General features: G+C 71.6%; 187 protein-coding genes and 13 pseudogenes. 104 read left to right on the top strand and 96 right to left on the bottom strand.

Annotated elements, in window-relative coordinates; all coding sequences use genetic code 11:
- Nucleotides 1–410: 410 nt before the first annotated feature.
- Nucleotides 411–677 carry a hypothetical protein gene (locus tag AB0E77_RS11680; RefSeq protein WP_361568869.1) on the bottom strand — a complete coding sequence of 89 codons (267 nt, stop codon included), beginning with the start codon at nucleotides 675–677 and terminating at the stop codon, nucleotides 411–413.
- A 17-nt stretch (nucleotides 678–694) separates the two neighbouring features.
- Entirely contained in the window at nucleotides 695–1,558 is an 864-nt protein-coding gene (locus AB0E77_RS11675) for an isocitrate lyase/PEP mutase family protein (RefSeq protein ID WP_361568838.1), read from the bottom strand.
- Between the two features lie 841 nt (nucleotides 1,559–2,399).
- Here AB0E77_RS11675 and AB0E77_RS11670 point away from each other — a divergent pair.
- Nucleotides 2,400–3,146, top strand: a complete 747-nt coding sequence (locus AB0E77_RS11670; protein ID WP_361568837.1) for a VOC family protein — start codon at nucleotides 2,400–2,402, stop codon at nucleotides 3,144–3,146.
- A gap of 186 nt (nucleotides 3,147–3,332) precedes the next feature.
- Nucleotides 3,333–3,932 carry a dihydrofolate reductase family protein gene (locus AB0E77_RS11665; protein WP_361568835.1) on the top strand — a complete coding sequence of 200 codons (600 nt, stop codon included), beginning with the start codon at nucleotides 3,333–3,335 and terminating at the stop codon, nucleotides 3,930–3,932.
- 51 nt (nucleotides 3,933–3,983) lie between these two features.
- Here the strand turns inward: AB0E77_RS11665 and AB0E77_RS11660 are convergent, their stop codons facing one another.
- Nucleotides 3,984–4,745 carry a class I SAM-dependent methyltransferase gene (locus AB0E77_RS11660; RefSeq protein ID WP_361568867.1) on the bottom strand — a complete coding sequence of 254 codons (762 nt, stop codon included), beginning with the start codon at nucleotides 4,743–4,745 and terminating at the stop codon, nucleotides 3,984–3,986.
- A gap of 258 nt (nucleotides 4,746–5,003) precedes the next feature.
- On the opposite strand from AB0E77_RS11660, the gene AB0E77_RS11655 reads away from it, so the two are divergent.
- Together AB0E77_RS11655 and AB0E77_RS11650 are read left to right on the top strand one after the other, a co-directional pair.
- Nucleotides 5,004–5,447, top strand: a complete 444-nt coding sequence (locus AB0E77_RS11655; RefSeq protein ID WP_361568833.1) for an ester cyclase — start codon at nucleotides 5,004–5,006, stop codon at nucleotides 5,445–5,447.
- A gap of 10 nt (nucleotides 5,448–5,457) precedes the next feature.
- Nucleotides 5,458–6,585 (top strand): LuxR C-terminal-related transcriptional regulator, encoded by a 1,128-nt coding sequence (locus AB0E77_RS11650; RefSeq protein ID WP_361568831.1) that lies wholly within the window; start codon nucleotides 5,458–5,460, stop codon nucleotides 6,583–6,585.
- 113 nt (nucleotides 6,586–6,698) lie between these two features.
- Here AB0E77_RS11650 and AB0E77_RS11645 read toward each other — a convergent pair whose 3' ends face one another.
- Nucleotides 6,699–7,628 (bottom strand): ADP-ribosylglycohydrolase family protein, encoded by a 930-nt coding sequence (locus AB0E77_RS11645; RefSeq protein ID WP_361568829.1) that lies wholly within the window; start codon nucleotides 7,626–7,628, stop codon nucleotides 6,699–6,701.
- Nucleotides 7,629–8,140: 512 nt separating this feature from the next.
- On the opposite strand from AB0E77_RS11645, the gene AB0E77_RS11640 reads away from it, so the two are divergent.
- Nucleotides 8,141–9,349: a Cmx/CmrA family chloramphenicol efflux MFS transporter gene (locus tag AB0E77_RS11640; RefSeq protein WP_361568827.1), complete on the top strand. Its 1,209-nt coding sequence runs from the start codon at nucleotides 8,141–8,143 to the stop codon at nucleotides 9,347–9,349.
- 136 nt (nucleotides 9,350–9,485) lie between these two features.
- On the opposite strand, the gene AB0E77_RS11635 is transcribed toward AB0E77_RS11640, so the two are convergent.
- The 5 genes from AB0E77_RS11635 to AB0E77_RS11615 are packed head-to-tail and all read right to left on the bottom strand — an operon-like array spanning nucleotide 9,486 to nucleotide 15,945.
- Nucleotides 9,486–10,541 (bottom strand): SDR family oxidoreductase, encoded by a 1,056-nt coding sequence (locus AB0E77_RS11635; protein ID WP_361568826.1) that lies wholly within the window; start codon nucleotides 10,539–10,541, stop codon nucleotides 9,486–9,488.
- A 2-nt stretch (nucleotides 10,542–10,543) separates the two neighbouring features.
- The gene (locus tag AB0E77_RS11630) at nucleotides 10,544–12,307 is read right to left on the bottom strand and encodes a glycoside hydrolase family 15 protein (protein ID WP_361568824.1); all 1,764 of its coding nucleotides are present in this window, start codon (nucleotides 12,305–12,307) and stop codon (nucleotides 10,544–10,546) included.
- An 18-nt stretch (nucleotides 12,308–12,325) separates the two neighbouring features.
- Nucleotides 12,326–12,655 (bottom strand): enolase C-terminal domain-like protein, encoded by a 330-nt coding sequence (locus AB0E77_RS11625; protein WP_361568866.1) that lies wholly within the window; start codon nucleotides 12,653–12,655, stop codon nucleotides 12,326–12,328.
- Nucleotides 12,613–12,822: a hypothetical protein gene (locus AB0E77_RS11620; RefSeq protein WP_361568871.1), complete on the bottom strand. Its 210-nt coding sequence runs from the start codon at nucleotides 12,820–12,822 to the stop codon at nucleotides 12,613–12,615. Before AB0E77_RS11620 ends, AB0E77_RS11625 begins: the two co-directional genes overlap by 43 nt.
- Before the next feature lie 42 nt (nucleotides 12,823–12,864).
- Nucleotides 12,865–15,945, bottom strand: coding sequence for an FAD-linked oxidase C-terminal domain-containing protein (locus AB0E77_RS11615; RefSeq protein ID WP_361568822.1), 3,081 nt, complete (start codon nucleotides 15,943–15,945; stop codon nucleotides 12,865–12,867).
- Nucleotides 15,946–16,619: 674 nt separating this feature from the next.
- Here AB0E77_RS11615 and AB0E77_RS11610 point away from each other — a divergent pair.
- The 6 genes and pseudogenes from AB0E77_RS11610 (at nucleotide 16,620) to AB0E77_RS11585 (ending at nucleotide 25,226) form a co-directional block, all read left to right on the top strand.
- Nucleotides 16,620–17,333, top strand: coding sequence for an alpha/beta hydrolase (locus tag AB0E77_RS11610; RefSeq protein ID WP_361568820.1), 714 nt, complete (start codon nucleotides 16,620–16,622; stop codon nucleotides 17,331–17,333).
- Nucleotides 17,334–17,864: 531 nt separating this feature from the next.
- Nucleotides 17,865–19,244 carry a cellulase family glycosylhydrolase gene (locus AB0E77_RS11605; protein WP_361568818.1) on the top strand — a complete coding sequence of 460 codons (1,380 nt, stop codon included), beginning with the start codon at nucleotides 17,865–17,867 and terminating at the stop codon, nucleotides 19,242–19,244.
- A gap of 132 nt (nucleotides 19,245–19,376) precedes the next feature.
- Nucleotides 19,377–20,564, top strand: a complete 1,188-nt coding sequence (locus AB0E77_RS11600) for a cellulose-binding domain-containing protein (protein WP_361568816.1) — start codon at nucleotides 19,377–19,379, stop codon at nucleotides 20,562–20,564.
- A 439-nt stretch (nucleotides 20,565–21,003) separates the two neighbouring features.
- Nucleotides 21,004–23,163: a cellulose binding domain-containing protein gene (locus AB0E77_RS11595; RefSeq protein WP_361568814.1), complete on the top strand. Its 2,160-nt coding sequence runs from the start codon at nucleotides 21,004–21,006 to the stop codon at nucleotides 23,161–23,163.
- A 272-nt stretch (nucleotides 23,164–23,435) separates the two neighbouring features.
- A pseudogene (locus tag AB0E77_RS11590) lies at nucleotides 23,436–24,054 on the top strand (LysR substrate-binding domain-containing protein); the annotation flags it as partial.
- Between the two features lie 128 nt (nucleotides 24,055–24,182).
- Nucleotides 24,183–25,226, top strand: a complete 1,044-nt coding sequence (locus tag AB0E77_RS11585; protein WP_361568813.1) for an SMP-30/gluconolactonase/LRE family protein — start codon at nucleotides 24,183–24,185, stop codon at nucleotides 25,224–25,226.
- 399 nt (nucleotides 25,227–25,625) lie between these two features.
- Here AB0E77_RS11585 and AB0E77_RS11580 read toward each other — a convergent pair whose 3' ends face one another.
- The gene (locus tag AB0E77_RS11580; protein WP_361568811.1) at nucleotides 25,626–26,369 is read right to left on the bottom strand and encodes an SDR family oxidoreductase; all 744 of its coding nucleotides are present in this window, start codon (nucleotides 26,367–26,369) and stop codon (nucleotides 25,626–25,628) included.
- A 104-nt stretch (nucleotides 26,370–26,473) separates the two neighbouring features.
- On the opposite strand from AB0E77_RS11580, the gene AB0E77_RS11575 reads away from it, so the two are divergent.
- Nucleotides 26,474–27,322: a LysR family transcriptional regulator gene (locus AB0E77_RS11575; RefSeq protein ID WP_361568809.1), complete on the top strand. Its 849-nt coding sequence runs from the start codon at nucleotides 26,474–26,476 to the stop codon at nucleotides 27,320–27,322.
- A 215-nt stretch (nucleotides 27,323–27,537) separates the two neighbouring features.
- On the opposite strand, the gene AB0E77_RS11570 is transcribed toward AB0E77_RS11575, so the two are convergent.
- Entirely contained in the window at nucleotides 27,538–28,464 is a 927-nt protein-coding gene (locus AB0E77_RS11570; RefSeq protein WP_361568807.1) for an NADP-dependent oxidoreductase, read from the bottom strand.
- 133 nt (nucleotides 28,465–28,597) lie between these two features.
- On the opposite strand from AB0E77_RS11570, the gene AB0E77_RS11565 reads away from it, so the two are divergent.
- A complete protein-coding gene (locus AB0E77_RS11565; RefSeq protein WP_361568805.1) occupies nucleotides 28,598–29,641 on the top strand; it encodes a helix-turn-helix domain-containing protein in 1,044 nt (347 codons plus the stop codon).
- A 437-nt stretch (nucleotides 29,642–30,078) separates the two neighbouring features.
- Here the strand turns inward: AB0E77_RS11565 and AB0E77_RS11560 are convergent, their stop codons facing one another.
- Nucleotides 30,079–31,071 carry a YafY family protein gene (locus AB0E77_RS11560; RefSeq protein ID WP_361568803.1) on the bottom strand — a complete coding sequence of 331 codons (993 nt, stop codon included), beginning with the start codon at nucleotides 31,069–31,071 and terminating at the stop codon, nucleotides 30,079–30,081.
- Nucleotides 31,072–31,164: 93 nt separating this feature from the next.
- On the opposite strand from AB0E77_RS11560, the gene AB0E77_RS11555 reads away from it, so the two are divergent.
- Nucleotides 31,165–31,563 (top strand): VOC family protein, encoded by a 399-nt coding sequence (locus tag AB0E77_RS11555; RefSeq protein ID WP_361568802.1) that lies wholly within the window; start codon nucleotides 31,165–31,167, stop codon nucleotides 31,561–31,563.
- Nucleotides 31,564–31,632: 69 nt separating this feature from the next.
- On the opposite strand, the pseudogene AB0E77_RS11550 reads toward AB0E77_RS11555, so the two are convergent.
- Nucleotides 31,633–31,779 (bottom strand): annotated as a pseudogene (locus tag AB0E77_RS11550) (IS5/IS1182 family transposase); the annotation flags it as partial.
- Nucleotides 31,780–31,894: 115 nt separating this feature from the next.
- On the opposite strand from AB0E77_RS11550, the pseudogene AB0E77_RS11545 reads away from it, so the two are divergent.
- Nucleotides 31,895–32,026 (top strand): annotated as a pseudogene (locus tag AB0E77_RS11545) (IS630 family transposase); the annotation flags it as partial.
- A 1-nt stretch (nucleotide 32,027) separates the two neighbouring features.
- Here AB0E77_RS11545 and AB0E77_RS11540 read toward each other — a convergent pair.
- Complete coding sequence (locus AB0E77_RS11540) at nucleotides 32,028–32,390, bottom strand: VOC family protein (RefSeq protein ID WP_361568801.1); 363 nt, start codon at nucleotides 32,388–32,390, stop codon at nucleotides 32,028–32,030.
- 477 nt (nucleotides 32,391–32,867) lie between these two features.
- Nucleotides 32,868–36,962 (bottom strand): hypothetical protein, encoded by a 4,095-nt coding sequence (locus AB0E77_RS11535; protein WP_361568800.1) that lies wholly within the window; start codon nucleotides 36,960–36,962, stop codon nucleotides 32,868–32,870.
- Between the two features lie 486 nt (nucleotides 36,963–37,448).
- Between AB0E77_RS11535 and arr the strand changes: the two genes are divergently transcribed.
- Nucleotides 37,449–37,847, top strand: a complete 399-nt coding sequence (arr, locus tag AB0E77_RS11530) for an NAD(+)--rifampin ADP-ribosyltransferase (RefSeq protein WP_361568799.1) — start codon at nucleotides 37,449–37,451, stop codon at nucleotides 37,845–37,847.
- A gap of 588 nt (nucleotides 37,848–38,435) precedes the next feature.
- On the opposite strand, the gene AB0E77_RS11525 is transcribed toward arr, so the two are convergent.
- The gene (locus AB0E77_RS11525) at nucleotides 38,436–39,362 is read right to left on the bottom strand and encodes an MBL fold metallo-hydrolase (protein ID WP_361568797.1); all 927 of its coding nucleotides are present in this window, start codon (nucleotides 39,360–39,362) and stop codon (nucleotides 38,436–38,438) included.
- Nucleotides 39,363–39,695: 333 nt separating this feature from the next.
- On the opposite strand from AB0E77_RS11525, the gene AB0E77_RS11520 reads away from it, so the two are divergent.
- Genes AB0E77_RS11520 through AB0E77_RS11510 form a run of 3 tightly spaced genes read left to right on the top strand, consistent with a single transcriptional unit; the run spans nucleotide 39,696 to nucleotide 41,929 of the window.
- Entirely contained in the window at nucleotides 39,696–39,905 is a 210-nt protein-coding gene (locus AB0E77_RS11520) for a hypothetical protein (RefSeq protein ID WP_361568795.1), read from the top strand.
- Nucleotides 39,892–41,334 (top strand): amidase, encoded by a 1,443-nt coding sequence (locus AB0E77_RS11515; protein ID WP_361568794.1) that lies wholly within the window; start codon nucleotides 39,892–39,894, stop codon nucleotides 41,332–41,334. Before AB0E77_RS11520 ends, AB0E77_RS11515 begins: the two co-directional genes overlap by 14 nt.
- A 28-nt stretch (nucleotides 41,335–41,362) precedes the next feature.
- A complete protein-coding gene (locus tag AB0E77_RS11510) occupies nucleotides 41,363–41,929 on the top strand; it encodes a TetR/AcrR family transcriptional regulator (protein WP_361568792.1) in 567 nt (188 codons plus the stop codon).
- Between the two features lie 8 nt (nucleotides 41,930–41,937).
- On the opposite strand, the gene AB0E77_RS11505 is transcribed toward AB0E77_RS11510, so the two are convergent.
- Entirely contained in the window at nucleotides 41,938–42,075 is a 138-nt protein-coding gene (locus AB0E77_RS11505; protein ID WP_361568790.1) for a hypothetical protein, read from the bottom strand.
- A 191-nt stretch (nucleotides 42,076–42,266) separates the two neighbouring features.
- Here AB0E77_RS11505 and AB0E77_RS11500 point away from each other — a divergent pair.
- Nucleotides 42,267–42,518: pseudogene (locus AB0E77_RS11500) on the top strand (nitroreductase family protein); the annotation flags it as partial.
- Nucleotides 42,519–42,715: 197 nt separating this feature from the next.
- On the opposite strand, the gene AB0E77_RS11495 reads toward AB0E77_RS11500, so the two are convergent.
- Complete coding sequence (locus AB0E77_RS11495) at nucleotides 42,716–43,609, bottom strand: NADP-dependent oxidoreductase (RefSeq protein WP_361568789.1); 894 nt, start codon at nucleotides 43,607–43,609, stop codon at nucleotides 42,716–42,718.
- Between the two features lie 70 nt (nucleotides 43,610–43,679).
- Here AB0E77_RS11495 and AB0E77_RS11490 point away from each other — a divergent pair, with 70 nt between their 5' ends.
- The 5 genes and pseudogenes from AB0E77_RS11490 to AB0E77_RS11470 all read left to right on the top strand — a co-directional run.
- Entirely contained in the window at nucleotides 43,680–44,267 is a 588-nt protein-coding gene (locus AB0E77_RS11490; RefSeq protein ID WP_361568787.1) for a helix-turn-helix domain-containing protein, read from the top strand.
- Nucleotides 44,268–44,417: 150 nt separating this feature from the next.
- Entirely contained in the window at nucleotides 44,418–44,909 is a 492-nt protein-coding gene (locus tag AB0E77_RS11485) for a GNAT family N-acetyltransferase (RefSeq protein WP_361568785.1), read from the top strand.
- Nucleotides 44,910–44,996: pseudogene (locus AB0E77_RS11480) on the top strand (IS5/IS1182 family transposase); the annotation flags it as partial. It abuts the gene before it with no gap.
- Between the two features lie 636 nt (nucleotides 44,997–45,632).
- A complete protein-coding gene (locus AB0E77_RS11475; RefSeq protein WP_361568783.1) occupies nucleotides 45,633–47,123 on the top strand; it encodes a PHB depolymerase family esterase in 1,491 nt (496 codons plus the stop codon).
- A gap of 108 nt (nucleotides 47,124–47,231) precedes the next feature.
- A pseudogene (locus AB0E77_RS11470) lies at nucleotides 47,232–47,654 on the top strand (DeoR family transcriptional regulator); the annotation flags it as partial.
- Between the two features lie 150 nt (nucleotides 47,655–47,804).
- On the opposite strand, the gene AB0E77_RS11465 reads toward AB0E77_RS11470, so the two are convergent.
- Together AB0E77_RS11465 and AB0E77_RS11460 are read right to left on the bottom strand one after the other, a co-directional pair.
- Entirely contained in the window at nucleotides 47,805–48,725 is a 921-nt protein-coding gene (locus AB0E77_RS11465; protein WP_361568781.1) for a Rieske 2Fe-2S domain-containing protein, read from the bottom strand.
- 326 nt (nucleotides 48,726–49,051) lie between these two features.
- Entirely contained in the window at nucleotides 49,052–49,939 is an 888-nt protein-coding gene (locus AB0E77_RS11460; RefSeq protein ID WP_361568779.1) for an NAD(P)H-binding protein, read from the bottom strand.
- A gap of 54 nt (nucleotides 49,940–49,993) precedes the next feature.
- Here AB0E77_RS11460 and AB0E77_RS11455 point away from each other — a divergent pair, with 54 nt between their 5' ends.
- The gene (locus AB0E77_RS11455; RefSeq protein WP_361568777.1) at nucleotides 49,994–50,590 is read left to right on the top strand and encodes a TetR family transcriptional regulator; all 597 of its coding nucleotides are present in this window, start codon (nucleotides 49,994–49,996) and stop codon (nucleotides 50,588–50,590) included.
- Between the two features lie 162 nt (nucleotides 50,591–50,752).
- Here AB0E77_RS11455 and AB0E77_RS11450 read toward each other — a convergent pair whose 3' ends face one another.
- Nucleotides 50,753–51,340, bottom strand: coding sequence for a GNAT family N-acetyltransferase (locus AB0E77_RS11450; protein WP_361568775.1), 588 nt, complete (start codon nucleotides 51,338–51,340; stop codon nucleotides 50,753–50,755).
- A 158-nt stretch (nucleotides 51,341–51,498) separates the two neighbouring features.
- On the bottom strand, nucleotides 51,499–51,873 hold the full coding sequence (locus AB0E77_RS11445) for a helix-turn-helix domain-containing protein (RefSeq protein WP_361568773.1): 375 nt from the start codon (nucleotides 51,871–51,873) through the stop codon (nucleotides 51,499–51,501).
- A 76-nt stretch (nucleotides 51,874–51,949) separates the two neighbouring features.
- Here AB0E77_RS11445 and AB0E77_RS11440 point away from each other — a divergent pair, with 76 nt between their 5' ends.
- Nucleotides 51,950–52,360, top strand: a complete 411-nt coding sequence (locus AB0E77_RS11440) for a RidA family protein (protein WP_361568771.1) — start codon at nucleotides 51,950–51,952, stop codon at nucleotides 52,358–52,360.
- A 179-nt stretch (nucleotides 52,361–52,539) separates the two neighbouring features.
- Here the strand turns inward: AB0E77_RS11440 and AB0E77_RS11435 are convergent, their stop codons facing one another.
- Nucleotides 52,540–53,055, bottom strand: coding sequence for an N-acetyltransferase (locus AB0E77_RS11435; protein WP_361568769.1), 516 nt, complete (start codon nucleotides 53,053–53,055; stop codon nucleotides 52,540–52,542).
- A gap of 220 nt (nucleotides 53,056–53,275) precedes the next feature.
- Here AB0E77_RS11435 and AB0E77_RS11430 point away from each other — a divergent pair, with 220 nt between their 5' ends.
- Nucleotides 53,276–53,794, top strand: coding sequence for a hypothetical protein (locus tag AB0E77_RS11430; RefSeq protein WP_361568768.1), 519 nt, complete (start codon nucleotides 53,276–53,278; stop codon nucleotides 53,792–53,794).
- Between the two features lie 266 nt (nucleotides 53,795–54,060).
- Here the strand turns inward: AB0E77_RS11430 and AB0E77_RS11425 are convergent, their stop codons facing one another.
- Nucleotides 54,061–54,858 (bottom strand): SAM-dependent methyltransferase, encoded by a 798-nt coding sequence (locus AB0E77_RS11425; protein WP_361568767.1) that lies wholly within the window; start codon nucleotides 54,856–54,858, stop codon nucleotides 54,061–54,063.
- A 196-nt stretch (nucleotides 54,859–55,054) separates the two neighbouring features.
- On the opposite strand from AB0E77_RS11425, the gene AB0E77_RS11420 reads away from it, so the two are divergent.
- Nucleotides 55,055–55,669 carry a hypothetical protein gene (locus AB0E77_RS11420; protein WP_361568765.1) on the top strand — a complete coding sequence of 205 codons (615 nt, stop codon included), beginning with the start codon at nucleotides 55,055–55,057 and terminating at the stop codon, nucleotides 55,667–55,669.
- Nucleotides 55,670–55,678: 9 nt separating this feature from the next.
- Nucleotides 55,679–56,434 carry a hypothetical protein gene (locus tag AB0E77_RS11415; RefSeq protein WP_361568864.1) on the top strand — a complete coding sequence of 252 codons (756 nt, stop codon included), beginning with the start codon at nucleotides 55,679–55,681 and terminating at the stop codon, nucleotides 56,432–56,434.
- 54 nt (nucleotides 56,435–56,488) lie between these two features.
- Here AB0E77_RS11415 and AB0E77_RS11410 read toward each other — a convergent pair whose 3' ends face one another.
- Nucleotides 56,489–57,652 (bottom strand): cytochrome P450, encoded by a 1,164-nt coding sequence (locus AB0E77_RS11410; protein ID WP_361568763.1) that lies wholly within the window; start codon nucleotides 57,650–57,652, stop codon nucleotides 56,489–56,491.
- A 224-nt stretch (nucleotides 57,653–57,876) separates the two neighbouring features.
- On the opposite strand from AB0E77_RS11410, the gene AB0E77_RS11405 reads away from it, so the two are divergent.
- From AB0E77_RS11405 to AB0E77_RS11390, 4 genes and pseudogenes are all read left to right on the top strand, one after another.
- On the top strand, nucleotides 57,877–58,266 hold the full coding sequence (locus AB0E77_RS11405; protein ID WP_361568762.1) for a hypothetical protein: 390 nt from the start codon (nucleotides 57,877–57,879) through the stop codon (nucleotides 58,264–58,266).
- A 123-nt stretch (nucleotides 58,267–58,389) separates the two neighbouring features.
- Nucleotides 58,390–58,943 (top strand): annotated as a pseudogene (locus tag AB0E77_RS11400) (glycoside hydrolase family 16 protein); the annotation flags it as partial.
- Between the two features lie 182 nt (nucleotides 58,944–59,125).
- The gene (locus AB0E77_RS11395) at nucleotides 59,126–60,751 is read left to right on the top strand and encodes a protein kinase (protein WP_361568760.1); all 1,626 of its coding nucleotides are present in this window, start codon (nucleotides 59,126–59,128) and stop codon (nucleotides 60,749–60,751) included.
- Between the two features lie 122 nt (nucleotides 60,752–60,873).
- The gene (locus AB0E77_RS11390) at nucleotides 60,874–61,320 is read left to right on the top strand and encodes a nuclear transport factor 2 family protein (protein ID WP_361568759.1); all 447 of its coding nucleotides are present in this window, start codon (nucleotides 60,874–60,876) and stop codon (nucleotides 61,318–61,320) included.
- On the opposite strand, the gene AB0E77_RS11385 is transcribed toward AB0E77_RS11390, so the two are convergent.
- The 5 genes and pseudogenes from AB0E77_RS11385 to AB0E77_RS11365 form a co-directional block, all read right to left on the bottom strand.
- A complete protein-coding gene (locus AB0E77_RS11385) occupies nucleotides 61,250–61,945 on the bottom strand; it encodes a DUF998 domain-containing protein (protein ID WP_361568757.1) in 696 nt (231 codons plus the stop codon). The two genes, AB0E77_RS11390 and AB0E77_RS11385, sit on opposite strands and share 71 nt — an antisense overlap.
- A gap of 431 nt (nucleotides 61,946–62,376) precedes the next feature.
- Entirely contained in the window at nucleotides 62,377–62,961 is a 585-nt protein-coding gene (locus tag AB0E77_RS11380) for a DinB family protein (RefSeq protein WP_361568755.1), read from the bottom strand.
- A complete protein-coding gene (locus AB0E77_RS11375) occupies nucleotides 62,958–63,143 on the bottom strand; it encodes a hypothetical protein (RefSeq protein ID WP_361568753.1) in 186 nt (61 codons plus the stop codon). The genes AB0E77_RS11380 and AB0E77_RS11375 overlap by 4 nt, the downstream gene beginning before the upstream one ends.
- Before the next feature lie 166 nt (nucleotides 63,144–63,309).
- Nucleotides 63,310–64,395 carry a hypothetical protein gene (locus AB0E77_RS11370; RefSeq protein WP_361568752.1) on the bottom strand — a complete coding sequence of 362 codons (1,086 nt, stop codon included), beginning with the start codon at nucleotides 64,393–64,395 and terminating at the stop codon, nucleotides 63,310–63,312.
- Between the two features lie 91 nt (nucleotides 64,396–64,486).
- Nucleotides 64,487–65,059 (bottom strand): annotated as a pseudogene (locus tag AB0E77_RS11365) (alpha/beta hydrolase).
- Between the two features lie 225 nt (nucleotides 65,060–65,284).
- Between AB0E77_RS11365 and AB0E77_RS11360 the strand changes: the two are divergent.
- A complete protein-coding gene (locus AB0E77_RS11360; RefSeq protein ID WP_361568750.1) occupies nucleotides 65,285–65,533 on the top strand; it encodes a hypothetical protein in 249 nt (82 codons plus the stop codon).
- A 149-nt stretch (nucleotides 65,534–65,682) separates the two neighbouring features.
- On the opposite strand, the gene AB0E77_RS11355 is transcribed toward AB0E77_RS11360, so the two are convergent.
- Nucleotides 65,683–66,129 (bottom strand): hypothetical protein, encoded by a 447-nt coding sequence (locus tag AB0E77_RS11355; RefSeq protein ID WP_361568748.1) that lies wholly within the window; start codon nucleotides 66,127–66,129, stop codon nucleotides 65,683–65,685.
- Nucleotides 66,130–66,488: 359 nt separating this feature from the next.
- Here AB0E77_RS11355 and AB0E77_RS11350 point away from each other — a divergent pair, with 359 nt between their 5' ends.
- The 10 genes from AB0E77_RS11350 (at nucleotide 66,489) to AB0E77_RS11305 (ending at nucleotide 78,007) form a co-directional block, all read left to right on the top strand.
- Nucleotides 66,489–67,631 (top strand): hypothetical protein, encoded by a 1,143-nt coding sequence (locus AB0E77_RS11350; RefSeq protein ID WP_361568747.1) that lies wholly within the window; start codon nucleotides 66,489–66,491, stop codon nucleotides 67,629–67,631.
- Nucleotides 67,632–67,987: 356 nt separating this feature from the next.
- Nucleotides 67,988–68,689 (top strand): YqcI/YcgG family protein, encoded by a 702-nt coding sequence (locus tag AB0E77_RS11345; protein WP_361568746.1) that lies wholly within the window; start codon nucleotides 67,988–67,990, stop codon nucleotides 68,687–68,689.
- Between the two features lie 187 nt (nucleotides 68,690–68,876).
- Complete coding sequence (locus AB0E77_RS11340) at nucleotides 68,877–69,926, top strand: amidinotransferase (protein WP_361568745.1); 1,050 nt, start codon at nucleotides 68,877–68,879, stop codon at nucleotides 69,924–69,926.
- Nucleotides 69,889–71,187 carry an argininosuccinate synthase-related protein gene (locus AB0E77_RS11335; RefSeq protein ID WP_361568743.1) on the top strand — a complete coding sequence of 433 codons (1,299 nt, stop codon included), beginning with the start codon at nucleotides 69,889–69,891 and terminating at the stop codon, nucleotides 71,185–71,187. Before AB0E77_RS11340 ends, AB0E77_RS11335 begins: the two co-directional genes overlap by 38 nt.
- Nucleotides 71,188–71,253: 66 nt before the next feature.
- The gene (locus AB0E77_RS11330; RefSeq protein ID WP_361568741.1) at nucleotides 71,254–72,264 is read left to right on the top strand and encodes a polyprenyl synthetase family protein; all 1,011 of its coding nucleotides are present in this window, start codon (nucleotides 71,254–71,256) and stop codon (nucleotides 72,262–72,264) included.
- 67 nt (nucleotides 72,265–72,331) lie between these two features.
- The gene (locus tag AB0E77_RS11325) at nucleotides 72,332–73,219 is read left to right on the top strand and encodes a hypothetical protein (protein WP_361568739.1); all 888 of its coding nucleotides are present in this window, start codon (nucleotides 72,332–72,334) and stop codon (nucleotides 73,217–73,219) included.
- Entirely contained in the window at nucleotides 73,216–74,949 is a 1,734-nt protein-coding gene (locus tag AB0E77_RS11320; protein ID WP_361568737.1) for an adenosylcobalamin-dependent ribonucleoside-diphosphate reductase, read from the top strand. Before AB0E77_RS11325 ends, AB0E77_RS11320 begins: the two co-directional genes overlap by 4 nt.
- Before the next feature lies 1 nt (nucleotide 74,950).
- Complete coding sequence (locus tag AB0E77_RS11315) at nucleotides 74,951–76,192, top strand: DegT/DnrJ/EryC1/StrS family aminotransferase (RefSeq protein WP_361568735.1); 1,242 nt, start codon at nucleotides 74,951–74,953, stop codon at nucleotides 76,190–76,192.
- Nucleotides 76,176–76,859: a flavin reductase family protein gene (locus AB0E77_RS11310; protein ID WP_361568734.1), complete on the top strand. Its 684-nt coding sequence runs from the start codon at nucleotides 76,176–76,178 to the stop codon at nucleotides 76,857–76,859. The genes AB0E77_RS11315 and AB0E77_RS11310 overlap by 17 nt, the downstream gene beginning before the upstream one ends.
- Nucleotides 76,859–78,007 carry an aromatic ring-hydroxylating dioxygenase subunit alpha gene (locus AB0E77_RS11305; RefSeq protein ID WP_361568733.1) on the top strand — a complete coding sequence of 383 codons (1,149 nt, stop codon included), beginning with the start codon at nucleotides 76,859–76,861 and terminating at the stop codon, nucleotides 78,005–78,007. Before AB0E77_RS11310 ends, AB0E77_RS11305 begins: the two co-directional genes overlap by 1 nt.
- A gap of 75 nt (nucleotides 78,008–78,082) precedes the next feature.
- Here the strand turns inward: AB0E77_RS11305 and AB0E77_RS11300 are convergent, their stop codons facing one another.
- The 6 genes from AB0E77_RS11300 to AB0E77_RS11275 all read right to left on the bottom strand — a co-directional run bounded on the left by AB0E77_RS11300 (nucleotide 78,083) and on the right by AB0E77_RS11275 (nucleotide 84,352).
- Nucleotides 78,083–79,282, bottom strand: coding sequence for a hypothetical protein (locus AB0E77_RS11300; RefSeq protein ID WP_361568732.1), 1,200 nt, complete (start codon nucleotides 79,280–79,282; stop codon nucleotides 78,083–78,085).
- A 66-nt stretch (nucleotides 79,283–79,348) separates the two neighbouring features.
- Entirely contained in the window at nucleotides 79,349–80,260 is a 912-nt protein-coding gene (locus tag AB0E77_RS11295) for a hypothetical protein (RefSeq protein WP_361568730.1), read from the bottom strand.
- Nucleotides 80,261–80,262: 2 nt separating this feature from the next.
- Entirely contained in the window at nucleotides 80,263–81,432 is a 1,170-nt protein-coding gene (locus tag AB0E77_RS11290) for an ATP-grasp domain-containing protein (RefSeq protein WP_361568729.1), read from the bottom strand.
- 32 nt (nucleotides 81,433–81,464) lie between these two features.
- Complete coding sequence (locus tag AB0E77_RS11285) at nucleotides 81,465–82,682, bottom strand: ATP-grasp domain-containing protein (RefSeq protein ID WP_361568727.1); 1,218 nt, start codon at nucleotides 82,680–82,682, stop codon at nucleotides 81,465–81,467.
- The gene (locus AB0E77_RS11280) at nucleotides 82,679–83,089 is read right to left on the bottom strand and encodes a hypothetical protein (protein WP_361568725.1); all 411 of its coding nucleotides are present in this window, start codon (nucleotides 83,087–83,089) and stop codon (nucleotides 82,679–82,681) included. Before AB0E77_RS11280 ends, AB0E77_RS11285 begins: the two co-directional genes overlap by 4 nt.
- Nucleotides 83,090–83,125: 36 nt before the next feature.
- Entirely contained in the window at nucleotides 83,126–84,352 is a 1,227-nt protein-coding gene (locus AB0E77_RS11275; RefSeq protein WP_361568724.1) for an MFS transporter, read from the bottom strand.
- A gap of 382 nt (nucleotides 84,353–84,734) precedes the next feature.
- On the opposite strand from AB0E77_RS11275, the gene AB0E77_RS11270 reads away from it, so the two are divergent.
- Nucleotides 84,735–85,772 carry a 2-dehydropantoate 2-reductase gene (locus tag AB0E77_RS11270; protein WP_361568720.1) on the top strand — a complete coding sequence of 346 codons (1,038 nt, stop codon included), beginning with the start codon at nucleotides 84,735–84,737 and terminating at the stop codon, nucleotides 85,770–85,772.
- 124 nt (nucleotides 85,773–85,896) lie between these two features.
- Nucleotides 85,897–86,365 (top strand): annotated as a pseudogene (locus AB0E77_RS11265) (alpha/beta hydrolase fold domain-containing protein); the annotation flags it as partial.
- Between the two features lie 39 nt (nucleotides 86,366–86,404).
- Here the strand turns inward: AB0E77_RS11265 and AB0E77_RS11260 are convergent.
- A pseudogene (locus AB0E77_RS11260) lies at nucleotides 86,405–86,557 on the bottom strand (TetR family transcriptional regulator); the annotation flags it as partial.
- A gap of 17 nt (nucleotides 86,558–86,574) precedes the next feature.
- Here AB0E77_RS11260 and AB0E77_RS11255 point away from each other — a divergent pair.
- Nucleotides 86,575–86,733 (top strand): annotated as a pseudogene (locus AB0E77_RS11255) (TetR family transcriptional regulator); the annotation flags it as partial.
- On the opposite strand, the gene AB0E77_RS11250 reads toward AB0E77_RS11255, so the two are convergent.
- The 3 genes from AB0E77_RS11250 to AB0E77_RS11240 form a co-directional block, all read right to left on the bottom strand.
- On the bottom strand, nucleotides 86,724–87,158 hold the full coding sequence (locus AB0E77_RS11250; RefSeq protein ID WP_361568862.1) for a histidine phosphatase family protein: 435 nt from the start codon (nucleotides 87,156–87,158) through the stop codon (nucleotides 86,724–86,726). The pseudogene AB0E77_RS11255 and the gene AB0E77_RS11250 sit on opposite strands and share 10 nt — an antisense overlap.
- Entirely contained in the window at nucleotides 87,113–87,370 is a 258-nt protein-coding gene (locus AB0E77_RS11245; protein WP_361568719.1) for a histidine phosphatase family protein, read from the bottom strand. Before AB0E77_RS11245 ends, AB0E77_RS11250 begins: the two co-directional genes overlap by 46 nt.
- 67 nt (nucleotides 87,371–87,437) lie before the next feature.
- Nucleotides 87,438–88,037 carry a TetR/AcrR family transcriptional regulator gene (locus AB0E77_RS11240; protein WP_361568717.1) on the bottom strand — a complete coding sequence of 200 codons (600 nt, stop codon included), beginning with the start codon at nucleotides 88,035–88,037 and terminating at the stop codon, nucleotides 87,438–87,440.
- A 142-nt stretch (nucleotides 88,038–88,179) separates the two neighbouring features.
- On the opposite strand from AB0E77_RS11240, the gene AB0E77_RS11235 reads away from it, so the two are divergent.
- Both AB0E77_RS11235 and AB0E77_RS11230 read left to right on the top strand, forming a co-directional pair.
- Complete coding sequence (locus AB0E77_RS11235) at nucleotides 88,180–88,602, top strand: ATP-binding protein (RefSeq protein ID WP_361568715.1); 423 nt, start codon at nucleotides 88,180–88,182, stop codon at nucleotides 88,600–88,602.
- A 70-nt stretch (nucleotides 88,603–88,672) separates the two neighbouring features.
- Nucleotides 88,673–89,380 carry a 2-phosphosulfolactate phosphatase gene (locus AB0E77_RS11230; protein ID WP_361568713.1) on the top strand — a complete coding sequence of 236 codons (708 nt, stop codon included), beginning with the start codon at nucleotides 88,673–88,675 and terminating at the stop codon, nucleotides 89,378–89,380.
- Nucleotides 89,381–89,422: 42 nt separating this feature from the next.
- Here AB0E77_RS11230 and AB0E77_RS11225 read toward each other — a convergent pair whose 3' ends face one another.
- Nucleotides 89,423–89,743 (bottom strand): STAS domain-containing protein, encoded by a 321-nt coding sequence (locus AB0E77_RS11225; RefSeq protein WP_361568860.1) that lies wholly within the window; start codon nucleotides 89,741–89,743, stop codon nucleotides 89,423–89,425.
- Between the two features lie 167 nt (nucleotides 89,744–89,910).
- On the opposite strand from AB0E77_RS11225, the gene AB0E77_RS11220 reads away from it, so the two are divergent.
- The gene (locus tag AB0E77_RS11220; protein ID WP_361568712.1) at nucleotides 89,911–90,273 is read left to right on the top strand and encodes a helix-turn-helix domain-containing protein; all 363 of its coding nucleotides are present in this window, start codon (nucleotides 89,911–89,913) and stop codon (nucleotides 90,271–90,273) included.
- A gap of 211 nt (nucleotides 90,274–90,484) precedes the next feature.
- On the opposite strand, the gene AB0E77_RS11215 is transcribed toward AB0E77_RS11220, so the two are convergent.
- The 4 genes from AB0E77_RS11215 to AB0E77_RS11200 are packed head-to-tail and all read right to left on the bottom strand — an operon-like array spanning nucleotide 90,485 to nucleotide 93,701.
- Nucleotides 90,485–90,820, bottom strand: a complete 336-nt coding sequence (locus AB0E77_RS11215) for an STAS domain-containing protein (RefSeq protein ID WP_361568710.1) — start codon at nucleotides 90,818–90,820, stop codon at nucleotides 90,485–90,487.
- Complete coding sequence (locus tag AB0E77_RS11210; RefSeq protein WP_361568709.1) at nucleotides 90,817–92,103, bottom strand: SpoIIE family protein phosphatase; 1,287 nt, start codon at nucleotides 92,101–92,103, stop codon at nucleotides 90,817–90,819. Before AB0E77_RS11210 ends, AB0E77_RS11215 begins: the two co-directional genes overlap by 4 nt.
- On the bottom strand, nucleotides 92,103–92,906 hold the full coding sequence (locus tag AB0E77_RS11205; RefSeq protein ID WP_361568708.1) for an alpha/beta hydrolase: 804 nt from the start codon (nucleotides 92,904–92,906) through the stop codon (nucleotides 92,103–92,105). The genes AB0E77_RS11210 and AB0E77_RS11205 overlap by 1 nt, the downstream gene beginning before the upstream one ends.
- A gap of 12 nt (nucleotides 92,907–92,918) precedes the next feature.
- A complete protein-coding gene (locus tag AB0E77_RS11200; protein ID WP_361568858.1) occupies nucleotides 92,919–93,701 on the bottom strand; it encodes a hypothetical protein in 783 nt (260 codons plus the stop codon).
- A gap of 94 nt (nucleotides 93,702–93,795) precedes the next feature.
- Between AB0E77_RS11200 and AB0E77_RS11195 the strand changes: the two are divergent.
- A pseudogene (locus tag AB0E77_RS11195) lies at nucleotides 93,796–94,614 on the top strand (IS5 family transposase).
- A 579-nt stretch (nucleotides 94,615–95,193) separates the two neighbouring features.
- On the opposite strand, the gene AB0E77_RS11190 reads toward AB0E77_RS11195, so the two are convergent.
- Nucleotides 95,194–95,364, bottom strand: a complete 171-nt coding sequence (locus tag AB0E77_RS11190; protein ID WP_361568856.1) for a hydrophobic protein — start codon at nucleotides 95,362–95,364, stop codon at nucleotides 95,194–95,196.
- A gap of 268 nt (nucleotides 95,365–95,632) precedes the next feature.
- Here AB0E77_RS11190 and AB0E77_RS11185 point away from each other — a divergent pair, with 268 nt between their 5' ends.
- From AB0E77_RS11185 to AB0E77_RS11175, 3 genes are read left to right on the top strand one after another with little or no spacing between them, the layout of a single operon-like run.
- Entirely contained in the window at nucleotides 95,633–96,646 is a 1,014-nt protein-coding gene (locus AB0E77_RS11185) for a hypothetical protein (RefSeq protein ID WP_361568707.1), read from the top strand.
- Between the two features lie 52 nt (nucleotides 96,647–96,698).
- Nucleotides 96,699–97,409, top strand: a complete 711-nt coding sequence (locus AB0E77_RS11180) for a HEAT repeat domain-containing protein (protein ID WP_361568706.1) — start codon at nucleotides 96,699–96,701, stop codon at nucleotides 97,407–97,409.
- A 3-nt stretch (nucleotides 97,410–97,412) separates the two neighbouring features.
- Complete coding sequence (locus AB0E77_RS11175) at nucleotides 97,413–98,411, top strand: MerR family transcriptional regulator (RefSeq protein ID WP_361568704.1); 999 nt, start codon at nucleotides 97,413–97,415, stop codon at nucleotides 98,409–98,411.
- Between the two features lie 69 nt (nucleotides 98,412–98,480).
- On the opposite strand, the gene AB0E77_RS11170 is transcribed toward AB0E77_RS11175, so the two are convergent.
- Nucleotides 98,481–99,932 carry an MFS transporter gene (locus tag AB0E77_RS11170; RefSeq protein WP_361568702.1) on the bottom strand — a complete coding sequence of 484 codons (1,452 nt, stop codon included), beginning with the start codon at nucleotides 99,930–99,932 and terminating at the stop codon, nucleotides 98,481–98,483.
- A 248-nt stretch (nucleotides 99,933–100,180) separates the two neighbouring features.
- Between AB0E77_RS11170 and AB0E77_RS11165 the strand changes: the two genes are divergently transcribed.
- Complete coding sequence (locus AB0E77_RS11165; RefSeq protein WP_361568700.1) at nucleotides 100,181–101,173, top strand: helix-turn-helix domain-containing protein; 993 nt, start codon at nucleotides 100,181–100,183, stop codon at nucleotides 101,171–101,173.
- Here the strand turns inward: AB0E77_RS11165 and AB0E77_RS11160 are convergent.
- Entirely contained in the window at nucleotides 101,112–102,011 is a 900-nt protein-coding gene (locus AB0E77_RS11160; protein WP_361568698.1) for a helix-turn-helix domain-containing GNAT family N-acetyltransferase, read from the bottom strand. The genes AB0E77_RS11165 and AB0E77_RS11160 overlap by 62 nt on opposite strands.
- A gap of 257 nt (nucleotides 102,012–102,268) precedes the next feature.
- Between AB0E77_RS11160 and AB0E77_RS11155 the strand changes: the two genes are divergently transcribed.
- Entirely contained in the window at nucleotides 102,269–102,649 is a 381-nt protein-coding gene (locus AB0E77_RS11155; protein ID WP_361568696.1) for a VOC family protein, read from the top strand.
- 6 nt (nucleotides 102,650–102,655) lie between these two features.
- Here the strand turns inward: AB0E77_RS11155 and AB0E77_RS11150 are convergent, their stop codons facing one another.
- The 3 genes from AB0E77_RS11150 to AB0E77_RS11140 form a co-directional block, all read right to left on the bottom strand.
- The gene (locus tag AB0E77_RS11150; protein WP_361568694.1) at nucleotides 102,656–102,997 is read right to left on the bottom strand and encodes a hypothetical protein; all 342 of its coding nucleotides are present in this window, start codon (nucleotides 102,995–102,997) and stop codon (nucleotides 102,656–102,658) included.
- A 99-nt stretch (nucleotides 102,998–103,096) separates the two neighbouring features.
- Nucleotides 103,097–104,626 carry a ricin-type beta-trefoil lectin domain protein gene (locus AB0E77_RS11145; protein WP_361568692.1) on the bottom strand — a complete coding sequence of 510 codons (1,530 nt, stop codon included), beginning with the start codon at nucleotides 104,624–104,626 and terminating at the stop codon, nucleotides 103,097–103,099.
- A gap of 79 nt (nucleotides 104,627–104,705) precedes the next feature.
- On the bottom strand, nucleotides 104,706–106,112 hold the full coding sequence (locus AB0E77_RS11140; RefSeq protein WP_361568691.1) for a cellulase family glycosylhydrolase: 1,407 nt from the start codon (nucleotides 106,110–106,112) through the stop codon (nucleotides 104,706–104,708).
- Nucleotides 106,113–106,286: 174 nt separating this feature from the next.
- Here AB0E77_RS11140 and AB0E77_RS11135 point away from each other — a divergent pair, with 174 nt between their 5' ends.
- The 3 genes from AB0E77_RS11135 (at nucleotide 106,287) to AB0E77_RS11125 (ending at nucleotide 108,643) form a co-directional block, all read left to right on the top strand.
- A complete protein-coding gene (locus AB0E77_RS11135) occupies nucleotides 106,287–107,297 on the top strand; it encodes a hypothetical protein (protein WP_361568689.1) in 1,011 nt (336 codons plus the stop codon).
- 22 nt (nucleotides 107,298–107,319) lie between these two features.
- Nucleotides 107,320–107,829 (top strand): DinB family protein, encoded by a 510-nt coding sequence (locus tag AB0E77_RS11130; RefSeq protein ID WP_361568687.1) that lies wholly within the window; start codon nucleotides 107,320–107,322, stop codon nucleotides 107,827–107,829.
- Between the two features lie 157 nt (nucleotides 107,830–107,986).
- Nucleotides 107,987–108,643 carry a YceI family protein gene (locus AB0E77_RS11125; RefSeq protein WP_361568685.1) on the top strand — a complete coding sequence of 219 codons (657 nt, stop codon included), beginning with the start codon at nucleotides 107,987–107,989 and terminating at the stop codon, nucleotides 108,641–108,643.
- Nucleotides 108,644–108,741: 98 nt separating this feature from the next.
- Here the strand turns inward: AB0E77_RS11125 and AB0E77_RS11120 are convergent, their stop codons facing one another.
- Complete coding sequence (locus AB0E77_RS11120) at nucleotides 108,742–109,362, bottom strand: LysE family translocator (RefSeq protein WP_361568684.1); 621 nt, start codon at nucleotides 109,360–109,362, stop codon at nucleotides 108,742–108,744.
- Between the two features lie 165 nt (nucleotides 109,363–109,527).
- On the opposite strand from AB0E77_RS11120, the gene AB0E77_RS11115 reads away from it, so the two are divergent.
- Nucleotides 109,528–110,730 carry a cytochrome P450 gene (locus tag AB0E77_RS11115; RefSeq protein WP_361568682.1) on the top strand — a complete coding sequence of 401 codons (1,203 nt, stop codon included), beginning with the start codon at nucleotides 109,528–109,530 and terminating at the stop codon, nucleotides 110,728–110,730.
- A gap of 21 nt (nucleotides 110,731–110,751) precedes the next feature.
- Here the strand turns inward: AB0E77_RS11115 and AB0E77_RS11110 are convergent, their stop codons facing one another.
- Entirely contained in the window at nucleotides 110,752–111,570 is an 819-nt protein-coding gene (locus AB0E77_RS11110) for an SAM-dependent methyltransferase (RefSeq protein WP_361568681.1), read from the bottom strand.
- Between the two features lie 156 nt (nucleotides 111,571–111,726).
- Between AB0E77_RS11110 and AB0E77_RS11105 the strand changes: the two genes are divergently transcribed.
- Entirely contained in the window at nucleotides 111,727–112,032 is a 306-nt protein-coding gene (locus AB0E77_RS11105) for a hypothetical protein (RefSeq protein ID WP_361568679.1), read from the top strand.
- Nucleotides 112,033–112,043: 11 nt separating this feature from the next.
- Here AB0E77_RS11105 and AB0E77_RS11100 read toward each other — a convergent pair whose 3' ends face one another.
- From AB0E77_RS11100 to AB0E77_RS11090, 3 genes are all read right to left on the bottom strand, one after another.
- A complete protein-coding gene (locus tag AB0E77_RS11100; RefSeq protein WP_361568677.1) occupies nucleotides 112,044–112,439 on the bottom strand; it encodes an SRPBCC domain-containing protein in 396 nt (131 codons plus the stop codon).
- A 5-nt stretch (nucleotides 112,440–112,444) separates the two neighbouring features.
- Nucleotides 112,445–113,047, bottom strand: coding sequence for a CGNR zinc finger domain-containing protein (locus tag AB0E77_RS11095; RefSeq protein WP_361568675.1), 603 nt, complete (start codon nucleotides 113,045–113,047; stop codon nucleotides 112,445–112,447).
- Between the two features lie 104 nt (nucleotides 113,048–113,151).
- Nucleotides 113,152–113,496 carry a hypothetical protein gene (locus AB0E77_RS11090; protein ID WP_361568674.1) on the bottom strand — a complete coding sequence of 115 codons (345 nt, stop codon included), beginning with the start codon at nucleotides 113,494–113,496 and terminating at the stop codon, nucleotides 113,152–113,154.
- A gap of 535 nt (nucleotides 113,497–114,031) precedes the next feature.
- Between AB0E77_RS11090 and AB0E77_RS11085 the strand changes: the two genes are divergently transcribed.
- Complete coding sequence (locus AB0E77_RS11085; protein WP_361568672.1) at nucleotides 114,032–116,020, top strand: SpoIIE family protein phosphatase; 1,989 nt, start codon at nucleotides 114,032–114,034, stop codon at nucleotides 116,018–116,020.
- A gap of 14 nt (nucleotides 116,021–116,034) precedes the next feature.
- Here AB0E77_RS11085 and AB0E77_RS11080 read toward each other — a convergent pair whose 3' ends face one another.
- Entirely contained in the window at nucleotides 116,035–117,549 is a 1,515-nt protein-coding gene (locus AB0E77_RS11080; protein ID WP_361568670.1) for a right-handed parallel beta-helix repeat-containing protein, read from the bottom strand.
- Between the two features lie 154 nt (nucleotides 117,550–117,703).
- Between AB0E77_RS11080 and AB0E77_RS11075 the strand changes: the two genes are divergently transcribed.
- The 5 genes from AB0E77_RS11075 to AB0E77_RS11055 all read left to right on the top strand — a co-directional run bounded on the left by AB0E77_RS11075 (nucleotide 117,704) and on the right by AB0E77_RS11055 (nucleotide 123,282).
- A complete protein-coding gene (locus tag AB0E77_RS11075) occupies nucleotides 117,704–118,774 on the top strand; it encodes a substrate-binding domain-containing protein (RefSeq protein ID WP_361568669.1) in 1,071 nt (356 codons plus the stop codon).
- 200 nt (nucleotides 118,775–118,974) lie between these two features.
- Nucleotides 118,975–120,309 (top strand): sugar ABC transporter substrate-binding protein, encoded by a 1,335-nt coding sequence (locus AB0E77_RS11070; protein ID WP_361568667.1) that lies wholly within the window; start codon nucleotides 118,975–118,977, stop codon nucleotides 120,307–120,309.
- Entirely contained in the window at nucleotides 120,309–121,259 is a 951-nt protein-coding gene (locus AB0E77_RS11065; protein ID WP_361568665.1) for a sugar ABC transporter permease, read from the top strand. The genes AB0E77_RS11070 and AB0E77_RS11065 overlap by 1 nt, the downstream gene beginning before the upstream one ends.
- Before the next feature lie 83 nt (nucleotides 121,260–121,342).
- Nucleotides 121,343–122,167, top strand: coding sequence for a carbohydrate ABC transporter permease (locus AB0E77_RS11060; protein ID WP_361568855.1), 825 nt, complete (start codon nucleotides 121,343–121,345; stop codon nucleotides 122,165–122,167).
- A gap of 134 nt (nucleotides 122,168–122,301) precedes the next feature.
- Complete coding sequence (locus AB0E77_RS11055; protein WP_361568853.1) at nucleotides 122,302–123,282, top strand: hydroxyacid dehydrogenase; 981 nt, start codon at nucleotides 122,302–122,304, stop codon at nucleotides 123,280–123,282.
- Nucleotides 123,283–123,313: 31 nt separating this feature from the next.
- Here AB0E77_RS11055 and AB0E77_RS11050 read toward each other — a convergent pair whose 3' ends face one another.
- On the bottom strand, nucleotides 123,314–124,726 hold the full coding sequence (locus AB0E77_RS11050; RefSeq protein WP_361568663.1) for an aminopeptidase P family protein: 1,413 nt from the start codon (nucleotides 124,724–124,726) through the stop codon (nucleotides 123,314–123,316).
- A 134-nt stretch (nucleotides 124,727–124,860) separates the two neighbouring features.
- On the opposite strand from AB0E77_RS11050, the gene AB0E77_RS11045 reads away from it, so the two are divergent.
- Nucleotides 124,861–125,844 carry a helix-turn-helix transcriptional regulator gene (locus AB0E77_RS11045; RefSeq protein ID WP_361568661.1) on the top strand — a complete coding sequence of 328 codons (984 nt, stop codon included), beginning with the start codon at nucleotides 124,861–124,863 and terminating at the stop codon, nucleotides 125,842–125,844.
- On the opposite strand, the gene AB0E77_RS11040 is transcribed toward AB0E77_RS11045, so the two are convergent.
- Nucleotides 125,738–126,262, bottom strand: a complete 525-nt coding sequence (locus AB0E77_RS11040; protein WP_361568659.1) for a DUF2809 domain-containing protein — start codon at nucleotides 126,260–126,262, stop codon at nucleotides 125,738–125,740. The two genes, AB0E77_RS11045 and AB0E77_RS11040, sit on opposite strands and share 107 nt — an antisense overlap.
- A 124-nt stretch (nucleotides 126,263–126,386) precedes the next feature.
- On the opposite strand from AB0E77_RS11040, the gene AB0E77_RS11035 reads away from it, so the two are divergent.
- Nucleotides 126,387–126,902, top strand: a complete 516-nt coding sequence (locus AB0E77_RS11035) for a hypothetical protein (protein WP_361568657.1) — start codon at nucleotides 126,387–126,389, stop codon at nucleotides 126,900–126,902.
- Nucleotides 126,903–126,954: 52 nt separating this feature from the next.
- Here AB0E77_RS11035 and AB0E77_RS11030 read toward each other — a convergent pair whose 3' ends face one another.
- The 4 genes from AB0E77_RS11030 to AB0E77_RS11015 form a co-directional block, all read right to left on the bottom strand.
- Entirely contained in the window at nucleotides 126,955–129,852 is a 2,898-nt protein-coding gene (locus AB0E77_RS11030; RefSeq protein ID WP_361568655.1) for an FAD-binding and (Fe-S)-binding domain-containing protein, read from the bottom strand.
- 9 nt (nucleotides 129,853–129,861) lie between these two features.
- Nucleotides 129,862–131,058 (bottom strand): anhydro-N-acetylmuramic acid kinase, encoded by a 1,197-nt coding sequence (locus AB0E77_RS11025; RefSeq protein WP_361568654.1) that lies wholly within the window; start codon nucleotides 131,056–131,058, stop codon nucleotides 129,862–129,864.
- A 136-nt stretch (nucleotides 131,059–131,194) separates the two neighbouring features.
- Nucleotides 131,195–132,751 (bottom strand): sodium:solute symporter, encoded by a 1,557-nt coding sequence (locus tag AB0E77_RS11020; protein ID WP_361568652.1) that lies wholly within the window; start codon nucleotides 132,749–132,751, stop codon nucleotides 131,195–131,197.
- Nucleotides 132,752–132,759: 8 nt separating this feature from the next.
- The gene (locus tag AB0E77_RS11015; RefSeq protein WP_361568651.1) at nucleotides 132,760–133,761 is read right to left on the bottom strand and encodes a BadF/BadG/BcrA/BcrD ATPase family protein; all 1,002 of its coding nucleotides are present in this window, start codon (nucleotides 133,759–133,761) and stop codon (nucleotides 132,760–132,762) included.
- A 214-nt stretch (nucleotides 133,762–133,975) separates the two neighbouring features.
- On the opposite strand from AB0E77_RS11015, the gene AB0E77_RS11010 reads away from it, so the two are divergent.
- On the top strand, nucleotides 133,976–134,920 hold the full coding sequence (locus tag AB0E77_RS11010) for a MurR/RpiR family transcriptional regulator (protein ID WP_361568649.1): 945 nt from the start codon (nucleotides 133,976–133,978) through the stop codon (nucleotides 134,918–134,920).
- A 53-nt stretch (nucleotides 134,921–134,973) separates the two neighbouring features.
- Nucleotides 134,974–135,870: an N-acetylmuramic acid 6-phosphate etherase gene (gene murQ, locus AB0E77_RS11005; protein WP_361568648.1), complete on the top strand. Its 897-nt coding sequence runs from the start codon at nucleotides 134,974–134,976 to the stop codon at nucleotides 135,868–135,870.
- A 56-nt stretch (nucleotides 135,871–135,926) separates the two neighbouring features.
- Here the strand turns inward: murQ and AB0E77_RS11000 are convergent, their stop codons facing one another.
- The 3 genes from AB0E77_RS11000 to AB0E77_RS10990 all read right to left on the bottom strand — a co-directional run bounded on the left by AB0E77_RS11000 (nucleotide 135,927) and on the right by AB0E77_RS10990 (nucleotide 138,193).
- Nucleotides 135,927–136,667, bottom strand: a complete 741-nt coding sequence (locus AB0E77_RS11000) for an alpha/beta fold hydrolase (RefSeq protein WP_361568646.1) — start codon at nucleotides 136,665–136,667, stop codon at nucleotides 135,927–135,929.
- Between the two features lie 136 nt (nucleotides 136,668–136,803).
- The gene (locus AB0E77_RS10995) at nucleotides 136,804–137,163 is read right to left on the bottom strand and encodes a hypothetical protein (RefSeq protein ID WP_361568644.1); all 360 of its coding nucleotides are present in this window, start codon (nucleotides 137,161–137,163) and stop codon (nucleotides 136,804–136,806) included.
- A 148-nt stretch (nucleotides 137,164–137,311) separates the two neighbouring features.
- Entirely contained in the window at nucleotides 137,312–138,193 is an 882-nt protein-coding gene (locus tag AB0E77_RS10990; protein WP_361568643.1) for an SGNH/GDSL hydrolase family protein, read from the bottom strand.
- 233 nt (nucleotides 138,194–138,426) lie between these two features.
- Here AB0E77_RS10990 and AB0E77_RS10985 point away from each other — a divergent pair, with 233 nt between their 5' ends.
- Nucleotides 138,427–140,052, top strand: coding sequence for a multicopper oxidase family protein (locus AB0E77_RS10985; protein WP_361568641.1), 1,626 nt, complete (start codon nucleotides 138,427–138,429; stop codon nucleotides 140,050–140,052).
- A gap of 67 nt (nucleotides 140,053–140,119) precedes the next feature.
- On the opposite strand, the gene AB0E77_RS10980 is transcribed toward AB0E77_RS10985, so the two are convergent.
- The 3 genes from AB0E77_RS10980 to AB0E77_RS10970 all read right to left on the bottom strand — a co-directional run bounded on the left by AB0E77_RS10980 (nucleotide 140,120) and on the right by AB0E77_RS10970 (nucleotide 143,613).
- Nucleotides 140,120–141,880 (bottom strand): lysyl oxidase family protein, encoded by a 1,761-nt coding sequence (locus AB0E77_RS10980; protein WP_361568639.1) that lies wholly within the window; start codon nucleotides 141,878–141,880, stop codon nucleotides 140,120–140,122.
- Between the two features lie 255 nt (nucleotides 141,881–142,135).
- Nucleotides 142,136–143,158, bottom strand: a complete 1,023-nt coding sequence (locus AB0E77_RS10975; RefSeq protein ID WP_361568637.1) for a DUF6215 domain-containing protein — start codon at nucleotides 143,156–143,158, stop codon at nucleotides 142,136–142,138.
- Between the two features lie 200 nt (nucleotides 143,159–143,358).
- A complete protein-coding gene (locus AB0E77_RS10970) occupies nucleotides 143,359–143,613 on the bottom strand; it encodes a hypothetical protein (RefSeq protein ID WP_361568635.1) in 255 nt (84 codons plus the stop codon).
- Between the two features lie 1,176 nt (nucleotides 143,614–144,789).
- Between AB0E77_RS10970 and AB0E77_RS10965 the strand changes: the two genes are divergently transcribed.
- The gene (locus AB0E77_RS10965; RefSeq protein WP_361568634.1) at nucleotides 144,790–145,548 is read left to right on the top strand and encodes a class I SAM-dependent methyltransferase; all 759 of its coding nucleotides are present in this window, start codon (nucleotides 144,790–144,792) and stop codon (nucleotides 145,546–145,548) included.
- 502 nt (nucleotides 145,549–146,050) lie between these two features.
- Here the strand turns inward: AB0E77_RS10965 and AB0E77_RS10960 are convergent.
- From AB0E77_RS10960 to AB0E77_RS10950, 3 genes are all read right to left on the bottom strand, one after another.
- Nucleotides 146,051–147,022: a TerC family protein gene (locus tag AB0E77_RS10960; RefSeq protein WP_361568632.1), complete on the bottom strand. Its 972-nt coding sequence runs from the start codon at nucleotides 147,020–147,022 to the stop codon at nucleotides 146,051–146,053.
- 83 nt (nucleotides 147,023–147,105) lie between these two features.
- Nucleotides 147,106–147,777: a phosphoribosyltransferase family protein gene (locus tag AB0E77_RS10955; RefSeq protein ID WP_361568631.1), complete on the bottom strand. Its 672-nt coding sequence runs from the start codon at nucleotides 147,775–147,777 to the stop codon at nucleotides 147,106–147,108.
- 68 nt (nucleotides 147,778–147,845) lie between these two features.
- Nucleotides 147,846–148,517, bottom strand: coding sequence for a dienelactone hydrolase family protein (locus AB0E77_RS10950; protein ID WP_361568629.1), 672 nt, complete (start codon nucleotides 148,515–148,517; stop codon nucleotides 147,846–147,848).
- Nucleotides 148,518–148,797: 280 nt separating this feature from the next.
- Between AB0E77_RS10950 and AB0E77_RS10945 the strand changes: the two genes are divergently transcribed.
- On the top strand, nucleotides 148,798–149,865 hold the full coding sequence (locus tag AB0E77_RS10945) for an aldo/keto reductase (protein WP_361568627.1): 1,068 nt from the start codon (nucleotides 148,798–148,800) through the stop codon (nucleotides 149,863–149,865).
- Nucleotides 149,866–149,881: 16 nt separating this feature from the next.
- Here AB0E77_RS10945 and AB0E77_RS10940 read toward each other — a convergent pair whose 3' ends face one another.
- Nucleotides 149,882–150,748 (bottom strand): endonuclease/exonuclease/phosphatase family protein, encoded by an 867-nt coding sequence (locus AB0E77_RS10940; RefSeq protein ID WP_361568852.1) that lies wholly within the window; start codon nucleotides 150,746–150,748, stop codon nucleotides 149,882–149,884.
- A gap of 203 nt (nucleotides 150,749–150,951) precedes the next feature.
- On the opposite strand from AB0E77_RS10940, the gene AB0E77_RS10935 reads away from it, so the two are divergent.
- Nucleotides 150,952–151,389 (top strand): DUF3592 domain-containing protein, encoded by a 438-nt coding sequence (locus AB0E77_RS10935; protein WP_361568626.1) that lies wholly within the window; start codon nucleotides 150,952–150,954, stop codon nucleotides 151,387–151,389.
- Between the two features lie 35 nt (nucleotides 151,390–151,424).
- Here AB0E77_RS10935 and AB0E77_RS10930 read toward each other — a convergent pair whose 3' ends face one another.
- On the bottom strand, nucleotides 151,425–151,946 hold the full coding sequence (locus AB0E77_RS10930; RefSeq protein WP_361568624.1) for a hypothetical protein: 522 nt from the start codon (nucleotides 151,944–151,946) through the stop codon (nucleotides 151,425–151,427).
- 130 nt (nucleotides 151,947–152,076) lie between these two features.
- A complete protein-coding gene (locus AB0E77_RS10925; protein ID WP_361568622.1) occupies nucleotides 152,077–152,463 on the bottom strand; it encodes a DUF4440 domain-containing protein in 387 nt (128 codons plus the stop codon).
- A 58-nt stretch (nucleotides 152,464–152,521) separates the two neighbouring features.
- On the opposite strand from AB0E77_RS10925, the gene AB0E77_RS10920 reads away from it, so the two are divergent.
- Nucleotides 152,522–153,430, top strand: coding sequence for an NAD-dependent protein deacetylase (locus AB0E77_RS10920; RefSeq protein ID WP_361568621.1), 909 nt, complete (start codon nucleotides 152,522–152,524; stop codon nucleotides 153,428–153,430).
- Nucleotides 153,431–153,457: 27 nt separating this feature from the next.
- Here AB0E77_RS10920 and AB0E77_RS10915 read toward each other — a convergent pair whose 3' ends face one another.
- Nucleotides 153,458–153,760 carry a hypothetical protein gene (locus AB0E77_RS10915; protein ID WP_361568620.1) on the bottom strand — a complete coding sequence of 101 codons (303 nt, stop codon included), beginning with the start codon at nucleotides 153,758–153,760 and terminating at the stop codon, nucleotides 153,458–153,460.
- A 32-nt stretch (nucleotides 153,761–153,792) separates the two neighbouring features.
- On the opposite strand from AB0E77_RS10915, the gene AB0E77_RS10910 reads away from it, so the two are divergent.
- Together AB0E77_RS10910 and AB0E77_RS10905 are read left to right on the top strand one after the other, a co-directional pair.
- Nucleotides 153,793–153,975: a hypothetical protein gene (locus tag AB0E77_RS10910; RefSeq protein WP_361568618.1), complete on the top strand. Its 183-nt coding sequence runs from the start codon at nucleotides 153,793–153,795 to the stop codon at nucleotides 153,973–153,975.
- 8 nt (nucleotides 153,976–153,983) lie between these two features.
- Nucleotides 153,984–154,772 (top strand): MFS transporter, encoded by a 789-nt coding sequence (locus AB0E77_RS10905; RefSeq protein ID WP_361568617.1) that lies wholly within the window; start codon nucleotides 153,984–153,986, stop codon nucleotides 154,770–154,772.
- 87 nt (nucleotides 154,773–154,859) lie between these two features.
- Here the strand turns inward: AB0E77_RS10905 and AB0E77_RS10900 are convergent, their stop codons facing one another.
- Nucleotides 154,860–155,936 (bottom strand): LacI family DNA-binding transcriptional regulator, encoded by a 1,077-nt coding sequence (locus AB0E77_RS10900; protein ID WP_361568616.1) that lies wholly within the window; start codon nucleotides 155,934–155,936, stop codon nucleotides 154,860–154,862.
- Nucleotides 155,937–156,174: 238 nt separating this feature from the next.
- Between AB0E77_RS10900 and AB0E77_RS10895 the strand changes: the two genes are divergently transcribed.
- Together AB0E77_RS10895 and AB0E77_RS10890 are read left to right on the top strand one after the other, a co-directional pair.
- Nucleotides 156,175–157,956, top strand: a complete 1,782-nt coding sequence (locus AB0E77_RS10895) for a glycoside hydrolase family 35 protein (protein ID WP_361568851.1) — start codon at nucleotides 156,175–156,177, stop codon at nucleotides 157,954–157,956.
- Nucleotides 157,957–158,110: 154 nt separating this feature from the next.
- The gene (locus tag AB0E77_RS10890) at nucleotides 158,111–162,151 is read left to right on the top strand and encodes an endo-alpha-N-acetylgalactosaminidase family protein (protein WP_361568614.1); all 4,041 of its coding nucleotides are present in this window, start codon (nucleotides 158,111–158,113) and stop codon (nucleotides 162,149–162,151) included.
- Between the two features lie 42 nt (nucleotides 162,152–162,193).
- Here AB0E77_RS10890 and AB0E77_RS10885 read toward each other — a convergent pair whose 3' ends face one another.
- Nucleotides 162,194–164,062 (bottom strand): CocE/NonD family hydrolase, encoded by a 1,869-nt coding sequence (locus tag AB0E77_RS10885; RefSeq protein WP_361568612.1) that lies wholly within the window; start codon nucleotides 164,060–164,062, stop codon nucleotides 162,194–162,196.
- A gap of 209 nt (nucleotides 164,063–164,271) precedes the next feature.
- Between AB0E77_RS10885 and AB0E77_RS10880 the strand changes: the two genes are divergently transcribed.
- The 3 genes from AB0E77_RS10880 (at nucleotide 164,272) to AB0E77_RS10870 (ending at nucleotide 169,422) form a co-directional block, all read left to right on the top strand.
- Nucleotides 164,272–168,084: a CHAT domain-containing protein gene (locus tag AB0E77_RS10880; RefSeq protein ID WP_361568610.1), complete on the top strand. Its 3,813-nt coding sequence runs from the start codon at nucleotides 164,272–164,274 to the stop codon at nucleotides 168,082–168,084.
- A gap of 62 nt (nucleotides 168,085–168,146) precedes the next feature.
- Nucleotides 168,147–168,896: a class I SAM-dependent methyltransferase gene (locus tag AB0E77_RS10875; RefSeq protein ID WP_361568608.1), complete on the top strand. Its 750-nt coding sequence runs from the start codon at nucleotides 168,147–168,149 to the stop codon at nucleotides 168,894–168,896.
- A gap of 76 nt (nucleotides 168,897–168,972) precedes the next feature.
- Nucleotides 168,973–169,422: a spore-associated protein gene (locus AB0E77_RS10870; RefSeq protein WP_361568607.1), complete on the top strand. Its 450-nt coding sequence runs from the start codon at nucleotides 168,973–168,975 to the stop codon at nucleotides 169,420–169,422.
- A 756-nt stretch (nucleotides 169,423–170,178) separates the two neighbouring features.
- Here AB0E77_RS10870 and AB0E77_RS10865 read toward each other — a convergent pair.
- Complete coding sequence (locus tag AB0E77_RS10865; RefSeq protein ID WP_361568605.1) at nucleotides 170,179–171,189, bottom strand: hypothetical protein; 1,011 nt, start codon at nucleotides 171,187–171,189, stop codon at nucleotides 170,179–170,181.
- A 383-nt stretch (nucleotides 171,190–171,572) separates the two neighbouring features.
- Between AB0E77_RS10865 and AB0E77_RS10860 the strand changes: the two genes are divergently transcribed.
- Nucleotides 171,573–172,418, top strand: a complete 846-nt coding sequence (locus tag AB0E77_RS10860; RefSeq protein WP_361568603.1) for an MIP/aquaporin family protein — start codon at nucleotides 171,573–171,575, stop codon at nucleotides 172,416–172,418.
- 26 nt (nucleotides 172,419–172,444) lie between these two features.
- Nucleotides 172,445–173,962 carry a glycerol kinase GlpK gene (gene glpK, locus AB0E77_RS10855; protein ID WP_361568600.1) on the top strand — a complete coding sequence of 506 codons (1,518 nt, stop codon included), beginning with the start codon at nucleotides 172,445–172,447 and terminating at the stop codon, nucleotides 173,960–173,962.
- Between the two features lie 36 nt (nucleotides 173,963–173,998).
- Here glpK and AB0E77_RS10850 read toward each other — a convergent pair whose 3' ends face one another.
- Nucleotides 173,999–174,442, bottom strand: a complete 444-nt coding sequence (locus AB0E77_RS10850; protein ID WP_361568597.1) for a DUF3093 domain-containing protein — start codon at nucleotides 174,440–174,442, stop codon at nucleotides 173,999–174,001.
- A gap of 144 nt (nucleotides 174,443–174,586) precedes the next feature.
- Here AB0E77_RS10850 and AB0E77_RS10845 point away from each other — a divergent pair, with 144 nt between their 5' ends.
- Nucleotides 174,587–174,919 carry a hypothetical protein gene (locus AB0E77_RS10845; protein WP_361568594.1) on the top strand — a complete coding sequence of 111 codons (333 nt, stop codon included), beginning with the start codon at nucleotides 174,587–174,589 and terminating at the stop codon, nucleotides 174,917–174,919.
- Nucleotides 174,920–174,976: 57 nt separating this feature from the next.
- Here the strand turns inward: AB0E77_RS10845 and htpG are convergent, their stop codons facing one another.
- Entirely contained in the window at nucleotides 174,977–176,875 is a 1,899-nt protein-coding gene (gene htpG / locus AB0E77_RS10840) for a molecular chaperone HtpG (protein ID WP_361568591.1), read from the bottom strand.
- Between the two features lie 414 nt (nucleotides 176,876–177,289).
- Between htpG and AB0E77_RS10835 the strand changes: the two genes are divergently transcribed.
- On the top strand, nucleotides 177,290–178,162 hold the full coding sequence (locus tag AB0E77_RS10835) for an SGNH/GDSL hydrolase family protein (protein ID WP_361568589.1): 873 nt from the start codon (nucleotides 177,290–177,292) through the stop codon (nucleotides 178,160–178,162).
- 31 nt (nucleotides 178,163–178,193) lie between these two features.
- On the opposite strand, the gene AB0E77_RS10830 is transcribed toward AB0E77_RS10835, so the two are convergent.
- Both AB0E77_RS10830 and AB0E77_RS10825 read right to left on the bottom strand, forming a co-directional pair.
- Nucleotides 178,194–179,120 carry a hypothetical protein gene (locus tag AB0E77_RS10830; RefSeq protein ID WP_361568587.1) on the bottom strand — a complete coding sequence of 309 codons (927 nt, stop codon included), beginning with the start codon at nucleotides 179,118–179,120 and terminating at the stop codon, nucleotides 178,194–178,196.
- 22 nt (nucleotides 179,121–179,142) lie between these two features.
- The gene (locus AB0E77_RS10825) at nucleotides 179,143–179,505 is read right to left on the bottom strand and encodes a hypothetical protein (protein ID WP_361568584.1); all 363 of its coding nucleotides are present in this window, start codon (nucleotides 179,503–179,505) and stop codon (nucleotides 179,143–179,145) included.
- Nucleotides 179,506–179,615: 110 nt separating this feature from the next.
- Between AB0E77_RS10825 and AB0E77_RS10820 the strand changes: the two genes are divergently transcribed.
- The 6 genes from AB0E77_RS10820 to AB0E77_RS10795 all read left to right on the top strand — a co-directional run bounded on the left by AB0E77_RS10820 (nucleotide 179,616) and on the right by AB0E77_RS10795 (nucleotide 188,663).
- Nucleotides 179,616–183,431 (top strand): CHAT domain-containing protein, encoded by a 3,816-nt coding sequence (locus tag AB0E77_RS10820; protein ID WP_361568581.1) that lies wholly within the window; start codon nucleotides 179,616–179,618, stop codon nucleotides 183,429–183,431.
- Nucleotides 183,432–183,505: 74 nt separating this feature from the next.
- The gene (locus tag AB0E77_RS10815) at nucleotides 183,506–184,462 is read left to right on the top strand and encodes a helix-turn-helix domain-containing protein (RefSeq protein WP_361568578.1); all 957 of its coding nucleotides are present in this window, start codon (nucleotides 183,506–183,508) and stop codon (nucleotides 184,460–184,462) included.
- Nucleotides 184,463–184,569: 107 nt separating this feature from the next.
- Nucleotides 184,570–185,568, top strand: a complete 999-nt coding sequence (gene gap / locus AB0E77_RS10810; RefSeq protein ID WP_361568575.1) for a type I glyceraldehyde-3-phosphate dehydrogenase — start codon at nucleotides 184,570–184,572, stop codon at nucleotides 185,566–185,568.
- A gap of 49 nt (nucleotides 185,569–185,617) precedes the next feature.
- Nucleotides 185,618–186,115 carry a peptidylprolyl isomerase gene (locus tag AB0E77_RS10805; RefSeq protein WP_361568573.1) on the top strand — a complete coding sequence of 166 codons (498 nt, stop codon included), beginning with the start codon at nucleotides 185,618–185,620 and terminating at the stop codon, nucleotides 186,113–186,115.
- Between the two features lie 181 nt (nucleotides 186,116–186,296).
- Entirely contained in the window at nucleotides 186,297–187,775 is a 1,479-nt protein-coding gene (locus AB0E77_RS10800; protein WP_361568570.1) for a glutamate--cysteine ligase, read from the top strand.
- A 51-nt stretch (nucleotides 187,776–187,826) separates the two neighbouring features.
- Entirely contained in the window at nucleotides 187,827–188,663 is an 837-nt protein-coding gene (locus AB0E77_RS10795) for a class II glutamine amidotransferase (protein ID WP_361568568.1), read from the top strand.
- A gap of 3 nt (nucleotides 188,664–188,666) precedes the next feature.
- Here the strand turns inward: AB0E77_RS10795 and AB0E77_RS10790 are convergent, their stop codons facing one another.
- From AB0E77_RS10790 to AB0E77_RS10780, 3 genes are all read right to left on the bottom strand, one after another.
- A complete protein-coding gene (locus tag AB0E77_RS10790) occupies nucleotides 188,667–188,882 on the bottom strand; it encodes a hypothetical protein (protein WP_361568565.1) in 216 nt (71 codons plus the stop codon).
- 76 nt (nucleotides 188,883–188,958) lie between these two features.
- On the bottom strand, nucleotides 188,959–189,945 hold the full coding sequence (locus AB0E77_RS10785) for an MASE1 domain-containing protein (RefSeq protein ID WP_361568563.1): 987 nt from the start codon (nucleotides 189,943–189,945) through the stop codon (nucleotides 188,959–188,961).
- 51 nt (nucleotides 189,946–189,996) lie between these two features.
- Nucleotides 189,997–190,827 (bottom strand): PP2C family protein-serine/threonine phosphatase, encoded by an 831-nt coding sequence (locus AB0E77_RS10780; RefSeq protein ID WP_361568849.1) that lies wholly within the window; start codon nucleotides 190,825–190,827, stop codon nucleotides 189,997–189,999.
- A gap of 314 nt (nucleotides 190,828–191,141) precedes the next feature.
- Between AB0E77_RS10780 and AB0E77_RS10775 the strand changes: the two genes are divergently transcribed.
- From AB0E77_RS10775 to AB0E77_RS10765, 3 genes are all read left to right on the top strand, one after another.
- On the top strand, nucleotides 191,142–192,629 hold the full coding sequence (locus AB0E77_RS10775; protein WP_361568561.1) for an NCS1 family nucleobase:cation symporter-1: 1,488 nt from the start codon (nucleotides 191,142–191,144) through the stop codon (nucleotides 192,627–192,629).
- A 26-nt stretch (nucleotides 192,630–192,655) separates the two neighbouring features.
- Entirely contained in the window at nucleotides 192,656–193,381 is a 726-nt protein-coding gene (locus tag AB0E77_RS10770; RefSeq protein ID WP_361568558.1) for an aspartate/glutamate racemase family protein, read from the top strand.
- 159 nt (nucleotides 193,382–193,540) lie between these two features.
- Entirely contained in the window at nucleotides 193,541–194,218 is a 678-nt protein-coding gene (locus AB0E77_RS10765; RefSeq protein WP_361568555.1) for a GntR family transcriptional regulator, read from the top strand.
- A gap of 261 nt (nucleotides 194,219–194,479) precedes the next feature.
- On the opposite strand, the gene AB0E77_RS10760 is transcribed toward AB0E77_RS10765, so the two are convergent.
- Together AB0E77_RS10760 and AB0E77_RS10755 are read right to left on the bottom strand one after the other, a co-directional pair.
- Nucleotides 194,480–197,140 (bottom strand): SpoIIE family protein phosphatase, encoded by a 2,661-nt coding sequence (locus tag AB0E77_RS10760; protein ID WP_361568847.1) that lies wholly within the window; start codon nucleotides 197,138–197,140, stop codon nucleotides 194,480–194,482.
- A 280-nt stretch (nucleotides 197,141–197,420) separates the two neighbouring features.
- On the bottom strand, nucleotides 197,421–197,624 hold the full coding sequence (locus tag AB0E77_RS10755; protein WP_028964611.1) for a cold-shock protein: 204 nt from the start codon (nucleotides 197,622–197,624) through the stop codon (nucleotides 197,421–197,423).
- A gap of 377 nt (nucleotides 197,625–198,001) precedes the next feature.
- Between AB0E77_RS10755 and AB0E77_RS10750 the strand changes: the two genes are divergently transcribed.
- A complete protein-coding gene (locus tag AB0E77_RS10750) occupies nucleotides 198,002–198,736 on the top strand; it encodes a L,D-transpeptidase family protein (RefSeq protein WP_361568552.1) in 735 nt (244 codons plus the stop codon).
- A 19-nt stretch (nucleotides 198,737–198,755) separates the two neighbouring features.
- Here the strand turns inward: AB0E77_RS10750 and AB0E77_RS10745 are convergent, their stop codons facing one another.
- Nucleotides 198,756–202,382 (bottom strand): TIM-barrel domain-containing protein, encoded by a 3,627-nt coding sequence (locus tag AB0E77_RS10745; RefSeq protein WP_361568550.1) that lies wholly within the window; start codon nucleotides 202,380–202,382, stop codon nucleotides 198,756–198,758.
- A 250-nt stretch (nucleotides 202,383–202,632) separates the two neighbouring features.
- On the opposite strand from AB0E77_RS10745, the gene AB0E77_RS10740 reads away from it, so the two are divergent.
- A complete protein-coding gene (locus AB0E77_RS10740; RefSeq protein ID WP_361568547.1) occupies nucleotides 202,633–202,905 on the top strand; it encodes a hypothetical protein in 273 nt (90 codons plus the stop codon).
- A 55-nt stretch (nucleotides 202,906–202,960) separates the two neighbouring features.
- Here AB0E77_RS10740 and AB0E77_RS10735 read toward each other — a convergent pair whose 3' ends face one another.
- A complete protein-coding gene (locus tag AB0E77_RS10735) occupies nucleotides 202,961–203,890 on the bottom strand; it encodes an SMP-30/gluconolactonase/LRE family protein (protein WP_361568846.1) in 930 nt (309 codons plus the stop codon).
- A 122-nt stretch (nucleotides 203,891–204,012) separates the two neighbouring features.
- Here AB0E77_RS10735 and AB0E77_RS10730 point away from each other — a divergent pair, with 122 nt between their 5' ends.
- Nucleotides 204,013–204,465: an Lrp/AsnC family transcriptional regulator gene (locus AB0E77_RS10730; protein WP_361568545.1), complete on the top strand. Its 453-nt coding sequence runs from the start codon at nucleotides 204,013–204,015 to the stop codon at nucleotides 204,463–204,465.
- A gap of 91 nt (nucleotides 204,466–204,556) precedes the next feature.
- Here AB0E77_RS10730 and AB0E77_RS10725 read toward each other — a convergent pair whose 3' ends face one another.
- The 3 genes from AB0E77_RS10725 to AB0E77_RS10715 form a co-directional block, all read right to left on the bottom strand.
- Complete coding sequence (locus tag AB0E77_RS10725; RefSeq protein WP_361568542.1) at nucleotides 204,557–204,781, bottom strand: hypothetical protein; 225 nt, start codon at nucleotides 204,779–204,781, stop codon at nucleotides 204,557–204,559.
- Between the two features lie 233 nt (nucleotides 204,782–205,014).
- The gene (locus AB0E77_RS10720) at nucleotides 205,015–206,190 is read right to left on the bottom strand and encodes an acyl-CoA dehydrogenase family protein (protein WP_361568539.1); all 1,176 of its coding nucleotides are present in this window, start codon (nucleotides 206,188–206,190) and stop codon (nucleotides 205,015–205,017) included.
- Between the two features lie 29 nt (nucleotides 206,191–206,219).
- Nucleotides 206,220–207,794 (bottom strand): AMP-binding protein, encoded by a 1,575-nt coding sequence (locus AB0E77_RS10715; protein WP_361568536.1) that lies wholly within the window; start codon nucleotides 207,792–207,794, stop codon nucleotides 206,220–206,222.
- Nucleotides 207,795–207,990: 196 nt separating this feature from the next.
- Here AB0E77_RS10715 and AB0E77_RS10710 point away from each other — a divergent pair, with 196 nt between their 5' ends.
- Entirely contained in the window at nucleotides 207,991–208,587 is a 597-nt protein-coding gene (locus AB0E77_RS10710; protein WP_361568533.1) for a TetR/AcrR family transcriptional regulator, read from the top strand.
- Nucleotides 208,588–208,668: 81 nt separating this feature from the next.
- Here the strand turns inward: AB0E77_RS10710 and AB0E77_RS10705 are convergent, their stop codons facing one another.
- Together AB0E77_RS10705 and AB0E77_RS10700 are read right to left on the bottom strand one after the other, a co-directional pair.
- Nucleotides 208,669–209,103, bottom strand: coding sequence for a hypothetical protein (locus AB0E77_RS10705; protein WP_361568844.1), 435 nt, complete (start codon nucleotides 209,101–209,103; stop codon nucleotides 208,669–208,671).
- A 163-nt stretch (nucleotides 209,104–209,266) separates the two neighbouring features.
- Nucleotides 209,267–210,292 (bottom strand): annotated as a pseudogene (locus AB0E77_RS10700) (aldo/keto reductase); the annotation flags it as partial.
- Between the two features lie 131 nt (nucleotides 210,293–210,423).
- On the opposite strand from AB0E77_RS10700, the gene AB0E77_RS10695 reads away from it, so the two are divergent.
- The 3 genes from AB0E77_RS10695 to AB0E77_RS10685 all read left to right on the top strand — a co-directional run bounded on the left by AB0E77_RS10695 (nucleotide 210,424) and on the right by AB0E77_RS10685 (nucleotide 214,633).
- Nucleotides 210,424–211,044 (top strand): TetR/AcrR family transcriptional regulator, encoded by a 621-nt coding sequence (locus AB0E77_RS10695; protein ID WP_361568531.1) that lies wholly within the window; start codon nucleotides 210,424–210,426, stop codon nucleotides 211,042–211,044.
- Between the two features lie 216 nt (nucleotides 211,045–211,260).
- Nucleotides 211,261–213,804: a discoidin domain-containing protein gene (locus tag AB0E77_RS10690; RefSeq protein WP_361568528.1), complete on the top strand. Its 2,544-nt coding sequence runs from the start codon at nucleotides 211,261–211,263 to the stop codon at nucleotides 213,802–213,804.
- Between the two features lie 301 nt (nucleotides 213,805–214,105).
- Nucleotides 214,106–214,633: a hypothetical protein gene (locus tag AB0E77_RS10685; RefSeq protein WP_361568525.1), complete on the top strand. Its 528-nt coding sequence runs from the start codon at nucleotides 214,106–214,108 to the stop codon at nucleotides 214,631–214,633.
- Nucleotides 214,634–215,025: the final 392 nt, after the last annotated feature.

Genomic DNA, 215,025 nt, shown 5'->3' with positions numbered 1-215,025 from the left:
CACGGCCGTGACTGACGGTTTCCCATACCCAGACATACGGCCGGAGAGGCCGACAGCCTCATGATCAGCAGCTTTTGTTAGAGCCAGTAAGTCCCATCCGGTCCCCCCCCCCTTTGAGTCTCCTTGACCCCAAGGTCGACAAGAAGCAGAAACACGGCAACCGAACCCCCTCTCGCCTGTGGCCGTGAAGGCGGCGGGCTTCGCCGCTGAGCCAGTCGAGCTCGGCGAGGTCGGTGGCGGCGGTGGTGGTGGACCAGTGATCGGCGACAGTGTTCTGCACGGCGGGCTCGAGGTCGGCGCGCACTGGGTCTGCCCGTTGCCCGATCCGGTCACCTGAGGCACCGCCGCCCCGCCCGTGGACGGGGGCGGGGCGGCGGCAGGCCAGCGAGGTTGGCCGGGGCCGGCCCTTTTCAGTCTCCCTCCTCTTCGGGGGGCGCTCCCTTGAGGGCTTCGATGGCGTCGACGGCGCTGCCGTCGTGGTCACTGCCGGCGGTGCCACTGCCGGCTTGTGTGTTGGCGGTGCGGTCGACTTCGAGGATGGAGTCGGCGTGGGAGTTGTCGATGACGGTGATCAGGCTGCTGTTTCCCCAGCCCGAGGCGGAGTCGTCATCGTCCGCCGTCGCCGGGGCCGCTGCGACGCCCAGCAGGGCCACTACCAGGATGCCTCCGGTGCGCATTCGGGGCACGGATCCCCTCATTCGGCCGCCCCTGCGCGCTCGGGCCGACGGTGTGCCATGTTCAGCTCCAGGAGACTCGTTGCGGCCTTCACACCGATGCCGTTGTCCGTGTCCACGACGGGCAGCCGGCCGTCGGCGTGCCTGAGTTCGGCGAGCGCGGAGTCCATTGCCTCGTGTGCGGCGAAGAGGCACGGCGTGCTGTAGATCGCGACGTCGACGCCGAGTGCGGACAGTTCGGGCAGGGACAGGCGAGGGGACTTTCCGCCGGCGATCTGGTTGAACAGCAGCGGCTTGTCGCCGACCACGTCGCGCACCCGGCGGATCCACTCCACGCTGCGGATGCCGTCGACGAGGATGACATCGGCGTCGGTGGCGGCGAGGGCCTTGGCCCGGTCGAAGATGTCGGCCTCCTCGGTGGCGTCGGTGCGGGCGACCACGACCAGGTCCTGCCGGGTCGCCAGCACCTGCTCCAGCTTCGTGAGGTACTCGTCGAGAGGGAGCACCTGCTTGCCGTCGGCGTGCCCGCAGCGGCGGGGCCGCTTCTGGTCCTCGAGGATCACTCCGGAGGCGCCGATGCGCTCGAGCTGTTCCACCACGTGGCAGGCGACCTCCGGGTCGACGTAGCCGTCGTCGATGTCCACCAGCAGGTGGTGGGCGGGGAACGCGCCGCGCAGCCGCTGGACGAAGGCCACCATGTCCGGCCAGGCGATGAAGCCGATGTCCGGCAGGCCGTAGTAGGAGGCCGCGAAGCCGAACCCGGAGACGAACATTCCGTCGTAGTGCTTGGCCGCGATGGACGCGGAGTACATGTCGTACACGCCGATCAGCGGGGTTGTTTCCGGTCCGGCGATCTGTTCACGCAGCTTCTTTCCGTACGTCAAGGCATGACTCCTCTGGGGTGGGGGTGAGACGCGCGGTCATTCGGACACCGAGTTCGGGCCGGTCGACGCGCCACAACGGACCAGTCCGCGCGGATGAGCCGCGACACGTCGGTCTTTGCCAAGACGAAAGAATCTCCATGGCGGCACAAAACACCACCATCACGGACTCTTTACTCACCCCACCGGCTCAACACATTCACCGCGGAAACGTTACTGAGTCATCCCCGAGGCGGTGCGGACCTCAAGAACGTTGCCTGTCCGGGAACTTGAAAGCGTGACGAAGGCATCGCCGTCTGGAGTAGTCGTGCAGCACGAACACTGGCCCGGCTCGTCATCGAGCTGACAAAGATTCGGCTTCGGGCGCAGCGGCGCACACAAGGGCGTGACCGAGGGCCATCGATCCCGCAGGCGCCACCACGGGCCGGAGCGCCCGTCGCCGTGGCGGGGGCGTGCGCCGGGGCGCGGCATGCTCGAGCGAATGCCCCCGAAGCGCTCGTCCCGTCTGGGTGAACCGCGAAGCTGTCGGCGTTGCCAGGGGCAGGCGCCACGCCCCCTCGGAGCAGACCGGCCTCATGGGCCACAGCAGGAGCGGAGACGCGTGCCGGGCCTCGGCGAGGCTGCCCCGCGGCGCCGGCCGCGACGAACGCGAGCGGCTCCGCCGTGCCCGACTCGGCGGCGGCCACCAACTGCAATCGAGCCCGGGGCAGGACCTTCACCAGTGGCAGCCCAGACCCCGTGAAGCCTTCGATCCCCCTGACAGGCCACCGACGGGGCCAAGGAGTACGGGCGATCCCGGAGCAAAACCATCGCCCAGTAGTCAACTTTGTCTAGACTGTCGGGCATGGAAGAGACGACCATCCCGATTCTGCCGTGCAGGACCATCCAGCCTGTTCTCGACTTCTACACCGTCCTCGGGTTCGAGGTGACCTTCCAGCAGAAGAGCCCCAACCCGTATGCGGTTGTGGAGCGAGGCGGCATTCAGCTTCACTTCTTCGCGTTGAAGCAGTACGAGCCGGCCGAGTCGTACAGCACCTGCTACGTCCTTACCGATGATGTCGATGGCCTCCACGGCGCCTTCCGGGCCAGGCTCAAGGCGGCGTACGGGAAAGTCCCGACCCGTCGGCTGCCGCGAATCGGGCCCCTGAAGGACACCTCGTACGGCATGCGGCAGTTCCTCATGAGCGATCCGGGCGGTAACTGCATCCGGATTGGACAGCAGACGAGCCAGGACCAGCACCACCGACCCGCACCCAAGGAACCCTTTTCTCGAGCCCTTCATCACGCATCCCTCCTCGCCGACTCGAAGGGGGATCCCGCGGGTGCCGCGAAGATCATCGATCGAGTGTTACGCACCGAGGACGAGCGGCCTGGGCCCGAGCAGTTGCTTCGCCTCCTCGTGCTGCGTGCGGACGTCGCCGGGCGCCTCGATGACGAAGAGACCGCGAGGTCCGCGCTCGCCCGAGCCGCCGCGATCCACCTCACCGACCAGGAGCGGCAGTCGGTCCGTGACGACCTCGAGCGCCTCGATGAGTTGGGGGTCCGAGGGATGGCACCGAAGGAACAGCAGCGGCGTCCCGCGAGCGATTGAGCCTGAGAGTGAAAGGCGACGCGCTCAGCGCAGGTCGGGTCGCGGCGCACGGTGCCGTTGCCGTTGCCGGCGGAGTGCTCACGCACGGCGCAGCCACATCCACGAAATCGATGGGGATGCCGATGTCGAGATCCCGTGGTCGGCTCCGTCCCCGTGGTGAACCCCTTTCACAGTGAGGAGCACGACATGAGCCAGCAGACCGGCGGCCGTATCGTCACCAACATCGCCCTCTCCCTCGACGGGCACTACGCTGCCCCGGACAACCCTCTCGACATGAGCTGGGTGATGCCGTACGCCGTGTCCGACGTCGCCCGCGACCATCTCACCAGCCTGTGGGAGACGGCGTCGACGGCCCTGCTGGGCCGGGTCAACGCTGAGGGATTCCTCGGGTTCTGGCCCACCGTCATCGGCATGGAGGGCGTCGACCCGCGCGACAAGGCCTTCGCGAAGTGGCTCGTCGAGACCGACAAGGTGGTCCTGTCCTCCACCCTCGACGCGGCACCGTGGGAACGGACCACGGTCGTCGACAAACCGACCGCCCAGGTCGCCGAAGAACTCAAGACGACCCGAGGCGGCGACGTCCTCGTGCTCTCCAGCGCGAGCGTCATCAAGGCACTGCTCAGGGCCGGCACGATCGACCGGCTGGCCCTCACCGTCTTCCCCGTACTACTCGGCGGCGGACCGCGCCTATTCGACGACGGCCTGCCCGCCGCCCAGTGGACACTCGTCAGCCAGACCGCGGGCGAGGACGGCACGCTCGCCCTCGTCTACGACCGCATCCGCTGAAGCCCACCGGCACACCCTCCGCCGCGGCCCGGGCGCAGGTGCCTTCTGTGGTCAGGCCGCGGCGCGGAACACGTACGCCGTCATCGGGGCGGTGACCGGCCCACGACCCAGACGGGTCGTCATCTCCTCGACGACCGTCGCCTGGACGGCCGGCCCGTCGCTGCGTTCGTCGATGGCCGCGCGGACCGGCGTCCCGGTGAGGAAGCCGGTGGCGACGTCGGCGACCGACGCGGCCCGGCCCTCCAGCGTCAGCTCGTGTCCCTCCTCGACGGCGAACCCGGCGGCCGTCAGGTCGGAGGCGACCTGGGTGGGGTCTGCGTAGCCGTGCGGAACGGTGGGAAGGAACTGCGGCGGGTCGTCCGGAAAGGCCCGCTCCAGTCCGGCCTGCAGTGCGGCTGCGAAGGAGTGCGTGGTGAGCGGGCCCCAGGTGTTGAACAGGAACCGGCCCCCTGGAGCGAGGACCCGGTGGACCTCGGTGAAGGCCGCTGCCCGGTCGGGGAAGAACATCACACCGAACTGGCAGACCACCAAGTCGAATGCCCCGTCCGGGAACGGCAGCCGCTGTGCGTCGGCCTGCCGCCATACCGCACCCGGCGCCCGCGCCGCCCCGAAGGCGACCATGGCCTCGTTCAGGTCGGTGGCCGTCACATCGGCCAACGGCGCCGCTCGGGTCAGGGCCGACGTCAACACGCCCGTGCCAGAGGCAAGCTCCAGGATCCGTCGAGGGTGGAGTACCGCCGCTCGGGCAGCCAGATCCTCGGCGAAGGGCCGGAAGAGCACCGGCACGAGATAGTGCTCATAGGCCGTCGGCATGGACTCCGACCACCGGCGGTCGGCATCATTTCCCGTCACCTTCGCAACGGTAGCGCCACCACCGGAACCGGACCTGGTGGCAGTGACCCGGCAAGGCCGAGACGCTGGCCGGTCCGGTCCTCACCGGCATCGGCATCAGGGCGGCCGCCACCGTTATCCGCCCCATCGTCGAGGCGGAGGATCGACTCACCGTCCGTGCCAGGAAAACCCCAGTTTCCTGGGGTACCCGCGCGCACTGCACCGTTCGAGACTGAAGCCATGAACACCTCGGAAAGCACCCTCACCAGTAACAAAGACCTTGTGCGCGGGTTCATCGACGCGCTCTTCACCAAACGGGACCTCGGCGCCGTCGACGACTACCTCGCCGAGGACTTCGTCAACCACGACCCTCCCTTCGGCGCGCCCGGCGATCGTGAAGGCATGCGTGCGGCCGGTGCGCTGTTCCGGTCGGCCTTTCCCGACTGGCACAGCGAGCCGCACCAGATGATCGCCGAGGGCGACCTCGTCGTCGAACACTTCACCGCGACCGGCACGCAGGAGGGAGAGCTGCTCGGCGCGCCCGCCCCGGCCCAGTACCGGACCGTGCACCTGCACGGGATCAACATCTTCCGTATCCGGGACGGACGCATCGCCGAGCAGTGGTGCCGGCTCGACGAACTGGGCCTCCTGCGCCAACTGGGACTCGCATCCCCGGAGGCGTAAGGTCGGAAGCATGGCAGGAGGGACCGCCGCGGAAGCGCGCCTGGAGCGCCGCATATCGGGCGTCCAGACCCTGTGCCGAGCGGGCCTGGACGTGGACGCACTGCACAGCGGCTTCCTGTACCGGTTGCGGACGATCATGCCGGTGGACGCGGTCTTCTTCGCCACGGTCGACCCGGGGACGCTGCTCTTCACCTCGGCCATGGCGGAAGAGCCGCTCGACACGGCGACCCCGCTGTTCCTGGAGAACGAGTTCGGCCGCCGGGACGTGAACAAGTTCGCTGTGCTGGCCGAGAGCGCACCTGCGGTGTCCTCCCTCGACCAGGCCACCGGGGGTGAACGCACGAGCAGCGCCCGCTACCGCGAGGTGATGGCTCCCCTCGGCCTCGGCGACGAACTCCGCGCCGCCCTGGTGATCGGTCATCGTTGCTGGGGCGTGCTGTGTCTGCACCGCGAGGACTCCCCCACCGGGTTCTCCGCCGACGAACTGACTCTGGTCCGCCGCCTGGCCCCGCACCTTGCGGGCGGGCTGCGCCACGCGGTCACCGGCGGCGCCCTCTCCGCCCGGCCTCCCCTCTCGCCCGACCAGAACCCGTCACCCGGGATCGTGGTACTCGACGACAGTCTCGCCCTGATCTCCCTCAATTCCGAGGCCGAGCAGTGGCTTGCCGACCTCACCGACAACCAGTGGCCCGGCTCCGGGACGCTGCCCGCGGCCCTTCACTCTGCCGCCGCACGACTGCTCTTCGCCGAGCGAGCGGATCCGCTGGCGTGCCCGCCTCCGGCCGCCGTCCGTCTGCGCGGCAGCTCCGGACGCTGGCTCTCCCTCCACGCCAGCCGGCTGGAAGATCCGGCAGGCCCCCGCATCGGCGTCGTCATCCAGGCCGTCCCACCGGCAGAGCTCGGTTCCATACTGCTGAGCGCATACGGCCTCACCGAGGCCCAGCTGCGCGTTGCCGCCCTCATCCTCAAAGGCCGATCCACCCGGGAGATCGTCACCGAGCTGTACATCTCGGCCAACACGGTGCAGGAACACCTCACCGCGATCTTCGACAAGCTCGGTGTCCGCAGCCGTCGGGAACTGGTCGCGACACTGCTCGCCTCCGCGCCGCCGGGCGAGCGGCATCCTCGCTCTCGCTGAGCTTCTTCGGTGTCGAAGCCGATCGAGTCGTCCTCCTTGCGGAGCCACTGGTCGGGCGACTGCTGCCGGGGGAAGGAGTTCGTGGAGAGTGCCGTCGCGGAGCAGCACCCGGTTCAGCCTCCGAGGCGGTGTGCAAGGTGGAGCAGATCTGCCAGGTGCAGTACCCGTCCGTCGAAGCCCGGGAGGGGGACGTGGAGTGGCCGGGTCCAGCGGGCGGGGATTGCGTCCAGCCCGTAGTACGCCCCCGCGAGGCCTCCGGTGACCGCGGCGACGGTGTCCGTGTCGCCGCCGAGGTCGATCGCCGCGCGTATCGCGTCTTCGAAACTGCTGGTGGTGCGCAAGGCCCAGACGCCGGAGCCCAGACAGGGCCAGACGGCACCGTTGAACTCGGTCGCCTGGTCGGGGTGCCAGTCGGGTGCGAGGACGGTGGCGTAGCGGCTGCGGTGGTCGGGGTGGACTTGAGCCAGGATGTCCGGGAGCACGGTGAGAGGGTCGGTGTCCTCGAACGTGACGCGGATGAGTTCGTGGAAGATCGCGGTGCCTTCCCAGGCCGCGCGGTCACCGTGGGTGAGCGCAGCGATGCGGCGCGCGGCGTCCATGGTGGCTTCCCGGCCGGCGGCCGCGAAGTGGACGGCGGAGGTCGATGCCCGCATCAAGGAGCCGTTTCCGGCCGCTCGTCGGTTGACCTGGAAATGGATCGCGGCGGCGAGGTCCCAGGGCATGCCGTTGGTCAGGACGTCTTCTGTCTGCAGGCCGATGTCCTTGGGGTCCGATGCTGCCCACCGCTGGAAGCGGGCGAAGATGTCCGGCAGATCCAGTCCGCCCTGCTCCAGCAGCGACTCCGCGACGAGGACGGCCATCTGCGTGTCGTCCGTGGCCTCGCCCGGGTCCCAGCCGCCGCCTCCGCACATCTCGCCACCGGCACCAGGCGCGGGAAACCGCGCGGAGAACGCCCCCTCGGGGCCGAACTCGAAGGGACCTCCCAGGGCATCACCCACCGCTGAGCCGACGACTGCGCCAGCGGCCCGCTCTATCCGCTTCATTCGCGCAGGTTATCTGTGCCGCGCGTCCCGATCAGGGTTCGATGCTCCGACGCCGAGCGGAACCCGCGGGTGGCGTCGAGCGATGCGGGATTCGCCGACGGCGAGGACGGGGGCGAGGTCGACGGTGGCCCGCTGTTCGTGGGAGCCGTTCCGGGAGCCCCTTCGCCCGGTCGTGCTCGGCGCAGCGTGCAGCAGCGATGTCCCAGACGCCTTCGCGGAGGGGGTACTGGGCCTATCGAGGGTGCCTACTGACCGGGGCGTCACGTTGGTTGCGCAGTTCGATGCCGGTGAAACCGAGGTGCCTCGACGGGCATCAGTCGGGTACCGTGCGGGCCATGTCGAGTCCTGAGTCAGACACGGTGGGGGCTTTCGGTCACGCCGTCAGCCCCCTGAACCACTGAGCTCGTAGCCCTCTCGTGGCGCCGCATCCTGCGGCCGGGCGAGGGTGCCTCGGGGCTGGCCGCGGTGACGAGATGACCTTCTCGTGCTTCTCCTCACCTCGGAGCCACTCGATGCCTCTCCCGCTGTATCTGCTTGCCATGGCGGTCTTCGCCATGGGCACCTCGGAGTTCATGCTCGCCGGCCTCCTACCGGGCATCGCCTCAGATCTCGATGTCACAGTCGGGACAGCAGGCACCCTCACCTCGGCCTTCGCGGTCGGCATGGTCATCGGTGCCCCCCTTGTGGCCGTGCTCGCCCGCAACTGGCCCAGGCGCTCCAGCCTTCTCGGGTGCATCCTCACTTTCGCGGCAGCGCACGCCGTGGGCGCCGTCACCACGAGCTTTCCGGTCCTGGTCGCCACCCGGGTAGTCGCCGCACTCGCGAACGCGGGGTTCCTCGCCGTCGCTCTCGCGGCTGCCACCACGCTGGTCCCAGCCGGGAAGAAGGGACGTGCGTTGGCCGTGCTGCTGTCCGGCACCACGGTGGCAACGATCGCCGGTGTCCCTGGCGGGTCGGTACTCGGCACGGTGCTCGGCTGGCGGGCCACATTCTGGGCCGTCGCCGCACTCTGCCTGCCTGCGGCTCTCGGCATCCTCAAGGCAATCCCGACGGGCCGTGTGAAGCAGGAGGTGACCGTCGGACCACCCTTGCAAGCGGAGCTCGCCCAGCTCACAAGGCCACCGTTGATTCTGGTGATGCTGCTGGGCGCGCTGGTGAACGCAGCCACGTTCGGAAGCTTCACCTTCCTCGCCCCCGTCGTGACCGACGCCGCCGGGCTGGGAGAATTGTGGGTCTCGGTCGTTCTGGTGCTCTTCGGCGCCGGTTCCTTCGCCGGGGTCACCATCGCCGGCCGACTGTCCGACCAGCGTCCCGGTCTGGTCATCGCAGTCGGCGGCCCGCTGCTGCTCATCGGCTGGCCGGCCCTGGCACTGCTGGCCAACAAGCCGGTCGCCCTGTTCGCCCTCGTGTTCGTGCAGGGCACCCTGTCGTTCGCGCTGGGCAGCACCCTGATCACACGGGTCCTCCATGAGGCCGCAGGAGCCCCGACCATGGCTGGCTCATACGCGACGGCGGCCATCAACCTCGGCGCCGCCTTCGGCCCCCTCATCGCCGCGCCCACCCTCAACACCTCAGTCGGACGTTCCGGGCCGCTGTGGTCGAGCGGATTCCTGGTCGCTGTTGCGCTGCTCATCGCATTCCCTCATCGCACAGTGATCGCGGCTGGCCGAAACGACTACGCCTACAGGGGCGGGCGGTACAGCCGCCGGCGTTCCAGCTGAGCACGGAACACCAAGCGTGGCGTCGCCACAGTCGATGGGGAGCAGGCCGGGGCAAGGTCTGGGCGCCTCTCAGCGCCCAGACCTTGCCCGAGGGCGCGGCTCGGGCTGGGGCTTTGTCCGGGCTGAGGCCTCGTGGTCAGCGATGTTTCCGCTGGGCTGTGCGCCTCCACGGCGAGAGGGCGGTACTCGCCCGGTTGCGCGTGCTGAGGGCGGCTTTCGTCGCGAGGGCCGCACCGATGGCGAGTGCGGATGCGACGCCGAGCGGATGCCGGGTCAGTGCGGTCTCCAGGGATCGGGCGTGTGACTCCTGGTCGAAAGCTCCGTGCGCACCGTGGTCGCTGCCATCGGGGCCGTCGACCGGTTCGAAGAGGTTGCTGTCTCCCGTCGGCGGGCGCAGGTCTGTCTGCTGGGAGTCGTAGCCGGTGCGGGCCAGGTAGCGGTCCAGCAGGGCCGGCATGAAGCGGTTGGCCCAGATGGTCGCGACGGTGGTGGCGCCTACGTAGTACTGCTTGCGACGCGGGTGATCGGCGGCGTGTACGACGCCGCGGGCAGCGACCTCCGGCTGGTAGATCGGCGGAACGGGCTGGGGGTGTTTGGGCAGCCGGCTGGTCACCCAGGAGAACTGTGGGGTGTTGACTGCCGGCATCTGCGCGACGGTGACGTGCACGTTGCTGCCACGGTGCAGCAGCTCGGTGCGCAGGGAAGAGGTGAAGCCGTTGATGGCATGTTTGGCGCCGCAGTACACCGATTGCAGGGGCACCGACCGTTCTCCCAGGGCGGAGCCGACCTGGACGATGGTGCCGTGGTCGCGGGGCAGCATGCGGGTGAGGGCTGCGCGGGTACCGTTGACGAAGCCGAGATAGGTCACCTCGGTGGCCCGCTGGTACTCCTCGGCGGTGATGTCCTCAAACGGTGCGAACACCGTGCTGAAGGCGCAGTTGATCCACACGTCGATGGGACCGAAGTGTTCTTCAGCGGCTGATGCAGCGCCTTCCACCTGCTCGGCACGGGCGACGTCGGCTATGTGCGCCAAGGGCCGGCCGCCGAGTGCCTCGACCTCCTGCGCAGCCGCGTCCAGTCCGGCCTGTCCACGGGCGATGAGGACGACGTTGGCTCCTCGCCGGGCGTACAGGCGGGCTGTGGCCCGACCGATGCCGGCGCTGGCGCCCGTGATGACGACGGTGGTTGGCATGGTCAGCTCCTTGATCGGGACGGGGCAGGTGGGTGGGCGAGACGGGCGGTGTTTTCCAGGAGCAGGGCATGGACGAAGGCCTGTGGAAGGTTGCCCCGTAGTTGGCGTTGGGCGATGTCGAACTCTTCCGCGTAGAGTCCCGACGCGCCGCAGGCGCTGCGGTTGCGTTCGAACCAGCGGTGCGCGTCGACCGTGTTGCCTCGCTGGTGCTCGGCGAGAGCCATGAGGAAACCGCAGAGCAGGAAGGCTCCTTCTGCCTCGTTGAGCGGTCGGTCGTCGTGGCGGAAGCGGTAGATGAAGTGGTCCTGGGCGAGGTTCGTGCGGCAGGCGACGAGGGTGGCTCGGGTGCGTGGGTCGTGGGCGGGGAGTGCGCCGCGCACGCCTGACAGCAGGAGGGCGGCATCGGTCTTGTTGTCGTGGGGGGCTCGCTGCCAGTAGCCGTCGGGGTGCAGGCTGCTGCGTTCGGTATCGGTCAGGAGCGTGTGGGCGAGCCCGGTGCAGGTGTCGGCCAGGGCGTGGCGCGGTGCCGCGTCGGCCAGGGCGTTGAGGCCGGCTACGCAGATGAGCCGGCTGTGTGTCCAGTGGTGATCGTTCAGTTCCCAGATGCCCGCGTCGGGCTCGCGCCAGCGTTCGGTGATGGCGCGCACTGCGGTCTCGGCGGCTTTCCATCCGTCGCTGTCCAGCCGGTCATGGCGTTCGGCGGCGGCGAGGAGCAGGAGCGCCTCGCCGAAGCAGTCCAGTTGGAATTGTTTGTCGACGTGGTTGCCGATGCGGCTGAACCCGCCGGGGTATCCGGGCAGGTCGAGTTCTTGCTGGCTGGGCACGCGTGTGCCGTGCACGGTGTAGGCGGGGGCCAGGTGCGGGCCGTCGGTGAGCAGGCGTTCGCTGACGAAGCGGACGGCGTCGTCGAGGAGGTGTGGGGTGTTGGCTGCGGCTGCTGCCTGGCCGGCGTAGCTCTGGTCGCGGATCCAGACGTACCGGTAGTCGTAGTTGCGTCCTTCTTCGGCGCGTTCGGGCAGGCTGGTGGTGGCGGCGGCGACCATGCCGCCGGTGTGGCCGGTCATGCCTCGCAGTACGGCATAGGCGCGACGTGCGTCGCCGGTGGCGATGGTGTCCTGCAGTGCGGGGACGGTGTGCCGCCAGGCTTGTTCGGTGGTGGCCCAGGTGTGTTCGGCGTTCGGCGCGGGGTGGTGCAGGGGTGTGGTGGAGCATTCGAGGACGAGGTCCTTGCGTTCGCCGGGCTGCAGTGTGAGGTCGGCGGTCAGGGCTGTGTCCTGGATGGTCGCTGAGGGTGCTCCCTGCCAGCGAAGGTGGTGGCGGCCGGTCGTGAGGTGCCAGGTGCCGTCGTTGTCTTGGTGCGGGGTGCTGGAGGGGGCGCGGCCGTAGTCGGCCCGCGGGTCGAGGACGATGCGCAGGTGGGCGGGACCGTCGACGGCGTGGACCTGCCGCAGGAGGATCAGGTGGTTCGTCTCGCCGGGGAAGGCCAGGCTCTCGCGGCATTCGATGACGCCGTCGGTCGTGATCCAGCGGCTGCGCCAGATCAGGGTGCCTTCTTCGTAGTAGCCGCCGGGTACCCACGGGCCGTGCGGGGTGACGGCGTACACGCCTGCGGCGCCGATGAGGGAGGCGAAGACGGCGTCGTCGTGCCAGGTGGGGGCGCACAGCCAGGTGATGGCGCCGTCTGGTCCGATCAGTGCGCCGCGTTCCCCGTCGGCCAGCAGCGCGTAGTCGTGCAGCGCGTGCGGCGGGAAGGACGTGATGCTCATGAAGGCTGCTTTCCGCTGTCAGGCTGCTCGGTAGGCCTGTGCGCGTTCGTGGTCCAGGGTCGGTCCCGGCCCGGGGACGCCGTCGGCGCCGGGTGTGATGTTGCCGCCGTCGGGGAGCAGCCAGCGGTCGAGGAGGAGTCGTTCGGTTCGGACGTGGTCGTGGAACCACTCCAGGCGCCGGACGTCGGGTATGGCTGCTGCTGCGTGGGCCTGGGGGTGCGGTGCGCAGTGTCCGGAGATGTCGACGCCGTGGGCCCGGGCGAGGGCGGCTGCTCGCGGCCGGACGGTGATTCGTCCGCAGCGGGTCATGTCGGCTTGCCGGCAGTCGGCCGCGCCGGCGGCGGGCAGGTGTGCGAAGTGCGGCAGGGTGTGGCCGTACTCGGCCGCGGATCGTCGTCGGCGCGGTCCCAGGCGGCGAGCAGGCCGTCGATGCCGTCGCCGGGGTAGGCGAAGACGTGGTCCGCTCCCCAGTCGCGCAGGCGTTCCAGCCGCTGGTCGGAGATCTTTTTCGACATGGTGACGTACCTTTCCGGGCGTGGGCGGCGCGCGGGGTTTGCCTACGGACGGCGCAGACGTCGCAGGACCCTGCGGCCTGCGACGGCTGCGGTCAGTGCGGTCAGCGCCGCGGCTGTGGCGGTGGTAGCCCAGCGGACGGTGCGGGAGGGCAGGTCGGGCCGTCGGGCCAGGCGTTCGGGGCTGTCGCTGGGCAGGTTGCCGTCGAGGGCGAGCGCGAGGACTTCGGCCAGATGCAAGGCGCGACGGCCGGTGTCGCCCTGTTCGATCTGGGTGCGGCAGCTGAAGCCGTCGGCGACGACCAGGCTGTCGGGGGCCGCGTTCCTGACGGCGGGCAGGACGCCCCGTTCGGCGACGGTCATGGAGACGTCGTGGTGGCCGCGTTCGAAGCCGAAGTTGCCGGCAAGGCCGCAGCAGCCCTCGTCCAGGACGTCGGCGTCCAGATGTGCGCGGCGCATCAGTTCCCGGTCGGCGTCGAACTTCATGATGGCGTGCTGATGGCAGTGGGTCTGCACGGTCGCTCCGCGGGACAGCCGCGGCGGCTGCCAGCCGTCCGGGGCATGGTGGACGAGCTGCTCGGCAAAGGTGCGCACCTGCCCGGCCAGGCGCTGGACGTCCTGGTCGGCCGGCATCAGCTCGGTCGCATCGGAGCGGAATACGGCGGTGCATGACGGTTCCAGGCCTATGACCGGCGTCCCGGCCTCGATGTAGGGCCGCAGGACGTCCAGGGTGCGCCGCAGGACCTTCTCGGCGACGCCAAGCTGTCCGGTGGAGATCCATGTCAGGCCGCAGCAGACCGGTTCGGTGGGAACGGTGACGTTGAAGCCGGCGTCCTCCAGAACCCGGACGGCCGAGACGGCGATGGAGGGGTGGAAGTAGGTGGTGAAGGTGTCAGGCCACAGCACCACGGTGCGCGCGTCGGCTGGATCGGGCTCCTCCTGGGCGCGTGCCTGCCACCACTGGAGGAAGGACTGCTGCGCGAAGACCGGTGAGGTGCGTTGCCGGGCGATGCCGGCCACCCGTTTGCCCAGCCCTGCCAGGCCCGGCGCCTGGAGCACGTTGTTCAGCAGGGAGGGGGCGAGTCGGGACAGACGGGCCCACACGGGAAGCCATCCCATGGAGTAGTGGGCGGCGGGCCGCAGACGCCCTTCGTAGTGGTGGGCGAGGAACTCGGCCTTGTAGGTGGCCATGTCGACACCCGTGGGGCAATCCGATTTGCAGCCCTTGCAGGCAAGGCACAGATCGAGTGCGTCCCTGACCTGCGGTGAGCGCCAGCCGTCGGTGATCGCCGAATCGGCGTGGCCGTCGAGCATCTCGAACAGCAGCCGAGCCCGCCCTCGCGTGGAGTGCTCTTCTTCCCGCGTCGCCCTGTAGGAGGGACACATCACTCCGCCGGACTGGCTACGACAGTTGCCGATACCGACGCAGCGCATGACCGCGCGGGTGAACGAGTGCTCGTCCTGCGGATAGCCGAAGCGGGTTGCCGGGGTGGCCGGCCGCCAGGACGGGCCCAGCCGCAGCTGCCCGTCCACGGGGTGGGGGTCGACGACCTTTCCGGGATTCATCCGGTTGCCCGGGTCGAACAGCTGCTTCATCTCACCGAAGGCGGCGACCAGCCGCTCCCCGAACATCCGGGTCAGAAGCTCGCCTCGCGACTGCCCGTCGCCGTGCTCGCCGGAGAGCGAGCCCCCGTAGGAGACCACCAGATCGGCGGCTCGTTCCACGAACCGCCGGAAGTCGGCGACGCCCTCGGCTGTCTTGAGCTCGAAGGGGATACGCGTGTGCACACAACCTTGGCCGAAGTGTCCGTACAGAGAGGGATGGTCGTAGTCGAACTCCTCGAAGAGCTTCTTCAGATCGCGCAGGTAGTCCCCGAGCCGTTCGGGCGGGACCGCCGAGTCCTCCCACCCCTCCCAGGTCTCGCGGTCGTCCGGAGGACGCGCGGTGACGCCCAGGCCGGCCTCCCGGGCGTTGAGCATCTTCTGTTCACGTCCGGGGTCGTCGGAGAATGCGACGTCCCTGTCCTTCTCACTGCGTCCGATGGCCCGCAGCAGAGCATGGGCCTGTTCATCGACGTCTGCCTGCCGGTCGCCGCTGAACTGCACCATCAGCCAGGCGCCCGCATCGGGAAGGGCCCGTAGCGAATCCAGGTAGGCGCCCTCCTCACGCATCAGCTGAGCCATACGCCCGTCCAGCGCCTCCAGCTGGCTCGGCTCGCAGTGCTCAAGCAGATGGGAAACGTCGTCGGCGGCCGCGCAGATGTCGTCGTAGCCCAGGACCAGCAGAGACTCGAAACGCGGCACGGGGACCAGTTCCAGCTCGGCGCGCAGGACGGTGACCAGGGTCCCCTCGCTGCCGACGAGGGCCCGGGCGACGTCGAAGCCCTTCTCTGGCAGCAGCGAGTCGAGGTTGTATCCGGAGACGCGCCGCGGAATGTCCGGGAATCCGCGGCGGATGTCGGCGAGGTACTCCTCGGCGATCCGCCGCAGCCCCTCGTACACCTCGGCCTGACGTCCTGCCTGCTCGGTGATGCGGGCCAGCTCGGCCCGGGAGGTCGGCCCCACCCACATGCGCAGGCCGTCATAGGTGAGGATCTCCAGACGGCGCACGTTGTCGACCGTCTTGCCGTAGGCCTGCGCGGAAGCCCCGCACGAATTGTTGCCGATCATGCCGCCCAGCGCACAGTGACTGTGCGTGGATGGCTTGGGCCCGAACTGCAGACGGTGAGCCGACAGCTGGCGGTTGAGTTCGTCCAGGACGATGCCCGGCTCCACCACGCAGGTGCGGGCCTCCGCGTCCACCGAGATCAAGGCGTTGCAGTACTTCGTCCAGTCGATCACTACGGCGGTGTTGGTCGACTGGCCGGCCAGACTCGTGCCACCGCCGCGTGAGAGCACCGGCGCCCCGAAGCGCGCGCACACCTCGACCGCGCGTGCGCCCGCCTCGACCGAGCGCGGCACGACGACGCCGATCGGTACCTGCCGGTAGTTGGAGCCGTCGGTTGCGTAGGCACCTTTGCTCCCTGTGTCGAAACGGACTTCGGCGTCCACGCGGGTGCGCAGTTCCCTTTCAAGTCCGGACACGTCCACCGCGGTGGCATCGGCGGGGGAGGATGTGCCAGCCATGTGAGGGCCGCCTTTCGACTGTTGCCATGGCACGAGCGGCATCCCGTCGGCAGCCCCGTGCCGGACCACCTCAGTCCTCGTGCCGGACCACCTCTCCGGTACCCACGCTTGCACCATGCAATGATGTTTTTTTTTCGGCCCAGGGCAGTCCGCCCGGACCAGCCGGAGTGGGGCTGATCGGGGAATCCTCGGCGTCGCTCAGCCTTCGGGCTGGTGGTGCACCATGCGCAAGCGTGTCTGTGTCGCCTGGCCTCGCCTTCCTGCCGGCGGTGATCTGTGAGGGGCGGCGTGTGGCGTTGTCCGGTGCAGCGTTCTGCGTCTGCGCCCGTCGGCGCTCACAGGCAGAAGTGGGCCTGATCAGGGCAGAGAGGTGCCGAGTCCCATCCGGCCAGGCACTGGTCGAGCGGTCGTGAGGCCTACCCGACCAGTGCCCACGGTAAGGCTCGCTTCTGGGAGGCGCAGCTCGAGCAATTCGTGCACGTCCCCCTTGCCGATCTGCGGCCAGAACCCGGCCGACCTGTGGCCGGAAGGCGGGCAGGCGGGCACGCGGGGCTGCTCACCAGGCCGGCGCTGTCACGGCGAGGTGATCGGCTGCGGTGTGCAGGGCCGCAGAAGGGGCGTGCATCGAAAGTCTGCTCTAGGGAGTTGTCGGCCTGCCCGGCTACGGTGCGGGCATGGTGAATTTCGTACTGGTTGCGGGTGCACGGCTCGGGGCGTGGGCGTGGGGCGAGGTGGTGCCGTATCTGCGCGCGGCCGGCCATGGCGTCTATCCGTTGACGCTGTCCGGTCTTGCTGACAAGCAGGGTGTACCGGCAGGGCAAGCGACTCATGTCCAGGACATCGTGGCCGAGGTGGAACGCCAGGGTCTGCGTGACGTAGTCCTGGTGGGTCACAGCTACTCGGGCATCCCGGTAGGTCAGGCCGCGGAGCGGATCGGTGACCGACTGGCCCGCGTGGTATTCGTCGACTCAAGTGTTCCGACTGACGGTAAGTCGTTTGTCTCCGCCTGGCCGGACGGCGGGGCGGGAGTGGAGGCATCGATCGCGGAGAACCGGGGGTTCTGGCCGCTCGCGCCAGCCGCTCATTACGACGGCGAAGGTCTCACCGACGAGCAGATCGAACGCCTCGTGCGTGGCTCGACGCCTCACCCAGGTGCCACGCTGACCGAGCCCGCTGTGCTGGCGGGGCCGCTCGGTGAACTTCCGGCGACATACATCCTGTGCGTGATGCCGGGGGCCGAGCCTGACGACGCCGAGCCTGACGAAGATGTGACCGAGCTGCTGAACAGCAAGTATTGGCGGCTGGTCAAGATGGACACCGGCCATTGGCCGATGTTCTCCCAGCCGCGCGAGCTGGCGCAGATTCTCCTCAATGCCGCCGTGGAGTGAGAGCATCTCCACACCTGCGGACTGGTTTTCGACGCACTTGTGTTCTGGTCACAGCCACTCACTGAGGGCCGCCATGAGGACAGTCGCCCCGTAGCGGACCGCTTGGCCGACCCTGTCCGGATTGACCGGCTCACCTTCCGTGGGTATCGGAGACGCTGCCCGCACAGGTCGAAACGCTCTCCTGGATCTCGAGAAGGTCTGGCACTGCCTGGCCCGTTTATGGAAGCTCAGCGGCCGTTGATGTTGAACGGCGAAGCCGCCCCCGTAGGGCCTGTTTCTGCCCGTTTCGGACTGCGACGAGGCTGACCAGGATCTCGCTGCCCGCCCGCACCGTACGGCGCGCACCCGCGCGCCCCACCCGGGCTGGGATCGGCCGACCGGAAGTCGAAACCGTTCGACAGTCCAATCTCTGTACGCGATCGACGCACCGGTGTACGTTCTCGGGCCGACGCACTTTTGGGAGCGCTCCCATGGCGCCTCCTTCGTGACATCTCCGGTTCGCTTCGCTTCGTACGAGCACAAGGAGGAACGTTGAAACGCACTTTGTCCCTCTTGGCCACCTGCGCGACGGCCGTGGGCCTGATGACCCTGGCCGGGCCCCAGGCGGAGGCCGCCAGCGGTTGCAAGGTCGACTACACCATCACCAGCCAGTGGCAGGGCGGCTTCCAGGCCGGGGTGAAGGTCACCAACCTGGGCGACCCGGTGAACGGCTGGACACTCGAGTGGACCTGGCCGGAGGCCGGCCAGAAGGTCACCCAGGGATGGAACGGCACCTGGTCGCAGTCGGGTTCCGCTGTCAGTGCCACCAACCTGGACTGGAACCGCACGCTGGCCACTGGCGGCAGTGCCGACCTCGGCTTCACCGGCACCTTCACGGGCAGCAACGCCAAGCCCGCCGCCTTCACGCTCAACGGAGTGGCCTGCACGGGCTCCGTCGGCGGCGGCGACGAGCCCCCACCCGACCCGGGCACCGGCGCCCCCGTGGACGTCAACGGGCAGCTCAAGGTCTGCGGCGTGAACCTGTGCAACCAGTACAACCGTCCCATCCAGCTGCGCGGCATGAGCACGCACGGCATCCAGTGGTTCAGCAAGTGCTACAACAGCGCCTCCCTGGACGCCCTGGCGACCAACTGGAAGGCGGACCTGCTGCGCATCGCCATGTACGTGCAGGAGGAGGGCTATGAGACCGACCCGGCCGGCTTCACCAGCCGCGTGAACAGCTACGTCGACATGGCCGAGGCCCGCGGCATGTACGCGCTGATCGACTTCCACACCCTCACCCCGGGCGACCCGAACTACAACCTCGACCGGGCCAAGACGTTCTTCGCGTCCGTCGCCGCCCGCAACGCCGCCAAGAAGAACGTGATCTACGAGATCGCCAACGAGCCCAACGGCGTGAGCTGGACGGCCATCAAGAACTACGCCGAGCAGGTCATCCCGGTCATCCGGGCCGCCGACCCCGACGCCGTCGTCATCGTCGGCACGCGCGGCTGGTCCTCGCTGGGCGTCTCGGACGGCTCCGACGAGACCGAGGTCGTCAACAACCCGGTCAACGCCTCCAACATCATGTACGCGTTCCACTTCTACGCCGCGAGCCACAAGGACGACTACCGCGCCACGGTCAGCCGGGCGGCCGCCAAACTGCCGCTGTTCGTCACCGAGTTCGGCACGGTGAGCGCCACCGGCGGCGGAGCGCTGGACCGGACGAGCACGACGGCCTGGCTGGACCTGCTCGACCAGCTGAAGATCAGCTACGCCAACTGGACGTACTCGGACGCCGACGAGAGCAGCGCGGCGTTCAAGCCGGGCACCTGCGACGGCGGCGACTACGGCGGCAGTGGCGTGCTGACCGAGTCGGGTGCGCTGGTCAAGAGCCGGATCAGCACCGCCGACAACTTCCCTACCAGCTGACCCCGCCCGCGTACCGGGAGGCCGGTACGCGGCGCTCGCGCACCGAGGCACCGAGGCACCGACGTACGGAGAGCGCTCCCGAGAAGGAGGGGGCGCTCCCCCGGCCCCTTCGCCACACCGGAGGTACCCCCCATGCCCACCCCTTGCCGGCGCTTGCTGCGCCGCCCGCGCCGTCCCTGGACCGTCGCGGTGTTCCTCACGGCCGTGGCGCTCCTCGCGTCCGGCTTCACCGTCCTGTCCGCGAGCGGCGCGGATTCCGGCTGCCGGGTCGACTACACCGTGAACCAGTGGACGGGCGGCTACACGGCACAGCTCGAGATCACCAACCTCGGCCCCGCCGTCACGAGTTGGCGTCTGACCTGGACCTACGCCGGTGACCAGCGGGTGACCTCTGCGTGGAACGCCGAGGTCACCCAGACCGGCAGCTCCGTCGTCGCCGAGAACACGAACTGGAACGGCTCGCTGGCGACGGGCGGCACCGCCGACTTCGGTCTCCAGGGCACCTGGCGCTCCCCCGCCCCCGCACCGGAGGACTTCGTCCTCAACGGCGTGCCGTGCGGCGGTACCGGCACCCCTCCGTCCACCACCCCGCCCCCGACGAGCCCGCCGTCCACCACCCCGCCACCGAGCGGGGACTGCGGTGCGGCCGTGATCTGCTCGGGCTTCGAGGAGCAGACCGGCCCCACCCCGTCCGGCGCATGGCGCTTCACCGCACCCGACTGCCAGGGCACGGGCACGGCCGCCGTCGACACCGCGGTCGTGCACAGCGGCGGCCGGTCGCTGCGGATCGACGGCAGGGCGGGCTACTGCAACCACGCGTTCGTGGCCGCCACCGCCGATCTGTCCTCCGTCGGCCCGGTGATGTACGTACGGTTGTGGGTTCGGCACACCACCGCACTGCCCGCCGCCCACGTCACGTTCGTCTCCGTGCCCGACTCCTCCCAGGGCGGACGGAGCCTGCGCGTCGGGGGTCAGAACGGCGCCCTGCAGTGGAACCGGGAGACGGACGACGCCACCCTGCCCGCGCAGAGCCCGGCAGGCGTTGCGCTGAGCCGGCCGCTGCCGACCGGCAGTTGGCAGTGTCTGCGGTTCGCGATCGACACGTCCGCACCCGGGCTCGACACGTGGCTCGGTGACGAACAGGTGCCGGGCCTGCACGCCGACGGCATCCCCGACCAGGACATCGACCAGCAGTGGCTCGCCCTCACCGTCCCGCCCCGTCCGACCGCCTTCCGCCTGGGCTGGGAGAGCTACGGCACGGGCGACGACACCCTGTGGTTCGACGACGTGGCCGTCGGCTCGTCACCGATCGGCTGCTGACCCGACCGGCCGGCAGGGGGAGCCGATCCCGACCACGGACGGCTCCCCCGAGATCGCGAGTCCGATGCCGGCAGGGCCCTGCCGGCCTGACGCGACGTTCGAGGTCGCTTTCGCCCGAGGTTCTCTCCCGCAATCGGCTGTTTGGTCTGCGGTGTCGGGTCGCGCCAGCAGGAGACGTTCTCGTCAGCGGGGCTGCGGGTCATGCGGCCGGTCATGACGAGGTGGATCACGGCTTCGGAGCGCGCAGGCCGACGGCTCACGGCGGCAGGGGTGACGGGAGATCAGGCCACCCCGTCCCACACTATTGACGTGGTCATGCCTGCCTCGCATCATCATGGGAGCGCTCCCATCAATGTGCTGCCGAAAGGCGCCCCGCCGACACCACTCACACCGGGCGTCCCTGCCGACCGACGCGGCGCTCGCCCGAGGAGGACACGTCATGCCGCTCGCACACCTGCCCGTCACCGGCCGGCTGGGCCGATCGCCTCGCAGAGCCGGAAGAACCGCGGGCAGACGCCCCGCCGCCGCGCTCGTCTGCGCCCTGGCCACGGCCGCCGTCCTCGCCGCCGCTCCCCCAACGCCCGCCGCGACCGGCCGGGCCGCCGCGGACCAGGTCGCCACGGCGGCGGCCGCCGAGGAGGCGTCGACCGTCGAGGTCTCCGTCAACGCCGGGGTGGGACTCGGCACCATCGACGAGGCGGCGTTCGGCGTCAACCACGCGCTCTGGGACTCGCACATGAACGACGCCGAGGTGACCGGCCTGCTGAGCGATGCGGGCGTCGGCATGATGCGCTACCCGGGCGGCTCCTACGGCGACATCTACCACTGGAAGGACCACTCCGCCCCCGGCGGTTACGTGGCGCCTGGTACCAGCTTCGACGAGTTCATGGGCAGCGTCCGCGCCTCCGGCTCCCAGCCGATGATCATCGCCAACTACGGCACCGGCACCCCGCAGGAGGCCGCCGACTGGGTCCGGTACGCCAACGTCACCCGCGGTTACGGGGCGAGGTACTGGGAGATCGGCAACGAGATCTACGGCAACGGCCACTACGGCAGCGGCTGGGAGGCCGACGACCACCCGGACAAGAGCCCGCGCGAGTACGCCCGCAACGTCCTCGCCTACGCAGAGGCGATGAAGGCGGTCGACCCCACGATCAAGATCGGCGCCGTGCTGACCACGCCGGGCGACTGGCCGGACGGCATCGTCGGTCCGGGTGACTCGGCCGACTGGAACCACACCGTGCTGTCCGCGGTCGCCGGGGCGATCGACTTCGCCATCGTGCACTCCTACCCGGGCGGCGCCACCGCCGACGAGGCCCTGGACCGGACCGCCCGGCTGCCCGGACAGCTCCGCGAGGTCCGTCGGCAGATCGACCGATACGCCGGGGAACGCTCGTCGAAGATCGGCATCGCGCTCACCGAGGTCAACTCCAACGTCCAGATGAACAGTCGCCCCAACGGCCTGTTCGCCGCGGACACCTACATGACGGCGCTGGAGAACGGCGTCTTCAACGTCGACTGGTGGAACGTCCACAACGGGCCCACCAAGGTGGAGACCGTCGACGGCGACACCGACTTCAACGACTTCGGCCTGCTCTCCAGCGGCGGCTGCGTCGGCGACGTCTGCCAGCCGGCCGTGAACACGCCGTTCCACCCGTACTTCGGCATCAAGTCGCTGACCAAGCTGGGTCGTCCCGGTGACACGATGGTCGCCTCCTCCACCGACAGCGACCAGGTCTCCGCGCACGCCGTGCACCGGGCCGACGGCACCCTGAGCGTGATGCTGATCAACAAGGACCCGATGAACTCCCGCACTGCGAAGATCAGTTACACCGGATACACGCCCACTGACCAGGCACCGGTCGTGCACCGTTACGGCCGCGGCGACACCGATGTCACCCGGGTATCCGCCACCGCCGGGGCCGACCAGGTGCTGCCGCCGTACTCGATCACCACGATCACCGTCGCCCCGCACGCCGCCGCGGCCTCGGTCGGCGCGCCCGGCGCACCGAAGACCACCGCCGTGGACAGCTCGACCGCCACGGTGAGCTGGACGGCCCCCGCGAACGGCAAGGCGGTGCGCTACGAAGTGTACGAACGCCTGGGCGCGAGCTCCCAGTTGCTCGCCACCTCGACCTCCACCTCGGCGACGCTGCACAACCTGCCGCCGGGATCCGAGCACACGGTCAACGTCCTCGCCCGGGACGCCGACGGCCGCCTCTCGCGCCCCTCCGAGCCGCTGACCTTCGCCACCACGGCTCCGCACGACAGCAGCTGCCTGGTCACCTACCGGGTGGACAGCGGCTGGGGCAGCGGATTCGTCGCCACCGTCACGGTCTCGAACGTCGGTGACGCCCCGATCAACGGCTGGACCCTGGACTTCACCTGGCCGTCCACCGGCCAGTCCGTGCAGAGCTCCTGGAACGCGAACGTCACCGGCTCGGGCACGCGCGTCCATGTGACCGACAACGGCGCCAACGCCGAGCTGGCCCCGCACGGCGGCTCCACCGCCACTTTCGGATTCGTCGGAGCCAACGACGGCGCCAACCCCACGCCGACGACCTTCACCCTCAACGGCACGGTCTGCCGCACCCCCTGACCAGTTCCTGCGGCCCGGCCCGCCTTCTGGCGGGGCGGGCCGCAGGCGCGTCGGAGGATCGTCGCCCGCACCTGGTAGTGCTGCGTGAGGTTCCGCCTTGTCTGCGGCGGCTTCGCTCGAGGACCGTGCGACGTCGGGTTGATCAACGACGATCGGCGTCACCGGGTGCGGGCAGCGACCCTTGCCGGTACGGCCCCTCCGACGGCGCTGGTCACGGATGTCAGCGACGACCCCGGTCCGGCTCCACCGCCGGAAGAACCCGCTGCCCCACACCGGGCCTGAGCGCGCAACTGCACAAGCGTGGTCGCCGGTGCTCTCGACGTCGCTGTCGTCACCGATGCACCGCCGGGACTGCCCCGTGATCCCCGGGTGGAACGCCGGTTCCTCGGGCTGGACGACATGGTCGTCGCACTGCCCGTCGGCCATCCGCAGGCCGGGCGCGGCCCGGTACACACGCAGACGCCGGCCGACCAGATCTGGGTCGAGGACAACGACGGCTCGGCGGCACTTTTGCGGCAATACGCCGCCCGGGCCGGGGTGAGCGCGCGCATCGACCTCACCGCAGCCGATCTGGTAGGCAAGCTGTCCCTGGTAGCAACCGGTCACGCCGTCGCGCTGATACCCGGCGTGCTGACGGGCGCCCTGCGGACCGGCGCCACCATCTTGTCCCTGGTCGATCCTCCGACCCGTGGCATCTACGCCGTCACGCCACGCCGTGACCCCCACCCCTGGGCGGCGACCCTGCTCGACCAGTTCGCCACAACCTTCGCCTCGGTCCGTCCTGCCCACAGGGGCCTCGCCCAGCAGCCGGGCCCCGCATCGCTGGACTGCTCCCGTAACCACCGACGTCGATCGTCACCCGCAACAGCACAGCCACGGCAGGTCATCTGATAGAAGTCGTGCCAGAAGTCCCCTTCTCCGGCATCGCGTTGTCCAGTGCGAACCCGCGCCGGTGCCGCACCACGACCGCCGCCCGGCGGATGGCCTGACATCACCGACGCACAGGCAGGGAGCCAGCCGTGAGTGACACCCGCCGTCTTCTCTCCCCCCGCCGCTGGGCCCCTCCCCCGGCCCCGGCCAACGAGGGCCGAACACCCACCACCAGAGGCTTCACCGTCACCCGCCGCATCGCGACCGGCGGTCACGGCCCCGAAGACGTGATCTCCGACCGGCAGGGCCGCCTGTACACCGGCCTCGCCGACGGCACCATCCTCCAGATCAACCCGGCAACCGGCGAACGCACCGTCATCGGCAACACCGGGGGCCGCCCACTGGGACTCCACCCCTCCCCCGACGGCACGATCCTGGTCTGCGACCACGACCGCGGGCTACTGCGCATGTCCCACGACGGAGCGGTCGAAATACTCGCCGACACCGTGGCGGGCCGGCCCCTTACCTTCACCAGCAATGTGACCGAAGGCCCGGACGGCACCATCTGGTTCACGGTCTCCACCCGCCGCTGGGACCTCGACCACTACCTCGGCGACGTCTTCGAGCACTCGTGCACCGGCCTCCTGGTCCGCCGCACCCCCGACGGCACTCTCACCGTATTGCGCGACGACCTCAAGTTCGCCAACGGCCTGGTCCTCGCCCCCGACGCCTCCCACCTTGTTGTGGCCGAAACCACCGGATACCGCATCAGCCGCTACTGGCTCACCGGCCCCAAAACAGGAACCACCGAACCTTTCGCCGACAACCTCCCCGGACTGCCCGACAACATCAGCCTCGGCAGCGACCGACTCCTGTGGGTGGCGTTCCCCTCACCGCGCAACACCCTCCTCGACAAACTCCTGCCGCTGCCCGGCCTCCTGCGCACGCTGGTATGGAACCTTCCCCAGGCCCTCCGGCCGGGGCCCCGCCCCCTCGCCTGGGTCATGGCCTACGATCTCGACGGGCGTCTCGTCCACGACCTGCGCACAAGCGACAGCTCGTACCGGTTCGTCACCGGCATCACCGAGCATCACGGAACACTCGTCGCCTCAAGCCTCCACGAGGACGACCTCGCCGTCCTCGCCCCACCCGCCAGGTCCGCCGCGCGCGACCAGGCCGTGTCCGATAACTGATCTTCTGGGGTCGAGGCGAGTTGGTCGATGGCAGTCCCGGTGCGTGTCCTGCCTGCGCCAGGTGGAGTCCCGGCCCGAGGCGTGACGGGAATTCGCGACGCGGATTCGGGAGCGGGCCGCCGTCAGAGCCCTGTGCGACGGCCCGCCGCATTGTGCCGAGGCTCGGGAGTTGTCACCGACGGAACCGAACGGCCTGGCAGAAGGGCCGGGCCGAAGCAGCCTGGTCGTCACCTGGAAGGCAGGCTGCTTGTCACAGACATTCGGTGCCTCCTGTCCCTCACCTCGTTGACCGCCCGCCGGCGGCTCGGGCTCGACGGCCGTACCGACATAGCGGGACAGTGCCGGTCACATGGACGCGCAGGCATCACCTCCCCCGGAACGGCGCACGCGGACCGTTCGTCACCAGGGCACCTCTCCCTCGTCGTCGAAGAAGCAGCCTGTCGGCTCGTGGCCGTCCACGGTGGCCAGCCGGATCGCGGCGGCTGCGCCTTGCTGCGGAGTGCGCACTCCCCGAAAGCCGTTCAGGTCGGTCGCCGTGTAGCCAGGGCAGACGGCGTTGATCAAGATGTGCGTGTCGGCCAGTTCCTTGGCGTACTGCACGGTGACGGCGTTGAGGAACGTCTTCGACGGAGCGTATGCGACGGAGATGGGGCCCGTCCCGGCGCCACGTGTGGTCTGGAGTCCGAGGGAGCCGACTCGACTGGAGACGTTCACGATCCGCGGCGCAGGCGAGCGGCGCAGCAGCGGCAGCAGGGCGTTGGTGACGCGGATGACGCCGATCACGTTGGTCTCCACGGCCGCCCGTACCCGGTCCACGTCGACCGTGGTGGGCTCCTGCGGCATACCGCCGGTGATGCCGGCGTTGTTGACGAGCGCATCCAGCCGCCCGGTCTGCTCCTCGATCATCCGGGCCGCCGCGGTCACGCTCGCCTCGTCGGTCACATCCAGCGGCACGCCGAACACGTCGGCGCCGGCCGCGCGGAGCTTGTCCACGGCGGCCTCGCGCCGTTCCTCGTTCCGCGCGCCGATCCCGACCGTCCAGCCGAGGGTGCCGAGCCCGGCGGCGATCTCGTACCCGATGCCCTTGTTGGCCCCGGTCACCAGCGCGACCTTGGGGTGGTTCACGATGTTCGTCTCCGTCATGACACAGATGCTTCTCCCCCGCCGGGCAGGGCGTCCAAGACCGACTGGGTGAGCGGCGATACCGCCTGGGTATCACTCGAGGCCGGGCCGGTTAGGCTGGCGGGGTGGAGACACGTGAGCTGCGGTACTTCGTCGCGGTTGCCGAGGAACTGCACTTCGGCCGGGCCGCGCAGCGGCTCGGAATCGCCCAGCCTCCGCTGTCACGGGCGATCGCCGCGCTCGAACGACGCCTGGGCACCCTCCTGCTGGAGCGAGGCAGTCGGGGCGTCGCCCTGACCGAGCCCGGGGTGGTGCTGCTGCGCGAGGCGCGGGCGGCGCTGGACGCCGTCGAGGCTGCGGAACGACGCACCCGCCGGGCCGCACTCGCCGCGACGGGCCGCCCCGCCGTGGTCCTGGCCGCGAAGGCGGGCGCCTCCGATGAACTGCTGGCCAAACTCCTCGACGCCTACGCCGCCGAGCCCGGCGCCGTCCCGGTCGACGTCGTGCTGTGCGGGCCGGGCGAGCAGGTTTCCGTGCTGCGCACCGGCCGGGCCGACGTAGCCCTGCTGCACCGACCCTTCGACGACACGGCCGGCTTCGACACCGAGGACCTGCACTCCGAGGGGCAGATCGCGATCCTCCCCGCGGGCCACCCCCTCAGCACCCGTCCGCACCTGCGGCTCGCCGAGGTCACCGCCATTCCCGACCTGCCCCTGCCCCGCTGGCCCCGCCCCGACGGCACCTTCCCGGACGGCCCCGGACCGCAGGTGCGCGACCACACGCAGCTCACCCAGCTCATCGCCCTGGGCCGGGCCTGTGCGGTCGTCCCGGCGTCGGGCAGCACCGGCCTGCGCGACGGCCTCACCGCCGTTCCGGTCACCGACGCCCCCCACGTCACCACTGTTATCGCCTGGCCCCCGCACAGTCGTTCAGCGGCGGTCGCGGGACTGGTCCGCGCCGCCACCGCCAGGTAACGGCAGTGAACGCCAGGAGGGTGCTGCTACAGGTCGAACTCGCGGTGCTCGATGTCCGTGAAACGGAGCTACCCCAGGGAGCCGACGCGGCGGGCCGTTGTCCTGGAAGCACACCTCCTTGAGCGCTTCGCCCGCGTTCTCCTGAAGGCGGGCGTGGTTGGGGTGTCACAGGGCTCCTGGCCCGCCTCGCTGGGCCGGCGCTGAGGCTGCGGAGGTCAGGCCACAGACAAGACGATCTTCCCGGTGGTGCGTCCCCGCTCACCGATCTCGTGTGCCTTCGCGGCCTCGGCCAGCGGCAGCACGGTCTCGACCACCGGCTTCAGGGCGTCCCGTTCCGCCAGGGCGGTGATCTCGCGCAGACCGAGGTGGTCGGGCTCGACCAGCATCCACACCGCGCGTACGTGGTCGGGGACGGCAGCCGGAACGTCGTCGGGGCCGGGCAGGGTGACCAGCCGGCCGCCTGTCCGCAGCACCTTCAGGGACCGCTCGGCATTCTGGCCGCCCACACCGTCCAGCACCACATCGACGCCCCGGACGACGTCCTCGAAGCGGACCGTGCGGTAGTCGATCACCTCGTCGGCGCCCAGTTCCCGCAGCAGGTCGTGCTTGCCGGCGCTGGCGGTGCCGATGACGTAGGCACCGCGAGCCTTGGCGACCTGCACGGCGAGGTGGCCCACCCCGCCGGCCGCCGCGTGCACCAGCACCCGGTCACCGGCGCGCACGCCGGCGGTGTCCACCAGCGCCTGCCAGGCGGTCAGCCCGGCCAGCGGCAGCGCCGCAGCCTCGACGTGCGTGAGGTTCGCCGGCTTGGGCGCAAAGTGGCGGGCCGGGGCGACGACGTACTCCGCGTACGCGCCGGCCTGCCGCGGGAACAGCGGCATGCCGTAGACCTCGTCCCCCGGTCGGAAGATCCCCACACCCGGTCCGACGGCCTCGACGGTGCCGGAGACGTCCCAGCCGACCGCCGGCACGTCGCCCCACTCGATCAGGGCGCCACTGGCCCGGGTCTTGAAGTCCACGGGGTTCACTCCGGCCGCGTGGACCCGGACCAGGATCTCGTTCAGTCCAGGCTCGGGACGGGCCATCTCACGCTCGACGAGCGTTTCGGGTCCGCCCCACTGCTCCACGACCACCGCACGCATGTTGTCCGCCTCACTCTTTCCGTCTCGATCGGTTGTGCCGCCCGGGCTCTTCCCGGTGCGACGCAGTCCAGGATCCGGTATCCGCACCCTTGATGGTGTTGGCCGTCCGGCCACCATGTGACAGCATCTGGCCATGAGCGAGACGCAGTGGCCAGAGACCGACACCCACCCCTGCCGGGCCGACGACGCGCCCGAACCTCACCGCATCGCGGTCCTCGCCCTGCCCGGCGTCCCGCCCTTCGAGCTCGGCATCCCTTCCCGGGTCTTCGGCAGCGTCCTGGACCCGGGCGGACGCCCGCTGTACGAGGTCACCGTCTGTACCGCCGACGGCGCCCCCGTCCTCAGCGACGCCGGGTTCACCGTGCAGCCCGCAGCCGGTCCGGAGGCCCTGGCCGCTGCCGACACCGTGATCGTGCCGCCCACACACGCCATGCCCGAACTGGGCCTCGGCGGTCCGCTGCCGCCCGCGGTGACCGCGGCCATCGCCCGGATCCGGCTCGGCACCCGCCTGGTGTCCATCTGCACCGGCTCCTACGTGCTGGCCGCGGCCGGACTCCTCGACGGCCGGCCCGCCACCACCCACTGGGCTCTCGCCCCCGAGTTCCGTCGCGCCTACCCACGCGTCAAGGTCGACGACGAGGTCCTCTTCGTCGATGACGGCGACGTCCTGACCTCCGCGGGCGTCGCCGCCGGTGTCGACCTGTGCCTTCACATGATCCGCCGTGACCATGGCGCCGCCGCCGCCAACCGCGCCGCCCGCATGTGCGTCGTGCCGCCCTGGCGGGACGGCGGGCAGGCCCAGTACATCGACCGCCCGGTCCCCGAACCCACCGTTGCCACCACCACCGCCACCCGCGCCTGGGCCCTCGAACACCTGGGCGAACCGCTCTCCCTCAACCGCCTTGCCGAACACGCCCGGATGAGCCTGCGCTCCTTCACCCGCCGCTTCCGCGACGAGGTCGGGATGACCCCGGTGCAGTGGCTCACCGCGCAACGCCTCGAACTGGCCAAACAGTTGCTGGAGACCACCGACCTGTCGATCGACCTGGTCGCCCACCGCTCCGGCTTCGGATCCGCGAACTCCCTGCGCGCCCACATGAGAGCGGCCTTCGGTGTCTCACCCGCCGCCTACCGCCGCACCTTCAGCCCTCACGAGCCCGTGGAAGCCCGGCTCTGACCGCGATCAGACGGAGCGACACCTACGACCTGGTGGTGCACCTGCCTGCCGGCCGACCTGCCGTTGCCGGAGGGCCCCCGTTGGCGCCGGGCGCTGGCGGGCGAAGTGCTGTTCAGACAGTTTGCCGCCGGTCAGGGTGCACTCCTTCACCGCCGGCCGACCAATGGCAGCACCCAGGAGTTTTCCCTGCACTCCGCAGCGATCCCGTCAATGCCAGGCGCGCCCGCGGATGTCCCGACCGGCAACTGGCGCCGAACCGCGAGGAGTTCTCATGGAGGCTCGCATTCACCCGGGCGGGCTGGCGGATGCCGGGACGCGCGAGCGGAGGTGAGCCGCCGCTCACCGGGACGGTTGCCTCGGCGAGCCCGTCGCCGGGCGTGCGGGCCCGGGCAGCTGGGAGATCGAGCAGTACCTCGGTGCCGCCCTGCCCGGCGACTTCAGGGCGCCCGGCGGGCGTACGACGAGATGCGGTCGGCGAGCGCGACGACGAGGCCGCGCAGTTCATCAGGGCGCTCGATGACGAACGGCCGGTCGAGCGAGGCGAGTACGCCAGGCAACCAGTCGAGTCGCTGCGCCCGCAGTTCGACGCGCAGCCAGCGCTCGGCATCCCGGTCCTCGCCGGCCGCGGGCTCGTACTCCTCCAGGCTCGCAGTGCCGGCGGGGAGGTGGGCGCGAATCTGCTCAGCTGTCCCGTGGATCCGCAAGGTCACCTCATGCTGGTACTCGGCGGCAGCGAGTCCTGACAACACACGCTGTGCCGGACCGGGCCCCACGGGCGCGTCGAACGAGCCGGGCAGGGTCCTCGCGTCTGCGATGCGATCGAGCCGGAAGGTTCGGTCCTCGCCGACTTCGGCGTCCGTGCCCGTGACGTACCACCGGCCCGCATGGGCGACGATCCCGTATGCGTGCAGTGTGCGTTCGCTGCGCCGTCCTTCACGGTCGGTGTAGCGGATCGAGACCGGCCGGCGGTGGCGCACCGCATCGGCGATGGTGAGCAGGAGCCCGGCGTCCGGGTGATCCGGCTCACCCGCCTGATCCGTGAAGGCGAGAGCTTCCAGCAGAGTGTCGAGCCGACGGGCGATGTGCCGGGGCAGCACCCGCCGGATCTTCGCTGACGCCGTCTCGTTCGCCGTGCGCTCCGTCGTCGTCAGCCCCGCCCGGCGGCCGGCGATCAAGCCGAGCAGCACGGCCAGCGCCTCGTCGTCGCTGAGCATGAGCGGAGGCAGGCGGTACCCGGGAGCCAGTCGGTACCCGCCGTAGCGGCCGCGCACCGACTCCACGGGCACGTCCAGGTCGGTCAACTGGTCCACATATCGCCGCACCGTGCGCCCTTGGACGCCGAGCCGGTCGGCGAGCTCGGCCACAGTCCGGGTGCCGCCCGACTGCAACAGCTCCAGAAGTGTCAGAACGCGGCCGGTGGGTCGGGACATGTCCGCAGCCTAACGCAAATACAGGACCGATTCTGTCCTCTATTTCTCCTAGCCTGCGACGTGCACGCCAACCGCACAGCCAAGGAGATTCCGATGGAATTCGTCTCGATCCGCATCATCACCAGCGACGTCGCACGCCTCGTCGACTTCTACGAGCGAGCCACAGGGGCGCGGGCGACGTGGGCCACCGAGGACTTCGCCGAACTGAAGACCGCGGGCGCCACCCTCGCGATCGCCGGCACCCGCACCGTCCCGCTGTTCGCCCCGGGCTCCGCACGCCCGGCGGACAACCACAGCGTGATCACCGAGTTCCTCGTCGAAGACGTGGACCGCGTTCACCGGAACCTGACCGGCTTCGTCACCGACTTCGTCACCGAACCCACCACGATGCCCTGGGGCAACCGGTCCCTGCTGTTCCGCGACCCCGACGGCAACCTCGTCAACTTCTTCACCCCCGTCACCCCGGCGGCGATCGAAAAGTTCGCACGCTAACTGATCGTTTCAGAAACTCACAGGGGCCGGGGGCGAGGGACGCAGGCTGCCAGGTTCTGTCGTCGAATGTCAGGCTCGCACCAGGAGTGACGCGGGGGCGACGTCTGCTTCGCGGGACTCTGCGGTCTCGTCGTAACGGGTGGCGATCCCGCGCCACTGCTTCAACCGGTTGAAGCACCGTTCCACGACGTTGTGGTGCTTGTACGTCTCACGGTCGAAGACCGGCAAGCGGCCCCTCGCGGCACCCCTGATCGCTTCCCCCACGGCTCTGGACCGGGTGCAGTCGTTGGTGTTGCCGCCGGGACGACATGAGCGAGGGGACGGCCCCGGCACCCTCGACGGCACCGACCACGCCAGTCACAAGGAACAGGGCAGCATGATCCGCCGCTCATTCATCTGGCGGAACCGCCATGCCGACGACCGGCGCCTACGCGCCGTCGTCGACCGGGCGAGCATCGCCTGACCTACTCATCGTCGCGGCACAGACAGAAGGGATGTCCGGCCGGGTCGAAGAGCACCCGGACGTTTTCCCTCGGTTGGAACTCCGCGATCGTGGCGCCCAGGGCCACCGCCTCGGCGACCGCCGAGTCCAGGTCACCGACCTGGAAGTCGAAGTGCATCATCGGGCGCTGGTCACCGTCGGCCGGTGGCCACACCGGAGAGCGATAACCCTCCGCCTGCTGGAACACGAAGAACGGCCCTCGCGGTGAAGCGGCCACGACGGCAGTCCCCGGCTCTTCGTGCCCGACGTGCCAATCAAGGAGTTCGGCATAGAACTTCGCCAAACCGCTGGGGTCCGGCGCTTCGATCGTGGTGCCCCACCACATGCCGCCTGCTCGAGATCGCATGCTTGAGCCTATCCGAGGCCTCCCAACACACACACTGGTAACACCCGTTGGCACCAGAGAGCGTCAGCCCGCGCAACACGACAAGGCGAAACGTTGCCCATGCGGCACTAGCCGGTGAGCAGGTGCTCGCCGCCGTGGCGGCCTGTTCGTCGAGTTCGCGCAGCATCCGCCTGCCGGTGGCGGGTGAGGGGTGTTGCCCCTCCTTCGCGCCGGCGTCCTTCGGCACGAGTGTGCCGGCGACAGCTGCCAACCTTGTCACGGGCCAGCGGTCACGTCGGCCGACAGGCCCGTGATCCCTCCGGTCGTTGACGATCGCTGCACGTGTGCCCCCGTTCTCGTCGGCGTGTCGGGGGTCGACCGCCCGCTCGTAGCCGGTGCGGACGAGGCACGGGACGGGTGGGGCCCCGTGGCGGGGTCGGACCGCTCGGGAGGGCCGGCGCCCGGGGTGCGCAACGGTCACCCCCGTCGAGACCCCGCGCCTTCCCACGCCCGTGTGAACAGCGTGGGCAGCGGGACGGAGGGGACGGCGGCGAGGTGGGACGTCGAACGGTGCTCCTTGGCCAGCGGCAACAGCGGGAGCTTGGACGACTCGACGGGGAGACGGGGCGGCTTGCGGTCCCCCAGCCAGGCACCGGGCAGGAAGAGGGCGCGTCCCGCTCGCGGCCGGACGGCGCGCAGCACCCTGCCGGACGCGGCCAGTTCGGCTTGCGTCTCCTTGAAGCGTCCGGACTTCCAGCCGGTCCACGTCCTGACGTTGCGGTCGGTCGGGTCCGGCAGGGCCAGCAGCATCAGGTACAGCGACGCGGCGTCCCTGCTCAGGCCGTGCGCGTCGGCGCACTCCTCCACCAGGTGCGGCACCGACCGCTCGGGGTGCTGCTCCCAGCCCTCGGGTCGCTCGGTGTCGGCGGCCAGGTGCTGCCCGAGCGCGGCGAAGTCGCCGCTCAACAGCAGCCGCAGGTCCGCGAGGCCGGGCAGCCCGGAGGGGCCGGGCAGCCACTGGGAGGGCAGTACGGAGTCGAGGTAGGCGTCCAAGGCGTCCAGCAGCGGGTCGTCGGGGCCCATGAGCGCGGCGGGGTCGACGCGCAGGCGCCTCATGCCGTAGACGGGGTCGTCGGTCTCCGTGACAGCGGGGTGGGCGGTCAGCGCGTCCGTCGCCGGCGGCGGCCCCATCAGGTGGTTGCTCTGCAAGGAGAAGAGCGTGAGCGGACCGGGGGTGGCGGCCACCTCCTCACGCAGTCGGGCGATCGCCGCACCGGCCGCGGGGCGCAGCGGGTCGCCGGCCGGGGTGCGGTAAGCGATCCAGGCGGCGATCCTCGGCAGGGCCGTCGGCTGCGGTGCGCCCTCCGGGCCGTCGGCCGGGTGGGGAGCCAGGCAGTCCGCGCCGGCGGCGACGCGGGCGAGAAGGGCCGGCAGCCTCATGCGGGGCCGGTATCCCGGGATGCCCTGGCGCATCTGCCGTGGGAGGGTCTCCTCGCCCTGGGGCGGCTGGATCTCCTTGGCGGCGAGGGGCAGCAGCGCGGTGGGCACGGGCATCGGGGCGCCCAGTTCCGCGAGCCACCACGTGGCGGCCCGGTCCACGTCCGGCCCGGTGGTCCACAGAAGTTCCGGGTCATCGGGCAGGAGCTTGTCGTAGAGGGTGGCGACGCGGTCCGGCCCGAGCAGGTCGGTCAGCACGGCGACGGCCTGTTCCGCGTCCTTCTCGCGGACCTTCCAGGCCGTCAGGTCGGTGGACCGGAGCCGAGGACGGTAGCGGAGGTGCTGTCCCGACCGGCGGGGCATGCAGGGAACGTGGGCCGTCAGCAGCACGGTGGCCTCGGCCGGGGACAGGCCCAGCCGCTCCGCGAAGGCCGTCGCGAGTTCCGGGCGGGCGGGTGCGTGGCCGTGCTCGCGGTACAGCTCGGCGAAGCGCGTGAACCAGGTGCCGGGCCGTACCGGCTCCATCATGTGGGCGTCGATGAGTGTGGCGCCGCCCGCCGCGAGCGGGCCGTCCTCGGGAAAGTCGCCGTCGGGCGCGTATTCCCACAGTGTCCGCCCTGGGGCCCGGCCACCGGACGCCATGACGTAGGCGACGGAGGTGGCCCTGCGGAACACCTCGCCCTCGCAGGCGACGGCGCGACCGCCGCGGTACTCGGGGACCTCGCACCGCACGATGCGCCAACGGCCCGGTTCGTCGGTGACAAGGGGGTGACTCGCGTAGGCCAGGACCGGCTCCACCGGTGACGACCAGCCCGCCTGCCGGGTGGACACGGCGCACAGGACGAGCGGGGCAGCACACACGTGGGTGTGGCGCAGCCCGCCGTCCCTGAGCAGACGGTCGTAGGTCGTCGTGGGCTTGGTGAGGTCACCGTCCCAGACGGGGGCGGTGTCGTCCTGCGCGAGCCGGATCATCGAGCGGCCGATGCGCTCGTCCGCGTTCGCCGGCTTCCGGCCGGCCGGTGACGGCTCGTCCACCACCGGGGTGAAGCGGCGGGCCAGCTGCTCCAGTCCCGCACGGCAGTTGACGGCCATGACCAGCAAGGACGCGGCCTCGCTGCGAGCGGGGTCGCCCAGTTGCGGCAGTGCCTGACGGATCGGCTCACGGTAGGAAGGCTGGACGCCGTCGCGTGCGACGTAGCAAGGGGTGAGCCGGCTCAGCAGTTCCTCGACCTGAGGACGGGTGACGGTGTCGGGCAGCTTCGCCATCAGCAGCGGTACGACGTCCACCGCCGCAAACTCTGCGGCCACGTCGGGATCCTTCGGCAGCAGGTCCAGGGCGACGCCCGCGTGGACCAGTCGGCCGAGCAGCAGGACCAGTTCGTCGAAGTCAGCCACGGTACGCAGTTTCGCCCGCTCGCGGCCGAACCAGTCGCGGATCTCCTCGTGTCCGAGCGGGTTGTCGAAGAGCGGGGGTAGGCGGTCCCAGCCCTTGGAGGACTGGTGCGGCTGGTACCAGCGGATGTCTCCCAGGTCCCTGATGGTCATCTCCAGGTCGGCGCGTGTCCGGGCGCGCAGCTCCCGGGCGAAGCGCGGGTCGGCCTGGAGGTGTTTCAACTCGGGCCGGCGGCGGAGCTCGACGTAGTTGGACTGGCACGGGCCGAGGAGTTCCGGTGGGTCGCAGACCGGTGCGCCGTGCTCCAGCAACAGGTCGATCAGGTCGAGAGGCGTCGTGTAACGGTGGTCCTGGCGGTTGCCGGTCCGCTGGTAGCGGATCTGGACGGGTACGCCGTCCGCCGCCAGTTTCGGGGCGATCCGTTCGGCGATCTCGTGCACGACCGGCCAGGTGCCGTTGCCGTCCCTGAGCGTGGTGATGCGCCCGCTCAGCCAGGCCGCCGCCTCGCCGGCCCGCAGCCCAGGTGCCTCACCGGTGAGCAGCGCCAGCGCGCCGGTGCGCTCCAGCAGGCTCAGCCACAGGCCGGAGCCGGCGAGATCGCGGTGGGGCCGCTGGTCCAGCATCGTGCGGGGCGTCCCGGGAGCGCGTTCGGTCACCAGGTCCACGGCCGTGCCCGTGAGGCAGTCGGCCCAGAACTTCTTGTCGTTCAGGGGGAAGTGACCGGTGCGGAAGATCTCTTCGAGCAGCGTGGCAAGTTCGCTCTCCGGGTCCGCTCCGGCGGCCTTGGCGAGCTTGCGCAGGTCCTGGGCGAGCTGCGGGTACACCTCGGACGACGCCCGCATGCGGCGGATCACGACGTCGCGGAAGTCCGTGAGGTGCGCCGGCGTCGCCACGCCCTTGACGGCCAGGTCGCGGACCCAGGCCCGCAGGGTGGTCGCAGAGAGAGCACCGGCTTCGGCGTAGGTGAGGTAGCGGCGCAGCAGCCACTCCTCGCCGGCTTCGCGGGCCTGCGTCCGCTCGCACGTGCGGGCCCGCCCGAACCACGCGGCGGCCGTCGGCCGGTCCTCGTGCCGCAGGGCGAGATCGGCTGTCTCGTCCAGGAGCGTGATCAGCAGCGCGGGGGCGGTCTCCTCCATTCCCTGGAGAACGGCGTCGATCTCCTTCTTGGAGACGTACGCCCACTCGTTGGTGCGTGCCCGCAGCAGGAGGATCTTCCCCGTCGCCAGTTCCTCGAGGCCGGGGTGGGCGGCGAGGATCCGCTCGGGGAAGGGCAGCTCGCCGTCGGAGGGGTCCGATATGCCGGTGGAGAAGAAAGCCTCCGGTTCCCAGTCTTGTCCGCGCATCAACTGGTCTCGGAACGGGATCAGTTGCTCGGGGATCAGCTGAGTGTGGGTGTGGCCGTCGAAGCCCGCGTAGGTGCGGGCCCACAGGCCCCCCTCGCCCGGTTCGTCGGTCAGCCGCACGGACTCTGCGTCCAAGGCCTCCCGCCACAGCGGGTCGGCGTCGGCCAGCGCGCGCGGCACGACCGCCTGGGCCCGGGCCCACTGCGCCGCCTGCCGGCGGCACTCCTCGCGGTGGTCGCGCAGACGGGTGCGCGTCTCATGCAGGGCGCGGACACCGGGGGCACCCGCCAGCGGGGCGGGCAGCTGCTTGAGCTTCCGCCTCTGAGGATTGCGGTAGACGATATCCAGATCGTCCGTCAGTTCCGCGGTGTACCCGTCCTTCTCCACCTGAGTGCCCATGTGCCGCCGTCCCCCGTGGTGTCGTCCTGGCCGGTGCCTGTCGGCCGTTGCCAGATGCTTGTTGATCACACGCTACGCCGTGCCACCGACAACGCGTCGGCCTCCACTCCATCCGCTCCAGCGGCGCGATCAGCCCTCGCATGGTCCGAGGGCGCCAGGGCAAGGGAACGGGACGACTCACACGAGGAGGGCATGTGTTCCCGGATCTCGAGCTGACGCGAAGCGAGGGGGGTACGGGTGCCCGCACGCCCGGCATCGCCCGCCGGCAGTTTGTCTCTGCGCCTGCTGACGTGGCCCGGGCAGGGGCGGCTCCTGCCGTGGGCGAGGGTGGCCGCCCTGCCACACGGAAGCGGCGGGAGGGCGAATCGGCGGCCCGTGCAGTGCCGTACCCGCAAGTGACATGCGGACGTCCAGGCCCTTCGCGCATCCCAGCCGCTCCGGGACGGTTCGCGGTCACGCACCGCCCGGGCGCGTTAACGTGTAGCGATGGACGTAGGACCCTTCTTTCACGGCACGAAGGCCGAGCTGCAAGTCGGAGATCACCTCACGGCCGGCTTCCGTTCCAACTACCGGCCCGAGATCGTCATGAATCACATCTACTTCACCGCGTTGCGCGACGGCGCGGGTCTCGCCGCCGAACTTGCCGCCGGCGACGGGACGCCGCGTGTGTATGTCGTCGAGCCGACCGGGGAGTTCGAGGACGATCCGAATGTCACCGACAGGAAGTTCCCTGGTAATCCCACCCGTTCCTATCGCAGCAGGGAACCCCTGCGAATCGTCGGCGAGGTCACCGACTGGACACGGCAGACACCCGAAGCCCTCCGCACATGGCGCGATCGGCTGGCCGCGATCCGTCTGAGTGACCGCGCCGAGATAATCAACTGAGGCCGCCGTGACACCCGAGCCGTGACGCCCGAGCGTGCCTACGGCGAAACGCTTCTCGCCGCGCAGGGCCACCGGTCTTCGTCCCGGGCGCAGGGGGCTCGCCACGCGGCCGCCGGACCGTCCGCGGGTGCTGTGTGACGGGACCGGCCGACGCACGCCGGACCGGGACCGCCCTACTCCCCCTGCCGTCCTCATCCCGCCGGCCCGTGCTCATTCACTCCGGGCCGAGGAGCATGGGCCGAACGGACGCAACGGGGATGTCGACACTGGGCTCGACCACTTTCTCCGACAGCGCTCGTTGGCGACCGACCTCGCCCGCGGCGGAGCAGCGGAGGACTCCCGGGCGGCTCTGCACCGACGGCCGGACACTCTTCGCCTCCGGACTCGACCCGGCCCGCGCCGACAAGCCGCGAGTCCGTGACGGGCCCGGGCTTCGGAGCCTTCCACGTCTGCCGTTACCTCCTTGGGCGGCGGATCGGGTGCCGACCCAAGTCGCTGCCCGACGTCTGTGCGACGCGAAGCCACCTGCGTGTCGGTGGACCGTCATCACTCCCGGGCAGGCCCTCCACGGCAGGTCCGCCCACGGGGTCAGTGCGAATCGGTCTTCGGGACGGCGGGGACGGGCGCAAGGCGGTAGGTGTTCTCGTGGGGGATGACCCTGCCGGCGGTGGGCGGCGCGAAGTGGGTGCCCAGGAGCAGGGTTTTCGTACCGGCGAGGGAACCGAGGAGCCTGCGGCGCGAGGCCTCCGACTGCTCCGGGTCGATGTCGACGCACGCGCCGATGTCCGGGTGGGCGAGCTGGACCGGGTGATGGATGCAGTCGCCGGTGATCAGCGCCGTCTCGCCCTGGCTGGTCAGCTCGACGGCGATGTGGCCGGGGGTGTGGCCGGGCGTGGGCAGCAGGCGCAGGCCCGTGGCGACCTCGACGCCCTCGGCCGGGATGTCGACGAGGTCGAGCAGCCCCGCCTCCTCGACCGGGATGACGGAGTCGCGGAACATCTGCCGGCGCGCCTCATCCATGTCATACGTGGCCCAGAACTCCCGCTCGAGACGGGAGGTGACGTGGCGGGCGTGGGGAAACGTCGGGACCCACTCGCCGTTCACCTCCCGTGTGTTCCAGCCGACGTGGTCGGCGTGCAAGTGGGTGAGGATCACCAGGTCGACGGAGTCCGGCGGGAACCCGGCGGTGGTCAGACGCTCGAGAAAACCGGTCCGCAGATCGTTCCAGGCCGGGTTGGCCCGCTCCTTGCCGTTGCCGATGCCGGTGTCGACCAGGATGCGCAGGCCGCCGACGGTGAGGGCGAAGCTGTGGCTGGCGATGCGCAGGAGGCCGTCGTGCCCGGCGAAGTCGGGGTACAGCCACTCCTGCCGCCCCACCAGGTCCGCGGTGGCGTCCGGCAGCAGCCAGCGTCCGGTCGCGGGCGGTAGAAGGACTTCGTCGATGCGGTGGACGGTGACAGCGCCCACGGTCCAGGACGGGGCGGCGGTGGTCTCGATGGCCGGTGAAGTGTCCATGCCTGTCGTCTCCCATGTTCTTCGGACGTGTTCAGCGCAGGCGTCGGTGGCGGGAAGGCCGGACGGTGAGTTCGGCCGTCGCCCCGACGGCGAGAAGGGCAGTGGCCAGGGCGTACGTCCGGGAGGCGGCCAGGCCGCGGCCCGCGGGCCCCTTCTCCGAGGGAGTCGGGGCATTGCGCAGCCTTGTCCGCGCGACGCTGACGCGTGGCCCCCTTCCCTCTAAACGCAATTGGTTTGCTTTAAGTCACCGTAGACCCTAGGGTCGCTTAAAGCAAACGGTTTGCTTTAAGCGTGGGGCTTCCGTCGCTCCCGCCCGAACAGGGGAGAACCTTCATGTCCACTGCCGAGCTCACACCGCCGCAGGCGGCCCTCTGGGCCGACCGCGCCGGGCTCTCGCTGGCGCCCGGCCGGCACGCCGCGGTGGCCGCCACCGCCAACCACATCCACTCCGTCGTCGCGGTCCTGCGGGAGCTGGACTACGGAGACACACCGCCCGCGGCCGCCTACCGCGCCGGAGAGGGGAGGACCGATGCAGCCGTATGAACTGTCCCTCGCAGAGGCCGCCGACGCCATCCGGGCGCGGACGCTGTCCCCCGTCGAGCTGGTGGATTCCGTCCTCGACCGCATCGAGAAGGTCGATCCGCATCTGGAGGCCTATGTCACCGTCACCGTGGAGCAAGCCCGCCGGGCGGCCCGCACGGCCGAGCGGCAGGTCGCGGCCGGCCGCCTGCACGGCCCGCTGCACGGCGTCCCCGTGGGGCTGAAGGACCTGATCGACGTAGCCGGCACGGCCACCACGGCCAGCTCCCGGGTCCGTGCCGACCATCGCGCGCAGACCGACAGCACGGTAGCCGCCCGTCTGACCGCATCCGGCGCGGTCCTGATCGGAAAGACGCACACCCACGAATTCGCCTACGGTCTGACCACCCCGCAGACCACCAACGCCTGGCACCCCGACCGGGTCGCCGGCGGATCCAGCGGCGGATCCGCCGTTGCCGTCGCCGCAGGCGCCGCCACCTTCGCGCTGGGCACCGACACCGGCGGATCGATCCGGGTGCCTTCCGCGCTCAACGGCGTCGTGGGGCTCAAACCGACCTACGGCCTCGTCTCCCGCCACGGCGTCACGTCCCTGTCCTGGTCGCTGGACCACGTCGGCCCGATCACCCGCACCGTCGAGGACGCGGCCCTGGTCCTGACCGCCCTGGCCGGCCACGACCCCCGCGACCCCGCTTCCCTGGCCGCCCCGGGCCCGGCGTACCGGCCGGGCGGCGCGACGGAACTGTCGGGGCTGCGCATCGGCGTACCGCGCAACTACTACTTCGACCACGTCGCCCCGGACGTGGAATCCGCCGTCCGGCGGGCCATGGGCGAGCTTGAGAGGCTGGGCGCACGGCTCGTCGAGGTCGAGATCCCCATGACGCGCTACATCCAGGCCACCCAGTGGGGCCTGATGGTGCCGGAGGCCTCCGCCTACCACGAGCGCACCCTGCGTACCGTCCCCGAGCTGTACCAGGCCGACGTGCGTGTCCTTCTCGAAGCCGGCGAGCTGATGCCGGCCGGGGACTATCTGCGCGCCCAGCGTTCGCGCACCCTCATGCAGCAGGCCTGGAGCCGACTGCTCGAAGAGGTCGATGTGATCGCCGCCCCGACGGTCCCGGCCACGGCGGTGAAGGCCGGCGACGAGACGATCACCTGGCCGGACGGCACCGTCGAGGGTGTCTCGGACGCCTACGTGCGCCTCTCGGCCCCCGCCAACATCACCGGGGTACCCTCGCTGTCCGTACCCGTTGGCCGCAGCACGGCAGGCCTGCCCATCGGCATGCAGCTGCTCGGCCGGCCCTTCGGCGAGCCGGTGCTCTTGCGGGTCGGCCACGCCTACGAGCAGACCCGGCCCGCGCGCCGGCCGGCGACCGTGCCACGAACCGAAGGGCTGGGCCAGCGCGTACCGACCGTGACGAGGACGGGCACGTGAAGCCGCATAGGTGCTTTAACCTGGGTTCATGAGCCGAAGGACCATGGTGCGCCCCGGTGGCCGCAGCGCCAGGGTGCAGGAGTCCGTGCACGCCGCCGTGCGCGAACTCGAGGCGGAGGTGGGCCGGGAAGCGCTGACCGTCCCCCTGATCGCCGGCCGCGCCGGAGTCACCCCGTCCACGGTCTACCGCCGCTGGGGCGACCTGCAGGAGCTGCTGTCGGACGTGGCGGTCGAGCGACTGCGGCCCGAGTCGGCGCCACGGGACGAAGGAAGCCTGAAATCCGATCTCGAGGCCTGGGCCGGGCTGTTCCTCGAGGAGATGTCCGCCCCCGCCGGCCGCGCCTACATCCGCGACGCCCTGCTCGGCGACCCGGACGGTAGCAACGCCGGCCAGTGCTCGGCCTACGCGGCCGAGCAGATCGGCATCATCCTCGACCGCGCGGCCGGCCGCGAGGAGACCTCACCCGACGTCGAGACGGTCATGGACCACCTCGTCGCCCCCATGATGTACCGCATCCTCTTCCGCCCTGAAGGACTCGACACCACGTACGCCCGCCATCTGGTGGCAGGGCTCCTCGGGGCGACCGATCGCTGACCGGGACATCACGCCTCCCACAGCAGATCGCTCACCCCGGCCGCGCTGCCCGGATCGCCGGCTCCGCGCAGCCCGCTTCGCCCGACCCAGGGCGTGGTGTCACCGTCCGCGGTGAACGACGCGGAGCACAATGGGGCGTGGGACACGGCTACCTCCGTGCCGCCGCCCGGCCGGTGAGGAGCGATCCTCCGACTGGTTCAACTCATCGCATCGGCAGTGGAGTTCACCCTTGCCGGCCGGGAATGCGACAGCGGGTCGGCAACGCCCAGCTCGCCCTGCTCTGGGATCCGGTACCCGGTCGCGCGAAGCCGGCACGGCACTTCGAGCCTTCGTCACCGGGGACGGCGGGCTCCGGCCGGCCGCCGACGTCGGTGCCTACATGCAGACACTGCTCCTGGCGATGACCGCGTACGGCGTGGCGAGCTGCCCGCAAGGGCTGCTGAGCTTCTACGCCTACACGGTCCGCGCCGAACTCGCAGTTCCGGCAAGGCGACTTCTCGTGGGCATCTCCTTCGGCTACGCCGACCGGTTCGCCCCGGTGAACCACGTCACGACCGAGCGGGCCGCGCTCGCAGAGGTCGCGACCTGACACGGCTGACCGGCTCGGACAAGGCATGCCGGATGCTGAGGCCGCTCACGACCGGGTTCCAGCTTCCCCGAGCCCGCCGAATCTGCCGGTCATGAACCACTGCCTTGCTCCGGCTGCTCTTTGAGCTCCTCCTCGCCCCCTACCGGTCCCGGCAGAGCCGGAAGACCGCTTCACCGCGCGACTGCGCCGGGAACGGCTCAGACGACCAGGACCCGGCGTCCGCGCGTGTGTCCGGCTTGGCTGTCGATGTGGGCTGCCGCGGCCTCGGCGAGCGTGTACGTCTTCTCCACCGGGATGCGGAGCCTCCCACGCGAGATGAGACCGACGGCCTCGGCGAGCGCATCCGGCACGCTCCCGGCCACGCCGGAGAACCGGACACCGAGCTGCGGCGCATCGAGATCGGCGATGGAGATCACCTTCCGGGGATCCCCGGTCAGCTCGACGAGTTCGCGGATCACCCCCGAGCCGGCGAGGTCGAGGGCCGCGTCGACGTGGCCGAGCTGTCGCACCCGCTCGGCCCAGCCCTCGCCGTACGTCGTGGCGAGGGCACCCAGGCTCCGCAGGTAGTCCTGATTCGCGGCCCCGGCGGTGCCGATCACCGCGATGCCGCGGTCGCGGGCGATCTGCAGCACCGCCGACCCGACTCCCCCGGCCGCACCGCTGACGAGCAGCGTCTGCCCCCGCCGCACCCCCACCTCGCGGAGGATACGCAGCGCGGTCTCCACCACCGAGGGGTACCCCGCGGCCTCTTCGAACGCCAGCCCCTCGGGCATACGGGCCCAGGCCGACAGCACGGCGAACTCAGCGTAGGTGCTGGAGCCTTCACCGAACACGTGGTCACCGATCTCGACCCCGGCGACGCCCTCGCCGACCTCGTCCACCACCCCGGCGGCGTCCAGGCCGACTCCGGCGGGCAACCGGATCGGATGGGCCTTCAGGATCTGGCCTTCACGGACCCTCCAGTCGACGGGATTCACGCCCGCCGCCCGCACGGCGATGCGCACCTGACCGGGGCCCGCGTGCGGCTCCTCGGCCTCTATGAGTTGCAGAACGTCCGGACCGCCGAACTCGGCGAAGCTCACCTTCTTCATGCGAAGGACCGTAACACTAACGGTTAGCATTTTAAAGCTGGTTTGATTTCATACCTGGTAGGGTCAAAGCATGACCGTGCCGTCCGGACGCCGTGAGCGCAAGAAAGCCGCGACTCGACAGAAGATCGCCGACACCGCCCTGCGGCTCTTCCTCGAACGCGGGTACGACGCGGTGGGCATCCGCGATGTGGCCGCTGAAGCCGATGTGGCCGTCACCACGGTCTTCTCCCACTTCGCCTCCAAAGAGGCCCTGGTCTTCGAGCAAGACGCAGACTTCGAGCAACGCCTCACGCAGGCGGTCACCGACCGGGCGCCGCACGAGCCGCTCATCCCCGCCCTGCGCCGCGAGATCCTTGCTCTGGTGCGGCATTGCACGGCGGACAACGCCGGCCCTCTCTGGCGCATGATCGAGGCATCACCCGCCCTGCGGAAGTACGAAGAGTCGATGAGGCTGCGCCACGCGGAGACGCTGGCAACCACCATCGCCGCCGATCCCGAACTGCCACGGACCACGACGGCAAGCCGGACGATCGCCAGGTTCGTGATCGACGCCTATTCACTGGCACGTGAGGCGGCCGATCCGGATGCCGCGGTGGACGAGATCTTCCGGATGATCGAAGCAGCCTGGGAGGCCACCAGCCCTCCCCGACGCGCATGAGGGCCCTGTTCCCCCAGGGAGAAGCAGAGGCAGCCCGCTCCGCCCCCATCGTCATCACCCCGGCACTGAGCGACGGATGCCGGGTTGCCCGGCGGGGAGCGAGGCTGTGACTGGGGCCAGGGGAAGGCACTGAGCGGTTAAGGTCGGACCGTGCCCAAGCTGAAGCAGTTGCATGCCGGTCACGCCTCGGCCGTGCTGGCGTTCGAGCTGGCCAACCGCGCCTATTTCGCCGCCTCGGTCGCCGACCGCGGCGACGCCTTCTTCGACACGTTCACCGACCGGTACAGCGCCCTGCTGGCGGAGCAGGAGGCCGGTGTCTGCGCCTTCTACGTGCTTGTCGCCGAGGACGGTTCGGTTCTCGGCCGGTTCAACCTGTACGACATCGGCAACGGCACTGCCGAGCTCGGCTACCGAGTCGCGCAGAGCGTCGCCGGCCATGGCGTGGCGACCGCGGCCGTCCGGGAGCTGTGCCGTCTGGCGGTGGCCCGGCACGGGCTGCGTACCTTGCGGGCGGGCACATCACGCGAGAACCTCGCCTCCCAAAGGGTGCTGGCCAAGGCCGGCTTCGTCCCGGCCGACCCGGCCGGCCCCGGTGACGCGTCGGGCCCCTGGTTCCAGTGCGACCTGCGCGGGCAGCAGTAGTACCCCCACTTCGGCGCCTGGCGGGACGACACAGCCGATCTGGTCATCCATGAACTCCTGGTGTGCCAGGTCCGTGAACGCGCCCGCGATGAGAGGACCCCGGCACTTCGCCGGGAGGCGGCCGGGGGTCTGCGCCGACGGCGGCCTCGCGGGAATCCGCAGTTCCTCGGTGCACGTCATATCCCTGACGCGAAGCTGGACCTCGCCGCGCTGCCCGGCGACGCAACGACTCTGGTACTGCCCCCGACGGCCGGCTCCTCTTCTTCGCCCGACTCCATCCCGACGACCTCGACGCTTCCGGCCGAGTTCCCGGTCCGGGCGGATCAGACGGTCTGCCGGAGGGCGGGGACGTTCGGCGCACCCAGCCCACACGTCAGGAGTCCCCGAGGGCCGAAACCACCGGACGCTGATCATGCCTCAGGCGGCCAGGTAGGCGGGGATCGGCGGAACACCCACTGTCCGTGGCTGCAAGGTGGGTCTTCCCACCCTCTCACCGGGCGGCCGAAGACATGGCAGCCCGGGTTTCCTCCTCGCCATCGGGCGCCTCGCGAGACGAGCCATGGAGGGCCGGCACACTGTTCGCCCATCAAGGCTGGTTGTTCAAACCATGTCAACGTCGCGAGGCAGCCCACATGATGCACGCCACACACCAGTGGTTCGAACCGCGGCCGCCACGGCGCCTGTTCCCGTCTCCCCTCCCCCGCTCTCCGGAAGGCATCAGCCATGGGACAGCTGTACCCCCCGTTCCCCACCGTGAAGGGACGCCGCTTCATCGGCGGTCCCCGACGCCTGCTCGCCGCCGTCACCGGCGCCCTCGCCCTGTCCACCGGTCTGGTGGCCGTCGGCCCGCCGGCCTCCGCCGCCGCCCTGACCCAGGTCACCGGATTCGGCTCCAACCCCGGCAACCTGTCCATGTACTCCTACGTGCCTGACGGCCTCCCTGCGAGCGCCCCTCTCGTCATCGCCTTGCACGGCTGCACACAAAGCGCGAGCGACTACTACGCGAAGTCCGGCTGGCCGAAGTTCGCCGACCGGTACCAGTTCGCCCTCGTCCTCCCCCAGACAACCGGCGCCAACAACGCCAACTCCTGTTTCAACTGGTTCGACTCCAACGACAGTGTGCGCGGCAGGGGCGAGGCTCTGTCGATCAAGCAGATGGTCGACACCGCCGTCGCCCGCTACGGCAGCGACACCAGCCGTGTCTACATCACCGGTCTGTCGGCCGGTGCCGGCATGACCGCGAACATGCTCGCCGCCTACCCGGACGTCTTCGCCGGCGGCTCCATCGACTCCGGTCTCCCCGCGTACTGTGCGACAAGCGTGTCCGCCGCGTACACCTGCATGTACAGCCCGCCGAACAAGACGCCCGCCCAGTGGGGCGACCAGGTCCGCGCCGCTGCACCCGCCGGCACCACCACCTGGCCGCGGGTGGCGATCTGGCATGGCACCTCCGACACCACCGTCGTACCGGCCAACGCCACTGAACTGCGCGACCAGTGGACGAACACGTGGGGCATCGGACAGACGCCCTCCCGTACCGAAAGCCTCTCCGGCAACACCACGTTGAGCGAGTACGACGACGCCTCCGGCAACCCCGCCGTCCAGGTCTACTCCATATCCGGCATGGCCCACGGCCTCGCGGTGGACCCGGGCAGCGGCCCGGAACAGTGCGGCACCGCCGGAACCTACTACCTCGACACCATCTGCTCCAGCTACCACACCGCCCGCTTCTGGGGACTCGACGGCAGCGGCAACGGCGGGGAGACCCCGGGCAACCTGCCCGCGCCCACCGGCCTGACGGTCGGCACCACCACCGACACCACCGTGTCGTTGAACTGGAGCGCCGTTCCCGGAGCGGCGTCCTACAACGTCTACCGCGGCGGCACGAAGGCGGGCACCACGACGACGCCCTCCTACACCGACACGGGCCTGACCGCGGGCACCCCGTACGCCTACACGGTGGCTGCGGTGGACGCGGCCGGGTCGGTGGGAACGCCGTCCTCGTCAGTGACCGCCACCACCACCGGCTCCACGCCCACCTGTTACACGGCGAGCAACTACCAGCACACCTCCGCCGGCCGCGCCTACCAGAGCGGCGGACAGACTTATGCCATGGGCTCCGGTCAGGCCATGGGCCTGTACAACACGTTCGTCACTCACACCCTCAAGCAGACCGCACCCGGTTACTACATCGTCGCCGACACCGGCTGCTAGGCCCTGAGCCCCGTCCGCGCAGCTCCGGTCGGACCGGGTCCACCGGGGCCGCGTGCCGTTCCCCACTCATCCGGCACCGTCGGAGACACGGGTTCGCCGACATGAAGCAAACGCAAGGTGGCCTCGGTGGCCGCAGGGCTGGTGCGGCCCGGCGGCGTGGTCATCCTCGACGGAGGTGCCACCGCCCCGGCCGTCGTCCACGCCCTGCCGAAGGAACTGGCCTGTACGGTGATCACCCACAGCCCGACGATCGCCGCCGCCCTGCTCGACCATCCTCAGGCCGAGGTCTTCGTGCTCGGCGGCCGCCTGTTCAAGCACTCGGCGGTCACCTGCGGCGCGGCCGCGTTCGAGGCCGCGCAGAACGTCTCCGCCGATCTCTTCCTCCTCGGCGTCACCGGCGTGCGCCCCGAGGCGGGACCGACCACCGGCGACGCCGAGGACGCCGCCATGAAACGCGCCCTCGCGGCACGGGCCGCGGGCACCTACGTCCTGGCCTCCTCCGAGAAGATCGGCACCGCGTCCCGGTACCGGTTCGACGCCTTCAGTTCGGGGCGCCCGGCGGCGCGGGTGGAGGTCACCTCCGGAGGAGAACCGCGTCATCCCGACGTCCGCGAGGGAGTCGAGTTGCGCGTCGAGGGACTGCCGAGCGGCCGCCGAGGCCCGGGTGCAGCCGAGGCGAGGTCAGGCGCCGTGCCCGTGCAGCTTCTTCTCGTCCGCCTGCGATGACGTCTCGCGCGCCCGGCCGCCCGGGGTTCCGTCCGGCTCGGGGAGGCTGATCTCCACGTGCCCGTCGACGACGCGTGTGTCGAAGGCCGGCTGGGGTGCGGTGGCGGGGCCGCGGACGTTCCAGCCGTCCGAGAGCCGGAACACGCTGCCGTGCCAGGGGCACTCGACGCACCCGTCGGCGATCGCGCCCTCGGACAGCGGTCCGGCCAGGTGGCTGCACCGCTCGGCCAATGCGTGGAAGGTGCCGCCCGCCTCGCGCACCACCAGGACCGGTACGTCGTCCACGGTGCGCCGCACAGCCCGGCCCACGGGGAACTCGTCCACGCTGCCGACCCGGTGCCAGCCCTCGGAGACGACGTGCGGGACCTCCTCGGCGTGATTGGCACCGGACGCCTGCCGGTAGGCCATGTGGCCACCAAGCATGCCGCCCGCGCCGACCGCCGTCAGTCCGAGGAAGCCGTACGCCCGTCCCTTGCCGGTCCGTCCGGTGACGCGGCAGACGAGCGAGGCGGAGTACAGGCCCAGGGCAGCCACGTTGGCCAGGGCGTGCACCAGCCCCACTCGGGTCTGCTGACGGTGCAGCTCGGCCAAGTCGACGGCGCCCGCCAGTGCGGCGGGAACGGCCGCCGCGATCCCGATGCCCACCAGGACCCCGGACTCACGGGAACGGTGGGGCCACAGGTCGAGCACGGCAGCCGACATCCAGCTGCCGATGGGTACCTGCACCATCAAGGGGTGCGCGGGATGGCCGAGCGGCTTGCCGTGCAGCACGTCCCGGGCCCGGCCCAGCGGGAGAGCGCGCACGCGTCTGGTCAGCACGTCGATGACCGCGTCCGCCCTGGGGTCACGCTCCAGGGCGTCGAGCAATGACAACATGCGATTCTGTCCCGCAATGCGACGCTCTGACCTTTTTCTCATGGGCGCAGGGTTTCCCCGGGCGCGAAGGGCAAACAACGGAGATGCACACAGTGGGCCCGTGCCCGCCTGGGCGACAGTGGCCGGTCCGCAAGGAGATCCTCCTCGCGGAGTTCCGCAGAGCCCGCGCGCCGGCCACGAAGGACGCCGCGGTCGACGGCTAGCCCGTCCGGGGCTCCCGAAGGGGGGCTCACATCGGGTCCTGTCCGTCCCTGAGGACGAGGGGTGCGGCCAGTCGTCGGTGTCGGGCGCGGTCGCGGTCGTGGTCGTGGTCGTGGTCGACGAGGTTACGAACCCTCCGTGAACGCGGAGGCGTGGTCGTCGGCCCACTGGCGGAACGTTCGCGGCGCCCTACCGAGGATGTCGGCCACCGCAGTGGTGATGTACGCGGGCTGCCCGACCGCCGCACTCCACGCGGCGAGCAGCATGTCGACGGCCGAGCTGGGCACCGTACCCTCCCACAAGCGTCGGAACTCGTCCGGCGTCATCTCCTCGAATGCGATCCGGCGCCCCAAGGCACCACCGATGACGTCCACCTGCTCGGCCTGAGTCAGCGATTCGGGGCCCGTCAGCACATAGTCGCCTCCGACGTGTCCGTCCTGACGGAGCGTCCGCGCCGCGACGGCCGCGATGTCGCGGTCGTCGACCGGCGCCGACTCGGCAGCACCGTAAGGCCACCTGACGACTTCGCCGGCCCGGATCGCGGGCGCCCACCAGGCCAGCGAGTTCGACGCGAACATCCCGGGCCGGATGATCGTCGACTCGAGTCCGGTGGCCGCGATGAGCCGCTCGAGGCCTGCGTGCAGCACCGCCATGGGATTGGGCTGCTGGAAGAAGGGATGCGGCGTCCGGTACGGGGAGGAGAGGAAGACGATCCGCCGCACGTGTGCCGCCAGCCGCTCGACGACTGCCGCGGCGGTCCGAGGCGGGGCGGTCCACACGAGGAACACCGCACCGGCGCCGCTCAAGGCCGGGTCGAGCGACTCAGGCGCGGTGAGGTCACCGATGAAGACCTCGACCTTCGCCGGCAACGTCGCCGCCGCCTCGGCCCGACGCGTGAGGGCACGGACTGGCAGCCCCGCGTCGAGAAGTTCGTCGATGACGACGCGGCCGACCCGGCCCGTCGCCCCGGTGACGAGCACGGGAGGCATGTCTGTCTGGTTCATGCCGCCCATGAAAACGTTACCCAGTTAAAAACGCAACTCGGTCACAAATGTTACGGTGGTCGGATGAGTGAGTCGACGGGGCTGCGGGCCCGCAAGAAGGAGCGGACGCGCGACGCCATCGCAGACGCGGCCGTCTCGCTGTTCCTGGAACGCGGCTTCGACCGCGTCTCGGTCAACGACGTCGCCGCGGCGGCCGAGATCTCCAAGCCGACCCTCTTCCGGTACTTCCCCACCAAGGAAGACCTGGTGCTGCACCGGTTTGCGGACCACCAGGGCGAGGCAGCACGCGTCGTACGCGACCGTGAGTCCGGCATCGAACCGGTGACGGCGCTGCACCGGCACTTCCGGGCCGGCCTCGATCGGTACGACCCCGTCACCGGCCTCAACGATCATCCCGAGGTGGTGGCGTTCCATCGGCTGGTGTTCACCACACCGAGCCTGGCAGGACGGCTCACGCGGTATCAGCTCGAGGACGAAGAGGCGCTGGCGAACGCCCTCGGCGAAGGCATCCGGGCACGCCTGCTGGCCGCCCAGGTGCTCGCGGTCCAACGGGTACTCGCCCGGGCCAACTGGCAGAAGATCGCCGACGGCCGCACCGCCCACGACGTCCACCCCGAGGCCGTAGCCGATGCCGACCAGGCATTCGACCAACTGCCGTGACAGGTGGCGCTCCGAACTCGGCATGGTGAACCTCGCCATGCCGCTCCCCCCCTCCGGGGCGCCGGCCATCACCCCCGCTCTCGTCGCAGCCTTGACCGTCACCCCTGCCGTGGATGCACCGCACGCACGTCATCAGGATCAGCCGTGGCCGGAATCATCCGATCAGGAGCCGACGTCGGCTCGCTCTCCCGATCGACTGCCGAGGTCGGCGGACAGCGCCGCGTAGATGTACTCGCTGCCCCAGCGATCCCCGTCGAGGTCGTTCTCGACCAGGTGCGCCTCCCGGCGCATCCCGAGACGCTCACAAACCCGCACAGACCCGGTGTTCTCCACGTCCAGCCGTGCGTAGAGCCGGTGCACGCCCAGCGTGTCGAAGGCGAACCCGGCCAGCGCGGCAGCCGCCTCGGTCGCGTAGCCGTGCCCCTGGTGACCCGGGTCGAGAGTCCAGCCGATCTCGGCCTGGGCGGCGCGGGCATCGGCCAGGGTGAGGCTCACCTCGCCGATGAGGCCGGTCTCATCGCGTCGGCAGACAGCGAGTGCGAGTTTGTCCCCGTCGGCGCGCCAGGCCGTCTGTGCCGCGCGCTCGAGGGCGACCTGCTCGCTGCGCTCACGCGTGTGCGCCGGCCGGTACAGGTAGCGCGCCACGCTCGGCAGGCTCTGGTAGGCGTACAGGTCGTCGGCGTCTTCGGGAGTGAACAGACGCAGTGACAACCGGGCCGTGGTCAACGGCAGCAGCGATGCGACGTCCATTCTGGCCTCCGGAACACGGACGTGGATCAAGATTCGGACTGATTTTCGCATCACGGCTGCCCTGCGGCCACGCCATTTCGAGAGCGACGCCCGGCAGCCGCACCTCATCACGAGGCGCGGGATTCCGGGAGTTGCTCACCTCGTCAGGCAGCGACGTGTCAGAGGCCGGGTCCTTCCTCTGACTCGTCGTAGTTCTCGCGTGCGCGTTCGATGGCGGGCATGTTCTGGGAGGCCCAGGCCAGCAGCACGTCGATGGGAGACCGAAGGGTCTTGCCGAGCGGTGTGATCCGGTACATGACCGCGACGGGACGGGTGGAGACGACGTGGCGTTCGATGACGCCGTTGCGTTCGAGTCGCCGGAGTGTCGCGGTCAGCGACTTCTGTGTGACGTGGGGGATGGCCCGGCGCAGTTCGTTGAAGCGGCACGGGTGCTCACAGAGCTCGTTGAGGACGCTGAGCGACCACTTGTCGAGGATCTGGTCGAGCAGTTCGCGGTGTGGGGCGTCGATGCGGAGTTCGTGGCCGGTATCCATGGCGAAACCTGGTCTCGTTGAGGTGTCCTTCGTCTACTAGGTAGCTTGAAGATACCTAGTAGAGGAGCAAAGACCCATGACGGTTCAGCACTTCACACCGGCAGGCATGCTGCAGCCTGTCCCCTACCATCACGTGGCCGTGGGCACCGGGGCGAAGCACGTCCACGTCAGCGGACAGGTCGCGCGTCGGGCCGACGGGGTTCCGGTCGCACCCGGGGATCTGGCCGGGCAGGTCGCCCAGGCGTTGCGCAACACCGCCGTCGGACTGGCGGGCGCGGGTGCGACGTTCGCAGACGTGCTGCGCCTGACGTTCTACGTGACCCGGTGGACCCCGGAGAAGATCGGCGACTTCATGGCGGGCGTGGAGGCCGTCGCCGAGGAGATCGGCCTCCCTGCTCCCCTGCCTCCGGCCTCCCTCATCGGTGTCGAGTATCTCTTCGAGCCGGACGTGCTCGTCGAGGTCGAGGCGACCGCGATCCTGGACTGATCCCTCGGGCCGGGGCCGTGCCTCGCGGCAGTCTCGGCACAGCAGGGCGAAGGCGGATCAGGCGGATACGGTCGCCCAGGGGGCGGCCGCGTCTTCCGCCTGTTGCAGCCTCGGGGCGTCGGGGCCCGGGGCGGCGACCCGGAGTTGGTGCGGGGGCTCGGCAGTGACGGTGCCTGCCCTCAGAGAGCGGTGGGAGCACCGGGGTGCTCCGGCAGGGCCAGCCAGTCCGACCAGGAGATCTCGCGGCCGATGAAGCGCGGCCGGTCGAACGGCCAGTCGGCTGCGATCCACTGCGGCACCAGCGCGTCGAGTGCTTGCTCGACCTTGCTGCCCACCAGTTCGTCCACCACCCACCAGGAGATCTCGCCGTCGGCGCCGGCCTTCTCCGGCGGGTCGATGTAGACGCAGCCGAGCAGAGCCGTCTCCTCCGCGTCGAACAGCGCGTAGTTGAAGGACTGGTGCGCGGCGATCTCCTTCTCGTGCCGCAGCAGGTCGGCCTGATCGGCCTCGTAGGTCATGGTGGCCGCGGGCCAGCCCCAGGCCGGGCCGAAGATGGTCCACAGCCGCTCACGCGAACCCATCACAGCCGGATAGTCGAGCGGGGTGTCGGCCTCCCGGATCGGCCGCAGGTGATGACCACCGCCCGGCAGCGTTACGTGGACGGGGTGGACGAAGTCATCGGGAAGCCAGCTCATGGTGCCCGACCGTAGCAGCGCGCGGCCATCCCCTCCCCTGGATTTTCCCCGTGCGCGGCCAGGCCCTGCTCTCATGCCGGGCAGGGCCGCGCGATCACCCCACGGCCTCCTGTCGCCCCTCTACGACAGGCCGGCCGAATCCACGGACCGCCTCCGGCCTGTCCCGGAGAGGGATCAACTCGGTGGACGTCCGAACAGGTCAGGTGACACGCTCCACCGCGTGACCGCCTTTCGGATCCTGGCCCGGTTCGGCTCCACCGGAGCTGTCGGCCCGCTGCACTGCGGCGCATCTCTGCATGAGATCGCGTCGACGCTCGGGCCGCCGTGGGACATCGGCCGGGTGAGCAAGCGGCGGCGTTGGCCGCATGTGTTCTCCTACGGGGACGCTGAGCTCTGTGTCTGTCGCTGCCGCCGCGTCACGATGATCAGCGTGCAGACCTGGCGGGACACCATCGAGCTTCCTGTCCCCGAAACGTCGGCACTCGCCACGTTCGCCGGGCCTGTCACCCACGCCGACGTCACAGCGGAGCTCAGGGCAGTCGGCTGCCGCCTGCGTCCCGGCACCCTCCATCAACCCCCCGGACAGCTGGCCCTGCAGGTCGAGAGGACGGGCGTCACCTTCACCTTCCGGGCAGAGGCCGGCTCCGAGCCCCTCCTCGACAGTGCGGGCCACTGGACAAGTGCCCACCAGTGCACACCCCCGGCAACCGACGCCCCGGATGACGCCTTCGGTGCGTGAACGAATCCGGGTGCGTGAACGAATACGGCTCGACCGATTGACCGATCCGGCGCAATGTTCCCGGAGCTTGACGACAAGGAATGGAAAGCCGCTTGAATCCACACGTTGCGGACTGGAGACCTCCGGGACATCGTCCTGGTCTCGACACCGCAGCCCGCTCCGGTGGTTGAGCGGCAGCGCCGGCCCGGCCGCCTGGTCGGCCGGCCGGCGTCAGTTCTCCGACATGCGGACGTCGGGCGGGTGCTGCCCCTGAACGCGGGTGTGCCTCAGGCGGTCTTGCGGGCGACGGCCCCGTAGATGCCGATTCCGGCCGCTGTCGCCGTCGGCGGCATCTCCGGTCGCCACAACGGGACTTGCACCAGGCCGGGCTCGTCCAGCTCGAAGCCGTCGAAGTACCGCTCGATCTCCGCGCGGGACCGCAGATTGAGAGGGTCGGTGGCCCTGCTGTAGACGGCCCGCGCCCCACTGCAGTCGGCGAAGTCGCCCGTGGCGTGCGAAAGCACCAGGTAGCTACCGGCCGGCAGTGCGTCGCGCAGCGTGGCGACGACCCGCTCGGGGTGCTGGGCGTCGGTGAGGAAGTGGAGGACGGAGACGAGAAGCAGGGCGACCGGCTCGGCGAAGTCGATGACGTCGCGGACGCCGGGGTGGTCCAGGAGGGCCTGCGGGTCGCGGAGGTCGGCGAGCGCGACGCTGATCGCGTCGGAACTGCGCAGCAGGGCGTCCGCGTGCGCGGTCACTATCGGATCGTTGTCGACGTACGCGACGCGCACGTCCGCCGCCATCTCGAGGGCCACCTCGTGCACGTTGGGCGAGTGGGGCAGCCCGGCGCCTATGTCGAGGATCTGCCGGAGGCCACCGCCGACGACGTGGCGCACGGCCCGCTCCAGGAAGGCACGGTTCGCTCGGGCTCCCACGCGCTCCTGGGGTGCGACGGCGACGAGTTCGTCACCGGCCTCCTGGTCCACCGGGTAGTTGTCCTTGCCGCCGAGCAGGTAGTCGTAGATCCTCGCAGAGTGAGGCCTGCCGGTGTCGATCTCCGGGACGCGTAAGCCGTGCTGTGCCACGTGGCGCTCCTCTCAGCGATCGCTGCGGTCAAGTGGGCGCCGGGAAGCGCGCACGGCGCGGCCACGGGCCGGCTGACTCAGGCTCGCCGGCACGAGAGCCTGCCGATGATGCGATCCTGCCCTTGCGTCCGACGGCGTGTCAACTAAAGTACACAAAGGCAAGATCGATGAGGGCGAGAGAGATCACCACGTGAGTGTGAGCCGTGACGAGGGAGAGTGCGCGGGTGGTGCCGGCGCCGAGACGCGGCGCTCGCAGCCGCTCTCTCTCGCGCAGAAGCTGAAGGCGCTCATGACTCGCCGAACGGACGCCAGGGGCAGGGCGTACGTCTCCCGCACCTTGTCTCAGGCTGTCGACGACCTGCCCGATCCACCCACGTCGGCGTCGTTCGCGCTCATCGCGAAGCTCGCCGGCGGTCAGCAGGACAACCCGACCATCAAGACCGTTCTCGCCCTGTGCCAGGCTCTCGGCGACGTGCCGCCGGCCTACCTGCTGCCGCACCGGAGCTACGACGACCTCGAAGCACTCCAGGCTTTCGAGAACCCCCTGGCCCGTCACGTGCTCGCTCTGCTGAACGACCTGCCGGAGAGCGAGGTGCGAGAGGTCGTCGCGCATCTGGAGCGACGGCGGCAGGCCCTCGGCATGCCGGCGGTGCCGGACGGCTCGGGCGCGGACGCCTCGGGTGCGGAGGGCTCGGGTGCGGAGGGCTCGGGTGCGGACGGCTCGCGCGTCGGGAAACCGAAGAAGGCCAGACGACGACGGACGGGAAACGAAGCCGCTCAATACGCGGCCGATGCACTGGAAGGTCTCTAATTGGACGGCATGATCTTCGGCTCCTGCACCGTTGCGGGAGTGATCGTCACCGTGCTCTGCACCCGGAGAGCCATTCATCACCCACGGGTCTTCACCTGGCTGATCGCCGTGGCGTTCGGGGTGTGCACCCTGGGAGTCTTCTTCGCGATACCCACGGTCGCCCGGGCCGCGGAGCAGGTCACCGGCCTGGACAACGCCGGCAAGCTGGTGGCACACATCTGCGCGATTCTCTGGTGTGCGTCACTGCAGATCACCATGGTGGACCTGGCCTATCGCCCGGAGTACCTGCGAACCGCCATGCAGCAGCGGATATTCGCGGCCGCCGTCGAGTTAGCCGTCATGATCCCGCTCTTCGTCGCGGCGAACGACGACGACGTCGAGTTCACCACGGCGTACGTCGACCACCCGTCCGTGGCCGCCTACCTGCTCATCTACCTCTCCTACGTCCTGGTCACGTGCGGTGAGCTGGTCTTCATGTGCGGCCGCACCGCCCAGCGCAGCTGGACCACTCGCCCGTGGACCGGCGCCGGCTTCGCCCTGTGCGCGCTCGCGGCCGCCTTGGGCGTCGGGTACACGATGTCCAAGGGGTCGTACATCGTCTTCTACACACTCGACAGCCCGTGGCCTCTCGAGGTCGAGGAGGCGGTGAGTCCGGCGCTCAGCGGACTCGCCGTACTGTTCCTCTTCGCCGGCCTGACCCTGCCCATGCTCGGCGGGCTGCTCCAGCGGCGGCCACGCCGGCGCCGTGAAGTCCCCGACAGCTGAGCCGCGTTGCATCCGGCCGTAGGCTGCACCACGTCGGTGCGGCCTACGAGTCGGTCAGTAGGTGACGTGCAGGGCCGTCAGGCTGCGGGAGCGCAGCGAAGGGCGCCACCGGGGCTCCACGTCCGTCGCCTGAAGACCGGGAAGACGCGCGAGCAGGGTCTGGAGGGCGATCTCCGCCTCCGTCCTGGCCAGTGTGGCCCCCAGGCAGTAGTGGATGCCGAGGCCGAGCGCGAGATGTCCGGTGGCGTCGCGCCCGATGTCCAGCCGGTCCGGATTCTCGAAGCGTGCAGGATCGCGGTTGGCTGCGGCCAGGGACAGCAGGACCGTCTGCCCGGCCGGCACGGTGACGCCGCCGAGCACCAGATCCTCGGTGGCGAACCGTCTGATGGCGAGCAGCGCGGGTCCCTCGAACCGGGCGAGTTCCTCCACGGCGCCCGGCAGACGGGCGGGATCGTCACGCAGGAGCGCCAACTGCTCCGGGTGCCGCAGGAGTACGAGCGCCGCGTTGCCGATCAGGTGCACGGTGTTCTCGAAGCCGGCCATGAGGATGAGGAAGGCGAGCGACATGAGCTCGTCCTCGCTGAGCGCGTCCCCCGCGTCGCGTACGTCGATCAAGTCGGAGAGCAGGTCGTCCGCCGGCCGGCGGCGCTTGTCGGCCAGGAGTTCGGTGAAGAAGGCGAGCATCGCGGCGACGGCGTCGCGGGCCGCTGCCGGGCGGGCGGGGTCGGGGGCGAGGAGTGCGTGGGTCCAGCCGCGGAAGTCGACGCGGTGGCGGTCCGGGACGCCGAGCAGGTCGCAGATCACCGTGATCGCCAGCGGCGCGGCGTAGGAGGCGATGAGATCGGTACGCCCGTGTTCGCCCAGGGGCTCGAGAAGTTGGTCCGCGGTCTTCTGGATGGGCACGCGGAGCTGCTGGATCCGGTTCGGGGTGAGGGCACGGCCGACCATGCGGCGGATGCGCGTGTGGTCGGGCGGGTCCATGTTGAGCAGGTTGGCGTCGAGCGCGGGCGGCAGGGCGAAGCCCGTGTACCCGTCCGCGGAGGTTCGCTTGTCCAGCGAGAGCCGGGGGTCCAGGAGCGCCTGTCGTACGTCGTCGTAGCGCGTGACCAACCAGGCCCTGCTCCCGTCCGGGCCGGTGATCGGATGCACGGGTGACGTGCTTCGCAGGCGGTCGTAAACCCGGTGGGGATCCTTGACGAGATCGTCCGCAGCGTCCATGGGGCCTACCCTAAGGGCTGCCCGTTCGTCGTCACCGGTGGCGGGGTCTGGGTGGAGTACCGATGTGCTGGGCCCGGTGGCCCGGGTCTGCTCGCGGGGAGCGTCAGCAGGCCACTCCCCCGTGCAGCGGAGTTCCGACCGGCCTTGGAACGCGTCGATGTTCCACACGTGCCGGGCCATGTTGTCTCGCGGGCACGTCTTGGAGCCCACCACAGGAGGAACCCGTGTCGTACCCGCAACGGCTCACCCCCGAGGAGGGACTCGCCGCCGCGAAGGAGCAGTTGAGCCTCCCGCGCATCGTCGTGATCTGCGGCTCCACCCGCTTCATGAGCGAGATGACCGACGCCGATGTGCGGGAGACCAAAGCCGGGAGGATCGTCGTCAAACCGGCCTGTGACACGAAGTCGCCGCACGCCCTGGGGTCCGACCCGGTCGAGGCCGAGGCGCTCAGGGTCCGACTCGGCGATCTGCACCGGGCGAAGATCCGGCTGGCCGATGAGGTGCTCGTGGTCGGCGACTACATCGGGGACAGCACTCGAGCCGAGATCGCCTACGCCCGGTCGCTGGGCAAGCCCGTGCGGTTCACGCATCCCGAAGTCGATCCTGACGCCTGACCGCCCACACCCACCCTCCGCGCGGTCCGCTGTCCACGCGAAGGCCGTCGCGAGCGGAGAAGGCAACGCGACCGGACACGACGTCCGGGCAAGCACCCCGAACCCTTCCGCCCTACGTCACCGGCATCGGACCGCGTGAAGTTCTCCGACACGCCCAGGTCGGGGCCCGACGGGACCACCTGGTGCAGACGCTGTTCACCATCAACGACCTCAAGGCGCCGATGGCCGACGACTACGCCGAGTACGACTTCGAGTACCTGCCCAACGGCGGGTGCGGCGAGCCGTCGAACATCGTCTACACGACGTCCTGGGAGACCTGCAACTCCGACTTCTGGCAGGCCGTCAACCAGCACTCCGAGTCCCGCACCGGCTACGCGGGCTGGCACGACCTGGTGGTGACGATCGACAACAGCGCCATCACGTACTACGTGGACGGGCGGCTCTTCGGCACGCATGACGCGCAGTACCTGCCGGAGCGGCCGATGTCGATCAACTTCAACCAGTGGCTCATCGACCTGAACGGCCAGACCTCGACGACGCCACGCGGCTACGACCAGCAGGTCGACTACGTCCTGCACGTCAAGGACCAGGTGCTGACCCCGGCGCAGGTGGCGGCGAAGGTTGCCGGGATCCGCAGTGCGGGCACGTCGTTCGTGGACGAGGTACCGGCCTCCTGATCCGCCCCGGCGGGGACGGTCGTGACAGCCGCTCCTCCTGAGCGGGCACGGACCGTCCCGCCGGCTGAGGCACGGGGGTGATGCCGTCCCGCCCCCCCGCGGCCGGCCGGCCCGCCCCGTCCGTCTAGGCTTCTGTCCGCGTCGGCCCTTCGGCCGGTCGGGATCAGGGGGACGACAGTTCGATGAGCAGCGGCACCACCGAGGTGTTCCGGCCTCTTCAGGCGGGCGATCCTTCCGTCGTGGCCGGCTACCGGCTCGTGGCCCGGCTGGGCGCGGGGGGCATGGGGCGGGTGTACCTGTCGCACACCCAGGGCGGCCGGCCGGTGGCGATCAAGGTGGTGCGGCCGGAGCTGGCCGACGATCCGGCCTTCCGGCGGCGGTTCCGCAGGGAGGTGGAGGCCGCCCGCCGGGTCAGGGGCGCCTACACCGCGGAACTCGTCGACGCCGACACCGACGGCGTACCCCCGTGGCTCGCCACGCTGTACGTGCCCGGGCCGTCCCTCACGGCGGCCGTCGCCCGGCGCGGGCCGCTGCCGGTGTCCGCGGTGCTGTGGCTGATGGCCGGCGTGGCCGAGGCGTTGCAGGCGATCCACAGCGTGGGCGTCGTGCACCGCGACCTCAAGCCGTCCAACGTACTGCTGGCCGCCGACGGGCCACGGGTGATCGACTTCGGTGTCTCGGTCGCCGCCGGCCTCTCCTCGCACACGGCTACCGGCGCCACAGTCGGCACGCCTCACTTCATGGCCCCCGAACAGGCGGTCGCCGGTGAGGTCTCCCCGGCGACCGACGTCTTCGCGCTGGCCCAGACGGCGGCCTTCGCCGCTCTGGGCGAGCCCTTGTACGGGGACGGTACGGCGCCCGTGGTGCTGTACCGGATCGTGCACGAGGAACCCGACCTGTCCCGGCTGCCGAAGCAGTTGCGTCCGCTGTTCGCCCGGTGCCTGGCGTCCGATCCGCGGGAGCGGGCCACGCCGGCTGAGGTCGTGCAGTGGTGCCGAGGGCAGTTGGGAGCGGACGCGGGCGCGGGGCCGGCCGTCTGGAACGAGGTCACGGGACCCGAGGCGGCCGTTCCGGACCCGGCGGGCACTCCCGTGGCATCGCCGACCGCCGCGGCGACGCTGTCGCTGAGACCCGCCCGGCGCCGGGTGCTCGGGCGGCGGACCGCGCTGGTCACGTCCGCGGCCGTGGCGGCGGGCGCTCTGGTGTGGACGGGTCTGACGTGGTTCGGCGGCGATCGGTCCGGCGCCGGCGGGGCGGCCGCGGGCACGCCCACCTCGGCTCCCGCACCGACGAGGGCCGCACGGTCCACGGCGTCGCCGTCACACACCTCGTCGGCCGCCGGGGACTCTCCTCGGGCCTCGCCGGCCGCCGGCGACTCCCCCCGGGCCTCGGAGACCGCCTCGGTCGTCTCCTCGGCGGCGGATGCCGTCGTGCTGTCCCCCGTGTGGCTGTACCGGACGAACTCGCTGAGCCTCGACGAACCGATGCTCCGCACCGATCGCGGGGGCGACATCCGCCTCGACTGCGAGGACGGCATCGACTGCGAGCTGCGCAGCGGCACCAGCCGGTTCGTGCAGCTCTTCAACGGGAAGGCGGCCTCCCTCGACGTGTGCCGTCGCCTTCTCGGCGACGCCACCGGTGCCGACTACCGCTCCTCGTCGCTCTCGGCGGCCGACTCCGGCACCCAGCTCTGCGTCGGGAACGACGCGGGTGACGTCGCGGCGCTGACGATCCAGGTCAAGCAGACGGCCCTGCAGGAGGAGGCCTTCCTGCAACTGGGCATGACCGTCTGGAGCAAGGCGACCTGACGTCTTCGAGCAGGGTGAGGTGCTCGCCTTACGTCGGAGGTAATCGTCTCAATCCGTCCGCGCAGGCAAGCTTGCCGATGTCTCCGCGTCGACGGGACGCGGAACGAGACGAAGGGGCGGTCATGCCGACAGCCGCGTCCATGAGCACGCGCACCGTGGTCGAGGAACTGCTGCGGAGGATCGCGGGGGGCGATCCCGAGCGCATCGCCGAGCTGTACGCCGAGGAGGGCGACTGGAAGCTGGACTGGCCGGAGGCCGAGCACGGTCGCCCCGCCACGCCGTGGATCCGTCACCGGTCCACCCGGGCGGACGCAGCCGCCCACTATCGCGAGCTCGCCGGGCATCATGTGCCGGAGTACGCGGCCACCGAGGTCGAGCGCGTACTCATCGACGGAGACGACGCAGTCGTGCTCGGGGAGATCCGCCAGACCGCCCGTCCGACCGGACGTGCGTATCGCGCCCGGTTCGCCCTGCACCTCACCGTCGAGGCCGGTCTCATCACCCGGCATCACGTCTACGAGGACAGCCTCGCCGTCGCCCAGGCCTTCGAGAGGGAACTGGCCCCGTGACCGGCGCGCATTCCTGTATGTACCGGCCGAGCACGCCGAGCATGGTCACCTCGCCGGCGAGCAGCAGGCGTTCGACCAGGCCGATCAGCTCCCGGCCGCCAGGGCCCGCCGAGTAGGCCATCAGCGCGGCGCCGGCCAGGGCGGTAAATGACAGGATACGCAGCCATCGGGCCGTTCGGCCCGCGTGCGGTTCGGCGCCGAGCCGCCGGGCCAGGAGCAGCCCGGCGGCCGGCAGCGCGGCGAACGCCGCGACGGAGGCGTAGCGGTGCACGTACGCGGACCCGCTCAACTGTGTCGTCAGCGGGTCGGTCGGTACGACAGCCGCGATGACGAGGCCAAGGCCCCAGACGGCCAGCAGGAAGGAGGGAAGACCGCGCACGGGCACGCATCGCCCCCTCGCCACCGCCAGGAGCACCAACGAGACCACACCCAGCATGGCCATGCTTGTCTCGATCGGGCCCCCGCGGTCCAGGGCGGCGAAGTCGCTGACGGTCAGGTAGAACGGACTGAGTTCGGGATCCGTGTCCGAAGGGGACCACAAGGCTGCGCCCACGGCCAGGGCGACGGCGGTCCAGACTACCGGGGCGAGTAAGTGGCTGAAGGTGCGGCGTCTCGGAGTGATCATGGCCTCATCCTCCGGTCCAGCGGCGCGCCCGACCTCCGGCACCGACCCTGAAGCACCCCTGATTCCGATCCCCGACGGCAGCCGGGGACGCTGCAGCAGCCGGCTCGGGGGACCAGCTGCGCCCTGCGTCGTCCCCTCCTTCGAACGAGGCGGTGGTCAGCAGGACTTCCATACCGGTGCGCCGCATTGCGGGCTGAGCCGCGGGACGGGGCCCGGCAGGCAGGTGTCGGTGTGCATCGCGGTGCGAGGGTCTCTCGTACCTCCGGGGTCATGTCCCTGCCGCGTCAGGTGGCATGGATCCGTCGCTCCAGCCCCACGTCTGCCGGGGACAAGGCCGGGTTGATCAGGCTGCGGCGAAGTGACCGGAGGGACATTCATGGCCGCAATCCTGCCAACTGCCTCTGACAACGGCTCTCACCTGGAACGTCGGGCTAGGCCTCGACGGACGCGGCCGACCTCGCGACCCGCTCGATCTTCGCGCGGTAGGCAGCACGGGCTTCCTCGTCGATCTGCTGCTCGTGTTCGCGACGCATCCCTGTCCGGCCGTCCAGGGTCTCGCGCAGGATGTCGGCGTGGCCCGCATGCCGGTTGATCTCGCCGAGGACATGAACCATGACGGCGAACAGGTTCGTGTTGGGAGAGGGCTCCGGCCACCACGGCACGTGGCCGGGGGCGTCGAGGCGAAGCTCGTCGATCGTCGCGTCCGAGTGTGCCCACGTGCGCCGGCAGAACCCGGTGATGTGGTCCCGGGTCTCGTCCTCTGCGGCCCACAGATCGCCACCGTCGTAGTCCTGCCACGGGGGCAGCGGTTCCGGGGAGGGGCGGTCGAAGACCTCGCCGAAGTACCTGGCCTCGACGGTGGCCACGTGTTTGACCAGGCCGAGGAGGTTGGTCCCGGTCACCGTCAGCGGTCGGCGGGCGTCGTACTCGGACAAGCCCTCGAGTTTCCAGAGCAGCGCCTGGCGGTCGCGCCGCAGTCTCCCGTGCAGGTTGTCCTTCGCGAATTCGTCGATCATGCGGAATGAGCCTTCCATGGGCTGCTCGTGGTCTCAAGATCCCTTACGTGGTCCCGGGTGAGCATCCAGCCGCCGGTCAGCGTCGCCGCGCCGCCCGCCAGGACGATCGCGCCGTCCGGTCCGGCTCCCGCGTCGGCGACGATCAGACCCTCCGCGCCCGCCACGAACGCGGGGGTAGCCACTGGGCCGGCATCAGTCGTCGCACCGTGCGGACGCGCAGCCGCAGGCCGGCGCCCCGCAGGCTCCTCTGCCTGCTGCTGCGCTCGCTCGTTCTGTCCATCGCCGCAGCATTGCGTATCTCGAACGCTCGCGGCCGGTGCCCGGCACCAGGTGGATTGCCGTTCCAGGTCAGGAGGGCCGGAGGATTCCGTTGCCGGGCGCTGTGCGGGCGAACCATGTCCGCGTCTCGTCCTCGGTCAGCACGCGGGTCAGTTCGGCCGTCCCCGGCAGATGCGGGAAGAACCGGTCGGCGTTCCAGCTGCGCCGGTACATCGGCTCGTCGAGCACGAGGAGGCGGCGTCCCTCCACTACGGGGATGTCGTCGGGCAGCCCTTCGTTCCAGATCTGCGTGCCGTCGGCGGCGAGGAGTTCGAAGGTGCCGGTCGCGACGGTCTGGGTCCGTCCCTGTGCGGGCTCGGGGTCGGTGGCCAGGCGAACGCTCTCCGCAGACGGCGGGGTTCCGGGCACATGGCCGCCGCCGACGAGGACGTGGGCGAGCAGTGTGTGCAACTGGAAGTTGTCCCCGATTCCGCCGATGCGTACCTCGAACCCGGTTCCGGTCGGCCGGTGCAGCACCACGAGCGGTTCGTCGTCCAGGACGGCCAGCGCATAGGCCAGGCATTTGAGGTCGTGCCGCTCCAGGGCCGCAAGCTCGCGGCAGGCGGGCAGGATCTCGGATGCGTGCCGACGGCGCACCTCGGCGCTGCGGCACAGCACGGCCAGCGCGGGCGGCTGCCATTCCTCGACCGAACACCAGGCCAGCGCCAACCGCGTGGTCTCGTAGCGGTCGCCACCGAGGCGGGCCAGCAGCTCGTCGTCGATGATCTTCTCGTCCGGCTCGGGCAGTTCCTTCTCGGCACCGAGGGTGGAGGTCCAGCGGCGAGTGAACTCCAGGGCCTCGAGGAGATCCTGGTGGACTCCTCCGAGGATCGGTTCGGCACAGCCCACGGGATCGGCCCCGCGCTCGACGCAGTATCCGGCCGCCATCGCCAGCATCGGGCGCGGCCCGGTAGGCGGGAACGCCGGAATCAACGCTGCCAACCGAGGTCCTGCCAGAACGCGTTCAGCGTCCGAGGCCGACTGCACGGTGTGCATCATGGCGGTGAAGGCGCGCCCGGTGCGGTCGCCATCGCGGGCGGCGACCGCCTCTTCCAGCTCGGACACGACGGCGATGAGGCCCGTGGCCTCCCGCTTTCTCTTGAAGATCACCGGCATACCTTAGGTCCGAGGTCTGTCCGGTGTCATCAGTCCCAGGGCGGGCCGTCACCCGGCCACAGCGATGTGCCCAGCCTGTCACGGCGGGTGGCTACACGTCCCGCGCGGTGGTCGGTGGCTGCTGGGTCAGTGAGGAGAGGAGTTCGCGGCCCTGCCGCCACGAGCCCAGACCACTGGCGGAGTTGATGTGGCCGCACGCGCCGGCCACGTGCCATCGCGCCTCCCACCGCGCCGCGAAGCCGGCGGCCGCCTCGGGACGGCAGTACGGGTCGTCGGAGCTGCCCACCACCAAGGCCGGGCACGGCAACGGTCGTGCCGACACCTCGGTGAACGTCGCGGCCGCCTAGCGTGGGAACGCCGGACCCTGCGGGTCGGGCGGCGCGACCAGGAACGCGCCGAGGGTGGGGCTCGACGGGTTCTGGTTCAGCCACGTGGACGCCGCCCAGCAGCCCAGGCTGTGGGCGACCAGCACGACGTGGCTGTCCTGCCGGGAAGCCGCGTCGTACGCCTCCTGCACGGCGTCGACCCAGTCGTCCAGGTCCGGGGCGGCCCATGAGGCGGGAGAGATCCTCACCGCCGAGTCGCCCCACTGCCGCTCCCACAAGCTCTGCCAGTGCTGCCCGTCCGAGCCGTCGATGCCCGGGATGACGACGTACGCGACCACTGCTCACCGCCCGTTTCCCCAGTCGCTCCCGACGGTCACGGGAGCGCCGGACACAGATTATGCGGAGCGCATGCCTCCTTGAACTGCGCAGGGGACGTATGCCGGAAGGGAGCTGACGGTGGAGAAGGCAAGACGTGGCAGACGGGGAGTCGTCCTGGGCGGTGTCGCGTTCACCCTGAGCATGGCCTGCGTGTGCACCCCGTACGGGTCCTACTCGGGTCGGGCGTGCACGACGCGACGGTCGCGGAGATCTCGGGGACCTGGACATGCACCGAGGGCACGCAGGTGGCCCTGCACCGCGACGGTAGGGCCGTCTTCCGGAAGCTGGACGGAGCCGACTTCGACTTCGATGACGGCTGGCGCCTGTCGGGCACCGGCACCTGGCGCCTCACCGATACCAGGCCCCGGCTGTCCTTCTTCTACGGGGACCCGGATGCCGGAAACGAATACACCCTGTCCCACATCCGGGCATGACCCGCGCTCCGGTGCCCTCCGTGAAGAGCGGACGACTGCCCCCGGGGAGGACGGCGACGGGCCCGGCCCGGTGGAGGCCGAGGCCGGGCCCGTCGTGCGTGGTACTCGGCGCCGTCACCCGGTGTGCGACCGTTCGCCCGGGCCGCGTGTCAGTGCGCGCCGCCCTCGCAGATCGTGCCGGTGGAGTTCCACAGGCAGGAGCGCAGCCAGACGTTGCGGACCTTGACCGTGGCGTGCTTGCCGTAGTTCCACGACTCGGTGCCCTTGCCGGCGCTCGTCTTCGCCAGGGTCCTCTGGGTGGGGACCCACTGCGACCCGTTCCAGTACTCGTACATCACCTGGGCCAGCGCGCCGTAGCCGTCGCCGGCGGTGTCGCGGGCGTAGCCGTAGACCGACGCATTGCCGCTGGAGTTCCAGGAGATCTCGATGTAGCTGCGGGCGCCCTTCCAGTCGGACGACGTGTACCGGTAGCTGGCGTAGCTCTTCCACGGGTCCTCCCAGTGGCCCGCGGCCGAGGCCTGGGGGGCGAAGCCCACCACCATGGCCGCCGTCGCCGCGAAGGCACCGCAGATCGTGGAGGTGCGTCCGATGCGCATGCGATTCCCCGTTCTCTTCTGCCCCGCAGGGCGCTCTGACGTGAGCCCTCATGCTGGCGTTCGGCCGCGCTCGCGGTCGTCACACCGGTGGTTGAGCCGGGGTAAACCTGCGGGGTACCGCCGGAGGATGACCGGTGAGCGCGGCGGCGGGGTGTCCCGGGCCTGCGCTTGGCGCCCTCGTCCCCTCCCCCGCCGTCAGTTGAGCAGGCGTGCGCTTTCCCATGTGAGTACGCATACTCAATTGCCGCGACCGCAGGTGACCATGTCTTCGGTGTCTGGTATGTCTGTCGCCGGTGTTCATGCCTGCGCCGATCGGCTCAGGACCATCCCGCGGGGGCGGGCAACGAGTGGGATCAAGGATGACGTATCGACGTGTGCTGGGGCCCGCGCTGTTCGGGGCGCTGTTGATGGCCGGGCTGCTCTGGTGGGCGGGCTCCAGCGCTCACGCGCTCAGTCTGCCCGGCGCCACGCGGTTCTTCGGCCCCGACCAGGCGAACCGCCTGGTGGCGTGGACGATGCCGTGGTCGACGGACCTGCCGTCCGCGTCCCGGTTCAGCGAGCCTTCCGGCGCGGTCGGTCACGGCGCGGACTACGCGGACCTGAGGGAGACCGCCATGCGGGTGCGCTACGCCGCGCTCGTGCTGCTCTTCGCGGGCGGCGCGCTGCCGCTGCTGCGCCGACTCCCGGGCCGCGGTGTCCGACGCGCCATGGCCTGCACCGCGGCCCTCTGGGGGTGGGGTGTCGCTGCGGCCGTGCTCGCGGTCACCGTCTCCGCGCCGTGGATGGTCGCCTCGGGCGGCTCGGCGTCCTTCCGGCTGCTGCCCAGGCTGGCGAGCACCATGGCCCAGGGCCGTGAACTCCCGGTGGGCGCGGCCCTGGTGGCCGCGGCGGCCGCCACCGGTCTCGTGACGCTGCTGCGGGGAGAGGCGACGACGCAGACGCGTGCCGCGATGCCGTCCGCGGCCACCGCACGGCTCGCCGCGACCCTGGGCACGCTGGTGGTCGCCCTGGCCCTCGTCGTGCTCTCCAACGACCGGGTCGCCGGCCACATCCAGACCGGCGTCGGGGGTGGAGGGCGGCTGTCCGAGCCCGGTGATCTGCTGCGGCAGTGGGTGCAGTTGAGCGCCTGGACGATGCCCTCCGGCTCCGGTTCGGGGCGCTGGCTGCTGTACCGGCTCGGCGACGTCGCGCTGCTCGCGCTGGTCTGGTGGGGGCTGCGGCTGCTGCCCGTGCTGCTCGACCGCGTGACCTACCCCGCCTGCGTGCTCGGCGCCGTGGCCGCCACCACTCTCGGAGTCGTGATGAGCGGCGTCTGGAATTCGTTGCTCTCCTACCAGGGCAGCACCGGCGGGCCGTTGCTGTACTACGTCTCCATCGGCTCGGGTGTCTCCGCGGCGCTCGTCTTCGGCGCCCTCGCCGGTTGCGCAAGCGCCCTGACCCTGCGACTGCGCACCCGCCCGCAACCACCTGCCCCGGCAGCCGTGCGGCCCCGACCGGCCTGACCGGAACGCCTGGGGCCTGTGAGAGCGTGAATACTCCCCTTGTCCCAGGCCAGCAGGCATGTGTTCCGAAGCCGTCAGCCGCGGGCCCGTGTCGCGTCGTGATCGCGGGTCGGGACTCATGAGGTTCTCTGAACCAGACGAACTGCGGAAGTCGGGGCGAAGCGCAGTATCAGGCCATCTCCACCTCGGCATTCTCTTCTCTAGAAAGTCCGACATAGCGATTTCATTAGTCGCAATCGGATGCAAACCCGGAACTATTTAGTCTTGACGTGTTCAGAATTGACTGGTTGGCTACCGTGAACGTAGCGGGTTGACCATGCCGCAGCATTTACAGAGGGTGAATACAAGGGGGAGTAGTGCTGTACAGCCTGGAGCAGCTTCGCGGGGTAGAGGCTTCAGCTCCCGACGGCATATTCGAACTTGCCCACACCTTCGGCGCCATCGTGGACGATCCGGAGTTTCCATGTATCTTTTCCTCCGCCCCCTTCTTGCGGCATGAGATCTTTTTCGGGCTGGCCGAGGACGAGGCCCCCGAGTGCGTCGTCCCCCTGCTCAAAGAGTTGTGCGACCGCTTCGCGGACACTCCGGACGCCGTAGGCGTCATCTTCGTCCCCCAGTCGCCGGACGCGACTCTCGAGGACGACTTCGAACTGGCCCGCGCGATCGTAAGGTCCGTGGGTGAGCAGAACGAACTGGACGGGAACGCCGACGGATTTCCGGAGCCCGGAGAGGCGGACTGGCGACTGCGGTTGAATCGCATCGAACTTTTCGTCAATTTCAGTTCGCCTCGGCACCAGAAGAGGCGCAGCCGCAATGTGGGGCCGTGTTTCACCCTCGTGGTCCAGGCCCGTTCTTCTTTCGACAAGCCCGCCTTCAGGAGCGCCAAGGGCCGGGGGGAAATACGTCAGCGTCTCGCTGTCTACGATTCCGTCACCCCTCACCCGAGCCTGGGTGATCACCGCGACCCCGACGACCACGACGAGCTGCACTTCTTCCTGGGGGACGGCCACCAGCCGATGGACGTCACGGGGGCCGGCGGCAGCCGCACCAGACCCTGAGCGGGCATTTTCCCTTTCCGGGCGTCCCGCGGGCGCCCCACGGCCATGGCACAACCGTGCCACGGCCGCGCCTGTTCGCTGCGACGTCAGCAGAGAACCCTCCTCCGTGCCAGAGCCTTGGAAGGATTGCGAATCAGTGACGCTCAATGCTCCGAACCCGGATTCCCCCACGCAGTACGCCGGCTCCGTGAGTTCTCACACCGAGTGGGATCCGCTGGAGGAGGTCATCGTCGGCATCGTGGACGGTGCCCACTTCCCCACCTGGCACATGTCCCTGCCGCCCGTGCTGCCGTCGAATCAGCACGAGACCTTCCGGCGGCAGGCGGGCCGCCCGTTCCCGCCCCACCTCGTCGAGGCCGCGCGTCGCGAACTGGACGAGTTCGTCCGGATCCTGGAGGGCGAGGGCGTCACCGTGCGCCGCCCCAGCCCGGTGCCGCACAACCGGACGTACAGCACCCCGCACTGGGCCAGCACGGGCCTGTACGCGGCCATGCCCCGTGACGCCCTGCTCGTGGTGGGCGACGAGATCATCGAGTGCCCGATGGCCTGGCGGTCGCGGTACTACGAGTCCCTCGCCTACCGCCCCCTGCTCAAGGAGTACTTCCGCTCCGGGGCCCGATGGACCGCGGGGCCGAAGCCGGAGCTGACGGACGACCAGTTCGACCAGGACTGGGTGGACCCGGGCGAGGACGGGCCGACGCGTCTGGTGGTGACCGAGTTCGAACCGACCTTCGACGCCGCGGACTTCACCCGTCTGGGGCGGGACATCATCGCGCAGCGCAGCAATGTGACCAACGACTTCGGGATCGAGTGGCTCAGGCGGCACCTGGGCGACGAGTACCGCATCCACGTCCTGGAGTTCAACGACCGGCATCCCATGCACATCGACGCCACGCTGGTGCCGCTGGCCCCGGGGAAGCTGCTCATCCATCCCGAGCGTGTGACCGAGGTGCCGGAACTCTTCAAGGGGTGGGACGTGCTGCGCGCGCCGCAGCCCGTCATACCCGACGCGCACCCCCTGTACATGACCAGCAAGTGGCTCAACATGAACATCCTGATGCTGGACGAGCAGCGAGTGATCGTCGAGCGCCAGGACGAGCCGATGATCAAGGCCATGAAGGAATTCGGATTCACACCGATCCCCTGCGACTTCCGGCATTTCAATTCCTTCGGCGGGTCCTTCCACTGCGCCACGCTGGATGTGCGACGCAGGGGGCCCCTCCAGTCCTACCTGTGATCTGCCGTCGGCCGGCCGACCGTTCGTCTTCCTGCACGTCAAGCACGTCTGTTCTGCTCCAGCAAGGATTACGGAATTGAGGAAGAACCAACTTGTCCGCTCGTTCTCGGACGTCACGAAGTCGAGCGTGGACCTCGGTCAGCCGGTGGTGGTGCTCTTCAGCGGCGGACTGGACAGCACCTATCTGCTGCACCGGTTGAAGCAGGCGGGTGCGACCGAGGTCCATGCGCTGACCGTGGATCTGGGCGGCGACGAGGGTGCCGCGGATGCGCGTCCGATCGCGGAACAGCTGGGGGTCCGGCTGCACATCGCCGACGCGCGGTCGGTCTTCGCGGACGAGTTCGTGGCTCCGGCCATCGGGGCGCACGCGATCTATCTGGACACGCATCCGGTCAGCTCGTCGCTCAGCCGGCCGCTGATCGCCAGAATCGCCGTCGACACCGCGCAGGCCGTCGGCGCGAAGACGATCCTGCACACCGCCAACCGTTCGCAGAACAGTCTGCGTCGCCTCAACGGCGCTCTCGAACTGCTCGGCTTCACGGGGCACTACGGGAGCCCGTACGACCTCGATCCGGTCGACCGGGCGCGCAAGATGCTCGAGCTGAGGGACCTGGGGGTGGGTGCCGTGGCCGAGCGCATGTTCAGCGGGGATTCCAACCTCTGGTGCCGGGAGTTCGAGTCCGGCTCTCTCGACGACCCCGAGTCCCATGCGGTGCCGGAGGAGCTCTACCGATGGACCGCCGAACGCGGCCGGCCTGGATCCGAGTACCTCGAGATCGCTTTCCAGGCCGGTGTGCCCGTGGGGGTCGACGGCGAGAAAATGCCGCTCACGTCCGTCGTCTCCACCCTGAACGAGCGGGTCGGCCGTCATGGCCTGGGGCGTCACACCGGACTGGAGCATCTGGCCGACGGGGTGAAAGTACTGGAGGTCCGGGAGGCGCCCGCGGCCTGGATCCTGATGCGTTCCCACCGCCATCTGGAAACCGCTGCTCTCGAGGCCGAGCTCATCCGCGAGAAGATGCACATCGAGCAACTGTGGGTGCGGGAGGCGCTGGAAGGGCGCTGGTACGGGGAGCTGCGCAGCGCCTGTCAGGCATTTCTCGCGTCGTGTTCCGCACCCGTCACCGGAACGGTGCGCTGGCTCCTTTCGGCAGGCCGTGCGGACACGACGTCGATCACGGCGGCGACCCCGCGGTACACGAGGAACCGCGAGGACTGGGAGAGGTCCTGTATCGAGGCGGAGCTGAGCCGCTTGTCCTAGAGCAGTTGTCATCCATCCCGTTCTCCCGGGATTCCCCTAAGACGCAGAGGTGAGGAAGAAATGGATATGCCTGGGATCCTGGGCGAGGTCCGGGCCCTCGTGACGCCCGCCATGGACGAGGCCCTCTCCCGGCTCTCGCCGGAGATCAGGAAGGTCATCGACTACCACATGGGCTGGCGGGACGCCGACGGCCGGCCCGTGCAGCGGCGCGGCAGCAAGTCCGTCCGGCCCGCACTCGCCTTCCTGTCGGCGCGGGCGGGCGGGGGCGAGTTCCAAGGCGCCGTGTCCGGTGCGCTGGCCGTGGAGTTCCTCAACAACTGGGCCTTCCTCATCGACGACGTGATGGACCGTGACCGCTTCCGGCGCCAACGCGAGACGGCGTGGGTGGTGTTCGGCGAGGGGCAGGCGATCTGTGCCGGCACCGCTCTGCTGACACTCGCCCAGCAGGTGCTGCTGGAGAGCGACTCGCCCACGCGGCTCAAGGCGCTGAGCCTGACCATGGACACATCGGCCCGGATGCTGGCGGGCCAGACCCTGGACATGACGTTCGAGCGACGCTTCGACTACACCGTCGAGGAGTCCATGACGATGACCCGGTCGAAGACCGCGTCGCTCATGCGGTGCGCCACCTCCATCGGCGCCGTCCTCGTCGGCGCCGAGGACAAGACGGTCGACGCGCTGGCCGAGTTCGGACAGTGCCTCGGTGTCGCGTTCCAGGCCCGTGACGACATGCTGGGTATCTGGGGTACCCCCGATCAGACGGGTGGCCGGCCTCGCGGGTTCGACGTCAAGGCCCGCAAGGGCACCCTGCCGATCGCCCTCGCGCTCAACGACGAGGCCCACGGCTCGGCGCTTCGGGAGATCTTCGCCCTGCCGGGCGAACTGTCGCAGGCGCACGTCGAGCGGGCGACCGAGCTGATCGTCGCCACGGGCGGCCGGGAGTGGACGGAGGACCTGGCCCGGCGCATGGTCGCGCAGGCCACGGCGGCCGTGGAGGGCCTGGCCCTGCCCGACGACATACGGGCCCACTTCGGGCAGCTGGCGGCCATGGGGCTGCCGGACGACGTCGCCCGGTGACCGCAGTGGCACACCACACACCGACGGAATCGAAGTTGACTCTCACTCGTGGACACAGGTGACTCTGTTGGCAGGGATATCTCTCGCATTGATGGGCATCGACGGCGCGGGCAAGACGACCCTCGCCCGGGCGTTCCGTGAAGAACTGAGCGCGCGCGGTGTGGAGGTCGTCGACGTCACGTGGGCCGGAGCGGTGGGCAGCCTGCCGGCCGGCTTTCCCCGGACGAGCATCGAGCAGCTCGGCGTGGAGGGCTGGCGGCTCTTCTACGCGGGTCGCACCATCGACGGCCGCCCCGTGGACGAACTGGTGCCCCAGCTCTTCTCGGACTTCGGCGCCTCGGACCTGCCGCGCCGGATCGGTGAGGCCCAGGGGCGGGCACGGCAGTCCGGTGTGATCACCTCGGCCCTGGTGGAGCTGGCCGGCCACTGTCTGCTCCAGTCGGCCGTGGCCGCGCCGGTCGTCGCCCGCGGCGGTGTGGCACTGAACGACGGATTCGGCCTCAAGAACGTCCTCAAGTGTCTGCGGCTCGCTCAGCGGATGCCGGACGGTGAGGTGGCCTCGGAGTCGCTGCACGCGCTGGCGGAACACGTCACGGGCATCTTCTCCGACGGCTTCCTCCAGCCCGACGTGGGCTTTCTGCTGGACGCCGATCCGCGTCTGTCGTTCGAGTGGCGCATGGCCCAGAACGGTCGCCTGGGTGCCGGTGAGGACCTGGAGTTCGCCGGTCGTCCCGGGCGGGAGTCCTATCTGTCCTTCCAGGGCGCGCTGGCGGCCGAATACCGTGCCGCGGCGAAGGACTGGGGCTGGCACGTGCTGGACGTCGACGGCCGGCCGCAGTCCGAGACGGTGGCGGAAGGGCTCCGCGTGCTGCTGGACCACGCGAAGGTCCGCCCGCTGCTGGCCGGCGCCGCCTCCCCCTCCGCGCCCCAGCCTCCCGTCGGGAACGTGTCGTGAACTCCGAGGTACTGACGGCGAAGCTGGCGCGCCGGGAGGGCCGGCAGGTCGAATCCGCCGAGGAGCTCCTGCACCGGGTGTCCGGTGCGCTCGGCGAGGTGGAGCGCCGGTACGGGGGCGATGAGGCGGCCGTGCGGCGCTGGACGGCGCGCTACCGGGCCCTGATGGAGGAGAACCGGTTCTGGCCGTCGGGCCGCATCCTGAACAACAGCGGTACCCGGCAGGGTCAGCTGGCCTCGTGCTTCGTCCTGCCGCTCAGCGACGACTTCGGAAGCGTCTTCGACACCCTCAAGAGCGCGGCCGGCTGCCACCGCAGCGGGGGCGGTACCGGATTCGATCTGACCCCTCTGCGGGAGCGGGGCGCGCCGATCAGCACCGCCGAGGCCGGCGGGGCGAGCGGTCCGGTGTCGTGGCTGCGGCTGTTCGACGCCGAGACCCACGTGGTGGCCCAGGGCGGCAAGATGAGGGGGGCCAACCTGGCCTCGCTGTCCGTGCGCCATCCGGACATCATGGAGTTCATCGACGCCAAGCGGGTCGTCGGCCGGCTGCACAACTTCAACATCTCCGTGGCCATGGACGACGCGTTCATGCGGGCGGTGGAGGCGCGGGAGGAGATCGAGCTCGTCGGCCCGGTCCCCGGACGGAAGGCCCGGCGGATCGCGGCCACCGAGATCTGGCAGCGCGTCTGCGAGAACGCCTGGCGCACCGGTGACCCCGGCGTGCTCTTCGTCGACGCCATCAACCGGGCCAATCCCCTGCTGGACCATCTCGGGCCGATCCGCACCACCAACCCGTGCGGCGAGCAGACGCTCTACCCGTACGAGGCGAGCAATCTGGGGTCGCTGAACCTGGCCGCGTTCCTGCTGCCGGACCGGAGCGGCATCGACTGGGAGCTGCTGCGGGAGACCGTCGGCGACGCCGTGCGCCTGCTCGACAGCGCCATCGACGCCTCCCGCTACCCGGAGCCGCGGATCACGGAGATGGCCCGGGCGAACCGCCGCCTCGGCCTCGGTGTCATGGGTTACGCGGATCTGCTGATCGCGCTGGGCGTCCGCTACGACTCCGAGGACGCCCTGGGGCTGATCGACCGCCTGGGCGGCGTGATCCGGGACAGCGCGTGGCAGGCCAGTGAGGCGCTGGCCCAGGAGCGTGGTGCCTACCCCAACTGGCCGCACAGCGGGCGCCCCACCCCGGCCCGCAACTGTGCCATCACGACCATCGCGCCGACCGGGACGATCTCGATGGTCGCCGGTTGCTCCAGCGGGATCGAGCCGCGGTTCGCCCCCGTGTGGAACAAGGACGTCCTCCGGTCCGACGGCGTCTCCTACGCCGACGAGGATCTCGTGGGCGAGCTCCAGCAGCACGCCGGGCTGGAACGCGGCGAGGCCCTGGAGCTGCTCCGGCACAAACCGGTCGACGAACTCCCGCTCCCGGCGCACGTCACGGCTCCGTACCGCTACGCCCACGAGATTCCCGCGACGTGGCATGTACGGACCGTGGCCCGCTGGCAGATGTACACGGACAACGCGGTGTCCAAGACCGTCAACCTGCCGCAGGCCTGCGGGGCCGACGACGTGTCCGACGCCTTCCTCGAAGCGTGGCGGCTGGGGTGCAAGGGCCTGTCCGTCTACCGCGAGGGCTCCCGTGACCGTGATCTGCTCACCGCCTCGCACGTCACGAGGGAGCCGGAACCACCCCGTCAGAGCAAGCGACTCACCGGAGAGCTGTGACATGACTCAGCTGGCCCTTCACGGCGGTGCTCCCGCCGTCAGCGCGCCGCTGCCCGCGCCGTGGCCCCATCTGTCCGGCCCGGCACGGAAGCGGATCGACGCCCTGCTCGACGCCGCCGACCTGTCGGACTACGCGCTGGGACCGTCGATCGCCGAGTTCGAGCGGACGGTGGCCGACTACCACGACGTGCCACACGTCCTGGGGGCCTCCAGCGGGACCGCCGCGCTCCACATGGCGTTCTACGCCGTCGGCATCGAGCCCGGTGACGAGGTCCTCGTGCCGAGCTACAGCTTCCACGCCACGGTCGCCCCGTTGTTCCTGCTCAGCGCCGTGCCCGTCCTGTGCGACGTGGACCCGGTCACCGGGAACATCGACCTGGCCGACGCGGAGAGCAGGATCACCGGGCGGACCAAGGCCGTCGTGGTCACCCACATGTGGGGGCATCCGGTCGACCTCGACGGGCTGACCGCGCTGGCTGCCCGCCATGGGCTGCGGGTCGTCGAGGACGGTTCCCACGCCCACGGCGCCCGCTACCGGGGCAGGCGCGTCGGCGCTTTCTCGGACGCGGCCGTCTTCAGCCTGGGCGCTCGCAAGATGGTCTCCGGGGGCACCGGAGGAGTGCTGCTGACCTCGCGGCGGGAGGTGTACGAACGCGCGCTCATGCCGGGCCACTGCCACGAACGGGCCCAGCTGGTCCTCCCTCCGGAGGACAGCGCGGTGGGCTACGGGGCCAATTACCACCTCAGTCCGCTGACCGCCGTCGTCTGCACCGAGCAGTACCGCGATCTCGACGCACGGATCGAGGTCAAGACACAGGTCCTTGAAGGGCTGAGCCGCCGGCTCGACGGCGTCCCGGGCCTGCGCCCGCCCACCACCGCGGACGACGTCACACGCGGTGGCTGGTACGGCTACAAGGCGCTGTACGAGCCGGACGAACTCGGTCTGTCCCTGGACCGGTTCATCGAGGCGCTCCGGGCGGAGGGGCTGTCGGTGGACCGGCCGTCGAACCGGCCGCTGCACCGGCTGAACATGTTCACCTCGCGCCGCCTGGAGCCCTCGTACTACCGGCCCGGCACCGAACGGCCCGTCTACCGGGCGGGCGAACTGCCCGGCGCCGAGGCGTACTACGAGGCGTGCCTGAGCTTCCCCGCCCCGTATCTGCACGAACCGTGCGACGACCTGCTCGACCAGTATGCCGAAGGAATCCTCAAGGTGGTGAAGCACCGTGACACCCTCCGCTGAGGCCCAGGGGGCACAGTCCCCGGACCGGGGGCCCGGGCGAACCTCGATCCCGCCCAACGCCTTCTACGTGCCGTCTCCCGTCGTCCTGCTGAGCACCGAGAGCGAGGACGGGGAGTGCGACGTGTCGGCGATGTCGGCGGTCGGTGTCGTCTGCCTCGACCCGCCCATCCTCGCCGTGGGCATCAAGCCGCGCCGCCAGACGTACAAGAACATCCGGCGCACGGGCTCGTTCGTGGTGAACCTTCCTCTTCAGGACGGTCTCGAGGCCGCCGACTACACGGGGACGCGCTCGTGGCGCCGGGAACCGGAGAAGCTCGAGAAGGCGGGTCTCACGGTCGACCGGCTTCCGGAGAGCGGCCTGCCGTACCTGCCGAGCTGTCCCATCTCCATGGCCTGCACCCTGGTGGGGAATCTCGGCCGGCACGAACTCGGTCTGGACGTACCGCCGTCCCACCAGGTCGTCGTCGGCCGGATGACCGAGTGTTCGGTGGACAACGCGTGGCTGGGTGAGGACGAGGTGCGGCTGGAGGACATGCCGGTCCTCGTCTACCTCAACCGTGTCTACGCGAGCCGCGGGGCCAATCTCGGGGTGCAGCGCTTCACCGACGACCCCGCCAAGCGCGAGGCGAAGATGCGCGAGTACCGGAGTCTGGGGGCACGGGACTGATGCGGCCCACCACGCAACGGACCCTGGTCGACCGTGTCCTGGAGCACATCGATAAGGGCACCACCGACACCGCGGAGACGGAACGGACGGTCCCGGCCGACGACTACCTCGGCACCGAGGCCCTGGAGCGGGAGCTGCGGTCGGTCTTCCTGCGAAGGCCTGTGCTGCTGGCCCACTCGTCCCAGCTGGCCAAGGCGGGTGACTTCCGTACGGACGAGGTCCTCGGCCGGCCGGTGTTCGCCGTACGGACCCGCAAGGGGGATGTACGGGCCTTCCTCAATGTGTGCCGGCACCGGGGTTCGCGCCTGGTCGAGGCGGAACACGGCACCGCGGTCAACGGGTTCAGCTGTCGCACCCACGCCTGGCGCTACGACGACGAGGGGAGCCTCGCTCATGTGCCGGACCGGGACCGCTGTTTCTCGCCGTCGGCGCTGAAGGGACGCGACCTGTTCACGGTGCCGGTGTGGGAGCGGCACGGGTTCGTCTGGGTGGGCCCGTCGGACGGTGACCCGGACGGGTTCGCCGGGCACCTGGACCCACTGGGCGAGGACTTCGACGGGTACGGCTTCGAGGACGACACGATCTGGGGCGAGGACCGCCTGACGGGCCGCTTCAACTGGAAGCTGGGTGTGGAGGGCTTCCTGGAGGTCTACCACTTCCGCAGTCTGCACCCCGACATGAAGAAGTACGTGTTCGTCCCGGAGGTGGCCCTCTTCGACAGACTCGGGGAACACACCCGGATCGTGGCACCGAAGCGGGAGATCCGCGAACTGCGGGAGGCTCCGCCGCGGGAACGGGTCCTGCGGCCGCATGCGACCGTGGTGTATTTCGTCTTCCCGGGCACCTTCGTCTTCGTGGAGAAGCGTCACGTCACGACGTTGCGGATCCACCCGCTCACCCCTGGGACGAGTGACATCCGGGTGCTCCACATCGCCCGGCCGGACGGTCTGCTCAGGCCGGACACGCTGCGGCAGAACATCGCCCTGTTCACCAAGGTCCTCTCCGAGGACGTGGCGGCGGCCGAGGCGATCCAGCGGGGTCTGACGTCGGCGCCGCAGGAACTCCTCTTCGGGCGCAACGAGGTGGGGCTGCACTACTTCCGCGACAGCATGAACCGGGCCTTGGCACGGGACGGCGGCTCCGTGTGACTCCGGTGCGGCGTACGGGTGTCCTGACGACGCCACGCCCCGAGGGGTCGTGAGCGCCGTCAGGACCGAGGGCCGTCAGCCTGCCTCGGTGGCCAACGCGTCGGCCGCGACGCCCTTGAGGAAGGACAGTTTGGACAGGTAGCCGAGGTCCGCCCGTACGCCCCACTCCCCCAGCAGGCGGCCGGCCTCCCGGCCGAGCCGGAACAGCTCGGGTTCCATGGTGTCCTCGGTGACCCCGTGGCAGGCGCGGGACTTGTGGTACTCGATCTCCAGCTGACGCAGCACCCGCCCGCCGGCCCGCACCTCGTCCACCTCCAGGCCGAAGAAGTGCCCCGTCAGGGCGGACTCGACATTGACGTCGAACCGGGTGCGGGTCAGGTGCGGAAGGGCACGGATCTCGGCGCCCTCGACCGCCGAACGGACGTAGTCCGCGAACTCCTCGGGCTGCAGGACGACACCCTCGTCGAAACGCTCGATCCTGCGCAGGGTGTCCTGCTCGAAGAACTTGTACTTCACGATGTACGTGCCGTCGTAGTAGCGCATGAAGGCCACGTAGCCGAGCTTGTCGGCGGGGCCGAGGATCTCGAAGGTGTCCTGCTCGTAGGTCCAGCGCTGCAGTTCCGTCCCCAGGTCCGGGATGAAGCCGTCGAGCTCCCTGCGCTGGACGGCGCGGGCGAGGTCGGTGGCGACGACCCACGGACTGGGGTCGTCGAGGAGCGTGAACTTCAGCTCGATCTCGACCCCCTTCTCGAACTGCTGGTACTGCGCGGACTCGTCGCTGAACCGCGTGTGCAGGGCGCCGCCCTCGTCGCAGGCCCGGGCCACCACCTCAGGGAGCGGCCGGCCCGCCGGGTGGGTGCCGGCCCATATCCGGGAGAACAGCATCCCGGACTCCCGGATCCGGGAGCAGGTGAACACCGCGTGCTCGACGGTGTCGCCGTCGTGCCGTTCCGCCACGAGCAGCGAGGGCACGAGTCCGCGCCCGGTCGCCCCGGGGAAGTCCCGGGCGAGGTCGCGTGCTCCCGGACGGAGGTCGAAGGGCAGCTGCGTGTGGAAGGCCTCGGCGGGCTCGTACACCTCTTCGCGTTCCAGGCCGGTGGCTCGGTCCCACACCGCCAGGCGGTCGCCGAGCACCTCGTCGTAGGTCAGCCATTCGGTCGTGCCGATCGGCCGATCGGCCCCCGCCAGCCGCACGGCCACCAACGGCCGTTCCGCGGGGACTTGCAGGCCCTTGAAGCCCGGGCCGACCTCGTCGAACAGCAACCAACGCTTCACGGAACTCACTGGTACAGCCTCTCTGCCGGATCCATGTCTGTGTCTTCCACCCGCGCCGGGGCCCCGTCACCGGGTCCGCTCGAGCCCCCAGGACGGCCGCATCTCGGCGATCCGCGAGAGCAGCAGGTCGACGCCGCGCCGGACGTTCACCTCCACGGGTGCGTCCTCGACGGTGAGAACGCTCCAGTCGTACTTCCGGGCGAACGCCTCGAAGCGGCGTGCCGAGGCGGACTGGAGGGCGACGAACCCCTCGTCGCCGTGACGGCCCGCCGTCCGCAGGTCTTCCAGGACGCCGACCGCGCCCGACTGCCGGAGCCTCCTCCGGAGGGCGAGCTCGATGGGGCCGTCGAGCAGGACACCCAGGTCCGGGCTGAGTGTGCCGCTGCCGAAGGACTCCTCGAGGGGACCGAACAGGAAGTCGATCTCGGTGGACTCGTAGGGAGTGGCCTCCGTGCCCTGGGCGAGTTCCCGGGCGAGCAGGTACTCCTTGAGTACGTGCTTGTAGGGGAACGTCTCCTGGATCACCACCTCACCGCGTCGCAGCGCGGGGCGGATGACCTCGGCGTGCAGGACGAGGTTGCCGGCGAACTCGACGAACGCTGCGGCGAGCGGACCGCTGGGCGAGGAGGCCGTGGCCCGGAGCTCGCCGAGCCGGTCCTCGGACCGCTCGGACTGCCAGTCCGCGTACCGCTCCGGCAGGGACACCGGCCGGCCCTGATGGACCGCGCCGCCGAAGAGCAGCCGGTAGGTGTCCATCCACAGGGTGCGCAGGGCCTCCTGCGGCCACGTGGGCAGCTCGGCGTCGAGTGTGCTCCGCCAGGAGACCGGGGTCACGGTCACGTTCCGTGCGCGGAGCTCCGCGGTCAGGTGCTCGGCCAGCGTGGTCTTGCCGATACCGTCGATGCCGAGGAAGGAGAGGTGGAGACCACGGCCCTCCGCCTCTGATGCACGGCCTTCGGTCTGCGGTGTGCTGTCCATGGTCACGGTGCCACGCCTTCGGTAGCGATCACGGTGTGGGTGCGCAAGGTCTGGACGCCCTGGCGGCAGGCCTCGGCGGACGGCGCGGACAGCACCGCCATGCCCAGTCGGTCGGCGGAACTGCGCAGCTCGCCCACCATGTCGCCGGGACTCGCGTCGATGTGCCAGTACTCGACCGTCACGCCCGGCAGGTCGGGCGGGGCGTCGAGCACCCGGCCGATGCGGCCGGGCGGAGCGGTGAAGAAGACGGTCGCGGCGGCGGCCGCGTGCGGCTTCGTCGCGGCCGGCCGTACGCCCAGCGGCCAGCCCAGGGCGGCGGCCCGCCAGTCGACGCCGGTGACGATGGTGACGAGGTCCGCGATGCTTCCCCCGCCGGGCCGGTTGTGGGTCTCGATGACCTTGACGGTGTCGCCGGACAGCTTGACCTCGGTGTGAGCCGGCCCGTTCTCCAGTCCGAGGGCGTCGAGCAGCTCCCGCACCGCCCGCTCGATCAGTTCGGCCCGGTGCGGCGGCAGCAGGGGCGGCATCAGGTGGCTGACCTCGACGAACCCGTCGGTCCCCTTCTCCGCGACGGCGATGATGTCGTGCCGGCCGTCCGTGGAGAAGGACTCCACGCTGTACTCGTCCCCGTCCGCGAACTCCTCGACGACGAAGGCTCCGTGACCGGGGGGCGACGGCAGTTCGTCCGGTGTGCGGATCACGGTGACGCCGGCGCTGCCGGTGCCGTCGGCCGGCTTGACGACCGCCTTGCCACGGTCCGCGAGCAGAGCGGTGACGCGCTCGACGTCGCGGGCGTCGGCGTGGGCGACGGTCAGGTGCGGTGCCTTGGCGCGCAGCACCTCCCGCATGAGCCGCTTGTCCCGGGTCGCACGCACCACGTCGGGAGGTGTGCCCGGGGTGCCGAGCCTCGCGGACAGCACGGCGGCCGGCAGCAGGCCGTGCTCGGTGACCGACACGACGGCACGGGGAGCGCGCGGTCGCAGGACGTCGTCCGCGAATGCGGCCAGCGCCGACTCGTCGTCGAGGTCGACGGTGAAGGACTCCGTGCGGGCGGCGGTGTCCGCGGTGCCACCGCCGCGCCGGGTTCCGTGCCGGTCCACGAAGACGACGTGCTCTTCGAGTTGTTGGGCGATCCGTGCGATGTTGTCGGATGCGCCGACTACGACCAGCACTCGGGATCCCTTCGTTCGGTGGACGGGAAGCCTCAGCGGGCGCTCTTGCCGTACTCGTGCTCGATGTCGTGGAGGCGGCGTCGGAGGGTGGTCTCGTCCGGCGCCCTGACGACGTAGGAGTCCAGGAAGTCCGTGGAGTGCCGGACTCCTCCGCGTCCGTCGCCGGCCGCGCCGTTGTGGAGGTGCTCGACGACGCCGAGCTCCTTGCGCAGTGCGGCGGAGATGCCGGGCGTCGGCCCGCTCTTCGGGTAGAACGCCACGAACCCGCAGACGCCGTCGGGGTGGTCGGGGCGGCTCGCGGGCAGGTCCGGGGCCAGGCCGGCCTGCTGCCGGAGGGATGCCTCGACCATGTTGATGCCGAACTGGGCCTCGATCACCGGCGGGATGATGCCGCCCGGCGGCCTGCCGGCGACCTCGCAGAAGACCAGGTCGTCGTCGGGCGTGTGGAACAGCTCCAGGTGGGTCACGCCGTCCTTCAGGCCGAGGGCGCGGAGCACCCGCACGTTGAGGGCCAGGATGCGCCGGTACAGATCGCCGTCGAGGACGGTCACCGTGCCGAAAGGGGTTCCGGGTGCGTAGTCGGCCGGGTTGTGCGTGTACTCGCCGACGTTGACGAAGACGACCTCGCCGTCCTGGACGACGGCGTCGCAGTGGTAGATGTCCCCTTCGACGAACCTTTCGATCTCGTACTGTGACGCGCCGAGGTCCATGCGGTCGCAGACCCGCCGTGCGGCGTCCAGCGAGTCCACGACGTGGACCTCGCTCGCCCCGAGGCCCCAGCGGCTCTTGATGACCCACTTTCCCGGGCTCTGGTCGAGGGCGGCGAGGTCCTCCGGGCCGTCGAGCGGTGCGAAGTCCGGTACCCGCGCGGCGTCCGCCGCGAGAACGGCCCGTTTCATCGCCACCTTGTCCCGGAACCGGTTCGCGGTCTCGAAGTCGATGCCGTCCAGACCGTAGCGGGTGCGCAGTTCGGCGGCGAAGAGCACCGCGCGCTCGTGGACAGCCATGACACGGGTGATGGGCCGGGTGTCGAGCGCCCACGCGCACGCCGCGCGCCACTGCTCCTCGTAGCGGGCGTCGACCACCGTGACCCGTGCGAAGTCCTTCGGCTCCACTCCCTGCACACCGCCGAAGGCGCGGTTGCGGGTGACCAGGTGGATGTCCACCTCCGCGGTCGGGAGCACGGACCTGCCGTGCCGGTGGAAGGCGGTGTAGGGGTGGAAGTTGATGAACAGTGCCTGTTCTTTCACTGCCGTACTTCCCCGAGCCGATCCGTCATTACCGGTACCCGTCCTTCCGTTTCACCTCTGGTGGCCCGCAGGCGGGCACGGTGCTCCGCGGCTGCGGCCGCGGGGATGCCGAGAATCCCGTTCACGGCGTCGGCCGAGTCCTCGCCGGCTCCGTCGAGCGCGACGGCGGCCGCCGGTGCCAGGGGGCGCAGGACCCGGTCGACGAAATCCGGGAAATCCTTGCCGTCGAGTTCCACGGGGTGAAGCAGTGCGTGGTCGTCGAGCAATTCCTGCACCGGTCCGCCGGGCGACTGCACGAAGATCGCGTGATAGCCGAGCGCGTATGCCGCCTCGGCGGTTTCGATGCTCGCCTCGATGATGACGAGCGACGGGCCCGGTTCCTCGGAATCACTGCCGTTGGCGGCCATGCGGACGACTCCCCCTTCACGTCGTTCGGACGGAACTCATTCGGTGACAGACGCGGCCGGCTGCGCCGCGGAGCGGAAGGTGTGCACACTCCAGGCGGCGACCGCGGCGCCGAGAATGGCCAGAGCGGGCAGCCAGAACACCACTCCGTCGAAATGGCTCGCCCCCGCGTAGAGGAATCCGGAGAGCGGCACCGTGCCGGTGATGATCATCCTGACGACCGAATTGACCCGTCCCGCGATGTCTATCGGTATCAGATTCTGCCGATAGGTGATCGAGACGACATTGTTGAACCCGGTCGCGAAGGAGAGAACGATGTAGCCCAGTGCCTTCAACGGAACCGGCGGGGCGGCGATGAGGCACATGGCGGCGAGCACCACGGACTGGCTCAGGAGAATGCGCTTCTCCGCGGTCCAGGAGGGCAGCAGAGCAGGCGTCAGGCGGCTCGCCAGCGCGCTCGTCGCCAGGCCGACCGCGAGCAGGCAGGACGCGATGATCGCGGTGAGACCCTCCTGGTCGAACACGGTCACCAGGACGGCCTCGAGCTGTCCTATGGACAGGTTGACGGCGGCCATGGTGACCACGAGCCACAGCAGATCCGGTTTGGCGAGCCATCGGAATCCGAGCCCCAGGCCGGCGAAAACGCCTTCACGGGACGCGGGAGTGACGGTTTTCGGCAATTGCAGGGAGAACACCCCTGCGACGACGTACAGCGCGACGACCGCCAGGAGGGAGAACATCGGGCCCCGCCACGACATGAGCGCCCCGCCGAGCAGCAGGCCGACGACCCTGGTCAGTTCCAGCGCCGACATCAGTTTGGCGACCGCCGTGTCTCTGCCCTCGGGCTTGATGAACTTCGGCACCAGGACGAATTGGCTGGTGATCGTGGTCGCCACGGCTCCCACGCCCGAGAACAGCAGGAGTGCGCCGCCCACCCAGCTGTTCTTCGTGAACGCCAGCAGCACAATGCAGGCGGCCTGCTGGAACTGCGCCAGCACGAATACGGCGCGCTGGTCGAACCGGTCGATCACGGCGCCCAGCAGAGGCGACACGGCGTACGCGGCTCCGCGCAGGGCGAAAGTGAGCAGCGCGATCATCGGGGAATTCGACTGGTCGAGCACGACGAGCGGGACGACGATCCCCAGCTGCCAGTTCGCGAGGGTGGCCATCATCGATGCCGTGACGATGACGCGGAGCGGGTCTCTCACAGACTTGAACTCCCTGGCGTCGTCCGGATCGTTGCGAGTCGAACCCTCAAGCGCCATGCCGCATGCATTTTCGTCGCGTGTGTGTGACGGACCGGCTGCTCGACGAGCCATCCTAGGGCACACCAGTTCGTTGATCAATGGGTCTATTTGCAAGGGGAATTGACCCGTACTCAGATATTCTCCCTCGGATGTCCGGTTCGTGACGTCCCGGGATGCCATGGAGTATGACGGCGATTTGTGACACACGTCGGTCCCGCCACCAAGTCGCTGATCTCGACGCAATTCCCACGCGGGTTCCTCCGGAACGGGGAGTCGACCCACCGACGACGACCTCGCGGACGGCGGCGACGAGACCGCCGCCTCGGCCCGACGCGCGGGGTGACGCATGCGGTACTGCCACACTCCGACGTGAACCATCGACCGAAAGGAAGGCCAGCCTGTGAGTTCCACGCCGCCGCGCATAGCGATCCTGGGAGCCGGCAGCATCGGCTGTTACCTCGGCGGGCGCCTCGCCGCCGTGGCCGACGTGACGCTGATCGGACGCCCCTCGGCAATGACCGTACTGCGGGACAAGGGACTGACCCTGACCAGAAGCGGGGCACCGGCCCACCGGGTGCCCCCGATCGCGCTGCGCACCGCGACAGGCGCGGACGCGGCCGCGGACGCCGACATCGTGCTGATCACCGTGAAATCCGCCGACACCCTCACCGCGGCCCGCGATCTCGCCCCGCACCTGGGCGAACGCACGGTGGTGTGCAGCTTCCAGAACGGAGTGCACAACACCGAACTGCTGCGCCGGGCACTGCCGGAGCACATCGTGCTGGCCGGGATGGTCCCCTACAACGTGGTGCAGACCGAGCCCGGGCACTTCCATCAGGGCAGCGGCGGCTCCCTGATGCTGGACGACACGCCCGCGGCCCGCGTCCTCGCCTCGGCGCTGGGCCGGGCCGGGCTGGCCGTGCGCGCGCACGCGGACATGCGGGGGGTGCAGTACGCCAAGCTGTTGATGAACCTGAACAACGCCCTCAACGCGCTGTCCGGACAACCGCTGCGCCGGCAGCTCGCGCAGCGCTCCTTCAGAAGGTGCCTGGCACTGTGTCAGGCCGAGGCCCTGGCCGCCTTCCGAGCCGAGGACATCACCCCGGCGCGCCTCACGCCGATCCCGCCCGCCCTCACTCCTCATCTGCTACGGCTCCCGGACGGCGTCTTCCGTCGCGTCGCCGGGCGCACCCTGGCCATCGACGCCCACGCCCGCTCCTCCATGTGGGAGGACCTCGAACGGGGGCGCGCCACGGAGATCGACCATTTGCAGGGCGAGATCGTCACCATGGCCGCGCGGCACGCCCTGCCCGCGCCCGTCTCGGCCCGCGTCGTGCACCTGGTGCGCGAGGCCGAGACAGCACCGCCAGGCCGCCGCCGCGCCTGGACGGGCCCGGATCTGCTCGCCGAGCTCACCTCCGCCCGCCGGGCTTCCTGACCGACCCGTGGGACGCAGGGCGGCCGCGACCGACTCATGCGAGTCATTGATCTTCACCGGTTTACGACTGGCCAGCCGCACGTCACGCGCGAATCGCAGAACAGCTCACCGTCAGGTCCTCACCGATCAGCCACCAGAGGCGAAGTACCCGACCCAGGTCGAGCAGAACCATGCCGTGGGCCAGTGGTCATGGAGCACGGCGCGGAGCACGGGCTGGACACCTCCCGCGTCGCCGTCACCGGCGAGTCGGTCGGCGGCTTCATGTCCGCGGTGTTCGCACCGATGAACAAGGACCGCGGCGGCATCGACCTCAAGGCGCAGGTTCTTATCCTCCCCGCTCCAGGCGGCCCCTCGACCAGCCCCGCGGGCTGCCCACCACCCTGGTCATCACCGACGAGGCCGACGTGCTGCGCGACGAGGGCGAGCAGTACGCCAACAAGCTCCGCGAGGCCGGCATGGACGTCACCTCGGTGCGGGTGGCCAGCATGGTCCACGACTTCCTTCTGCCGGACAGTCTGCGCGACTCGCGGGCCGCCGATGTCGCCCGCAAGCTCACCGTCGACGCGCTCAGGACTGCCCTCCACGACGACTGACCGAACCTCGCGCAAGGTTCACATCCGGTGATGACCTACGGACAGGGCGTCCGCGTCCACCCCGGGGAAGACGGACCGGACGATGCCGTGGACGTACTCCGAGATGGCGGCGGTGGCGGCGACCCGGTCCGCGTTGGCCGGATCGCACGGCTCGGCGAACATGGCCCGGACCAGCGCCGGGTGGTCCAGGGCGACCATCTCCGCTGTCGTCCACCACGGTGTGGGCCCTCGTCCACGGCCTGGCCTTCCTCCACCTCGACGGCAAGCTCGACACCTCCTCCCCCGAGGTCGTGGCCGCCCAGGTCCAGGCGGCCGTCCACGCGCTGTTCGACGCCTTCCCGGCGCTCGCGCAGAGCGCTCAGCGGTAGGTGAGCATGGCGCGTCCGTCACCGGCGAAGTGGGCGTGCTCGTTGAAGGTCAGCAGCGTGGTCCCGGAGGCGCCCGCGGCAAGGGTGGTGACGGAGGCGTTGACGGTCACGCGGTTCAGCGCGACGACACTCTCGTGGGGCAGGGAGAGCAGCGCGCCGCACAGGGCGGCGAGCAGGCCGCCCGAGGTGACGACGACGGCGTCGCGGCCCCGGCCGAGCGAGGCGGTCAGGCCGGCCAGTGCGGCGGCGGCGCGTGCGCGGAACGCGGTCCACGTCTCGACGTCGGTCGCCCCGAAGTCCCGCATCCATCCCAGCAGGGCGTGGTCGAGCAGGTCCTGCAGCGACCGGGACTGTGGGGACGCGGGGGCGTAGCGGGCCGTCAGGGCCAGGTGGTCGTACTCGTTCCAGCGGGGGTCCTGGTGCAGCGGCCGCGTGTACCCGGCCGCCTCCGCGAGGAGACGGCCGTGTCGCGCTGGCCGTTGAGCGTGCCCGAGACGAGGAGCGGGTCGCGCAGGCCCCGGCGCGCCAGTTCCCGGCCGACGACGGCCGCCTGGGTCCGGCCGAGGTCGGACAGGACGTCGTAGTCCTCGGCCGTGGCGGAGGCCTGGCCGTGACGTACGAGGCAGATGAGGGGCACGGTGGTACGTCCGTCCTTTCGTGGGGGGCCGGCCGCCGGCCGGATCGCGGTGCGGGGCCGCCGGGCGTCAGCGGCGCGCGCCGGCGAACCGGTCCATGACCTGCTCCAGGCCGGCCACGAGCAGGTCGACGAGCTCCGTCGTGGTGACGACCGGGTCGGTGGCGCCGACCGCCATCTCCTCCGCCATGGCCAGCCAGCCCCGGACGGCCAGCCGGTGCAGTGGCGTCGGGGCGTGGACCCCCGCCGCCTCCAGCACCCGGTCGGCCAGGACGCCGCGGGTCTCCTCGAAGACCTCCAGCACCCGTTCGTCGCCGCCGGCCGCGGCGCGCACCACGGCCACGTAGTTGTCCTTGCGCCGCTGCACGAACGACACGAAGCCGTCGGCGATGCCGCGCACCCGCTGCGCCGGCGTTCCCGCCTCCGGCGCCCTGGCGTGCAGGAGCAGCCGGTCCCCGCCGGCCCGGACCACCGCGACGTAGTAGTCGCGCTTGGTCGGGAAGTAGTGGAAGAGCAGGCCCCGGGAGATGCCCGCCTCGGCGGCCACCTCGTCGATGGACATCTCGTGGATGGGCCGGGTGGTGAGCAGGCGCAGACCGATGCCGATCAGCTGCGTCCGCCGTTCTTCCGGCCTCAGCCGCACGCGTGCCGGCTCGGTCTTCGCGGTCATGGTCGCCGACCCTAGCTTGTTGAGCATTGCTCGACAAGGCTTCGCCGAACCCGTCCGCTTCACCCGGCGCTGCGGGGATACCCGTTGGGGAGTGTCGTCCAGCTTGGGGGTTGCCGCCGTGGAGGAATCGTCGCTACGTGCTGTGGGTTGGGCGCGTTCACTGCCCCTGCGGAGCACTCCGAAGGCGGCGCGTGACTGGGCGCTCGGGCACCTGGAGACGCTCGACTGGAGCGACAGCGCGCCGCAGACGGTGGACGCCGTGCTGATCACCGTCTCCGAACTGGTCACGAACGCCCACGTCCACGCGCACTCCCAGGCGCAGTTGGTGATGACGTGGGACGGCCGGTGTCTGCACGTGGCCGTGCGGGACGGCTCCAGCGAGCTGCCGAGGACGCGTCCGCCGAGCGGTCAACGCCTGGGCGGACGGGGGATGTTCCTCGTCGACGCGCTGGCGGACGAGTGGGAGGCCCGGCCGTGCCAGGACGGCAAGACGGTCATCGCCTGCTTCCGCCCGCCCACCACACCCGAGGACGCAGATCCGCAGGGCGCTTCCTCGACAGGCTAGGAATCGGCGGCAGTTGTGATGCCCGTCACTGCCCGGGGGCTGCTGGCCGGGCGTGCGCGATCATGAGCCGATGGACGCTCGATACCTCGGCATCGCCGAACTGACCGACACCCCGTCCGTGGCGGTCGTGGTCGACGTCATGCGTGCCTACACGGTGGCCGCCTGGGCCTTCGCCCGAGGGGCGGAGAAGATCGTTCTCGCCGGGTCGCTCGATGAGGCCCTGACGCTCAAGGCCCGCCACCCGGACTGGGTCGCACTCAAGGACGGTGCGCCCGCTCCCGGCTTCGACGCCGTCAACTCACCGGGCCTGCTTCGGTCGGCCGACCTCGGCGGACGGACCGTCGTGCAGAAGACGACCGCGGGCACGGTCGGTGCCCTCGCGGTCAGGGAGGCGTCGCTCGTGCTGTGCGCCGGCTTCGTCGTGGCGGAGGCGACGGCCCGGGTCCTGCGGACGCGCGGGTGCGACCGTGTCACCTTCGTGGTCACCGGCGAGGACGGGCGGGCCGAGGAGGATCTGGCGTGCGCCCAGTACATCGCCCGCAGGGCCGACGGGGCCGCGACGGACGCCGGCGAGTTCCTCCGCCGCGCCGGCACGTCGCGGGCGGCCACCGAACTGGAGCAGGGGGTGCGCGAGGGAGCCCATCCGGACGACGTCGCCCTCTGCCTCGAGCTCGACAGCTTCCCCTTCGCCATGGTGGCGGCCCCGGAGGACTCGCTCATGGTCCTGCGCCCGCTCGCCGCCCTTGCACCCTGGCCGGGCGAGGGGGCCGCGGCCTGACCGCGCGGCCCGCCTGCCCAGGCGCGGCGGGCCGCTCACGCCTCAGCAGGCCGCAGCTTCCTCCACCGTCGCCCGTACCGTCAGGACGGCGTCGACTCCGGTGAGTTCCAGGAGCCGGATCAGCTGCTGTGCCGGGGCGGCCACCCGGAAGTCGGCGTTCTGGTGGGTGAGGATCAGTAGATTCAGCAGGGTCGAATCCCCGAAGGTGATGCCGGAGGCGTCCAGGACCACCTTCGGATGCTGCTTGACGGCGGTGTCCAGCGCGTCCGCCAGGGGTGTGATCGTGTTCATGTCGTATGCGCCTCGTGCGCAGACCACCCAGGCACCGCACCTCTCGTACTGCACCACCATGCCCTCGCTCATGACCTGCGGACCACTCCCGTCGGTGACGGTCGAGCGCCCCATGACCGCGTCATCCGTGAACACCCTCGGGCCCTCCTGTGTCTCCCCCGCCGAATCCTGCCATCCGTTGCGCGAAAAGTATGTCATGCATTAGACGTCCGGCAAAGCCGGTCTCTAAAATGCTGTGCATGGTTGAAGTGCCTGGATCTCACACCGGATGGACGTTCGTCACGAACCACGCGCGCGTGCTGGCGACCATCGCCGACAATCCGAATATCCGCATCCGTGACATGGCCGCCCACTGCCGGCTCACCGAGCGCGCCGTCCAGCGGATCATCTCCGATCTCGAGCAGGACGGCTATCTCTCCCACACCCGTGACGGACGCACCAACACGTACCGCATCGAGCCGGACAAGGTCCTGCGTCACCCGGCGGAGGCCGGGCTGACGGTGGCCGCACTGCTCTCCCTGCTCGTCCAGGACGAGACCGACCGCGGGCGGAAGCCCGACGTCCGGCCGTCCCGCCTGGTCGATGCCGGCGATGCGCGGTAGAAGCAACTCGGACCCCGTCGCGCGCCTGGGTTCAGCCTGTCCGCCGTCCATGCCACACCGGCCACGGTGGAAGGCGAAGGGGCGCTCCGACCTCACCAGATGTCGGAGCCCTTCTCCGTCTGCGAGTGCCCCCGGACCGGCCTTACTGCCGTCGCCTCCCGGCCTGATGAGCTCGGTCCGGGACCGGGCGGGAGTCTCCGGCCCTGATGGATCAGTGCCAAGCGGTCCGGCCGTCGGGCAGCAGAGGAAAGATCTGGTCCAGGCCGACTATGCGCAGCACGCGCAGGATGTGGTCGGGGACAGCGGCGAGCGCGACGTCGGCCTGGGCGGCTTGGGCGTGATTGCGGACGACGATCAGGGCGGTGATGCCGCTGGAGTCGCAGAACGTCAAGCCCGCCAGGTCCAGGACGAGGCACTGCCCCGGCCGTAGGGCGAGTCCGGGGAGCAGGTCGCGCAGGCGGCCCGCCGTCTCGTAGTCGAGGTCTCCGAGAATCTCCAGAACGGGACCTGCGGGGGCGTCTCGGGTAGTGATCTTCAACGGGCTCATGCGGTGGTTCTGGTCTCGGGTTCGGTGGCGGGAACGCCGAGGGCGAGCAAGGCGGTGTCGTCGTCGAGGCCGTCGCCGAAGTCGTCGAGGAGACCGGTCAGAGCCTTGATCACGGCCTGGGGGGAAGCGCCGGCGTGACGGGTGACGAATCCGAGCAGGGCATCGTCCCCGAAAAGCGCGGCGCGGTCGTCACCGGTGCGCGCTTCAGTGAGGCCGTCGGTGTACAGCAGCAGGGTGTCGCCACGGCCGAGGACGGTCGTGGCGGTGGTGAAGGCCGCCCCGGGCAGGATGCCGACGAGCAGGCCTCCGGGGGTGGGCAGGAAGTCGGCCGTGCCGTCCGCGCGCAGGACGACGGCCGGGGGATGCCCGCCCGAGGCGATGCGGACGCTCACCTGCCTGGTGGCGGGGTCGGGTTCGAGGACGCCGAAGATGACGGTGCAGTAGCGCGGATCGCCGCGCGTGTAGCGCTCGTGGAGCACGTTGTTCAGGGTCGTCAGGGCAGAGACGGGATCCGGGTCGTGCAGGGCTGCGGCACGCAGGGTGTAACGCGTCAGCGAGGTGACCGCGGCGGCCTGCGGGCCCTTGCCGCACACGTCACCGAGGAAGAAGGCGAAGCGCCTGCCGTCGATGGGGAAAAGATCGTAGAAGTCACCGCCCAACCGGTCGGGGGACGCGGCGCGGTAATGCACGGCCGCCTCCACCCCCGGCACGGGAGTCAGGGTGGCCGGAAGCAGGGACTGCTGGAGCACGGCCAGCGCGTCCTGGAGACGCGCCCGGTCGGCCTCCGCCTCTCTCCGCGCCGTCTCCGCTGCCTTCCGGGCCCCCAGGAGTTCCTCTTCATAGGCACGGCGGTCCCGCGCGTCGAAGACGCTGGTCCGGATCAGCAGAGGCTCGCCGGTGCTGCCACGCTTGACGACGGAGGAGACCAGGACCGGTAGGCGGCCGCCGTCCGTCTGTTTGATCTCGAGGGCGATGCCACTGATCTCGCCCTGCATCCGCAGCAGGGGCGCGAAGTGCGTCTCGTGGTAGAGCTTGCCGCCCACGGTCAGCAGGTCGGTGAACCGCATCCGGCCCACCACCGCCTCCCGCTCCAGTCCGAGCCAGCCCAGCAGGGTTGAGTTGATCTTGGCGATGGTGCCGTCCATCAGCGTGGACAGGTATCCACACGGAGCGCTCTCGTAGAGTTCCTCGGCGCTGTCCTCCAGCAGCGCGGCGAATGCGGCGTCGTGTGCCTTCTCGTGGTCCGGCTCTTGCGGGTCGGGCTGCTGCCCGGTGCGGCACATCACTTCAGGCGCGCCAGGAAGCCGGTGATCGCCTCGTTGGTGGCCTCCGGGGCGGACAGGTGCGGACAGTGCCCGGTGGCCTCGAGCGTGACCAGTTGTGAGCCGGGGACCGCTCGGTGGACGAAGGAGCCGACCTCCCTGGGGGCGATCACGTCCTGGGTGCACTCCAGCACCAGCGTCGGCACCGTGACACCCTTCAGGTCGTCCCGCGAGTCCGACAGGAACGTGGTCCGCGCGAAGACGTGCGCCATGTCCGGGGCCGTGGCGCAGAAGCTGTTCCTCAGTTCCTCACCGAGCTCGGGACGGTCCGCGTTGCCCATGATGACCGGTGCCATGGCTGCCGACCAGCCCAGGTAGTTGGCCTCCAGGGACGCCAGCAGCTCGTCGATGTCATCGGCACTGAACCCGCCCCGGTAACCGTCGTCGTCGATGTAGCGCGGGGACGGAGCGACCATGACCAGCGCGCCGATCCGCTCCGGCGCCATCCCGGCGGCCAGCACTCCGATCATCGCACTCACCGAGTGCCCCACGAACACGGCGTCGCGCAGGTCGAGGGCCTCGCAGACCTCGACGGCATCCTGGGCGTAGCCGCTCAGGGAGGCGTAACGCTCCGGCGAGAACGCGGCCGGGTCGGAGCGGCCGGAGCCGACGTAGTCGAACAGCACCACCCGGTAGTCGTCCACCAGGGCGGGCACCGTCAGCCGCCACATGTTCTGGTCGCACCCGAAGCCGTGCGCCAGCACTACGGTACGGCCCAAGGGATTGCCCGTGACCGTGACGTGGTTCCTACGCTCGATATCCATGCCATCACTCTCTCAGCCGCGCACGCTGTTCCCGTGCCGGCCCGGTCTGGGCCGGCACGGCCGGCATCGCGCTCGGGACAGCGGAAGGCGCGTGCTCACCGAGCGGGTGCTCCCGACTCGCGGAGGGAAACCATGACGTGGATCACGTGGGGCGCGATGGCCGGGAGCCCCGTGGCGGCAGCGTCCTGCCGTGGCGTTCGCCGCACATGCTCGCCCCGGACGAACCACCGGCGCGGCCGGATGCCGCCGGTACGGCAATGCCCGCGTGACACTGCTGTCCACCTGCGCGATACGGCGGTCGTGCAGTCCGCCAGAGTACGGCCCCCCTGCCCACCCCCGGGACGCGGCCCTGGACACGTCCAGGACGACCGAGGACGCCAGCTGGTCCACGGCGTAGCGGGTGAGCAGCGGCTCCCCGCCTCCCATCAGCCTGGCCAGCTCTTGAGCGGCCCCCGCCGCCGCGTGGGCGACCGGCACCGGGAGATGACGCTTCGAACACGTCGCGCAGTTCGCCGCCGTCGCCGTGGAAGTACGTGTGCTCGTCGCCGCGCGGATGGTGCGGGCCGCCGCCGAAGATGCCGCCGACGGACCAGTGCGCGGAGTGTGTTTCGGTGTCCACGTCGGGGGTGCCGCCCGCTCCACCTCCTCCGGGACGACTGCGGCTCCCGCGTCGCCGAAGGTGTAGCCCGCGAACCCGTCGCGCAGCTGCCCGGGTCCGGACGGGGCGTGCCGCACCGCGCGGCTCGGTGTCTCGCCGGTGACGACCAGGGCCCGGCGGGCACGGCCGGCGAGCATCATGGCCCGTGCCGTGTCGATGCCGTTGACTAACTGGCTCTAACAAGAGCTGCTGATCATGAGGTTGTCGGCCTCGCTGCTCGTATGTCTGGGCATGGGAAACCGTCAGTCGCGGCCGTGGATCGTGTCGGATGAACTGTGGTCGCTGGTCGAGCCGTTGCTGCCGAAGCCGGGTCCGAAGAAGGTCGAGGGCAGGCCGCGGGTGCCGGACCGGCAGGCCCTGTGCGGCCTCCTGTTCGTCCTGCATACCGGCATCCAGGGGGAGTACCTGCCGCAGGAACTCGGCTTCGGCTCGGGCATGACCTGCTGGCGACGCCTCGCGGCCTGGAACGAGGCCGGCGTCTGGGACCAGCTCCACCAGCTGCTGCTCGACGAGCTGGGGTCGAAGAACCAGCTGGACTGGGAACGGGCGTTGATCGACTCCTCGCACGTGCGGGCCGCCCGACGGGGCCCAAAAGCGGGCCCAGCCCGGTCGACCGCGCACGCCCGGGCAGCAAGCACCACCTCATCGTCGACGGACAGGGCATCCCGCTCGCGGTGTCCCTGACCGGCGGAAACCGCGGGCGACGTCACCCGACTCGAGCCGCTGCTCGACAAGATTCCCGCTGCCGCGGGCCAGGTCGGCAGACCCCGCCGTCGCCCCGACGCACTGCTGGCCGACCGCGGCTACGACCACGACAAGTACCGCCGCCTGCTCTGGCAGCGCGGGATCCGCCCCGTGATCGCGAGACGGGGCGAGCCACACGGCACCGGCCCGGGCATCTTCCGCTACGTCGTCGAGCGCACCATCGCCTGGCTGCACGGCTTCCGCCGCCTGCGCATCCGCTGGGAACGGCGCGACGACATCCACGAGGTCTTCCTCGGCCTCGCCGTCTGCCTGATCACCCACCGCCACGTTCGACGCCTTTGTTAGGACCTCTAAGCTGTTGCAGACGTGGGTGACGTCCAGCGCGTGGGCCCGGGAGCCGAGTTCGGCCCTGACGATGTGCGCGGTCGCCGGTTCGGCCACGTCCCGCGTCGCGGAGGCGAACAGCAGCAGGTCCACGTCGTACGGGGTGAGCCCGGCCCGGTCCAGGGCGGTGCGTGCCGCCCGTACCGCGAGCGTGGAGGCGTACTCGTCCCGTGCCGCCACACGGCGGGAGGTGATGCCGGTGGCCCGTTCGAGCATGCGCGGCGGCGGGGAGAGGCCGGCGGCCTCGCCGATCCGGTCCTGCAGCTCCCCGGACGTCACTTCCTGTTCCGGCAGGGCGCAGGCCACCGCGGTGATGCCGGCACGGTGTACCCGTCTGCGAGCAGCGTCGTCCGTGCATGTCCCGGACGCTACGGGCGGCTTCCGGCGGCCTGCCTGGGCACGCGCACTCGGTGGGCGTAGGCGCAGGGCCCCATGGGGGAACCCGCGGAAGGGCGGGTCCGGCCTGTGTCGGCCGAACCCGCCCTTCCCGGCGCGCCGTTGTGCCGGCGCGGGCGTGCCGCGGTCAGTCCGCGGCCGCCGTCACCATCGGTACCAGCGGCCCTTGCGGCCGCCTCCGCCCGCCGGGCGGAGGACGAAGCCCAGCAGCCACACCACCAGCACGATCACCGCGATCCACCAGAGGGCCTTGAGCGCGAAACCGGCACCGAAGAGGACCAGGGCCAACAGCAGAACCAGAAGCAGGGGAACCATCGTCATCAACCTCCTGGCCGTCGTGTGCTCCCATCCCGCTTTGGCAAACACGCAAGAGGCACGTTCCTTTCACGGAACCGGGGGCATACGCGCACACGCTCCCAGGTCACCGCGACGGCCCGGCAGTTGGCCGTCCGTTGCGGCGGGGGCGCCGCTCCTGCCCCGTGGAGCGGGCCGGCGCAACCGAACGGCTGCCCCGGTCGTCCTACACCGGGGTCCCACCGGGCCCCGGACATCGGACAGGAGCACAGTGGCGTCGAGAAGACGAGTGGGGATCGCGGTCGCCGTCGGCGTGACCGTGCTGACGGCCGGGGCGAGCGCGGTCGCCCTCGCGGCCGACGACGGCCGCCGGGTGCTCCCCCGCGCCGGCCACGACCCGATCCTCGGATCGGCCGCCGCACAGGAGTGGGTCGCCCACGGCGACCACGCCGCCGTCGTCCGGGTCACCCGGGAGTCGGCGGCCGAGGCCGGTCCGAAGGACGGCGACTACGTTCCCCGCACCGTCACCGCGACCGTCACCCGGGTCATCTGGTCCCGGCCCGGGGCGGCGCGTCTGCCCGAGGAGCTCACCCTGCGGGCGCACGGCTGGTACACCACCCTGTGGGGCGGCAGGGAGGAAGCCGCGCGGGAGGGCGCTCCCCGGCTCGAGCCCGGTCACACCTACGTCGTCGGTGTCGTCGCCACCGCGAGAGGGGCGGAGCTGATCGGGGACGACGCCGCCGTGCCCTACGACGACGAGACGCTCGGCCTGGGCGAGCTCGAGGGCCGCGCCGTCACCCCGAACGCGTACCGCAGGGCCGTCCGGGGCCTGCCCGACGACGCGGTCGCCGGGTTCGCCGCCGGTGAGACGTACGCCCCCCGGACCCTGCGCGACGTCCAGCGGCTGCTGGAGGTCACCTCGCCGCGGAACGTCTACCGGCGGACGGCGTTGCAGGGCCTGTCCACGGACCTGGACCTGGACCGGAAGGCGGACCGGCCCGTCGACGAAGGCTCCGGCGACCTGCCCGGCCGGATCCGCCGCAGTGTCCCCGCGCTGGAGCCCGGCTCCGACTACTTCCTCGCCGTCGCCTGCTCCGGCCGCGGCAAGGACGTCACGGTCGGCCTCACCGTCGGCGGCGAGCACACCACACACCGGCTGCCCTGCAACACGGGCGACGAGTTGGTGGCCGTCCGGCAGCCGCTCGGCGAGGTGACGTTCGAGATCGCCTCAAAGGGCCCGGACGTCGGGGCCGTCGCCTGGAACGTGTCCCGGGCGCCGGAGGTGGCCGGCCGCAACCGCTGAGCCCGGAGGGGGCGGAGGGCTCGTACGGCGGGCCGGGTTTGACCTTGACACCGTGGCAGGGTCTTCACTGCTCGCCGAGGAGGTGGTCTCGATGACGGTCACGGGACGGGACACGGAGACGGCACGGGTGCTCGAGGGGCTGGCGGACGACCGTTCGCCGGTGCGGCTGCGGGCGGCGCTGGCGGCCGGCACGACGCCCGGCCCGCACTTCGTCGGCACGCTCGTCGAGCGGTGCGCGGTCGAGCCGGAGTTCTTCGTCCGCGACATGCTGACGTGGGCGCTCACCCGCCACCCGGTGTCCCTGACGCTGCCCCGGCTGCTCGGCGAGATCCGCTCGGCACGCGCGCAGGCCCGCAGCCAGGCGCTGCACACCCTGTCCAAGATCGGAGACCCGCGGGCGTGGCCGGCGATCACACCGGCCCTCCTGTGCGACGCCGACGACGAGGTGGCCCGCAGCGCCTGGCGGACCGCGGTGGTGCTCGTGCCGGAGAGTGAGGAGCCCGCACTGGCCGCGGTGCTGGTGACGCAGCTCGGACGCGGCGGGCGGGAGACTCAGCTGAGTCTCAGCCGGGCGCTGGTCGCGCTGGGCGAGGTGACCGTGCCGGCTCTGCTCGCGGCCGAGACGGACCCCGAGCCGTCGGTGCGCGCTCACGTGCTCGCCACACGGCGGCTGCTGCGCGACCCGGACGCCTCCTTCGGGTTCCTGATCGAGGAGGCGAAGCGCATCGTGGCGCTCGGCGGGTCCGGACCTGCGGGAGGATAGGACGTGTTGATCGGTGAGGTGGCGCGGCACTCCGGGGTCAGCGCGCGCATGCTCAGGCACTACGAGTCGCTCGGGCTGGTGCGTCCCTCGGGGCGGACCGGCTCCGGATACCGGGAGTACTCCGAAGCGGACATCCACCGGATCTTCCAGATCGAGAGCCTCAGGTCGCTGGGTCTGTCGCTGCGCGAGATCGGCCGCGCGCTCGACGATCCCGGCTTCGCGCCCTCGGCGCTCGTCGACGACCTCATCCGCCGTACGCGTGAACGCATCGCGGCGGAGACCGAGTTGCTCACGCGGCTGAACCGGATCCATGCGGCGGACCCCGCCGGCTGGGAGGACGTGCTCCAGGTGGTCGCACTGCTGCAGGCGCTGGGTTCCCCGAGCGCCGGCGCACGCCAGCGGGCGGCCCTCTCCACGGCCGCCGAGGTGCCGGTGGAGGCCCTGGTCGAGGCGGCGCTGGACGAGACGGAGCCCCAGGTGGCCGGCGCCCTCCGGTGGGCGCTGGCGCGAGCGGGCGGCGACGGCCCGGCGTTGCTGGGCCGCGCCCTCGGCTCCCCCGCGGCCGCAGTGCGGGAGCGTGCCGTCCGCGCCCTCGCGGAGCTGCCCGGCGACGAGGCCGCCGAAGAGCTGCGGCGGGCCCTCGCGCATCCCGATCTCCTGGTCCGCGGACACGCGGCACTGGCGCTCGGGGCGCGCGGTGGGGCCGACGCGGTCCCGACGCTGGTCGACATGGTCGTGGAGGGCAGGAACGACACCGACGCGGCCGACGCGCTGAGCGTGCTGGCGGGCGACCCCGCCACGGCGGACCGGGTCGCGACGGCTCTCGTCGACCGCCTCGCCCACGGCACCACCCGGGCACCCGCGCGCGGACGGCTGACCCAGGCGCTGGCGGACATCCCGGGGACGCGGGCCTCACGCGCCCTCGTGGCGCTGTCGCACGACAGCGACCGTGCCGTGGCGCTGACCGCGACGTACCTTCTCCGGCTGCGCGACGCACGGTGACGTTCCCCCGTTCTCCCGGGACACGTCACCGTGCGTCTCCTGGGCGGAGCCGGGACACGCCCGCGGGCGTCAGTCTCGCGGGAGCAGGAAGCGGGCGGCGGCAGCGGTGGCCAGCAGGGCGGCGGCCACGGCCAGGAGGCCCAGGCGCATGCCCGGCAGGGAGAAGCCGCCGTGGGCGTCGGCGAGCAGGCTGCCGAACAGGGCGACGGCAAGCGCGCCACCGGTCTGGCGGGACGCGTTGAGCAGCCCCGACGCGATCCCCGCGCGCCGAGCGGGGACGGCCTCCATCAGCAGCGCGGTCAGCGCCGGCACCGCCAGTGCCCCGCCCACGCTCAACGGCACCAGCAGGAGCAGCACCAGCCACAGCGGGGTGTGCGCGGCCAGCGGCAGCATGGTGACCATGGCCACGCTGAACAGCACCTGCCCCGTGACGATCACCGCCCGCCGGCCGATCCGCTCCGCCAGCCGCGGCGACACCAGGTTCGTCGCCGTCACCAGCGCCGACATCGGGACGAACATCAGCCCGGCCGCGATGCCCGACATGCCGCGCAGCTGCTGGTAGTACAGCCCCAGGACGAAGATCCCGCCGTAGAAGGCGGCGTTGAGGGCGAAGCCGACCGCAAGAGCGGGCGCCACCCGGCGGTCGCGCAGCATGCTCAGCGGGACCATGGGGCGCTCGTGCCGGGCCTCCACCCGGTGGAACGCGTAGGCGGAGACGGCGGCGAGCACGACGGCGGCCAGGACCGGCGCACTGGTCCAGCCCAGGTGGCCGCCCTCGATGGCGGCGAAGACCAGGGCGGCGAGCGCCAGTACGGCGGTGAGCTGACCCGCGCCGTCCAGCGCGGCCGGCCGCCGCGGGGAGCGCTCCACCCGGACCAGCAGGCCGAGGATCACCGCGCCGACCGGCAGGTTGAGCAGGAACACCGAGCGCCAGCCGGCGCCGTCGGTGAGCAGTCCGCCCAGTACCGGCCCCGCGGCCATCGCCACCGAGCCGCCGACCGTCCACAGCGCGATGGCTCGGGCCCGCGCCCGGGCGTCGTCGTAGGCGTGGCGGATCAGCGCCAGCGAGGCCGGCATCACCACCGCGGCGGCGACGCCCTGGACCACACGCGCGCCGATCAGCACGCCGATGCCGGGCGCGAGGGCGCAGCCGAGGGAGGCGAGGGTGAACAGGGCGACGCCCCAGGCGTAGGCGCGGCGGGCACCGGCCCGGTCGGCGAAGGCACCGGCGGAGAGCATCAGCGCGGCGAACATCAGGGTGTAGGCGTCGACCACCCACTGGAGCCCGGCCATGCCGCCGCTGAGGGAGTGCTGGATGTCGGGCAGGGCGATGTTGACGGCCGAGACGTCGACGGTGATCACGGTGAAGCCGAGCAGCGCCGCGACGAGCGCCGTCGGGTTCCGCTTCGGTGGGCTCCCGCTCGGTGTCTTCCGGCTCGGTGTCTTCCGGCTCGGCGCGCGCAGACCGCCGGGTGCGGTGCGGCCGGACGGGACGGCGGACGGGGACGAGGTGGTGGTCACGGTGGACTCCCGAGGCTGGCGGCGGATCGGCTCCCCGGGAACGGGGAGGGGACGGGCGAGCGGTCCCGGGCGCCGGGCCGCGGTCCGGTGTCGTGCACCCCCTGGGCCCCGGCGGCCGGGCCGCCCGCTCCGGTACAGAGCCTGCCCGTGCGCAGCCCGCTCCGGCAGACCGGGCCGTACCCGGGGTGGGACGTTCCAGGTCCTGACACGGCCCCTCACATTCGTCCCCCACCTGCCACAATGGCGGGATGGCTGCACCAGGGGACGCGCGTGGCACCGAACTCGGCCGGTATCTCAAGGCCCGCAGGGCGCAGGTGCGTCCGGAGGACGTCGGACTGCCGGCCGGCGCGGGACTGCGCCGTACTCCCGGACTGCGTCGCGAGGAACTCGCCGCGCTCGCGGGGGTGAGCGTCGACTACTACATCCGCCTGGAGCGCGGCCGGGAGACCAACCCCTCCCCCGCGGTGGTGGACGCCCTCGGACGGGCGCTGCGGCTGCGCGGCGACGGCTACGAGCGGCTGCACGAGCTGGCGGAACTGGCCTCCGGCCGGCCGTCGGAGCTGCCCGCCTCCTCCGACCACGGTGTCCGTGACTCGGTGCTGCGCATGCTGGAGTCGGTGCGGCCGCTGCCGGCCTACGTGGTGAGCCGCTACAACCGTGTGCTCGCGGCCAATCCGCCCGGGCGGCGGCTGTTGCCGGGACTGTGGGACTGGTCGGACGAGCAGCGCAATCTGACGCGCTATCTCTTCCTCCATCCGGTCGGCCGGACCCTCTACGACCCGTGGGAGGACACGGTCGCCCGCTCGGTCGCCCATCTGCGGGCGGTGGCCGGCGCCGCTCCCGACGACCCGGAACTCACCGCCCTGGTCGGTGAACTGGCGGTGAAGTCGCCGGAGTTCGCGAAGCTCTGGGAGCGGTACGACGTCTGCGAACGCGGCGGCGGGCAGAAGTCCTTCCGGCATCCGACGGCGGGGGCGATGACCCTGACCTACGAGGTCATGCAGCTGGCCCGCACGGGCGGCCAGCGGATGGTGGTCTACCAGGCGGTCCCCGGGACACCGGACGAGGCGAACATGCTCCGCCTGGACCCGGCTCGGCACTCGAGCGAGCCGGAGCCCGCCCGGGGGCCGGCCGAGGAGCCGGCCTCTCCCGTCACCGCCGTCCTCACCGGCGCGGCCCCTAGCGGCCCTTCGGGGTCAGGCGCTTCTCGAACCAGTGGTGGGCGTACGGCTCGTCGTTGAAGGCGGGTACTTCGGTGTAGCCGCTGCCGCGGTAGAGGCGGGTGGCCGCTTCCAGGGCCTTGTTGGTGTCGAGCCGCACGAGTTCGCTGCCGTGCCGCACGGCCCGTTCCTCGAGTTCGCCCAGGAGCCGGCGCGCCAGCCCGAGTCCGCGGACGCGCGGGGAGACCCAGAGCCGTTTGATCTCCGCGGGGGCCCCGTCAGGCAGCTTGACGCCGCCGCAGCCGACCGGCTCGCCGTGCAGCCGGGCCACGAGGAACAGGCCCCGCGGCGGGCGCAGTTGCCCCGGGTCGGGCAGGAGGCTGTTCGCGGGGTCGAATCCGGTCTCGAGGAGTTCCTCCAGTTCGGCGGCGTAGGACCGCAGGCAGTGCGCGGCGTCGGGGTGGTCGGGGTCGAGCTCCGCCACGGTGACCACCGAGGCCGTCAGCAGTCGCTCGACCTCGGCCATGGCCGAGGTCAGCCGGTCCCGCTGCCGGGCGTCGAGCGGGGCGAGGAGCGACGCGGCGAGCGCGTCGCTGCGGTCGTCGAGCAGGGCGCGTTCGCGGCGGCCCGCCTCGGTCAGGCGGACGGTGCGCACCCGCCGGTCGCGGGGATGGGGCTCCACCGTGACGAGGCCGTCGTGCTCGAGGGCGCGCAGCAGGCGGCTCACGTAGCCGGAGTCGAGGTCGAGCCGGTCCCGTACGCGGCGGACGTCGTGCGTGTCCCCGTCACCGATCTCCCAGAGCAGCCGTGCCTGACCGTAGGGGCGGGCCCCGCCCAGGTAGTGGTCGTGCAGTACTCCCACGCGTTCGGCGACGGCCCGGTTGAAGCGCCGCACTTGTCGCACCTGCTCCTTCACCATTCTCTGACCTTAGTCAGGGAATTGCTGCGGAGGCAACCGGCGCCCGGGCGCCGGCGCGCGGCCTCACCGACCGACGACCGACGACCGACGGGCGACGGGCGACGGGCGACGGGCGACGGGCGACGGGCGACGGGGCCGTAAATGATCTCGCTCGGTCTCGCCCGTCCGGTACGGTCGCGGATGTTCCCTCCGCCGGGAGCCGTGAGTCCCGTGTGCGGCCCTTCCGGCAGTCGTCCGGCTGAAAGCAGGTTGTCTTCATGGCGTGTCGTATCAGTGAGCTCGTCCTCGGTTGCCGCGACCCGGAGCTGCTGGCGCGGTTCTGGTGCGAGGTCCTGGACTTCGTCGTGCTGGACCGCGAGGGCGACGAGATGTTCGAGATCGGGCCGCGCGAGGGCTTCGGCGGTCCGCAGCCGACGATCATCCTGAGCCGGCGCGACGAGCCGGAGAAGGGCAAGTCCCGGTTGCACATCGACGTCAACGCGACCGACCGGGACCAGGACGCCGAGCTCGAGCGCCTGCTGAAGCTGGGGGCGCGTCCGGCCGACATCGGTCAGACGGGCGAGGAGCAGTGGCACGTCCTGGCCGACCCCGAGGGCAATGAGTTCTGTCTGCTCAAGGCCCGCCTCGCGCCCCTCTAGCGGGCTTCAGTGCGAGGTGCGGGCCCCGATCGTCAGCTCGACCTCGTCCCCCGTGGGGACGAACTCCCGGACCAGCCACCGGTGCCCGGCGATGTGCGTGCCGGCGCCGGTGGTGTGGGCCGGGACGGTGAGGACCGGGCCCGCCGGGCCGTCGGCGCGGAGCTCCGCCTCGGTGACCACGTCGTCCGAGAAGCGCAGGAGCAGGTCGAGCGGGCCGGGGGCCGCGGCGAAGGCCAGCGGGTCGGGGAGTCCTCGGACGCGCAGGCGGGCTCCCGGGAACACGTGGGTGTGACCGCACAGGGCCAGGAACGAGTCCGGCTCGTCCCCCGGCTTCGGTGAGCTCGTCATCGCACCGTTCTACCGTGAAGGGCCGCCGGGTGCCTCCCGGGCCGGCCCGTCCCGCCTCCCCCACCCGTGTCGCGAGGACCGGGCGGGGGCGGGCGGTCGTCACGCGAACGACTGGTTCGCCGTACCGTCGCACTTCTGGATCCGCAGGGGCTCGCGCGGACCGGCGAGGGTGAGGCAGAGTCCCCGCGCGGCCGTGGGCCGGATCGTCTCCCCCTCGCGGACGAACTTCTGATGGGTGCCGCCGTGGCAGTTCCACAGGACCAGGGCCGTGCCCGCCGGGTACGCGGTGTCGGGGACGTCCAGACAGCGGTCCTGGGTCAGCTCGGTGTGGACCGTGCCCCGTGCCGGGTCGTACCACCAGCCCTGGTTTCGGCCGCCGTGGCACTCCCAGCCGAGGACACGGGTGCCGTCGGCGCTCGCGGCGGCCTCGGCGTCCAGGCAGGTGCCGGTCGCCCGGTTCGTCAGCGGCCGGTAGACCGAGTCCCATGCGTACGGGACGAGGACCGGCTTCCCGGACGAGTCGACGTCCGCGCAACTCGCCTCCCTGGCACCGGAGTCGTACAGCTGCGTGAGGCAGGAGGCGAAGGCGGCGTGGCCGCGCCGGTTGGGGTGGAAGGACTGGCGCAGGGAGTTCTCGTCCGGCAGGCCGGGCTTGGTGAGGTCGATGTATGCGCCCCTGGCCCAGGTGTCCTCCATGCAGACCTCGTGGCCGTGGAAGAGCCGGGAGTTGTCGAGGTAGACCGCGCCGGTGTCGGCGGCGGCCTTGCGCATGCCGCGTTCGAAGGCGGGGACGGCACTGTCGCGGCCCCAGGCGGTGTCGGAGTCGTATCCCAGGCCGCCACAGGCGAGCTTGCCGGCGAAGGCCGGGTTGTCGCGGAAGTCGGGGCCTATGGGGCTGGGGTAGCCCATGACGACGAGCTTGTAGTCGCCGTCCGCGTATCCCGCGTCCCGCATCACGGTCCTCAGGTCGCGCACGGTCTGCTCGACCTTGGGCACGAGGGCGTCGACGCGGGCCTGCCAGCCGGGGGCGTACTTGGCCGCGCAGGCGCCCTGGAGGAGCAGGTAGCGCGTGACGCAGTCGGTCATCACGGGGCCGAACTGGAGATCGTCGTTGGCTCCGGCGACCAGGACCACCATCTTGACGCGGGTGTTGCGCGCAGTGATCGCGAGGCTGTCGCTCTGCACCAGTTCGTCGGCGTACTGCTTCGCGCCGCCGATGCGGATGTTCCCGGTGTACGCGCCGGAGCACGACACGTTGACCGTGAGGTCGGCGGGGATGCCGGTGCGGTGGATGGCGGCGTCCGGCGAGCGGTGGCACCAGTTGTCGGGGCCGTTGGTGCCCGGTTCGTAGGTGCCGATGCCCTCGCCCGAGATCTCGCTGTCGCCGAGCGAGATCAGGCTGGTCCTGCGGTCGTCGAGGGGCCGTTCCGCCGGGCTTCCGTAGAGCTCGGCGGCCTCGGCGGCGCGAACGGCCTCCAGTTCGGGGGAGAGCGGTACGGAGGAGACGGACGCGGCGGTGCCGGACCCGGCGGCCTGGGCGGGGGTGGCGGCGGTGACGCTCCCGCACGCCACCGCCAGTGCCGCTGCGGCCGTCGTCAGCCAGTGGTGTCTGTGCCGTGTGCCCTTCACTGCACCTCCTGGTGGTGGGGTTACCAGCGGTTGTACCGGCCGGTAGCCACCATGGGAACGCAGGAAACAAGACAACTGTTCATCTTTCACGGGGAGTGACGACGACGGTGACGTGCGCGCCTGGTCGCGCCGTCACCCGCGCGGTCGCCGCACGGTCCCCCCGCGGCGAGGGGGCCGCGGTCCCGGTGGCCCCGGTCACCTGGACTCGCCAGCCGCCCGCCCGGGGCGGCAGGGAGATCTCGGTGACGCCGGGCCCGCCCCGGTACGAGAGCCGGAAGGTGCCGCTGTCCGGCGCGTACGCCTCGGCGGTGATCCGGCCGGCGACCGCCGGGGCGTACGGCGTCGCGGTCTGCTCCTTGTTGGCCTGGAAACGTCCATGGGCGTCCACGGCGCAGTACCCGCCGCCGTAGCACCAGACGTAGCCCGCCCAGCCGGAGCTGTAGCGGTTCAGCGACGACAGGGCGTCGCGGTAGAAACGCCCCATGTTCGGCAGGGAGTTGTTGAGCGGCCCCCACTCCCCCACCACGACGGGCACACGGTACCGACGCGGGTACTCGGTGACCGCCGCCTCGTACGCCTCGATCCAGCCGGCCGACGGATCGTAGTCGGCGCCCGCCTCCATCGCCGTGTTGTAGAAGTGGGGCGCGTAGACGGCCCGGGGATCGCGCACGCGGCCCAGGCCGGTGGGCACGCCCTCTCCCACGATGGGGGTCGGCTCGAAGAAGATCCAGGAGTCGTCGTCGACGGAACGGACCGCGGCCGAGAGGCGGTTGTACAGGGGCGTGAGCTGATCGCGCTCGATACGCCGGGCGGCCGTCGGCAGGTCCTCGCCCTGCGCGATCTCGCCCATGGGCTCGTTGATCAGGTCGTAGCCGAGGACGGCCGGATGGTCCCCGAGGCGGTCGGCCAGCACCCGCCACATGTCCGCCTGGGCGCGCCGCAGGTCCGGGTCCTCGTAGAGGTGGGTGAAGGCACGCTGCACGGCCGGTTCGAAGTACTCGGCGAACCAGTCGTCGGGGTGCGGGGTGAACGGCAGCCCGTCGGTCCTCGTCGCCCACTCGGGGATGCCGCGGTGGCCGAACGCGGGCCCGAAGACGTCCTGGTGAGCGTCGATCAGCACCTGGACACGGTGCTTGTGCGCCCAGTCCAGGATGCGTTCGATCTTCCGGAGGTACCTCTCGTCGTAGTGGCCTCGCCGGGGTTCGAGGTCGTCCCAGAAGACCAGCAGGCGCGCGAAGCCGAAGCCCTGGGCCCGCAGGTCGCGGAAGTGCCGCTCGCCGATCGCGGACAGGGCGGCCTCGCCGCGGTGGGCCTTGTCCTCGACGTTCCAGCCACGCAGGGTCAGGACGCGGCCCCGGTCGTCCGTGAGCCGGGGGATGCCGGCGAACGGATCGCGGTGGTGGTCCTCGACGGCGGCCTTCCCGTGGGCGGTTCCGGCGGACAGCAGGACGGTGCAGACGAGCGCGGCGAGCAGACGGCGGTACACGGGACCTCCGGCATGGTCGGTCGGCAGTGCGGCAGATCACACCAGGAAAGCTGAGCATTGTTCAAGAGTGCGGGGCCGGTCTTGTGCGCGCGCCTCTTGCCGAGGGGGCGTCAGGACCGTTACGTTCCCGGCGAGCCGGTTCATCTACGCGCGTCACTTCTCAGGGGGAGCTCCATGCGCCTGCGTCAGACCGTCCTGTCCACGATCGCTCTGCTGGGTGCGGGAGTCGCCGTCGCCGCCTCGACGGGCGTGACCGTGGCCGGGACCGGTGACGGGACGGCGCCTGCGGGTGCGACCGCGGTTCAGGCCCCGGCCTCGGCTTCGACTTCGGCCTCGGGCGGCGGGTGGGAGCAGGTCGGGGGCGACATCAGGAGCGGCGTCAGCGGACTCGCCGTCACCTCGCGCTCGGGCCGCACCTACCGCGCGCTGATCGCCCTCGACAACAAACGCCCAGGCGAGAGCCGCATCGCCCGGCTGACGTACCGGACCGGGAATCCCGGTGACGCGATACGGCCGCTGGAGTGGAGGGGCGGTGCCGAGCCGGTCGACCTCGAGGCGCTGGAGGCCGTGCCGGGCACCTCGGACGAGTATCTCGCCGTGGCGAGCCGGGGCCTCGTCTACCACCTGAGGACCACCGGCGACGGGAAGGCGGTCGAGGTCCGCGACCTCTCGCCGCTCCCCGCGATCGGCCAGGGGGACAACTTCGAGGGTCTCGCACTCGTCTCGCGGCACGGCAGGCTCGCGGCGGTCTGGGCCGACCGGGGCGAGGGCGCCGGCCGGCCGGCGACGCTGTACGCGGCGCCGCTGTCGTTCAACGAGTACGGGGAGTCGACGTTCGGCGCCGTGACGAAGGCCGTCTACCGCGCGCCGTATCCCACGGGCGGAGTCCGGCACGCCTCCGACCTCACCGTCACCGGCTCGGGCCGCCTGCTGATCGCTTCGGCCTCGGACCAGGGGGACGACGGGCCGTTCGACTCGGCGGTGAGTGACGCGGGGTCGGTCCGCCTCGACCGCTCGGGCCGGGTGCGGCTGACGGTGACGCAGCACCCGGAGGTGCTGCGGAAGTTCACCGGGCACAAGGTCGAGTCCGTGGACTGCGTGCCCGGCTCCGGTGTCGCGGTCCTCGGCACGGACGACGAGAACGCCGGCGGAGCGGTCACCGCCGTCACCCGCGTCTGCGGCTGACCGCCCGCCTATCGTTACGGTCATGCCCTTCAACCCCACGATGGAACAGACCACCTTCCACGCGGCACTCCGGGACCAGTTCGAGTCGTTCCTCGACGAGCACCGGAGCGCCCTGCACGACTGCCTGAACGGCCTGACGGAGGAACAGGCGCGCCGGTCGCTGGTCGCGTCCAGGACCACCTTGCTGGGCCTCGTGAAGCACGTCACCTTCGTCGAGAAGGTCTGGTTCGACGAGGCGATCACGTGCCGGTCGCGTCGCGAGATCGGGATTCCGGACACGCCCGACGAGTCGTTCGGCCTCGGCGACGACGACACCGTCGCCTCGGTCCAGCACGCCTACCGTGAGGCGTGCGCGGCGTCTCGGCGTGCCACGGCGGAGCTGACGCCGGACGACGTCGTCCGGGGCAACCGCCGGGGCCCGCTGCCGCTGCGCTGGGTCTATCTGCACACGCTGCGCGAACTGGCGCAGCACTGCGGGCACGCGGACATCCTGCGCGAGCAGATCCTCGGCGGCACGGCAGGTACCGCCTGACGGACGGCGGCGGCACGTGTGGCCCGATCATGTTGATCTTGTGCACCTTTGCAGCCGACGCCATGGAAGCCGGACAAGGCCCCCCATCTCTTCACGTGCTCTCCGGCGGCCCCGTGATAACACCAGGTGATCACTTCCGAGAGGGGCCTACGTTCTCATGGGTATCTTCAGCCGCCGCCCGTCGTCCACCCTGGCCGAACCCACGTCGACCGTCCGCTCCCCGGCGCACGCCGCGGAGGCCGGGGACGGCGGTGCCGCGCTCGACCCGGCGCTGCGGTCCCTGACCGGGCGATGGACCATCGACCGGCCGCACAGCCGCATCGGGTTCTCCGTGCGGCACGCGATGGTCACGACGGTGCGCGGGGCCTTCACCGACTTCGACAGCACCCTGTACTTCGACGGGGCCCGGCCCTCCGAGTCGCGGGCCGAGCTCGTCATCCGGGTGGCCAGCGTCGACACGGGCGTGGAGCAGCGCGACGCGCACCTCGTCGGCGCCGACTTCTTCGACGTGCGCCGCTTCCCCGAGATGGCGTTCCGCTCCACCTCCACGACGCACGAGGGCGGCGAGACCTTCCGGATGACGGGTGACCTGACGATCCGGGACGTCACCCGGCCCGTGGACCTCCAACTCGACTACCTCGGCTCGGTCATGGACCCGTTCGGCTTCGAACGGGCCGGGTTCGACGGCACCACGACCATCGACCGCACCGAGTGGGGCCTGGTCTACAACCAGCGCCTGAAGGCGGGCGGCACGATGGTGAGCGAGAAGGTCCGCCTGCAGTTCGACATCTCCGCGATCCGGGCGGCGCAGTAGAGGACGCCGTACGGCCGTCCGCGGGCAGCCCCGGCGTCGACGGCCGGAGGCTCCGCGCACGGGTCAGCCGGCCGGCGCGGTCCGGGTGGCAGGTGCGCTCAGGGCCGGGAGGTCGCGACCTTGATCCCGAAGCCGATCAGAACGACACCCGTGACGCGGTCCAGGGCACGTCTGACGGCGGACCTCTCGAAGAAGGCGCCGGCCTTGGCCAGGGCCAGCACGTAACCGCTGAGCCAGACGAGCGTGAGGGCGGCGTGGAGGAGGACCAGCAGGCCCATCCCGAGGCGCGGTGAGATTCCGGACGGTGCGAGCGTGGGCAGCAGGCCCGTGTAGAAGACGGCGATCTTCGGGTTGAGGACGTTGCTGACCAGGCCCGTGCGCCACGGGTTGCCGGACGGGGCCGGGGCGCTCCCCGCCGAGGGTGCCGCCGGGCCGCGCCGGCTCTGGAGCAGGGCCTGGACGCCCAGCAGCAGCAGGTAGGCGGCGCCGGCGAGCTTGACGACCGTGTAGGCCGTGGCGGACGCCGCGAGGACGGCGGCCAGGCCCACCACCGTGAGGACGCCCCAGACGAGCAGTCCCGCCGTGATGCCGCCTACCGTGCGCAGGCCGTCCCCCCGGCCGGAGGCGATGGCCCGCTTCGTCACCACGGCCATGTCCGGGCCGGGAACGACGGTCAGGACGGCGAGCACACCGGTGGCGGCGAGGAGCTGAACGAGCATGACCCCAGTCTCGCCCATGGCCGTCCCCGCCCGTGCCGGTGGGGGCGGCGCGGGGCGTGGCCGGAAATCAGGGTGGCCCCGGGACGGCGGGAGTTACAGTCGGCGGGCAGTGGTCGCCCGCCGGTCACCGTCGTGAACCGTGAGCCGTCGTAGAGGTGGTAGCCCATGAGCATCGTCGACCTGGCCGCACTCGGTGACTCCTTCACCCGCGATCCGTATCCGGTGTACGCCCGCTTACGGGCGCAGGGCCCCGTGCACCGCATCCGGATGCCGGAGGGCAACGCGGAGGCCTGGCTCGTCGTCGGCTACGAGGCCGGGCGCGCCGCGCTCGCGGACCCGAGGCTGTCGAAGGACTGGGGCAAGGCGTCCCCGTCGCTTCCGATCGGCGCCGTCTCCTCCGGCCCGCACATGCTCAGGGCCGACCCGCCCGACCACACACGGCTGCGCAAACTGGTCGCCCGGGAGTTCACCGCCCGCCGGGTGGAGGAGCTCGCCCCGCGCGTCCAGAGGACCACCGACGCCCTCCTGGACCGGATGCTCGCGGCGCCCGACGGGCGCGCCGACCTCGTCGAGGCACTGTCGTTCCCGTTGCCCATCTCCGTCATCTGCGAACTCCTCGGCGTCCCGGACCTGGACCGCGACTCCTTCCGCACGTGGTCGAACGACGCCCTGGACGCCGTCGACCCCGAGGTCCGCGGTGCGGCCGCGGCGTCCATGGCGCGGTATCTGGAGGAACTGCTCGCGAGCAAGCGGCGGCAGCCGGGTGACGACCTCATGAGCGCGCTGATCCACGGTCCGGACGGGGACGGCGACGGAGACCGGCTGTCTGCGGACGAACTCCTGGGCATGGCCTGGCTGTTGCTGGTGGCGGGCCACGAGACCACCGTGAACCTCATCTCCAACGGCGTACTCGCGCTGCTCACCCACCCCGAGCAACTGGCCGCGCTGCGCGCCGATCTCACCCTCATCGACTCCGCCGTGGAGGAGATGCTCCGCTACGACGGCCCCGTGGAGACCCCGACGTACCGGTTCACCACCGAGCCGTTGACCATCGGTGACACGGTCGTGCCCGGGGGCGGCGAGCTGGTCCTGGTGGCGCTGGCCGATGCCGACCGCGATCCGGCGCGCTTCCCCGCTCCCGAGCGCTTCGACATCACCCGCGACGCCCGCGGCCATGTGGCGTTCGGCCACGGCATCCACTACTGCCTCGGCGCACCGCTGGCCCGCCTGGAGGCACGCATCGCCATCAGGACGCTGCTGGAGCGGTGCCGGCACCTGTCCCTGGACATCCACCCGGCCGCCCTCGCCTGGCGCGCGGGACTGCTGATCCGCGGCCCGCGGCGTCTGCCGGTGCGGTTCGCTGCGTGAGCACGTCCTCCGGGGACGCCGCTACGGCTTGCGGGCCAGCCCGGCGGCGATGAGACGCTCCCAGACCGTGAGTTCCCGCTCGCCGTCGCCGCTCCACGGGCCGTCCACGGTGTCAGGACGCCAGGTGGACGCCGGCACGATCCCCGGTTCGAGGATCTCCAGGCCGTCCAGGAGGGACGCGATCTCCTCGTCGCTCCGCCAGCGGCCCCGGCCGAAGGTCCCCTGGAGCACTCGCTCGGCCTCCGCCGTCTCGGGGTTGTTCCCGGAACGGAAGTGGCTGACGAAGAAGTGGCTCCCGGACGGCACGCGGTCGCGCCAGTAGCGGACGATGTCGCCGGGACCCTCTTCGTCGTTGACGTGGTGGAGGATGGCGCTGAACATGACGGCGACGGGACGGTCGAAGTCGATCAGGGCCCGGGTGTCCGGGTGGCTGCGTATGCCCTCCGGGTCGCGCACGTCGACCGGCACCACGCGCGTCCGGTCGTTCTCCTCCAGCAGGGCCCGCCCGTGCACCAGCACCTGGGGATCCGTGTCGACGTACACCACACGGCACTCGGGGTCGTGCCGCTGCGCGACCTGGTGCACGTTGTCGGCCGTGGGCAGACCGCTGCCGAGGTCGATGAACTGCCGTATCCCGGTGGTCGTCACGATCTCCCGCACCGCCCGTGTCAGCGCCGCGCGGTTGGCGAAGGCGATCGCCACCGAACCGGGCAGGTCGCGCTTGAACACGTCGCCGATCTCCCGGTCCGCGGCGTAGTTGTCCTTGCCGCCGAGGAGATAGTCGTACACCCGGGCGATGCTGGGTCGAGTGCGGTCGATAGAGGAAGGCTCTCCCGTCATGGCCCCCATCCTCTCCTGCAACGACGCCTCCCCACCACCACTTCCGCGACCCCGGCCCGGGAGCACGTGTATCGGGTGGAGGGCCGGGTAGGCGCCCCAACCGGATCATCGGATTCCGTTTGGAGTCCGCCGTCGCGTGAAGCGGGAGGAACCATCATGAACAAGCCGATGCGGCACGCCGTGACCACGGGAATCGCGACCCTGGGGGTCGGAGGTGCGCTGCTGGCCGGCGCGGGTCCGGCCACGGCGGCGGCCCCGCAGCACGGCGGGCACTCCGCACGCCCCGCCGCGACTCCGGCCGGACACCGCCATCACGGCCGGACGCCGGTCTCCCGGCAGCGCATCGACCCGTGGGTGCTGGACCAGATCCGCCAGTTCGACCCCACGGCCGCCCGGCGTCTCGCCGTGTACGACCCCTGGGTGAAGGACCAGATCGCGCAGTTCGCCGGGCAGAGCGGCTGAGCCTCGGCCCGTCAGGCCCCGTCGAGAGCGGCGGCGACCCGGTCCATGACGCGCTGCCAGTGCGCCCGTCGCCGCTCGCGCTCCTCCTGGCTCGCGATGTGCTCCTGATGGAACCGGAGCATGGTGCGGGCCCCCTCGGCGGCGGGCGCCAGGGCGACTTGGACCGTGGTGGTGCCGTGGGTGACGCGGATCTTCGTCCCGGCGTGGTAGCCGCGCACCTCGCCCGTCACTCCCCCGGCCGTCCGGTAGCGGGCGCCGCGTTCGGGGGCGAGGCCGGCGCCGGGACCGAGCCAGAGGGCGAGTCCCCCGGGGCCGCTGATGAAGTCCCATACGACGGACGGAGGGTGGGGCAGGGTGCGGGACACCCCGATCTGCCAGCCGGCGTCCTGAGTGAGTCCTGTGGGCATGGCGGTCATCCTTCCTCGGTGTGGCGGGCGCGCAGGGCCCTGACCTTGTGACGGTTGCCGCAGTGCTCCATGGAGCACCAGCGGCGGCGTCCGGGCCGTGAGGTGTCGACGTAGACGAGGTGGCAGTCCTCGGCGGCGCAGGTGCGGATGCGGTGCGAGAAGGGGCCGGTCAGCAGCTCGACGGCGTCCCGGGCGACGGTCGATGCCAGGTGGGTGCCGGTGAGGGATCCGGCCCACCGCCGCTCACCTGCCGGGGTTATGGCGGGTGCCAGGGCCGGACGGGCGGCGGCCTCGTTGACCACCTCCAGATCGGCCGGCGGGTGAGGCTCGCCGCGCACCTGGGCGAGGACCACGCGGAACAGCGCGTCGCGCAGCCTTCGCACACCAGCCACCTCGTCCGCCGAGATCGCCAGCACGGGCGTCGGAGTCAGCCGCGACCGCTGCGCCCAGCCGGCCAGGTCGGCGGGCTCGTGCAGAACCTCGTACCGCCGATAGGCGCCGGGGCCTCCGGTGGTCAGCAGTTCCAGGCACAGTGCACCGGGATCGAATCGGTAGGCGACGCCGGTGTGCGAGTACAGCGTCAGCCCCTTGGCCGGGGTCGAGTCCATGTAACCAATATAAACGGTTACGCGCGAGGAGGGCAGAGGAGCGGCCCATTCCGGGGCCTCGATCCCCGTGCGGCGTGTCGCCGCACAGTCGGTCGCCCGTCTGGTCAGGCGGTCTCGGGGGCGTCCACGATGGCGCCGTTCTCGTCGATCATGTGGGTGCGCCAGTAGACGTCCCACTTGTCGTCGACCTGCCGCGGCACCTTGCCCTCCGGAAAGCGCGTGTAGCCCTGGGGAGGCTGCTCGTCGTCCGCGACGCACGCGGAGCCGGTGCCACCGACCGACGTGACCGGGTATTCGCCGTCTCTGCAGATGTCGTCCCGGTACTCCACCGAGCACCCGCCGAGCATCAGCGCGGCGGTGAGGCACCCGAGAGCGGCGGCAGCCGTGGCGCGGACGGCAGGTCGACAGGTCTTGCCGGCCATGCTGGTCATGCTGGTCATGCTGGTCATGTGCACCGGACTCCTGGTGTCGGCGGGTGGTTCCCCCACCCTTGCCGACGCCGGGCGGTGCGTCCTGAGTACAGGTACTCAGGACACGCACTCGTCCCTGCTCCGGTGCGGGTGGACCGAGAATCACGCCTGGGGTGCCGTCAGCCGGTGGGTGCTTCCGGGGCGGGCCGGTCGGCGCCGCCCTGGCCGAAGACGCGGATGCCGGCGATCGCCGCATCGACGAAGCGGGGCGAGCGCCCCGGCGTCGCGGGGCGTCGTGACGCTGCCGTCCCGGCGGGCCTTCTCCGAACACCGCGCGCAGCCGCTCGGCCGCAGCCCTTCTCCCGGAACGCACCGTTGCCGTACTGTCCGCGCCCCGGTTCGGGGTAACGGCCGCTCCGCCGCCAGCGTGGCGCACGAGGTGCCGGGCCCCCGCACCGGGAAGATGAGCAGGGTCTCGGTACCGACGTCGGAAGGGATACGAGGTGACGCTGCTCGCCTGGCGGAGTCGTCGCCGACCGGTCGTCCGGCGAGCGTGGCACTCGGGAGGCCGGTGATGAGTCCCGCGCGGCACCTCGACCCGGGGCTGTTCGACGAGACGGTCGCGGCGGTCGCGGTGTTCTCGGGACCCGAGCACCGGCTGGTCTACCAGAACGCGGCCTGTTCCCGGCTGCTCGGTGCGCGGCCCCTGGGACTGCCCGCGCGGGAGGCGTTCCCGGAGCCGGACGCCGACGAGTTCCTGAGGGTCCTGGACGACGTGGTGGCCACCGGACGGCCGCGCCGGCTGCCCGACGCGCGGGAACCCGACCCCGGCGCCCCGGAACAGGCCCGCCACTTCGTCTACTCCTGTACGCCCGTCACCATGCCGGACGGCGGGGGCGCGATGGTCGTCGCCCTGGACACCACGGCCGAGACGCTCGCGCTGCAGCGCTACGAGGCGCTGGTGTCGGCCGTGTCCCAGATGGTGTGGGTACTGCGCGCGGACGGCTCGGCGCACGAGATCGTCCCCGGCTGGCAGCGGGTCACCGGGGTCCCCTGGCACGGATGGATGGACGAGATCTGGGCCGCCCGTATCCACCCCCGTGACCTGGAACGGCTCAGGCGCTCCTGGCACACCGCCACCGCCGAGGAGCCTCCGGACGTCTTCGAGAACACCTACCGGGTGCGGACCGCGGACGGCTCGTACCGGCACATGTCGACCCGCTGCGTGCCCATCCTGCGCGGCGGCCGCGCCGAGGAGTGGGTCGCCGCGACCGTGGACGTCGAGGACACCTGGCGTGCCACGCTGGGGGAACGTCTTCTCGCGCAGGTCGCCGAGGTGTCCGGGGAGAGCCTCGAGGACACCTTCGCCGCGGTGGTCCGCATGATCGTGCCCGAACTCGCCGACTCCTGTGTGGTCCTGCTGCTGTCGCACGAGGAATGGCCGCTGCCCGAGAACGAGACCGTCACGGTGCGGCGGGTCGCCTCCGCCACCCGGCCGGGTCTGCCGGCCCGGCCCGCGCTCCGGGGCCAGAGCCTCACCGTGACCGATACCGTGCGGGAGGTGCTGGAGGGCGGTACTCCGCGGACCTTCCTGCTCCCCGCGGACGGCCGGATCCCCGAGGGTCTGGTCCCGGCGGTCACCGAACGGTGGCTGACCGCCGCCGACGCCACCAGCCTCACCCTCATTCCGCTCGTCGTCGACAACACCGTCCTCGGCTATGCCGCCACCAGCACCAACGGGGACACCCCCGCTCCGGCTCCCGCCGACATCGAGCTGCTGCGCAGGGCCCTGCATCTCGCACATCAGCCCATCCGCCGGGTTCTCGACCTCCAGCAGGCCCGCAGCACCGCGCTGCGCCTCCAGCACGCCCACCTCACCGAGCCGCCTGCCGTGCCCGGTGCCCTCCTGGCCGCCTGCTACCGGCCCGCCAGCCCGGCGCACGAGATCGGCGGGGACTGGTACGACGCCCTCACCCATCCCGACGGCACCCTCGTCCTCGACATCGGGGACGTGGCCGGCCACGACCTCGTCGCGGCCACCGCCATGGGTCAACTGCGCAGCATGCTCCGCGGCCTCGCCTGGAACAGGGGTCCCGACTGCACGCCCGCGGCCCTCCTGTCCATGCTCGACGACGCCGCCGACGGGTTGAACATCGCCTCCTTCACCACCGCCGTCCACACCCACCTGCGGCGCCGGCCCGACGGCACCTGGCGGATGGCCTGGTCCAACGCCGGCCACCCGCCCCCGCTCCTCGTCCCGGCCCGGGGGGAGCCGCGCTTCCTCACCGGCCCGGACCAGGACCCCCCGCTGGGCGTGGCCCCCGGCATCCCGCGCGCCACCCACACCCACACCCTCGAGCCGGGCGACACGCTGCTCCATTACACGGACGGCCTCGTCGAGACCCCCACCGACTCCTTCGACGCCGGCCAGCGGCGTCTCCTGGACGCCGCCGCGTCCCACCGTGACAAGCCGCTCCCGGACCTGTTGCGGGTACTGCAGGACCTCTCCGACGACCGTGACGACACCGCCCTGATCGCCTTCCGCGCGCACCCGGCGGACTGAGCGCCCGGCACTTTCTACACGCCGGGGCCGTTGTAGGCGCCCCGATGGGGCTTGGTGGTGGCGGAGACGGGGTTGCCCCAGTAGTCGCGGCCGCCGTTGTCCGTCACCACCGCGCCGTTGCCGAGCGCGGGCGAGGCGGCCTTCAGCCGGTATCCGTCCACGGAGTGGATGGTGTCGCCGCCCGTGCCGGGGTTCACGAAGAGGGGGTCGCCGACGATGCCGTTCCCGGTCGGCCGGGGCACGCCCTGGAAGACGTTCCACTTCCAGGAGATCCCGGTACCGGTGGGCAGCCGGGAGTCGCTCGTGCCCACCCAGATGTTGTTCTCGAGCACGCTCTCGTCGGGAAGGGTGATGTCGAACTTCTTGTCCGTGCAGTACATGACGTTGTTGTACATGTGCAGCGCGGACCGGCCGCTGCTGCCGCCGCTGCTCATACGGCAGTCGTTCTCGGAGATGTTGTAGCGGATGATCTCCTTCGCCCCGCCGACGGTGCCGCAGCCGTCGCAGTCGAGGAAGAAGCCGCCGATGTTGTCCCGGCTGAAGTTGTACTGGATCGTGCAGTAACCGGTGTTGCCCCAGTCGCAGTCGAACGCCTGGCTGTCGGCGACCGACATCTTCGTGATGCCGTGGACGGCGTTCTTCTGGATCGTCGGGTTGTGGTCGCCCAGCACCCAGATGCCGGCGAAGTTCCCGCCGGAGAAGGGGTACACGCCGTTGCCGGTGCCGGAGGCCACGTTGTACTGGATGAGCGGCGCGTCGGCGTAGCTGCCGATGATGGCGTCGCCGCCGACGTCCCGCACGGTGTTGTGCTCGATCAGGACGCCGGTTCCCTTGGTGGCCATGGAGCCCACGCGGATCTTGAGCCCGCCGCCGCCGGTGTTGCTCACCTGGTTGTGGTGGACGTGGACGTCGTCGAGGGTCGAGCCGGCTCCGGTGGCCCCGGTGACGATGCCCGCGGACTGGACGTAGTCCTCGGTGGTCGAACCGGTCTTGTTCGTCTGCCCCGCCACCCGGTCGACGACCAGGTTGTTGATGTCGAACCCGCGGTGCGCTCTGCCGTCGGTCGCGGAGATGCGTACGCCCGTCCTGCGGGCGAGGGACGACGCCGGGTTGGTCACCTTGAGGTCGCGGATCGTCCAGTGGTCCTGGTCGGTCAGCCGCACCACGTCGGCAGCGCCGTCCCCGTCGAGGGTGGGCAGGGCGCCGGTGCCGTAGCGGGTCACGGTGATGGGGGCGGCGGCCGTGCCGCTGCCCGTGGGGGCGAGCGTGCCGGTGCAGGTGGTCCCGGCCGCGAAGGCCAGGGTGTCGCCCGGCCCGTAGGTCCTGGCGTTCGCCTGGTCGATGCTGTCGAAGGGGCTGGCAAGGGTGCCGGTGCCGGCCTCCGGCGCCGAACAGTCGACGTAGGTCGTCGTTCCGGCGGCCGACGCGGGTGCGGCCGGCAGGGCGACCACGCTTGCGCCGGCGAGCGTGGCGGCGAGGAGGGCGCCGTGCCACGCCCGTCGTCCGCCACCGGTGAGTTGGGCCCTCATGGGGTGCACCTCTCTGCTGGAGTGGGCCAGAAACTAGAGCGGTCCATGGATCGAGTCAATGCTTTCGTATCGTTCGATCAAATTCCGATCGATCAGATCAATGTGCGCGATCGGATAGGCTCTCCAGCGGATCCGATCACAAGGAGGAGTGCCGATGGCTGCTTCGGCCGAACGACGTCGCTCTCGCATCCTCGACGCCGTGCGCGAGACCGGTTCCATCCGGATCGTGGAGCTCGCCGAGCGACTCGGGATCCCGGCGGTCACCGTCCGGCGCGATGTCGCCGCGCTGGCCGACGAGGGCAAGGTGGAGCGGACCCACGGGTCGGTGGCCCTCTCCGTCGGCCCGTCCGGCGGGCACGCCGCGGGCCAGGGGCGGGTGATCGGCATGCTGGTGCCGACCGTCGGCCAGTACTTCGACGAAGTGATCGCGGGAGCCAGTGCGGCGGCGACCGCCGCGGGGGCCCGGCTGGTGCTGGGCATCGCTCCGTACGGGGCCGGCAGCGACCGCGCCCAGGTGGAGCGGCTGCTGGAGTCGGACGTCGACGGGCTGCTGCTCACGCCGGGCTGGACCCCCGGCGGAGGGCTGGAGGGCGGCGACTGGCTGGGCGAGCTGCCCGTGCCGGCCGTCCTGGTCGAACGCCGGGCGGCGCCCCTGAGCCCGGCGGCGCAGTGGGACGCGGTCTGCTCGAACCACCGCCACGGCGTGCTGCTGGCGCTGCGTCACCTCGTCGCGCTCGGCCACGACTCGGTGCTGCTCGCGGCCCGCGCCGACACCCGTACCGCCTGCGAGGTGCGGGCCGGGTACGCGGAGGCGGTGGCGCGGCTCGGCCTGCCGGCGCTGCCTGTGATCGACGTGTCCAGCCCCGACAGCTCCCGTTCCCCGGGGGACGACGCGGAGCTGGCCGCCCGGATCGCCGAGGCCGCCCGCTCCGGCGTGCGGGCCGTGGTCGTGCACAACGACCAGGACGCCCTGCAACTGCCGTCGCTGCTGCGCACGCACGGCCTTTCGGTGCCGGAGGACGTGGCGATGATCGCGTACGACGACGTGTACGCGTCACTGTCGGAGCCGCCGCTGACCGCGGTCGCTCCGCCCAAGAGGGCGGTCGGCTCGGCCGCGCTGGATCTGCTGCTGCGGCGGCTCGACGAGGGCGACGCGCTGCCCGTGCACCAGATCGAACTGCTGCCCACGCTCAAGCTCCGCACCTCGTGCGGCGGACCGGCGTAGCCGGCGCGGACAGCCGACACGGACAGCCGGTACGGACAGCCGGTACGGACTGCTGTCGTTTCAGAATTGATCATTCAGATCATTTGATCGAAAGGTATTGACTTCGATCGAACGGCATCTCAGGATGGCGCACGTCTCAGCGTGACCTCGCAGCGCCCGGCCGGACGCCGGTGCTCGTGACCTCTCCAAGGAGCCGCGCCATGTCTTCCTCTTCGCCTGCCCGCCGCAGAACGTACGGTCCGGGTCTCGTCGCCGCCGCGACCGCGCTGTGCCTCGCCGGCCTCTCCGCCTGCGGTTCGGGCGACGACACCGACACCGCCGCCGGGAAGGGGCCCGTCACCCTCACCTTCTGGGGCTGGGCCAAGGGGACACAGGAGGTCGTGGACGCCTTCAACGCCTCCCAGCAGGACATCCGTGTCGACTTCCAGGAGATACCGTCCGGCAACGCGGGCGGCTACGCCAAGATCTCCAACGCCGTGAAGGCCGGCAACGCCCCCGACGTCTTCAACGTCGAGTACCCGCAGCTGCCGGACTTCGTCAGCCGCGGCGCGGTCCAGGACATCGGCGAGCACGTCTCCGACGGCCTCAAGTCCAAGTATCTTCCGCAGGCGATGCAGATGACCACCCTGGGCGGCACCACCTGGGCCCTCCCGCTGGACGTGGCACCGCAGACCTTCTACTACCGCAAGGACGTCTTCGAGAAGGCGGCGATCACCACCCCGCCGAAGACCTGGGACGAGTTCCGGGCGGACGCGGAGAAGATCAAGAAGGCGGTTCCCGACGCGCGTATCGCCACGTTCTTCCCCGACGACCCGAGCACCTTCGAGGCCATGGCCTGGCAGGCCGGCGCGCAGTGGTTCAAGGCCGGGGCGGAGTCCTGGAAGGTCGGCTTCCAGGACGCGGCCACGAACAAGACCGCCGCCTACTGGCAGAAGATGATCGACGACGACCTGGTGCAGGTCGCCCCGTCCTTCTCCCAGCAGTGGACGGCCTCCCTGCAGAAGAACCGGACCGTCGGCTATCTGGGCGCCAGCTGGGGCGCGGGCGTGCTGGGCGGCACCCTGCCCGACCAGGGCGGCAAGTGGGCCGCCGCGCCGATGCCGACGTTCGACGGGGCGCCGGCGAGCGGCATGCTCGGCGGGACCACGTTCGCCGTGTCCAAGGACAGCGAGAAGGCCGAGGCGGCGGTGAAGTTCGCGGAGTGGGCGACCACCACCGAGGACGGCATCAAGGCGCGCATCGCCACCGGCACGTCCTCCGCGTACCCGGCCGCCCCCGCCCTGGTGCCGGTCGCCAAGGGCGCCTTCAAGAGCACCCTCTTCGGCGACCAGGACCTGTACGGCCTGTTCGCGGACGGCGCGAAGTCCATCCGGGCCGACTGGGCGTGGGGGCCGGTCATGGGCACCACCAACAACTCCCTCAAGGACTCCTTCGCCGAGGTCCACGACGGCGGCGACATCATGACCGCCGTGCGCGGCGCCGAGACGGCCACGAAGAAGGAGCTGGACAACCGCGGGATCAAGGTGACGGGCTGATGGTCGCCCCCGCGCCGCACAGAGCCGGCTCCCCCGCCGCCCGCCCCGCCGCCCGGCGGTGGGGGCGGCCGGGGGCCCCGGCCCTCCTCCTGCTCCCGTTCTTCGTGCTGTTCACCGCCTGCACCCTCATCCCGATGGGCAACGCCCTCTATCTCAGCCTCTACAGCGAGAAGCGCTCCGGGCTCGGATTCGGTGGTGTGGAGCGCGTCTTCAGCGGCCTCGGCAACTACACCAGTGCCCTGCACGACCCGGCGTTCCGCGACGGTTTCGTCAATCTCGCGCTGTACTGCCTGCTCTACATCCCGCTGATGACCGGCCTGTCGCTGCTGCTGGCCCTGCTGCTGGACTCGGCGCTCGCCCGTGCGAAGCGGTTCTTCCAGCTGGCCCTGTTCCTGCCGCACGCCGTGCCCGGCATCATCGCGGCCCTGATCTGGATGTACCTCTACACGCCGGGCGTGAGCCCCGTGATCGGCGCCCTCGACTCCGCCGGCCTGGGGATCGACATCCTGGGCAGTCCCGTGCCGGCCGTGGTCAACATCGCCCTGTGGGAGTGGACCGGGTACAACCTGATCATCTTCTTCGCGGCGCTGCAGGCCATCCCCCGCGAGGTGCTGGAGGCGTCCGTCGTCGACGGCGCCGGCCCGCTGCGTACGGCGCTGAGCATCAAACTGCCGCTGATCCGGCCGTCGTTGGTCATGGTCGGGCTCTTCACGGTGATCGGCTCGCTTCAGCTGTTCACCGAACCGATGATCCTCCACGGCGCGGCCCCCGGCGTCGTCACCACCTGGACTCCCAACATGTACGCCTACACCGCGGCCTTCGAGCGCAACGACTACGGTCTGGCCGCCGCTTCCTCCGTGCTGCTCGCGCTGGCGGCCGCCGCCCTCTCCTTCCTGGTCACCCGGTTCTCCGGGGGCCGTTCCCCCGAGGCGAAGGGAGCCGAGGCGTGAGCACCGCAGCCCCCGTGCGGCCCCGGCAGCGCCGAGGCCCCGCCGCTCCCCCGCCACTGGACACCACCAGGCGTCACTGGTCGATGTCGAAGGCCGCCGTGAACGGCGTCCTCGTCCTGGCCGCGCTCTACATGTTCCTCCCCCTGCTGTGGCTGCTGACGGCCGCGGCGAAGGACACCGGCGACCTGCTCGGCGGTCGCACCCTGACGCCCGAGCGCTGGCACCTGGGCCAGAACCTCGCCGACCTGGCCTCCGCCGGCGACGGGGTCTACTTCCGCTGGTACCTCAACTCACTGCTCTACGCCGGGGTCGGCGCCGTCCTGTGCGCCCTCGTCTGCGTGGCCGCCGGCTACGCCTTCCACGTCTACCGCTTCCCGGCCAAGGAGAAGCTGTTCGGCCTGGTTCTGCTGGGTGTGCTGGTGCCGACGACGGCGCTCGCGCTGCCGATGTACCTGCTCGCCTCCAAAGTGGGCATCGTCAACAGCTTCTGGGCGGTCTTCCTGCCCTCGCTGGTCAACCCGTTCGGCGTGTACCTGGCCCGGGTGTTCTGCGCCGGCTACGTGCCGGGGGAGGTGCTGGAGGCGTCCCGGATGGACGGCGCCGGTGAGCTGCGCACCTTCTGGTCGATCGGGCTGCGGATGGTCATGCCCGGATTCGTGACGATCTTCCTGTTCCAGTTCACCGCGATCTGGAACAACTTCTTCCTGCCGCTGGTGATGCTCTCGGACACCAAGCTGTTCCTGGTGAGCCTCGGGCTCTACTCCTGGAACACCCAGACGCGCTCGTTCCCCGAGTACTACCCCCTCGTGGTGACCGGCTCGCTGCTCGCGGTCGTCCCGCTGGTCGTCGCCTTCGTCGGGCTGCAGCGGTTCTGGAAGGCGGGCATGACGGCCGGAGCCGTCAAGTAGGCCCCCGTCCCGACCGTCGTCCGCCCGCAGCCCCACCTCACCCGGGAGATTCCGTGCCCCACCCCGCTTCCGTCACCGACGCCGCACCGGCCACCGACCCGGTGCCCGGCCGCCGGCCGCGGGCCCTGCTCGCCATGCACACCGATCTGGCGCCCAAGCTGATCGACGCCCCGACGATGCGCCGGCTGACCACGCTCTCCGTGCTCGACCCGGCGCTGGTCGCCGACGACTTCGGCTCGCCGGCGGCCTCGGCGGCCCTGAACGAGACCGAAGTCCTCATCAGCTGCTGGGGCTGCCCGCCCCTGACGGAGGAGGTCCTGGACCGGGCACCGCGGTTGCGGGCGGTCATCCACGCCGCCGGGTCCGTCAAGCACCACATCACGGACGCCTGCTGGCGCCGGGGGATCGCGGTCACCTCGGCGGCGTCGGCCAACGCCCTGCCGGTCGCGGAGTACACCGTGGCCTTCGTGCTCCTGGCGGGCAAGGACCTGCTGCGCATCCGGGACGACTACCGGCGTCGCCGGGCCGGCCACGACTGGCAGACGGCCTACCGGACGGCCGGCAACTACCGCCGCACGGTGGGCGTCGTGGGGGCTTCCCGGATCGGCCGCCGGGTCCTGGAGCTCCTGCGGCCCCACGACCTGGAGCTGCTGGTGCACGACCCCTATCTGCCGCCGGGCGAGGCGGAACGGCTGGGCGCGACGGCCGTCGGGCTCGACGACCTGTGCGTCCGCAGCGACGTGGTGAGCGTGCACGCGCCCGAACTCCCCGTGACGCGCCATCTCATCAGCCGCGAGCGGCTGGCGTCGATGCGTACCGGGGCGACGCTGATCAACACTTCCCGGGGCTCGCTGGTCGACCAGCGGGCGCTCACCGAGGAGCTGGTCTCCGGCCGGCTGGACGCCGTGCTCGACGTCACCGTCCCGGAGGTCCTGCCGGCCGGCTCCCCGCTCTACGACCTGCCGAACGTGGTCCTGACCCCGCATGTCGCCGGTTCGCTGGGCACCGAGCTGCACCGGATGGCGGCGGCCGCCGCCGACGAGCTGGAGCGGTACGTGACCGGCCGGCCGTTCGCGCATCCGGTGTCCGCCGAGGAGTGGGCACACTCGGCGTGAACCTACCGCTCCCGCACGGCCGGCCGGCAGCTCAGCCCGCCAGGCGGGCCATCCACGCCTCGATGTCGTCCGCCGCGCGGGGCAGGCCCGCCGACAGGTTCTCGTGGCCGTCGTCGGTGACGACCAGGTCGTCCTCGATCCGGACGCCGATGCCCCGCCACTCCTCGGGCACGGTCAGGTCGTCCGCCTGGAAGTACAGGCCCGGTTCCACGGTCAGGCACATGCCCCGCTCCAGCACGCCGTCGACGTACTCCTCCGTGCGGGCCCGCGCGCAGTCGTGGACGTCCAGGCCGAGCATGTGACCGGTGCCGGCCATCGTGAAGCGGCGCTGGAGGCCCAGCTCGTACGCCCGGTCGACGGGGCCCTCGATGAAACCCCACTCGACGAGCCGCGCGGCCAGGTGGCGCTGGGCCGCCTCGTGGAAGGCACGGTAGGGGGCACCCGGCTTGACCGTCGCCATTCCGGCCTCCTGGGCCTCGTACACCGCGTCGTAGATCTCGCGCTGCAGGGGCGTGAAGGTGCCGCTGACCGGCAGGGTGCGGGTGACGTCGGCGGTGTAGAGGGAGTGCGTCTCCACGCCGGCGTCGAGCAGGAGGAGGTCGCCCGGGCGCACCGGGCCGTCGTTGTCGGTCCAGTGCATGATCGTGGCGTGCTCGCCGGCGGCGCAGATCGAGCCGTAGCCGACCGAGTTGCCCTCCAGGCGCGCCCGGCGGAAGAAGGTGCCCTCGATCCAGCGCTCCGAGGAGGCGATCGCCCGGGAGAGCTCCGCGACGACGTCGGTGAAGCCGCGCACGGTGGAGTCCACCGCCTTGCGCAGTTCGCCTGTCTCCCAGGCGTCCTTGACGAGACGGAGCTCGCTCAGCGCGTCCTCGAGTTCGGCGTCCCGCTCGGCGTCGGTGCTGACGGCGGCCTCGAGGGCGGGGTCGATCCCGCGGACGATCCGGGTACGCGGTCCTGAGGCGGCGGTCAGGTCGGCGACGGCGGCGCGGACGTCGCGGCAGGGCAGGCCGAGCACGCGCTCCGACTCGGCGAGCGAGCGGCGTCGGCCCGTCCACAGTTCGGCGTGGGCGCCGGTCCAGAACTCGTCGTCGTTCCTGCTGTCGCGCGGCAGCTGGTAGCAGTAGGCGTCGTGGCCCCCGTCGGCGCGGGGTTCGAGGACGAGCGCGCCGTCCCGGGCCTGGTCGCCGGTCATGTGGACATAGCCGGTGTAGGGCCGGAAGGGGTAGGTGTCGTCGTTCGAGCGGACCTTGAGGTTGCCCGAGGGGACCACGAGGCGTTCGCCGGGGAACCGGGCGGAGAGCGCGGCGCGTCGGCGGGCCGCGTGCGGGGCCTGCTCGGCGGGCTCGAGGTCGTGCCGTTCCGTGTCCGCCCAGCCGGTCCGCATCAGGGCGGAGAGCTCGGCGGAGATCTCCGGGTAGAGGCTGTTCTTGCGACGGTTCGCCACGTCGTCCACCTTCCGTGGGGTTTCTGCGCTGCCGGACCTGCGGGACGGTACCGCCCGGCGGCGGGCCACGGAGCTCGGGCGTGCCAGTGGCACTGATCGGACAGAGGACCCGCCGGAGCAGGGATAATCGCCGCATGGAGAACGGGAGACTCGGTGCCGCCCTGCGGATGCTGGGGCTCGGCGACACGACGTGCCGGGTCTATCTGGCGCTGCTGGAGCTGGCCCCCGCCCCGCTGACGGCGGTCGGCGCGGCGGCCGGGGTGGGCGGGGACGACCTCGCCGCGGCGTACGGCGAGCTGGCCGACGCCGGTCTGGCGAGTGCCGCGGGCGGGGACGGCGACCTGGTGGCCCCGGTGCCGCCGGCGGCGGGCCTGGAGATCCTGGCCCGGCACCGGGCGGCCGAGCTGGAGGAGTCGCGCCTCGCCGTCGGGGGCGCCTTCGAGTCGTTCCGGCGCAGGCGGCTGGCCGCCTACAACGACGGTCTCGTCGAGGTCGTCACCGGCGAGGCCATCGGGCCGAGGATGCGGCACGCGTGGGCCAGCGCGCGCGAGCAGATCCGGCAGTTCGAGTCCCCTCCGTACGCGCCGCTGGCCACGGCGACCGACGACGCCCTGGCGACGCTCGCCCGCGGGGTGCGCCAGCGCGTCGTCTACTCGCGGGAGTCGCTGGAGCACCCCGGCCATCTGAAGGACGTCATCGAACCGTGCATCGAGGCGGGCGAGCAGGCCAGGGTGCTCCCGTCGGTGCCGGTGAAGCTCCTGATCATCGACGAGGCGTACGCGCTGGTGTCGTTGTCGATCAAGGAGGCGGACGTGCACAACACCATGCTGGTGGTGCAGCCCTGCGGCCTGCTGTCGGCGCTGACGGCCCTGTTCGAGCAGGCCTGGCGCAGCGCCCTGCCCATCCACGGGCTCAGCGCCCGCCCCGCCGGGCTCGCGCCCGCCGACCGCCGGTTGCTGCGGCTGCTGGCCGGCGGGGCGACGGACGAGGTGATCGCGCGTGAACTGGGCGTCAGCCGCCGTACGTTGTTCCGGCGCCTGCAGATCCTGATGACCCGGCTCGGGGCCGCGAACCGCTTCCAGATGGCTCTCCAGGCGCAGCGCTCGGGCTGGCTGTGACCGGGGCCGGCGCGCCGCGGGTCCCGGCCACGACGAGCCATCCGGCCGCGGCGCCGACCGCGTACCAGAGCAGGTCGGGTGCGTTGAAGGTGGAGCCGAGGACCAGGCGGGCGGCCGTGCTCTGCCGGGAGAGCGTCGCCGGCAGGCCGGTGAGCTGGAGGAACTCGACGCCCCAGCTCACGGCCAGGGCCACCGCGGCGGCCTTCCACGGGGTCGCCCGCGGTGCCACGAGGACGACGAGGGCGAGGATCAGCAGGGTGTAGAGGGCGTCGCCGCCGTACTTGGCCACGTCTCCCCCGGACACCGCTCTGAGTCCCGCCCCCGCGGCGACGGTCAGCAGGGCGGCCGCTCCCGCCGTGAGCCGGACGCGTACGGGATCGCGCTCGACTCGGGTGCGGGTGCGGGGAGTTCGGATCATGCGCTCATTGTGCGGGACGTGCGACGCCCTCTGGCGTACGCGCGTAGACCTCGGGCACCATCGTCGTGCACCGCATGCTCAACCACCCCACACGTAGCATGACGCACTGCATGGAGGTTCTTCGATGAAGTCTCCGAGAGGCCCCCGCTTCCGGTCGCTCGTCACCGCTCTCGCCCTGGTCGTCGCGCCCGGCGCCGTCGTCATCGGCACCGCCGGTGACGCTTTCGCGGTGACCAAGATCAGCCACGCCACCGCGACGTCGATGTTCCGCGACGTCGGCATCACCTGGTCGTCCTCGGGCAACTGCTCCGACCGCAACAACGCGACCTGCACGTCCTTCGACCAGCTCAACCTGGCCACCGCGCAGGGCGCCCAGACCCTCAAGCGGGCCAGCGGGTGCGCGCTGAACATCACGGGCGGCACCGAGACCGGGCACGCCTCCGGCACCTACTCGCACTGGAACGGCTACAAGCTGGACTTCGGCAAGAGCACCTGCGTCACCAGCTACGTCAAGAACAGCTTCACCTACATCGGCCTGCGCGGGGACGGCGCCGCGCAGTGGCGGTCCGGTTCCGGCAACGTCTACGCCGACGAGGGCAACCACTGGGACGTCACGTACTACAACTGCGGCGGCTGCTGAGGCGCTGCCGGGGCGGCCGGGGCACGTGCGGTCCGCGCGTGCCCCGGCCCGTTCATGCCGTGGCCGCGTCGAGGAGTTCCAGGACGTGCCGGTAGGGGCGGCCGGTGGCGCGGGTCATGCCCATCTCGCAGGTGCGGTTGCAGGAGGCGTAGGCGTCGTGGGTGCGCTCGGTCATCTCGGCGGCCTGGGCCGCGGTGGCACCGGCGGTGATCTCCGGGTGCAGCAGCCCCCGGTCGCCGGCGAACGCGCAGCAGCCCCAGGAGTCGGGCACGGTGACCTCGTCGCTGACGGCGGCGGCCACCGTGCGCAGGGCGTCGTCGATGCCCAGGTGCGCGGTGGAGCAGGTGGGATGCAGGGCGAGGCTGCCGAGCCGGCGCGGGGCGGGGAGCGCGGGAAGCAGGTGCTCGGCGGTGAAGACGACGCTGTCGGCGAAACGCAGGGCGGCGTAGCGGGCGCGGTCCGACTCGTCGAGCGCGGCGGAGAGTTGTTCCAGGCCGTGGGTGCAGGAGGAGGCGTCGCAGACCACGGGCAGCCGGCCCTGGTCGCTGGCCCGCCACAGTGCCTCCAGGGTGCGGGCGGCCATCGTGCGGTGCCCGGCGGTGAAGCCCTTGGACTGCCAGGGGGTGCCGCAGCACAGCCCGGCGAGCCCCTCGGGCACGGTGACGGGGACGCCGGCGCGCTCGCACAGGCGCAGGAAGGCCGCCGCGGAGCCGCCTCCGCCGCCGGAGGCCGTCCCGGGGCCCGCGTCGGGGTCCGCCTCGGAAGTGGTCTCGGGCGCGAAGACGCTGCCGATGCAGGCGGCGAAGAACACCGCCCGCGCGTCGGCGGGGCGTCGGGGTGCGGGCCGGGCCGGGCCGCCGCGCGGGATGTCGTCGGCCCAGGCGGGCACCAGTTCCGCCGCGCCGAGCCGCCGGACGGCGTCCGTGGCGGCGCGGACGGCGGGCGCGGGCGCGGCGTGGGCGGTGTTCAGCGCGAGCCGCACTCCCTTGACGGCACTCCCCCACCGCCGTGCGACGGCGCTGCCGGTGCGCTGGGACAGGGCGCCGTGGCGTTCGGCGCGCAGGCGTTTCATGACGGCTCCGGTGTCGATGACGACCGGGCAGGCGGTGACGCAGAGGCTGTCGGCGGCGCAGCTGTCGACGGCGGCGTAGGCGTAGTCGTCCTCCAGGGCGCGCCGGCGCTCCTCGTCCCCGGCCGTGGCGGCCAGCGCGATCTCGCGCTGGAGCACGATGCGCTGGCGGGGTGTGGTCGTCGTGTCGGCCGTGGGGCAGACCGGCTCGCAGTAACCGCACTCGACGCAGGCGTCGACGGCCGGGTCGACCTCGGGGACGCTCTTGAGGCGGCGCAGGTGGGCGGTGGGGTCGTCCTCGATGAGCACGCCGGGGTTGAGGACCCCGTGCGGGTCGCACAGGCGCTTCACCTCCCGCATGACGTCGTACAGTTCGTCGCCGTACTGGCGGCGGACGAAGGGCGCCATGGCCCGCCCGGTGCCGTGCTCGGCCTTCAGGGTGCCGCCGGCGTCGAGGACGAGGTCGACCATGGCGTCGGTGAAGCGGGCGTAGCGCTCGGTCTCCGCGGGGGTGTCGAAGGCCTGGGTGAGCATGAAGTGGAGGTTGCCGTCGCGGGCGTGGCCGAAGATGACCGCGTCCTGGTAGCCGTGCCGCTCGAAGAGGCCGGTCAGTCCGTCGCAGGTGCGGGTGAGCCGTTCCATGGGGACCGCGATGTCCTCGAGGAGGGCGGTGGTGCCGGGGCGGCGTGCTCCGGCGACGGCGGTGTAGAGGCCCTTGCGGAGGTGCCAGAGCCCGGCCCGTACGGCGGGGTCGCGCACCAGGGTGGTGGGGCCGGCGGCTGGCAGGCGGTCCAGCACCGGCCGCGCGGCCCTGGTCCGCTCGTCCAGCAGTTCGGCGCTGTCCTCGGCGAACTCCACGAGGAGCGCCGCGTGCCGCTCGACCCGCAGCCCGCGCAGCACGTCCACGGGGTCCGGGGAGCGCTGCGCCACGCGCAGGGAGGCGGCGTCGAGGAGTTCGGCGGTGCGGGCGCCGGCGGCCAGCAGGGCGGGCAGGGCGTCGGTGGCCTCGGCGAGACCGGGCAGGATCAGCAGGCCGGTCGCGGTGTGCGGGAGCAGCGGTACGGTGCGGAAGACGGCCTCGCCGACGAAGCCGAGGGTGCCTTCGCTGCCGATCATCAGGTGGGCGAGGATGTCGGCCGGCGCGGTGTGGTCGAGGAACGCGTTGAGGCCGTAGCCCATGGTGTTCTTCAGGGAGAAGAGCCGCTCGACGGTGGCCCGTGAGGCGGGGGTGTCCCGGACGCGGTCGCGCAGGTGCAGCAGTCCGGCGTGCAGTGCGGGTTCGCGGGCGCGCAGGGCTTGGTCCGCGTCGGGGGCCGCGGTGTCGACGACGGTGCCGGAGGGCAGGACGAACTGCAGGGACTCCATGGTGCGGTAGGCGTTGTCGCGGGTGCCGCAGTTCATGCCGCTGGAGTTGTTGGCGACCAGACCGCCGATCGTGCAGGCCGACTCGCTCGCCGGGTCCGGGCCGAGCCGGCGTCCGTGGCGGGTGAGCCGGGCGTTGGCCTGACGTACCGTCAGTCCGGGTTGGAGGCGGATGCGCAGGCCGTCGTCGAGGACCTCGGCGGAGCGCCAGTGGCTGCGTACGTCCACGAGGACGCCGTCGCCGCCCGCCTGCCCCGACAGGCTGGTGCCTCCGGAGCGCAGGGTCAGCGGCAGACCCGCCGCGCGTGCCCCGGCCATCAGCGCGCCCACCTCGGCGGCGGACGCGGCGCGCACGACGGCCTGCGGCGTGAACAGGTAGGGCGAGGCGTCGTGGGCGGCGGCGACGCGGCGGGGCAGGTCGACGGTCACCCGGGCGGGGTCGCCGACGCAGCCGGCGAGCAGTGCGGCCAGTCCGGCGGGGTGTCCGGCGGCGGGAGGTGCGGCGGGGGTGGTGGGCATGGCTCCTCGCTACGGCTGGTCGGCGGACGGACGGGCCGGATCGGTGATGCGCAGCAGGCGGGGCGCGCGGGCCGCCGGTTCGGGCAGCCGCAGCGGGGACCGTCCGGGGGTGATGCTGCCCAGGAGGGTGGCCCGGCGTGCCCCGGTGCCCGAGGGGAGGGTGCCGGGCAGGCCGTGGACGGTGAGGAAGCCGAGGACCGCGAAGGCCAGGGCCTCCTTGGCATCGGAGGGCATCCCGAGGGCGTCGCTGGGGCGCAGCGGCACGCCGGGCAGTTCCTCGGCGAGCATGCGCATCAGGACGGGGTTGCGCAGGCCGCCGCCGGAGACGACGAGTTCGGTGACTCCGTGGTCGCGGCAGGCGTCGGCGACGGTGACGGCGGTGAGCCGGGTCAGGGTGGCGAGGACGTCGTCGGTGCCGGGCGTGGGCGCCTTCTCCAGTGCCCGCAGCAGGTAGGGCAGGTGGAAGTGTTCCTTGCCGGTGCTCTTCGGGGCGGGCCTGCGGTAGTACGGGTCGTCGAGCAGGGCCGCCAGGAGCGCGGGGCTGGTGCGGCCGGCGGCTGCCCGGCGGCCGTCCTCGTCGTAGGCGGCGGCGCCGTGCGTGAAGTGCCGTACGGCGGCGTCCAGCAGGGCGTTGGCGGGTCCGGTGTCGAAGGCGAGCGGCTCGGCGCCGGGCGCGACGACGGTGACGTTGGCGATGCCGCCCAGGTTGAGGGCCGCCGGGGTGCCGGGCAGGGCGCGCAGCAGCATGGTGTCGGTCATGCCGACCAGCGGGGCGCCCTGGCCGCCCGCGGCGACGTCCCTGCTGCGCAGGTCGGAGACGACCGGGAGGCCGGTGGCCTCGGCGATCCAGGCGGGCCGGCCGAGTTGGAGGGTGCCGCGGACGGTGCCGTCCTCGACCCAGTGGTGCATGGTCTGGCCGTGCGAGACCACCAGGTCGGCGGCGCCGTCGCACAGGTCGCCGAGGGCGCGCGCGGCGGCTGCCGCGAAGGCCTGCCCGACGCCGGTGTCCAGGGCGCACACCGCCTGCGTGGTCGTGGCGGCCGGCGGCAGGGTGGCGGAGATCAGGTCGCGCAGCTCGTCCGGGTAGGGGGCGGAGAGGTGGCCCAGCGGCCGCATGCGCAGGGTGTCGCCGTCCAGGGCGAGGTCAGCGGCGGCGGCCTCGATGGCGTCGTAGGAGGTGCCCGACATCAGGCCGATCACGCGCACGACGCCTCCCGGCGCGGGGTGCGGCACGTGGCCGGGGTCGGCTGTGGCTGCGGCATGGGTGCTCCAGGGGTGTTCTCGGCGGGGTACGGCGCCGGGGCCTCGTGGAGGGCCCCGGCGCGGCGGCGCGGACGCACCGTCACTTGCCGGCCGCGGCCGTCTCGAGGCCGTCGGCGTCGGTGCCGGCGACGTCCTCCGGGGCCTTCGGGGCGGCGTGGAACAGGCTCATCAGCCCGCCGACGGCGAGGGTGACCAGGACGCCGATCGGCACCAGCCACTGCGCGGCGATGCCCGTCGGCACGGTGGCGCCCGCGACGGTGACGTCGATCTTCACACCGCGCACGAGGTAGGTCATCAGGACGACCGTCACGAGGAACGCCACGATGGAGTCGGTCTCGTTGGCGCGCCGGACGAGACGGCCGAGCAGGAAGGCGCCGAGCAGGGCGCCGTAGGTGTAGCCGGCGATGGTGAGGCCGGTGAGGTAGACGTTGCCGGTGCTGGTGCTGAAGGCGCAGGCGAAGACGGCCATCAGCACCGCCCACACCAGGGTCATCACCCGGGCGATCCTGAGCAGGAACTCCTCGGACGGTGTGCTGCGGAAGAAGCTGTGGATGATGTCGGCGACCGTCGAGTTGGACATGGAGTTGAGCGCGGAGGACAGGGAGCCCATCGCGGCGCCGAGGATGCCGGCCACGAGCAGTCCGGAGACGACCACGGGCAGCCCGTGCAGGATGAACTCCGGGTAGAGGTTGTCGGTGCTGCTCAGGCCGAGCTCCTCGAAGCTGCGGCCCTTGTTGTAGGACCACAGGAGCGCGCCGACGAGGGAGAACGCGGCGAACTGGACGGTGACGAAGACACCGGAGGCGATCATGGCCTTCTGGCCGTCGCGCAGCGAGCGGGTGGACAGGACGCGCTGGACCATCAGCTGGTCGGAGCCGTGGCTGGCCATGGCGAAGATGGCGCCGCCGATGATGGCGGTGGGCAGGGCGAACGGGCTGGTGAGGATGTGCGCCGGGTCGAGGTTCGTGTCGAACATCTGGAACTTGCCGGCGTCCAAGGCCTGGGAGAAGCCGTCGCCGCCGACGTGGGCGGACAGGACGCCGATGGCGAGGAGGGCGCCGCCCAGGTACAGCACCATCTGGATGGTGTCGGTCCAGATGACCGCCTTGATACCGCCGAGGTAGGTGTAGAGGACGGTGACCGCGGTGACGGCGATGATGATGACGCGGTAGCTCGTGTGGACGCCGAACTCGTCGAGCAGCAGTTTGATCGGGATGGCGGAGGCGAACAGCCGTACGCCCTCGGCGAGGAGCCGGGTGAAGACGAAGGTCACCGAGGCGAGCCCCTGCAGACGCAGCCCGAAGCGGCTGCCCAGGTACTGGTAGGCGCTGACGAAGCCGCCGCGCTTGTACAGGGGGATCAGCACGGCGGCCACGACGACGCGGCCGATGACGTAGCCGAGGGCGAGTTCGACGTTGCCGAAGGCCTGGCCGCTGTAGGCGCCGCCGGGGACGCTGATGACGGTGAGCACGCTGGTCTCGGTGGCCACCACGGAGAAGGCCACGGTCCACCACGGCATGTGGCCTTCGCCGACGAAGTAGTCCTTGGACGTCTTCTGCCGGCCGGCCATCCGCAGGCCGATCCAGGCGATCGCCACGAGGTAGACGACGATCACCACGAGGTCGAGTTGACGCACACTCACTCCTAGGCAACGGCCGGCGGGGTCGCCGGCCGGGTGGGGACGGTGGGGGAGGACGTCGGCCGCCCGGCACGGACGACGTGGGGTTCGTGGGGAAGGGACGGGTTCAGCGCCAGCAGGCGTGCGCCGTCCAGCGGGTCGCCGAGCGGGTCCCGGAACACGAGGGGTTCCGGGGCGTCGGCGAGGGCGGCCCGCAGCGGGCCGAGGAGGAGGTCGCCGAGGCCGGTGAGTCCGCCGGTCACGGCGACGGGCAGGGCGTGCGCTCCGCCGGTGCGGCGGGCCGCGGCGAGGGCGGTCTCGCCGAGCGCGGCGGCGGCCCGGCGCACGATGCCGGCGGCGGCGGCGTCCCCCGCGGCGGCGGCGCGGGCCACGTCCGGGGCGAAGGATGCGGCGGTGCGGGCCGGGTTGCCGTCCCGGTCGACGGCGGCGGGCAGCCGGTCGGGGGCGCCGAAGCGTTCCACGGCGGCGTCGAGCAGTGCGGTGGCCGGTCCGCGCCCGTCGTGGGCGCGCAGCGCGGCCCGCAGTCCGGCGACGCCGATCCAGGCGCCGCTGCCCTCGTCACCGAGCCAGGGGCCCCAGCCGTCCACCCGGGCGAACGCGCCGTCCGCCCCGATGCCGACGGCGACGGAGCCCGTGCCGATCGCGAGCACCACGCCGGGCTCCCCGCCGAGCGCGCCGGCGTGGCCGGTGACGGCGTCGCTGGTGACGGCCGCCCGGGGCACGGGCAGGTCCGTCAGGAGCTGTTCGGCGAGGGCGCGGGCGGCCTCCGGCGCGGACGCGGCTCCGGCGGCGCCCACGCAGAGGGCCGTGGGCCGCAGCTCGCGCCGCCGTTCCAGCAGCGGCAGGACGGCGGCGCACACGGCGGCGCGGGCCGCCGCCACTCCGTCACGGGTGGCGAGCCCTGGGGCGCCGGGTACGTCGTGGGTCTCCTGGTCGGAGCCGGTGTCGTCCCACAGCACGGCCCGGCAGCCGGTCTTGCCCAGGTCCACCGCCACTGCTGATGTCATGCGGCACGCCTTCGTGTCGAGGGATCCGTCGCGTCGGTCGGTCACGGTACGGCCCGGGAGGCCGGTGACGGGGTGCGGATCGCGGTCCAGCGAGTATCGGAACGCCGACATCCGCATGTCAATAAGTAACGTGGATCGATTCTCCGCGTAACTTTTTGACGTCCTGCGGGGGCGTGGTTACTGTGTCGGCCACCAGCCCAGGAGGGAACGGCCCATGCCCCACCAGGAACGACACCGCGCGACGGACCGGCCCGCCGAGGACCCGCCCCCGGCCGGGACCCTGGCCGGCATCCGCGCGGCCCTGCCGTCCCTGGCGCCCTCGGAGCGGCGCGTCGCCCAGGCCGTGCTGGCCGATCCGGCGCAGGCGTCGGAGCTGTCCATCAGCGCGCTCGGCAAGCGGGCCGACACCTCGGTGGCGACGGTGATGCGCTTCTGCCGGGCGATAGGCATGGCCAACTATCCGCAGCTGCGTCTCGCGCTGGCCGCTGCGGCGGCCCGGGAGGACGCGCGCGGCGGCGACCGCCCGGCACCGGGCACCGACATCAGCGCCACCGACACCCTGGACGAGATCGTCCGGAAGATCGTCTACAACGAGATGCACGCCCTGGAGGACACCGCGGCCGGGCTGGACGTCGAGGTGCTGGGCCGCGCCGTGGACGCCGTGGCGGGTGCCCGGCGGATCGACATCTTCGGCGTCGGCGCCAGCGCCTTCGTCGGCCAGGACCTGCACCAGAAGCTGCACCGCATCGGCCACACCGCCTTCGTGTGGACCGACCGCCACGCCGCCCTCACCGCCACCGCCCTGCTCGGACCGGGCGACGTGGCGCTCGCCATCTCCCACTCCGGGGAGACCGAGGACACCGTGGAGCCCCTCCAGGTGGCCGCCGAGCGCGGTGCGACGACGATCGCGCTCACCAACGCGCCGCGCTCCGCGCTCGCCGCGAGCGCGGACCTCGTCCTGGCCACCTGCGCCCGCGAGACCCCGTTCCGCTCCGGCGCGACCGCCAGCCGCATCGCCCAACTGGCCCTCATCGACTGCCTGTTCGTCGGTGTGGCGCAGCGGTCCTTCGACGCCACGACGGCGGCGCTGGAGAAGACCTACGGAGCCGTCCAGCGGCGCAGGCGCCCCCAGCCGCAGCGCCGCGCCCCGGACGACTGACCCGCCGCCCACGACCCGACCGCACGCCCCCGCACCGAAAGGACGACCGCGCCGTGGACCTCAGCACGCTCGGCACCGAGACCCGCAACGAGCGGACCACCGACCTGGACCGCATGCCGGTCACGGAACTGCTCTCCGTCATGAACGCCGAGGACCAGGGCGTCGCCCTGGCGGTGCGCGACGCCCTCCCCCAGATCGCCGCGGCCGTCGAGGCGGTCACCCGGTCGCTGCGCGGGGGCGGGCGGCTGGTCTACCTCGGCGCCGGCACCAGCGGGCGCATCGGCCTGCTCGACGCCGTGGAGTGCCCTCCGACCTTCGGCACCTCCCCGGAGCAGGTCGTGGGCCTGCTCTCCGGCGGACCGGGCGCCTTCGCCGTCGCGGTCGAGGGGGCCGAGGACGAGCCCGCGCGGGCCGTCGCCGACCTGGACGGCATCGGCGTGGACGAACGGGACACGGTGGTCGGCCTGGCCGCCAGCGGCCGTACGCCCTACGTCGTCGGCGGGCTGAAGCACGCCGCCGCCAGGGGCGCCGTCACCGTGTCGGTCGCCTGCAACGCGGACGCGGTGGTGAGCCGTTACGCCGACTTCCCCATCGAGGTGCCCACGGGACCGGAGGTGGTCACGGGGTCGACGCGGCTCAAGGCCGGTACGGCGGAGAAGATGGTCTGCAACATGCTCTCGACGGCGTCGATGGTGCGCCTCGGCAAGGTCTACGGCAACCTCATGGTCGACGTGCGGGCCAGCAACGACAAGCTCGTCGACCGGGCCCGCCGCATGGTCGTCCAGGCGACCGGCGCCGGCCCGGACGCCGCCGCCGACGCGCTGCGGGCGGCGCGGGGACACGCCAAGACCGCCGTCGTCATGCTGCTCGCCGGGTGCACCGCCGAGGAGGCAGCCGGTCGCCTCTCGGAGGCCGGCGGTGACACGCGCGCGGCCGTCGCGGCGGCCTGACGCCGCTTCGGAGCGGCCCGGCCCCCGCCGCTGACGGGGCCGGGCCGCCCGGCGTGTCAGGAGGCGACGAAGCGGGCGATCTGTCCGAGGACCACCGTGTCCGCCAGGTAGCCGATGTGGGTCTGGCAGGCCACGTTGTTGTTCATCGCACCGCTCAGCCGGGTGCTGGTGTACGGGATGATGATGCCGTCGCACGCCGAGTACCACGTGGCGTACCTGGTGGAGCCCGGCGTCTCGTCACCCGCGGTGATCTGCGAGATGAACGAGGAACCCGGGTACATCTGCTGACAGGTGGTGTAGATCAGGCAGGCACCGGCGTAGGTGGTGCCGTGGTTCGCGCCGGCGATCGAGGCGAGGTGACTGACGCTGGCGTCGCCGCCGAGCACCTTCAGGTAGTACTGGCTGACGAGGCCGCCCATGGAGTGGTTGACGACGGCCACCTTGCTCGCGCCGGTGCGCGCCTTGACGTTCTCGACGAACGAGGCGAGGCCGCGGGCGTTGGTGACGTTGTCGCCGTACGAGTCGTACTCGTAGGCGAACAGGTCCGAGGAGTCCCAGCCGTTCAGCCGGAAGACGCTCATGGCGGTGACCCAGTTGGACGCGCTGCCGGTGTATCCGTGGACGAAGACGACCGGGGTGCCGGTCGACAGCGGCTGAGCGGCGGTCTGCGGGGCGGAGACGGCCGAGGCGGACGCGGAGTCCGCCGCACCGGCCGCCGGGGCCGACGAGAACAGGCCGAAGGCGACGGTGGCGGCGGCGAGTACACCGAGGAGCCGGCGTGGGGAACGGCGACGCATGGAGCCCTCCTGGAAGCGGGGTCGGGGGTGCGTTGACCCGACCCAGAGTCCTGGGAGGTACAGCTGTTGCCATCGGTGGAATCACCAGTGCTCGCGGCGCCGGCCGGGACGGTCCCGGCCGGCGCGAGGCGGCGGGTCAGGCGTCGGAGTAGCTGAAGTCGCCCACCGTCCAGGCGCTGACGTCCTCGATCGCGACGCGGTACATGCCGCCGGTCTCCGGGATCCCCACCGTGCCCTGGAGGATCCGGGCGACGTGGAAGTGCAGATGGGTGGGCGGTCCGTCCTTCTTCGCGGGGGCGTCGAAAACGGCGGAGAACTGGCTCAGCTGGGCGGAGTCCGTCAGCACCTCGGACACCCGCTGCCGCCACACGGCTTCGGGGGCCAGGCGCCCGGTGACGACGGCACCACCGGTGACCACGGTCAGGGACATCTGACTGCTCTGCCCGGACTCCACTAGGGCGGCGATGTCAACGATCAGCTCGTCAGGCTTCGGCATGAGACGGGATTCTATGCGCCGCAGGCCACCGCCATGAGCGCCGGTGGCCGAAGGACGCCCTCGGACCTCGCGGTCACCGTGCCGTCCGGGGGGAGGACCCGCCCCTACCGCCGCCGGCCCCGGAGCCGGCGGCCTACGTCACGGGCTGTCAGGTCCGTGCCTGACCGGCACCGTCCGGGTACCGGGCGCGGACGGCGTCGGCGAGGGCGTGGCCGACGGCCCGGGAGCCCGCAGCGTTGGGATGCAGGGGCGCGGCCGGCCGGGCGGGGACCACGCCTTCGATGTAGCGGTCGGCGCGTGCGGCGCAGGCGTCGTGTCCGATGCCCAGTGTGTAGGTGTCCACGAAGACGGCGCCGTGCTCCTTGGCCGTCCGCTCCAGTACGGCGCTGAGGTGGTTGATGGCGCCCTGGAGGTGGTTGGCGTCCTGCTTCCAGTAGGGTTGGTCGGGGTGACAGCCGTCGGGGCGGAGGTAGTTGCCGTAGCCGACGACGAAGACGCCGGCGTGCGGGGCCCGCCGGGCGATCTCGTCCAGGACGCCGGCGAAGGCCGGTGCCCAGGCGTCGATGCGGGCCCTGAGCCGGTCGGTGCCGCCGGCCGTGTCCTTCTCCGCGCAGCTGGTGCCGTGCGGCGGCGGCAGGACGTTGACGCAGTCGAGCGCCGCCTGGAACAGCTCGCTGTCGTTGCCGCCGATGGTGATGCTGACGACGTCGGTGTCCGGGGTGAGCGCGTCGTACTGGGGCGCCGTTCCCCGGTGCTGGGCGGTACTCAGATGGCCGACGGCGGCACCCGAGCAGCTGACGTCGGTGAGGGTCGCGTGCAGGGCCTCGGCCGCGACCCGCGGGTAGTCGGCGAGGGAGCGCAGGCACGCGGGGTCGGCCGGGTCGGCCGGCCGTACCAGCGGGGCGGACGCGTAGGAGTCGCCCAGCGCGACGTACCGCAGGGGATCATCGGCCGACGCGGCCGGTGCCAGGGCCGATACGACCCCGCCGGACAGAACCATGGCCAGGGCCATACGCAGCGTTCTCTTCACAGGATGCCTCCGTTCGGCACGCGCGCGTGCATGATCCTTTCCTACTACGCGCACGTCCGGGCGGGCACGACGCCGCACGGGGACGTCATGCCTTCGCACCGGCCGCCGCGTCGCGGTCCGCCGGCGGGGCGGTGTGCGCGGCCGTCCGCCTGCCGGTGGAATTCGCCCTCGCCCGTTCAGGCATTCGGCCGCACCGACGGGCTGTTCGATCATCCTGCGTGTCTGATGCAGACATGTTCAGACCTTCTCGGCGTACCCTGCTCCGCGCCCCGGTCGCCGCTGCCGGCGCGGGCTTCCTGGCTGCCTGCACGGGCAGCGGCCCCGGACCGAGTTCCGGACCCCAAGGCGCGGGAGGCGGGGCGCCGTTCGTCCCGGCCGGGCCGCCGGGCTACGTCAATCCCTCCGACCCGGAGGTCCTCGAGGCCGAGCGCAGACGCGGAACCGGCCCGGTGCGCGCCTACCGGCTCACCGCCGCCCCGGCGACGCTGGACCTCGGCGGGCGGACCGTCCCGAGCTGGGCCTACGGCGAGGCGCTGCCGGGGCCCCTGGTGCGGGCCACCGCCGGTGACGTGCTCGACATGACGCTCGCCAACCGGCTGCCCACCGGCACCACGCTGCACTGCCACGGGGTGCGGCTGCGCTGCGACATGGACGGCGTTCCGGGTCTCACCCAGGCGGCCGTCCGTCCGGGGGCCGACTTCCGCTACCGCTTCACCGCCGAGCAGCCGGGGACGTATCTGATCCACTCCCACGTCGGGATGCAGGCCGACCGGGCCCTGTACGCACCGCTCGTCGTCGACGATCCGCGCGAGCCTCTGTCGTACGACAAGGAATGGATCGTGGTCCTGGACGACTGGCTCGACGGCGTGGAGGGTTCCACGCCCGAGGAGGTCCTGGACCAGCTCAGACCCGGTGGCTCCTCGGACGACGGCCACATGGCCATGGGCCCCGGCCCCGCCGGCAGCCCCCGCCGTGGGGCGGCCGCGCTGCTCGCGCCGCCCGGGAGACACGGCGGCCCCTCACGGGTGCTGCACACGTCCCGCAGCCGCATGCTGCACGGCGCGGGCGGCAGCGTCGCCCACCCCTGGCACCTGGCCAACGGGCGCCTGCCGGGACATCCCGAGGTGTTCCGCTGCCGCCCCGGGGACCGCGTCCGGCTGCGCATCATCAACGCGGGCGCCGAGACGGCGTACCGGATCGCGCTGGGCGGCCACGCGCTGACGGTGACGCACACGGACGGCTATCCGGTGCGGCACACGCGGACCGACGCCCTCCTCGTCGGCATGGCGGAACGGTACGACGTCCTGGTCACCGCCGGGGACGGAGTCTTCCCCCTGGTGGCGCTGCCCGAGGGCAAGGAGGGCGGCGCCCTGGCCGTCCTGCGCACCGACAAGGGGAGCAAGGGGCTTCCGCCCGTCGGCGTCCGCCCTGACGAGCTCGACGGCAGGACCGTCCCCGCACGCCGTCTCGTGCCCGACGACTCCGTGGCCCTGGACGACCGTGAACCCGACCGCGAGATGCGTATCCGGATCACCGGCGGCATGGAGAGGTTCGACTGGGGGTTCGACCACAAGCCCTACTCCGTGGAGCAGCGGCATGCGGTGAGCGCGGGCGAGCGGGTGCGGCTGACACTGATCAACGCCACCGACATGTGGCATCCGATGCATCTGCACGGGCACACCTTCGCCGTCCGCGGACTGGACGGGCTGGGCGCGCGCAAGGACACCGCGGTGGTCCTCCCGCACCGGAAACTGGTGCTCGACTTCGACGCCGACAACCCGGGGCTGTGGATGCTGCACTGCCACAACCAGTACCACTCGGAGAGCGGCATGATGACGGTGCTGGGGTACCGGCGCTGAGGCACGCGTGGGGCCGGCGGCCACCGACGTGGCCGCCGGCCCTGTGCGAATCAGTGCCGGGAGGCGGTCAGTTCGCGTTCACCAGGTCGTGCGCCGGCACGGTCACCGTCCGCTTGCCCGGCTTGCCGCCGAGCACGATCTTCCGCAGGGCGCTGTTGTTGTCGAGGCTGGTCTCCTTCAGGCGCTTCTCCGGGTTGGCCAGCACCTGGATGTAGTACGTGCCGTTGGGCACCTGGGTGATGTCGAAGGACTGGCCCGGCAGGTCCTGGGTGTAGGTGTCGCCGGAGCCGACGTCCAGCACCTCACGGACGGAGATCGAGTTCTCCTGGCCGCAGGCGGTGGCCAGGTCGGTGTTGAACGGGTGCCAGTTGGCGTTCTTCACCGTGTAGTCGATCGCGTCGGTGTTGGCGAGGCAGAAGGCCTCCTTGCCGCTGCGCACGGCCTCCTTCTTGTCCGCCTTCAGCAGCCGGTAGCTGGCGAAGTCGGTGAAGTGCCAGTGCACATGGCCCGGACGCGGGTCCCACTCCATCGTGCCGGTCGGGGTGTAGCCGACCTGCTTGCCATGGGCGTCGTAGAAGTACTGGTAGGCGTCCATCTTCGCCTTGCCGGGCGTACGGAAGCCGTCCACCACCAGCTGTGCCGGGCCGGCGTTCCACACGTTGGCGCTGAAGGCCAGGTAGTCCTTGCCGGGGATGTCCTGCTCGCCGTCGCTGATGACGATGCCGTAGGCCGGCAGGGAGCGCAGGTCGGGCTTGGGGACGTCCGGGACGGTGGCCTTGCCGGCGGGCCGCTTCGACAGCGGCTTCAGCGCCGGCGCCTTGCGCGAGCCGTCGGTCTGCCCGCCCGTGTCGCCGACCCGCGTCGAGCGCGCGGCCTGCTCCTTCTTCAGCGCCCAGGGCAGCGCCGGCGGCGCCGCCTTCAGCGGGCCGTGGCCCACGTTGTACGAAGGACCCGCGCCGCTCGTCACCGGTGCTGCGGCCTGGGCGGGGGCCGGGGCGTGCCCGGGGCCGTGGCCCGCGTGCGCGGACGGAGCGTCATGGCCGGCTCCGTGTCCGGCGTGCTCGCCGGCGGCGGACCGCGCGGAGCGGGAGGACGGCTCGGCGGCGCCCTGCTCGTCCTCGTAGCTGCGCTCCTCGACGGTCACCTTCACGGAGGCCGGCTTGTCGGCGATGCCGAACAGGTCGCGGTACTTCTTGGCGATCCCGATCCTGGCGGTGTAGGTGCCGGCGGGCAGCTGGACCGCGTCGGTGTAGGAGCCCGCGTAGGTGTTGGCGGCCCAGCCCTTCTCGACGCCCCACACCGAGCCGAGGGTGAACGGGTTGGTGGGGCAGCTCTCCGGATACTTGGAGGTGGCGGGCGCGTCGGGGCGCACCCGGCCGCTGGCGTTGTTCGGGCAGAAGTCCTCGGTGCGGGTGAGGACCTTCTTGCCCGCCTTGTCGGTGACGGTGATCTCCGCGAAGCCGGGCAGGCCGGAGAAGTCCTTCACGGTGCCCTTGGGCAGCGCCTTGGTCTTGGCCTTACCGCCCTCGTACACGGTCTGGGTGACGGTCACCGGGTCCTTGTAGGACTTGCGGGTCACCTTGAGCTCCAGCGGTGTCCCCTCGGCGGTGAGGTAGGTGCCGAGGTCGAGATAGACGCCCGGGTCCTCCTTCCACGAGGTGAGCGTGATGGAGCCGGTCGCGGCGATGAGGCTCAGCTTCGGCCCGGTCGCGGCCTTCGCCGGCTCGGACGTGGCGGCCACGAGTCCGGCGGTCACGGCCAAGGCGGCGACGGCCGTGGTGCCGGCGAGCAGCGGACGCCGCAGCCGGGTGGTGCGCGTTCTGGTCATCGTTCCCTCGTCCTCCGGGTGCTGTGAGAAGGAGACAGCGGCGGGCAGCGCCGGCCCTGTGGGGGGCGCTTGCTGTGCCCGCGCTGTGAGAGGAACGGGCCCGTGGGCCGGTTGTCCGCGCGAGGAAAAAGACGGGATGTTGGCCGGATTGCTCCGTTGCGGAGGGAAACAGGTCGTTCTCACCGGAACGGACCATCCGGTGACGGGCCGTCTGGTATCGGCCGGGCGGGCGCCGGCCCGGGGTTCAGGTGCGCGTCACACGGTCCGCGGGGGGAGCGCAGGCAGGACCTTCTCGGCGATGCCGAGGAGGGCGCTGTCGTCCGGGAGGGTTCCGGACTCGCTCCACACCGTGATGTCGTAGTAGCCGCCCCGGTCCTTGCCGTCGAAGGCCACGGTCAGCGTCCGGGCCAGGGGGCCCTGCTCGACGGGTCCGCCCGAGGAGCCGCCTCCGAGATTGATCTCGATCTTCATGGTGTGGTCCGAGGAGAGGACCGCGGGCCGGCCGAGGACCGTGAGCGTCCTGACGTCCGTCTCCTCGCCGAACTTCATCAGCTTCACGTACTGGGCGACCGACAGCTCGTTGTACGTGGCCGAGACGTTGACGGTGTACGTGTCGAACTGGACCTCGGCCTCCGGCTGGGCGACCTTCCCGTCGGTCAGCGGAGCCGTGTTGCTGGTACCGGACGCCACCGTCGCGGTCTCCGCCGGCGTTCCGAGGAGCTGGGCCAGGTCGGACCGGTTGAGCGCCTTGCACAGCTCGCCGCCGGTCACGGGCTGCGGGGTCTTCGCGTAGACGCCCGGCAGTTCCTCGGACTCCCCGCTCGCACACGAGGCGGGCTGCGCCGCGCTGTCGCCGTCGGAGGGCATCAGCTCCGGGCCCAGCCACGCCGCGGCCGCGATCGCCGCGAAGACGGCGACGGCCGCGAAGGCCTGGCCCCACGCGTTCGGTTCCTTCTCCTGAGCGGCCGGGACGGGACGCGGCTCGGGAGCGGCCTGGGGCTGGGGCCGGGCCGCGGGCTGCGTCTGTGCGGCCGCCTGGGCCGCCGTCCCGTCCTCGGCGGCCGGCGGGCTCGGGTTCCGGCGTTCCCTCAGGGCCTTGACCACCGTGTGGACGCGCACCGCGGTGAACACCAGGAACACCGTGCCGATCCCGGCCGGCACCCACTCGCCGTCGCGGACGGCGAGGTACATGATGCGCGCGCCGAAGACGGATCCGACCACGATGAGCAGGGGCTCCCGGACCCAGAAGGGCAGGAGACGGATGAGGAAACCGAGCATCCGGTGATCTCAGCAGGGCAAGATCGTCCTGGCTGTGGCGGAGGCCACACTTCCGGGTCACAACTCGAGCAGACTGCCGTGTGTCACCGACGGCTGCCTACGCGACCAGCCAACAGCGAACCGAGCTGGCGGCCGATCGCACCGGTCGGCAGCACAGCTACCTGAACTGCCTCGCCGGACCGCGATGGATGGACCCAGCGTCATCGGAACCGCCGCTGCACGATTCCAGACGGCGGTGGGATCGGGCTCGACCAGTACCAGTCACGGCTACGCACCTCGATCCGGCCCTCTTTGAGGTCGGAGAGCATCGGATGACGTGCGATCGGTACGTGCCGAACCTGCACTGCGGCCAACAGCACCGCGCTCACCGCAAAGATCCCGCCATCCATCACAACAGGATTCCCGTGTCGAGCAGCCCGCTGACGGTCTGCCGCTTCCAGCTCGACACCGTCCACTGTGGGCTCGATGGGAATTCACTGGCATGAACCCGTTGTGCGATCTTCGACGAATGAACTTGAGCATTGCACGCTCTCCCACAAGGGGGGTCCCTGGAGTCACAGCGGCACGACCGAACAGCCGGGCCGATTGCTGCATCGGATTTGCATGCAATGTAGGCGACGAAGCCCTGTGACTCTCTTTTTCCGCTTCCCTTCGAGCAAGGGTTTTCGAGGCCCACCCGGCACCCCACTCCCTTGCAGCCAATTTAGGGAATAAATCAACTCATAGCGCGTTTGCCGGCTAATTTACCCAATTAGCCAAGATCGTCGCACGTAAGGCGTGACCATGGAGGGCGCAGGCGGCAGCAGCCGTAAGGGCGTCGCGGGCATATCTCGCCACATCGACACCGCGGCGCAATAGGATGAGTGATCGACGGTGGCCCGCATAGCGGGAATCCGGCATGTTGCCCAATTTAGGACACAGAGACGGCCAAATGGACAACAATTCTGGGACGAGACTCTCACCATCACACTGAAAAGCCTACTACCGGAGAAAGAGGGCACTATTGCACCTGATACCGACCTCGTAGCAGCTGGGGTTTCCGGCCCTTCGGCATGTACGGGATCGTGTACCTCGGTGCCGCGGATGCGGCGGAGCGTTGGCGCGACGACATACTGAACGAGGCGGCGAGTTGGCTGGACGGCTTGGGGCTGGACGTCACCCCCGGTACTGGCCAACGACCCGTTCTTCTTCGGTCGTCTCAGCCGGGTCATGCCATTCGCGACAGCGTGCGGAGGAACCCAGATGGAAGGTGGTCGCCGACGTGGGCGACGGCGTCCGGCAGGCCATGGCGTCCGGCAACTGCCATCGGAGGCCTTTCGGCAAGGCGTTCGACTTCTCGCTCGGCACCGTGGAACCGGCGCACAGCGCACCTTCGTGCCCAAACGGAGCGTGCTGGCGTTGCACCACCGGCACGGCGCGGTTGCACAGTGGCCGGCCGGCGTCCGTGACTCGCCGTCGCCGTGAAGGCAGAGGACTGTGCCCTACCCAGGCCCACCGAAAGGCAGGCAGCTCTTTCCCCCTCCTCGATTCCGCCGCGGGGAGGTTCCCACAGCACGGCGCCGTCCGCGATGTCGCGCCGGCACACCCACCGACGTCCGGTCCCGCAACGGGAACCGGGGTTAGGAGAGACCATGTCGACCGAGACCGACGGCGAGTGGTCCGTCCGGGAACAGTTCTGGACGGGCCTGCACGATTTCATGTTCGACGAGGACCGCATCCACCGCGGTCAGCGCGAGGCGGCACAGATCGCCGCACTGCTCTCCCTCTCGACTCCGGCCCGGATCGTGGACCTGTGCTGCGGCCCTGGGCGCCACGCGGTTCCGCTGGCGCGCCTCGGCCACCGGGTGACGGGAGTGGACAGTACCGGGAGCTACCTCGACAGCGCCCGGGCGCGAGCGCTGGCCGAGGGGGTCACGGCCGAGTTCGTCCAGGCCGACGCACGTGAGTACCGGGCCGACCCGGCCGCAGACGTGGTACTCAACCTCTGGTCGTCCTTCGGGTATTTCACGGAGCAGGCGGACAACGTCCGCCTGCTCGGGCAGGCATACTCCTCGCTGCGCGAGGGTGGCGCCTTCCTCCTGCATGTCAGGTCCCGGGAAACATTTCCGGCCCGCACGAACGACGGACGTGTCTGGCTGGAGCGGGACGGCATGCTCTTCCTGGAGGAGCGTGCCGTCGTCGACGACTGGCGCCGGATCCGCGGCCGATGGATCGTGGTGAGCGACGGCCGACGCCAGGACTACCCCTACACGTCGTGGCTCTACTCCGGGCAGGAGATCACCGACATGCTGCGATCGGTGGGCTTCTCGCATGTCTCGCTGCACGGGGACTTCTCAGGCGCACCGTACGACCAGCATGCCAAGCACCTGGTGGCAGTGGCCCGCCGATGACCACGTGGTCGCCTCAACGACGGCTTGCCCGTGCCTCGTTCCCATGCGAGTGGGTGGTGGCGGGAACCAGTTGCAGCGGCCCGTTCACCCTCAGCCTGGCTCACATGTCGCCGTTCCAGGCCAGGAGCATGCCGTCGGTGGCGGCTACGCCGTGGAGCCAGTGCTCGTCGCACAACATGCGTGCCCCGCGGTGGCAGCCGACCCCGGTGCGTCACCGCCGAGCGGACCGGGCGGGAGCGGGGGCGGGGACCACTGCGGTGCAGTCGGGGTTGCGGCACTGACCCGGGTACCAGCGGGGGACGTAGATCCCGAGGCTCTTGTGCCGTCTGATCTCAGGCGGAACGGAGTGGTGGCACACCGGACAGATCTGCTCGGCCGGCGGCTTGGTCGCGCCTGTCTGACTGTCTGTGTGGCTGCTCATACCTCCACGGTAAAGCGAAAGCAAAGCCCTGAATAGGCTTTTGTTCCACTCTTCTCCGGTATGTTCGGTTGTGCACTACACCTATGGCTCTCGTGGTCCGTCGCCCTCCTGGCCGGTCTTCTCGGCCGGGCGGCGCAGACTCAGGAAGACGGAGGCCGCCAGCACCACGACGATCACGGCCAGGCTCACGGGAGAGGGGATCTCCGGCACGGAGGTGCTGAAGATCTTGTGGGACGCCTGGAGGACGAGCTTGACCCCGATGAAGGCGAGGATGACGGCCAGGCCCGTGCTCAGGTAGTGGAAACGGTCCAGCAGCCCCGACAGCATGAAGTACAGGGCGCGCAGCCCCAGGATGGCGAAGGCGTTGCTCGTGTAGACGATGAAGGCGTCGTCGCTGACCGCCAGCACCGCCGGGACGCTGTCCACGGCGAAGATCAGGTCGGCCGCCTCGATCGCGGCGACCACGGCCAGCAGAGGCGTGGCCACGCGCTTGCCGGCCTCCCTGACGAAGAACTTGGCGCCCGCGTACTCGTCCCGCACCGGCACGATCTTGCGCAGCAGCCGGACGGCGAAACTCCTGCCCGGGTCGAAGCTCTCGTCCTCACCCTTGAGGATCTTGTACGTGCTGTAGAAGAGAACGGCGGCGAAGGCGAACAGGACGGCCGTGAAGCGGTTGACCACCGCCACGCCGGCGGCCAGGAAGACGCCGCGGAACACCAGGGCGCCGATGACGCCGAAGAACAGGACGCGGTGCTGGTAGGCGCGGGGCACCTTGAAGTAGGCGAAGATCAGGGCGAACACGAAGAGGTTGTCGACCGACAGGCTCTTCTCCAGCAGCCACGCAGTGGTGTACTCGGTGCCGGCCGTCCCGCCGAGGACGAGGAGGACGACCGCGCCGAAGACGAGTGCGAGCCCCACCCACAGTCCGCTCCACGCCGCCGCCTCCCTGAAGCCGATGACGTGGGCCCGGCGGTGGGCCAGCAGGTCGACCGTGAGCGACACGACCACCGTGGCGGCGAACGCCGCCCAGAGCCAGAACGGCACATCGAGCATGCGGACCTCGTGACGCTCCGTGCGGACAGATCCCTTTCACCGAGTGTGCGCCACCGGGCCGTCACCGGCATCGCAGGAGGAGGTCAGGAGTACGTGCCGGGGGCCGAGATCGCCCTGTGCGCGGTCAGGATCCCGACGACCTCGTCGTCGCCCACCTGCTCGAAGTCGTCGTACCAGAGGCCGACGGCGTGGAAGTCGCGCGGCTGTCGCAGGCAGACGACGTCGTCTGCCTCCGCGCGCATCCCGGCCGCGGTCTCGGGGGCGCCCACGGGCACGGCGAGGATCAGCCGGGCCGGGTTCAGCCGCCGCAGGTGGCGCAGGGCGGCGCGGGCGGTGGCTCCGGTGGCCAGACCGTCGTCGACGAGGACCACGGTGCGGTCCGCGACGTCAGGTGCGGGCCGGTCGCCCCGGTAGCGCAGGGTGCGGCGTCGCAGTTCCGCTCGCTCCCGGGCGACGTCCTGGTCGAGGCGGTCCTCGGTGAGGCCGAACACGGTCAGGGCCCGCTGGTCGAACAGGGGCGGGTCGTCTCCCACGACCGCGCCGATGCCGGTCTCCGGGCTGCCTGGGAGGCCGATCTTCCGGACCACGAGCACGTCCAGGGGCGCCTCGAGGGCCCGGGCGACCTCGGCCGCCACCGGCACGCCGCCGCGGGGCAGCGCGAGGACGACGGGACGGGGCAGCTCGCCCTCGGACGCCCACTCCACGAGCCGCAGCGCGAGTTCCTGGCCGGCCACCCGGCGGTCGGGGAATCGCATGATCTGTCGCCTGCCTCTCTCTCCTCCGGTGGAAGGGAACGGCCGGCGCGCTCCGGCCGGACGCGGTGTCAGCCGGAGCGGTCGCCGTCCGATCCTGCGTTCAGGTGGTCGCGGAACCAGGCGGCGGCGACCTCGGTGACCTCTTCCAGGGCGCCGGGCTCGGGGAAGAGATGGGTGGCCCCGGGGACGACGTGGATCCGGTGGGACGGAGCGAGCCGCCGGGCGGCCTCACGGTTGAGCCCGAGGACCGTCTCGTCACCGCCTCCGACCACGAGCAGGACCGGCGCGGCGACCAGGGGGAGGGCATCGCCCGCCAGGTCCGGCCTGCCGCCCCGGGACACCACCGCGTACACCGACCGGGGCCGCTCCGCGGCCGCGATCAGGGCGGCCGCCGCTCCCGTGCTGGCCCCGAACAGTCCCACGGGCGAAGCGGCCGTGTCCGGCCGTCGCCCCAGCCAGTCCACGGCGTCCACCAGGCGCCGGGCCAGCAGCGGGATGTCGAAGCGGAGCCAGGCCGTGACCTCGTCCTCGCGCTCCTCGTCCTCGGTCAGCAGGTCCAGCAGCAGCGTCCCGAACCCCGCCGCGCGCAGACCGGCGGCGACCGCGCGATTACGGGGACTGTGCCGTGAGCTGCCGCTGCCGTGCGCGAACAGGACCACGCCCCGCGCACCGGCGGGGACGCTGAGATCGCCGTGCAGGGTGGCGTGGTGCGAGGGCACCTTCGCGGTTTCGGACGCCATGGCTGTCATCTCCCGTGCGGCTGTCCGACGGCCCGGACGTACCGGGTACCCGGGCCGCCCGTTCCGTACCCCGGTGGCGGCCGGTCCGGTCCCTCCTCAGGCGGTCCCGTCCGCAGGCGGTCCCGTCCGCAGGCGGTCCCGTCCGCAGGCGGTCCCGTCCGCAGGCGGTCCCGTCCGCGGGCGGCTTCCCTCCGCGGTCGGCTTCCCTTGCTGTCGAGTGCACTTCAAGTCCTACAGTGACGCCCTCCAACCCGCCCCACCCATCACACGGAGCACCGGTATGCGCTATCGCACCCTCGGCAGGACCGGCATCGAGGTCAGCACCCACTGCCTCGGCACGATGATGTTCGGCGCCGTCGGCAACCCCGACCACGAGGACGCCGCGCGCATCATCCACGCCGCGCTCGACGCGGGCGTCAACTTCGTGGACACCGCCGACATGTACTCGGCCGGTGAGTGCGAGGAGATCGTCGGCAAGGCGCTCAAGGGCCGGCGTGACGACGTCGTGCTCGCCACCAAGGTCCACTTTCCGCTGACGGAGGGACGCAACCGCGGCGGCAACTCGAGGCGCTGGATCCTCAAGGCCGTCGAGGACAGTCTGCGGCGCCTGGACACGGACTGGATCGACCTGTACCAGGTGCACCGCCCCGACCACACCACCGACATCGAGGAGACGCTGTCCGTCCTCGGTGACCTGGTGAGGGCGGGCAAGATCCGGACGTTCGGCTGCTCCACGTTCCCCGCGGAGGACCTCGTGGAAGCGCACCACGTGGCGGAACGGCGCGGACTGATGCGGATGCGCACGGAACAGCCGCCGTACTCGCTGCTGGCGCGCGGCGTCGAACGGTCCGTGCTGCCCACCGCGCAGCGCCTGGGCATGGGCGTGCTGACCTGGTCACCGCTGGCCTCGGGATTCCTGTCCGGCGCCTACCGCGAGGGCCGGCCCGTCGACCTCACCACCGGCCGGCCGGGGCTCACCCCGCACCGCTTCGACCCCGCCGTGCCGGGCAACGCGGCGAAGCTGGCGGCCGTCGAGCAGTTCGTCGCCCTGGCCGAGGAGGCGGGCTGCACGCTGCCTGAGCTGGCCGTCGCCTTCGTACTGGTCCACCCCGCCGTCACCTCGGTGATCACCGGGCCGCGCACCATGGGGCAGCTCACCGCGCTGCTCAGGGGGGCCGACCTGGTGCTCGACGACGCGGTGCTCGACCGGATCGACGAGATCGTGGCGCCCGGCACCGATCTCTACCGGGCCGACGGCGCCTGGGAGCCGCCGTCGCTCACCACGTCCGCGGGGCGCAGGCGCCCGGCCGGTGAACGGGCGGCCGCGGACTCCCCTCTCCTCCCGTAGATCACCTCGGACGTCGTCACCCCGTGGCCGCGCCGCCGGGTGACGACGGCGCTCCCACGTCGGCGCCCGTCAGGTGGTGGTCCGAGTACGGGGTGGGGTGCACGTGGTGGCCGGCCGGGGTGAGGCCGCGCAGGAAGACGTAGTCGAACTTGCTCTCCCAGTCGGTGGTCGGCTCGCAGGTGCCGCCGGAGGACGGCCGGCACCCGGGGTCCGCGTCCTCGGCCAGCTTCCAGAGCGGGCCGAGTTCGGGGGCGTCGGGCACGGCGTTGAAGTCGCCGAGCACGAGGGCGTGGTCGTAGCGGGCGACGGCCGCGGCGAGTACGCGGGTCTGGTCCGCCCGGACCTCCTCCTGACGCCGTTGGGCGAGATGCGTGTCGAAGACCCGGACGGACCGGCCGCCCACCGTGGTGGTGACGGCCAGGTACCCGCGGTCCTCGGATCCTCCGTCGGGATACTCCACGCTGACGCGGTCCGTCATCGGTGCCGCCGACAGGAGCGCCTGGCCGAAGGCCCCCGGGTTCCACGGCCACCCTCCGCAGCGTCCCCGGTTGCGCAGCACCGACCCGTACTCGACGTGGTAGACCAGCCCGTGGACGGCCTCCAGATGGTCCCGGATGCTCTCGACGTCCCGTACGCACGCCTCCTGCAGCCCGATGACCTGCGGCGCGTACGCGGCGATCTCCGCCGCCCGGCCGGCGTTGCTCTCGTCGCAGGGGTTGCAGATGTTCCAGGTCATCACCCGGTTCGGGACGACGTCCTTGACGGCGCCCGCACGCTGTGCCCCGGCGACGGGGCCGTCGTCCGGTTCGCCGCGGCCGACGATCAGCAGGCAGGCCACCGCCAACGCGCCCGCGAACAACCAGGTGTTCCTTCCGAGCACGATCCCCTCCTCGCTGCGCCCGCACGGGCCGTGCGGCGCGCCCACGCACGAGGTTAGGCGACGGACCCGGCCGCCGGTACGGGCACGGGGGCGGCGTCCGGGGCCGCACACCGCTCGGGTAGGGTCCGCGTGCGCCGGCACGGCCGTCGGCTACGGCTGCCCGGCGGACGCGACGTCCGACGACGAGTACGGGGGTACCCAGCGCCATGACCGGCCTGTTCCACATCACCATGGTGGCTCTGCTGACCTGTCTCGTCTGGGGGTCGGTCGCGCTGGTCCGCCGGACCCGGCAGCGGCGCGAGGCCTGGGAGAGCGGACTGAGCGCGCAGGCGCGGGTGGTGCGCGCCTGGACCACGGTCCAGATGGTCAACAACGTGGCCCGGCGCGTGCAGTGGCACGAGTACGACTACACCACCCGGGACGGCCGGGCGGTCCGCTTCAAGGAGACCCAGGGACCACGTGACCGCGTCGCGGGCGACACGGTCCTCGTGTACTACTCCGCGCAGCAGCCGGAGAAGGCCACCGCCTCCGCACCGCAGCCCGGCAAGGACACGACGGTCATGGTGGTCTGGCTGCTGATCATGGCGGCGTGCGCGATCTTCCTGCTGTACGAGTGGGTGAACCTGTCCACGGCGCTGAGCTGATGCCGCGGGCCCCGCGGGGCCGGGGCGTGTCCGCCCTAACCCAGCCAACTCCGCAGCAGCCGCTCCCGCTCCGCGCCCCGCGGGGTCTCGCCCTCCGAGGCACGGCCCCACTCGGACATCGCCGTCAGGGTGGTCGTCATCGTCGCGGCGCCCTCGGTGAGGCGGGCCAGCAGGGCGCGGGAGAGCTCGACCTCCGTCGGCGAGTAGCCCACGGCCGCGGCCGCGTAGACCGACAGCTCGTGCTCGGTGCCGGGCGAGGTGACGCGCAGCGTCATCAGCGGCGGGGCCTCGTCCGCCCGTTCCATGGGCATGGCCAGGTTCACCACCATCGTCACGGCGAGGTCCTTGAGGACGCCGGCCTGCCGCACGAGGGACTTCACGGGGACGTCGGTCATCGTCAGGGCATGCACGTCCTCCCACAGGTGGACGCCGGACTGCCGGTCGCCGAGCGCCACCACGCCCTCGGGGGTCAGACGGACCCCGGGGGCCAGGCCCGACGGCTTCGCGCCCACGTACACGTCGCCCTCGGCGATCCAGAACAGGCCCACCATGGCCATGCGTTGCTCACTTCTCCCCGTGGCGGCACCGCCGCCGGATCTCACATCGGAATGATCAGGTCCCCACGGTATCGCGCGAGGGAACGGGCGAGTTCCCGCGGTCCCGCCGTGAGGGCCCGGGCGACAGGGCCTAGCAGCCGCTCGGCGTGCCCTGGTGGAAGTACAGTCGCCAGCCCGACTCCGTCAGCCGCCACAGCGAGCTGCGCCGGACCCGGCGGCCCTGGTTGTCGGCGACGTACGTCAGGTGGACGACGCCCGGCGCGAGGACGGTCCCGGACATCTCGCTGACCTCGACCGGGGAGTCCGGGGACACCGAACCGCCGCTCGTCACGGTGAGGATCGACCGCGCGTCCCACCGGCGCCCGGAGGCCCCGATCTCGGTGAACTCCGGGTCGAGCAGCTCCAGGACCCGTTCCGGACAGGCCCGCACCTCGGGATCGAGCAGCCGAGTCTCCCGCTCGACGGCCGCCCGTACCGCCGCGGCGTTCCCCTCGCTCTCCCCGTTCCCTTCCGCCATGCGGGAACCCTACGGCCGAGGCCACCCGGGGGCACAGCGCTTTCCGTACCCTTGCGGCATGCGCATGCGTCCCACCCTGAGCTGGACCCCGGCCGAGGACCTGCCGCCGGGCACCCTGGACCCGGAGCCGGTCGCCGAGGCGCTGAGAGCCGGCGGCGTGCTGGTGCTCAGCGGGGCGGGCATCTCCACGGAGTCGGGCATCCCGGACTACCGGGGCGAGGGCGGGAGTCTGAGCCGGCACACGCCGATGACCTACCAGGACTTCACCGGCTCCGCCCGGGCCCGGCGCCGGTACTGGGCGCGCAGCCACCTCGGCTGGCGCACCTTCGGCCGGGCGCTGCCGAACGCCGGGCACCGGGCCGTGGCCGCGTTCGAACGGCACGGGCTGCTCTCCGGGGTGATCACGCAGAACGTCGACGGCCTGCACCAGGCCGCCGGGAGCGAGGACGTCGTGGAACTCCACGGCAGCCTGGCCCGGGTCGTCTGTCTCTCCTGCGGGGCCTTCAGCCCGCGCCGGGAGCTCGCCCGGCGGCTGGCCGAGGCCAACGCGGGCTTCGCGCCGGTGGCCGCCGGCATCAATCCGGACGGCGACGCCGACCTCACCGACGACCAGGTCGGGGACTTCCGCGTGGTGCCCTGCGCGGTCTGCGGCGGCATCCTCAAACCGGACGTGGTCTTCTTCGGCGAGGCGGTCCCGCCGCAGCGCGTCGAGCACTGCCGCCGGCTGGTCCGCGAGGCGGCCTCGCTGCTGGTCCTCGGCTCCTCGCTGACGGTGATGTCCGGGCTCCGCTTCGTCCGTCAGGCGGCGGAGGCCGGCAAGCCGGTGCTGATCGTCAACCGGGACCCGACCCGCGGCGACCGGCACGCCCTCACTCGCGTCGCCCTCCCCCTGGGCACGGCCCTCACCACCGTGGCCGGCCGCCTGGACGTCCCCGTCGACGGCGGGGCGGACGGGACGGGGCGCTGACAGGGCACTCCCGGGGCCACTCCCCCGTCAGCCCGGAGCGCCCGTCCCGGCGATGCGGTGCCCGCCCTCGGCGAGGCCCTCCGAGACCGCCTCGGTGAAGGCGGCGATCGCCCGGTTGTGACGGCTCGGCACCCACACCACCGAGGTCTGCCAGGCCAGCGCCGCCCCTTCCAGGGGCCGCCACACCAGTCCGTCGGTGAGGGGGGTGGCCGGGGCCTCGTTGAGGTGGATGCCGCGGCCGGCGAGCACCAGCCCGTGGACGAAGTTCGGGTTGCGCGCGTGCCGGATGGAGCCGGGCAGGAAGCCCTCGTCGCGGCAGATGGTCAGCATGTGGTCGTACCGCCGCCGAAGGGACCCCCGACGTGTCCGTGGTGCGGCGCAAGGTCGCCACGGCGACGGCCGTCGGCAACTTCGTCGAGTGGTTCGACTCCGGCGCCTACGCCATCATGTCCGCCACGATCGCCGGACTGTTCTTCCCGCAGTACGACAAGACGGCGGCGCTGCTCGCCACCTGGGCCGACTCGCGTCCGTCGCCGGTGCGCTGACCGGCCTGGTGATCACCTCGTCGCTGGACGAGGCGGCGCTGAACAGCTGGGGCTGGCGCATCCCGTTCCTGCTGGCCGGTCCGCTCGGGCTGATCGGTCTGTATCTGCGCAGCCGGATCGACGACACCCCGGTCTTCCGGGCGATGGAGAAGCGGGACGCGGTGCAGGAGGCGCCGCTGCGCGAGGCGTGGAAGCGGTGCCGCAGGCAGGTGCTGACGCTGTTCGGCTACAGCATCACCAACGCCGTCGGGTACTACCTCATGAGCAGCTATCTGATCGCGTACATGTCGGAGGAGGTCGGCTACACCAAGGCGCAGGCCATGCTGACCAGTGTGCTGGCCATGCTCGCCTACAGCGCGGCCTGTCCGCTGATGGCGGCGGCCGCCGACCGGTACGGCCGCAAACCGATGCTGCTGGTGGCGTGCGGCGGTTTCGCCGTGGCGACGCTGCCCGCATTCTGGCTGATCGGCACGGGCCTGGCGGGGGCGATGGCGGGCGCTATGGTCCTCGCCGTGCTGGTGTCGGTGATCGGTACGGCCAATGTGCCGGCGATGGTCGAGATGTTCCCGGGCCAGCTGCGGGCGAGCGGTTCCGCCATCGGTTACACCGCCGCGTACGTGCTGTTCGGGGGGACGGCGCCGTTCGTCGCGACCGGGCTGGTCTCCCTGGCGGGCACGCCGCTCGCACCCGGTTTCTATCTGATGGGACTGGCGGCCGTGTCGGCCCTGGTGGTGCTGTTCTCCTTCCGGGAGACGGTGCACCTGCCGCTGACGCGGACGACCGTGCTGGAGAGGTAACGCCCCGCGGACCTCGGTGGCCGGCCCGGCTCCGCCCGGACCGGCCACCTCCGCACGGGCCCCTCGTCCCTTGCCCCTCATGCCCCGTCACCGCCGGGTCCCGGGCGGCGGGGCCGTGCTGGCGCGGACGATCAGCGCCGGCTCGACGGACGCCGGTTCGGGTGCGGCGTACGGGTCGGTGATGTGGCGCAGCAGGTGGGCGACAGCCAGCGCGCCCATCTCCGTGAACGGCTGGGCGACCGTGGTCAGCGAGGGTGAGCAGTACTCGGCGAGCGCGATGTCGTCCACGCCGACGACGGAGATGTCCTCGGGGACCCTCCTGCCGAGCTCGTGCAGGGCCCGGATGACGCCGAAGGCCATCTCGTCGCTGGCCACGAACACGGCGGTGACGTCGGGGATCTTGCCGAGGATCAGCCCGTTGCGGTAGCCGGACTCGGGCGTCCAGTCCCCCTCCAGCACCGGGGGCGCGGTCAGGCCGGCGGACTCCAGGGTGTCGCGCCAGCCGGCCGAGCGGCTGGCGGCGTCGAGCCACTCCTTCGGCCCGGCCACGTGCCACACGCTGCGGTGTCCCAGCTCGATCAGGTGCCGGGTGGCCAGGCGGGCCGCGAGGGTCTGGTCGACGGCGACGACCTCGGTCGCCGGGGTCCGTGAACCGTCGACGGTGACGGTCGGCACGGCGCCGGTGAGCTGCTCGATGCGCGGACTGACGTGGACCAGCGGCACGGAGAGGATGACCCCTTCGACACCCTGTTCCGCCAGCCGGGACAGGGCTTCCTCGATGGCGGCCGTGTCCAGGGACGCGGTGGTGGCGGTGCTGACCGCGTAGCCGGCCCCGCGCGCTGCGGTCTCGATGCCGAACGTCAGGTTCGTGCGCGAGTAGAAGTTGGTCTGCAGGGTCACGACGCCGATGGTCCGGCTGCGCCCCGAGGACAGCACGCGGGCCGCGTTGTTCTTGCGGTAGCCGAGCTGCTCGACGGCCGCGAGCACCTTGGCGCGGGTCCTCTCCTTGACGTTGGGGTGCCCGGCCAGCGTCCGGGACACCGTCTGCGCGGAGACGCCGGCGAGCCGGGCCACATCGGTCATGCCGGGCTGCCGGGCGGCGCCGTCGCCCGCCGCACGTCTGCGTGCCGGTGCCTCACCGGCTTCCGGTGTTTCCGATGCCATCGTCCGCTTCTCCAGGAGAACCGCGGCTCGAGGCCGCGTCGCCGCAGGTACCGCTGTCGGGCGCAGTCTATCCACACCCGCTCTATTGGCATCGATAACAACGTCTGTCATAGTTCCCGCCAGCGCGCCTGTCGAGGCCGAGAGGGAGAGCAAGGTGTCATCGATAACATCGGGTCCCGTCGAGGGCCGGGCCGCGGACGACGGGGCAGGCGGCAGGCCCGCCGGGGGTTCCTCGTCCGTGCCGGGGCCCGTCCTGACCCATCCGCGCGGGACGCTCCTGCGCGCCGGGCGCCCGCACCGTGTGCTCTCCGGCTCGCTGCACTACTTCCGCGTCCACCCCGCCCAGTGGGCGGACCGGCTGGAGCGGCTCGCGGCCATGGGGCTCAACACCGTGGACACCTACGTCCCCTGGAACTTCCACGAGCCCCGGCCGGGCCGGTACCGCTTCACCGGCGGTCACGACGTCGAGCGCTTCGTGCGGACCGCCCAGGAGACCGGCCTGGACGTGATCGTGCGGCCGGGCCCGTACATCTGCGCCGAGTGGGACAACGGCGGGCTGCCGGTGTGGCTGACCGGACGGCCGGGCATGCGGCTGCGCTGTTCCCACCCGCCCTATCTGGCGGAGGTGGGACGCTGGTTCGACGAGCTGATCCCGCGCCTCGCCGCGTTGCAGGCGGGCCGGGGCGGTCCGGTGGTCGCCGTCCAGATCGAGAACGAGTACGGCAGTTACGGCGACGACCGGGACTACGTCCGGTGGGTGCGGGACGCCCTCGTGGAGCGCGGCGTCACGGAACTGCTCTACACGGCGGACGGTCCCACCGAGTTGATGCAGGACGGCGGTGCCCTGCCGGGGCACCTGGCGGCCGCGACGTTCGGCTCGCACGCCCGTGACGCGGCCGCTCTGTTGCGCGCACGCCGCCGCGACGAGCCGTTCGTGTGCGCCGAGTTCTGGAACGGCTGGTTCGACCACTGGGGCGAGAAGCACCACGTGCGGTCCGTCGAGAGCGCGGCGCGGACGCTCGACGACATCCTGGACGCAGCCGGCTCCGTCAGCCTCTACATGGCGCACGGTGGCACGAACTTCGGCCTGTGGGCCGGCGCCAACCACGACGACGGCGTGATCCAGCCGACGGTGACCAGCTACGACTCCGACGCTCCGATCGCCGAACACGGCGCCACGACGCCGAAGTTCCACGCGTTCCGCGAGCGGCTGCTCGCCGTCACCGGGGCTCCTGCCCGCCCGCTGCCGCCCGAGCCGGCACTGCTGGCCGCCCGTACGGTCCCGGTACGAGCCGAGGCCCCGCTGCTGGAGGCGTTGCGCGCAGTGTCCGAGCCGGTGGCCTCGCCGCACCCTCTGAGCTTCGAGGAGCTGGAGCAGGCGTCCGGTCTCGTCCTCTACCGCGCCGAACCGCTCCTGCCGCGCGGCAGCCACAGCCTCACGGTCACGGGCCTCCACGACCGCGCCCAGGTCTTCCTGGACGGCGCGCCGCTCGGCGTCCTCGACCGCGAGACCTCCTCGCTGGAGGTCCACGGCCGGGGCGAGCGTGTGCTCCTCGAGCTGCTGGTGGAGAACCAGGGGCGCGTGAACTACGGTCCGCTGCTCGGCGGGCACAAGGGCATCCTCGGCGGCGTCTCGGTCGGCCGGCGGCTCGTGCACGGCTGGACCATGCACCGCCTGCCGCTCGACACCTGGACGCCGCAAGACCTCGCGCGCGCCGTGTCGGCCGCAGGACCCGACGGCTCCGCCGGGTTCGCCACGGCACGGTTCCGGGTCGCCGAACCCGCCGACACGTTCCTCGCGTTCCCCGGTTCCGTCAAGGGCTTCGCATGGGTCAACGGCACCCTGCTGGGCCGCTACTGGGAGGTCGGCCCCCAGCACACGCTCTACGTGCCCGCGCCCCTGCTCGTACCGGGCGACAACACCGTCACCCTGCTGGAGCTGGAGCGGCTGGGCGAGCGCGTGGAGCTGTGCGAGGGGCCCGAGCTGGGGCCCGCCGAGGAGTACGTCGAGACCTTCTGAGCCACGTCCGGCCTTCCGGCCACGTCCGGCCGGCCCACCCCCGGCCTTCTGGCCCACCCCCGGGCGGCCGTCGTCCCTCGACGGCCACCGTCACGATCTCACCGCCGTCTCCCGTCCCTCACCCGATCCGAGGAGGAAGTACCAGGTGGAAAACATGACGTCCCCGTCGCCCCGCTCGCCCGGGGGCAGACGCGGCCCCCGCCCCGCCGCCGTGGCCGCGGCCCTGGGTCTGTGCCTGGGCATGCTGTCGGCCGCGGCCGTACCCGCCGGCGCCGCGCTGCCCCGGGCCCTGTCCGTCCCCTCGCCCACGGCCGCCACGCCGGTGCAGCTGAGCCGGGGCGGGCTGACCGTCACGGTGGCCGAGGAGTTCCCGCAGGTCGTCTCCTACCGGCTGGGCACCCGCACTCTCGACGGCCGGGCATCGGTCCTGGACACCTTCACCGTCAACGGCACCCCGCACCGGGCGACGACCACCATGAAGGCGGAGGAGGCCAAGGCCACCTACACCTCCACCTTCGCGGACCTGCCCGGCCTCACCATCACCTCCACCATCACGGTGACCGCGGACACCACGGTCGTCTTCGCCGTGGAGCGGATCTCCGGCGAAGCCGCCTCCGCCGTGCGGACCCTCTCGATCCCCGGCCAGTCCCTCGTCTCCGTCGACTCCTCCGACCCGGGGGCCAACCTCGCCCGGACGAAGATCTCCACCGACTCGACGACGACCGCCGACCGGTTCCTCCCGATCACCGCCGGCACGGCTCCGGACAAGGAGCCCGTCGGCACCCCGTACGCGTTCGTCGGCAACGATCAGCTGTCGGCCGGCATCGTCACCAACGCCACCGAGGACTCGCCGCAGAACGACAACACCAACTGGAACACCCGTCTCCAGTCCCGCATCGTCGACACCGGTGACGGCGGGCGACGGGCGGAACTGTCCGTCGGCACCTACACCCACCACCCACAGGGCGCCACCGACCCGCGGGTCGCCACCTACGAGTTGCCCCGGGCGACCGTGGTCCTCGCCGCCGACGCCAACGGCGACGGCACGGTCGACTGGCAGGACGGCGCCATCGCCCACCGCGCGCACATGAGCCGTCCGCCGGGCGCGGACCGGGTGCCCGAGCGCGTCGTCCAGCGCATCCCGTTCAACTTCGCGAGCCAGGCCACCAATCCGTTCCTGAAGACGCTGGACAACACCAAGCGCATCTCCATGGCCACCGACGACCTCGGGCAGTGGGTGCTGGAGAAGGGCTACGCGAGCGAGGGCCACGACTCGGCGCACCCCGACTACGGCGGCAACGAGAACGTGCGCGCGGGCGGCCTGAAGGACCTGAACCGGCTCACCCGGACCGGCGCGGACTACAACGCGGACTTCGCCGTGCACGTCAACGCGACCGAGGCCTACGCCCAGGCGAGGAACTTCAGCGAGGAGCTGGTCGCGGGGCAGCCGAACGGCTGGGACTGGCTCAACCAGGCCTACCACATCGACCAGCGCAAGGACCTCGGCACCGGCGCCGTCCTGGACCGGTTCGCGCGACTGCGCAAGGAGGCCCCGCAGATCAAGACCGTCTACATCGACGCCTACTACTCCAGCGGCTGGCTGGCCGACGGACTGGCCGACGGGCTGCGGAAGATGGGCTTCGAGGTCGCCTCCGAGTGGTCGTACAAGTTCGAGGGCTCGTCGGTGTGGTCGCACTGGGCGGCCGACAAGAACTACGGCGGCGCCACCAACAAGGGCATCAACTCCGACATCGTCCGCTTCATCGCCAACTCCGACCGGGACGTGTGGAACGTCGACCCGCTGCTCGGCGGTGCCAGCGTCGTCGAGTTCGAGGGCTGGACCGGCCACGACGACTGGAACGCCTTCTACCGCAACATCTGGACGGACAACCTGCCCACCAAGTTCCTCCAGCACTACCAGGTGACGGACTGGGACCGCGGCAGGTCGGCGACGCTCACCGGCGGCGTGCGCGTGCGGGCCGAGGACGGCCGGCGCGTGATCTCCATGGGTGACGCGGTCGTCCTCGACGGCGACACCTATCTGCTGCCGTGGGGCGACGCGCGGAAGGGCGACGGCACGTCCTCGCCGAGCGACGCCGACAAGATGTACTTCTTCAGCGCCGGCGGCGGCACCCACACCTTCGAGCTGACCGCGCAGTTCGCGAGGAACAAGAACTTCACCCTGTACGCGCTCACCGACCAGGGCCGGGTGAAGGAGGCGCAGGTGAAGGCCGTGGACGGCAAGGTGACGCTGACCGGGGACAAGGGCCGGCCGTACGTCCTGGTGCCGAACGGCGGCAAGGCACCGCACAAGGACGCGGACTACGGCGAGTTCACCGGGCTGACCGACCCCGGGTTCAACGGCGGGAACCTGGATGCCTGGAACCCTCGGGGCGACGCCACGGTCACGCGGGCCGGCAACGGCGACAACGTCGTCCGCCTCGGCGGCGGCACCGCCGGCATCTCCCAGCGGGTCTCCGGTCTGGAACCGGGCGGGCGGTACACGCTCAGCGCCGACGTCGAGATCGGCCCCGGCGCACGCCGGGACACCGCGCTCCGGGTGCTCGGTGCCGCAGGGCCTGCCGTGAACTCCTTCGACATCACCCCGGCCCGCAATCTGATGGCCTCCGACGAGAAACGTGACACCTACTCCCAGCGGGCCTCCGTCGCGTTCACGGCCCCGCGCGGCGGCAAGGTCACCGTGGAGCTCGGCGCCGGTGCCGGCACGGCGCCGGTCGTGCTGGACGACGTGCGGGTGATGGCGGACACCACCGCACCGCTCCCCCGCGCCGGGGACGGCACCGTCGTCGCCCACGACGACTTCGAGGGCAACCAGCCGGGCTGGGGCCCGTTCGTGAAGGGCGACGCCGGCGGCGTCACCGACCCGCGCACGAGCATCAGCGACCTGCACGAGCCGTACAGCCAGAAGGCCTGGAAGAACACCTACTCCCCGTACGACACCGGCACGCTGAAGGGCAAGGCGGTCGACGACGTGCTCGCCGGGCGGCACTCGCTCAAGTCCCACGCGGAGAACACGGGGCTGGTGTACCGCACGACGCCCGCGACGGTCCCGTTCCGGGAGGGCCACAAGTACCGGGTGTCCTTCTCCTACCAGACCAACATCGAGGGCCAGTGGGCCTGGGTGACCGGCGCGGACCGGGTCGCGGACGGAAAGACCTCGTCCCGTGACATCACCCGTGACGTCCTGGAGCCCGCCCTGGACACGGCGGCGTACTCCCGCGAGATCGTCGCGGGCTGCGGGGACACCTGGGCCGGACTGCGCAAGCTCGGCGGCGCCGGCGGCACGGACCTCGTCGTCGACGACTTCACCGTGACCGACCTGGGCGAGGCGGAGACCGGGGCCGCGTGCGCGAACGTGAGTGTGCCGGCCGGTACCGAGCTGAGCCCCGGGGTGCCGGGCGAGTTCGTCACCACCTTCACCAACAACGAGTCCACCGACGCCGTGAACGTCGGCCTGGCGCTGCGGGGGCTGCCGGAGGGCTGGAAGGCCGAGGTCGCGGAGAAGGACGGCAACCTCTTCGGGGCCGTGGAGCCGGGCGCGAGCGTGAGCACCACCTGGCTCCTGACGCCGCCCGCCGGCGCGGCCGGCACCACCGTCCCCTGGCAGGTGACCGCCACCTACGCGCACGGCGGGGCCACGAAGACCGTCTCGGCGGACGCCCGGGCCGCGGTGACCACCGAGCCCCTGCTCTCCCCCGGCTCGATGACGGCCACCGCCGACTCGGAGAACGGCTCCTCCGGCGACGGGGAGGGACCCGTGGCCAACGTCCTCGACGGCGACCCGGGCACCATCTGGCACACCGACTACTCGGGCACGCCCGCGCCCTACCCGCACCGGGTGACGCTGAAGCTGGGCGGTGCGGCCGACGTCGACGGCTTCGGCTATCTGAACCGGCAGAGCGGCGGGCAGAACGGCCGCGTCGGCGGCTACGAGGTCGCCGTGTCGGACGACGGCACCGACTGGCGGACGGTGGCGACGGGCACGTTGAAGGACGTGCCGCAGATGCAGCGCGTCTCCTTCGACCGGGTCCGGGCCTCGTACGTACGGTTCACGGCGCTGAACGCGCTCAACGGGCAGCCGTTCGCGGCCGCCGCGGAGATGCGGGTGTACGGCACGCCGGTGGACCTGCCGACGGGGTATCCGCCGGGTGAGCGGCCCGGCGGCCGGGCCTGAACCGGCCCGCCCCCGGCGTCGCACGCCGGGGGCGGGCACGGGTCAGAGACGGCCGCCCGGGACCACCGTGAACGTCGCCGGACCGGCCGGCAGGTTCACCGTGTACTGGCGCAGATACGTGTCCAGGAACGGCGAGCGGTCGCCGGCGGTGGCGACGTCGTCGGCCGGGTCGTCCAGGGCCAGCCGAAGCTTCGCGCCCTTGACCTGGATGGTCTCGCCCGACGGGGTGTCACGCCACGAGCCGGTGCGGACCGTACCGATCTCCACGGCCAGGACGTGTCCGGCCGCCAGGGTCCAGTCGGTCGCCTTCAGGTCGACGGTCAGCCGGCCCGAGTCCACCAGGGAGACCTGTTCGTCGAACATGACGGCGGTGCCGTCGGGGGCGACGTCGTACAGCTTGAGCATGACGTTGCCCTCGCCCCTGGCGGTCAGCGAGACCTGCGGGGTGCCGGTGACCCGCACCGACTTGCGCAGCGGTTCCGACCAGACGAAGAAGCCGGACGCGACGGCACCGGCCTGCTGACGCTTCGCCAGTTCCCTCGTGAGTCCGCGCGGCGCGGCCTGTTCGGTCGCGGGCGCGTTCTCCATGTCCCACTGTCCGGCCGGCTGCGCGGACGGCTGTGGTGCCGGGGTGCCGGAGGCCGTCAGCGCCGCCCGGGCTGCGGCGCCGCCGTCGTCCACGTACGAGCCGCCGCCGAGCGGGAGGGTGACGGTCCGTTCCGTGACGGGCCAGGTGCGCTGGGCGCGCCAGGCGCCGGTGGAGTCCTCGACGGCGTAGGCCGGGTAGCGGACGGTGGGCCTGATGCCCTTGAGGTACTGGTCGTAGAAGGCCAGCGTCTCGTCGTACCAGCCTTCACGGCCCATGGCCAGGCGTCCGTCGCCGACGCGGTCGCCGCCGCGCACGTGGTCCCACTGGCCGAGCCAGCCGCGCTCGGGCCCCCGGTGGTTGTCGAGGTACTCCTCCATCTCCTCGGGCTTGGTGTTGTTCTCGATGAAGCCCTGGGTGACGAAGAGCGGGGTGTCGCTGCCCCTGGCCATCTTCGCCAGGTCGCGGGAGGTCCAGTACGGGTCCCGCTGGTCGGATATGCGATAGCCGGCCGAGTTCTCCGTCAGGCACTCCGGGTGCGTCTCCTCGTACCGGGCGTTGGCCTGGTAGCGCGGGTCGTCGTCCGCCATCGGGGGCATGGTGGCGAAGGAGTTGTAGGCGTCGGCGGTGCCGGTCACGTTGGGGCGGGGGACGCCGTTGGAGTAGATGTACTGGTACATGTCCCACAGCGGTTCCTGGGCGACGACGGCCTTGAGGGCGCGCTGGTCCAGGTTGTTGCCGATGAGGCCGGTGACGGCGTCGTAGGACTTGCCGTACATGCCCACGGCGCCGGTGGACCAGGGCTGCTTCGCGGCCCAGTCGACGGCGGCCTTCACGTCGGCCTGTTCGCCGGGGCCGCCCCAGTCGAGGCAGCCGGTGGAGCCGCCGAAGCCGCGCAGGTCCACCATGACGAAGGCGTAGCCCCGGTCGAACAGGTCGGTGCCCTCGATGAAGTCCTGGAAGCGGGACGAGGGGCCGGTGTGGGTCCAGCCCTCCGGGCCGGTCTGCCCGGTGTGTGCGAAGTAGGGGCCGATCGACAGGATGACGGGGACCTTCGCGTGCTTCCGCCCCGCGATCTTCTCGGGCAGCAGGACGTCGGCGTGGAGCTGGGTGCCGGAGCGGTCCGAGGACGGGAAGTAGTGCTGGGTCCACACCGAGCCCTCGGGGACGCGGTCGTTCTCCTCGTGGGTGACGGGGTCGGTCGCGGTGGCGGGTTGGGCCTCCGCTGCGGGCGCCGCGACGGCGGGGCCGGCCAGGCCGGCGGTCAGAGCGAGGGCGGCGACAAGTGCCGAGGCGGTCCGGGTGGCCGCGCTACGGGCTCTCACATGCTCCTCCTTGAACGGTGGGTGCAAGTGGTTCGGGTGGTGCAGGTGTAGCAGCGTTACCCGGTGCGCGTCGATAAGGCGTACGACCGTCGGAGGTGTGTCGGGGCCTCATGGTGTGTGCGTCGCCTGCCGGTTGGGGAGACGGGCAGTGTGGCGGCGAGGGGCGTTGGCGTCCCGGAGCGTGGGAACGGCGGGCTTGAGGGGGGACGATGGCCGACGAGGTCCGGGAGGGCGACGGTGACGCCGGGGCGGCAAAGCTGCGGCGGGAAGCGGGCGAGGCCCTGCTCGAGGCACGGCGGCTGCTGGACGTCGGCGGCGGGTGGCCGTCCGCCGACGCGTTGGGGCCGGTGATCGACCGGCTGGCCCGCATCGAGTCGGCGCTGGCGGAGAAGGGGGCCGACTTCTCCGTCGTCTTCGTGCATCTCGGCATCCTGCGGGGCGCGCGCTGCTTGAGCCGGTTCGCGCACGGGTCGTCCGACGCGGCGGACAGGGAGGAGGCGTTGCGGCGGCTGCGGTGGACGGACGGTGCCGGATCGGCGGCCGACATGCTCGCCGTGCAGGCCCGCATGATGCTCGTCTTCCTGCTCGCGCCCTGGGCCCTGCCCCGCGCGGACGGCACGCGTACCGCCCTTCTGGACGCGTTGCTCGCCGCCGCCGACGGCCAGGTGCTGACCGCCTCGCTGCACCGGGATCTCACCGAGGCGCTGGAGGTGGTCCGGCGTATCGCCGCCGCCCCGCTGAACGCGGACCTCCGGCGGGTGAACGCCAGAATCGAGGGCGACATCGAGCGGATGCTCGCCGTCCGCTCGGAGTCCGCCCCCGCGCGGTCCGAGACGTCCGCGGCGGGCACCGAGGCGGGAGGGACCGCCTCCGGCGGTGCCCGGTGCTCCGATGCCCCCGAGGACGCCCGGGATCCCGAGGAGGCGCTGTTCGAAGCCGTCCGGGGCCTGGTGGCCCTGGCCGGGTCGTGCGGCACCGCCCGCTTCACCCGCGTCCTGGTCTGGCTGATCACCGTGCTGCAGTCCGGGCCCGGCACGGCGGGCGACGACTCGCACGAGGAACTGGAGCTGGAACCGCGGGCCCGGCCGCTGCTGCGCCTCGCCGCGACCGGCGCGGCGGCCGGCACGGCCGGCGTCCGCCGCGCCGCCGGTCTTTCTCTGCGAGCGCTGCGGGCCCTGCCGCCGGACACGCCCGAACGAGCGCGCGTCGCCCGGCTCCACGCCTATCTGCTGGTCGTCGTGGAACTCGAGGAGCCTGGGTCGGTCGACTTCTCCGCGGTGGAACGGCCCGTAGTGGAAACCGACGACGACGGTGACCGCCTCGCCGACTGGCCGACGGGTGTCACCCCGGAGCCCGGACTGCTGGCGCATCTCGACAGTCACCTGCGGGACTTCGTCGCGCACATCGGCATCCGCGAGCGGCGCTACGCAGCCTGCTTCGACCGGTTCCTGGCCCACCGCACCGGTGACACCGGCTATCTGGACGACGCCTCGGTCCTGCTCAGGGAAGCGCTCGAGGCGAGCCCCGATGACTCCTGGTGGGTCCTGGCCGTGCGGGCGGAGCTGGCGGACGTCGTGGCGCAGGCCGCCTTCTTCGACGGCAGCTTCCACGACGCCGACGTGTCGCTGGCCGCCGTGCGCGCGCTGGGCGACGCCCTGGAGAGCGACGCCTCGCTGCCGCCCGACGCGCCGTTCGCGGTCCGTCTCGCCCTGTCCACCGCCGAGCGCGAGCTGGACCACGCGCAGCGCACCGGTGACCACGCGGCGCTGCCGCGGGTGGCCGAGGAGCTCCGGAGCCGGCTGGCCACGCTGCCCGAGGACAGCGACCTGCGCGAGAAGCTGGGCCGACGGCTGGCGCAACTGGACGGACTGCTCGCGGACACCGGGCGGACCCCCGGACCTGCCACGCTCCCGGCCGGCGGGGCGGGCGATCCGGCGACCGGGGCGGGAGACCCGGCGACCGGGGCGGGCGATCCGGCCGCCGTACGAGAGTCGCTGGTCCATGCGATCGCCGAGACCCGCCGGGAGCTCGGGGAACCCGAGGTCTATCACGCGCAGGAGTACGACCGGCGTGCCCGGCTGGGCCTGCAACTGCTCTTCACCGTCGTGACCGGCGACAGGGACCCGGCGGTCCTGGACGAGGCCATCACCCAGCTGACCCGTGCCCGCGTCCTGCTCGCCGAGGGACGCGGCAGGGCGCACCGCGTGGACGTGCTGACGAAGCTGGCCGAGGCCCACGCGAGGCGTGCCGCCCGGGGCGGGCCGCGGACCGGTGAGGACCTGCGGGCGTTCGTGGAGGTCACCCGTGAGGCGCTGGGCGAACTGGCCGCCGACGTCCTGCTGCAGATCGGCGCCGACCACGGTCTGTCGGCGGCCCTCAACGGCGCGGTGCTGTCGCGCCGGCTCGCGTATGCCGCCTGCTGGTCCCGCCGTCCGGCCGACGCCGTGGCCGACCTGGAGAAGGGGCGGGCCCTGGTGCTCCAGGCCGCCGCCGCGTCGCGGAGCATCCCCGAGCTGCTGACCGCCACCGGGCACGTCGAACTGGCCCGGCAGTGGCGCGCCCAGGTCCTCACGGATCCGCTGCGCCCGCGTCCCGGTGAGGCACCGGCACCGCCGCCGGGTGGGCCGCCGATCCCCAGCGGACTGCGCCGCAGGGCCCTGGCCGCGCTGGGTGTCCGCCCCGGCGCCGGAGGAGGCGCGGCGACACGGCGGTTCGTCGGCACCGCGGACGTGGCCGAGCTGACCGCCGGTCTCTTGGCGACGGACACGGACGCGTTGGTCTATCTGCTGCCCGGCATGCCTGTCCCGAGCCGCCCGCTCACCGGACACGCGCTGATCCTGCGTCCCGGCGCAAACCCCGCCATGCTCTCCCTGCCGGACCTGATGCTGCCGGGCAGCGCGCCGCTGGAGCGCTATCTCGACGCCGCCGCGGAACGCTCGCGCACCCTCGCCGACCCGGACGCCGGCCCGTCGCGTCAGGCCGCCTGCGAGGAACGGTGGCAGGCCGCGCTCGACGAGCTGTGCGACTGGGCCGGGCGGGCGGTCATGGAACCGGTGCTGGCCGCCGTGGGACCGGCGGTTCCGGGCGGGGCGCGGGGGCCGGCGGACCGGGTGCCGGCGGACCGGGTGCCGAGGATCGTGCTGGTGCCGTGCGACCGGCTCGGTGTCGTCCCGTGGCACGCCGCACGCCTCCCCGGTCGTGGCGACGGCGGCCACCGGTACGCCTGCCAGGAGGCCGTCCTCAGCTACGCCGCGTCCGGCACCCAGTTCCTGGCCGCCGCCGCCTCGCCCCGGATGCCCGCCGACGCCGGACGGCAGGTGCTCGTCGCCGACCCGGAACTGACCCTGCCGTGGGCCGAGGTGGAGACGACCGCGCTGCGTGCCGCCTGCTATCCCGACGCGCTCCGCTACGGCGAGTTCGTCGCCACCGACGAGGAGCCGGACGCCGCGGGCACGCCCGCGGAACTCCTCGCCGCGCTGCCCGGCGGCGCGGAGCCGGCGTCCGTGATCCATCTCTCCTGTCACGCCCTCGCGGCGCCGCGTCCCACCGACTCGGCGCTGTGGCTGGCCCGGCCGCCCGGCGGGGACCGGGACGCGGGCCGGCTCACCGTGGCCGGCATCCTCGACGGCGCGTCCGGCCGCCGGCCGGGCACCGCGGGTCCGCTGGTGGTGCTCAGTGCCTGCGAGACCGATCTGAGCACGCGTCACCACGACGAGGCGATGACCCTCGCCACCGCCCTGGTGGCGCGCGGCGCCGCCGACGTCGTCGGCTCCCGCTGGGCGGTGCGGGACGGTCCGAGCGCCGTGATGACGGCCGTCTTCCACCACCACCTGACCGCCGGCGGACTGGCCCCGCCCGACGCGCTGCGCGCGGCACAACTGTGGATGCTGGACCCCCGGCGCAAGCTGCCGGCCGCCATCGACGGCCCGCTCCGCCACGAGGCCACGCGCCCCGACCTCGGCCGCCTCCACCACTGGGCGGCCTTCACCCATCAGGGCAACCCGGCACCCGCGGCCGGTTGACGGCCCGTCGCGCCGCGGAACGGGGTGGAGCGGCGGGCCGGGTGCGGCATACCGTCGGCCGCATGGCTGACGAGTGTTTCCGGCATCCACGGCTAGCCGCGCTCTACGACGCGCTCGACCCCGATCGCCGTGATCTCGACGCGTACCTCCGTGCGGCCGAGGAGCTCGGCGCGCGCCGCGTGCTGGACATCGGCTGCGGGACGGGTGTGTTCGCCCTGGTTCTGGCCGGCCGCGGGATCGACGTCGTCGGCGTCGACCCCGCCGGGGCGTCGATCGACGTGGCCCGGGCCAAGCCCGGCGCCGAACGGGTGCGGTGGGTTCCCGGCGACGTGACGGCGCTCCCGCCGCTCCAGGTCGATCTGGCGACCATGACGGCGAACGTGGCGCAGGCGGTCGTGGACCCGGGGACGTGGCGGGAGACGCTGCGCACGGCGTACGCGTGTCTGCGGCCGGGCGGGCACCTGATGTTCGAGACCCGCGATCCGGCGCGGCGCGCCTGGGAGGAGTGGAACCGGCAGGACTCCTACGGCGTGACGGACATCCCGGGGGCGGGTGCGGTCGAGAGCTGGGCCGAGGTGACCGACGTCAGCCTGCCGCTGGTGACGTTCCGCTGGACGTACGTCTTCGCCCGGGACGGGCAGGTGCTGACGTCGGATTCGACGCTGCGCTTCCGTGAGCGCGAGGAGGTCGAGGCCGATCTGGTCGCGCGGGGCTTCGTGGTCGACGACGTACGCGAGGCGCCCGACCGGCCGGGCCGGGAGTTCGTCTTCCTCGCACGTCGTCCCCGGTCGGACATCTTCTCCCGGCAGTGACACAACCATTCCGGTATGTCACGGGTCACACCAGGCAGGAGCACCAACCGGCTCCAAGTCCGCACAAGGGGGAAAAATGATCTCAACTCGCTCGAAGCTCGCCGCTGCCGCGCTGCTGGCGGCGGCCGTCGGCGGCACGACCGCCCTGGCCGCACCCGCTTCCGCCGCGGCGAGCGTCACTCCGGGGACCGTCTGCGGCAGCGGCTACAAGACCGTCAACTCCGCGCCCATCGGCTCCCGGGGGACCGTCTACCTGACCTACAACTCCGCCAACGGCAACAACTGCGTCGTGACCATCCGGAACACCGTGGGCACGGCCGTGGACATGTCCGCCTACCTGTACGTCCCCGACACCGACCAGGGGGACGGGGACTACGGGCGGTACACGTCGTACGCGGGCCCGGTCTACGCCTACGGCAAGGCCCACTGCGTGGACTGGGGCGGCAGCATCGGCGGTGTGTCCGTGCAGGTGACCGGCTCCAACTGTGCGGCTCTGAAGGAGCACCGGGTCACCACGGTCCGCTGATCCGGCCCCGGTCCCGCCCCTGCGGAGCGCACACCGGCTCCGCGGGGGCGGCGGCGGGCCGGGGCCCGGCGCCGGTGAGGCCGGGGCGGCCGGTCCGACGAGGTGCCGGGCCGCGCCGGCGGGATCCACGGTCTGGTGGAGGTGCTCGCCGGACAGGTGGGCCACCCGCCGGCCGCGTTCGCGTGCCCCGGCGGCGGCCTCCTCGTTCGGGGGCCGAACAGCAGGCAGGAACAGGGACGGTCGTCCCGTCCCGCGGGGCCCGGGATCCGCTGCTCGTAGCAGGACAGCGGCAGGGTGGGCTGCTCCTCGACGACCGTGCGCCGCGTTCCGGGGCCGGCGGACATGGGGGCGATGTCCGCCTCGTCCCACCAGTCGGTCCAGCGTGGAAGTGTCCCGTTCACCGTCGTCGGGCGGAGGAACTCCGGGAACTGGGGTGAGCCGACGGGGGTGGTACCGGTGCGCGCGGGCAGCGTGGCGTCGACGAGGACCGAGGCGGCCACGGGGTGGCCGAGGCCCGCCCGGATCACGGGTACGAACAGGCCCGCGTCGCTGTGCGCGTCGAGAACACGTCGGGACCAGCCGCTCGGTGTCACCGCCGGGGTGGATCCCCGATGACCGGTCCCACGAGGGACAGACCTGCGCGGACGACATCGAGGGCGGCGGCGGGCCGCGCCCTCCCGACCCGCCCGCACCGGGGGCCGGTCGCGGGGAGCCCGCCCCGGGAACCGCCGATGACGGTCCCCGGGGCGGCGGCGGTCAGAACTCGTCCTCCGCGAACTCCGGGTCGTCGAGGCCGGTCATGTCGATCTCCTCCTCGTCGATCGCCTGGCCGGCGAAGAAGCCCTCCATGAGTTCCCCGGGGTTCAGCTCGGTGGCACCGGCCGGCGCGGTGGGCGCGGTGCCGTCGCTCAGCCGCAGCGTCAGGCCCAGCTTCTTGACCGCGCTGTTCTCGGCCAGTTCGGCGAGGTCCAGGTCCACCTCGGTCAACTCGCCGTTCTTGAGCGTGAAGTCCGCCGTCACGTCGGTGTCGGGGGCGTCCTTCAGGTCCTTGTCCGTCGGCAGCTCCATGCCCGGAGGCAGGTCCTTCGCCAGTGGGCGGATCTCTCCGAGCAGTTCGGTGAGCAGGGTGCGGAAGGGCGCCGTGGCGGTGACGTGCTCGGTGCCGTCGTCGCCGTCGGCCGTCTTGAACTCCACCTCACGGGCGACGACCCCGCGCAGGGCGCCCATGAGCTTCTTCTGCGTCTTGGCGTCCAGGCTCGGAGCGGGCGCGGGGGCGGCCTCGTCGCCCTGGCCCTCCGCTGTGGCCTCCTGCATCTCCTTCGCGCTGAACTTGACCCACTTGCCCTCGAGGACGTCGCCCACGGCCCCGGCCTCCGGGGGGAGGTCCTGGGCGGCCGGCAGGGGACTGCCCATCATCCGGCCGATGGTGTCGACGTCGGCACGGACATAGGCGTAGTCGCCGATCAGCCGGTACTCGACGAGGTCGCCGTCGGGGTGGCCGATCTTCAGGGCCGTGCCGACGAGGTCCTTCTCGCCGGACTCCGCGAGCGGCTTCCTCGACGCCACCGTCACCGTGATCTTCGCGTCGCTGATCAGCTCGGCGGCCTCGGCGGGGATCTCCTCGCCGGGTGCGGGGTCGGACGCGGCGTCGAGCGCCTCCAGTGACGCGGTGTCGGTGTCCAGGTCGAGCTCGAAAGAGAGCGTCTTCTGCCGGCCGAGCTCCTCGAACGCCTGGTCGAGCTTCTGGCCGGCGGAGAGCTGCTCCACCGTGCCGCAGGCGGCGGAGCCCGCGAGGACGGCACCGACGACGGCGGTGGCGGTCAGGGTCTTGCGTATGGCGCTGATGATGGTCTCCTCGTGGGTCCGATCACGGTGTGATCGCTCAGAAGACTCACCACTCCCTCACAAGGTTGCCCTCGATCGCCGGACGGCGTCGGAACCCGTACGGAGCAGTGCGCGTGAGCCTCCGTCCGTGCGCCGGGCCGACGGGCCCGATCCCCGAAGTGCCGTACCGGGAGGCGGAGTCGGCGTCCCACGGCCCGGACCGGCCGCCGTCGGTCCGGACATGCGCTCGCCCTCGACCGGTCCTAGCGTGGCAGACGTCGCTCGGACGATCGACGACCGGTCCACCCGGCGGAAGGCGAGCAGTCATGGCTGAGCGCAGCAAACGGTCCTCACTGATCGGTGAACTGTCGGCCGAGTTCGCCGGCACGATGATCCTCATCCTCTTCGGCTGCGGCGTGGTCGCCCAGGTGGTCGCGGGCGGGGCCCTCACGGACCCGCCCGGCGGTCTCGGCGACCACGACAGCATCTCCTGGGCATGGGGTCTTGCCGTCACCCTCGGCGTGTACGTGGCGGCGAGGCTCAGCGGTGCCCACCTCAACCCCGCGGTGACTCTCGCGCTCGCCGTGTTCAAGGGGTTCTCGTGGCGCAAGGTGGTGCCCTACGCGCTGGCCCAGACGGCCGGTGCCTTCGTGGCGGCGCTGCTGGTCCGCTGGAACTACACCGAGGCGCTGGCGAAGGCCGACCCCGGGCACACCCTCAAGACGCAGTTCGTGTTCTCCACCCTCCCGGCCAACGGGAACACCGCGCTCCCGGTCCACGAGTGGGGTGCCTTCCGGGACCAGGTCATCGGCACCGCCATCCTGCTGCTGCTGATCATGGCGCTCACCGACCTGCTGAACTCACCGCCGCAGGCGAACCTGGCCCCCTTCATCATCGGCCTGGTCGTGGTCGCGATCGGCATGGCCTTCGGCACCAACGCGGGTTACGCCATCAACCCGGCCCGCGACTTCGGCCCCCGGCTGGCCAGCTTCATCACCGGCTACGGCGGAGCCTGGCGGGACCAGTACGGCAACTTCTACTTCTGGGTGCCGATCGTCGGGCCGCTGATCGGCGGCGTGCTGGGTGCGGGCCTGTACAAGGTGTTCGTCGGCCGCTTCCTGCCCTCCGCCGAACCCGAGCCCCCGGGACGCGTCCCGGCACCCGCGGACTGACCACACCGGCTGGAGAGGCAGGAATCATGGCGGACTTCATCGGCGCGGTGGACCAGGGCACCACCAGCACCCGATTCATGATCTTCGACCACGGCGGCAACGAGGTGGCGAAGCATCAGCTGGAGCACGAGCAGATCCTCCCGCGTTCCGGCTGGGTGGAGCACGACCCGGTGGAGATCTGGGAGCGCACCAACTCGGTGATGCAGAACGCCCTGCGCTACGGCGGTCTCACGGCGACCGACCTGCAGGCGATCGGCATCACCAACCAGCGGGAGACCACGGTGGTCTGGGACCCCCGCAACGGCCGCCCCTACTACAACGCCATCGTGTGGCAGGACACCCGCACCGACGCGATCGCGGCGAACCTGGAACGCTCGGGCCAGGGCGACGTCATCCGGCGCAAGGCCGGACTGCCCCCGGCGACGTACTTCTCGGCCGGCAAGATCCAGTGGATCCTGGAGAACGTCGACGGCGTGCGCGAGGCCGCGGAAGCGGGCCACGCCCTGTTCGGCAACACCGACGCGTGGGTCCTGTGGAACCTGACGGGCGGTCCCGACGGCGGCATCCACGCCACCGACGTGACCAACGCCAGCCGCACGATGCTGATGAACCTGGAGACGCTCGACTGGGACGACGAACTGCTGGGCTTCTTCGGCATCCCCCGGTCGATGCTGCCGTCCATCAACGCCTCCTCGCACCCCGACGCGTACGGGGTGACCCGGACGACCCGGCCGCTGCGCGCCCCCATCCCGATCGGCGGGGTCCTCGGCGACCAGCAGGCGGCCACGGTCGGGCAGGTGTGCTTCCGCCCCGGCGAGGCCAAGAACACCTACGGCACGGGCAACTTCCTGGTGCTCAACACCGGGACGGAGCTGGTCCGTTCGCAGCACGGTCTGCTCACCACGGTGGCCTACCGGTTCGGCGACGACCCGGTCGTGTACGCGCTCGAGGGCTCCATCGCGGTGACCGGCTCCGCCGTGCAGTGGCTGCGCGACCAGATGAAGATCATCAAGACGGCCGCCGAGAGCGAGGACCTCGCCCGCACCGTCGAGGACAACGGCGGCATGTACTTCGTCCCGGCCTTCTCCGGTCTCTTCGCGCCGTACTGGCGTTCCGACGCCCGCGGGGCGATCGTCGGTCTCGCCCGGTACAACGACAACGCGCACCTGGCGCGGGCCACCCTGGAGGCCATCTGCTACCAGAGCCGTGACGTCGTGGAGGCCATGGAGCAGGACTCCGGGGTGCATCTGGACGTGCTCAAGGTCGACGGCGGGGTGACGGCCAACGACCTCTGCATGCAGATCCAGTCCGACGTCCTCGGCGTACCGGTCAGCCGGCCCGTCGTCGCCGAGACCACCGCGCTGGGCGCCGCCTACGCGGCGGGACTGGCCACCGGGTTCTGGCGGGACACCGACGAACTGCGCACGCACTGGCACGAGTCCAGGCGCTGGGAGCCCCGCTGGACCGACGAGCAGCGCGCGGAGGGCTACGCCGGCTGGAAGAAGGCCGTGGAACGCACCCTCGACTGGGTGAAGATCCCCTGAGCACCCGCCGGCTCCACCCGGTGGCCCGGTCCCCGGTCAGCGGCGGGCGAAGGCCAGCACGGCGAGGAGGGTGGTCGGCTGCCTGGTGGACAGGTACACGTAGGGCGCCGGGTGGTCCGGGTCGCTGATCTCGACGCGCAGCGCGGTCGGGATGTGGCTGCGCAGCAGCATCTTGGCGCGGACGTCGGCCCGCCGGGTACGCCACAGGAACGCCTCTTCGGCGTCGAGGATCTCCGCGAGGCCGAGGGCGGTCAGCGGGAACCGCAGCTGTCCGGCCGTCAGGTGCCGGTCCGTCACCACGATGGCGGCGGAACCGTAGGCGCGCAGCCCCAGTGCGGTGAGCGCGGCCACGACCAGCAGTCCGGTGACGGCAGCCACGGGCCCGAAGGGCAGCAGGGCGACGGCGGCCATCACGCTCAGCAGGCCGGCGAGCCAGAAGGCGGTTCTCGGGACGCCGAGACGTTCTTCGTACAGACGCATGTGCCCACCCTCTCAGCTCCGTCCCGCGGCCCGTGCACCACCCGCCGGGCGGAACACGGCGTGCCCCCCTGGTATGTCACAGGTACCCGGCGGCGTGCCCGCGGGCTTGACTGGGCGCAACGCCGGTCGACGGAAGGACATGACATGAAGGCTCTGTGGAAGCGCGCGCTCGTCACCTCAGGGGCCGCGATCGCTCTGACGGGAGGAGTCGGTCTCGTGACCGCCGCGCCCGCGGCCGCCGAGGGCAATGTGCTGCAGTGCCACACCTGGATCGCCGGCGACTGGGGCCACGGCGAGTGCTACAACCCCGGGACGCAGACGCACGCGTTCTCGGTGCGTGCCATCTGCGGCTGGTCCGTCGACAGCTACTCGAACTGGATGTACGTGACGCCCGGCGGGACCAGCTCGACCGCCGCCAGGTGCAGCGGCCCGCTCACGACCGGCGTCGGCGGAGTGGCGATCGAGTACGGCGGCTGAGGGCGGCGCCGGCCGCGGGGTCCGCCCCCCGGCCGGCCGTTCCGCCCGCCGCCGGGCCTACAGGGTGCGCTCCAGGCGGTCCGCCATGAGCTTGACGAACCGGGCAGGGTCCTGCGGCCTGCCGCCCTCGGCGAGCACCGCGAGGGTGTGGAGGAGTTCGGCGGTCTCGGTGACCTCGGTACGGTCCTCGCGCTCGGTCCAGGCCCGGTTCAGGGCCTTCACCAGCTGGTGTTCCGGGTTGAGTTCGAGGATGCGCTTGGCACGGGGGACCTCCTGGCCCATGGCCCGGTACATGTTCTCCAGCGCGGGCGTGAGGTCGTCGGCGTCGGAGACGACACAGGCCGGGGAGACGGTGAGGCGGGAGGAGAGGCGGACCTCCTTGACGTCCTCGCCCAGGTGCTCCGTCATCCAGCCGAGCAGCCCGGCGTACTCCTCGCTCCGCCGGTCCTTCTCGGCGTCGGCCTGCTCGTCCCCCTCGCCGTCGAGGTCGACGTCGCCCTTGGTCACCGACCGCAGCCGCCTGCCCTCGTACTCCCCCACCGCGTCGGTCCACACCTCGTCGACCGGGTCGGTGAGCAGCAGGACCTCGACGCCCTTGGCCCGGAAGGCCTCCATGTGCGGGGAGGCCTCCATGGCCTGCCGGGACTCGCCCGTCATGAACCAGACGGTGTCCTGACCGTCCTTCATCCGCTCCACGTACTGCTTCAGCGTGACCGGCGTGTCGGCGTCGTGCGTGCTCGCGAACGAGGAGACGGCGAGGATGGCGTCGCGGTTCTCCGAGTCGGTGATCAGGCCTTCCTTGAGGACGGCGCCGAACTCCCGCCACAGCGTGGCGTAGCGGTCCGGGGCGGACGTCATCAGGTCCTTGACCGTCGACAGCACCTTCTTGGCGAGGCGGCGCTGGATCATGCGGATGTGCCGGTCCTGCTGGAGGATCTCGCGTGAGACGTTGAGCGAGAGGTCCGCCGCGTCGACGACGCCCTTGACGAAGCGCAGGTAGGGCGGGAGGAGTTCCTCGCAGTCGTCCATGATGAAGACGCGCTTGACGTAGAGCTGCATGCCGCGCCGCTGTCCCTGGGTGAACAGGTCGTGCGGGGCGTGGGAGGGGACGAAGAGCAGGGCCTGGTACTCGAAGGTGCCCTCCGCCTGGAAGCGGATCGTCTCCAGCGGCTCGCGCCAGTCGTGGCTGAGGTGCTTGTACAGCTCGTGGTACTCGTCGTCGGAGACCTCGTCGCGCGGGCGGGCCCACAGGGCCTTCATCGAGTTGAGCGTCTCGGCCTCGCCGGGCTCGCCGTCGTCACCGGCCTGCCCGACGAGGCGGACGGGCCAGGTGATGAAGTCCGAGTACCGCTTGACGATCTCCTTCACCTTCCAGGCGGAGGTGTAGTCGTGGAGCTGGTTCTCGGTGTCCGCCGGCTTGAGGCGGAGGGTGACGGCGGTCCCCTGCGGTGCCTCGTCGACCGTCTCCAGGGTGTACGTGCCCTCGCCGCGCGAGGTCCAGCGGGTGCCCTGGGTCTCGCCGGCGCGGCGGGTCACGAGGGTGACCTCGTCGGCCACCATGAAGGCCGAGTAGAAGCCGACGCCGAACTGGCCGATGAGTCCCTCGGCCTTGTCGCCGTCCTGGGCCTCGCGCAGCTCCTTCAGGAAGGCGGCGGTGCCCGAGTTGGCGATGGTGCCGATGAGCCGCGTGACCTCGTCGTACGACATCCCGATGCCGTTGTCGCGCACGGTGAGGGTACGGGCCTCAGCGTCGGTCTCGAGTTCGATGTGCAGGTCCGTCACGTCGGCGTCGAGCGTGTCGTCCCGCAGGGCGGCCAGGCGCAGCTTGTCCAGCGCGTCGGAGGCGTTGGAGACGAGCTCGCGCAGGAAGACGTCCTTGTTCGAGTAGACCGAGTGGATCATCAGCTGGAGCAGCTGACGCGCCTCTACCTGGAACTCAAACGTTTCGGTCGGCATGGTTGGTGACTACCTCACTGATCCGCAGTCGTCTGCACTGGTGGAGGCCACTTTAGAACAGCCCGGCCCCGCCTCGGGCGCGGTCCGGCGGCACGGCTCGCGCGGTGCGGGGCGTCGGCGAGGCCGCTCTCGGGGGGCCTGGCGGGAGGAGCGGAGCGCCCCTTGCAAGAAGTTCAGTCAACAACATTGACGTGTTCATGAGACCGCGGGCACATTACTTAACGGTAGAACCGATTGGTAACACGCGTTCGGTGCTCCGCGGTCGTCGGCGTGCGCGTTCTCGCCCACGGCGCGGCCGCCGCCCCGTCCCTTCGTCCGAGCCGCCGCACTCTCACCGGTCCCACCGATCAGCACGCCCGCGCGGACACCTCCGTGCCCGCTCTCGCGTGCCCGTTGCCCGAGGATGGACAGCCCATGCCGAAGCATGCCGTGCGCCGTGTCATGACCGCGACCGCAGCCGCGGTCGGCACGCTGGCCCTCAGTGTCACCGCGGCCGCCGCCGACACGACGCCGTCCCTCGACTACGTCGCCCTCGGCGACAGTTACAGCGCCGGCTCCGGCGTCCTGCCCGTGGATCCGACGAACCTCTTGTGCCTGCGCTCCACGGCCGACTACCCGCATGTCATCGCCTCCAGGACGGGCGCCCGCCTCGACGACGTGACGTGCGGAGCCGCCGAGACGAAGCACTTCACGCAGTCCCAGTACCCGGGGGTCGCCCCCCAGGTGGACGCGCTCGGCGCGGACACGGACCTGGTCACGCTGACCATCGGCGGCAACGACAACGGCACGTTCATCAACGCGGTGACGGCCTGCGGCACCGCGGGGCTGCTCAGCGGCGGCAAGGGCAGTCCCTGCAAGGACATGCACGGCACGTCCTTCGACGACCAGATCGAGGCGAACACGTACCCCGCGCTCAAGGAGGCGCTGCGCACGGTCCGCGCCAAGGCGCCCGGCGCCCGGGTGGCCGCGCTGGGCTACCCGTGGATCGTACCGGCCACCGCCGACCCGTCCTGCTTCCTCAAGCTGCCGATCGCGTCAGGTGACGTGCCCTACCTGCGGAGCATCCAGGCCCACCTCAACGCGGTCGTCGAGCGCGCCGCCGCGGAGACCGGTGTCACCTACGTGGACTTCGCGCAGGCCTCCGACGGGCACGACGCCTGCAAGGCGGCCGGCACCCGGTGGATCGAACCGCTCCTGTTCGGCACGAACCTGGTCCCCGTCCACCCCAACGCCCTGGGCGAGCGCCGCATGGCCGAGCACACGATGGACGTCCTCGGTCTGGAGTGATCCGGCGGGCCGGCGGGGTACGCCCCGGCTCTCAGCCGGCCTTCCGGAAGAGCTCCGACATCCGGTCGCCCGCGCCGGCCGTCAGCGGCCCGGTCTCGTCCGGGGCCATCAGGCCGACCCGGGCGGCCAGTTCCCTGCCGTGGACGTCGACGGCGGCCTCGACCAGTTCCGCCAGCGCTTCCAGCGCCGCCCGGGCCCGGGCCCGCGCCACGGCGGCGCAGGCGACGGCGGGCAGCGCGGCCGGCCACCACCAGCAGGCGACCAGGGCGTATCCCGCGGCCCAGGCCGCGAGCCGGCCGGCGGCGCCGAAGGAGTCGCGGGACGACTGGATCTGCCGTACGGCGGGTTCGGGGAGGATCAGCCACAGCCGGGGCCACAGCGCCGCGAGGTCGGCGCCGTAGGCGTCCCCGACGCGGTCGGCCACCGCCTGCATGCGGTCCCCGTACCAGCAGGGCCGCACCGGCGCGCGCGGCGCGATGCGGTCGCGGGCCTCGGTGAGGTCCTGGATGCGGGCCCACACGGCCGCGGGGACGGTCAGCACGCCGTCCGCTCCCCCGCCGGCCGGGGCGGTCGCGGCCACCGCCTCCTCCAGCGCGGCGTCCCTGCGCGCCCACCGGCGCCGTCGCCCGGCGGTGAGGGCGCGCGAGAGCGGGTCGCGGCCGGGGCGCAGCCACCACCGCTCGACCGCGCCGCCGAGGAACTGCGCGGCGAGCGCCGCCGCGGCGGCGGTGAGCAGGACGAACGCGACCAGGAGCGCGGCGGTGCCGGTCCGGTCGAGAGCCGGACGCGCGGCGAGGTCGTCCAGCGTGCCGCGCAGCCGGTCGACGTCGTGCCAGTGCCGGTGGCCGAGACGGCCGGCGACGGCCGCGACGGCGAGGAAGAGGGCGCCGGGCAGCACCAGCAGGTTCAGCCAGCGCTCGGTGAGTTTGCCGCCCAGGGTGGCGAGGAGGGGGTTCATCGGGCCGGCGGTCCGGGCGCGGTCACCGGTCGGGGCGCAGGCGCGCCTTGAGCATGCGGGCGTCGTGGAGGGCGCAGTGCGGCGCGGGCAGCAGGTCGCGGACCCGCTCCGAACGGCTGCAGCGCGCGGACCCGGGGCACACGGCCACCTTGAGGTGCGGGGTCACGCCGGGCACGCCGACGCCGCGGGAGGCGACGAGGAGCCCGCCCGCGTACCCGGCCCGGCGCAGGGCGTGGTCGAGGGCGTCGAAACAGGCGGCGAGCTCCTCGGCGCCCGCACCCGCGCGCAGCAGGTCCCGCGCACGCTCGGCCGCCTCCCCGACGCCGGGCAGCCGCATCTCCTCCCGGGAGCCGAGCAGGGCGCACAACGCCGCCTGCCGGTGCACGAGTTCGGGAACGCCGGGCTATACCGTCATGGTCCCAGTGTGCCTCAGAAGGGGCACGGTGGAGTGGGGGTCGCAGGGCCGCCGGAGACCGACTGGAGGGGGACGACGGGATGAGGGACGACCGGGGCGCCCTTTTACGGGCCGTCCGCGCACGCCTCGCGCGGGCCGGCACCGCCGACGCGGGCGTGGACCCGGACGTGGTGTTCGGCCCGGACGCGGACGGCGAGTTGCGGGCGCTGCTGCGGGCCGTGGACCCCCGTACCGATCTGGAGGCCCGGCACGTGGCCGGGTGGCTGTGCGTCGCCCGCGCGTCGGCGGCCTCCGGCCTCGAGGGCGCCGTGCACGGAGCCATGGCGGGAACGCTGCTCTTCCCGGTGTGGGTGGCCGATCCCCGGCTCGTGCCACCGCAGTTGGCGGACGGCTTCGCCGCCACCGGCCCCGCGGACCGCCCCGACCCGGCGAACGCCGACGGAGTCGCCGAGTGGTCGGCGCAGTGCATGGTGTCCCTGATCGCGGCCGAGGGGCGCCGGCCGCCGCCCGGCGCCACGGAGGACGACCTGCGCCTGTACGCGCTGGCCGAGCGGATGGGCGCCTCGGTGGCGAGCCGCGAGGTGCTGCTCGCCACCGCCCTCGCCGCGGGCAGGCTCGCCGTCCTCGCCACGGCGGAGGACGACCCCGCGTACGGCAGCCGGATCGCCGACCTGACCCGCGCGTCGTCCCTCGGCGAGCGGCAGGAGGGGGAACCGGACGCGGACACCGAACTCGTGCTCGTCCACCGCACGCTCAAGGCGCTGCCCGGCCGCTCCCCCGACCGGCTCGCGACGCTGAGCAACCTGGGCGTCCAGCTGCTGGACCGCTACCGGACGGGGCACGACCCGGAGGACCTGTACGACGCGGCCGCCATCGCGCGCGACGTGCTGGCCCAGCTCCCCGTCGGCAGCCCGCATCTGGCGCACTGTCTGAGCACCCTGGGGGCCACGCTGCTCGCGCTGCGGCACCGGGACGGCGGCACCGTCGAGGAGTGCGACGAGGTGGTGGACCTGTTCCGCCGGGCGGCTCCCGGCGACCCGAAGGGCCCGGCCGCGGCGGGCCTCAACCTCGGTCTCGCGCTCGTCCTGCGCCACCAGCGCGCCGGCCGGACGCACGATCTGCACGAGGCGGTCGCGGTGTTCACCGGGGCCCTGGAGGCGGCGACGGACCCGGAGCAGCGCGTCGGCGTGCGCGCCGCGCTGGGCAACGCGCTGCGGGCCCGCTACGCGCTGACCGGCGACCCCGCCGACCTGGACGCGGCGGTCGCGCATCTGTCCGCCGTCGCGGCCGTGTCCGTGCGGGAGACGCCCCGCGACGCGGCCCGGCTGCTCGCGCCCGCGATGGCCCTGCACGCCCGGTATCTGCTCGACCCCGACGGCAACCGGGCGGACCTCGCCGAGGCCCTCGCCCTGCTGCGTCGGGCCGAGTCGCTGCTGCCGCCGGGACACCCGGAGCGGCCCGTGACGCTCTGCGATCTCGGCCTGGTGCTCAGCGACAGCTACGAACACAGCGGCAGCCCGGCCGAGTTGAACGAGGCGATCGAGGCCCTGCGGCAGGGCGTCGCGCTCACCCCGGACGGGCACGAGGTGCTCGGCGTGCGGCTGCTGAACCTCGGGATGGCGCTGGGCCTGCGCCACAACCTGTCGGGTGACGGCGAGGACCTGCGCGAGGCCCAGGAGTGCCGCCGCCGTGCCGCGCGGCTGCCCGGGCTCGGCCGCGCGCACCGCGCGACGCTGCTCGGCTCCACGGGGATCGGCCTGATGACGGGTGCCGAGCGTGCCCCCGACCCGGTGGCCCGGCTCGACGAAGCCGTCGGGTTCCTCCGCCGGGCGCTCGCGCTGACGCCCGAGGACGACCCTCGTCTGCCGCGCCGGCGCCACAACCTGGCCATCGCCCTGATGGCCCGCTGCGAGCGGGCGTGGCGGCGCGGTGACGCCCGCGAGGCACGCCGGCTGGCCGACGCGGTCGTCGCGGCGCTGCCCCCGGACTCGCCGGAGCTGCCCGCCGCCCTGACGGTGGCCGCCGAATCCCGGCTGTCGGGCCTCGGTTCCCTGGTGTCGCCCGGTGTCCGGGCCGAGGCGGTCGCCCTGCTGCGCCGGGCGGTCGAGGTCACCCCGCCCGGGCACGCGCGGCGGGCGATGCGGCTGACGAACCTGGGCGTCGTCCTGCGGGACCGCAGCTCCGGCCGGGGCCGCGACGCCGAGGTGGCGGAGGCGGCCGAGGTGTTCCGGACGGCCGCCCTGGAGCAGCAGTGCCCGCCCTCCGAGCGGCTGAACGCCGCGCGGGCCTGCGGCGACCTCTGGGCCGGGCTCGGCGTCTGGGACCGTGCCCTGGACGGCTATGTGCGGGCGGTCGACCTGCTGCACTCCGTGGCGCCGCGCCATCTGCTGCGCGACGACCAGGAGTTGCTGCTCGGGCGGACCGTGGGGCTGGGTGCCTCCGCCGCAGCCTGCGCGGTGCGCTGCGGCCGGCCGGGTCTCGCGGTGGGTCTCCTGGAGCAGGCCAGGGGCGTCCTGCTGTCCCACGCCTTCGACGCGGACAGCGACCTCACGCGGCTCCGGGAGGCGGCGCCCGCGCTCGCCGAGCGGTTCGAGGAGCTGCGGGCGGCCCTCGACACGGCGACCGAGACCCGCGAGCAGCTGGGCGAGGAGCCGGCGGACCGGCTCCCGGGCGGCGCGGCACACCCGGCCCGCGCCGATCAGGCGCGGGCCGACCGGCGTCAGCGGCTGGCCGCCGAGTGGCGCGACCTCACCCGCCGCATCCGTGCCGAACACCCCGGCCTCGGTCTGCTGCGCCCGGTGCGGGAGTGGGACGAGAGCGAGCTGCGGGCGACGGCCGCGGCGGGCCCGGTGGTCCTGGTCAACGTCTCCCCGCACGGCAGCGACGCCCTGGTCGTCACCGGGCGTTCCGTCGACGCCGTGCCGCTGCCCGGTCTCGATCCGCGGACGACGGCGGAACACCGGGAGGCATTCGAGGAGGCGCTCGTGCGCATCGAGGCGCCCGGAACCGCTCCCAGGCACGCGCTGCGCGCCCAGCAGACCGTCCGGGACGCCCTCGACTGGCTGTGGCGGACGGTCACCGGCCCGGTCCTGGACCACCTGGGCCTGCCGGCCCGGCCCGCCGGTCCGTGGCCGCGCGTGTGGTGGTCGCCCGGCGGCGCCCTGGGCACGCTGCCGGTGCACGCGGCGGCCCCCGCCGACGGCGGGCCCGGGGCTCTCGACCGGGTGACGTCCTCGTACACGCCGACGCTGCGGGCCCTGCACCACGCCCGGCAGCGGGTCGCGCGGACCACGGGCGGCACGACGCTCGTGGTCGGCGTCGCCCGGGCCGCGGGCGCCGCCCCGCTGCCCGGCGCGCGCCGCGAGTCGGAGCACCTGGCGGGACTGCTGCCGGGCGCCGCCGTGCTGGCGGACGCCGCCGCCACGCACGCCGCGGTCGTCTCGGCCCTGCCCCGCCACGCCCACGCGCACTTCGCCTGCCACGCCCTGAGCGACCTGGAACGGCCGTCCGAGAGCCGGCTGGTGCTCCACGACCACACCGGGCGTCCGCTGACCGTCCGGGACCTCGCCCGGCTCCGGCTGCCGTCCGCCCGGCTGGCGTACCTCTCCGCCTGCGGCACCCTGCGCAGCAGCCCGGACCTCGCCGACGAGGCCGTCCACATCGTCAGCGCCCTGCAGATGGCGGGCTTCCCGCACGTCGTGGGCTCGCTGTGGCACGTCGTGGACGCCATCGGCGCCGAGGTGGCGCGGGGCGTGTACGAGGAGCTGCACACCGGGGACGGCGCGCTGGACGTGTCCCGGACGGCCGGCGCCCTGCACACGGCCGTGCGCGCCCTGCGGGACCTGTACCCCGTCACACCGAGCCTGTGGGCCTGCCAGGTGCATGCCGGGCCGTAGGCCCCTGGGCCCGGGCCGCCGCTCCGCGGGAGCCGTGCACCGCGACGCCCCGCGTGCCCGCATACCCTGTCCCCGTGTCAGCCCCCCGTCTGCGTCGCGTCGCCGTCCTGGTGCTCGAGGGCGCCAAGCCGCTCGACGTCGGCATCCCCGCGCAGGTGTTCACGACGCGCGCGAGCATGCCGTACGAGGTGCGGGTGTGCGGCGCGGCTCCCGGGCTGGTGACCGGCGGCGACGGGCTGTCGTACCACGTCGCCCACGGCCTGGACGCGCTCGCGTGGGCCGACCTCGTCTTCCTGCCGGGCTACCGCTTCCCGGACCGGGAGGATCCGCCGCCGGCCGTCGTCGAGGCGCTGGTCGCCGCCCACGACCGGGGCGCGCGGCTCGCGGCCATCTCGACGGGCGCCTTCGCGCTCGCCGCCACGGGTCTGCTGGACGGCAGGCGGGCCACGACGCACTGGCACTACACACGGGCGCTGGCGGCGAAGCACCCGCTGGTCCGGGTCGACGAGAACGTGCTGTTCGTCGACGAGGGGCGGGTGCTCACGTCGGCGGGCGCCGCCTCCGGCATCGACCTGTGCCTGCACGTCCTGCGCGGCGACCTGGGGGTGGCCGCGTCGAACCACGCGGCCCGGCGTCTGGTGGCGGCGCCCTACCGCAGCGGGGGCCAGGCGCAGTACGTGCCGCGCAGCGTGCCCGAGCCGCTCGGCGAGCGGTTCGCCGCCACCCGCGAGTGGGCGCTGCACCGGCTGGGCGAGCCCCTCACCCTCGAGACGCTCGCCCGGCACGCGGCGGTGTCGCCGCGCACCCTGTCGCGGCGCTTCGTCGAGGACACCGGGTACACGCCGATGCAGTGGGTCATGCGGGCCCGCGTCGACCTGGCGCGTGAGCTGCTGGAACGGTCGGAGCGCAGCGTGGAGCAGATCGCCGGCGACGTCGGTCTCGGCACCGCCACGAATCTGCGGCTGCACTTCCAGCGCATCCTCGGCACCACGCCGACGCAGTACCGGCGCACCTTCGCCCAGGGCGAGTGACACCCCCCGCCCGCCTGGCGGGATCCTTTCGGACCGTGGCGATCACGCCGCTGTCCCGGCCGTCCGCCGCGCGCGAGCCTGGGTGGCGAGACGAAGGGACACCACTCATGACTCGCATCGCCATCAACGGTTTCGGCCGCATCGGACGGAATGTGCTGCGCGCCCTGCTCGAGCGCGGCAGTGACCTGGAGGTCGTCGCCGTCAACGACCTCACGGAACCGGCCACGCTGGCGCGGCTGCTCGCGTTCGACACCACGGCCGGCCGGCTCGGCCGCCCGGTGACCGCGGACGGGGACACCCTGGTCGTCGACGGCCGCCGCATCAAGGTGCTCGCCGAGCGCGAGCCGGCGCGGCTGCCCTGGGCCGAGCTGGGCGTCGACATCGTGCTGGAGGCTACGGGCCGCTTCACCTCGGCGAAGGCCGCCCGCGCCCACCTCGACGCGGGCGCCCGGAAGGTGCTGGTCAGCGCCCCGTCGGACGGCGCCGACGTGACGCTCGCGTACGGCGTCAACACCGACGCGTACGACGCGGACCTGCACACCGTCGTCTCCAACGCCTCCTGCACGACCAACGCGCTCGCGCCGCTGGCCGCGGTGCTGGACGAGCTCGCCGGCATCGAGCACGGCTTCATGACGACGGTGCACGCCTACACGCAGGAGCAGAACCTCCAGGACGGTCCGCACCGCGACGCGCGACGCGCCCGGGCCGCCGGCGTGAACATCGTGCCGACCACCACGGGCGCCGCCAAGGCGATCGGCCTGGTGCTGCCGAACCTCGACGGCAAGCTGTCGGGCGACTCGATCCGCGTGCCGGTGCCGGTCGGGTCGATCGTCGAGCTGAACACCACCGTCTCGCGCGAGGTGACGCGCGAGGACGTGCTGGCGGCCTACCGTGCCGCGGCCGAGGGCCCGCTGGCCGGTGTCCTCGAGTACTCGGAGGACCCGCTGGTGTCGTCGGACATCACCGGCAACCCGGCCTCGTCGATCTTCGACGCGGAGCTCACCCGGGTCGACGGACGCCACGTCAAGGTGGTCGCCTGGTACGACAACGAGTGGGGTTTCTCGAACCGCGTCATCGACACGTTGCTGCTGCTCGCCACCCGTTGAGGGGACAGCCGGTTAACGGTCCGCGGACCTGACCCGTCACAATGGTGGGATGAGCAATTCCCAGGTTTTCTTCGACATCGACATCGACGGCAAGGACGCGGGCCGGATCGTCTTCGAGCTCTTCGAGGACGTCACCCCCAAGACCGCCAAGAACTTCATCGAGCTGGCGACCGGCGAGCACGGCTTCGGCTACAAGGGCTCCCCGTTCCACCGCGTCATCCCGCAGTTCATGCTCCAGGGCGGTGACTTCACCGAGGGCAACGGCACCGGCGGCAAGAGCATCTACGGCGAGAAGTTCGCCGACGAGAACTTCCAGCTGAAGCACACCGGCCCGTACCTGCTCTCGATGGCCAACGCGGGTCCGAACACCAACGGCTCGCAGTTCTTCATCACCACCGTCCCCACCCCCTGGCTGGACGGCAAGCACGTCGTCTTCGGCAAGGTCGTCGAGGGCACGGACGTGGTGGACACGATCGAGGGCTACGGCTCCTCCCCGTCGGGCCGCACCTCCGCGACCATCACGGTCCGGGACTCGGGCAAGATCTGAGCCCGCACCGGCCGGGCGTGAGCCCGCCGGACACGGCGCCCGCCGCACCCTGTGCGGCGGGCGCCGTCCCGTTTCCGCCCTCCCTCGGCGCCCCGGGCCCTCCGCCCGCGTGGTGCGGCTCGCCCGGCGGTGCGACGCTGGGGTGTGGAGAGGCGTCCGAGGAAGGGAACCGGGAGGGCCGATGGGACGGGACGTCCCGGCGCTGGTCTTCACCCGTGAGGACCGCCGCCGGTACCGGATCAAGATGCAGGAGTGCCTGGAGGCCTTCGCGCAGATGCTGCGCGAGTCGCGGTTCGAGACCGAGCGGCCCCAGGTGGGACTGGAGATCGAGCTCAACCTGGTCGACGACGAGGCCGAACCGGCGATGCGCAACAGCGACGCGCTGGAGGCCATCGCGGACCCGGCCTGGGCGACCGAGCTGGGCCGCTTCAACCTGGAGATCAACATCCCGCCCCGCCGGCTGACGGCGGGCGGCCCCGACTCCTGGGAGACCGAGATCCGCGGCGCCCTCAATCACGCGGAGGACCGGGCGGCGTCCGTCGGGGCGCATCTGATCATGATCGGCATCCTGCCCACGCTGCGGCAGTCGGACGTCGGCGAGGCCGCGCTGTCGGAGAACCCCCGCTACCGGATGCTCAACGACCAGGTGTTCGCGGCCCGGGGCGAGGACCTGCACATCGAGGTGGACGGCGTCGACCGGCTGCGGACCTACGCGGACACGATCACCCCGGAGGCCGCGTGCACCAGCACCCAGTTCCACCTCCAGGTCTCCCCCGAGGAGTTCGCCGACTACTGGAACGCCGCGCAGGCGATCGCCGGGGTGCAGGTCGCGCTGGCCGCGAACGCGCCGTTCCTGCTGGGCAAGGAGCTGTGGCACGAGAGCCGCATCCCGCTGTTCGAGCAGGCCACCGACACCCGGCCGCAGGAGATCAAGGCGCAGGGCGTACGGCCGCGGGTGTGGTTCGGGGAGCGGTGGATCAACAGCGTCTTCGACCTGTTCGAGGAGAACCTGCGCTACTTCCCCGCGCTGCTGCCCCTGTGCGAGGACCAGAACCCGACGGAGACCCTGGACCGCGGTGACATTCCCGAACTGGGCGAACTCACCCTCCACAACGGCACCATCTACCGCTGGAACCGCCCGGTCTACGCCGTCGCCCACGACAAGCCGCACGTCCGGGTGGAGAACCGGGTGCTGCCCGCCGGGCCGACGGTCGCCGACACCCTCGCCAACGGCGCCTTCTACTACGGGCTCACCCGCGCCCTGGTGGAGGAGGAACGGCCGGTGTGGTCGCGGATGTCGTTCTCGGTCGCCGAGGACAATCTGCACACCGCGGCCCGGCACGGCATCGAGGCGCTGCTGTACTGGCCCGGCATGGGCGAGGTGCCCGTGCCGGAGCTCGTGCTGCGGCGTCTGCTGCCGCTGGCGCACCGGGGCCTGGAGCTGTCCGGCATGGACGCGGCCTGGCGAGAACCCCTGCTCGGCATCATCGAGCAGCGGTGCGTCACGGGGCGCAACGGCGCGGTCTGGCAGAAGGAGATGTTCCACCACATCGACGACTCCACCCATGTCGGCCGTCACGAGGCCCTGCGGCGGATGACCCGCCAGTACATGGACTACATGCATCTCAACGCCCCGGTCCACACCTGGCCGGTCGACTGACGTGCGGCGCCGCGCGCGGCACGTGCCCCAAGACCAGGGAGGCGGCAGACGATGTGCCGATGGCTCGCCTACTCGGGTACGCCGGTGCTGCTCGAGGCCATCCTCTACAAGCCGGAACACTCGCTGATCGACCAGAGCCTGCACGCCCGGATGGGCGTGGAGACGACCAACGGGGACGGGTTCGGTGTCGGGTGGTTCGGCCCGGAGATGACGACGCCGGCGATCGTCCGGGAGATCGGCCCGGCGTGGAGCAACCGCAATCTGCGGGAGATCGCCGGCCATGTCCGGTCGTCGCTGTTCTTCGCCCACATCCGGGCCTCCACGGGGTCTCCGGTGCAGCAGACGAACTGTCATCCGTTCCGCCACGGGCCCTGGATGTGGATGCACAACGGCGCCATCGAGGAGTTCCCGCGGCTGCGCCGGGACCTCGCCCTGGCCGTCGACCCGCGGCTCTATTCCGACATCGAGGGGTCGACGGACTCGGAGCTGATGTTCTACCTGGCGCTGACGCTCGGTCTGGAGGACGATCCGCCGGCGGCCGTGGCGCGGATGGCCGGGCTGGTGGAGGAGATCGGGCACGAGCACCATGTGGAGTACCCGCTGCAGATGACGGTCGCGGTGACCGAGGGACGGCGGCTGTGGGCATTCCGCTACTCCAGCCGGCAGGAGACCCGGTCGCTCTACTACAGCTCGGCCGTGGAGAGCCTGCGCGCGCTCCATCCCGATCTGCCGTTCCTGCGGGAGGCGTCCGAGGGCACCCGTCTGATCGTGTCGGAGCCCCTCGGGGATCTGCCGGGCGTGTGGAACAAGGTTCCCGAGAACAGCTACGGCGTCGTCCAGCCGGACGGGGACGACGCCATGTACCCGTTCAGCCCGCAGCCCGTCTGACGGTCACTGCGCCCAGGCGCCCGGTCCGCCGCCGCGCCATTCGATCCACTCGGCGGCCTCGACGTCGGAGGCCTCCATGTCCTCCATGCCGGCGCGCCGCAGGAACTCCGCGATGTCCACGAGCGTGTAGGCCAGCCCTATGAAGGCGCCGTCGAAGCGGACGCGGCGGCCGCCGTCCGGGGCGGGCGGGTAGACGACGACGGCAGGATCTGCGGACATGCTCCCAGGGTGGGCCGGATACCGGCCGCGCGCACCCGGACACCGCCGGTGGGCGCGTGCGGTGGCACCGGGCCGTTCAGTACTCGTCCTCGACCGGCCGTTTGCGCGCCGACTCCCCCGCGGACAGGTGCTGCAACGCCTCGACCAGTTCCTGACAGGCCCGTTCCACCGAGCGCCGGGTGTTGCGCTGTTCGATGATGACCGCCGACAGCAGGAGGGCGGTCAGCCCCATCGCGCCGTTGAACGCCTGGAGCTTCACCATCACCTCGACGTCGGACAGCCGTGCGAAGGCACCGGATTGGTCCGTGGCGGCGATGGACGCCATGACCGAGGCGTAGAGCGCGCACGGCAGGCTGCCCGCGAGCTGGAAGCGCAGCGCCGACCAGATCAGCAGGGGGAAGACCAGAAACTGCACGCTGACGGGGCTGTGGGTGATCGGGGGGACCAGGAGGCCGATGACGAGGGCCATGGTCACGGCCTCACCCCATCGCGTGCCCGGGGCCGGACGGCCGGCCCGGTACAGCAGCAGGAGCAGCGGGGTGACGAGGACGACGCCCATCACGTCGCCCGCCCACCAGGCCAGCCAGACGGGCCAGAAGCGGTCCGTGGTGAGGTCACCGGTGAGGACGGCCATGCCGGCGCCGGCGCCGGCGCTGATCGACATGGCGGTGAGCGCGCCGAGGAACACCAGCGCCAGGCCGTCGCGCAGGCGGCTCAGGTCGGTGCGGAAGCCCACCGCGCGCAGCAGCAGGTACGCGCAGACGGGTGCGGCGGTGTTGCCGGCGATGATGCCGAGCGCCGAGGGCCGCAGCGCGGTGAGGGACATGACGATCAGGAGGGCGCCGAGGGCGATGCCGGGCACGCAGCGCATTCCGAGGAGCAGCAGACAGGCCACCGCGACGCCGGTGGGCGGCCACATGGGGGCGACGACCGCGCCCTCCACGACCAGGTGGCGCAGCAGCCCGAGCCGGCCCGCCGCGTAGTAGCAGCCCGCGACGAGCAGTGTCTCCAGGACCCGGACGAGCGGGCGCGGCCAACCAGCGATACCCACCACAGCAGCCATCAGACACCGGCGCCGCCCCGTAGGCGAGGCGAGAGGCGCGCTCGCCCCGCCCTACGGCTGAACGGCTCGCCCGTCGTGGCCGACGACGAGCACGGCCGCGTCGTCCTCGTGTCCGACCAGCGCCGCGTTCTTGATCACGGCTGCCGCCAGCGAGGTCGCCTCCATCCGGGCGACGGCGGCGATGCCGGCGAGCCGCATGACCCGTTCGAGGCCCTCGTCGACGGTGAGCGAGGGCCCTTCCACGACACCGTCCGTGACCAGGAGGAAGACACCGCCCGTGGTGAGCCGGTAGCGGGTCACCGGATACTCCATGCCCTCCTGGATGCCCAGCGGCGGGCCCCCTTCGTCCTCGGAGATGCCGGATTTCCCGTCCGCCGTGGCCCAGACGCAGGGGATGTGCCCGGCCCGGGCGCTCTCGAGCATCCCGGTCTCGGGGTCGAACCGCATGAAGGTGCAGGTGGCGAAGAGGTCGGTGCCCAGGGTCAGGAGCAGGTCGTTGGTCCGGGCCAGCAGTTCGCCGGGCTCGCTGGTGACGGAGGCCAGCGCCCGCAGGCCGACGCGGATCTGCCCCATGAAGGCCGCCGCGTCGATGGTGTGGCCCTGTACGTCCCCCACGGACAGGCCTATGCGGCCGTCGGGCAGGGTGAAGGCGTCGTACCAGTCGCCGCCGACGTTGAGCCCGGCGTAGGCGGGCGAGTACCGGGCCGCCAGGTGGAAGCCGGGGACCTCGGGCATGGCGGCCGGAAGCATGCCGCGCTGCAGGGCGATGGCCAGCTCCACCCGGGAGCGCTGCAGCTCCGCCAGCTCACGCGCCTGCGCGGTCAGCGATCCGAGCCTGACCAGCAGCTCGTCGCCGTCGTGTGCAGGGCGCTTGCGGAACATCGACCGCTCCAGCTCCGGCTCCAGAGGTGAGTTCGCGGGGGACATGTCTCACTATGTCACCGTTAGCCCGTTCGGCGCGCCGGGCCGGTGGCCACGGGGTGACCCTCCGGGTGGCGGGGACGGCGGGGGCTCCCGGACGCCACAGCCGGGGAGGCGCCGGACGGTCGCGCCGAGGCCTGGCGAATAAATGGTATTCCATTTGCCGTCGACCTCTTGACGGTGCCGTTTGGCGAAAACTACGTTCTGGGACACGGAATCCCGCTTCCGCTTCATGGAATCCACCAACTCCCAGTATCCCCACCAGGAGTCCCCGCATGACTGCCCTGGAAGACCGCCGTGCGTCCGCCCCGGCCGGCGACACCGCCACCAGCGCCGCCCTCTACACCTACGACCTGGCCCCGACGAAGAGGGAGGGCCGCCGCTGGGGCGCCTACAACGTCTTCACCCTGTGGGCCAACGACGTGCACAGCCTGGGCAATTACGCGTTCGCCATCGGGCTGTTCGCCCTGGGGCTGAACGTGTGGGGCATCCTGGCCGCCTTCGCGCTCGCGTCCGTCCTGCTCTTCCTGCTGCTCACCCTGTCCGGATTCATGGGCCACAAGACGGGTGTCCCGTTCCCCGTGATGAGCCGTATCGCGTTCGGCGTCAAGGGAGCCCGGATCCCGGCCGCCGTGCGCGGCGCCGTCGCCATCGCATGGTTTGGTATCCAGACCTACCTGGCCTCTGCCGTGCTCAGCGCGCTCCTGGTGGCGCTGTTCCCGGATCTCGCCCGCCTGGACACCGACTCCCTGCTCGGCCAGTCGACGCTCGGCTGGATCACGTTCCTGGCCCTGTGGGCGCTCCAGGTGCTCATCGTGAGCTACGGGATGCAGATGATCCGCCGGTACATGGCCTTCGCGGCACCCGTCACGCTGCTCACCATGTGCGCGCTCGCGGTGTGGATGTTCGTCCGCGCGGACGGTTCGGTCTCCCTGTCGAACGGCGATCCGCTCACCGGCGGCGCGATGTGGCTCCAGGTCCTCCAGGCCGCCGCGCTGTGGGTGGTGATCTACGGGACGTTCGTCCTCAACTTCTGCGACTTCACACGGTCCGCGAGGGACCGGGGCTCCATCGTCCGGGGCAATGTCGTCGGCATCCCGGTGAACATGCTCTTCTTCGCCTGCATCGTGGCGGTCCTCAGCGGTGCCCAGTTCAGCCTCGACGGACGGGTCATCACCAGCCCGACCGACATCGTCAGGTCGGTCCCCAACATGTTCCTGCTGACCGTCGCCTCGCTGGCGCTGATCGCCCTGACGGTCGCGGTGAACCTGCTGGCCAACTTCGTGGCTCCGATCTACGCCCTGGTCAACCTCTTCCCGCGCCGGCTCGACTTCCGCCGGGCCGGTCTGGTGAGCGCCGTGCTGGGCCTGGTGATCACTCCCTGGAACCTCTACAACAGCCCGGTCGTCGTCAACTACTTCCTCGGCGGGCTCGGTGCCCTGCTCGGACCGCTGTTCGGCGTGATCATGGCCGACTACTGGCTGCTGCGCAAGGCCCGGGTCAACGTGCCCGCCCTCTACACCGAGGACGCGGACGCCGAGTACCACTACCGGCGCGGCTACAACCCGCGGGCCGTCGCCGCCTTCGTCCCCGGTGCCGCGATCGCCGTCGTGGTCGCCCTCGTCCCGTTCTTCCACGCGGCGGCCGGCTTCTCCTGGTTCATCGGCGCCCTCGTCGCCGCCGCCCTGTACGCGGTAGTCGCCGACCGTGCCGCGCCGATCCGCGACGTGGACGGCGAGGCCATCGCCGTCGCCGCCGAATGACCCGCCCGAACAGAAGGTCCCACGCCATGCGCATCCTCGTGGTCAACGTCAACACCACGCAGTCCATCACCGACGCGATCGGCAAGCAGGCGGCCGGCGCCGCCTCGCCCGGCACCGAGATCGTCCCCCTCACGCCCTCCTTCGGCGCGGAGTCCGTCGAGGGGAACTACGAGAGCTACCTCGCCGCGGTGGCCGTCATGGAGACCGTCCGCGCCCACCCGGAAGCGTTCGACGCGGTCATCCAGGCCGGGTACGGCGAACACGGCCGCGAGGGCCTGCAGGAGCTGCTGGACGTGCCCGTCGTCGACATCACCGAGGCGGCGGCGAGCACCGCGCAGTTCCTCGGCCGCCGCTACTCCGTCGTCACCACCCTGGACCGCACGGTGCCCCTCATCGAGGAGCGGCTGGAGGCGGCCGGACTGAGCGCCCGGTGCGCTTCCGTGCGGGCCAGCGGGCTCGCTGTGCTGGACCTCGAACGCGACGAGCGGGCCGCCGTGGACGCCATCGCCGGACAGGCCGCCCGCGCGGTGCGGGACGACCGGGCCGAGGTGATCTGCCTGGGCTGCGGCGGGATGGCCGGCCTCGCCGAACGCGTCGTGGAGCGCACCGGCGTACCCGTCGTCGACGGCGTGACCGCCGCGGTGACGATCGCCGAGTCGCTGGTCCGTCTGGGGCTGTCCACGTCCAAGGTCCGCACATACGCGCCACCGCGTCCCAAGCAGATCGTCAACTGGCCGCCGCCGGCCCGCTGACGGCCCCCGGTGTCCCCGTCCGCACCCGCTCCCGTCCGTCCGGCCGCACCGGGCCGGGCCGCTGGTCACACCGGCCGCACGGTATTCTGACGGGCCGCCCGGCTGCCGCACCGCACCGCCGCAGCAGGCGCGGGACGGGACGGACGACGAAGGACGGCGATGGCTGCGTCAGGGGATTTCACGCCCGAGTCCGAGCGGGTGACCCGGCAGTTGCGGGACGAGATCATCGACGGGGTGCGACGGCCGGGCAGCAGACTCGTCGAGCGGGAGCTGGCCGAGGCGCTCGGGGTGAGCCGGCTGCCCGTCCGCGAGGCCCTGCGGACGCTGGTGTCCGAGGGGCTGGTGACGCCCCGGCCGCGCACCTGGGCGGTGGTGCGCGAGTTCACCACGAGCGACATCGCCGACCTCGACGAGGTGCGCTCGGGCCTGGAGACCCTGGGCTTCCGGCTCGCCGCGCAACGGCACACCCGCGCCGGGCTGGAGAGGCTGCGCGCGACCGTGGACGCCGAACTGGCGGCGGCCCGGGCCGGCGACGCGGTGCGGGCCCGCCGGGCCGCGGCCGACTTCCACCAGACCGTCATCTCCCTCGCCGCCAACGAACTGCTCAACGAGCTCGAGGGCGTGCTGCGCAGCCGGCTGCGGTGGCTCATGGGCCAGCGCGACGACCTCGAGGGCGTCGCGCTGGAGCACGAGGCCCTGTACCGGGCGATCGCGGAACGCGACGTCGAACGGGTGCAGCGGCTCGTCCTCGACCACCTCGCCACCAGCCGAAGCACCGCCCTGGGCCACCTCACCCGGCAGGAGGGGGAGCAGGAAGAGGGACGCGAACGGGACTGAGCGGCGCTGATCCGGCCGCCCCACTGCGAGGCGGTCGCGAACCCGGCGAAGAAGTACAGCAGGAACGCGCCGCCTGGTCGGGTGAGGCGCTGAGCGAGGCCTGGGCGTAAACGAGGGCGAAGAAGAACAGCGGGACGAAGGCGAGCATGGCGGAGAACAGCACCGCCAGGTCCGGCACGGCGATGCTCTTCCCGGCGGCACTCGCCGTGGTGCCGGCGGTGTTCCGGTCACGCCGTGGACGCGCCCCGGAGCCCGGAGACGTCACAAGGTCACGTCGGACCACTGGTCGAGCGGGTCGGTGTCGTCCGAGTGGCCGCCGGGGCCGGCCGCTCGGCCGTTCAGCAGCTGCTCGGTCCAGATGACCTTGCCGGTGGTGGTGTACCGGGTCCCCCAGCGTTCGGCGTAGCGGGCGACGAGGAACAGGCCGCGTCCGCCCTCGTCCGTGGCCGCCGCGTGGCGCAGGTGGGGTGAGGTGCTGCTGCCGTCGGAGACCTCGCAGATCAGCCCGCGGTCGCGCAGCAGGCGGACGTGGATGGGGGGACTGCCGTAGCGGATGGCGTTGGTGACCAGTTCGCTGAGGATGAGCTCGGTGCTGAAGCCGGCCTCCGCCAGGTCCCACCTCTCCAGTTGCCGGCCGACGCCGGCGCGGACGGCGGAGACGGCCGCGGCGTCGCGGGGCACGTCCCAGTCGGCGACCCGGCCGGGGTCGAGCACCCGGGTGCGGGCGACGAGCAGGGCGATGTCGTCGCGGGCGTGCTCCGGCGGGAGTGCGTCGAGCACGTCCCGGCAGGTCTGTTCGGGCGTCCGGCCGGGGTGGGACAGGGCGGTGCGCAGGATGCCGAGGCCGACGTCGATGTCCCGGTCGCGGACCTCGACGAGTCCGTCGGTGTAGAGCACGAGCCGGCTCCCCTCGGGCACCGGGAACTCGGTGCTCTCGAAGGGCAGGCCGCCCAGGCCCAGCGGCGGACCGGCGGGCAGGTCGGGGAAGGACACGGCGCCGTCCGGCAGGACGAGGGCGAAAGGCGGGTGTCCCGCTCTGGCCGCGCAGCAGGCGCCGGTGACGGGGTTGTAGACGACGTAGAGGCAGGTGGCCCCGATGAGTCCCTCGTCCTCTCCCTGGGCCTCCCGCTCCCGGTCGAGCCGGCCGACCAGGTCGTCCAGGCGGGCCAGCAGTTCGTCGGGGGCCAGGTCGAGGGTGGCGAAGTTGTGCACGGCGGTGCGCAGGCGCCCCATGGTGGCGGCCGCGTGCAGCCCGTGTCCCACGACGTCCCCCACCACCAGCGCCACCCGGGCACCGGACAGCTCGATCACGTCGAACCAGTCGCCGCCCACGCCCGCCTGCGCCGGCAGGTAGCGGTGGGCCAGCTCGAGGGCGCTCGGTTCGGGCAGGTCGCGCGGGAGCAGGCTGCGCTGGAGGGTGACCGCCATGGCGTGCTCGCGGGCGTAGCGGCGGGCGTTGTCGAGGGCGACGCCGGCCCGGGTGGCCAGTTCCTCGGCGAACGGGATGTCCTCCTCGTCGAACGGCTCCGCCCGGCCGGCGCGCCAGAAGCTGACCACGCCGAGCACGGCGCCGCGGGCGCGCAGCGGCACCGCGATCAGCGCGTCGCCGTCGTGGTCCACCGGTGACGCCCCGGGCGTGCGCGGGACTGTCGCCAGTACCGCCCGGCCGTTCGCCACGCACCGCGCCTGGGGCGAGGCGTCCGTGAGGGTGACCACCGTGCCGGCCGGCAGCGGTGCCGGGCCGGCGCCGCCGCCGGCCACGGCGACGCGGCGCATGACGGTGCCCGTGGCCGCCGGTTCCCCGCCCCGCGGCACCTCCTCGGCGAGGTCCACGGTGACGAGGCCGGCGAAGCGCTCCGCAGCCACCTCGGCCAGCTCCCGTGCGGTGCGTTCGACGTCCAGGGTGGAGCCGATGCGCATCCCGGCGTCGTAGAGCAGGGTCAGACGCTCGCGCGCGACCTCGGCCCGTCCGGACAGGGCGCGCAGCTCCGTGGTGTCCCTGAGCGTGACGACGCTCCCGGTGTACGCGCCGTCGCGGGACGTGGGCCGTTTGTTGACCGCGAGCAGCCGGTCGGCGGTCAGGTGCACCTCGTCGGTGGCCGTCCGGTCCGACGTGAGCAGCTCGGCGACGGCCGGGTCCAGGCCCAGGTCGTCGATCCGGGGCCGCTCCAGGTCGGGCGGCAGGCCGAGCAGGCGCCGTGCCTCGTCGTTGGCCAGCAGCAGCCGCCCGTCGCCTCCGGTGATCAGGACGCCCTCCCGCACCGCGTGCAGCACCGCGTCGTGGTGGTCGTACATGCGGGTCATCTCGACCGGGCCGAGGCCGTGGGTCTGGCGCAGCAGCCGGCGGCTCACCAGCACGGTGCCGCCCGCGCACACGGCCAGCGCCCCGGCCGCGGCGCCGAGGAGCAGCGGCATCTGCTCGGCCGCCATGGCCGCTACCTTGCTGACCGTGATGCCGACCGCCACGGCGCCGACGGGCGTGCCGTCGGCCTCGGTGACGGGGACGGTGGAGACGACCGACAGCCCCGCGCTGGTGTCGGCGGTGCGGGTCACGGGTTCGCGCGGCGGTTCGGACCGGCCGGGGACGGACCGGCCGATCTGGTCGGGGTCGGGGTGGGTGTAGCGGACGCCGTCCCGCGAGTACACGACGACGAGGTCGACGCCGGTGTCGTGTCTGATCCGCTCGGTGAGGGGCTGCAGTGCGGCGGTGGGGTCGGGCCCGGTCATCGCGGCCCGTGTGCCCGGCGCGGTGGCGAGCGTGGTGGCGATGTCCAGGGAGCGGAGCCGGGCCTCGTGGGTGCTGTCGTTGCGGGACTGGAGGACGAGGGCCACGAAGGCGGCGGCGATGGTGAGGACGACGATCAGGACCTGGAACAGGAGCACCTGCCCGGCGAGGCTGTGCAGCCCGAACAGGGACCGCACTCCTCCCGCGAGTCGCGCCGGCCGGGAGTCGGGAGAGCGGGGCGTGGCCCGGGGACGACGGGGGTGTGCGCTCACGCTGCGTGTTCCTCCCTCCCCAGGCTGCTGGGTGGGGTGCCGCCGTTCACCGGGCGGGAAGGGCTGCCCGTCGCGTTCCTCGCGAACGAGTCAACGGTACTCGCTGCGGCCCGGCGACGCCGTGGGCGGTACGCCGTCCGGCACAAGGCGGGGCGCCCGGAAGCGAATCGCTTCCGGGCGCCCCGGTGGGTTCAACGCGTCCCGGTCAGGCGGGGGTGATGTTCTCCGCCTGCGGGCCCTTCTGGCCCTGGGTGATGTCGAAGGTGACAGCCTGGCCTTCCTGGAGCTCGCGGTACCCGCTGGCGTTGATGTTGGAGTAGTGCGCGAAGACGTCGGGGCCGCCGCCGTCCTGCGCGATGAAGCCGAAGCCCTTTTCCGAGTTGAACCACTTGACGGTACCGCTGGCCATGCCTTTGCCTTTCAGCCGATATCGGATCCGCACCGCGCGGACCCGGAGGTGGTCGTCGGGTCCAAGGCACTGCACAGCAGACCGCCCGCACCACGGTGCGGGCGGTCGGGTCGAACCACGACATCTGCCGATGACGCTACACGGCATGTCCGCGCCTCACCAGTGAGTAAGGGGTCCGAGCACGAACGGTGTTGCGCCCGCGGGTCCCTGCCCCGCCGGACGTTTCGACCTGGCCCGCGCCGTCGCCGCCCTCTTTTGGTCACCCCCCGTGCACCGCGTCGTCCGTGCGCCATACGGGCGAGAGGCGGGGCATCGGCACGACCCGGTCGCCCGGGTGGTCAACCCATGAGGTGACACCCACCGAACCGGAGGTTGAGATGACCGTCAGGAGGGCCCTGGCCCTGGTGATCGGCGCGGTGCTGTGCACCGGCCTGCTGGGTGCGGGCTGTGCCTCGCGGACGCCCGACGGACCACCCGTGCGGCAGGCGTCCCCCCGCCCCGCGCCGGCGGCCCCCACCGCCCGGCCGCTTCCCGGGCTCGGACCGGCCGTGCGGGCCCGGGTGCCCGCGGCGGCGGGGCAGGTCCTGGTGGTGCGGGGCGCGGGGGCGGACGCGGACCGGGCGCAGGTGACGCTCTACGAACGGCACCCCGAGCGGGGCTGGCAGGCCGTCGCGGGCCCCTGGTCCGCGCACAACGGGCTGCGCGGCTGGACGAGGGACCACAGCGCGGGCGACCTGCGCACGCCCGTCGGCGTCTTCGGTATCAGCGACGCGGGGGGCCGGCTGCCCGACCCGGGCACCCGGCTCCCCTACGACCAGGACCCCGAGTTCGCCCTCTCCGGCACCGGCCACCTGGGTGAGGATCTGGAGGGCTCGTTCGACTACGTCGTCGCCGTCGACTACAACCGGGTGCCCGGCACCACCCCTCTGGACAAGACCCGGCCGCTGGGCGAGGACAAGGGCGGCGGGGTGTGGATCCACGTGGACCACGGCGGACCGACCAACGCGTGCGTGTCCCTGGACGAGGAGCACATGAGGGCGCTGCTGCGCGCCCTGGACCCGGACCGCGCGCCCGTGGTCGTCATGGGCCCCGCCTCGGAACTGGCGCGGTAGCCGGTCCACCGTTCGGGGGTCAGTTCTGCGTGGCCCGCCAGCGCTGGCGGGCCGCCCCCTCGTCGGCGGCCTGGACGACGAGTCCGTCGGCGCCGGCCGTCAGGGTCAGTCCGCTGTGCCGTGCCTTCAGGGTGAGCGTCCCGTCCTCGGCGGTGACGGTCCACTGCTGGTTGGCGGTGCCGGTGCAGGTGTACTGGACCACCGTGGCTCCGGCGGCCTGTGAGCTGCCGGCCACGTCGGCGCACAGTCCGCTGCCGGCGTTCTTCAGCTGGTAGGTGCCGTCGTCGTTGCGGGTGACGTTCCACTTCTGCGCCGGCGACGTGGAGGCCGCACCGACCCGCAGCGGGCCGGCCTCGGTGTCGCCGGGCGCCTCGAGCCGTTCGTCGCCCCCGGTGTGGCTCAGGGCGTACTGGCCGTCGGGGATCGCCGGGGGCACGACCTCCTCGTCGCCCACGTCGAGGGCGAAGACGTGGACGGCACTGTTCGCCGGCAGGGTGACGGCCGCGACGTCCTTGGCCGGGTCGATGCGCAGCGTCTTGGTGTAGAGGCGGTAGTCGACGGTGTCGTAGGCGGGTCCCGACGGGGTGTTCTTGCCCTTCGTGGTGATCGCGGTCTTCGCCCCGTACCGGTCGGTGGGCAGGCAGCACCAGTTGGGGAAGCCCAGCTTGGCCTCGGTGGTGGTGCCGTCGGTGTAGTGGACGGTCGCCGTCCCCTCGGCGCTGGCGCTGGTCCCGGTGCCGAGGAAGGCCAGTGCGTTGCCCTTCTCGTCGCCGGAGACCTGGATGGTCTGGCCCTGGCCCGTCACGTTGTCGGGGGTGCCCGGCGCGGCGTCGGGCCAGGTGAAGGAGAAGCCGTTCGCCTCGACGGCGGCGCCCGGGGTGACGCCCTTGCCGGCGAGCCGTTCGGCGATGAAGCTGGAGCCGCCGCCGTCGAGGTCGCCGGGCCCCGGGTCGTCCTGCTTCGTCACGCCGACGTTGTCGGCGGCCGAGGCGAGCGAGGGATGCGCCAGGGTGGTGGCGGTCCGGGTGGTCACGGAGTACGTGGTGTGCTGCCGGGTCGTGTACGACGCACGGGCGGAGAGGTCGTACGTGCCCGGGGCGGCGCCCTTCGGGGGTGTCACGGTGAAGCGCGCGGTGAAGGTGTCGCCGTCGGGCAGGGCACGGGTGCCGGTGGGTCCGGCCGCGGCCACCTGCCAGCCCTCGGGGGCGGTGACGGCCGATCCGGTGACGGTGACCGGCTTGCCGGTGCTGTTGGTGACGGCGACGTCGACCTGCTGGGACGTGCCGATGGTGCCGATGGCGGCGGTGCGGGCGTCGAGGGCGACGGCACGGTCCTGGGGGTGTGTGCCGCCGACGGATGCGGCGCCGTCGACGCGCACCGTCGTCGGGTCGCCGGTGGAGACCTCGGCCGTCTTCACATGGACGATCCCGGTGCCGGCGTCGTAGTACCAGCCGGACGGTGCGGCCTGCAGCGCGCGCTCGTCCGCGACCTCCTTCAGCCGTTTCCCGTCGGCGCGGACGCCGGACGGGTCGGTGTCGGTGTGCACGGTCAGGCCGTAGCGCCGCTGGGCGGGCTTGCCGTCGTACGTGCCCCGGAGTGCGCCGATGCGGATGTCCACGGGGCCGCGGCTGCGGGCGTCGGGCGCGCTCACGGTGATGCGCTGCGTGGCCGACTCGCCCTCGGCAGCGGCCCGGGTGCGGCCGTCGTCCTCGTAGAGGGTGAAGGCGGAGTCGCCCTCGGGGTAGAGGTCGAGGTCGAGACGGCCCGACTTCTTGCCCTGCGCCCAGTCGGTGGTGCCCTCGGGGAACATGGGCACGATCGCGCCGGCCCGCACGAAGAGCGGAAGGGTGTCCAGCGGTGCCTGGTAGCCGTCCAGGGTCCGGCCGCCCTCGTACACGCGGCCGGTCCAGTAGTCCACCCAGCGGCCCTCGGGCAGGTGGATGCCGTCGCGGACGTCGCTGTCCTCGTAGACGGGGGCGACCAGGAGGTCGTCGCCGGCGAGGAACTCGTACTTGGCCTTGTCACCCCAAGTTGCCGGGTCGTCCGGGTAGTTGAGGTACAGGGGACGGGTGGGGCCGACGCCGGTCCTCGAGGCGTTCGCCAGGTGGGTGTAGAGGTAGGGCAGCAGCCGCTCGTGCAGCAGCAGGTACTTCTTGTTGATCGCGGTGTAGGGCGCGCCGTACCGCCAGGGCTGCTTGTCGCTCGCCGCCCAGCCGCTCATGGCGTACGTCATCGGCAGCAGCATCTTCCACTGGAGGTCGCGCACATAGGTCTCGGCGCTGCCGCCGAAGATGCCGTCGACGTCGCCGGTGGTGACGGGCTGGCCGGACATGGTGGAACCGGCGTAGGTGGGGATCTGCCAGCGGATGTAGTCCCACGAGCCGGACTGGTCGCCGCTCCACATCGCGCCGCAGCGCTGGGTGCCGGCCCAGCCCTCGACGGTGAGCACGGTCGCGCGGTCGGCGCTGTGCTCCTCGATGCCGTCCCGGGCCTTCTCGCAGGCGTCCAGGGCGAAGCGGTAGCCGGGGCCGACCCAGGCGACGTCGGTCTTGCGGACGCGCACGCCGGCGGCGACCTCGGACTCCTGCTCGGTCAGGTCGGCCTCGGTCCACAGGCCGAGTTCGGCACCGTTTCCGTGCAGCATGTCGCCGGTCGCGGGGAGGTCCTCGTAGCCGCAGCCGTAGCCGTCGTTGACCAGCATCCAGCCGAGCGGCATGCCCTCGCGGGCGTAACCGTCGGCGATCGCGCGGGAGTCGCGCAGGGTCTCGCGTTCGCCGCGGTTGGCGTTGTGGAGATAGCAGTCGGCGTCGCCGAGTTCCATGGCGTACATCGGCAGCAGGGCGGGGCGGCCGGTGAGTTCGGTGTAGCCGTCGATGACCTGCTTGGCGTCGCCGACGAAGTAGTAGGCGTCGAAGCGCTGTTCCTGGTGGGTGGTGCGCACGGGTGCGCCGAAGTCGTAGCGGCCGGGCGCGAAGGTGTTGCGCAGGACGCCGTAGCCGTTGCTGGAGAGGTAGAAGGGCGCCGCGTTCGGGTTGCCGCCGTCGTTCCAGTCGTAGTCGCGGCTGATGTCGATGCTCTGACCGCGGTGGCTGAAGCGGCCGTTCTGCATGCCGCCGCCGAAGAACTGCTCCTGGGCGCCCTGTCCCAGGGTCTGCGCGGTGCCGTCGGCGGACCAGGACAGCGGCGCGGTCTCCCGCCACAGCTGCTTGCCGTGCTCGTCGGCGAGGGCCAGCGTGACAGGCGACTTGGTGACCGTGAGGGTCGCCTCGTCGGTGCGGACGACGTAGGCGTCGCGGGTCTCGGTGTGTCTCGAGTGGGCGCCCTTGTAGTCGGTCTTGACGACGATGTCGGCGTCGGGCGCGGTGGGGTCCGCGGGGTCGTCGTTCGCCGGGTCGGTGAAGTCTCCGTCGGGGGCGAGGCGTACGCGCAGGAGGTCGTCGTCGGGGAAGCTGATGCGGAGCCTCGCGTCGCCCGAGCTGACGGTGTAGGTGTCGCCGTCCGCGGTGAAGCCGGTGGCCTCGCCGAGCCGGCCGTCGGCGGCGGCGGCGGATGCGTCACGGGCGCCCGCGTATGCCGGCACCGCGGCCGTGAGCAGCGCCGCCGCCAGGGCGGCGGCGAGCAGACGTGCTCGGGACTGACCGTTCATGGTGCCCTCCGGGGTCGTCGGCGCTGCGGCCCGCGTGCGCGCGGGGGCGACGGACGCGTCCCGAGGCAACAGGCATGACACAGCAGGCATTTCGGGCAGGACGACGGCACTCCCCCGGTGAGCTGTCCGCGTCACCGCCGGAGCACTGCCGGTGCACGACTCTGGCGGGCCCGGCCAGGGGATGTCAATACGTGCTCGATACAAAGCCGTTTCGAGCAGTTCCGAGCACACACCCTTGCATGCCGGTCCGGTGGACGGTCCGCGCCGCGCGGGGCAGATGCTCCGGGCGCACCCGACAGAGGCGGTGCGGTTCCCGTCGGACGCCCCCGCCCGGATCCGGGCGGACTCACACCTCGACGTGCCGAAGGCGCTGGAGAAGCACGGGGAGGACGGGGCGGGCGGATCGGCCCTCGCGCCCGATCCGGTGGCCGCGTCCGGTCATCCGTACCCGGTGCGCGCGGCGCGGCCGCACCACGGGGCGCGGCCGCGCTTCATCGCCCAGCAACCTCAGGACACCCCGTGACCGGACGGGGACGGCAGCGGCCCCGGCACCGGACAGGCGTCCCCACGCATGACCTTCACCGTGCTGCCGCGTCCAGCCACGGCTGGTGTCCCGGCCCGGTCGGGTGGGTGCCCGTGGCCCCCATGACCAGGGAGTAGAGGCTGGTCTCCGCCGTGATGAACAGGCGGTTGCGCTTGGCTCCGCCCCAGGCGATGTTGGAGACCGCCTCGGGCACGTCGAGCCGCCCGATGAGCGTGCCGTCGGGGTCGTAGCAGTGCACTCCGTCGTGCATGGCGGCGGCCCAGAGCCGGCCCCCGTCGTCGAAGCGGAGATTGTCGAAGCGCGCGTTCGCGCGGCCGGCGGTTTCGGCGAAGACCTTGCCCTCGGACAGGGTGCCGTTCTCGCGTACGTCGAAGACCAGGATGCGGCCGGCCCGGGTGTCGGAGACGAAGAGCTGCTGCTCGTCGGCCGAGAAGACCAGCCCGTTGGGGGCCGCGAAGCAGTCGGCGACCAGGCGCACTTCGCCGCTGTCCGGGTCGATGCGGTAGACGTTGTTGGCGCCGATCTCGCTCTCGGCACGGTGGCCCTCGTAGTCGCTGGTGATACCGAAGTCCGGGTCGGAGAACCAGATCGAGCCGTCGGACTTCACGGCCGCGTCGTTCGGGCTGTTCAGGCGCTTGCCCTGCCAGCGGTCGGCCAGCACGGTGCGGCTGCCGTCGTGTTCGGTCCTGGTGACCCGGCGGTTGCCCTGTTCGCAGGTGATCAGCCGCCCCTGCCGGTCGAGGGTGTTGCCGTTGGTGTGCCCGGCGGAGCGGCGGAAGACGCCGACCTCGCCGGTCTCCTCGTCCCAGCGCAGCATCCGGTCGTTGGGGATGTCGCTCCAGACCAACTGCCGCCAGGCGGGCACGTAGATCGGCCCTTCGGCCCACCGGCAACCGGTGGCCAGCACCTCGAGGCCCGCGTCCCCGTTCATGCACCGGCCGGTACGGAACCGGTCGTCGAACATTTCGTACAGCTCGTCGGCCACGACTCTCCCCTTGTCCTCGCCAGTGCCGAATCACATGCGGCACATCGGCAAGATTGGTGGATCGGATATGGTCCGATCAAGCAGAAGCCGAATGGAGAGTCGTGGATCACATCGATCGCGTCCTGCTGGAGCTGCTCCAGCAGGACGCCACCCAGTCCTACGCCGCTCTGGGTCAGGCAGTCGGCCTGTCGGCGGGAGCCGCCCACGAACGGGTTCGCAAGCTGCGCTCGCGCGGCGTCATCCGGCGCACGGTCGCCGAGGTGGACCCGGCGGCGGTGGGCGGCGGCGTCCTGGCCTACGTGACGGTCGACTCGACCGCGTGGATGGGTGATTCCTCGGCGGGCTTCGCCGCGATTCCCGAGATACTCGAGGCGCACATCACGGCCGGCAGCGCCTCGGTGCTGGTGAAGGTCAGGACCGCGACCACCGAGCAACTCCAGGACGTGCTCCGTCGCATCTACGCGATCGACGGCGTCAGCGGGACGCAGGCCACCGTCGTCCTGGAGACCTTCTTCGAGCGGCCCGTCTCCCCTGGGGCCGCCGAGCAGCGCTGACCCTCGGGCCGTGTCACGGTCGCCCGCAAGCCACGAGCGCGGACCTCGATCCCTCCACTCGATTCGCCGCCACGCGGTCGCGGCGCCCGTGTCAGAACAGGCGTTCCTGCGCACCGGCCGGGCTGGCGCGCGGCCGTTCCCGGCGTCGGACGGTCCGCTCGGGAGCCGTGTCCCCGAACAGGGGAGCCGTGCCGTACTCGTCCGGCTCGGCCGGTACGGCGGTGGGACCGGTGCCCACGTTCAGCCGCAGCGGGGCTTCCCGGTCGAAGTCCCCCGGGGTCATCGCCGTCCACTCCCGGTCCTGCCGCTCACCCACGCACCGCACCCCTCTCCCGTCGCGAGCCGCGGTCGCCGCCGCTCGGCCTGTCATGAGGGATTCTGCCCGGTCGTCGCCCCGTCGCAACGGGCGCGTCGGCCGTGACGGGGCTCCGCCCGCCGGCGGGGCCCCGCGAGGGCGTGCCCGCCCGCCCACCGCGCACCCGTCGCTGTGACGGCAGAGACGCCCGACGGCACGTCGGGACCTGTACGGGGGCGCCCGGCGTCCACCAGTCAGGACAGGGTCGCCAGGCCCTTGGCGATGCCGTTGCGCTGGATCTCCGAGGTGCCGGTCAGCACCCGGAACATCCGCATCCTGCGGAAGAGGTACTCGATCTCGTGTCCCTGGGTGAGGCCGTCCTTGCCGTGGATCTGCACCGCCTCGTCGAGGAGCCGGAACACCGACTCGGCGACGAAGAGCTTGCACATGAACGCCTCGGTGCGCACGTCGTCGCCGCGGTCGAGGGCGGCCAGCGCGGCGTAGGTCATGGACCGGGCCGCGTAGAGGTCGGCGGCCATGTCGGCGAGCTTGTGCTGTATGGCCTGGAGGGCGAGCAACGGCTTGCCGTTCACGGTGCGGGTGAGGGCGCGGTCCCGGGTGAGCCGGAGGGCGCGGCGGCCGGCGCCGATGGCCGACGGGCAGTGCAGGAGGCGGTTGACGGTCACCCGTCCCAGGGCGATGCGCAGGCCCTTGCCCTCCTCCCCCAGCAGATTGGCCGCGGGCACCCGGCAGTCGTCGAGGACGATGTCGCTCTCGATGTGCTCGCCGGACATCGGGGTGGCGCCCTCGGTGACGGTGCAGCCGGGGCTGTCGAGGTCGACGAGGAAGGCGGAGTACGACTCCTCGGTCTCCGCCATGCGCGCCACGACGATGGCGAAGTCGGCGAAGGGCCCGGCCGAGCTGAACACCTTGTGTCCGGTGAGCCGGTAGCCGTCGCCGTCGCGGACGGCGGTGGTGCGCATGGCGCGGACGTCGGACCCGGCGTCCGCCTCGGTGAGGGAGAAGCAGCAGGCGCGTTCGCCGCGGACCAGGGGCAGGAGGTAGGTGTCGAGCTGGTGGGGGGTGGCGTGGCGGAGGATGTCTCCGGCGCGCAGCGGGCCGCCCATGTCGCCGAGGACGCTGTGGCCGAGCACACGCCCACTGGCCGCGACCTCCTCCTTGAGGACGGCCAGTTCGGTGTACGTCAGGGCCTGGCCGCCGTACTCCTCGGGGAGGTGGATGCCGTAGAAGCCGAGCTCCCGGCAGCGTTTCCACACCGGCTCCAGGTCGGAGCGGGTGAGGCGGGAGGCGTGGGTGATGCCGTTGTCCCGTTCGTACGGGGCGAGTTCGTCGTCCAGATAGGCGCGCAGGCGGGTGACGAGGCCGGCGAGCCGGGGGTCTTCGGGTACGGGGCTGAAGGAGAAGGTCATGGCGGGGTGCTCCGGGTCGTCGGTTCGGTTCAGTGCACGCGGCGGGTGGCGTGCGCCCAGTACGGTTCGCGGACGGCCTTGCGGTCGAGCTTGCCGTTGCGGTTGTGCGGGAGTCCGGCCACGAAGTCGACGGAGCGCGGCTTCTTGAAGCGGTCCAGGCGCCGGCCGCAGAAGTCGGTGAGTTCGTCGGCGGTGACCTGTGCGCCGGGCCGGGTGACGACGACGGCCTTGACGGCCTCGCCCCACTTCTCGTCCGGGACGCCGACCACGCAGGCCTCCTGGACGGCGGGGTGTTCGTACAGGACGGTCTCGACCTCGGTGCTGTAGATGTTGAAACCGCCGGAGATGATCATGTCCTTCTTGCGGTCGACGAGGAACAGATAGCCGTCCTCGCGCATCCAGGCGAGGTCGCCGGTGTGCACCCAGCCGTCGCGGAAGGTCTGGGCGGTCAGTTCCGGTGCCCGCCAGTACCGGCTGACGCAGTCGGGGCCGCGCACGATGATCTCGCCGATCTCGCGGGGCGGGACGGAATCGCCCTGCTCGTCGACGACCCTGACCTCGGTGTCGTAGGCGGCCCGGCCGCAGGACTGGAGCAGTTCGGGGTCCTCGGCGACGGCCCGGGCGATGTCGGCGCCGGACAGGCCGGCGACGACGCTGGTGGTCTCGGCCAGGCCGTAGCCCTGCGCGACGACGGGGCCGAACAGGGCGACGGCGTCGCGCAGGCGCTGCGGGGAGACGGGAGCTCCGCCGACGCGCACGCTGGTGAGGCTGGACAGGTCGCGGTCGCCGGCGCCGGGGTGGGCGAGGACGGTGTTGAGCATCGCGGGGACCAGGAACGTGGCGGTGATGCGTTCGCGTTCCACGGTGTCGAGGAACGCCTGCGGGCTCCAGCTCGGCAGGACGTGCGTGGTGGAGCCGCCGAAGACACCGGCCAGCAGGACCATGCCGGTGGCGTGGGTGATGGGTCCGCAGGCGAGATAGCGGGTGTCGGGCCGGGGGCGCGACTCGTCGGTCATGAGGGTCTTGCGCATGTTGGCGAGCCGGTTGCCGAAGGTCTGCACCGCCGCCTTGAGCGAACCCGTCGATCCCGAGGTGAAGTTGAGGACGGCGGGCGCGTCGTCGGTGACGTCGACGGCCACGGGCCCGGCGTCGCCCTCGGACAGCAGGTCCTCGTACGGCAGGGGCCGGCCGGCGGTCCCGCCGGTGCCCTTCTCGGCGTCCAGCGCGACCGGCACGCAGTCGGTGCCCGCCGCGGCCAGGACCGCCAGGGCGTCCTCGCGGTGGGCCTCGTCGAAGACCAGGACGCGCACCGGGGCGTCGCGCAGGATGTGCTCGATCTCGCCCCGGCCCAGGCGGGCGTTGACCGGGACCCGGATCAGTCCGGCCTTGTACAGGGCGAACTCGACCTCGACGAGTTCCCCCCGGTTCCAGCCGAGGCAGGCGACGGCGTCGTCCGGGCCGAGTCCGCGCCGCACCAGCGCGGAGGCCAGCCGGTTGGCGCGCTCCTCCAGGTGTGCGTAGGTCCAGGTGCGGTCCTCGCAGACCAGTGCGGCGTGTTCGGGCCAGTGGCGGGCGCTGCGGGTGAGATAGATGCCGAGGTTCACCGACGGACTCCTGTGCGGGTGGGAACGGTGGGCGGTCCAGGGCGGCTCAGCTGGGGGAGCCCACACTGGACTGGTTGATTGTTTCCAGACAGACTGTTCGGTAACACTTCACCTGTCAAGAGTCCGTAGACTGGCTGCCGCCCGGGACACGTGCCGCCGGGCCGCAGCGGACCGGCTAGGGAGACGGACGACGGGGATGGCCGAGGACAGACGCATCCGCAAGACACGCAGGGCGCTGCGCGACGCCCTGGTGCACCTCGTGCTGGAGAGGGGTTTCACGGCGCTGAGCGTCGAGGACATCACCCAGCGCGCCGACGTGGCGCGCGCGACCTTCTACAGCCACTTCCGCGACAAGGACGAGCTGTTCGCCCGGGTCACCCGCGATCTGCTGGACGAGCTCGACGAGCGGCTGCGGCCGGTGGTGACGGAGAACAGCGTGGGCTTCACCGGCAAGCCGGTGCTGGAGATGCTGCGGCACGCCCGGGAGGAGCGCGATCTGTACCGGATCGTGCTGCGGGGCGAGGGGGACGGCAAGCCGCTGCGGATGTTCATGGACTCGTGCGCGCGGGTCGCCGCGGAGGAGTTCCGGGGGCGCTCCGAGCGCAACGACGTCAAGCCGCGCATCGACGCCGGACTACTGGCCCGGGCCTGGGTCGGCGAGCAGGTGTCGGTGCTCCAGTGGTGGGTCGAGCACGAGATCCCGCCGATGCCGGCCGAGGAGGTCGTCCGCATGCTCCTCGACCTCGCCCTGCGCGGCCGCTACTGGGCCACGGGCTTCGACCGGCCCGCCTGAGCCGGAACCCGCCACGGCCGGCCGTCCGTCACCGGACGTCCTGCCCATCGGCCTTCTCACCGATCGGCCCGGCTCGGTCGATCAGGCGGCGCGCACGCGGCCCCCGACCGCGCGGAGAGGGGCGGCCGGGGTGCGGGGGGCACTGACCCGGTAGGTCGTCCTCGCCGGGTCGGCCAGGGGGTCGCCGAGCGTGATCCGCCCGGCGGCGTGCAGCGCGTCGCACTCGGCGGTCGGCAGCGCGACATAGCAACCCCCCTTGCCCGTGGCGGAGTCCAGCGGCCGCCAGTAGCTGTACCTGCGCCGTCCGCCGTCCCGGACGGTGACGAACACGGGGGTGCGCGCGTCGGAGACGATCCGCAGGACCTCGGCCTGCGCGGGACTGAGGGGGCCGCACGGTCGGGACCGGCGCCGCCCCGGGGCGGGCGCGGCACCGAGGGGCGGGACGGCACCGAGCCGGGCCGGGCGGCCGGTCGCGCGCGGGGCGGCGGTCTGCGGGGACGGGGCGGTGGGCGGCATCGGCGTGGCCTTTCCAGGTCAGTGACTCGAGACCGCCTACCCGGTCCGGCCGGTGTTGATCTCGCTTCCGCCCGCATTCTTCAGTACGGCACTGACAATTCCCCTGCGCGGCGCGCCCGTTGCGACCGTCAGCCCTGGGACGGGGCCGCACCCGCCGTCGCCAGGGGGGGTTGAGACGGGCGAAGCCCTCCTGCCGCTCGTAGGGGAAGTGGGGGTAGGGGGCGGGCTTGGCGCTCGCGGCGTCGAGGCGGGCCGCCTGGTCCTCGGTCAGGGACCAGCCGACGGCACCCAGATTCTGCCGGAGCTGCTGCTCGTTGCGGGCTCCGATGAGGACCGAGGAGACGGTCGGGCGCCGCAGCAGCCAGTTGATGGCGATCTGGGGGACGGTCCTGCCGGTCTCCTCGGCGACAGCCTCGAGCGCGTCCACCACCCGGTAGAGGTGCTCGTCCTCCACCGGCGGGCCGTAATCGGCCGTGGCGTGCAGCCGGCTGCCGGCGGGCAGCGGCCGGCCTCGGCGGATGCGGCCCGTCAGGCGCCCCCAGCCCAGGGGGCTCCAGACGACGGCCCCGACGCCCTCCTCGACCCCCAGCGGCATGAGCTCCCACTCGTAGTCGCGCCCGACGAGGGAGTAGTAGACCTGGTGGGCCGCGTAACGCTGGTATCCGTGCCGGTCGGCGTCGGCCAGCGACTTCATCAGCTGCCATCCGCTGAAGTTGGAGACGCCGGTGTAGCGGAGCTTCCCGGCGCTGACGAGGTCGTCGAGGGTGGACAGCACCTCGTGGACCGGGGTCCGCGCGTCGTAGGCGTGCAGCTGGAAGAGGTCGATGTAGTCGGTGCCGAGCCGGCGCAGGGCATCGTCGACCGCCCTGATCAGACGCGTCCGCGAGGTGCCCGCGTCGGCCGGTCCGTCACCGGTCGGCAGGCCGGCCTTGGTGGAGAGGATCACCTGGTCCCGGCGCCCCTTGATCGCGGCGCCGAGCACTTCCTCCGACGCTCCGGCGGAGTAGACGTCGGCGGTGTCGAACATGGTCACCCCCGCCTCCAGGCAGATGTCGACCAGCCGGCGCGCCTGCGCCTCGTCCGTGTCGCCCCATGCGCCGAAGAGCTCCCCGCGCCCGCCGAAGGTGCCCGCACCGAAGCTCAGCGCCGGGACCATGAGCCCGGACGCGCCCAGTCGCCTGTATTCCATCGTCGTATCCCCTCGTGAGGCCGTTCCGCCGGCGGAGCGGCAGGACGGCAGCGACTTAACGGGATGTGCGTTCCGTTAAGATGCCGCCAGGCTAGCACCGAACGAGCCGCTAATGGAACAGGAGTACCGTTATGACGTCCGAGAGCGTGGAGCCGGGCACCGTCCGCCCCGGTGGCCGCACGGCCCGGGTGCGGTCCGCCGTACTGACGGCGGCCGGCGACGCACTGGCCGAGCACGGACTGGCCGGACTGGACCTCGCCGACGTGGCCCGTCGCGCCGAGGTCGGCAGGACCACGGTCTACCGGCGCTGGGGCACCCCGGCCAACCTGGTCGCGGACCTGCTCACCGACATGGCCGAGCAGTCGCTCCCGCGCACGGACACGGACACGGGCAGCCTCTCCGGCGATCTGCGCGCCAACGCCCGCCTCGTCCAGCGGACGCTGGCCGACGCGCGGCAGGGCGCGCTGTTCAAGGCGGTGATCGCCGCCGCCACCTGTGACGCACAGGCGGCTGCCGCCCTTCGCCGCTTCTACGACACCCGCGTCTCGGAGTGGGAGCCGTGCGTGCGGCAGGCCGTCGAGCGCGGCGAGCTGCCCGAGGACACCGACACGCGCGAGGTGATCCGCGCGGTCTCCGCCCCCCTGTACTACCGCCTGCTCACCACCGGCGAGCCGCTCGACGAGGCCGCGGCGGACCGCGCCGCGGAGGCGGCGGAGGCGGCGGCCCGGGCGGGGGCTTTCGCGACGACCTGAAGCCGAGGAGAGGGAGGAGCGCGGGGAGCCGAGGCGGCCGCCGGACTTTTTCCCTCGTCCGAAGCCTTGCCCGATCGACTTCTCACCACTTAAATCACGTCTTGAACTAAGCGGCCTCACAAAGCCGTTCGAGTCAGCAGCCCCTTCCGGCAGCCCCGCCGGGAGGGCCTCTTCGACGTTCCCGCTCCCCCGTCCGCACCCGCAGAAAGCGCACGCATGAGACTCAGATCCCTGGGTGTCGCGCTCGCCGCCACGGCGGCGCTCGTCACCCTTCCCGCACCCATGTCGGCCTCCGCGGCCGACACCCCCCTCTCCCAGGGCCGCACGGTCACGGCCTCGTCCAGCGAGAACGCCGGCACGGCCCCCGGCAACGCCGTCGACGGCGACACCGGCACGCGCTGGTCGTCGGCCGCGAGCGACGACCAGTGGCTGCAGGTCGACCTCTGCGCCACGGCCTCCGTCACCCGGATCGTCCTCGACTGGGAGGCCGCGTACGGCAAGGACTACCGGATCCAGCTCTCCCCGGACGGCACCACCTGGACCGACGTGAAGACGGTGACCGGCGGCGACGGCGGCACCGACACCCTGGACGTCTCCGGACAGGGCCGCTACGTCCGCCTGCAGGGCGTCCACCGGGCCACTCCCTGGGGCTACTCGCTGTGGGAGTTCCAGGTCTTCGGCACCACCGGCGGAACGACGCCCGGTGCGTGCGGCACGGACAACGCTGCCCGCGGAAAGTCCGCCTCCGCGTCCTCCGTGGAGAACGCCGGAACCCCCGCCTCCGCCGCCTTCGACGGCGATGCCGGCACCCGCTGGTCCAGCCAGGCGTCCGACCCGCAGTGGGTGCAGGTCGACCTGGGTTCGGTGCAGGACCTGTGCAAGGTCGACCTGAACTGGGAGGCCGCGTACGCCAAGGAGTTCCGCATCGAGGCCTCCTCGGACGGACAGAGCTGGCACACCCTCAAGAGCGTGACCGGGGCCACCGGCGGCAAGGCCTCCTACGACGTCAGCGGCTCGGGCCGCTACGTCCGCGTCCAGGGCACGGTCCGCGCGACCGGCTACGGCTACTCACTGTGGGAGGTCGCCGTCCACACCGGCACGACCGGCACGCCCCCGGTCGAGGGCGGCGGCGACCTCGGCCCGAACGTCATCGTCGTGGACCCCTCCACGCCGAACCTCCAGCAGAAGTTCGACCAGGTCTTCGCCCAGCAGGAGTCGAGCCAGTTCGGCAGCGGGCGCTACCAGTTCCTGCTGAAGCCGGGCACCTACAACGGCATCAACGCCCAACTGGGTTTCTACACCTCCGTCTCCGGGCTCGGCCTCAACCCGGACGACACGCAGATCAACGGTGACATCACCGTGGACGCGGGCTGGTTCAACGGCAACGCCACCCAGAACTTCTGGCGTTCGGCCGAGAACCTCGCCATCACGCCGTCCAACGGCACCGACCGCTGGGCCGTCGCGCAGGCCGCCCCGTTCCGCCGCATCCACGTCAAGGGCGGCCTCAACCTCGCCCCCAACGGCTACGGCTGGGCCTCCGGCGGCTACATCGCCGACTCCAAGATCGACGGCACCGTCGGCCCGTACTCGCAGCAGCAGTGGTACACCCGCGACAGCTCGGTCGGCGGCTGGACCAACGGCGTCTGGAACATGACCTTCACGGGCGTCGAGGGCGCGCCGGCGAGCAACTTCGAGACCGGTCCGTACACCACGCTCGACACCACGCCCATCTCGCGCGAGAAGCCGTTCCTCTACCTGGACGGCAGCGAGTACAAGGTACGGGTGCCCGCCAAGCGGACCAACTCACGCGGTGTCTCCTGGCCGGCGAACGCCGGTGGCACCTCGCTGCCGCTCAGCCAGTTCTACGTGGTCAGGCCGGGCGCGACGGCGGCGACCATCAACGCCGCCCTCGACCAGGGCCTCAACCTGCTGTTCACGCCGGGTGTGTACCACGTCGACCGGACCATCGAGGTCGACCGGGCGAACACCGTCGTGCTGGGCCTCGGCCTGGCCACGATCATTCCGGACAACGGCGTCGACGCCATGCACGTGGCGGACGTCGACGGCGTGAGGCTCGCGGGCTTCCTGATCGACGCCGGTCCGGCGAACTCCGACACGCTGCTGCGGATCGGGACGCCCGGCGCGAGCGCCGACCACGCCGCCAACCCCACCACCATGCAGGACGTCTTCATCCGCATCGGCGGCGCGGGGCCGGGCAGGGCGACCGACTCCGTCGTGATCGAGAGCGACGACGTGATCATCGACCACACCTGGATCTGGCGGGCCGACCACGGCGAGGGCGTCGGCTGGGAGACCAACCGGGCCGACTACGGTCTGCGCGTCAACGGCGACGACGTTCTCGCGACGGGGCTGTTCGTGGAGCACTTCAACAAGTACGACGTGTACTGGAGCGGGGAGCGCGGCCGGACGATCTTCTTCCAGAACGAGAAGGCGTACGACGCCCCCAACGCGGCCGCCGTCACCCACGACGGCATCGTGGGCTACGCCGCCTACAAGGTCGCCGACTCGGTGAACGAGCACGAGGCCGTGGCGCTGGGCAGTTACTGCAACTACACGTCCGACGACACGATCGTCCAGCACCACGGGTTCCAGGTGCCGGTCAAGCCGGGCGTCAGGATGCGCCATCTGATGGTGATCTCCCTGGGCGGCAAGGGCCAGTACGCGCACGTGATCAACGACACCGGCGCTCCGACGTCGGGGACGGACACCGTGCCGTCCAAGGTCACCCAGTTCCCGTGACCGACGGGTGAACGACGTGGCCGTGCGCCCGGGACCACATGTCCCGGGCGCACGGCCCGTTGCCGGCGGGCACCCGGAATCCGCCATTGCCGCCGGCCGGCGGATGCGGCCGGGCGGTGCGGCGCGGTCCGCGGCGGGGCCGGTGCCCGTACGGCCCTGTCGTGCGCGAACGCCGGACGCCACCCGTTGTGACGACGCCGTCACACTTCCTTCACCGGGCGCACACTTCCGGCCGGGCCGTGTTCCCGCTGCTCCCGGCGGTACAGACGACTCGCGGGAGCCGTGCCTAGTCTCCCGGGCCATGCGATCCACACGAACGAGACGCTTCTCTCTCGCCACGATCATCGCCCTCGCCCTCGCCCTGTTCGGCCTGGCGCCCTCCGCGAGCGCCGCCGACCCGGCCCCGGCCGAGCTGACGTTCAGCACCGACGCGGCGACCACTCAGCCGGGCGGCGCGGTGAACCTGTCGATGACGATCAAGAACAACAAGACGTACGACATCTGGTTCGTGTACCAGACGATCGACCCGACCTGGCTGACCACCCAGCGCCCCGACCTCAAGTACAGCTTCACCGGCTGCAGTCTGGCGGCGGAGAACGGGGCCGTGCCGTGCAGCGGGACCGGACCGGCCGACCTGGGCGCCAACTACGGTGCCACCATCCCGCCCGGCCAGAGCCGGACCGTCACGCTGACGCTGCAGGTCGCCGCCGACTCCGGCTGCAACGGCAACATCGGCTTCTACTCGTACTACTACGCCGAGTTCAGCGACAGCACGAGCGTCAACGGCGGCCCGGTCTACACGCCGGAGACCCGCGTCCTGTGCGCCTGACCGCACCCCTCCCCGCACATTGAGCACCGGCGGCGGCCGGCCCCACGACGGGCCGGCCGCCGTCGCCGTACGCATCGCGGTGACCTGATCTCGCACCACGCCCGACCGCCCGACTGGTGCAGACCTCTGGCACCCAGAGACGTCGGAATATGACATTCCGTGGTCGCCCGATGTCGTTTCGCAGCAGTACACGGGCCCTGGGGGCGATCTCGAACCCTTCCCGGACGGCGCTCCCCGGCTACCGGACGCCGCCCCTCCGGGACCGAATGGACACATGTGCTTTTCCGTCAAGTTCCGCAGCAGGCACACAAAAGCTCCACACAGACCTCACTATGTGACGCGACGGATGCGTTGACGACCGGCGTCTCAGGGGAGCGGCGGCGTTGTCGTGG

Source organism: Streptomyces sp. NPDC032940 (assembly GCF_040636935.1).
GTDB lineage: Bacteria > Actinomycetota > Actinomycetes > Streptomycetales > Streptomycetaceae > Streptomyces.
The sequence above is the reverse complement of the archived record's forward strand: the minus strand, read 5'-3'. Positions and strand labels throughout refer to the sequence as shown.

Coding starts and splice junctions, on each gene's coding strand:
- AB0E77_RS11680 (WP_361568869.1), bottom strand. CDS start 677: ATGCGCACCGGAGGCATCCTGGTAGTGGCCCTGCTGGGCGTCGCAGCG.
- AB0E77_RS11670 (WP_361568837.1), top strand. CDS start 2,400: ATGGAAGAGACGACCATCCCGATTCTGCCGTGCAGGACCATCCAGCCT.
- AB0E77_RS11665 (WP_361568835.1), top strand. CDS start 3,333: ATGAGCCAGCAGACCGGCGGCCGTATCGTCACCAACATCGCCCTCTCC.
- AB0E77_RS11660 (WP_361568867.1), bottom strand. CDS start 4,745: ATGCCGACGGCCTATGAGCACTATCTCGTGCCGGTGCTCTTCCGGCCC.
- AB0E77_RS11655 (WP_361568833.1), top strand. CDS start 5,004: ATGAACACCTCGGAAAGCACCCTCACCAGTAACAAAGACCTTGTGCGC.
- AB0E77_RS11650 (WP_361568831.1), top strand. CDS start 5,458: ATGGCAGGAGGGACCGCCGCGGAAGCGCGCCTGGAGCGCCGCATATCG.
- AB0E77_RS11645 (WP_361568829.1), bottom strand. CDS start 7,628: ATGAAGCGGATAGAGCGGGCCGCTGGCGCAGTCGTCGGCTCAGCGGTG.
- AB0E77_RS11640 (WP_361568827.1), top strand. CDS start 8,141: ATGCCTCTCCCGCTGTATCTGCTTGCCATGGCGGTCTTCGCCATGGGC.
- AB0E77_RS11635 (WP_361568826.1), bottom strand. CDS start 10,541: ATGCCAACCACCGTCGTCATCACGGGCGCCAGCGCCGGCATCGGTCGG.
- AB0E77_RS11630 (WP_361568824.1), bottom strand. CDS start 12,307: ATGAGCATCACGTCCTTCCCGCCGCACGCGCTGCACGACTACGCGCTG.
- AB0E77_RS11620 (WP_361568871.1), bottom strand. CDS start 12,822: ATGTCGAAAAAGATCTCCGACCAGCGGCTGGAACGCCTGCGCGACTGG.
- AB0E77_RS11615 (WP_361568822.1), bottom strand. CDS start 15,945: ATGGCTGGCACATCCTCCCCCGCCGATGCCACCGCGGTGGACGTGTCC.
- AB0E77_RS11610 (WP_361568820.1), top strand. CDS start 16,620: ATGGTGAATTTCGTACTGGTTGCGGGTGCACGGCTCGGGGCGTGGGCG.
- AB0E77_RS11600 (WP_361568816.1), top strand. CDS start 19,377: ATGCCCACCCCTTGCCGGCGCTTGCTGCGCCGCCCGCGCCGTCCCTGG.
- AB0E77_RS11595 (WP_361568814.1), top strand. CDS start 21,004: ATGCCGCTCGCACACCTGCCCGTCACCGGCCGGCTGGGCCGATCGCCT.
- AB0E77_RS11580 (WP_361568811.1), bottom strand. CDS start 26,369: ATGACGGAGACGAACATCGTGAACCACCCCAAGGTCGCGCTGGTGACC.
- AB0E77_RS11570 (WP_361568807.1), bottom strand. CDS start 28,464: ATGCGTGCGGTGGTCGTGGAGCAGTGGGGCGGACCCGAAACGCTCGTC.
- AB0E77_RS11565 (WP_361568805.1), top strand. CDS start 28,598: ATGAGCGAGACGCAGTGGCCAGAGACCGACACCCACCCCTGCCGGGCC.
- AB0E77_RS11560 (WP_361568803.1), bottom strand. CDS start 31,071: ATGTCCCGACCCACCGGCCGCGTTCTGACACTTCTGGAGCTGTTGCAG.
- AB0E77_RS11555 (WP_361568802.1), top strand. CDS start 31,165: ATGGAATTCGTCTCGATCCGCATCATCACCAGCGACGTCGCACGCCTC.
- AB0E77_RS11540 (WP_361568801.1), bottom strand. CDS start 32,390: ATGTGGTGGGGCACCACGATCGAAGCGCCGGACCCCAGCGGTTTGGCG.
- AB0E77_RS11535 (WP_361568800.1), bottom strand. CDS start 36,962: ATGGGCACTCAGGTGGAGAAGGACGGGTACACCGCGGAACTGACGGAC.
- arr (WP_361568799.1), top strand. CDS start 37,449: ATGGACGTAGGACCCTTCTTTCACGGCACGAAGGCCGAGCTGCAAGTC.
- AB0E77_RS11525 (WP_361568797.1), bottom strand. CDS start 39,362: ATGGACACTTCACCGGCCATCGAGACCACCGCCGCCCCGTCCTGGACC.
- AB0E77_RS11520 (WP_361568795.1), top strand. CDS start 39,696: ATGTCCACTGCCGAGCTCACACCGCCGCAGGCGGCCCTCTGGGCCGAC.
- AB0E77_RS11515 (WP_361568794.1), top strand. CDS start 39,892: ATGCAGCCGTATGAACTGTCCCTCGCAGAGGCCGCCGACGCCATCCGG.
- AB0E77_RS11510 (WP_361568792.1), top strand. CDS start 41,363: ATGAGCCGAAGGACCATGGTGCGCCCCGGTGGCCGCAGCGCCAGGGTG.
- AB0E77_RS11495 (WP_361568789.1), bottom strand. CDS start 43,609: ATGAAGAAGGTGAGCTTCGCCGAGTTCGGCGGTCCGGACGTTCTGCAA.
- AB0E77_RS11490 (WP_361568787.1), top strand. CDS start 43,680: ATGACCGTGCCGTCCGGACGCCGTGAGCGCAAGAAAGCCGCGACTCGA.
- AB0E77_RS11475 (WP_361568783.1), top strand. CDS start 45,633: ATGGGACAGCTGTACCCCCCGTTCCCCACCGTGAAGGGACGCCGCTTC.
- AB0E77_RS11465 (WP_361568781.1), bottom strand. CDS start 48,725: ATGTTGTCATTGCTCGACGCCCTGGAGCGTGACCCCAGGGCGGACGCG.
- AB0E77_RS11460 (WP_361568779.1), bottom strand. CDS start 49,939: ATGGGCGGCATGAACCAGACAGACATGCCTCCCGTGCTCGTCACCGGG.
- AB0E77_RS11455 (WP_361568777.1), top strand. CDS start 49,994: ATGAGTGAGTCGACGGGGCTGCGGGCCCGCAAGAAGGAGCGGACGCGC.
- AB0E77_RS11450 (WP_361568775.1), bottom strand. CDS start 51,340: ATGGACGTCGCATCGCTGCTGCCGTTGACCACGGCCCGGTTGTCACTG.
- AB0E77_RS11445 (WP_361568773.1), bottom strand. CDS start 51,873: ATGGATACCGGCCACGAACTCCGCATCGACGCCCCACACCGCGAACTG.
- AB0E77_RS11440 (WP_361568771.1), top strand. CDS start 51,950: ATGACGGTTCAGCACTTCACACCGGCAGGCATGCTGCAGCCTGTCCCC.
- AB0E77_RS11435 (WP_361568769.1), bottom strand. CDS start 53,055: ATGAGCTGGCTTCCCGATGACTTCGTCCACCCCGTCCACGTAACGCTG.
- AB0E77_RS11415 (WP_361568864.1), top strand. CDS start 55,679: ATGATCTTCGGCTCCTGCACCGTTGCGGGAGTGATCGTCACCGTGCTC.
- AB0E77_RS11410 (WP_361568763.1), bottom strand. CDS start 57,652: ATGGACGCTGCGGACGATCTCGTCAAGGATCCCCACCGGGTTTACGAC.
- AB0E77_RS11395 (WP_361568760.1), top strand. CDS start 59,126: ATGAGCAGCGGCACCACCGAGGTGTTCCGGCCTCTTCAGGCGGGCGAT.
- AB0E77_RS11390 (WP_361568759.1), top strand. CDS start 60,874: ATGCCGACAGCCGCGTCCATGAGCACGCGCACCGTGGTCGAGGAACTG.
- AB0E77_RS11385 (WP_361568757.1), bottom strand. CDS start 61,945: ATGATCACTCCGAGACGCCGCACCTTCAGCCACTTACTCGCCCCGGTA.
- AB0E77_RS11380 (WP_361568755.1), bottom strand. CDS start 62,961: ATGATCGACGAATTCGCGAAGGACAACCTGCACGGGAGACTGCGGCGC.
- AB0E77_RS11370 (WP_361568752.1), bottom strand. CDS start 64,395: ATGCCGGTGATCTTCAAGAGAAAGCGGGAGGCCACGGGCCTCATCGCC.
- AB0E77_RS11355 (WP_361568748.1), bottom strand. CDS start 66,129: ATGCGCATCGGACGCACCTCCACGATCTGCGGTGCCTTCGCGGCGACG.
- AB0E77_RS11350 (WP_361568747.1), top strand. CDS start 66,489: ATGACGTATCGACGTGTGCTGGGGCCCGCGCTGTTCGGGGCGCTGTTG.
- AB0E77_RS11335 (WP_361568743.1), top strand. CDS start 69,889: ATGTGCGACGCAGGGGGCCCCTCCAGTCCTACCTGTGATCTGCCGTCG.
- AB0E77_RS11330 (WP_361568741.1), top strand. CDS start 71,254: ATGCCTGGGATCCTGGGCGAGGTCCGGGCCCTCGTGACGCCCGCCATG.
- AB0E77_RS11315 (WP_361568735.1), top strand. CDS start 74,951: ATGACTCAGCTGGCCCTTCACGGCGGTGCTCCCGCCGTCAGCGCGCCG.
- AB0E77_RS11305 (WP_361568733.1), top strand. CDS start 76,859: ATGCGGCCCACCACGCAACGGACCCTGGTCGACCGTGTCCTGGAGCAC.
- AB0E77_RS11295 (WP_361568730.1), bottom strand. CDS start 80,260: ATGGACAGCACACCGCAGACCGAAGGCCGTGCATCAGAGGCGGAGGGC.
- AB0E77_RS11280 (WP_361568725.1), bottom strand. CDS start 83,089: ATGGCCGCCAACGGCAGTGATTCCGAGGAACCGGGCCCGTCGCTCGTC.
- AB0E77_RS11275 (WP_361568724.1), bottom strand. CDS start 84,352: ATGGCGCTTGAGGGTTCGACTCGCAACGATCCGGACGACGCCAGGGAG.
- AB0E77_RS11240 (WP_361568717.1), bottom strand. CDS start 88,037: ATGACCGCGAAGACCGAGCCGGCACGCGTGCGGCTGAGGCCGGAAGAA.
- AB0E77_RS11230 (WP_361568713.1), top strand. CDS start 88,673: ATGGACGCTCGATACCTCGGCATCGCCGAACTGACCGACACCCCGTCC.
- AB0E77_RS11225 (WP_361568860.1), bottom strand. CDS start 89,743: ATGAGCGAGGGCATGGTGGTGCAGTACGAGAGGTGCGGTGCCTGGGTG.
- AB0E77_RS11220 (WP_361568712.1), top strand. CDS start 89,911: ATGGTTGAAGTGCCTGGATCTCACACCGGATGGACGTTCGTCACGAAC.
- AB0E77_RS11215 (WP_361568710.1), bottom strand. CDS start 90,820: ATGAGCCCGTTGAAGATCACTACCCGAGACGCCCCCGCAGGTCCCGTT.
- AB0E77_RS11210 (WP_361568709.1), bottom strand. CDS start 92,103: ATGTGCCGCACCGGGCAGCAGCCCGACCCGCAAGAGCCGGACCACGAG.
- AB0E77_RS11205 (WP_361568708.1), bottom strand. CDS start 92,906: ATGGATATCGAGCGTAGGAACCACGTCACGGTCACGGGCAATCCCTTG.
- AB0E77_RS11200 (WP_361568858.1), bottom strand. CDS start 93,701: ATGCTCGCCGGCCGTGCCCGCCGGGCCCTGGTCGTCACCGGCGAGACA.
- AB0E77_RS11190 (WP_361568856.1), bottom strand. CDS start 95,364: ATGGTTCCCCTGCTTCTGGTTCTGCTGTTGGCCCTGGTCCTCTTCGGT.
- AB0E77_RS11165 (WP_361568700.1), top strand. CDS start 100,181: ATGGCTGCACCAGGGGACGCGCGTGGCACCGAACTCGGCCGGTATCTC.
- AB0E77_RS11160 (WP_361568698.1), bottom strand. CDS start 102,011: ATGGTGAAGGAGCAGGTGCGACAAGTGCGGCGCTTCAACCGGGCCGTC.
- AB0E77_RS11155 (WP_361568696.1), top strand. CDS start 102,269: ATGGCGTGTCGTATCAGTGAGCTCGTCCTCGGTTGCCGCGACCCGGAG.
- AB0E77_RS11150 (WP_361568694.1), bottom strand. CDS start 102,997: ATGACGAGCTCACCGAAGCCGGGGGACGAGCCGGACTCGTTCCTGGCC.
- AB0E77_RS11135 (WP_361568689.1), top strand. CDS start 106,287: ATGCGCCTGCGTCAGACCGTCCTGTCCACGATCGCTCTGCTGGGTGCG.
- AB0E77_RS11130 (WP_361568687.1), top strand. CDS start 107,320: ATGCCCTTCAACCCCACGATGGAACAGACCACCTTCCACGCGGCACTC.
- AB0E77_RS11125 (WP_361568685.1), top strand. CDS start 107,987: ATGGGTATCTTCAGCCGCCGCCCGTCGTCCACCCTGGCCGAACCCACG.
- AB0E77_RS11120 (WP_361568684.1), bottom strand. CDS start 109,362: ATGCTCGTTCAGCTCCTCGCCGCCACCGGTGTGCTCGCCGTCCTGACC.
- AB0E77_RS11115 (WP_361568682.1), top strand. CDS start 109,528: ATGAGCATCGTCGACCTGGCCGCACTCGGTGACTCCTTCACCCGCGAT.
- AB0E77_RS11110 (WP_361568681.1), bottom strand. CDS start 111,570: ATGACGGGAGAGCCTTCCTCTATCGACCGCACTCGACCCAGCATCGCC.
- AB0E77_RS11105 (WP_361568679.1), top strand. CDS start 111,727: ATGAACAAGCCGATGCGGCACGCCGTGACCACGGGAATCGCGACCCTG.
- AB0E77_RS11100 (WP_361568677.1), bottom strand. CDS start 112,439: ATGCCCACAGGACTCACTCAGGACGCCGGCTGGCAGATCGGGGTGTCC.
- AB0E77_RS11095 (WP_361568675.1), bottom strand. CDS start 113,047: ATGGACTCGACCCCGGCCAAGGGGCTGACGCTGTACTCGCACACCGGC.
- AB0E77_RS11090 (WP_361568674.1), bottom strand. CDS start 113,496: ATGACCAGCATGACCAGCATGACCAGCATGGCCGGCAAGACCTGTCGA.
- AB0E77_RS11085 (WP_361568672.1), top strand. CDS start 114,032: ATGAGTCCCGCGCGGCACCTCGACCCGGGGCTGTTCGACGAGACGGTC.
- AB0E77_RS11080 (WP_361568670.1), bottom strand. CDS start 117,549: ATGAGGGCCCAACTCACCGGTGGCGGACGACGGGCGTGGCACGGCGCC.
- AB0E77_RS11075 (WP_361568669.1), top strand. CDS start 117,704: ATGGCTGCTTCGGCCGAACGACGTCGCTCTCGCATCCTCGACGCCGTG.
- AB0E77_RS11070 (WP_361568667.1), top strand. CDS start 118,975: ATGTCTTCCTCTTCGCCTGCCCGCCGCAGAACGTACGGTCCGGGTCTC.
- AB0E77_RS11065 (WP_361568665.1), top strand. CDS start 120,309: ATGGTCGCCCCCGCGCCGCACAGAGCCGGCTCCCCCGCCGCCCGCCCC.
- AB0E77_RS11060 (WP_361568855.1), top strand. CDS start 121,343: ATGTCGAAGGCCGCCGTGAACGGCGTCCTCGTCCTGGCCGCGCTCTAC.
- AB0E77_RS11055 (WP_361568853.1), top strand. CDS start 122,302: ATGCACACCGATCTGGCGCCCAAGCTGATCGACGCCCCGACGATGCGC.
- AB0E77_RS11045 (WP_361568661.1), top strand. CDS start 124,861: ATGGAGAACGGGAGACTCGGTGCCGCCCTGCGGATGCTGGGGCTCGGC.
- AB0E77_RS11040 (WP_361568659.1), bottom strand. CDS start 126,262: ATGATCCGAACTCCCCGCACCCGCACCCGAGTCGAGCGCGATCCCGTA.
- AB0E77_RS11035 (WP_361568657.1), top strand. CDS start 126,387: ATGAAGTCTCCGAGAGGCCCCCGCTTCCGGTCGCTCGTCACCGCTCTC.
- AB0E77_RS11030 (WP_361568655.1), bottom strand. CDS start 129,852: ATGCCCACCACCCCCGCCGCACCTCCCGCCGCCGGACACCCCGCCGGA.
- AB0E77_RS11015 (WP_361568651.1), bottom strand. CDS start 133,761: ATGACATCAGCAGTGGCGGTGGACCTGGGCAAGACCGGCTGCCGGGCC.
- AB0E77_RS11010 (WP_361568649.1), top strand. CDS start 133,976: ATGCCCCACCAGGAACGACACCGCGCGACGGACCGGCCCGCCGAGGAC.
- AB0E77_RS11000 (WP_361568646.1), bottom strand. CDS start 136,667: ATGCGTCGCCGTTCCCCACGCCGGCTCCTCGGTGTACTCGCCGCCGCC.
- AB0E77_RS10995 (WP_361568644.1), bottom strand. CDS start 137,163: ATGCCGAAGCCTGACGAGCTGATCGTTGACATCGCCGCCCTAGTGGAG.
- AB0E77_RS10985 (WP_361568641.1), top strand. CDS start 138,427: ATGTTCAGACCTTCTCGGCGTACCCTGCTCCGCGCCCCGGTCGCCGCT.
- AB0E77_RS10980 (WP_361568639.1), bottom strand. CDS start 141,880: ATGACCAGAACGCGCACCACCCGGCTGCGGCGTCCGCTGCTCGCCGGC.
- AB0E77_RS10975 (WP_361568637.1), bottom strand. CDS start 143,158: ATGCTCGGTTTCCTCATCCGTCTCCTGCCCTTCTGGGTCCGGGAGCCC.
- AB0E77_RS10965 (WP_361568634.1), top strand. CDS start 144,790: ATGTCGACCGAGACCGACGGCGAGTGGTCCGTCCGGGAACAGTTCTGG.
- AB0E77_RS10960 (WP_361568632.1), bottom strand. CDS start 147,022: ATGCTCGATGTGCCGTTCTGGCTCTGGGCGGCGTTCGCCGCCACGGTG.
- AB0E77_RS10955 (WP_361568631.1), bottom strand. CDS start 147,777: ATGCGATTCCCCGACCGCCGGGTGGCCGGCCAGGAACTCGCGCTGCGG.
- AB0E77_RS10950 (WP_361568629.1), bottom strand. CDS start 148,517: ATGGCGTCCGAAACCGCGAAGGTGCCCTCGCACCACGCCACCCTGCAC.
- AB0E77_RS10945 (WP_361568627.1), top strand. CDS start 148,798: ATGCGCTATCGCACCCTCGGCAGGACCGGCATCGAGGTCAGCACCCAC.
- AB0E77_RS10935 (WP_361568626.1), top strand. CDS start 150,952: ATGACCGGCCTGTTCCACATCACCATGGTGGCTCTGCTGACCTGTCTC.
- AB0E77_RS10930 (WP_361568624.1), bottom strand. CDS start 151,946: ATGGCCATGGTGGGCCTGTTCTGGATCGCCGAGGGCGACGTGTACGTG.
- AB0E77_RS10925 (WP_361568622.1), bottom strand. CDS start 152,463: ATGGCGGAAGGGAACGGGGAGAGCGAGGGGAACGCCGCGGCGGTACGG.
- AB0E77_RS10920 (WP_361568621.1), top strand. CDS start 152,522: ATGCGCATGCGTCCCACCCTGAGCTGGACCCCGGCCGAGGACCTGCCG.
- AB0E77_RS10915 (WP_361568620.1), bottom strand. CDS start 153,760: ATGCTGACCATCTGCCGCGACGAGGGCTTCCTGCCCGGCTCCATCCGG.
- AB0E77_RS10900 (WP_361568616.1), bottom strand. CDS start 155,936: ATGGCATCGGAAACACCGGAAGCCGGTGAGGCACCGGCACGCAGACGT.
- AB0E77_RS10890 (WP_361568614.1), top strand. CDS start 158,111: ATGACGTCCCCGTCGCCCCGCTCGCCCGGGGGCAGACGCGGCCCCCGC.
- AB0E77_RS10880 (WP_361568610.1), top strand. CDS start 164,272: ATGGCCGACGAGGTCCGGGAGGGCGACGGTGACGCCGGGGCGGCAAAG.
- AB0E77_RS10875 (WP_361568608.1), top strand. CDS start 168,147: ATGGCTGACGAGTGTTTCCGGCATCCACGGCTAGCCGCGCTCTACGAC.
- AB0E77_RS10870 (WP_361568607.1), top strand. CDS start 168,973: ATGATCTCAACTCGCTCGAAGCTCGCCGCTGCCGCGCTGCTGGCGGCG.
- AB0E77_RS10860 (WP_361568603.1), top strand. CDS start 171,573: ATGGCTGAGCGCAGCAAACGGTCCTCACTGATCGGTGAACTGTCGGCC.
- glpK (WP_361568600.1), top strand. CDS start 172,445: ATGGCGGACTTCATCGGCGCGGTGGACCAGGGCACCACCAGCACCCGA.
- AB0E77_RS10850 (WP_361568597.1), bottom strand. CDS start 174,442: ATGCGTCTGTACGAAGAACGTCTCGGCGTCCCGAGAACCGCCTTCTGG.
- AB0E77_RS10845 (WP_361568594.1), top strand. CDS start 174,587: ATGAAGGCTCTGTGGAAGCGCGCGCTCGTCACCTCAGGGGCCGCGATC.
- htpG (WP_361568591.1), bottom strand. CDS start 176,875: ATGCCGACCGAAACGTTTGAGTTCCAGGTAGAGGCGCGTCAGCTGCTC.
- AB0E77_RS10835 (WP_361568589.1), top strand. CDS start 177,290: ATGCCGAAGCATGCCGTGCGCCGTGTCATGACCGCGACCGCAGCCGCG.
- AB0E77_RS10830 (WP_361568587.1), bottom strand. CDS start 179,120: ATGAACCCCCTCCTCGCCACCCTGGGCGGCAAACTCACCGAGCGCTGG.
- AB0E77_RS10820 (WP_361568581.1), top strand. CDS start 179,616: ATGAGGGACGACCGGGGCGCCCTTTTACGGGCCGTCCGCGCACGCCTC.
- gap (WP_361568575.1), top strand. CDS start 184,570: ATGACTCGCATCGCCATCAACGGTTTCGGCCGCATCGGACGGAATGTG.
- AB0E77_RS10805 (WP_361568573.1), top strand. CDS start 185,618: ATGAGCAATTCCCAGGTTTTCTTCGACATCGACATCGACGGCAAGGAC.
- AB0E77_RS10800 (WP_361568570.1), top strand. CDS start 186,297: ATGGGACGGGACGTCCCGGCGCTGGTCTTCACCCGTGAGGACCGCCGC.
- AB0E77_RS10795 (WP_361568568.1), top strand. CDS start 187,827: ATGTGCCGATGGCTCGCCTACTCGGGTACGCCGGTGCTGCTCGAGGCC.
- AB0E77_RS10790 (WP_361568565.1), bottom strand. CDS start 188,882: ATGTCCGCAGATCCTGCCGTCGTCGTCTACCCGCCCGCCCCGGACGGC.
- AB0E77_RS10785 (WP_361568563.1), bottom strand. CDS start 189,945: ATGGCTGCTGTGGTGGGTATCGCTGGTTGGCCGCGCCCGCTCGTCCGG.
- AB0E77_RS10780 (WP_361568849.1), bottom strand. CDS start 190,827: ATGTTCCGCAAGCGCCCTGCACACGACGGCGACGAGCTGCTGGTCAGG.
- AB0E77_RS10775 (WP_361568561.1), top strand. CDS start 191,142: ATGACTGCCCTGGAAGACCGCCGTGCGTCCGCCCCGGCCGGCGACACC.
- AB0E77_RS10770 (WP_361568558.1), top strand. CDS start 192,656: ATGCGCATCCTCGTGGTCAACGTCAACACCACGCAGTCCATCACCGAC.
- AB0E77_RS10765 (WP_361568555.1), top strand. CDS start 193,541: ATGGCTGCGTCAGGGGATTTCACGCCCGAGTCCGAGCGGGTGACCCGG.
- AB0E77_RS10755 (WP_028964611.1), bottom strand. CDS start 197,624: ATGGCCAGCGGTACCGTCAAGTGGTTCAACTCGGAAAAGGGCTTCGGC.
- AB0E77_RS10750 (WP_361568552.1), top strand. CDS start 198,002: ATGACCGTCAGGAGGGCCCTGGCCCTGGTGATCGGCGCGGTGCTGTGC.
- AB0E77_RS10745 (WP_361568550.1), bottom strand. CDS start 202,382: ATGAACGGTCAGTCCCGAGCACGTCTGCTCGCCGCCGCCCTGGCGGCG.
- AB0E77_RS10735 (WP_361568846.1), bottom strand. CDS start 203,890: ATGTTCGACGACCGGTTCCGTACCGGCCGGTGCATGAACGGGGACGCG.
- AB0E77_RS10720 (WP_361568539.1), bottom strand. CDS start 206,190: ATGACCTTCTCCTTCAGCCCCGTACCCGAAGACCCCCGGCTCGCCGGC.
- AB0E77_RS10710 (WP_361568533.1), top strand. CDS start 207,991: ATGGCCGAGGACAGACGCATCCGCAAGACACGCAGGGCGCTGCGCGAC.
- AB0E77_RS10705 (WP_361568844.1), bottom strand. CDS start 209,103: ATGCCGCCCACCGCCCCGTCCCCGCAGACCGCCGCCCCGCGCGCGACC.
- AB0E77_RS10695 (WP_361568531.1), top strand. CDS start 210,424: ATGACGTCCGAGAGCGTGGAGCCGGGCACCGTCCGCCCCGGTGGCCGC.
- AB0E77_RS10690 (WP_361568528.1), top strand. CDS start 211,261: ATGAGACTCAGATCCCTGGGTGTCGCGCTCGCCGCCACGGCGGCGCTC.
- AB0E77_RS10685 (WP_361568525.1), top strand. CDS start 214,106: ATGCGATCCACACGAACGAGACGCTTCTCTCTCGCCACGATCATCGCC.